The following is a 230,686-nucleotide window of genomic DNA, read 5'->3' as shown; positions in this document are numbered from 1 at the left end:
TTTGAGTTTGTCGATTTTATCCCCGCCCTTTGCTGCTTTTTTGCCTTGTCCGAAGACAAAGACCGGCAGCAGAAAAAGAACAAATAGAAGATTTGTACAGTATTTCATAATTATCACAAAATTTTATGAGGTATTGAAGGGTATAATCAGCTAAAAATAAGGAAATACATCTATTTATACGAACGTACATCTTCTAATCTTACGGTTTCCTTCTTATTATAAATGTTCAAAGGTGTTCGGCGGTGATACGCCTAAACGCTGGTGGGATCTTGCTACCCGACACCAGCTACTACGCTAGCGAAAACAACTCCGAACGTAAACCCGAACCTACCGTTCGTGAACTGGCTCGTTTGCAACCGGCTTTTCCTGACTAGTTTTATCAGCACAGACGCCCCAAAGGCAATTACTATCTACACTAATCTATACTTCTTAATGAAATCTGTTCTACTTTCCTGCTTTCCTTTAGTTGCGTTTATGGTGTTCGCCGGTGGTGCTCACCGCTCGCCGGATTACACCACAACCCTTACGGGGCGGTATACCATAACCTATATGAACTGGGATGGCGACATTTTTCATTTGCCGGAGCGTAACTTTTCCGGGTCAATTTGGCTAGGCAAACGGGATGGCACACATCTCGACATGACCTTTTCGGTGAAAGCCATTGGCAAAGGCAAGCGCATTAACGAAACATCGGACCCACAAACGGTAGAAGTAAGGCCAACTACGGGAAAATCATTTTCCCTATATGACAACGGCGTGAAGTTGGGGACTATCTCGCCAACGGCCATCGCAATAAAAACTGCCACGGAGGATGGGAAGGGCTTGGTAATGATTAAAGCTCGGCGGTAAGCAATAAGCCTGGATAAAGGGGCTTGGATTGGAAGCTGACAGTTGATAAAATGAGTATTCTGAAGGTCAAATTTTTCGTTCGACACGTACATTTATAAATCTGGGCAACAAGGTATACGCTTGCTGGCTGACAAAATAATTACTGACTTGATTGAAAACCAGGTATTGATTGTTAAATAAGTTTGACCCGATTAAGCCAAAACTCCATTTGGATTGACTGGGCTCATACCTGACCAGCGCATCGACAAATTGAGTTGCATTGGTACTTGTCTTAAATCGCCAATCATACCACTCAGCCGAAAGTTTAAAAAACCATCCAGCTGAGGGACGTAACGTAAAAACAGCATGAGGTTTGATGAGCGTTGTCTGATAGGCAGGTAACCCTTCAGGTTGCACCGTACTGACGGTAAAATCGGACCGTCGGAAACCTAATTCGGCATTGAATGGATGATCAAAAGACGTAATAAAATAGAGGGTATTATTAATAGATGTAAATTGAGACCGCCGTAGATCTGTACTGTTTATCTGGTAAAATTGTTCACCTCGCGAAGCCTCTCCCTCCCATCTGACTTTTAGTGAAATAGGCGCAATAAGTTTGTCTAATTGCCCAAAAACAAACCATTGACCGAGGGTGCCTTCTATAGGTCTGGTTGTTTGTTGATTAATAGTGTTTGAAATTTGTAAATGGGTGCTGTATGGAGGTTTATTAGACGCCCATGATGCTGTGGTAAAAAAGGAGAGTAGACCAGGCCAATTAACATATTGGTATGATAATGCCAGCCGATTGGATGTAATAACTGGCAGAGCTGGAATAAACCAGCTAAACGTTCGGTAATCAGTCAGAATACTGTTACTAATAAGGTTGTTTATTATTGGCAGCGTATTGTTCCGGCTATACGTAAAACGCATTTTTTGTCTTTTTCCCAAATCATAGCCAACGGTTAAGGATGGGTTTAGCCATAATTTTTTACTTGTCAAGACATCCGTACTGTCATAAACAGATGCCCTTACATGTTGTAAAGCAACATCTGCGGATAAATCCCAACGATCCCACTTTTGAAAGTAATGCCCTTCTGTCGTCAAATACACGCTTTCGTACTGTGTGAAGCTTTTATCTGGCACTATTGGTACGATTGGCTGTTGATCCGGTGTTTGTAACTGCGCCGAAATAGAGGCTGTTTCATTTCTAACGACCAGGCTTGACCCTATCGAGTATTTCCTGGTATCCGATGAGCCTTTCCACCGTAGCCCTGCACTCATTTCAGCGCTGGTACGGGCAATGGCCTGATTATATTGGTTGTAATCCGGCGACACACCAAAGAAAGAATTGTATCGTGCGCTATTGTAGATATTTTGCTGTGGTAATTGGTTATAAATATAATTTAAGTCAACTAGTAAAGCGTTTTTTCCGGGTAGCCTTCGTGTAATACTAAGGTGCTGATTACTTAGCTGAGATTTCTCAACACCCTCATTACTAATTTTCTCTGAGAGAACTTCATTTTTCGAAATTGTATTAAATTTCAGAGAAGCTGATGTTCTTTTTATATCTGACGAAAAAGTGATTAATGTCTTTGCATCTACTTTATAATCCATTCTGATATTCCCGGCCCAAACGATTGGCGTACGAACATTATCTAGTGAGTCGTATACATTAACTGTCTTGTTATCTAACAAATAACTAAACCTATTACTGGCCTGATTATATTGCTTATCATTACTGAAATAATAAAAGCCACGAACTTTTAGATTCTCCGTCAGTTTGCTGCTTACCGTTGCACCAACCAGGTTTACCCGGTTAAAATTATAGCGATTTACGGCTAAATCCGGTACGGTTGTTAGTTGATTATTGACAAGAGGGTTTGTCGAAACCGATTCTATCGAACTTACATTTTGCTGATCTGACTCCAGTTCGTACTGAGCATTGACAATAGGATCTGTACCGATGTTATTTGCATTCCCAATTACACCTATTTTTAATCGTTTAATGATAGAGAATAAGCTTAAATTGACTTCATATCGTTTGGCTGTACCAGTCGCAATACCACCATTTTCGAAGACCTTTGCCTTTATATCATCTTTAATCGTTAAATTAAGTACCAGACGCCCTGATTTCTCAATTCCCTGCAATAAACCGTTTTCCGAATAATTATCAATAGCCTGTACATTTTTCAGAACATCGGCCCCCATATTGCGGGTGATAAGCTGGTATTTTTTACTGAATAAATCCTCGCCTTCAATCAGTACTTTATCAACAATTTTACCGTTTACTTTGATTTTCCCGTCTTCGCTTACTTGTATACCCGGAAGTTTCTTCAATAAATCTTCAACAGAACGTTCCGTTCCATTTGCAAATGCCTTGACAGCGTAGGTTGTTGTATCATTTTCGCTCCGTACTGGAATGATGGCTTTCACAGATACTTCTTTCAGCTCGATTGCTTTCGTCGTTAGACTGAAATTCAGTTGAATGGACAGGGCGTTTTTTTCGGGTGTAATCAGCGTATCAATTGTTTCGAAGCCTAAACCTCGAATACTCAGCTTGTATGAATCTGACAGTGAACTCGTTTTGATCGAGTAATTACCCGCTATGTCTGTAGAGGCAAAGGCGATCAGCGTTGTATCAGGTTTTAGCTGGTAGAGTGTAGCACTAACGGATGGAATAGGTTGGCCCGTAATTTTTTGACTTACATGCCCTTTAATTTGTATGGTTAGCTGCCCAAATGCATAATTATTCAGCAGCAAAAAGCTGAAAAGGAGAATGAACCAGTTACTATAGAGCCTAAGCAAGGTTTATCAGGGATTAGGAGGGACTTCAATACCTTTAACTTCTGTTTTTATTTGTGACCCTTCCATACCCGGTTGCGAACTTGCCATCTTATCGAACCTGCTGTTGTTTTCTTTATGACGCTCCCAAAACGTCTTTTCCGTTAAAATTTTTTTACCGGGCGTACGGGCAGGAACATCGATAATAGTACCTGAAGGTGCCGGCATTCGTAAGGATTCGAATTGAAACGTAACCGCACCTTTGTTATCGTAAGCTTCCAGAATCAGTCCGGGTAACCCATGTAATTTCCAGGGGCCAGTGCTTACGGGTATCTCGGTTGTAAACCAGGCCGTATAAAACCGCCCGCGTGTTGTTGCTTCGGCTTTCTGGCATTTCATCCCCCAATTGTCCGAAACTGATTGATAATTTTCCAGTCGATAGGCGTTAACGTATCGTCGACGTATACAAATTCCATATCGGCCTGTTGATGCGATATAATTCGATTGGTAAGTAAATCTTTGTATACCCAGTATGGGCTTATATTGCTCCTGGATTTGTAAAATACTATCTGTGAAGAATCCATCGGGTTTAATTTTTTAATTACACCCGTTGCAACAGTTACAGATTGATGCTGATTAAATCGTAGTTCAAACGGAATGGCATATCGCTTGGCAGTATCGGCAAAAGCGGTGATTTGCTGATAGGTTAATATGCCTGATGGGGCCTGTCCAAAAATAGATATTGAACAGAGGATATAGAGCTTAACAAGAAGCAATAATCGTTCTCTTTTCATAAATCAAATGATATTTATTTCATATTATATATTCACGTCTAAGCTCGTGTTGTAAAGTATAGATGCTTGTATACATTAAATTCCATAAAAGTTACTAATATAACAAATGTGCGACTGTGTTTTAATTACTAATAACCATCATATTATGTGCATTTGCCACCGTTTTCGTCGCATGATGAACAGGGTAGATGAGTAATCATCAATTTATAAAAGCCTACCCTATGCCAGAACAACCGACAGTGGGCGTATGATAGCCACTGAAGATGATGCAGGCGAATTTGGCCATTCTGGAACCAGGCAAACTCTATGCTAAAGAAGATGGTCGACAGTAGATACAATTGATGGTTAAAAAAACTTGTTACTACCTGAATACGGTTTTTTAATTTGGTAGGCAAGGCCATTCACCAAGCCACTAGATAGGAAGTACCCATGTTTAGGCGAGATTCACTACTTTTGCACCCAAGTTTTCGTATCGTTTTCAATCGTTTATAATCAAGTCAAATGGAAAAAATTAAAGTGGCAAATCCGGTTGTCGAACTGGATGGCGACGAAATGACCCGTATCATCTGGAAATTCATTAAAGACAAGCTGATCCTTCCTTACCTTGACCTTGACATCAAGTACTATGATCTGGGCATCGAGTATCGCGACGAAACCAATGACCAGGTAACGATTGATGCGGCTAATGCCATTAAAGAATACGGTGTCGGTATCAAATGTGCTACCATCACCCCCGACGAAGATCGCGTTAAAGAGTTCAACCTTAAGCAGATGTGGAAATCGCCTAACGGCACGATCCGCAATATTCTGGACGGTACGGTTTTCCGTGAGCCTATCGTGATGAACAATGTACCCCGACTGGTAACCAACTGGAAAGCCCCCATCATTGTGGGTCGTCACGCGTTTGGTGATCAGTACCGCGCCACGGACTTCCTGGTACCGGGCAAGGGTAAACTGACCATGAAATTCGAAGGTGAAGACGGAACGGTGCAAGAATACGAAGTATTCAACTTCCCCGGCGCTGGTGTCGCCATGGGTATGTACAACCTCGACGAGTCGATTCGTGGGTTTGCCAGAGCCTGTTTCAACATGGCCCAGCAGAAAAACTGGCCGTTATACCTCTCGACCAAAAACACGATCCTGAAAAAATACGACGGTCGTTTCAAGGATATTTTCCAGGAAATCTACGACGCTGAGTTTGCCGGTAAAGTGCATTACGAACACCGCCTGATCGACGACATGGTTGCCTCGGCTCTGAAATGGGAAGGTAACTTTGTATGGGCCTGCAAAAACTACGACGGCGACGTTCAGTCGGATACCGTTGCGCAGGGTTTTGGCTCGCTGGGCTTGATGACATCAGTACTGGTTACGCCCGATGGCAAGACGATGGAAGCCGAAGCGGCCCACGGTACCGTTACACGTCACTACCGCGAGTATCAGAAAGGCAACAAAACGTCGACCAACCCAATCGCTTCGATCTACGCCTGGACGCGTGGTCTGGCTTTCCGTGGTCAACTCGACGGCAACCAGCCTCTGATCGACTTCGCTAACGCGCTCGAAGCCGTTTGCGTAGAAACCGTTGAAAGCGGCAAAATGACGAAAGATCTGGCCCTGTCGGCTTATCCCGTCGGCACGAAGCTAACGGCCGGTGAGCACTACATGAACACCGAAGATTTCCTCGACGCGCTGGACACGAATTTACAGGCGAAATTAGCTTAATCCGAACCGCCCGTGCGGTTCAAAGGCGTGCCGCCCCATAGTAGGGCGGCACTTTTTTTACCTTTTGTGTTCAAACCCATAATCGCCATATGAAATCTCTTCTGACCATTGCCTTACTTTCGTTGCTCTCAATCACAACGTACGCTCATACACCAACCGAGGAACCCCCAGTCAAAAAAATGAAAAGCACTTCTGTTCAGCACATCGTGCTGTTTAAGTTCAAGCCGGAAACAACACCGGCTAAGGTGAAAGAGATCGTAGCCGCTTTCGAAGCACTGCCTTCGCAGATCAAAGAAATCAAAGGATTCAAATGGGGAACCAATAACAGCCCCGAAAACCTGAATAAAGGCTTGACGCATGCATTCATCCTGACTTTCGACAGCGAGAAAGACCGGGACGCTTACCTGCCCCATCCTGCCCATAAAGCCTTTGGCGGCATCGTTGGTGCCTGGCTGGCCGATGTTACCGTAGTCGACTTCACCGATCAGGCGAAGTAAGAATATAAAGAACGCTTACCCTACCAGACAGCAAAATGCTGTCTGGTTTTTTTATTTACTCCTAAGGCGCTGTTGGCTGGCCGTACGTTGTCGGAACGAACGAAACGGACTTACGAAACGGCCCACGGTGCATGATTACCCGAAAGAGGTTATCAAAATCGCCGGACTCAATCTTTCCTATCGTCGGTTTGGCACCAAGGCCTCTGGCAATTTCCAGAATCGTGTTACTGTGCCCGACCACCAGCACCGTTTTGCCACGTATCATTTTAACCCGCTCCACGATGGCGTCAGTAGGTTTGGCCGGGTAATCGACAACGGGAACGCCAATACGTTTGGCAAGTGGCTGCGCCGTTTGGCGAGTCCGGTAATAGGGCGTTGAAAAGATCGAGTCGATGTTTTTGTCGGCAAGGGTTTCGGCCAGTGCAGCTGCCCGGGCATAACCAGCCGGTGTCAGATCGGTAGTGTCCGTCTCGTTCATTTTTTCGGCATGACGCACGATGTAAACCGTTGTTGTCGAGCAGGCCGCAGAGACAACGATCAGGAAAATCAAGAAAGCAAAAAAACGCATAGTCTGTTGATTGATAAGTTATACCTGCTGGTTTTAACCCGTATCTAGTTTCAACCTGTATTACGTGGTAAAACTAGGTACAGATTAAAACCAGTAGGTATAAAAACTAGTACAAAAAAGCCCCCGGCACTACCGGGGGCACTTACTGAATGGTCAACGCAGAGTTACTTCTATAACTCCCGAACCCAGATGTTCCGGAAACCAACCGGGTTGCCGTGATCCTGCAACAGAATTGGACCGGCACCGTGTGGCTGCACTTTTGGGTAGCCGATGTACTCGGTGGTACCGCGAATGGCAGCATGGTTCTGTACCAAAATGCCGTTGAGCAATACGGTCACGTAGGCGTAATCGGTCATCATACCGGCTTTATTAAACTTGGGTGCCTGATAGATGACGTCGTAGGTCTGCCACTCGCCGGGCTTACGGCTAGGGTTCGCTAATGGGATAGTCTGCTTATAGATCGAACCAACCATACCATCTACGTAGGTAGGGTTGTTGTAGTTGTCGAGTATCTGCAACTCGTAACGACCCTGTAAGAAGATGCCGCTGTTACCCCGGCCCTGGCTGTTTCCTTCAACTTTTTCGGGTGTTTTGAACTCCAGGTGAAGCTGGAAATCATTGAACTCTTTTTTCGAACGGGCCGAAAAACCCTTGGTCGAATACAAAACACCGTCGGTAACGGGCCACTTCAGCGGACCTTCGTTCGTCTTTTCCCAACTAGCTGGCGAATAGCCTTTTATGGCTACCCACTCGTCGGCGTTTTTACCGTCGAACAGCACAATTGCGTCGGAAGGTGGGGTGATGCCGCTGGTGTTGGCGGTAACCGTACCGGGTGTAACAACGGGAGGAACGGGCTCCCAGATTTCGGTCGATTCGGGAGTTTGCTTGCTGGGCTGAGTTTGGGCCTGAGCCTGATTTGACAGAGCAAGACTAACGATACCAACGCAGACAGCCAGCGATAAATGTACGTTTTTCATGGAAAATGTTTCGGGTTAATGCCTTTGCATAATTAACGTTCAAAGATAGGGTAAATGTCAATTAGCAGTCTTTTACACGGAAAAAATGTAATTTCAACCTTCAAAACTTCTTTTCTCCGTCTCATGGTAACCCCACCTCTTACAGCCCGTTTTACCTGGCTGCTGAGCGCTGGCTGGGCCCTCAGTCTCGGTTTGGCAATGGCCCAACCCGCTCCGGCTCCCGGCATCCCGCTTCCGCTCAATGATTTGAGTGCGTTCACTTCTCCAACGCCCAACTGGCGTATTGTTGGCACCGTTCGCGCCGATCTGAACAAAACCAATACGCTCATTACCGATAAGGGCACCGGTATTCTGGCCAATATTCCACTGGCAAAGATGCCCGATGACCCCAAGGTTCCGTATAAGTACGATCTGGTCACGACCCTGCAACATGGTGATGTAGACCTGGAATTCGATTACATGATGGCGTCGCAGTCCAATTCAGGTGTGTATTTACAGGGGCGCTACGAAATCCAACTGCGCGATAGCTGGGATATTCGTACCCCCAACGTACACGACAATGGTGGCGTTTATGAACGCTGGGATGACAAACGCCCCGAAGGGCAGAAAGGCTACGAAGGGCACGCAGCCCGGCAGAATGCCAGCCGTGCACCTGGCTTGTGGCAGCATATGAAGATTTCGTTTCAGGCCCCTCGCTTTAACGCTAACGGTCAGAAAACCGAAAATGGCCGTGTTATCCGGATTGAGCTGAACGGTGTACCCATTCAGGACGATGTTGAACTGACCGGCCCAACGCGGGGTTCGCTGTTTGCCGACGAAAAAGCCGTTGGTCCTCTTCGCATTCAGGGCGATCATGGCGCAGTGGCCTTCCGGAACATCCGCTATGTATCGTATGACAAACCCCGGCCCGAACTGCTCAACCTGAAATACGCCGTCTACAAAGGCAAGTACGAAAAAGAACCCGATTACGATAAAACAGCGCCGGAATCGGAAGGAGCAACGAAAGTACTGTCGGCATCGGTCAACCGGATTCCCAATGAGTTTCTGATTCGGTACACGGGTACGTTACGCGTGTCAGAACCCGGCGAGTACCGCTTTAACCTGGGCGCTCCGGGGGGCGGTGGCATGTTGAAGATCAATAACCAGGTAGTGGTTGCGCCTGGCGGCTGGAATGGCTCGGGTAAAGCAACACTGCCCAAAGGTGACCTTCCCTTTGAGCTGTTCTACTCCAAATTTGTCGACTGGGCACAGCCTGCTCTCGGCCTTACTGTAGCCGGACCGGGTGTTCGGGAGTTTGTAATCAGCGAAGGCGCGGGTAGCAACGGCGATGAGGTCGACCCGATCATTGTCGATGCCCCCAGCAACACGGTTCTCCGGAGCTTTATGGACATGCCCGGTGAGAAGAACACGCAGGGCCGTACGCTTCGTGTGGTTCATGCCATTTCGGTAGGTAGCCCCGAGCAGGTGCATTATACGTACGATCTGGATAAAGGCGCACTGGTACAGGTTTGGCGCGGCATGTTCCTGGATGCGACACCCATGTGGCACGACCGGGGCGACGGCTCCTCCCGGCCAATGGGTATGGTGCAGCGGCTGGGTGCTCCCATGCTTTTCCTGAGTAAATTGGCTTCACCACAAGCCGCCTGGACGGCCGATACCACCGGCTCCGGCTACCGGCCCAAAGGATATGTACTGGACGAAAGCGACCGGCCAACGTTCCGGTACCAGAGCTACGGCTCGTCAGTCAATGACAAAATCCGGGTGCTGGCCGACGGGAAAGGTGTTCAGCGGGAAGTGACCATCGCCAATCCGGCGGGCGACCTCTACGCCCGGTTGATCAGCGGTGCCAGCATTACACCCATGGAAAACGGTATGTATCTCGTTGACGGGCAGGAGTACCTGCGCATCGACGATGTAGCGGGCGCGAAGCCAACTATACGAGATGCCAACGGCCGGCAGGAGTTGATCGTACCGGTCAAAGGAAAAGTCACTTACTCAATCCTGTTTTAATAGGAATGTCAATCGAACGAATTAGGCAGATAAAATTCGTTCGATCCGCGTTCCCATCCATTATCAGATGAAAAAGCTATTTATATCTTTACTCGCCACGGCTTCCCTCACGGCAGCCATGGCTCAGGAATCGCCGAAGGAAGAGGATTTCTTCAAGATTCTGAAAGTAACCGCTCCGGAAGGAACGCTCCTCGAAGTGGGCGGCCTGACAACGCTACCCGATGGTAGTGTGGGCGTTGCCACGCGTCGGGGTGATGTCTGGATCATTGAAAACCCAACTAGCCGCAAACCTTTTTTCCGCAAGTTTGCGTCGGGCCTGCACGAAATTCTGGGCCTGACTTACAAGGACGGTGCCCTCTTTTGCGCACAGCGCGGGGAGCTGACCAAACTGATCGACTCGGATAAAAACGGGAAGGCCGATATTTTCGAAACGGTTTATGCCTGGCCTTTGTCGGGGCACTACCACGAATACAGCTTCGGACCGAAGATTGCTCCCGACGGTAAGTTTTTCGTAACGGGCAACGTAGCCTTCGGCGACGAAGAGTGGTGGCGGGGCGAAAGCCGTGTCCCCTGGCGTGGCTGGACGATGAAAATCAGCGAAGATGGCACCATGCAGCCCTGGGCAACCGGTATGCGCTCTCCCTGCGGACTGGGCATCTACGAAGGTGAACTTTTCTACAGCGACAATCAGGGCGAATGGATGGGCTCCGGCGGGATTTTCCACGTCAAGAATGGTGCCTTTACGGGTCACCCGGCGGGTTTGCGCTGGACCGGCCTGGCCAACTCACCCGTTAAACTCACCAACGAACAGTTCGTTGCCAAGATCGACGAACGTCGTCGGCGGGATGAAAACGGCCGGGCTATCAAACCCGAAAACGTGGTCAACGAAACGCCGACTCTTTTCTACAATCTGAAAGAAATGTTCCCGAACGTCGACGTTCAGACGCCTGCGGTTTGGCTTCCTCACGGTATTCTGGGTATTTCGAACTCCGAAATCCTGCAAATTCCGGACGGTGCCTTTGGGCCGTTTTCGGGGCAGTTGCTGGTGGGCGACCAGGGCATGAGCAAAATTTCGCGGGTGTTCATGGAAAAAGTGAACGGTGAGTACCAGGGCGGTGCCATCGAATTCCGCAACGGCTTCCGGTCGGGTGTGCTCCGGATGGCGTTTGCCAAAGATGGCTCGCTGTTCGTGGGTGAAACCAACCGGGGCTGGGGTTCGGCTGGTGAAGCGAATGACGGCTTGCAGCGGGTAGCCTGGAACGGTGCCATGCCCTTCGAAATGCGCACCGTGAAAGCCATGCCTGATGGGTTTGAAATCGAGTTCACGAAACCCGTCGACCGCAAATCGGCTGAAGATCTGGCCTCGTACCGGGTCGAAAGCTTCCTCTATAAATATCACGCCGTTTACGGTAGCCCGACCATCAATAAAGAAGCCTTACCGCTCAAAGGTGTAAAGGTATCGGCCGATGGTATGAAAGCGCGTCTGATCGTTAGCGACCTGAAGAAGTTTTACATCCACCAGTTAACGCTGGATGGGGTTCGTGGCGTTGAAGGATCGTATTCACTCGTTCATCCGATTGCCTATTATACGCTGAACAACATCCCAACGGGTGAGAAACTGGCCATGAGCGAGGTAAGCACAAAAAATTCAGCTGCCACACCGGCTACTGCACCCGCAACAACACCAGCCGCAGCAGGCAAGAAAGCTGCCCCCGCTAAAGCTACCACGGGCGCTAAGCCTAAGTTGGTAGGTGGCCAGGCGGTGACAATGGCGAAAGCGCCCACCTACGACGAAGTAAAAGGCTTGCTTACTCGCCACACCTGTTCGGCTTGCCACCAGGCCAACAAACGGCAGGTTGGCCCCGCCTTCGCCGACGTAGCCAAACGCAAGTACACCAACGATCAGATTGTGGAGTTGATCTACAATCCCAAACCCCAGCACTGGCCCGAATACGCTACCGAGATGCCGCCTATGCCACAGGTTCCTAAACCTGACGCGTTGAAAATTGCCGCCTGGATCAACTCACTAGCTCCGGCCAGCGGCAGTGAAGCAGCCAGCGAAAAGCCGTAATAATTTTACTTATAAAACCGACCGTCGACGCATCGACGGTCGGTTTTATAATCCAAGTAAATAACTGAGCCCTAATTGAGGCTGATAAACCCCCATATACGAATACAACCCATCGTCAGCCTTATAGACTTTATCCTGCCAGCTAATGAGTGCATCAAGCTTTAGTGCAGGAGTAATGCCAATAGTAACACCCGCACCAAACGAGCGCGAATAAACTGTTTTGGGGAAACTGGGCGCTAGTAGCGTGACGGTTGTTGTCGAACCATTCGGCTGTGGCAGCAAGATTGTTGCCTGAATCTCTGAACTTCCGCTTTTCCGACTACCTACCTGATAAGCAGCCGTCAGAAAGGGAGAAATACGAGTCCGGGTAAATTGATACCGGACCATAGGACCCACCGCGAGTATATTATCATGAGCACTCCTGATCCACTCCCAACTTTGGGTACTGCTTAATCCGATTAGCAGTTTGTCGGCAACAAAATATCCTCCCTGCGCGTGCGAGATCAGGTAATTCTTCATAAGGTTACCATTTGAGTAACCACCCTGAATCCCCACCAGCCATGTTCCCTGTTGATACGGCTTGGGAATATCGTTATGATCCAGCCGTTGCGCCATAGCACCAACCGACACAGTAAATAGGCATAAGAATAGAGCGTTTTTCATATTGACGTTCGTTTGCCTTGTAACGGACCAGTCACATGAACATCTTATATACTATTTACTATACGGTCTATTCATCGCTGTAACGAAGAAGCTCCTTTCATTTTAGCCCTACTCTGGTGACCAAGCAACCGGCTCAATCGGCGCTGCGGGATGTACCATTCAATCAGGCAAATAATATTTCGTCCACTCATCCATCTGAACAACCGTTCCAGTAGTTTGTATTACATAGTACCATCCCTAGCCTATATCTTTGTTTCACCAATCGGGAATAACCCGACTCGCTTTTAACTCAAAACACTAAAACATAAAAATCATGAAAACGCTCATTAAATCCTTCGCCTTAGCTCTTTCTTTAGCCGTTGTTACATCTGCTGCCACCTTTAGCGAAGCAAAACCCATTGGCCGTCCAGCGCACGTTGCGGCTTATCAGTCGGCCATGTATACTTCGGTAGATGGCAAATTGAATATCGCCCTCGACAAACAAACCGGTGGTGCCGTTGATATTCTCCTGAAAGGTGCAGATGGAAAAGTCCTGTTCACCCAGCGCGTCGGCAAAAACGAAAGCAAGTTCCGGACTCGTCTGAACCTAAGTGAACTGCCCGATGGCGTTTATCAAGTCGAAATCACCAATGGTGTCGAAACGAAGTCACAAAATATTACCATCTCGACTCAACAACCCGAAGCACCTAGCCGCCAGATTGCGGTTAAGTAAACAACAAACCTTCCTCTTGAACTAGAAACCCTCGCCTGTGATGAATAGGCGAGGGTTTATTTTGGTGCCGGGTTATCTACCTGTGGTGGTGGCACTGGACGATCGACATAGTCACAGACTAGGCCCAACGCCCACCACCAAATCAGAAAACGCCCGGCCGTCCCACGAGCAGACGACTGATGGGACGATAGTCCGTAAATTCTATGTGCGGGGCGACATAGCCCGACTTGATGGGCTCTTCCCGTACCAGATCCGTACTCAGGTATTTCTTGTTACTGTCGCAGAGGATGGTCACCACGCGGGCATCAGCCCCCATTTCGTTTTGCAGGTTGATGGCACCAATCAGGTTGGCACCGGACGAAATGCCCACGGCTACGCCAAGCTGCACCGCCAGTTTCTGCGCCACCAGAATAGAGTCGCCGTCATTGGCCTGTACGATGTGGTCCAGCTCGTTAAGTTTCAGAATATCGGGGATAAACTCGTCGAAAAACCCCTGAATCCGGTGCGTTCCGGTTTTGTGTCCTACCGAGAGGGTTGGCGATTCGGCGGGTTCGAGGGGGTGGATGCGGATGTCGGGTTTGCGGGATTTCAGGTAACGCCCCACCCCCATCACGGTTCCGCCGGTGCCTACGCCCGCCACAAAGGCATCGGGCGTAATGTCGACGCTCTGGAGCTGAAGCCAGATTTCCTTACCTGTCGTTAGGCGGTGGGCGTCGGCATTGTATTTATTGGCGAACTGCCGGGGCAGAAAAACAGTTGGATCGCTGGCCGCCAACTCCTCCGACCGGCGAATGGCACCCATAAATCCACCCTCTTCTTTGGTGAACAGCACGATATCGGCCCCCAGGCTCCGGATAATGTCGATCCGCTCCTGGCTGATCCCGGCGGGCATGATAATGGTAACGGGATGTCCCAGCGCCCGGCCTACCGCCGAAAAGGCAATGCCCGAACTGCCGCTGGTGGCTTCCACAATCCGGTCGCCGGGTTTTATATTGCCTTCCCGATACGCCTGATGGAGCACATGCAGTGCCATGCGGTCTTTCATGCTCCCCGTCAGGTTATAATGTTCACACTTGACGTAGAGCGAACGGGGCTGGCCTTTATACGTATAAAATAACTCCAGCATCGGCGTGTTGCCGACGAGGTGCCAGAGGTGTTCAAATTTTTCCTGAATGGCTGGTTTGATCGCCGTTTCGGTCGGTAAAATCATGAGGGTATTAAAAAGAGCTACCCGCCGGGGCGTTAACCAGTGCGGGTAGTATGTGGATGAATGGCAATGAAAAAGTTGTAGCAGGTTTATGGTTTTGCCGCCAGGATTTCTTCCAGCTTTTTCCCCAACGCTTCGCCCCGAACATTTTTTGCAACAATCTTACCATCAGGCCCAATCAGGAAATTTTGCGGAATGGCTCGCACGCCGTACTGCTTGGCTACTTCATTATCCCAGAATTTGAGGTCCGATACCTGCGTCCAGTCCAGCCCATCTTTATGAATGGCTTTCAGCCAGGCATCTTTCGCCGTTGGCCGGTCGAGCGAAACGCCCAGCACGGTAAAGTTTTTGTCTTTGTACTGATGGAAGTTTTTCACCACATTGGGGTTTTCCTGTCGGCAGGGGCCGCACCAGCTTGCCCAGAAATCGACCAGCACGTATTTTCCGTGAAAGCTGCTCAACGACACCGCCCTGCCCGCCGTATCGGCCTGGGTAAATTCGGGAGCCATTGCCCCTACCGAGGTGGCTTTGGCAATGGCGAGGGTTTTAGCATACGCTTTTCCGGTTTCGCTCGTCTTCAGCGACTCCGCTAAGCCATCGAACATCGGGCCTACTTCGGTATAGTCGGGTGCATAATCGTATTGCTGCAAGGTGTTTAGACTCACCACTGAGTTCGGGTTCGCCAGAATGAACTGTCTTTTTACTTTTTTCTGCTCGGCTTCAATCGCTTCGTAGCGTTTGTCCAGACTTTCTTCGAACTCCTTCGATTTGCGCTGTTCCGGGCTGGCAGACCGGTATTCTTTCATTAGCTGCGCCATGTTGGTCGAAGCCGGTTTGAGCAGGGCCGTTAATTTCTGAAGATCGGCGTTGAGGGGCGTACCGCTCACAAGAGCGTTTTCGAGCGAGTCGGGGCTGGCTAGGGTAATGGTACCAGGTTCGAGGTATACGGCCACAGCGGCTATAGGCCGGTTCCGGCTAAAACCGGTGCCGAGCTTATCGACAAAAAGCGTTGCCTGAGTAGGAGTAACGACCTTTCCGCTGAACGCAAAAACTCCGTCCTGAATCTGGGCAGAATCCATTTTGGCCGTCCCGCTCTCCATATAGCGCAGATACGCTTTGGCAGGGGCTTTTACACCGGCAAGTTTCCCATTGAGTGTATAGGTCCCGGTTTGTGCCCAGAGCATCGACGGACTGAGGAGCAGTGCGATCACGAAAAAGCGTTTCATAGTTGCCTGATTTAGTGTAAGGCTTAAAAATAGTGGAAAAAGGGTGGTTTTCAATCAGTACAACCCAATCCCTCAAAACCGGTATACGTTAGTCCGGTTCCCTGCTATATTTTATGGTCCGGTTAGAGTAAGACTTTAGCGGTCTACTCTTATTTCAGGTACTACGTCAGCACGTTTTGGTGCTGGTCAACCCCTTGTTCACGTTAACCCAAAAATGCATGAGACAGCGTAAGGTATTAGCCGCGCTCGGGTATACGATATTCGTGCTGCTTTCCCTCAGTTGCGGATTGTCGGTTGCTCAGACTACTCCTCAACAAACCACAGCATCCCAAACCTCTTCCTTCGAATTGAAGAACGGTGAACGGGTGGTTTTTCTGGGAAATTCACTCTTCGAAAATGACTTTCAGTACGGGTATCTCGAACTGGCGCTAAGCACTCGCTGGCCCGACCGTGACATTACGTTCCGCAACCTCGGCTGGACGGGCGATAACGTCTACGGCATTGCCCGAAGCACCATTACCAATCCGCCTACGGGTTACGATCTGCTGATGGAGAGTCTCACCAAAGCTAAACCCACGCTGGTTTTTCTGGCCTACGGCGGTATCGAAGCGCAGGACGGCGAGGCTGGTCTCGGGTATTTCACGGAGGGACTAACCAAACTCCTCGACAAAATTGACCAGCTTGGTGCGCAAGCCATCCTGCTGTCGCCGATTCCGGTGCTGACCACCGATCTGACCCAAAACGTGGCCAGTCGAAACGCCATGCTCGAAACCTACGCAGCAGCCATGGCCAAACTGGCGTCTCAGCGGGGCAAACGGTACATCGACCTGTTCAACCCAATTCAGGAAATCGGCCGGAAGACAGTCATTACCGATAATGGGATTCACCTCAACGAAACAGGCTATTATTACCTGACCACTACCCTCGAACAGCGGCTGGGGTTGGCACCTCGCTTCACCCCCGTTACGATTACCGCTGGTAAACAAGCCGGGGTAACCACCGGATCGGCTAAACTCCTACCTGCTGCAAAGGGAGAACCCGCCCTCACATTCGCCATCGACGAAACACTTTTGCCGCTCCCCCTCCCCGCCGACGATAAACCTGTTACCAACAACGGGCCATTGCTCAAAATAACGGGCCTGAAAAAGGGCTTCTATACCCTCACGGCGGATACTGAAACGTTGGTAACGGCCTCCGCCAGCGACTGGGCCAACGGCATCGAACTCCGGCAGGGCCGTTTGTTCGAACAGGTCCGGGAGTTGCGCCAGATGATTTTAAAGAAGAACGACCTGTTTTTCTTCCAGTACCGCCCGCTGAACACGACCTATATTCTGGGTTTCCGCTCCTACGAGCAGGGGCGGCATGTGAAAGGGCTCGAAGAACAAAGTATTCTCATCAAGTGGCTGGAGGGGCAGATTGCGGTAAGCCGCAAGCCCGCTGCCAGCGTGTATCAACTTAGCCCGTTAAAGTAGTATGAACGTCATAAAAACCGCCCGGTCTCTGCGCTTTCTCTATATATTCTTCACGGTTTCTGCTGTGCTGCTCATCACGTCGGCGGTCAATCCAGACAACCAAAACGATATTCCAGACCCCGACCCGAAACGTGAACTGGCCTCCTTTAAAGTGGCCGACGGCTTTGAGGTAACGCTCTTTGCTGCCGAACCGCTGGTAGCCAAACCCATTCAGATGAACTGGGACGCCGAAGGACGCTTGTGGGTGGTGAGCAGCACCGCTTATCCGCACCTGAAAACGGGTGAACAGGCCAACGACAAGATCTTTGTCGTGGAAGATACCGATGGCGACGGCAAAGCCGATAAATCAACCATTTTTGCCGAAGGCCTCCTCACCCCCACTGGAATTCTCCCCGGCGATGGCGGTGTGTACGTCGCGAACTCCACCGAGATCCTGCACTTTATGGATACGGACGGCGATGGCAAAGCCGATAAAAAACGTCGGATTCTAAACGGTTTCGGCACCGCCGATACGCACCACCTTATCCATACCTTTCGCTGGGGTCCCGAGGGGCTGTTGTATTTCAACCAGTCCATTTACATCTACAGCCACGTCGAAACGCCCTCGGGCATCAAGCGGCTGGAAGGCGGTGGCGTTTGGCAGTTAAACCCCAAACACCTCGAACTGGACATCTACGCCAAAGGGCTCATCAATCCCTGGGGGTTGCAGTTTGACCGCTGGGGGCAATCCTTCCTGACCGATGGCGCCGGGGGCGAAGGCATCAACTACGCCTTTCCGGGGGCTACGTTTGTAACCTCGCCGGGAGCAGCCCGCATCCTGCGCGGACTAAATCCGGGACAACCGAAACATAGCGGACTGGAAGTGATTTCAGGTCGGCACCTGCCGGAATCCTGGCAGGGCAACGTCATTACCAATGATTTCCGGGCCAACCGCATCAACCGGTTCCGGCTGGAAGAACAGGGCAGCGGATATGCTTCCAAACAGGTTGAGGATTTACTGTGGACCGATAATGTCGCGTTTCGGCCCGTCGATATTTCGGTGGGACCCGATGGCGCCATTTACGTAGCCGACTGGTACAACCCAATTATTCAGCATGGCGAAGTCGATTTTCACGATCCGCGCCGGGATCAGCAGCACGGCCGTATCTGGCGCATTGTGGCGAAGAACCGTCCGCTGGTCAAACGCCCTCCGTTAACAAAAGCGTCGGTCAACGAACTGCTCGACGCGCTGAAACTCCCCGAAGACTGGACCCGTTCGCAGGCAAAACAGATTCTCAAAGCGCGTGGTACCGCCGAAGTCATACCGGCCCTCGAAAAATGGGTGCAGAATCTGGACAAAACAGATACCGAATACGAACACCATCTGCTCGAAGCCCTTTGGACCTACCAAACCCTTGAGGTGGTCAACGAACCGCTGCTGCTGCGTTTGCTGAATGCCCAAAGTCATAAAGCGCGGGCGGCAGCCCTTCGGGCACTGGAACTGTGGCACACGAAAATAGCCAACATGCCCGCGTTGCTCACGAAAGCGGTGGCCGATAAGCATCCGCAGGTACGTATGGAAGCCGTTATTGCGCTGCGAAATATAAAAACGCCCGAAGCCGCCCGAACGGCCCTGTCCGTACTGGATAATCCAATGGACGAATTTCTGGATTATGCCCTCTGGCAAACCGTCCGCGAAGCAGAGCCCCTCTGGGCACCCCGCCTGAAGAAAGATCCCAACTTTCTGGGCGACGCCCGGAAGACTGTTTTTGCGCTGAAATCGGCCAGCAGTCCGGAGGCCGTTACCCAGTTAAGGCAATTATATCAGCAGGGTAAAGTGCCGACCGACTACCAGAAGGACGTGCTCGGGTCGATTGCGAAGTTCGGCAGTGCGGCTGACCTAACCGGTCTGTTCGAAAAAGAGATACAGGTTAAAGGCAGTCCGGCCAGCGAAGTAGCCCTGGTGCTTGGTACACTGGAAGAAGCCGCTAGGCGGGGAGTTAAACCAGCCGGAAACCTGGACCGGATTACAGACTTCGTCGACAGCGACGACGATGCGGTTGCCACCAGTGCGATCCGGCTGATTGGGCTCTGGCAGCTGACCGAACTAAATGGAACACTGGTAACTCTGGCTCAGAAGGGCGACAAAAATCGTCGGCAAGCCGCCCTCGGTGCACTGGCTGTTACGGATAAAAATAACGCCTGGAAATCGCTAACGGGTCTGACAGGCCCCAAAAGCCCGGCCGATCTACGACTGGCCGCAGCCGCTCAGTTGGTGTCCGTCAATGCCCCCGAAGCTGCCCGGATTAGCGCCGACCTGCTACGAACGTTGCCGGAGCAAACTGATGTAGCCGAGCTTATCCAGGCATTTTTGAGCAGCAAGCCGGGCACCAAAGCCTTGTCGGATGAACTGACAGCCCGCAAAATCCCAGAGAAACGCGCCATGATCGGCCGGCAGCTCATGCAGCGTGGCGTACCGTATAACCGGCGCAACGATGCCGATGTCAAACTGCTGGCAAAGGCGTTTGAAGCATCGGGTGGGGTTTTGCCAGCCGAGAAAATGCCGCAGGAATTAACGGCGCAGGAAATCACCAGACTGGCCAGCGTTGTCAGGGAAAGCGCCGACCCGGTGAAGGGAGAAATGATATTCCGAAAAAGCAGCCTGTCGTGCCAGACCTGCCATGCCATTGGCGGTGCCGGGGGACGAATCGGGCCGGATTTGAGCAGTCTGGGCACGAGTTCACCCATCGAAACCATCACCCGGTCGATCCTTTACCCGAACCAGTCCATCAAGGAAGGCTACGAACTACAGCGCATCGCAAAAAAAGACGGTAGTGAACTGATGGGGTATCTAGTCAGCAACGGCACCGCCGAGCTGGTGATCCGCGATGTGTCGGGTCAGGAAGTGTCGGTTCCTAAAAGTCAGGTGAGCGTTATCGAGAAAGTACCGGGTTCGCTAATGCCTGCAGGACTGACGGCCAGTCTGGACAAACAGGAGTTTATTGACTTAGTGGGCTTCCTCTCGAAAATGGGCGAATCGGGCAAATTCCGGGTGCCTACAGAGCGGTTTGTGCGTCGCTGGAACACCGTTTCGACTAGTAAGGACCTTGCCAAAAAACTTCGGGACGAAGGGCTGGGCGCTGTTGTAAAGGAGAATACCAAGCTCGCCCTGCAATCGGCTTACAGTAAAGTGTCCGGCGAGTTGCCGATTGACGAACTGCCCGTTATCACAAATGCGAATAAGCCTTACAGCATCGTCCGGTTCGATCTGGAAGTGGTAAGCAAAGGCAATATCAATCTGGCGCTGAACAACACGGCTGGTATTAGCGCCTGGGTCGATCAGAAACCCGGCAAACTAACCGACCGGGGCCTTTTGGCCGATCTCTCGCAGGGAGTGCACACCATTACGCTGGCCATTGACCGAAGCGTTTATAAAGCCAGTTCGCTCCATGTTCAATTGCTCGACGCGCAGAACGCTCCGGCTCAGACAAGGCTCGTTATGGGTCGTTAGCTTAACGGACAAACGCCATATCTTGAAGATATGGCGTTTGTCCGTTAAGCTAACGACCCATGAAAAAATCCAAAACAGCCAGCCAAAACTAACAAAACTTCTAAGTAGCCATTCAAATACAATTTCTCTTTATTGGTCCTCAAACCGGTATAATCCGACCGTTGGCATCGTTCCCGGCAACGATTGCATAGAAATAATCAAGTAAATAGTTGCAATATTTAACAAATGAGCAGAGATTAATAGAGGAAAGAGAAAGGGGCAGACCGCTATGTGCTATTGCAATTATCAGAAAAGTGCAATTTGCCCCCACCCCTTTCAGCCAAACAGTGTAGTTAGTTTGAGCCTATAATTCTCTCTCAACGCCGTGAATTACAAATCACTTCCAGACGAACTATTGCTGCTGTATCTACGAACTGGAGATGAGAACGCTTTCCGGGAAATCTATCTGCGCTACTGGAAGAAACTCTTCAGCATTGCCCGACATAAAATTCAGGCGCTGGATGCCGTTGAAGAACTTGTTCAAGACATTTTTCTCCGTCTGTGGGAACGCCGGGAGTCGCTGCAAATTGATCAGTTAGATGCGTATCTGTTCACGGCGGTACGTTATGCCTGTATCAATCACATTAAATCTACACTGGTAAAGGAGAAGCACGCCGATTACGCCTACGTCCATTACAACGACGCATCGTACGCCACCGACGAACAACTCGATCTAGATGAGCTAATGGACGCCGTTGAACAGCAACTCAACGACCTCCCCGAAAAGACCCGCCAGATTTTTCGCCTGAATCGACTGGAATACCAATCCGTAAAAGAAATTTCGACTAGCCTGAAAGTCCCCGAACGAACGGTCGAGTATCACATCAGCCAGGCCATCAAATCCCTGCGCGTCTACCTCCGCGATTACCTCCTGACCGGACTGCTGACTATGCTGTTTATGGATATTTGAGGAGCCGGAAGACTCCCCAGCATAGCAGTTAACCCGCCCCGCCCATACCTACAATTGTCCTACCCCAACATCTCCCCTTTCACAACACAACACCGTATAACTTTATAAAGAAAAATTAGCCTCTAAGCCACTAAGCATTTAACTTTTCAAAGAATTAATAAAACCCTTTGCGGTTAAGTGCTCCCTTCACTGACTTAGCTTGTAGAAACCATTACTACAGAGTCATGAGTCGGAAGACGTTCAGGCAACTCCTTGAAAAATACCTCCGGGGAGAATGTACACCCCAGGAGAAGCGATTTGTTGAACACTGGTACGGCCTGCTGGAAACAGAAACCGGCGAATCCGGCGAGGAACTGGACATGGACGAACTCGAAGGGCGTCTCTGGAATCAGATCCAAAAAAAAATGGATACCAGCGAAGACCCTGAACAGGGGCGCATTGTACCCCTGCAACGGGTCCGGTACCGTTGGCTGGGCCTAGCAGCTTCCCTGCTGCTCATTGGCGGCTGGTTTTACCTCAGCCAGCCCATCCGGAATCTGCTGCCCGGTCAGGCACCATCGACCAATGAGCAGACCGGCTGGATCGACCGATCCAATACATCATCGCGGTCTGTAGAAATTCGGATGGAAGATGGCAGCGTTGTTCAGTTGTCGGCCAAAAGCTCCCTTCGGTTTCCCAAACACTTTGCCGCCGATAAACGCACCGTTTACCTGACCGGCGATGCCTTTTTCTCGATTCAGAAGATGCCCTCCCGCCCGTTTTACGTGCATACCGGCGAGGTCGTCACCAAAGTACTCGGCACGAGTTTCTTCGTCCGCACCGAAGCCGAATCGGGGAAAGTACGTGTCGAAGTGGTTACCGGACGCGTTACGGTGTACAAGCAGGAATCGGAAAAACAGACGTCGGCAAACGGCGTTTTCCTGACACCCAATCAGGCCGCCACCTTCTTTGCCGACGAGCAGCACTTTGTAACGGGTCTGGTCGATACGCCTAAAGTCATTCAGCCCACAGGAACCGAAAAAAAGCCCGGCTCGCTGGTGTTCGACGATGCCCCGTTGACGGATGTGCTGGCGCGGCTTGAACAGGCGTATGGAATTGATATTGAGTTAGAAAACGACCAGCAAAAAAGCTGCCCGCTTACGGCCAACCTAACCGATCAGCCGCTATACACACAGCTGGATATTATTTGCGCGGCACTGAAATCAACCTATAAAATTCAGGGAACGACCATCCTGATCAGCGGAAAAAGCTGTACTGAGTAGTTGGTCCGGTCATTACATGTTCATCCACTCTCCTACTTCCATGCCTATGCACTAGCCGTTTTCAGTACCCCGGAATTATAAAAAAAGACGCTGGTCATGCGTCAACATGAACCAGCGTTATTGAATCCTGACGTGCATCGGACCGACTGCGAATCGGACCCCGACAAGCCGGATCGTTTTGCCGATTTCCTATCTAACAAAACCCTTAAAGGTATGAAAAAAAGACTACCTGTGCCTACCGGCGGCTTTCCCGGCTGGCCAGCCGATCTACTTCCCCGATTAATGAATCTTTCGCTTATCCAACTCTTCCTGATGATCGCCTGTACGAGTTTCTCGTTTGCCTTCGATGGCCAGGCGCAGGAATTAATGAACCGTCCCGTAACCCTGCATGTAGAAGGGCAGCGGCTCCGCGTGGTGCTGGCGCAAATCGAACAGCAAACAACGGCCCGCTTCGTCTATAGCTCGAAGTCGATTGGTGTCGACCGCCCGATCACGTTCACCACCCGCGATAAACGGCTGGCCGACGTACTTACCGAACTGCTCCGGCCCCTGAAGCTGAGCTACCGGATGGTGGGCGGTCAGATTGTGCTGGAAAGCGATGCCGACGCACATTCGCTGGTAACGCCCGCGCCTGAAGCCGCCGACCGCGCCCTGTCGGGAACGGTGACCGACGAGAAGAACGCGGCCTTGCCGGGCGTGAGTGTCGTGATCAAAGGCTCGAACCGTGGCTCTACTACGGATGCCAATGGGCAGTTTAAAATCACGGTGCCGGACGGTAACGCCGTTACGCTGACCTTCTCCTTTGTTGGCTACCAGAGCCAGGATGTGGCGGTTGGGAGCAAGACAACGGTCAATGTGTCGATGGTACCCGATGTGAGTTCGCTGGACGAAGTCGTAGTCATCGGCTACGGGGCCGTTCGCAAAAAAGACCTGACCGGCTCGGTGGTGCAGCTCAAAAGTGAGCAACTGAAAGAAGTACCGACCTCCAACGTGCTCGAAGCCGCGCAGGGTAAGATTGCCGGGGCCGACATCACCCGCAGCAGCGGTCAGGCGGGGGCGCGGATCAACATTTCCATCCGGGGGAACCGCTCCATTGGCGGCAACAACTCCCCGCTGATCATTGTGGATGGTATCCAGTACAGCAACCTGGAGGATATCAACGCCAACGACATCGAAACGATGGATGTGCTGAAAGATGCGTCGTCTACGGCTATTTACGGGTCGCGCGGGTCGAACGGGGTTATTCTGATCACGACCAAGAAAGGCAAACTGGGTAAGCCCGATATTTCGTTCAACGCCTATTCCGGGATTTCGCAGGTGACGATGTACCCGAAGGCGATGGATATTATTGGATTCCGGGATTTCAAACGGGAAGCGTGGCGGGCCGCCGGTATCTGGAAAAGCCCCGCCGATGATGCCGCCATTTTCACCAACGTAGCCGAATACGACGCCCTGCAAAAAGGTCTCTGGACCGATTACCAGGATGCCCTGATTCACAACGGACTTCAGCAGAATTACCAGGTGGGTATCCGCTCGGGCACCGACCGGCTGAAATCGTACGTTTCGGTCGACTATTTCAACGAGAAAGGTATCCTGAAGCTGGACGAACTGAGCCGCTATACGGGCCGACTTAATGTTGACTTCACGATTAACGACTGGATGAAAATCGGACTGCAGAGCCAGCTGACGTATTATAACCAGAGCGTGCGTCGGGACCCGCTCAACCAGGCCAACAAGATCAGCCCGCTGGGGTCGCTCTACGACGCCAACGGCAATTTCAATTTTATCATGCTCGACGGACAGACGGCCAATCCCCTATCCGACGAGCAGCCCAATGTGTTCAATAACTCTGTGCTGACCACCCGGGTGCTGACCAATGGGTACCTCGAACTGACGCCGTTCAAAGGGTTCTCGTTCCGAAGTACGCTGGGCGTCAACCTGGCTTCCATACGCGACGGGGCCTATTCATCGCCCAAATCCATCGACCGCTCGCTAACGGGCAAATCGCTGGCAACGTACAACACCAGCAACGGCCGCACCGTGAACTGGGAGAACGTCATGACCTACCAGCGAACCTTCGGCCAGCACGCCCTCACGATGACGGGCATTGCCAGTTACCTGGGCAACACCTCCGACAACTCGGCGGCTTCGGGCGTCAACCAGTTGCTGCCCTCGCAGTTATTTTACTCGCTGGGCAGCGCCACGGAGGAGATCAAGATCAATTCGGCTTTCTCCAAAAATAACCTGGTATCGTTTGCCGCCCGCCTGAACTACGCCTTCCGCGACCGGTATCTGCTCACGCTGACCGCCCGCGAAGATGGTTCGTCGAAGCTCGCGCTGGGTAACAAATGGACGTTCTTCCCGTCGGCGGCTTTTGCGTGGCGGGTTATCGAAGAGAAATTCATGCAGGACATAAAAGGGTTGAGCGACCTCAAAATCCGGGCGAGTTACGGCGTGGCGGGCAACGACCCGTCCGGCCCTTACGCGACCCAGACAACTCTAACCCGGCTGGCCTTTGGGTACGATGACATCTCCGCGCCGGCCTATACTTTCTCCCGAAACGTGGGCAACACCGCCCTCGGCTGGGAATTATCGAACACCAAAAACGTGGGCTTGGATTTCGGCCTGTTCAACGGCCGCGTCAACGCATCGCTCGACTATTACGACACCCGCACCTCCGATCTGCTGCTGGACCGGGGCCTGCCGCCAACGACCGGCGTAACGACGGTGAAGCAGAATATCGGCAAAACCCGAAACCGGGGGCTTGAGCTGTCGCTGGGAAGCACCAACATCCGGACCCAGAACCTGACCTGGAGCAGCAACGTCACCTTCACCAAAAACAAGGAGGAAATTACCGAGCTGGTCACCGGCTCCAACGACATTGGCAACGGCTGGTTCATTGGCTCGCCCATCAGCGTGTATTATGATTACGAGAAATTAGGCATCTGGCAGACGTCGGAAGCCGATCTGGCGGCCAAACTCGCACCCACGCAGCTACCCGGCGAGATCAAAGTGAAAGACCAGAATAACGATGGCAAGATCGACGCCGTCAACGACCGGATCATTCTGGGAACGCCCCGCCCCAAATGGAGTGGCGGCTTCGACAACACCATCAAGTTCAAGGGTTTCGACCTGAATGTATTCCTGTATGCCCGCGTGGGCCAGATGATCAACTCCGACCGGTCGGCGCGGTTCGACCAGCAGGGGGTTGGCAACAGCACGGCGGGGCTGGACTACTGGACGCCCGAGAATCCAACCAATGCCTATCCACGCCCCAACAAGAACGGCGGGCTGAAATACCTCTCGACGCTGGGCTACCAGGATGGCACCTATGCCCGGATTCGGAACATCACGCTGGCCTATAACGTACCGGTCAAAGTACTTCCCAAGGTGGTTCGGGGCGTGCGGGTGTACGTAACGGGTAAGAACCTGGTCACCTTCACGAAGCTGAATTACGACCCCGAGCGGGGTGGTTCGGAGAACTTCCCCATGACCAAACTGTACGTCTTCGGCCTGAACGTCAATTTATAACCCAAAAACTTTAGTCAACATGAACTCATTCCTAATGCGAACGGGGTTATTACTGCTGTCTTTCTGCACGCTCTTCGCGTGTAAAGATGTGCTGGACGAATACAACCCCAGCGGCCTGACCGCAGAGACTGTGTATACCACGCCCGAAGGCTTCGAAACGCTGGTCAATGCCGCCTATACTTATCAGCGGTGGTGGTACGGCAAAGAGGAAGGCTATAACATTGCCGAAACGGGTACCGATATCTGGACGAGTGGTTCAGGCGAGGTCTACCGCGATTTGACCCAGTACCTGAACCTTCAGGGCAGTAATGGTGCACTCAGCAACGAGTGGCGGGAGTTTTATGCCGCCATCAACCTCTGTAACGGGGGCATCAGCCGCATCGGCAACGCGGGTTTGTCGGCTACCCTGCGGCCTGTCCGGGAAGGGGAACTCCGGTTTCTGCGCGCCTTCTACTATTGGCATATCGTTGAAACCTGGGGTGGCGTTCACTTTACCACGCAGGAAACGAACGGCATCATCTCCACGGCCAACCGAACGCCCATAGAGACGTTTTACAACCTGATTTTTGAGGATTTGAAATTTGCCGCTGCCAATCTGCCCGTTACCCAACCCCAATATGGCAGGGTAACCAAAGGAGCCGCGCAGGCGTTTCTGGCCCGTATGTACCTGACGCGGGGCATGAACAAAGAAGCCCTGGAAACGGCACAGGCTGTTTTGACCGGTAACTACGGCTACAAACTGGAAACCAACTACGCCGACCTCTGGAAGATGAGTAACCTCAAAACCAAAGAGGCTATCTACGTTGTGGACTATTCGACCAACCTGGTGCTGAACGACCTGGTTAACTCGACCTTCAACCCATATGGCCATAGTCGGGGCAGCAACAACGCCCACCTGCTGTTCCTGATGAAGTACGACGACCGCCCCGGCATGATCCGGGATATTGCCAATGGACGCCCTTTTAACCGCTACATGCCCACCCGTTTTCTGTTGGACCTGTACAGCGAAAACGACGCCCGCTACGAAGGCTCATTTACCGAGGTGTGGAAGGCCAATGCGACTTCGCGTCCGGCGGGTATGAACCTGGGTGATACGGCGGTGTATTGCACCCGGCTCGAAATACCGGATGCGTTCGAGGCTACGCGCAAGTACCAGATTTACGACCGAAGCAAAATTTACAACGCCAACGGAACGGTGAAAGACAACCTGCGCTACCCGAGTCTGTCGAAGTTTATGGACCCTACCCGCGCCAGTCTGAACGAAGCGCAAAGTGCCCGCGATGTGTTCGTGATCCGGCTCGCCGAGGTATACCTGATTGCCGCCGAAGCGCAAATGAAGCTGGGTAATCTACAGGCTGCCGCCGACTACATCAACGTGCTGCGCACGCGGGCGGCCAAACCCGGCAAAGCGGCCGCCATGCAGATCGACCCGGCTCAGGTAACGCTCGATTTCATTCTGGACGAGCGCGCCCGCGAACTGGCCGGTGAGCAGATTCGCTGGTTCGATCTGAAACGGACGGGTAAGCTGCTGGAACGCATCCGGGCCTATGCACCCGACAATGCCATCAACCTGCAGGACTTCCAGGTATTACGACCCATTCCACAAACCCAGCTGGACGCCGTGACCAACAAAAGCGATTTTACACAAAATCAGGGCTATCAATAGCCAACAGAATCGTCCGGGTCAGGCACTAGTCTGGCCCGAAGTTTTTACATCCAACAGAGCCGTCAGGTTACGCTTGTCGTGCTATCGTGCATCGTGCTGTCAGTTTTGAGAAACTGACAGCACCAAAAAACAACAACATGACCAAACACGCAATCTGCCTCATCGTTATCGGTTCGCTGCTGACCCGCTTTTCGGCAACGGCACAACCTAAACCGACCTATAGCTGGACGAACCTGCCCAAAATTGTTCAGCCGACGTTCCGGCGCGACACGATCAATATCACAACGTTCGGTGCCAAACCCGATGGTGTTTCCCTCAATACACAGGCCATTAATAAGGCGATTTCGACCTGTAGCCAGAAAGGCGGTGGCGTGGTGCTGGTCCCCGCAGGCATCTGGCTCACCGGACCCATTGTTCTGAAAAGCAACGTGAACCTGCACCTCAAAAGGGCCGCTACGCTGCTGTTCACCCCCGACAAGAGCCAGTACGCGCTGGTAGAAGGCGTGTACGAAGGCAAACGCGCGGCCCGCAACCAGTCGCCGGTATCGGGCACGAATCTGGAAAATGTGGGCATTACGGGTCAGGGTATTCTGGACGGGAACGGCGATGTATGGCGGGCGGTGCATAAAAGCCAGCTCACCGAAAGCCAGTGGCAGGAAAAAGTAGAATCGGGCGGGGTTTTGAAAGACGACGGCAAGACCTGGTACCCGAGTGAGCAGTTCAAAAAAGCCAGCACCGAAAACCGGAGTATGCTGTTGGCATCGGGAAAAACGCCCCAGGATTTTGCCGATATGAAAGACTTTTTACGGCCGAATCTGGTGGTACTCACCAACTGCAAGAAAGTACTGCTCGAAGGCGTCACCTTCCAGAATTCGCCCGCCTGGTGCCTGCATCCGCTGATGTGCCAGGACCTGACCCTTCGCAATGTAACCACCAAAAACCCGGAGTACGCGCACAACGGGGATGGTATGGACATCGAATCCTGCAAAAACTTCCTCATCGAAGGCTGTACGCTCGATGTGGGCGACGATGCAATCTGCATCAAATCCGGCAAAGACGAGGAAGGCCGAAAGCGGGGCATGCCCACCGAAAACGGCATTATCCGGAACAACACCGTGTACAACGGTCACGGTGGCTTTGTGGTAGGCAGCGAGATGAGCGGAGGTGCCCGCTACCTGTTCGTTTCCAACTGCACGTTCATGGGCACGGATAAGGGCCTGCGTTTCAAGTCGGTTCGCGGGCGGGGCGGAGTGGTCGAGCACATCTATGCCAAAGATATTTTCATGAAGAACATCGCGCAGGAAGCCATCTTTTTCGACATGTACTACTTCGTCAAATTCGCGACGGACGGGGTGCGCGACGAACGTCCTGTGGTGAATGAAGGTACGCCCGTTTTCCGAAACATGCGCTTCGAAAACATCGTCTGCACCGGTGCGAAGAAAGGCATTTTTGTCCGTGGTCTGCCCGAAATGGCGATTCAACAGATCGCTATGGCCAACATGGTTCTCGAAACGGAGAAAGGCGTCGAACTGGTCGATGCCAGCGGTATCCGGCTCGATAACATAAACCTGCTGTCGACATCGACGAAGCCCGTCATTAGCGTTACGAACAGTAGCAACCTAACGTTCAACAATATTCAGTACCCGGCCAATACCGATGTGTTGTTCTCGATTGACGGTGAACGCAGCCAGGCCATCAGCGTCACCAACACCGACTTATCCAAAGCTCGTACCAAAACCGAATTCACCCACGGAGCCGCCGAAAAGAGCGTGTTGCTGACGTCGACGAAGTAAAAGGATAAGGATCCGCGCTACATTCCCAGCGATGAGCGTAGTTATAAACTACGCTCGGGTGTTATCTGGTCTCTGACCGGTGTACTAAGCAATTCAGTTACGCCGGTCAGAGACCGGATAACGCCACGACATAGTCACAGACTATGCCGAGCGACTAGGGGCACTCAACTTAAAAAAGCACAAAATCTATCAGGGCTCACCTCACACCTTCCAGACCTCTGAAAACAACTCCTATTTACCCCACTGTATCCGTTCGGCAGGAAACGGCTGAATTCGGCAACGTTCCCGATAACGATTGCGTGAATAAATACTTCCGGACACTTCTTTCACAGGAAGAGCCTGTTTAATCTTCGTCAGAGAATACCCCGAACAGCTGGCTGACCGTCAGGCGTATTTCTATAAAAAAGACAATTTTAACGCGGGTAAACGTATCTATCCCACCCCAAACGATACGCCGACAAAGCCCTGACAACATGAAACAAACCGTTTTAAAAATACACCCCGCCGACTCCGTACTCGTTGCCCTCGCCGATCTCGAACCCGGCGACCGGGTATACTGGAACGACTCGACTCTGATCGTGACGGAAGCCGTTCCGGCCAAACACAAACTGGCGATCCGGGCGTTTGCCCCCGGCGATGCCATCACCATGTATGGTGTACTGGTCGGCAAAGCCAAACAGGCCATTCCGGCGGGTGGCCGACTCACCACCTTCAACGTGCTGCACGCGACCGACAGCTACGATCTGGCAGGGGCATCTTACCAGTGGACACCCCCGGCCGTTGACTGCTGGCAAGACAGGACATTTATGGGCTACCACCGGTCGGATGGGCGGGTAGGAACGGCCAACTACTGGCTCGTGGTGCCCCTCGTCTTCTGCGAGAACCGCAATATTCAGGTGCTGGAAGAGGCCCTCGTTCACGACCTGGGCTACGGTCGACGCAATTCCTACCAGCACCAGACGCAGGGGTTGATGGCACTGGTACAGGCCGGTCGAACGGTAGAAGATGTATTACAGGCCGATCTGGAGCAGCCGAACCAGGCGTTCGGGCAGCCGACCCGCCTGTTCCCCAACGTCGACGGAGTGAAATTTCTGGCGCACGAAGGCGGCTGTGGCGGTACGCGTCAGGATGCCCGGGCGCTGTGCGGATTGCTCGCGGGCTACATCACTCACCCGAACGTAGCCGGAGCCACAGTACTGAGTCTGGGTTGCCAGAATGCGCAGGTGGGTATGTTGCAGGAAGAGATTCAAAAGCGAAACCCGCAGTTCGACAAGCCGCTGTTTGTGCTCGAACAGCAAACCATCGGTACCGAAGAAGCCCTGATTAGCCGGGCGTTGCGGCAAACTTTCGCGGGGCTAATGCAGGCCAACGACTGCGTGCGGCAACCGGCACCGCTCAACAAACTAACAATTGGGCTCGAATGCGGGGGTTCGGACGGTTTTTCGGGTATTTCGGCCAACCCCGCCCTGGGGCACACGTCCGATTTGCTGGTGGCCCTCGGCGGCACCGTTATCCTGGCCGAATTCCCCGAACTCTGCGGGGTGGAGCAGGAACTTTGCGACCGGAGTATGGACGCCGAAACGGCGGGGCGATTCAGGTCGTTGATGAGCACGTATGCCCAGCGCGCTAAGGAAGCCGGGTCAGGGTTCGACATGAATCCATCACCGGGCAACATCCGCGACGGGCTCATTACCGATGCCATGAAGTCGGCGGGGGCGGCCCGGAAAGGGGGTACATCGCCCATAGTGGCTGTTCTCGACTACCCCGAACTGGTCACCAAACCGGGGCTGAATCTGCTCTGTACACCCGGCAACGATGTGGAATCGACAACGGCCGAGGTCGCTTCGGGCGCTACCGTCGTGCTGTTCACCACGGGGCTGGGCACCCCGACCGGCAACCCCATTGCGCCCGTTGTAAAAATTGCCAGCAACACCGCCCTGGCCAACCGGATGCCCGACATCATCGACGTCAATACGGGTACCATCATCGACGGCGACGAGACCATCGAACAAGCCGGAGAGCGATTGCTGGAGCAGATTATTCAGGTAGCCAGTGGCACACTCGAGGTAGCGGCCATGCGCCATGGGCAGGACGACTTCATTCCCTGGAAACGGGGCGTTTCACTATAGGAAACTACCTCGATACACAACTTTTCAGTCATCTTATTACCCATGAAAAAATCCTTTTTGACCGACAACTTCCTGCTGCAAACGGAAACGGCCCAAAAACTTTACCACGAGTTTGCCAAACCGATGCCAATTATCGACTACCACTGTCACCTGCCTCCCGACCAGATTGCCAATGACCTGACGTTCGATAACCTGACTCAGCTCTGGCTTTACGGCGACCATTACAAGTGGCGGGCCATGCGGGCCAATGGTGTCGATGAAAGCTATTGCACCGGCAAGCAGGACGACTTCGCCAAATTCCAGAAGTGGGCCGAAACCGTACCTTATACCCTGCGCAACCCGCTTTACCACTGGACGCACCTGGAATTGCAGCGGTATTTTGGCATAACCGAAACCCTCAACGGAAATAGTGCGCGCCGGATTTACGACAGTTGTACCGAGCAGCTCCAGTTACCGGATTTTTCGGTGCGGAACCTGCTCCGCCGGATGAACGTGGAGACCGTTTGCACCACCGACGACCCTGTCGATTCGCTGGAACACCACCAGAAACTGCTCGATGCGGGCTTCGAGATCAGCGTATTGCCCACCTTCCGGCCCGACAAAGCCATGGCGGTCGAAGACGCTGCCGCCTTCAATCAGTATGTTACCCGGCTGGAAGCGGCCAGCAACCGGGAGATCAGAAAGTTCAACGATTTTCTGGATGCGCTGCGCCAGCGGCACGATTACTTTGCGGCTATGGGCTGTAAACTCTCCGACCACGGACTGGAGCAGATTTATGCCGAAGATTACACGGAAGCCGAAATCCACGCTATTTTCGACAAACTACGGCAGGCCGGGCAGGCACTGACGGAGGCCGAAATACTGAAATTCAAATCGGCTATGCTGGTGTATCTGGCTGAGATGGATTGGGAGAAAGGCTGGACCCAGCAGTTTCACCTCGGTGCGCTGCGCAACAACAACTCCCGCATGCTGCGCCAACTCGGCCCCGATACCGGCTGGGACAGCATCGGCGACTTCTCGCAGGCGCGGGCACTGGCTCGCTTCCTCGATCGGCTCGACACAACGGATAAATTAGCCAAAACGATTCTATACAACCTCAACCCCGGCGATAATGAGTTGATGGCGACCATGATCGGTAACTTCAACGACGGGTCCGTAGCGGGTAAAGTACAATTTGGCTCGGGCTGGTGGTTTCTCGATCAGAAAGAGGGTATGGAGCGGCAATTGAATGCGTTGTCCAACATGGGGCTGCTGAGCCGGTTTGTGGGCATGCTCACCGATTCGCGCAGTTTTCTGAGTTACCCGCGCCACGAGTATTTCCGCCGGATTCTCTGCAACCTGTTCGGCAACGACATCGAAAACGGCGAACTACCCGACGACATCGACTGGACGGGCCAGGTGGTTCAGAAGATCTGCTACGGCAACGCAAAATCCTATTTCGGCTTCAGCAGCAAGCCAATGGAGCTGGCGGTTTGATGATCGTGACTGAAACCCTCTCCCCGTTGAGCGTAGTTTATAACTACGTTCGGGTGTTATCCGGTCTCTAACCGGTGTACTAATCAATTCAGTTACACCGGTTAGAGACCGGATAACGCCACGACATAGTCACAGACTATGCCGAGCCGGGCCGCTGCCGTGGGGTGGCTTATAAAACAGCAAGACCTAACATCATTACCAATGATTAAAAACCTTTTATTCCTTTTCGCCACCCTACTCATCAACAGCACCTTTGCCCAAACGACGCCACCGACGTCGGTGACTTATCCGGCTTCATTTACCGTGGCGCAGGATGGCAGTGGGAATTTCAAAACCATTCAGGAAGCAGTCAACTCATTCCGAGACCACTCGCAGGTTCCGGTGACGCTCTATGTCAGGAACGGAGTCTATCTCGAAAAGCTGGTCATCCCCTCCTGGAAGCCAAACATTCACATCATTGGTGAAAGCAAAGAGGGCGTGATCATCACCGGCGATGACTTCTCCGGGAAAGCGTATCCCGGCGGGAAAGACTGGACCGGGAAGGATAAATACAGCACTTATACGACGTACACGGTGCTGGTCGATGCGCCGGAAACGATTCTCGAAAACCTGACCATTCGGAACACCGCTGGCCGGGTGGGTCAGGCGGTGGCGCTGCACGTGGAAGCCGACCGGTTCATTTGCAGGAACTGTAATTTGCTGGGCAATCAGGATACCCTTTTTGCAGCCGCCGAAGGCAGTCGTCAGTATTACGAAAACTGCTACATCGAAGGCACGACCGATTTTATCTTCGGCAAGTCGGTATCCGTATTTCAGTCGTGTACCATCAAAAGCCTGTCCGATTCGTTCATTACGGCTGCAGCCACGCCCGTTTACCAGCGGTACGGATTCATCTTCTTCGATTGCAAACTCACCGCCGATCCGGCCGCCAGGAAAGTATTCCTGGGCCGTCCGTGGCGACCGAATGCCAAAACCATTTTCGTACGGACGCAGATGGACAGCCACATCCTGCCCGCTGGCTGGGATAACTGGAACAATGTCGCCAACGAAAAAACGGTTCTGTACGCTGAATACAACAGTACCGGCCCAGGCAGCAGTCCATCGGCACGGGTTGGCTGGGCGAAGCAGCTTACGGCTAAAGACGTTAAGCAGTTGACACTGGCAACAATCTTCTCCGGCCAATCGGCCTGGTTACCCATCACTCAACACCCTTAATGGTATGAATTGGCGAATTGCCCTTGGTTTGCTGTTTTTAATAATACAGCCAGCCGTTGCCCAACCGACGAAAACGAGCAACCCAAAAGCCATTTCCGGTAATTCTGCGGTCTCCGCCGTCTGGGTGCCTGATTTGGGGAATGGTTCGTATAAAAACCCCGTCCTGAACGCCGATTACTCCGATCCGGATGTGTGCCGGGCGGGCAACGACTTCTACCTGGTTGCTTCCAGTTTCGACGCTATTCCCGGTCTGCCGATTCTGCACTCGACAGATCTGGTCAACTGGTCCCTCATCGGACACGCCCTGAAACGCCAGCCTCCGTTCGACCATTTCGAGAAAACCCAGCATGGCAATGGCGTGTGGGCACCCGCCATCCGCTACCATAATAACGAGTTCTACATCTATTACCCCGACCCCGATTTCGGCATTTACCTCACCAAAGCCACCAACCCGGCCGGTCCCTGGTCGAACCCGGTGCTGGTGGAAGGCGGCAAAGGGTTGATTGACCCCTGCCCGCTCTGGGACGATGACGGGCAGGTTTATCTGGCGCACGGCTGGGCGGGAAGCCGGGCGGGAATCAAGAGTATTCTGACCATCAAGAAGCTCAACGCGGCTGGCTCGAAGGTGATGGACGAAGGCGTTATTGTGTACGACGGTCATGAAACCGACCCCACCATTGAAGGACCGAAACTGTACAAGCGAAACGGCTACTACTACATTTTTGCCCCGGCGGGTGGCGTCTCGACGGGCTGGCAACTGGCGTTACGGTCGAAGAACATTTATGGCCCCTACGAGCGAAAAGTGGTGATGGACCAGGGTAAGAGTTCGATCAACGGGCCGCATCAGGGGGCTTGGGTGACGGTGAACGCAGGCAAGGGCAAAGCCGACGAAGACTGGTTTCTGCATTTTCAGGATAAAGACGCCTACGGCCGGGTAGTACACTTGCAACCCATGAAATGGGTGAACGACTGGCCCGTTATCGGCGTGGATGCCGACGGCGATGGCAAAGGCGAACCCGTTCTGACCTATAAAAAACCAGCCATTTCCGGAAAAGCATCACCGGTAGCCACCCCACCGGAGTCCGACGAGTTCAACAGCCTGACGTTAGGTTTGCAATGGCAATGGCAGGCGAATCCCAAAGGCATCTGGCACACCACCAGCAAGCAGGGCTTTTTGCGGCTTTACTCAGCCAAAGCGCCGGACGATGCCCGCAACCTGTGGGACGTGCCTAACCTGCTGATGCAGAAGTTTCCGGCAGAGACCTTTATGGCCACCACGAAACTGACCTTTACGCCCAACCCAAAGCTGGAAAATGAGAAAACAGGGCTCGTCATAATGGGCATGAGTTATGCCGGCCTGACGCTGAAAAGCACCAAAGATGGTATCCGGCTTGCGTACACCGTTTGTAAAAAAGCCGCCGACGGGAAGCCGGAAGACGAGACAACCATCGCCCGAGTCGCGGCCAGCACGCCAATCTACCTGCGGGTTCAGGTGCTGAAAGGCGCAAAATGCCAGTTTAGCTACAGCCTCGACGGCCAGAATTTCACCAAAACCGGCGCCGAGTTCCAGGCTGAACCCGGTCGCTGGATTGGGGCGAAGATGGGTATCATCTGCACCCGAGCCACCCAGATCAACGACTCAGGCTATGCCGATTTCGACTGGTTTCGGGTGGAGCCGAGTGCGGATTGAGCCTTTCAACAAAGCGAACTTGAGCGTTTCAGCAAAGTGAGCCGATTGGATAACACCGAATTTTGTTGGAAATAAAATCAACGACAATGGAAAAAATTTGGTTTATCACCGGAAGTTCAAGAGGATTAGGCCGTAGCCTTACCGAAGCCGTTCTGGCCAAAGGCGACATGGTAGCCGCCACCGCCCGCAACCCGAGCCAGCTAGCGGATTTAGCGTCCCGCTATCCCGATCAGATTCAACCTATCCAGCTGGATGTAACGGATAAAGTGCAGATTAATGCTGCGGTAGAACAGGCAATAGCCCGGTTCGGGCGTATCGACGTGCTGGTCAACAACGCTGGATTTGGTATAACCGGCGCTGCGGAAGCCTTCACCGACGAACAGGTACGCAGTCAACTGGAAACAAATCTGTATGCGCCCATCGCGGTAACCCGGGCCATATTGCCTCATATGCGTCGGCAACGGGCGGGGCGAATTCTACAAATCAGTTCGATAGGCGGCCGAATCGGCCGAGCGAGCGTTTCCATCTATCAGGCCGCTAAATTTGGGTTGAGCGGCTTTAGTGAGTCCCTCCACGAAGAAGTAGCTCCCCTTGGCATATGGGTCACCAGCGTTGAACCCGGCGGTTTCCGTACCGACTGGGCGGGTGACTCCATGAGCTATGCTCCCTCCGTTGAAGGTTACGAGGCAACAGTAGAAAAGCGGGCCAATTACTTCAAAAGCGGCAGCTTTGTGCCCGTTGGCGATCCTGAAAAAGCGGCCAAGGTCATGGTCGATCTGGTGGACCACCCAGAACCGCCCATCCACCTGATACTCGGTAGCGAAGCGGCCAGTCTGCTTCAGCAGGCCGATGCCACCCGAAAAGTCGAATTTGAAAAATGGCTCCCCGTCACAGTCTCCACCGACCACGATGAATCAGCTAATTTCTTTGAAACAGACCTGGGCAAACTGTTCGCTAAGCACAAGTAAAGCAAATCTCTTTTTAATTTTTGGTTGTTACCTTGTCGTGTGTCGTATAGTCAATTTTGAGAAACTGACCATACGACACACGACAAGAATAAAGCAGTTTTTCCAGAACTGGAAACGGTTTCACCCGGTTCTTTACAACGGCTACAAAAATGCCCGAACGCGACGACAATAAACTTCCTCAAATCCTGTACTCCTGTTATTTCACCCGTAGTCGGGAGGGCGAGCAGTTTGTACCGGAGCATGTGTTTAGCTATCAGATAGCGGGGTCCGTAACCATAAGCGATGTAGAAAACATCTACACATTTAATGAAGGAGATTTCAGAATCAACAAACGAAATCAACTCGTTAGGTTCAGCAAGCAGCCTCCCGAACACGGCGAATACAAGTCGCTGTCGGTTTATCTCGATCAGAATACCCTTCGCCAGTTTAGTCTGGAGTATGGCTACAAGGCAGAGAAGCCGCACGACGGCAGCTCGTCCGTTATCCGTCTACAATCAAACGAACTTCTTACGAGTTATATCGAGTCGCTGAAGCCCTACCATCTGCTTCAGCAGCCGGGCAACGAGAACTTGATTTCCCTGAAATTAAGGGAAGCGATATTCATCCTGCTCAAGTCGAACCCCGACCTGGCTAATGTGCTCTTCGACTTTACCGAACCGGGCAAGATCGACCTGGAAGCGTTTATGAATAAAAACTACCATTTCAACGTAGAGCTGAAACGATTTGCCTACCTCAGCGGCCGGAGTCTGGCTACGTTCAAGCGGGACTTCGAGAAAATATTCCATCGGTCGCCCGCCAACTGGCTCGTTCACCGGCGGCTACAGGAAGCGTACTACCTGATCAAGGAGAAAGGCAAGGCTCCTTCGGATGTGTACCTCGACGTAGGCTTTGAAGACCTGTCGCACTTTTCGTTTGCTTTCAAGAAAACATACGGCGTATCGCCGTCGAAGGTGTAACAAACTCACTTTAACCAACAATGAGTGGTTCTGACCTTCGAGAATTTAGCTACCCGCCAAATTCTTGAAGGTCAGAACCACTCATCTATAGCTGGACCGTCATCGCTACGCCAGTTCCGGCACGGCGACTTCGGGCGAAACGACGATGGACTTAATAATTTGCAGCGGCACATGCACCCAATCGGGGCGATAGTTCAGCTCGTGGTTGAAATCTGAAATAGCCTTTTCAAGCAGGTATGTTTCGAGCATCATTTGCAGGTCGTCGATATCTTTCGGGATAAACGAACTGCCCTGAACCGTTTCCAGATAGGCCTTCATGAAGAAGCTGCTCATGTAATGCGCCCAGAATCCGGCATATGGCAACAACTTCACCGTCTCTTCTTTAGGCACCTGGTTGTTTTCCAGAAAACCCTGATAACCTACGTAATAGAAGGAGCGAATCATGGACGCCACATCGCGCAGGGGTGACCGCTTCAGTCGACGTTCGCTATAACTCCGGCTGGGGTCACCACCAAAATCCTGAATGGCAAGATCCTTACCGGTGAGCAGGATTTTTTCCAGCTGCAAATCACCATGACTCCGAATTTTCGTGGTTTCCAGCTTGTGGTCGTAAATCCGTTTGAGAGTATTTAGTACGTCTTCTTTCCGTTCCAGCATCTGTTCTACCTCCTGCCGTACGCCCTCCGGAAGCCGCTGCACGTTCCGTTTCTGCGTCTGGTAACTTTCCCGCACCAGCGACTGCAAGCCTGAGAAAAGCGACCGCTGGTAGTGCAGGGAGAACTCTTCCGGCGAAAACTCTTTCATATTTTTGCTGGATGCCAGCGCCAGGTGCATTTGCCCGATGCGGGTGCCCAGTAAGCGCGACTGATCAGCCGACCGCTGACCGATCAGCTCTCTTGTCTCGACAGGCAGATCCTCAAACGGGATGGGGTTGCTCAGACTACCGACCGGCACATTCATGGCCGCAGCCAGCTGGGTTTTGTTGCGAGCAAGAATCCGTTCGATGAAATTATTGATCCGCTCCAGCACATACCGTTTTCCATCGCCATGACTGGCTACCAGTTCCTGCATAGTGCCTAGCATAACGGGTTTTTCGGCCGTGCTTAGTTCAATAGACCCGGCAAAGGCAGGCACATAGTCGAAATTGGCCGTTTCAGACAGGAAGCGCGTGAGTTCGGTGTCGGGGTTGACCGACATCTCCACCTGCCGATACAGTTTCAGCAAATAGCACTGGTCATAGCTGATGGATACATAGCCGGGATTGACGGGCATCAGTTTAGGCTTTACCTCACTGTGGGTGCGCACGTACTCGTCGAACTTAGGCGTATGCTGGAACTCCAGATTACGTACCCCACTTTGTTGCGGCCCACTCATATTCTGCAGCAAGGCCAACTGAACATCAGTCAGATAGATACCATCGCAGAGAACGCCAGACACATCGCCAACTTCCATGTTGGCCAGCACGGCCTGCGGGCAATTAGCGATCAGCTTTTCGGCCGATGCTTCTTTAGCAAAGGCAACCACCAGTTGAAACAACTCGGGCAGTCCCCGCTCGTACGACACCTCAAGCAGCAGCACATAGGCTGTGCTATCCGCTAGCGGTAGTATGCCATTCCGCAAAATGGACACCCCGCGCATGGTCTGCTTTTTATCATCGAACCAGTCTACCCGGAGGAGATAGTCCGGCAGCACTTTCGTTTCCAGCATCATGCGCGTGTTCTGGCTCATCAACTCATTCCAGTCGTTGACACGAACGCCGGGCAGCTGGAATACGCGGGCCGCTTCGGAAGCCGCTTTTTCCAGCACAAACCACTGGTAATCGTGCGGAGCCAGGGTAAAGAAATACGTTTCGGTGTTCGAAATGGTCGGAAAGGGATTCTTACTGAACGCTTCTACCGGAACGTAACCCGAAAAACCACTCAGCTCCACCTCCGCCGGTTGCGCGTACTTCGACAGGTTCACCACGATCAGCAGCGTCTGGTCTTCGTAGGTTCGGGTAAAGGCCAGCACTTTCGGGTTTTCGACGTTCAGGAATTTCATGTCGCCCCGCCCAAACGCCTTGTACTGTTTGCGCAGGTTGATCATCCGCTTCATGAACCAAAACAGCGACGAAGTATTACCGCGCTGGTTCTCGACATTCACGGCCTCGTAATGGTATTCCGGGTCGAGAATAGTGGGGAGGTAGAGTTTCTGCGGATTGGTTGTCGAAAACCCTGCGTTGCGGTCCGGCGACCACTGCATGGGTGTCCGCACCCCGTCCCGGTCGCCCAGATACACGTTGTCGCCCATACCGATCTCGTCACCGTAGTAAATTACGGGCGTACCAGGCAGCGAAAACAGCAGACTGTTCAGCAGTTCGATCCGCTTCCGGTTGTTGCCCATGAGCGGTGCCAGCCGGTGGCGGATGCCGAGGTTAATTTTCGCTTTCGGGTCTTTAGCGTACGTCTTGTACATGTAATCCCGCTCTTCGTCGGTCACCATTTCGAGGGTCAGCTCGTCGTGGTTGCGCAGGAAAATAGCCCACTGGCAGCTGTCCGGAATGGCGGGCGTCTGATCGAAAATGTCGGTAATGGGGTACCGGTCTTCCATTTGCAACGACATAAACATACGCGGCATAACCGGAAAATGGTAGTTCATGTGGCACTCGTCGCCATCGCCGAAGTACGACGCCGAATCCTCGGGCCACATATTAGCTTCGGCCAGAAAGACGACGCCCGGGAAATGATCGTCGACATGTTTACGCAGTTTTTTGAGGAAGGCATGTGTTTCGGGCAGGTTTTCGCCGTTGGTTCCTTCCCGCTCAAACAAGTAAGGAACGGCATCGAGCCGAAACCCATCCACGCCCAGTTCGCACCAGTAGTCGATCATTTTGAACACCTCGTCCTGCACCAGCGGATTGTCGTAGTTCAGGTCGGGCTGGTGGTGGAAAAAGCGGTGCCAGTAGTACTGCTGCGCTTCCTGATCCCAGGTCCAGTTGGAGGTTTCGAAGTCCTGAAAAATAATGCGTACATCCTTGAACTGCGTCGGGTCGTCGGTCCAGACATAGTACTCGCGTTCGGGCGAGCCTTTGGGTGCACGTCGGGCACGCTGAAACCACGGGTGCTGGTCGGATGAGTGGTTGATAACCAGCTCAGTAATCACTTTCAGATTACGCTGATGTGCTTCCCGAAGGAGCGTTTTAAACTGCTCGATGGTACCATACGACGGGTTAATGGTGTAATAGTCGGCAATATCGTATCCATCATCGCGCAGGGGCGACGGGTAGAAAGGCAGCAGCCAGATGGCCGTTACCCCCAATTCCTGCAAATAATCCAGCTTTTCGAGTAAGCCCTGAAAATCACCAATGCCATCGCCGTTACCATCACAAAACGCTTTTATGTGCAATTCATAGATGATGGCATCTTTATACCAGCGGAGATTATCCAGTTGTTCTACGCTTTCGTTCATCATACCAGTTGAGTCGATTAAGGCTGTTTGAAACCGTTAGCAGCCGGTCCGTCGGTCTGTTTTTAGGGTTTTAGTTGAAACCTTGCGCGATACAGAAAGTTTAGATTATACCTCGAACTAATGGAGAATGACTTTCAACCGCTTACTTACCTTCTAAGCAGTTTCTAAGATTTGCTTAAGGCTACTCTAATTTGCTGCCACGAACTTTATAGTAAGACACTGCGCGTTCAGTAACGCACCACAACCTGATGAAAACTTCTAAGTCGTCTTATAAACGCCTGCTTATTGTTTCGTACCGATTACCTTTTACCATTCAGCAAACCGACAACGGCCCCGAACTGAAACAGAATTCGGGTGGGCTGGTATCGGCGGTATTGTCCATGGCCGAACAAATGGGGCAGAACCAGGGCGACCAGTCAACAAAAATTCACTGGGTAGGTCATGGCGACTCGTCCATGCAGCAGGAAAATGCACCGGCATTAGAGAACGAAACTTTTGTGGCGCATCCCGTTTTTATGGATGAGGCCATTCATAAAGGGTTTTATGAGGGGTTCAGCAATGACCTCATCTGGCCACTGTTTCACTATTTCCCCTCCTATGCATCCTTTCGGGAAACCGATTTCGATAGTTACCAGCAGGCCAACACCCGCTTTCTGGAAGAGTTGAATGCGCTCATTGAACCGGGTGACCTTATTTGGATTCATGATTTTCAGTTGATGCTGCTACCCGATCTGGTTCGGCAGACAACGCCCGATGCCACGATTGGTTACTTCTTCCATATTCCCTTCCCGACCTACGAAATCGTTAAACTCCTGCCCCGAACCTGGCGGCAGGCGCTGATCAAAGGCATCTTGGGAGCGGATGTAATTGGCTTCCACACCAACGATTACGTACAGCATTTCCTGCAAAGTGTGTCGGAGGTGCTGGCATTGCCCATTATTGAACAACGGATCGTACTGCCCGACCGCTCGGTTATTGTGAACGATTTCCCGATCAGCGTTGACTTCAACAAGTTTAACACCAGCGGGCAGGATACAACGGTGGCGAATACCCGGCAGCACTACCAGAACCTCCTTCGTCAGAACAAAATTATCTTTTCGGTCGACCGGCTCGATTATACCAAAGGCATTACCTACCGCCTGTTGGGTTACGAACGTTTTCTGGATCAAAACCCCGACTGGCACGACAAGGTGACGTTCGTGATTACGGTGGTCCCCTCCCGCGATACCATTCCTCAATACCAGGAAATCAAGCGCGAAATAGAAGAAACCGTTGGCCGGATCAATGGCTTGTTCGGCACGATTGGCTGGCGTCCTATTGTTTATTCGTACAACTCATTGAGTTTTCCGGAGCTGATGGCCCTGTATACGGCTTGTGACATTGCGCTTATTACCCCCCTCCGGGATGGTATGAATCTGGTTTGCAAAGAGTTTGTAGCCAGCCGGTACGACAACAAAGGTGTTCTGATTCTAAGCGAACTGGCGGGAGCTGCACAGGAGTTGCCCGAAGCGCTGATCATTAACCCCACCGATAAGCAGGAAGTTGCCGATGCCATTAGGCAGGGCTTGCTGATGCCCACAGCCGAGCAGGAAGCGCGTTTGATAAAGATGCGAAATCATCTGCAAAACCATAACGTGTTCCGGTGGAGCAGCGACTTCCTCACGGCTTTCGACAACCTTAAAACGACTCAGTCAACTTTGGAAACAGACCTCCCTATCCCATCTTTTATTAACGCATTCAGCGACGCCCAGAAGCGGCTGCTGTTGTTCGATTTCGACGGTACGCTGGCCCCGCTCATCAATGATCCGGCGCAGGCAAAACCATCGGAGGAGATCAAGAAGTCGCTGCATACACTGGCCGAAAACAGCGACCTGGTCGTTATCAGTGGCCGGAATAGAGCCTTTCTGGAGAAAACCTTTGCGGGCAGTCCCGTCCATCTGGTGGCAGAACACGGTGCGTTTCTGAAAAAACCCGATCAGCCCTGGGAACGTCTCGATCTATCGGCCGACGACTGGGTCGACACCGTCCGTTCGACGATGGCGGAGTTTGTTTCCCGTTTTCCCGGCTCGTTCATCGAAGAAAAAGAAACGGCTATTGCGTGGCATTATCGCATGGCCGACGCCGACGATATCGAAGCACAGGCCAACGACATGGCCGGCCAGCTGCGTCGGGCCGATTCGTCTATTCCGCTGACGGTTATTCAGGGTAGTAAAGTGGTGGAAGTGAAGCCCGCCCTGCACAGCAAAGGCACAGTGGCACTCTCTATTTTTGAACAGACACCGTACGATTTCATCGTCAGCATCGGCGATGACACCACTGACGAAGACATGTTCAGGCAGTTGCCAAACTGGGCCTATACCGTGAAAGTAGGGCCGGGAACATCCTTTGCCCGGTATCATCTGGCTCGTCAGCGCGATGTTGAGACGCTGCTTCAGCGCATGAGCGATGTGCTGGTCGAAGCCTGACACCCAACGGTTTTCAGACCCAAAACATCTTTGGATCAGGCCATATCCGCCTAAAATAAGTTAGTAGTGTATAGCAGGACGATTTGCCCTGCCATACGCCTGTACGTTATGAAACTTCTGGTCGTTGAAGATGAGCCGAAAACCCTGCATGCCATTCAGCAGGGGCTGGAAGAGAGCCAGTTTGAGGTCGATATTGCCTATGATGGGCTGCTTGCCAAACGGCTGGCGCTCAAAAATACCTATGCCGCTATTATCACCGACCTCATTTTGCCGGGGCTGAACGGCTACGAACTCTGTCGCCAGCTCCGGGCCGAGGGTGTAAGTACACCCATTCTGATGCTCACGGCTCTGGACGAAACCGAAGACCGTATTATGGGCTTCGACGCCGGTGCCGATCAGTATTTGGCTAAACCCTTTCAGTTTGCTGAATTGCTGGCGCGGGTACGCTCGCTGACCAAACGAGGCACTCAAGTCACGATGACGGCCCAGATGCTCCGGTATGGCGGTATCGAAATCAATCTGGACGCCAAGACGGTCACGCGGGATGGTCAGCCCATTGACCTTACCGCTCGCGAATTTGCGCTGCTGGAGTTTCTAATGCGAAACCAGGGGCGTGTCCTCTCCAAGCCCGCCATTGCCGAGCACGTCTGGGATTTAAACTTCGACACGGGCACCAACGTCGTGGAAGTGTACATCAATTACCTCCGCAAGAAAATTGACAAGGGTTTCGACAAGAAGTTAATCCACACCCATTTCGGGATGGGGTATATGTTTAAGGAGGAGTAAGGAGTAAGGAGTTAGGAGGGCTGACGCGTTTTCTTGCTGACGCCGGTCGGCCGGTGCGGTCAGCCCTCCTAACTCCTCGCTACTAATTCCTACCTACTAAAAAAAAGATATGACTATCCGTAAGCGGCTTACGATACGATTTACCGGACTAGTATCCAGCATTATGCTGCTTGCCTTTGTCAGTATCTATGCCTTTTGCTGGTATTTTGTCTCTTCGGATTTTTACCGGCGACTCGAGCGGAAGGCCACCACAGCGGGCGACATGCTTATTCGGCATCGGCTCGATGCTCAGCTGATCCGACAGCTGGGCCGGATTCGGAAAGACCAGTTACCCGAACAGAAAATTACCATTTTCGATAATAAAGACTCGATTATCTTCATTACCAACGAAGCTCTGTCTCTACAGATCGACAAGGCAACATTAGCCACCATTCGGCAATCGAAAAAGAAAGACTTTCAGCAAAGCGGATATTACGTCTCCGGGATTCGATTTATGACGGCTTCCGGCCAGTATATCGTTATAGCGAGTGCAAAAAACACCTATGGCGATGAATTTCTACGACGTCTTATCTGGTCCCTTTCGAGTCTATTTATGCTGATTGCCGCTATTACGGCCCTTTCGGGCTGGTTTTTCGCGGGCGATGCGCTGCAACCCATGCAACAAATTGACAATACGTTGAGCGCCATCTTTCCCAATAATCGGGATGAACGGCTGGCTGTTACGAAAGACGACGACGAGATTAGTCGGCTGTCGGCAACGATCAACCGGTTGCTGGACCGGGCGGTAGAGTCGTTTCGGCTGCAACGCATGTTTGTTGCCAATGTCTCGCACGAATTGAAAAATCCGCTTACGCAGATCAGTTCGCAATTGGAAGTCAGCTTACTAAATCAGCGGGAGCCGGAAGCTTACCGGCAAACGATCCGTTCCGTGCTCGACGATGTACGCGAACTGGCCGACCTTACCCACGAGCTGCTGCAACTTTCACAGGTAAATCAAGACGATGCCGCCGGTTTATTGACGGATGCAGTACGGCTCGACGAGCTTGTCTGGGATATTCGTGATGAAGTAACGGCGATCAATCCGCGCTATCAGGTAAGCGTCAGTATGGGCACCCTTCCCGACGACCCCGATCAGCTAACAATACATGGCAACCGGACCCTACTCGCTACGGCGCTGAAAAACATAACGGAAAATGCCTGCAAATTTGCTGACGACGGTCGGGCTCAGGTACACGTCAGCAGCAGTCCGAAGGCCCTGAATGTAAGCGTTGAGAATACAGGGCACCCCATTCCGGCTGATGACCTGCCGTACATTTTCGAGCCATTTTATCGAAGTCGACAAACGGCCGATATCCGGGGTTATGGCGTAGGGCTTTCGCTGGTTTCTCGCATTATTCGTCTGCATGGCGGTCAGATAATGGTTCGCTCAGAAAGAGGTCAGCCTACGGTATTCTCTATTGAAATTCCGTATTGATGATGGGTTAGCGGTTATTGATCATTAGAGACTGGTTAAGTGCCTGCCGACCTTACTAACCACTACCGGTAAATTAAGGATTGTATTCTAAGGAGATTCTAAGGAATTTATCAGCGGATATTAAGCTATTCGAAGCAGCTTTGTTTGTGTATAGTATTAAAGGGTCATACCGCACCGAAGCTTAGCGAGTTTATGCCAAAAAGGACCATCTCCCGCCCCAATTCTACGTCTTCGTATCCTGAACTTACGGGCAGGAATACAGCACGAACCAAAGCGGATAAGCTCACAGATCATAAACCCACCCGCAAGCTCGACTGGCTCCTGATCTTTGTGAGTATACTCTTCCTGATCTCCCTGCTGATCGTATGGCTGGTCGATGTGCCAAGCTTACTGCGCTAGTAAGCCTGCTCACTCAATTAACAGTTTGATCCGCTTACTTTTCGTACGCGTCTGAAGCCACTTTTCAATACGCTTCCGTTCAGCCGCCGTATGTCGTCGGGAAAACCGGGCATACACCAGCATAACCGTATCGGGTTTCGTGCTATTGCCGGACATCACCAGCGACCGCGCTGCGGTAAACGTCCGAACATCGGGCATGAGCGTTTTTAGTTCGTCGCGTAAATCAGCTATTGGTAATCTTTCAGACTGTGTCTGGTCAATATACCGACGTAATGAATCGATGGTCTGGTCTTTAACGGCAATCGATGCCTGATTATACCGTACTACCTGATCTGTAACGGAGGTGGTGATGGCATCGACATCGACGGTTGCATCTTTAAAGCTACCCTGCCGCACCACCAGTTTTGCATCGTCCAGCCCGTAAGCAACCATCTTTGAGGTTAACAGATTGATCGAATCTTTGGGCAATGGCTCACCAACCAGCATAAGTTCCAGCCTGCTCTGCTTTCGGTTAAAATGAGCATCGTATTTAATAACCTGTCGAAACTGAAAATTGCACTCGTTGGCGATGAAGCGTTTGGCAGACTGCTCAAAGATCGTTTTCCTTACAATCTGATAGCCGAGGTATGTACTGGGTACGACAACAATTAAAACCGCCACCCAGATCGTATGCCGAACCCGCCGTTCAACTTCCGGCGTCGGGTATTCTTTCTGATGGTAGTCCAGAAACCGAACAATTAGAAATGTTGCCAGACTGATACAAACACTGTTGATCAGAAACAGATAAAAAGCCCCGGCGAAATAATAAATGTTACCGATGGAGAGTCCATAACCCGCCGTACAGATAGGCGGCATCAGCGCTGTGGCAATGGCAACACCCGGTATAACGTTGGTGATCTTCTCGCGCCGTGAACCCGCCACAATACCCGCCAACCCGCCAAAAAAAGCAATGAATGCATCCCAGACGGTGGGCGATGTACGAGCCAGTAATTCGGACTGGGCTATGTGTAAGGGGCTGATCAGGAAATAAACCGTTGAGGTAATCAGGCTGATAACCACTGCAAGACTGAGGTTTTTCAATGATTGCAGAATCATAGCCAGATCATTGATGCCCACCCCCAGCCCAATACCCATAATAGGCCCCATCAACGGCGAAATAAGCATAGCCCCGATGATGACAGCCGTTGAGTTGACATTAAGGCCAATCGACGCAATAAAAATGGCAAAAATGAGTGTCCAGAGGTTTATCCCCCTAAACTCAATACCCCGGCTGATCGACAGGACCACACCGGCCTGGTCGTCTTTATCCTCTTCCAGACTAAACCGTTCGCGCAGGAAAGTGCCAATCTGAGCTATAGTGTCCGGACGTTTGGTACGACGCAGATTAGGGTCATTAACAAGCATAAAAGGTGAGTATAGGTCAGGAAAATGTAACCGGCTATCCGGTTTTCCAGACGAAAATTAATGCAAACTGCCAAATTCCATTCGTTTTAGTGCACTTATTTACTCTGCGTGATAGCCAGGAAACGTACCGGCAGGCTTCAGCTCATGACCTAATGTATGCCAACACGCCCTAAAAGCCTATTAGTCTGAATACCTTCTCTAAGCAAATTTTAAGGTTTCCTTAAGCTGGCTATAACACGGTTACGCCAGCTTTACAGGATCAACGGAATTGGCAAACGTTATTGATAAACAAGGCTATGGCACAACGAAACAACATACTTACCGGCGTACTCGTCGCGCTAACTGCGCTTTTTGTAGCCTTTGGTCTTTACTATTGGCAGCGCACCCAAACACTGATTAAGGAAAACGACCTGAATGAGCAACGAGCCGATTCGCTTTTATCGGCCAAGTTCCGGCTGGAGGGCGACGTACGCAATCTGGATAGACAGCTAGAGACGGCGACCGACGAAAACAGCTGGCTTACTAAACGAATAACGGCTGCGCATGAGCAGGTAGCCGCCCACGACCGGCAATTGAACGGACTCCGGCAGCGTGCTTCCAGCACTGGCAACACGATCCGGCAACTCAATCAGACCGTAAGCACGCTAACCACCCGGCGGGATAGTCTGGAAAATCAAATGGAAGCCGTTCGAGATAAGATAAACTGGCTCACCGATTCCAACAGCCTGTTGCTTAGCCAAAATAAGCAACTACAGCAACAGGTAAGTACCCTCAACGCTTCACTGCTCACAAAAGTATCGGAGTCGGCGGTTACGGGCGATTCATTTCTGGTCGTAGCCACCAAGGCCAACCGGAAGGAAACGGCAAAAGCTAAAAAAGTAAACACGCTGACCATTTCTCTGGGTGTACCCGCCGAATTGCGGCTGGAGGGCGCACAAGATGTGTATCTGAGCCTGACGGATAGCCAGCAGAACGCCGTGCCCGAACCGATGCGTGCCTTAACGGTTTCTCTGGCTGATGTAAACGAAGTGATACCCGTTCATGCCGTACAGAATGTAAACTTTAGCCGCAATCCACAACGGATTTCGTTTAGCCTTAGCCCGGCGAAAACGCTTAAACCCGGTAGCTATCGGGCAGCCGTATTTACCAAAAACGCGTATCTGGGCGCAGTCACCTTCCAGTTTCGGGACAGCTTTCTATTTTTCTAATTATGTACCAAACAGCTTCCATCTGCTTGTGGAAAGTACAACCTAAGCGCACGATGAAATATCACTATCCCTTTTAGCTTATCACTCAAACAGCTAGAGGCTGTTTGGTACATAACCCAATCAACTCAACGACATGGAAACACTAAATTTCAAGACTAACATCAAATCGAGCGACGACGTTGCCGCTGTTACGCTGAACCTCAACGATATTGAGCAGGTCGACGGCTGGAACATCGCTACCGAAGCACCCGACAACCTCCTTACCGTACAAACCACCGACAACCGCATTGCCGATCTGGTTCTGAAAGCGGTTCAAAAAGCGGGCTATCAGGCCACCCTCGCAGAAGATCAATAGCTTACTGTGGCATCAATGCGATTCTAAGGCAATTCTAAGAAATCCTTAAGCCCTTTCTTAGTTCTGGACTGCACCTTGCCTATGCCTTCTTCAGAAGATCAATCATGACAAGGAGGCTAAACCTTAACGCAACATGAGAACGTACATAAAAACCTTACTGCTGTCGGGATTATCCGTAGGGGCTCTGGCGCAAGCCCCCACTCCCGATGCAAACACCCTGATGAACCTTGGCCAGTTTACGGAGGCCAAGCAACTGCTGAACCGAAACGCGCAGCAAAGCCCGTCAATGCAAAGCCTGTTCGACGCGGGCTACGGCTACCTGCGTTCGGGTCAGCCCGATTCGGCCCGTATCTGGTTTACCAAAGGCCTTTCGATGGATGAGAAGCGCACGCCACTCAACGAAACGGGGATGGCCATTAGTTATCTGGTCGAAAACAATGCGGCCAGTGCCGAGCCTAAACTGGCCGAGGTACTTAAAAAGAGTAAAAGCAAAAACGCCGATATTCTGTATCGAATTGGTGAAGCCTATACAGGCTACCTGACCCCCGGTAATGGGTCAATAAAACCCGTTTACGCCAAAGCGGTCAATGCTGCCAAAGCCATTGACTACCTCAACCAGGCCACTGAGCGCGACAAGAAGAACGCAGCCATTCAGCTGGCCCTCGGCGATGCTCATTACCTGAACAAGGATGCGGGTACGGCCGTTACCCGCTACGAAAGTGCACTTGAACTGGGCATGAACCCATCGCGGGTATACCAGCGCATTGGCGACATTTACTGGCAGGGACGCAACCTGAATCTGGCCGTCGAGAATTATAAAAAAGCTATTGAAGCTAACGGTTCGTACGCCCCGGCCTACAACCAGCTGGCCGAACTGTACTTTCTGGTCAACCGATACAAAGAAGCGGCCAGCTACATGGACCAGTACGTTACGGTATCGCACGATGCCCGGCAGGAAACGCTGCTGCGTCAGGCACAATTCCACTTTCTGGCCAACGATTTTCAGCGAGCTGTTACGCTCATCGACAGCAACCGGACAGCCCTGGGCCAGAACCCGATTGTGTACCGCATAAAAGGCTGGGCCTACTCGTCGCTCAAACAGCCCGACAAGGCCATCGAGAATATCAACACGTTCCTGGAAAAAGCGCCGGACAAAGCCATGCCGGACGATTACAAGTACCTTGGCCGGGCCTACATGGCTACCGACAGCGCCAGCGATGACTCCTTAGGAGCAGTGTACCTTGCCAAAGCCGCTCCCTTCGATACTACCGATAATCTGTACAGCGACATCGCCAAGTATTATTACCGGGCCAAAAAACACCCCGAAGCGGTCGCTATTCTGGATTCGGCGGCTAAGCACGGCTTTAAAGCCGATGTACAGGATTTGTTCCGATACGGCATGAGTAACTACACCCTCGGGTTCAAACGCGACAGTTCGGGTAAACTGGAGCGCGACACCCTGCGGTTCGCCCTAGCCGATTCGGCACTGGCACTGGCTCAACAAGGCTCACCCGATTACGCCCCAACGGTACTCTACCGGGCCAAAGCCAATTACTACGCTTACGCCCCCGAAGAAGCGGTGATGAAGGGCAAAGCCAAACCCTACTTTGAGCAGTTTATCAGTATGATCGCCGATAAGGAGGAAGAGCGGAACCGGTACAAGAAGGACCTCGTACTGGCGTTTAAATACCTGATTTCGTACAACGAACTGGTCACGAAAGATGAGACTGCTCGTAATGAGTGGCTTACTAAAGGGCTGGCTCTATTTCCCGAAAATAAGGATTTAGCCAAAATAGCCGGTCCGAACGAAGCTGATAGTCAATAAGCATGGTCTAAAATGGATAAGGGGCCGCTTGATCTTAAACGATCAAGCGGCCCCTTATCCATTTTAGGAGGGTGTAATTAACGCTTATCCCACCACACTTTGCTCAGGTAAGAGTCTCCATTGGAAAATCGGGCTACGGCGGCATCGTAGTTGGTCTTATTGAGCAGAGCCTCTTGGGTCGAATATACCGACCGGCGGGGAATCTGCCCATTAGTCGAACCAGCATTTGGCCCCGGCGTTAGTTTAGGATAGCCCATCCTGCGCCACTCGATAAAGGCTTCGTACGACCGACCGAACAGCTGAATCCATTTCTGCGTCCCGATCTTTTCAAGCTTCTGCTCTTTTGTCAATCCTGCAAACGACAGTTCGGTGTAGGTTGCAGGAATAGCCGTTACGTTATAAGGGGGCATTGCCATAGCCGCTTTGACCCCGTCCTGATAGAATTTCTCCGCCTGATCGGTGGTAGCGCCCCAACCTTCCAGAGCCGCTTCAGACTTATAGAAACTCACATCTGCAAAGGTCATCTGAACACAGGGGATAGCGGGCGAATAGGCCTTATTGAAAAACGTGGTCTGCGAAGCCGTAGAGTAATCGTCTTTGATGATCGTTTTCAGCAACGCGTCCGTGAGGGCTACGCCGATGCCTTTATAAGCGGGCTTCCCGGCTTTTACCGAGTTGACGGTTGGTTGCACCAGCGCGGGCAACCGTGGGTCGCTGGTGGCAACAAGTTGGTTTACAAACGTATCGGCCAGATATTTTAGGTCGGGGCTTCCGGCCAGCCAGTGGTTCAGCACAGGGTGTACGTTGGCATTGGTGGCATCGTTGTACGTTGGAATGGCGGCATTATCGGCGTTCGACTCCAGCAAAGGCTGGCCCATGGCTTCGCTAACGGTTTTCTGGGCCAGCGCGGGGTTAGCGTACCGAATACGCATACCGAGCCGCAACTTCAGTGAATTACCGTATTTCTTCCATTTGGCCACATCGCCTTTGTAATAAAAATCAGCGTTGCCATAGCTTTCATCCCCAACCGTAAGCTTGGCGATGGCTGCATCCAGTTCGGTAATCAGCGATTTGTAAATAGCCTCCTGCGTGTCGAACACCGGCTGGTTGTTCACATTTTCGACTCCCAGCGCACTTTGCGAATAAGGCACATCGCCAAATAAATCCGTCAGGCGCTGCCAGATGGAAATCTCAACGATTCGGGCGATGGCCAGCTTTGTACGGCCTTTCGGGTCATTTTCGAGGCCCTTCAGCAACTGGTTCCTGATCTGGCTGATGTTTCGCAAATACACATAGTGGCTGGCCCACAGATCGGTATCGGCCTGCTGTACGTAGCGAGAACTCGAAATTAGTACACCACCTGCCCACTGCTGCACCCAGGAGCCAAATTGGTTATTAGGGTACTCGAACCCCTCTGAAAAAGCTGCGTCGCGCTGCACTTTAGATAACACCAGACCGGGGTCGATGGTCGTAACCGAAGTAGGTGGGGTATTTATTTTTTCGAAGTCATCCGTACATCCCTGCGCAACCAGCAGGACAACAGCGATATAAATGGGTTTTAGTATCTTTTTCATTGATTCATGAAGATTTGAGTAACGAATTGCATCGACTCGGAGTGATGCTTACAGTTCTACATTCAGGCTAACCCCGAAATACCGCAGCAGCGGCAGTGCCGTCGACTCAAGGCCCAGCGACGAGTTGTTCACGTTAAAAGAGGAGGCTTCCGGTGCAAATCCGTCGGTCTTCCGTTGTAAATAGAACAGGTTCCGGCCATATACCCCGGCCCGGATATTACGGAACGGCGTGCGGCTTACCAGTTTAGCGGGCAAACTGTAATTAAGCGTCATTTCCCGCAGGATGACGTAGCTGGCATCGTTCAGCAGCTCTTCCGACACAACGTTATCTTTGTCCGGTGCCACTACGTTCCAGTAATCCTGCGCCCGTACTGTTTTAGTATTCGCCTGCCCGGTACTGGTCCAGCTTCCATCGGCCGATTTCGAACCGACAACGCCTTCGGCAACGTAACTTCCATCGCGGCCCGGCAGCGTCTTTTTGATCGTGCCGTACACCAGTTCTTCGCGCAAGCTCTGCGAATATACTTTGCCACCCTGGCTAACGTCGATCAGCCCCGACAGAGTGATGCCTTTATATCGGAATACATTGTTGAAACCCCCAATCCACTTCGGTAATGCATTGCCCATTTCGTATAGGATCTTTGCATTTGTTTTGACTGGCAGGCCCGTGGCTGGGTCGATGATCCGATTTCCGGAACCATCCCGAAGCCACTGAAAGCCGTTGCCCAGAATAGTACCAAATGGCTTGCCGGGTGTAGCAATAACCTGCACGCCCCGGTCGCTGCCAAGTATGTATGTCGACACACCTTCGGCCAGCGAGACCACTTCGTTGCGGTTATGGGAGTAGTTCAGCGTAGCATCCCAGGAGAAGCCCGAAGCCAGTTTTACAGGCGTGGCATTAACCGACAGTTCGATGCCGTGGTTACGAATTTCGCCCGCGTTGATCAGCCGGGACGTAAATGTGCTCGACGGAGGCAGCGGTACGTTTAGAATCTGGTTTCGGGTGCTGGCATTGTAATAGGCAACCGTTACCCCCACCCGATTTTTGAACAGCCGTGCTTCCAGCCCAAACTCATTGGACGTGGTCAACTCGTTTTTCAGGTTAGGATCGGGAATGGTCGACGCAAATGAAGCCAGCGGAATGCCGCCCTGTGTGTACTGATCCAGCGAATAATTCCCGTTGAGCTGGTACGGGCTGCCCGAGCTACCCGCCTGTGCCCAGGAAGCTCTTACCTTCAGGAAACTCAGCGTAGGACTCTGCAGCCGCAGCGCATCCGTCAAAATAAGGCTACCGCTGATGGCCGGGTAAAAGAACGAGTTGTTTTTGGGAGACAGCGTCGACGACCAGTCATTCCGGGCCGAAAAATCAATGAAAGCCATTTCCTTATACCCTATCGAACCCGACCCATAGACCGAATTAATGGACGATTCCGTCAGACCAAAAACGTACGAATTCGTTAGCGTATTATTGATAATGAACAGATTAGGGGCAATAAATTCATTTCCGGTATTTCCCGTTGTGCGCGAGTAATAGCGCTGGTGGTTAGCGCCCAGATTGAACGAAAACGAAATATCGTCCGAAACTTTGGGTGTAAGTGACAGCAGAACGTCGCTGTTATCTTCGCGGGTACGGGTCACCTCTTCAGTAATATCCCCGTTTTTGTTGGTTGTCACGTAGGTACCTTTGTCGCGGTAACGAAACCGCTGGTCGGTATAGAAATCCGTACCGGTACGGGCCGTCAGCCGAATCCAGTCGTTGAACTGATAACTCAGTCTGACCAGTCCGATAATTCGCTGCCGTTCATCCGAGTTGCGGGTTCGGGACATTGTCCAGTAGGGGTTCGCCGTTGACGAGTTGGTGGCATAGGTTTTTTCGAGGCCCACGAATGGTGTTGTGCCATAGCCAAGTTGTTTGGAAATATCAGCTGCCGTCCAGGCCGAATTGGCCAGAATATCCATTGGAATGCTTCGGGGCTGGCTGATAAAGATGTAGGCCGGATTATCAGCCGCGTCGGAAACCGTTGGGCGGTTTACGCCCTGCTGAGCAATGTAATTGACCTTCACATCGGCTTCTAACTTGGAGGTAACTTTGGCCACCGTCCGTAAGCTGATGTTATTCCGATTTAGGGTATTGGTGGGTACGTAGCCATTGATATTTGTGTTGGAATACGCCACCCGGTAGTTCACTGCGTCGTTGCCTCCCTCCAGACTCAGGTTGTTGACCATCTGCTTTTCGGTATTGAAAAACTTCTGGAAGGTGTTGGGCTGCGGGGTCAGGTTCAGGAGGTTACCCCATTGGTCTTCATACGCCTGCCCCTCCATACGCGGCCCCCAGCTCGACCGGGTGAATCGGTCGCGACCGCCACTCATTTTGGGAACGCCCTGTATACCAGCGGCCTGAGCAGCGGCCCAGGTATAGATTTTACCATCGTTGCCCCGGAAGTTGGTAAACGTACCATCCAGCCCCTGCCCGTATTCATCCTGAAAATCCGGCAGCACCAGCGCATCCCCGAGTGAGTAGTCGATGCCGTATTTAACTCCGATTCCTTTCCGGTTCTTCCCAGATTTGGTCGTAATCAGCACCACACCATTACTCCCCCGCTGCCCGTATAACGCTGCCGCATTGGGGCCTTTCAGCACAGAAATGGTCTCGATATCTTCGGAGTTGATGTTCGAAATACCGTCCCCATAGTCAATACCGCCCGAACTGCCGGGAGCACGCGGGTTCTGGTTGTCCATCGGGATACCGTCAATGACGTACAGCGGCTGGCTGTTCCCTACAAGCGAATTAGCCCCTCGGATAACAACCCGCGATGAGCCACCGGCACCATTGGCCGAGCGGGTCACCTGCACACCGGCCATTTTCCCGGCTAGGGTTGTAGCTACGTTGGCTTCTTTAGCCGCCGAAATGTCCTGCCCGTTGAGTTCCTGAATAGAATACCCCAATGAACGCTTGTCTCGTTTGATACCCAGTGCGGTAACCACTACTTCGCTCAACACGGCATTATCTTCGGCAAGCGTCACCGACACGTCCGTTCGGCTTCCCACGGCTACTTCCTGCCGGACGAAACCGACGCCCGAAAAAATCAGCGTAGCGGCCGGGTCGGCATTAACGATAAACTTGCCGTTCACATCCGTAACCGTTCCGCGCGTAGTTCCTTTTACCAATACGTTTATGCCCACGAGTGGCTCTTTCTTGGCATCGAGCACGGTCCCCTGAATGGGCGTCTGGGCGCATAGTGAGCTATAAAACAAAAAGGCTATCATGTTCATGAGTAGCCTTTTGCTCAAAAAGAAACGAAAAGTTCTTTTCATATTGTTAACAATTTGATAATGATTTTTTAATACTAAATTAATATTAGCTTGCCCAAAACTAATGATTTGTCTGAGTACTTGATATGGTTAATAGTCTAATTCTTCATAATCAGGCATAAAAAAAGCCCTCGTTAACAGGGCTACTTAAGTTACATTATGATGAATAAACTCAGCGCGTCAGCAAACCGGCATCCAGCACAAACTGCGAACCCGTTACATACCGCGCTTTATCCGATACCAGAAACAGCACCATCGCCGACACATCTTCTGGCTCTACCCAGGGAACAGGCAGCAGGTTTCCAGCCGAGCGTTCGGCAATCTCCTGAGTAGTCGTGCCTTCCAGTTCGGCCAGGCCGTCGTTCATGGGCGTGTTGACACCCGTCGGGTGGATGGAATTGACGCGGATATTATACGGAGCCAGTTCAATGGCCCACGACTTCGTCAGGCCTACCAGCCCCCATTTTGAGGCCGCGTAATGGCTCAACCTATTCATACCCCGCAATCCGGCAATGGACGAGTTATTGAGAATCACCCCGGATTTTTGCGCCATCATGATCGGAATTACCCGTTTGGCTACCAGCCAGGCGCCTTTCAAGTTGATATCGAGCATGGCATCCCACTCCTCTTCGGGTAGTTCGTGTACCAGCCCATACGCGCAGATGCCCGCATTGTTGAAAAGAATATCAATGCGACCCAGTTTCTCCATGGCAGCATGGACGGCGCGTTTGATATCCTCGTCCCGTCGAACGTCGCCCTGAGCCGTCAGGCACGAAACGCCAAAGGTTTCTACCATCTGTTTCAGGGAATCCAGTTCACTCCCGGAGCCAAGGGCATAACCGGGATAAGCCATCGGCTTGGCCAGATCGAAGGCTATGACGTGCACACCTTCCTGAGCCAGCGCCAGCGCGACAGCCCGCCCCTGCCCGTGGGCCGCTCCGGTAATAAATGCTACTTGACCACGCAGATCAGCCATGTATGTTGGTGGGGTTTTCGGGTTGAGTTAAGGGAAGATAGGGATAGAGGTATTCGTCGACGTCAACGTTCAGTGCGTTATTGAACACGTTAGTGGCGATCATCTGCCCGGCAAAGGCTACCAGTACGACGATCTGCTCATCGGTGAATCGGTCGGCAATGGGTGCATACAGCTCGTCCGGGATTTCACCTTTATTCCGGGCGATGGCACTACCAAAATCAATAAGGTTCTGTTCGTCACTGGTCAGTTGGATGGCTTCGGGGCGTTCGCCATTGTCGATGATGATCCGCCGGAAAAACGTTGAACAAACGGGGCAGTCTGACCCCTCCGAAATAGCATGAGCGTACAGGTACGCCAGCCGGTTCCCGACAATCGCTTTCACCTGGTCGTAGAGCGGGTACCACTGCATGTAAATCTGAAAAGACAACAACGACCGCCCCAGCGTAGCTTTCATATTCGTGATGCGGCTACCAGGATGATCTGTTATGTGCGCGTCGAAAGCGGCCTGCACATCGGGCGTCGCTTCGGTTTCGGAGAGGGGCAAAATGCGGGGCATAGGGGTTGCTATTGATTGATCAGGTGGATGCGTTTCAGAAACGAATAAACATAACAACCTGCACAAAAACCGGCCAACGACTCCAGCCCGGCAAACATAACCAGTACACTGGTCGGAATACCTGGGCTGATTTCCAGAAAATACAATGCCAGAATGAGAATAGCGAATGCGAAGCCAACCCCGGCAGCAAACCGCTTCGGAGCTTGGTCGGTTGGGCGAAACGGCAGTTGGGAGACCTGTACAATACCCTCACCAAGTCGACCCAAAGGACTCAATTTACCAAAGTCAAACGCCCGTAGGCCGAAGTCGATCAACAACACAACAGGCAACGGCCAATAGCCCGTAAACAGATACGCTATCCCAATCAGCAAAACCAGAAAAGCGACAACACGTACCTTGTTTTCATTTACCTGAACCCCATCAACAGGACAGTCAACCGATTTATACATAACTATTTAACCATTAATAACATAGAAACTTGCGATCATAGAAGACTCAGCCGTTCGGCCGCCCGAATCAGCACGGCATCGTCTTTGGCAAAGCAGAACCGCAAGAGCTTATAATCGTTCTTCTGGTTATAAAATACCGAAACCGGAATCGACGCCACCCCGATTTCTTTGGTTAGTCGTATGGCCAGGTCATAATCAGGCTCATCGGTAATAGCGGCATACGATACGGCCTGAAAAAAGCTCCCCTCGGCGGGCTTGAACGTAAAGCGCGAACCCTGCAAACCAGCCAGAAACAGATCGCGTTTACGCTGGTAGAAATCGGGCAACTGCCGATAGTGCACCGGCTCCTGCAGGTAGTCGCCCAGAGCGTACTGAATGGGTGTAACGGTGCTGAATGTCAGGTACTGGTGGATTTTCCGAAACTCCGCACTGAGTTCTTTGGGTGCCAGACAATAGCCTATTTTCCAACCCGTAATGTGAAACGTCTTCCCGAAAGATCCCACAACAAAAGTGCGCTCCTGAAGTTCGGGGTGAGTCATAAGCGAGTGGTGCTTCCGCCCATCGAACAGGATGTGCTCGTACACTTCATCGCTCACAATCCAGATGTTGCGGTCGCGAATCAGATCGGCCAGTTGGTTCAGATCATCAGCCGTCCAGACGTAGCCGGTAGGATTATGGGGTGTGTTGACCAGAATCAGTCGGGTTCTGTCCGTGATTTTTTCACGAACCTGCTGCCAGTCGATGGCGTAATCCGGGGGGGTCAATGTCACATAAACAGGCATGCCCCCGTTGAGTTCAATGGCGGGTACGTAGCTATCGTAGGCGGGTTCCAGCACGATCACTTCATCGCCGGGGCGGACAACGGCGGTGACAGCCGCGAAGATGGCTTCGGTAGCACCCGACGTAACCGTCACTTCAGATTCCGGGTCGTAGGAAACGTTGTACTCAGCGAAGGTTTTCTGGGCCAGTGCTTCCCGCAGGGCCGGAACGCCGGTCATGGGAGCGTATTGATTGAACCCACCGCGCAGGTATTTCTCAACCAGCGATACCAGTTCGGGCGAACAGTCGAAGCCGGGAAAGCCCTGCGACAGATTGATAGCCCCCGTCTCGGCCGCCAGCTTCGACATGACTGTAAAAATCGTGGTGCCTACGTTGGGCAGTTTGGAAGTAAGCGCGGCCCTTGTTGTTATCGGTGTACTCATTATACGTTAATTACTACACGAATCAAATTACAGAAGATTGTCTACTTCCGTACTGGCACGGGTAAATACCCACGCCAGCCTAAGTCAGCGGCTCAATGATCGCCGTATCGTTTTTCGCCCGCCGTTACAGCCGCTGTCAGTTTATTCTGCTTCGGCGGAATGGGACAGGTGGCAAACGGGGTAAACGCGCAGGGCGGATTGATGGACTGATTAAAATCAAGAACGACCAGCCCTGTTCCGGCGTTGGAAATAGGCTTGTCGGCGTATAAAAATCGGCCGGCCCCGTAGGTTTCATGTTCGTTTGTTGGATCGCCGAACAGGATAAAGAGCTTGTCTCCCTCTTCAACGGCATCCAGCCGATACGTTTTTCCGGCCCGTTCAAAGACCAGAGTACCCGCCAGCGGCTGCTGCGACGTCAGGCCCAGCACATCAATGATCGGGATGGTCGTGGGTGTCGATGGAGTTTCAAGCCGGGCCTTTACCCGCCAGCTTTCATCGACGGGATAGCGGTTGATGGTCTGAAACTCTTTCAGTTGCGGGCTGTCCAGATCGCGGAGCCGAACACCATATTTAGGTCCCCGCTTGATGATAAACCAGCGCAGGGAGCCATGTGCCAGCACAAGCGGTTTCTGATCGGGAGCAAAAATAACCAGCGGCCCGGTAACGAGCTTGCCATCGGCCAGAACGGCTGCGCCTGCTTTGGGCACAAAGCGCACATGGCCGTTTTCCAGGTAAAGCGCACCCAAATCGGCGGGTGCATCGGCAACCGGAAAATCCAGATCGAAGTCGGTGCCGCGTCCGAGCGAGTTCTTTCCGTTGCTGAGCCAGAACAGTCCGGCCAGATTTAGCCAGCCGGTTTCGCTTTTAAGGGAGTTGATTCGCGTCTGATGCCAGGCATCAATCTGCTCTTTGTAGGACGGGCCTTCAGCATTACGCCAGCCAACGGAGGCCGCCATTGCCAGAAACCATAAGCCGAAAAAACACCGCGAGTAGTTATTTAAAGGTCCGACAGAGTGACTAGTAAACTTCATGATGCACCTGGTTAAGATGATAAACAGCAGAAACAATGGATTCGGCATCGAGCGACCGGTCGAAGTTTTCATCCAGCACATGGTAGGCAATCCGTCGGTCCTGCCCAATTACGTACAACGCCGGTGTAAAGGCGTCTTCCGAGATACCCGAAATACGCTCCCAAACAGGGTGGTCTTCGCTGTAGACCCCGAACCGCCGGGCTACTGTCGATTCGGCATCATACGCCACCCGAAAATCCAGCTCACCTATCTGACGGGCCAATATACTCGGTGATTCGTTTGAAAACACAACCAATTCGGCATCGACGGCCAGCAAAGCCTGATTCAGCCGAACCAGCGACTCCAGGTATGGCCGGGCATAGCGTCCCCAGCAGGGGCAATAAAAGCTGACGACCAGTGGGCGCACGTTTATCAGATCGAGAATAGACGTGGCCGCTTTGGGCAATTTCTGACCGAAGACCGAAGCCCGCCAGTCGTTTGGCGCACCGGTAAGACTGAAAAAGGGGGCCAGATCGCCCGTAAGCAGGGGCTTAACCGAAACCGATTTGTCGCGGGGCAGCGTTGTTACCGAGCGTATATCGCCTAATTCATTTTGAAATTCGAGTGTCATGGGTATTTGCGTTTGCAGGTGAAAGACAAGCTGAATCAACCTCCGTATACCAGTTGAAAATAGCGCTTTTTAACAAGGGAGAAATAAGCCCAGATGGCCAGCCCACCAATGTAGGCCAGGACAATAAACATCGGATAACCCAGCAGGGTATACAGCGCCAGCCACAGCACTGCCACGCGGCCAATTTCGAGGTAGAGTACCCACCGGCGCTGCTCGAGCAATGCCCCACAATTGATAACCGTCAGCAGGATGAACAAGGCGGCAAGCAGCTGAAGGTAGCCGGGAATGCTCTTTTCAACGAGCAGAAACGTGAATAAAATAAGCAGTGTTCCGGCCAATTGCCCCACAACATATCCCCTAAACCGGCGACTTCTGTTATGGGTAGCCGCGCGTCCTGCAGCGTTGGTCGACAAAAACTGCCGCTCCAGTTCGGTACGGATGGCTGGGTCGACAGTATCCGGCCGACCGAATAATACGGACAGCTTTGCCCGCCAGCTCGTTGCCCGCTGTACGGCGACACCCAACTCAAGCCAGCCATGAAAATGCTGCCACAGGAAGCTATGACTGTCGAGTTGTTTTGTCAGGCCATAGACAGGCTCTTCCTCTTCTTCGGCAAAAGTGCCAAACAGTTTATCCCAGATGATAAACATGTCGCCATAGTTCCGGTCGAGGTACTGCGGGTTGCAGGCGTGGTGTACCCGGTGGTGCGAAGGCGTCACGAATACATACTCGAGCCAGCCCAACTTACCAACAGTACGGGTATGAATGAAAAACGGGTATAAACCGTGCACGAGCAATATCCCGGTAATCATCTCCGCCGGGAAACCAACGATCGGCAAAATTGCCCAGAAACCTGTTCGGACTATTGCCTGAAATACCGTAATACGCGCCGAGACAGTATAATTAAAGTCTTCGCTCTGGTGATGCACGACATGAACCGCCCAGAACACGTTGATTTCGTGCGCCAGTCGATGATACCAATACCAGACAAAATCGGTGGCAACCAACAGGCTAACCCACCCCCAAAGATTAGCCTGAATGTCGAACAGGGCATAGTGCCGATGGAGGTAGTCATACACGAAGTAAAAAGCGCCGGTCGTAAAAACATCCAGCAGCCGCTCAGCAATACCCACATTGAGGTTCGCCACCGACCTATTGAACTGGAAATAATCCTTCTGCTGTTTTTTCGCTACAAGGTATTCTACACCTATGCAGAGCAGAAAAAACGGAACAGCTAAAGCAAGCCAGTTGTAGTGCATCGCGTATCGGGTTATTCCTCAAAAGAATTTTTACCGAAGGATTTTAGCCCCTAACCGGTGATAGAACGGCGTTTTGCTGGCGGTATTTTTAGGCTGGTACTCGCCCGTCACCAGTGGGATATACATGACCCGGCGACGGCTGGAGGCCCCTTCGTTTGGCGACTGCTCAACGCGATGCCACAAACTCCCGTTATGGATGGTCAGATCGCCCGCTTCAATATCGAACCCAACTTCGCGCGGGTCGGGGCGGTGGTCGATGAACTGACGTTTACGGAATAGCGTGAGCAGGGTGTTTTGCTTGTGCGTACCCGGCAGTACGCGTAGCCCGCCGTTGCTCATGGGGCAGTCGTCGAGGTGTAACCCCACGTTCAGCATCGGCCGAATCCGCTGCCCCAAAAACAGATCGCGCGGGCTATCGGTATGCCAGCCCATCTTAGAGAAGTTGCTCTCCGGCGTACGAACGTAGTGATTCACAACCAGCCCGTCTTTCTCTTCTTCGCCAATACGACCATCGTATGGCTTTAACAACTGAGTCAGTTCTTTAAGGCGCTCATCCTGTAAAAACTCATGCAGAACCGGACTAAACAGCGAGGCAAACGCAAACCGCTGAACGATAGGCTTTCCGTTTTCATCCCGACCGAATTTTATGGGGATACCGTTGATCTTATCAACTTTTTCGGTAATCCATTCCGCTTCTACCTGCTGCAATTCGTACAGGAAAAGCTGCACAGTGTCGCGGCTTACAAAGTTTTTGATATGGAGGAATCCATTTTTTTCGAAAAAAGCCCGTTCGTCGGCTGTCAATAATTGCGTTGGCTGCGTGGCAATCCGGTTGTTTGATATGGCTACCATAAGAATTAATGTTACTGTCAATTAAGTTAATTACCTTATTTCCTATTTACTATACAGAATAAGTATAGTATTATGGTTAATAAAAATTCATTTATTGGCTGTCAAAAAACTGGGGGCGATTGTCGTCTATTTAAAGCAAGGCAGGCATTTTACAGAAACCTCAACAACAACACATACCCATCGTCATAGTCGCACGAATGGATGATAAATAGGCGTTTTCGCGTAGATAAGCCGGTTGTTGGGCAAATTTCATTGAATAACGAGCGTATTTGGAGGATATATCCCCCTTGTCTGGTAGACAAAGGTGAATATCTATTTTAAGATTTCCAAATTTTATTCAGTGATCAAAATCGTAAAGTAAATGCAGCAAATTATTATCTTTAGAGTTCTGTAATTTAATGAAGATTTTTTTGGATTAATTTAAATAGCAAAACTTAAAACCAATCTAATTTAAAATGGGACACAATTTACGAACGAGGATTAGCGCCTGTCTGCTGGCAGTCTGGGCTACTTTCCTGATAAGCCATACTGCGTTAGCACAGGATCGGCGCATTACAGGTCGGGTCATAGCTGGCAAGGACCAGCAGCCTATTCCAGGCGTAACAATCTTAGTTAGAAATACTCAGTTGGGAACGACGACCGATGCCAACGGCTCGTTCACGCTTAACGTACCAGCCAACTCTACGCTGGTGTTCAGCGCTATTGGTTTCGCTGGGCAGTCACTGGCCATCGGCAACCAAACTCAATTAACAATAACGCTTCAGGAAGCCGAGCAAAATCTGGGCGAAGTGGTTGTAACAGCGCTAGGTATCAAAAAAGAAGCTAAACGGCTGGGCTATGCCACGGCGATCGTCAATCCCGAACAGGTTACCACCAACCGTACGGTCAATTTCATCAATGCCTTACAGGGTAAGATTGCGGGTGTCAACATCAGCAGCCTGGGTACGGGTGCCGCCGGAACGAGTAAGATTCGTATCCGGGGTCAGTCATCCTTCTCAGGACAGAACAGCCCGCTTATTGTTGTGAACGGCGTCCCTATCGACAACACTAACTTTGGCCAGAACAACGGTAATACCGGTGGCGACAACTCCATTGGTAACCGCGACCGGAACTACTCCGACGGTGGTGACGGTCTTTCGTCCATCAACCCGGATGATATTGAGGGAATGACGGTGCTGAAAGGCGGTACGGCTGCGGCTCTGTATGGCTCCCGCGCCAAAGACGGTGCCATTCTGATTACAACCAAAACCAGAGGCACCAGCCAGGGTATCGGTGTAACCTTTAACAGCAACTTCACAAGCGATCACCCGCTGGATTATACCGATTACCAGTACGATTACGGACAGGGGGAATATGGCGTGCGGCCAACAGCGGCCAACCCAACATCGGGCGTATGGAGTTTCGGGGAGAGATTTGCCGGTCAGACACAGGTACTGTTCGGGGGTGTAACGGTGCCCTACGCGCCCGTTCGTAACCGGATCAATACTTTCTACCGGGATGGATCGACCTGGACCAACTCGGTTGCGGTATCGTCGGGCAGTGAGAAAGGCGGGTTCAACCTGTCTATCGCCAACCTGGATAACAAAGGCATCACGCGTAACAACACCTTTAACCGGAAGACGATGAACCTTGGCTTCAGCTACAACCTGTCGCCACGGTTAACCGTTACGGGAACGCTCAACTACTCCAACGAGTACAACAAAAACCCGCCACAGATTGCCCAGCAGGACAACAGTACGCCAACGGTAATTTACACACTGGCCAACTCCATGCCGCTGGATGTACTGGAAGCCAACCAGATCAACCCGGCTACGGGCAACGAGTTTGTATACTCGCGCTTTATGAACCGCACGAATCCATACTTTGTCCTCAACAACAAGTTTGAGAACATTCGCCGGGATCGTCTGTTCGGCAACATTACCGCACGTTATAACGTTGCCGACTGGCTGTATGTGCAAGGCCGGGTTGGACAGGATTACTGGTCACGCGATCAGGATTATAACTTCCCAACGGGGCAGGCCTCTCTGGCAGCGGCACCAGCCGGTTTTGTAAACGGGGCGTATGTACAGGAAGCCCGCCGTTTCCGCGAAATCAACGCCGACTTCCTGATTGGTGCCAATCACAAGTTTGGCGCATTCGGTATTGATCTTACCGTTGGTGGTAACCAGTTGTACCGTCGCAGCGACCTCAACAGTGTGCAGGTAACCGACTTCATTGTGCGGGGCTTATACGTGCCGCAGAACGGACGGGTGAAAGACCCCACCTATGGTCTGAGCGAACGGAAAGTTAATTCGCTATACACAGCAGCCGAATTTTCGTTTAAAGACGTCCTCTTTCTGAACGGTACGCTACGCAACGACTGGTTCTCTACCCTTTCGCCAGCCAACCGCAGCATTCTGTATCCTTCATTAACGGGTAGCTTCGTCTTCTCGCAGGCCTTCAACAACCTGCCTTCCTTTATCAACTTCGGTAAGATCCGGGCTGCTTATGCGGAAGTGGGTAGCGACGGCGACGTAGCGCCCTACTCGAACAACCTATTCTATTCGGTCAATGCCAACCTGTTCCCAAACCCGGCAGGACAGGGGCAGCCGGTGGGTAACATTACGTCCGGTACCGTGCCCAGCGCCACGCTCAAACCCAGCCGTACGGCTGAGACCGAGGTTGGTCTGGAGTTGAAGTTGTTCAACAACCGGGTTGGCCTGGACATGGCCGTTTATCGAAAGATCACCAGCGACCAGATCGTACAGGCCCAGTCGTCCGATGCCTCAGGGTACACCTCGACCCTGATCAACAGTGGACAGAGCCAGAATCAGGGCATTGAAATATTGCTAAACCTCGCACCTATTCGCACTAAGGACTTCTCCTGGGACATAACCCTGAACGGGGCTTATAACAAGACGAAACTACTCCGGCTCCTAACCGACGACGACGGCTCGCCCGAGAGAGATTATAACAAAGACAAACAGGCCGAGCAGATTGTGGTCGGTACGGGTATTTACGTAGGTGATCTTCGGCAGGTGGTTGGCCAGGAACTGGGTCAGTTATACAGTTTCGGCTACCAGCGCGACGCGCAGGGACGTATCATTCACGGGGGCGATGGCTTGCCCGTGCGTACACCGGCTCCCATTTCGTTTGGTTCGGCCTTGCCTAAGTATACGGGTGGTATTACCAACACGTTTAATTATAAAGGCGTCAATCTCTCCGTCCTGATCGACTTTAAGCTTGGCGGCAAAATGATTTCGGGTACCAACCTGAACGCTTTCCGGCACGGATTACAGAAAGAAACACTGGTTGGCCGGGGCGAAACCGATAACAAAATGGTGGGTGTTGGCGTCAACGAGAAAGGTGAAGTAAACGCCGTTCGGGCATTTGTGCAGGATTACTACTCGGTAGGCCGTTCCAAAAGTCTGGGCGAGCAGGTGGTGTATGATGCCGGCCTGTGGAAACTCCGCCAGATCAGCCTTGGTTACGACTTCACCAAGATGCTACCTAAAAGCCTGTTTATTAAAGGAATCCGGGTGAGTGCTGTGGCCAACAACGTGGCCATCATCAAAAAATGGGTACCAAATATCGACCCCGAGCAATTTGGCTTTAGCTCCGATAACCTGATCGGTCTGGAATCGACCGGTTTACCAACAACGCGCAGCATCGGCTTTAACCTGAATGTTAAATTCTAAAAAGCCCTCTACCCCCAAGGGGACACAAACTTTACTACTTTCATGAAAAAGACACTTTTATATATACCCCTGGTTGCCCTGCTTTTTACGACAAGCAGTTGTGATAAAGGGTTCGATGAACTGAACGTAAACCCAACAGCAGCAACGGCGCTTAACCCGCTGTTTACGTTCAATAATGCCATGATCAGCACCTCATTTCCGGGCAGTATACTAACCTTCGAGGAGCCTGTTGTTCAGCAGATGTTCACCCCCAACTCAGGGATCGTTGCCGGGGGCAATTACAACATCGACAACCGGGGGCCTTCGGGCGTTAACGGGGCTATCTGGCGTCAATACTACCAGAACGTTATTCGGTATCTGGTCGACGTGATCAACCAAACCAAAGCTGATCCTAACCGGACCAATCTCTACAACATGGCCCGGATCTGGAAAGCCTATGCGTTCACCGTGCTAACGGATACCTATGGCGATGTTCCTTACACACAGGCGGGCATAGGCTACATTGCAAACAATGTAACACCCAAGTACGATACGCAGGAAAGCATTTATAACGATATTATCAAAGAACTGACGGAAGCATCGACGGCATTAGACGCGTCGAAGCCAACGGAGGCCGGTGAAATCACCTATGGTGGCGACATTACAAAATGGAAACGATTTGGTAATTCACTCCTGCTGCGGGTAGGTATGCGCCTGTCGAAAGTGAACCCAACTCTGGCGCAGTCGACCGTCCAGAAGGCGGTAACTGGTGGCCTCATGCAATCGAACGCCGATAATGCGGTGATCCGGAACAACGCCAACTACACCAATGGCGTGGGGGCTACGCTTAACTCAACCGAAGCAGCCAACTATTACCTGACCAAAACGTTTGTCGACTACCTCAAGTCAACATCCGATCCGCGGCTGACCTCCATCGCAGTGCGCTACGTAGGTGCGAAAAGTGGTCCCGAGCAAACAGCCGCCCGTGCCAGTCGTGAAGTAGCTGCCCAAATAGGCATGCCTCTCGGCTTTGACAATGGCACCATTACAGCCAGAGCTACACAGGACGGTCTGGCCAGCTTTTACGATTACAGCCAGTTAGACCGCACCCGTATGGGCAGCCAGTTTGCCCCCTGCTTCCTGGTTACCTACGCGCAAACGCAACTCCTGCTGGCCGAAGCCGCCCAACGCACCTGGACCACCGGCAATGCCGCCGACTTTTACAACGCCGGGGTTACGGCGCATATGAAACAGTTGGGCGATTATGCCGCTACATCGCTGGTTGCCGATGCCGATATCACGGCTTACCTGGCCAAGAACCCGTACAGCGCGGCCAAAGGGCTGGAACTGATCAACACGCAGTACTGGATAGCTTCTTTCCTGAATGGCCCCGAAGTGTTCGCTAATTTCCGGCGGAGTGGGTTCCCGACCCTGACGCCTAACCCTTATCCAGGCAAGGAGATCAAGGGCAGCTTCATCAATCGGCTATCTTATCCGGATTCCGAAATCGCCGTAAACACTGCCAATCGGCAGGAAGCCGTTACGCGGCAGGGACCGGATGATCTGGACACTCGTGTTTGGTGGGATAAACGGTAAACGATCACCCAATCTAATCTAATTGCATGACAAGGCCCGACTACACGTAGTCGGGCCTTTTTTGTTGTCGTTTCAAACGTCGTCCGGGTGGCTACCGTCTATCGCAGTTGAGTCAAAAAACGCGTAAGTACTTCTTCCGATATGTCGACCTCAATGCGTTTATGCGGATTAGTGAACCCGGCTACAATGGTCACGCCCGATTTGGAAATACCGAGTTGCTTCGCCAGAAATTCGACCAGATAGACGTTGGCTTTTCCATCCTGCGCCGGAGCCCTGATCTTCGCATTAAGCTGCCCGGCGGCATCGTAGAACAGTTGATCAACCTTACTACCGGGCTTCGCTTTCAGGTGAAGTATCATAATTTGTACGGAATGGCCGGGCTATCGGCCGGTACACGCCAATGGTCCGGATCGTCATATTGATACGCTTTATCTACCAGATTCAGCATAAGAGTGGCACTGGTGCTTATGTTTTTTACCCCATGCCAGACCTGAGGAGGAACGGAGATCAACTGCGGACGCAAATCACTGACGAGGAACTCGTTTATCTGCCCGAACGTGGATGAATCCTGACGAGAGTCGTACAAAACGATTTTCATTGTACCCGATGTAACAAACAAACGGTCTGTTGTCGACTCGTGCGCATGCCAGGCGGAGACTCCTCCCGGCTGCATCATTATCTGGAAGACCTGATCGACCGGCGAATCGTCCAGTTGCCAGTCTTTGCGGTAGATCTCGGTTAAATGGCCATTGCTCTTAATGACATTTTTCACCTCTCGCACCTCAACACCCGCAATCAGGGACTGACGGTGCATCATCCAGTCGGCGGTTATACTCTGCTTGTCCTTTTGTAATCCATCGATATACCAATTATTCATTATTGATTGAGGTTAGGAAGTCCGCGCATTCTGCGTAAATAATTAAGCCCCTCTCCTTTACGCCGGTATTGCCACATCAATCGCAATTCAAGGGGAACAAATCCAGCAGCAATTACCTGTTTTTTAAGTATATTTTTTATCCCCTGCCAAATCATTCCAATTCCCTCATAGCGGTTCTCTTTTTCAGAGAACGCCAGAGCTACCCGAGTCATCAGGTCTTCTTTAAAAGCAGGATTGGTACTCAGTTCAGTAAAGTAATAGTCATGCTCCCGCGACTGTCGTTCGCGATAGGAATTTTTACGGGCTCCTGAAGGAATAGCGAGCCATGTTAATTGCCGAATTATTGAAATCGTTTTCCCATGTTGGTTTACCCGCCGAAGCCAGTCGTGCGAGGGTACCAGCCATAACTTTTTATAGGAATACCACTCGCCCACATCATCCACAACCGAGCGATGAAAAACCCAACTGGATGCGGGCACAAAATACACGGGATTATATCGGTTAGCGGGTAGAATACCCGACAGAACGATTTGCTCGTCCGGCATCATAACGGCTCCCAGAGTGAATACAAGATCCGCCTGTTGCGCACGAAGGGCAGCCAGACACACCGCAAGGTGTTCCGGAAACCACATGTCGTCATGATTCAGGAAGGCAATATATGTTCCTCTGGCCTGCCGCAAACCTATATTATTAGGCCCGGACTGCTCCCCAACGTTAGTTTCCAGATTAATAAACTGAATGCGAGAATCGCTAAAAGAGGCCATTACGGCCTCTGTATCGTCAGTACAGTGATCACCAATAACCAGTAACTCCCAATTGGTCTCGGTTTGCCGCAGTACACTTTGAACCGCATAGTGCAGTATATTACTTCGGTTGTAAGTCGCCATAATAATGGTTACAACCGGCGTAAGGCTCATATTACTCATAGAACAGCTTTTTGTGAGTCGTTACTTGTTACTGGTTGATTCGTTAGTAATACTACCCCTGATCGCTCATGACTCAGTAACCAGTAACAATAACCAACAACTAGTTAAGCTGCTCAGCCAAAACGGCGATTCCTTCGGCAAAGCTGTGCGGCTCGTAACCCAGTACCGTACGAGCTTTGTCCAGAATGAAGCCGGTGCGGGGCGGACGACGGGCCACCTGCGTAAAAGTCGACGCATCAGCCTGAGCGATCAGCGATTTGTCGAGACCAAAGTAATCGGCAGTTTGAATGGCCATTTCATAGGGGGTGAGGACCTCTTTGCCCGAGATATTGAAAATACCTTCCGCTTCCTGGTCAGCAATGAGGAAGCATCCCATTGCCAGATCTTCGGCCAGGGTTGGGCTGCGCCATTGATCGGTCACTACCTTTATATTTTTCCCGTCTTCCAGCGACTTTTTAACCCATAGAATAATGTTGCTGCGGCTCATGTCGTGGGCAATACCGTATACCAGCACCGTTCGAGCGATGGCCCAGCGAATGCCCGAGTGCCGCACGACCGATTCGCCCGCCTGCTTGCTCCACCCGTAAAAACTAATAGGGTTTGCTTCGGCATCTTCGTCGTAAGGGCCGGCTGCCCCATCAAAAATGAAGTCGGTCGACACATGAACCAGAAAGGAATTTGTAGCGCGGCAAGCTTCGATAATGTATTCCACAGCGTGTACGTTCTGCGCCCAGCAGGCATCTTTCTGTACTTCGCACTTATCCACATCGGTCATGGCTGCACCGTGGATAACTACGTCCGGGCGCACATCACCAATCACATCCAGCACCTGCTGCCGGTCGGTAATGTCCATTGCCCGATACGTGTACCCATCCGAGAACGGGAGTCGATTCTCACCCCGTGCGGTGGCAATCAGTTCAACATTCGGCTGCTTCGTAAGCAGACCAACCAGTTTTTGGCCCAGTAGCCCATTGGCACCGGTGAGGAGGATTTTTTTCATAAAAGGAGCGAGAAGTGAAGAGCGAGAAGTGAGGAGTTGCTGACGCCAGCAATTTGCCTTGCGTCAGCAACTCCTCACTTCTCGCTCCTCACTCCTACATACTGATAGTGATACTGCTTCGTAATTTTCTTTTTCTTTACCCATTGCCCGGTCATGGACATGCGAACATCTTTTTCCGGACGGTCCATTTCGTTGCGCGGTTGCTTGGCTACGCTGTCGACGATGGCCAGCCCGTCGATGACCTCACCAAATACGGTGTAATTCCCATCCAGATGGGGTGCGCCACCAAGGGTTTTGTAAACCTGTTTCTGTTCATCGGTAGGCACATGTCCTTTCATGGCTTCAACACGCTTCAGCTGCGTCTGCAACCCGGCATCGTCCCAAACGCGGCCCTGCACGATGTAGAACTGGCAGCCACTCGATGCTTTTTCGGGGTTGCCGTCGCGGGCAGCCGCCAAGGCTCCTTTTTTATGAAATAGCGTCGGCACAAACTCCGCCGGGATTTTATAGCCGTTACTACCGTTTCCGAGGGGCTGATCGGCCTGGGCATTCCGCGAGTTTGGGTCGCCCCCCTGAATCATGAACATGGGAATGACCCGGTGAAACAACAGACTATCGTAGAATTTCTGGTCAACTAGCTTAATGAAGTTTTCCTTGTGCTTTGGCGTCTGATCGTACAGCACCAGCCGCATCGTTCCGTACTGTGTATTAAGCGACACGAGGTAATCTTTCTTCTTCCGATTTTGGCCAATTACTAGCGACGGAATCAGGAAAAGTAACAGGAGAAATTTAGGCATACAGGTAGTGGAATCCGGCGACGGGCATCAGTAGCCGATTAAATATTACAGATTGACCCGATTTTCGAAGGCATCTTTTAAGCGCTGGTCGTGCGTAACAACCAGCAAACTGGCCCCGATCTGCTCCGATTGCTGACGCAGCAGTGAAACCACGCGGCTGGTGTTTTCGTCGTCGAGGCTGGAGGTTGGCTCATCGGCCAGAATGACATTGGGCTGGTTCATCACGGCGCGGGCAATGCTTACCCGCTGCTGTTCTCCCTGGCTTAGCTGATTTGTCTTCTTCGACAGATGATCGCCAAAGCCGAGTTGGGCGGCCAACTCCCGGGCGCGGGTTTTGTCCTGCGGTTTGTTAGCCAAGTAATTCGCCATCAGCAGGTTATCCATTACCGACAGAGAGCTGACGAAGTGGGGTTTCTGGTAGACGATGCCTAAGTTCTTGGCCCGGAAAGCCGCGGTTTCAGCCGTATTCAGCTTCGTCAAATCCGTCTGATTGATCAGCACAGACCCACTTTTAGGCGTCAGCAGCAGAGCCAGCAAATGCAGAAACGTAGTTTTGCCGGTACCCGACTGCCCTAAAACCAGCAAGGCCTCACGATCGGCGCAGTGAACGTCGGGAAAGATGAACTGTTTAGTAGGGCCGTAGTCAAACCTAAGTTGATGAGTTGCCAGCATTGGAATAGAGCGAGTACCCACAAAAATAGGTAAAAGTTGTAATTTTGGGTTAAATGAGTTGGTAAGTGGCTGCGCCCAAGTTAGTAAGTCAGTAAGTAGCTGACGCATGTGTTGCTTTCGCGTTAGCCACTTACTGACTTACTAACTGACTTACTGACTTACTTTGAAACGCATAGCCCTGTTTGCTTCCGGTTCCGGCTCCAATGCCGAAAAAATTGCTGAGTATTTTGCGAATAACGCCGAGGTAGCCGTCTCGTTGGTCGTCTCCAACAACCCTAAAGCGGGTGTTATCGAACGCAGTAGGCGTTTGCACATTCCAGTAGTGCTCTTTGACCGGACTACTTTCTACGATACTGACAAAATAACCCAACTCCTTATCAACCAGAATATTGATCTGATCGTACTGGCTGGGTTTATGTGGCTGATGCCGCCCGGTCTGGTGCGGGCGTTTCCGGATAAAATTGTCAATATTCATCCGGCACTATTGCCTAAATTTGGGGGTAAGGGTATGTATGGTCACTTTGTACATGAGGCCGTTGCAGCCGCGGGAGAAACCGAGTCGGGCATTACGATTCACTACGTGAACGAACGATACGACGAAGGGCAGATTATTTTTCAGGCCAGTTGCCCGGTAGTACCAACCGATACGCCGGACGATATTGCCCGGAAGGTCCAGGCGCTGGAGCATACCCATTACCCAGCCGTTGTAGCCGACGTTTTGACATCAATGACCACCCAATCATGAAAAAGCTGGCCTTTGCCCTATGTTTACTTAGCCTGACCGGCTGTTTCAGGCCTGCGGTTTACCTGCAAAACAAGCCCAACTACCCGGTCGATGTGTTTTATGATACGCAACGACCCGAACGCCCGTTTGCGCCACTACAGGACCTGGAAATAAAAGGCGAAGTGCCTCTCGAAGCGCGTCAATCGGGGAACAGGCGAATGCTCAGCCGGGGCAACGACATGCAGCAGAAAGAACTGATGCTGTCCCGCCTGACGCTGCAAGCCAAAAAACTTGGTGCCGATGCGCTGGTTTCGGTACGCTACAGCTATTACACCTCCATGACCGACAACGGCTACGTGATGACGGGGCTGGCCGTAAAGTACAAACAGGAACACGAACAATAACCGCTATAAACAGGGAAGCCCGGCAACGTAATGGACGTGTGCCGGGCTTCCCTGTTTATAGCGAGTTTACTTTACTTCTTCGTAGTCGACATATTCACCACCGGTAAAAGAAGAATCTCCCTTTTTGGGCGCTGTTTTTACCCGTACTTCACCTTCCCGGCTCCTGCCAGACGCTGACGCCTGCTGTTTTTGTTGCTTAACCAACTGTCGGCCAACGAGCAGGTAAAATACAAACCGGCGTACGGGCGGCACAAACAGAATAATGAGGGTGATGATGAACAGATATTTGAATAACATGTCTGGGTGTCTTTATCAATAAATAAACGTTGCGATGACTCGTTTAGTTTTCCGGTGTGATAGGCGGCTATTCGGACGGATGAATTGTTCGTTTTGTCGTCTATGTAAAAAGCTGATTTCGCTAAACTCTACTATTTATCATCCAGGGCGTTCTTACACCTGACAGAATGCAAACACATATAAAGCAAGACGCAACCCTTTGCGTCTCTACTGGCCGTACAATGCTTTTCCGGCGGCTTCGTACTTGTCCCCCGCCGACCATTGCGGGCGCGTAGCCCGGTTCGCGATCAGGCGGGCGGCATAGGCATAGGCCTGGCAAAACCGTTGAAAATAGGCAAAATTCAGCGATTCGGGGTTGTCGATGGCCTGGTGGTAATATTTCTGAATGGCGTCGTCGAACGATTTAAAACCGGGCGAGAACGTCGGTGCAGGAATGCCTTTGGCAGCAAAACTTACGTTGTCCGAGCGGTCGAATAAACCCTGCTCGGGGGCTGGTTCGGCAAATATGCCCAGACCAAACGCTTTAGCCGCTGTCTCGATTTCAGTTTTTGCCCCCGTTCGTTCCAGTCCAATTACCGACACGATGGTGGTATCGTTATACCCAGCGCCGTCGATATTCATGTCGAAAACCGTCTGTTTTAAGGGTACGAGCGGATGGTCGGCATAATACCGGCTACCCAGCAAACCCACTTCTTCGCCCGTTAGCGCAAGCACCAGTACCGACCGTTTTGGCCGTTGCAGCGACAGAGCTTTGGCCGCTTCCAAAATGGCAACCGTGCCCATCCCATTATCCCGCGCACCGTTGAAAATACTGTCGCCCGGCTGGTAGGGCGTTCCACTTGCTTTCCCTACGCCAATATGGTCGAAATGAGCAGATAAAATCACATATTCATCTTTGAGGATTGGGTCGGCACCTTCAATAATACCCGCCACATTCGCCGACAAGGTTGTTACGCGAGCCCGGCCCGATGTACGGATGGTAACAGTCTGACCCGCTTCCTTAAGCTGTTTGTACTGGTTATTGGCATTGTTGATCCACACATGTGTCAACGGCGAACTACTGTTTCCGGTAGTGACAACGCTCATCTGCTCGCGGTTGAAATACTGATTGACAAAGCCCCAGGGAATGGATTCGCTATAGAGTTCGATAAGCGCAGTTGCTCCTTTCTCAGCAGCCAGTTTTCGCTTGGCCGCAGAGGCATTGAATATTTCGCGAGGCCCCTTCGCGTCGGGCGAACCGCCCTGCGCGACAAGAATCCGGCCTTTTACATCGCGTCCTTTGTAGCCATCGTCACCGTCTGTTAAGCCATAGCCTACGTATACAACCTCACCGGATATGTTGGCTGGCCCACTCGCCATCACCACCAGTTCCTTGCCCAGATGAAGGGTATCTTTGCCGATGAGCATAAAGGCCAAGCTGGCCGCTTTGACTTTTTCCAGCGTTATGGTTTGAAAATAGTCGGGCTTATCATCGGTTGTACTGGCAGGTTTTAAACCCAGTTGCCGAAACTGTTCGGCAATGTAGCGAGCTGCCACCCGGTTACCCTGCTCGCCCGTCCGGCGGCCTTCCAGTTCATCGGAGGCCAGAAACCGGATATGCGCTTCCACTTCGGCACGGGACAGGCTAAATTCAGGAAATTTTATCGGTGCGGCAGCTATGGCCGAACGGGAAGCTACTGCTTTGGCAGGGCGATTTTGCGCTTGTAATGACGTTGCAGCCAGAATCAGCGCTGCCAAAAAGCTGAGGATAGATGATGATTGCATGATGATTGAGTTGACGGTGTAAAAGTACAAAAAACCATAACGGCTTTCTGACCTTCCGGCCATCTCAGCGAATTTCAGTAGTTTCGCGGTTCATTTCAGTCCCCTATGCCACCTCGCTTCGCTACGACAAATCCCGAAAAAACGTATCTGTTCATTGCTGCCGGGTTGCTTATGCTGTACGTTTTCCCGTACGTATGGCTCGGCGAAGGTGCTCACCTGACTGTGCATGATAATCTGGACAGCGATTTTCTTTATTTGTACCTCCTCAAGCTCACCAATACCGCGTTCGACTTCAACCTCAGCACGGTTATTCCAAATATGATGAGCAGTGGCCCACATGCCGCTACTGCCTTCGGCGGAATTCCCCGGTCGGCGTTCCGGACGGGGCTTAATCTTGAAGTTCTCTCCTTTTATCTGGCAGCGCCCTACACCGCTCACGTCATCAATTTGGTGGCGGTTCATGGCATTGGCTTTCTGGGCATGTACCTGTTACTCAAAAAGTACGTCTTGCCCGAGTCGCACTGGGCGCTAGCGCGGGTAAGCGTCGCTTTCCTGTTTGCCCTCGTGCCTTGCTATATTGTACATGGGGCATCGGTAACGGGGCAACCGCTGTTGCTGTTTGCATTTTTGAATCTGTTGAACCGCCAGGGTCACTGGAGCAACTGGCTCATTATCGTCCTGTTTCCTTTTTACTCTTTTTTTGTTTGGGCAGGTTTGTTCATCTGCGTTGCGCTCGGGCTTATTGGCCTAGTGGTCATGCTTCGCGACCGGCAGATGAACTGGGACTATTGCAGTGGATTATTCCTGCTTTCGCTCCTTTATCTGGCCAGCGAATGGGAGTTGATCTACGGCTTTGTCAATGAAACGTATATCTCCCACCGGGTTGAGTTCAATTATGGTCGGCTGCGGTCTATGCAGCTAAAAAACAGCTGGCACCGCACCCGGAATTTATTCCTGTGGCCGATGTTTAACACAGGTGCCTTTCTGACACGGGGTATTTTTGCCGTAGCGATAGCGGGAGCGTATCAGGCGTTGCGAAAACGCGATTTCCGGTCGGCGAAGTGGCTGATTGGTTTACCGCTGCTGGCACTGCTCATCTGTCTGATTCACGCTTTTTACCATTACGTGGTCATGTGGCTGGGCGATAGTTCGCTGGGCATGAAGTTCCGGGTGTTTCAGTTCGACCGATTTTATTTTCTGCTGCCAACGCTCTGGTTCATCCTGTTTGCGCTGGCACTGCGCCAGTTTGAGGCTAATGGGCGATGGGTAAAGTTTTTTCTGGTGGCCCAACTCGTAACCATGATCGTGGCCAACAAAGAGTGGAGAATCAACGTGGGCAAAATGACGGGGCACGTTACCGAAGATGAGCATCCCTCGTTCCGGGCTTTCTTCGCCGAAAAACAGTTCGCGCAGTTGCGGAATTACATTGGCAAGCCACAATCCGACTATCGCGTCATTTGCCTTGGTATGCACCCGTCGGTGGCGCAGTTCAACGGATTTTATACGCTGGATAGTTACCAGAATAATTATCCCCTTCCCTACAAACACGCATTCCGAAAGATTATCGCTACAGAATTGGCGAAGGGGACGCCGAATATGCGCGCTTATTACGACGCCTACGCCTGCCGGACTTACCTTTACACGGCTGAGCTGGGCCTGAATTACCTGTTCGGCAAAACGCAGCACCCGCATCTGAAGCATTTACAGATCGATACGGACGCCCTGATGGCCTTAGGTGGTGAGTATGTGATTTCGGCGGTGCCTATTGATAACGCTGCCGAAAATCGACTCCACCTGGAAAGTATCTTCACCAACACGGAGAGCTACTGGAAGGTGTGGTTGTACAAGGTGATGCCGACGGGCGTTGAGCCTCAGGGCATAATGAGCGGTACACCGACCGACGTTACAAAGAAAATCCACGCTCTAAATACGTGAAGAGGGCATCCACGGTATTCATGTGGCTATACGACTGTTTCGGCTCTCAATCCATTGGCATATAGATTCCAACACACGGCTATCTTCATACAGTACACTGTGCATTAAAGGCCGGGCAACCAATGAATCACTGGTGGGTGGCTCCCAAAGCTGTACCCTCCAGGATCCTATTGGCGTAGACTCTGCTGTTACATCCAACAGAATATTTGCCAGCGCTATTTCCCAGCCAAAGGGCAGCAACAGAATAATTAACAAAAGACTTACTGGCCATGCCACAACTGCTCCGGGTAACTGAAAGAAAAATGTCACGCTTTCCTCCCGCCCGGTAAGTAAGCAATAAGCCGATGCTCCAATAAAAAATACCAACACTACTAACAAGTATATACCGGTAGAAAACCAATCGGACTGGCTACCGTATTCCCCATTTAAAATAACGTACAGCAATCCGGAGAAAACGATTATTGAAATTATCAGTGTGGTAACCAACCTTCGCTTCTGTTTAACCAACTTCACGGCAACACGTTCGGTCCACTCGTACAAATCAAATAATGTCGTATACAGACGTACACTCAAATGAGAAACGAACTGAAAAAGACTAAGTGCGCCGGAGGCCTCATCAGCAGGAGAACGCATAATGATAACTTTTTCCGGATCTATGGCTGGCGACGTTAAATCCTTTAATAGCCCATCGGCAAATTTTAGCCACCGCTGAGCTATAAAATACATTGGAAGACCTACAAGTAACGTTGCTAGACCCACTCCTACGGTTGCACGAACTCGGAAAGGAGAAATCCATGATGGTAAAATGCCGAACATAACTCCAGTCACTATAGCCACGACTAATCCGGCAGCTCCAGTAAAGTGCTTTCCCAAATCTCCTCCAAGATTGCGCTTGCGTGCCACAAGAAAAGGCGTTGCCAGGCATACGACTCCCGAAATCTGATCTTCAAGTGGCGTGCCTGAAATGGCATGTAGTGCCACATTTCCGCCATGGCTATGACATACCAGGTAGTGGTGGGCATCTTTATATGTTTCTACCTGGTCCGTAAGATGATCCCTTAAACGCTTCGATGCTTTCTGTCGGGCCGAATGTGTATTACCTCCGCTCCAGGTAAACGGAATAACCTGCGTAGTATCGCCAAAGTGTTTATGCAAAGCCCGGCACATAAGAGAGTCTGCCTGAATCCAGGGAGCGTGCGTTGCGAAGGTTCCATGGACTAATGTAATAACAGTCTGTACATCAGCCATGAGGATAGAATCATCAAGTGTTTCCATGGCTTATGATAGCTGGCACGGTTGGACTATGTTACCATGCAGGCGTTGCAAGTATTTTTAATCCAGAGACTTAAGCGAAAATATATAATTTTGAAGAGAGTTTACTAGCATTCCAGAAAAATGTTTCAGCCGACCAGACATGAGAAGATAAAATACAAAAAACAGGTAGTCATAGCTAGTTTCGCCGGGCCGCCGGATGGGGGAAGACTAAAGCTTTTGGCCGCATAGTTAGCCAGGTAAGTAGATAGAGCAATTTCACTGCCTTATACGAAAACCCATTCCTGGTTTCGGACAAACGTAAGCCGACAACCCTAGCTTTCCAGACCGTATGCCTACCCCCACTTCAGACCGACGAACTTTTCTCAGAACTGCTGCGGCTAGCCTGCCTTTTGCTGCATCAGCCGGAACGGTCTCTGCCCTGAGTGTAAGCAGTGGGGTAGCACATAAAGTGAACCCCATCCGGTTAAGCTGTAACCTGTATTCCTTCAACGAGCCGCTGATGAGTGGACAGATGACGCTCGAACAGGTGCTGATGTTCTGCGCCGATCTGGGTTTCGACGCCGTCGACCCAACGGGATACTATTTTCCAAAGTATCCGGCCTTACCAGACAATAGTTATGTCTATCAGATCAAGCGAAAAGCCTTTCGGCTGGGCCTCGATATCAGCGGAACGGGTGTACGAAATGACTTTACTCTGCCCGATACCACGCGCCTGAATGCAGAAATTGACCTGGTAAAGAAGTGGACAGGGGTAGCCGCCCGACTAGGAGCGCCGGTAATTCGTATCTTTTCGGGGACGGGCAAAGAACTGCCAACGAACTACAATCGAGATGACGTAACTACCCGGGTTGTCGATGCCATTCGGGAATGTACGGATTATGCAGCCAGGCAGGGCGTCATGCTTGTTTTACAGAATCACGCCGATTTTATTCAAACGGCCGATCATGTTCTGGACATTGTACGCCGGGTCAACTCCGAGTGGCTGGCCGTCAACCTCGACATTGGCAGCTTCAAAATTGGTGACCCATACGAGCAGATAGCGCGTGTAGCACCCTATGCCGCCACCTGGCAACTGAAGGAAAATCTGTTTGACGACGGTAAAGAAGAAGCAACCGATCTTAGCAAAATCATGCGTATCGTACACGATTCCGGCTATCGGGGGTACCTCCCCATCGAAACGCTTGGCAAAGGAGATCCGCGCGTCAAAGTGCCGGTGTTCTATGAAAAAGTTAAAAAAGCGCTAGCCACAATAACAGGCTAGGGCGTTTATCATCGGCGTTTGTAATGCTGGCGGGCAAACCGCATAAAGGTATCGGCCAGTCCTTCGCTTACGCCTTGTAGTTGAATGGAATATAAGTCCCGCTGAATGGAGAGATTCTGGACATCCAGAATTTTGAGACTCCCGGCCTGGAGTTCATGCTGCACCGCAAAAACCGATACAAACGCCATGCAACGAGAGCTGCCCAAATACGACTTTATACTTTCGGTATTACCCAGGTGCATGTCTATGGTCAGATCGGTAAGCTTTACGCCCACTCCCCGGAGTGCGTGTTCAACCACCTCCAGCGAACCGGACCCTCTTTCCCGAAGCACAATAGGAATCAGGCGCAGTTCATCCAGCGTAATCTCATCCCGATCGGCCAGGGGGTGATCGGCGCGGCAGATGAGAACTAGCTCGTCTTTGACGAAGGATGTGTACCGAATATCACTATGGTGCGTCCGGCCCTCCACCAGTCCCAGATCAATATCGTTATTCAGCAACAACTGTTCAATCTGCTCAGTATTCCCCGACACCAACGAGATCGCCACATCGGCCGATTGCTCCCGAAAGCGGGCCAGCACCGGCGGAATGACGTACTGCGCCACCGTTGTACTGGCCCCCACCCGCAGCATTCCCCCCGATTCACCTTTGAGGGCGTTCATATCGAACTCCAGTTGGCGGTAGGTAGCCATGATGGTTTCGGCATGGCGGAGCAGCACATTTCCGGCAGCGGTCAGACTAATCTGGTTCCCGCGCCTATCGAAGAGGGCTGTTCCGAACTGGTGTTCCAGTTCCTGAATGTGCTTGGTTACGGCGGGCTGCGTCACATAGAGTTCGGCAGCGGCTTTAGTAAAACTCAGCCGTTTGGCAACGGTATAAAAAACGTTCAGACGAAAGTCGAGCATAAATAAATTACGGGCGTATGATGGCCCAGCCGTCTTGTTGGCGGATAATCAGTTCGCCGTTGGCGGTGGGCACGTAACTGACAAAGGGAAACAGCTCATCGCGGCTGATTTTCCGCATCTTCATCGTGTTTTCGCACATGGCCAGAATAACGCCCTGCTTTTGCAGGTTCTGAATTTCCTTCTCGAAGAGAGGTTTGTCTTTTTTGTACACCGCAAAGGCCCCGCCATACACGACCAGTTCAATATCCAGCTTTCCCTTCAAACGAGGATCGTTCAATGAATTTTGAATGTTGGCCAAGGCGTGGTGAATAATAGACGTGTCGCCCGTGTTTAACTGATAAACAGCCCGATACCGGGATTTGGTGGCTTCGGCCCCGTGAAAGCTGCCATCAGCCGTTTGGGCCATAGCGGGCACCAGCGCACTCAGGAAAGCCAGAACGAACAGGTAGTTGAATTTTTTCATGATTGCTGGTTTTAAGGGGGCTATTTTATTAGGTGTTGATGGGGGTTGGGAGAAGAGAATGTTGGATAGTTGGCAGATGGTCAAACGCCAATCATCCAACATGCTGTAAAGCTACTTTACTTTTCGCGCATCGGCAATGGGCTGAAAGGGGCCGAACTTATGCTGCCGCTCACTGAACCCATCGGCGTAGGGACCAAGCGGAAAATCGACGGGCTTGCTGGCAAGTATGGGCCAGTCTTTCGACTGGTCTTTGTGCGGGCGGGGCATGGCATTCACAAAGGCGGCTACGTCCCAGGCTTCTTCGTCGGTCAGTTGTGGGTTCTCATAATTTGCCCCAAAGGGCATGTTGTTTTTAACATAGCCCGCAAAGCCCGACAAGCGATACAACCCGGCTCCGTCGTTATAGCTGTGTAGTCCCCACATAGGCGGATACACATACTCCGACGCGCCAGCGACTTTCGTTCCTTCGCCATGTTTACCGTGGCAAACCTGACACTTTGCTACATACACCATGCGGCCCTTCGTCGAATCGGCGGCACGGTCGAGGTAAGGTAGTTTGGCAAGGCCAACGCCATCGGGCCGTTTGCCTCTGGGCACATCCGTTCCCAGCCATTGAATATAGGCAACGATGGCTTTCATCTCCCGGCTGGTGCTGTCCGGCGCCTTACCACCCAGACTCCGTTCGAAACAATCCGACACTCGTTTCACAATCGTCTCGACCGAACCGGAACGCTCCCGAAATCTGGGATAGGTCGAGTAGACGGCCGAGTAGTTATTCCCCAGCACTTTCGTACCCGCTGCGAGATGGCAATTCTGGCAGTTCATGCCATTAGACAGGTGCTTCACTGACCCTTTCGGACCGAGGTATTTGGCCGTATGGGCAATCAACTCCCGGCCATAGCGAATTTGCTGTCCCTGTACCCCAGTGGGTATCTGGCTGTCATCGGGAGGATGCCAATAGTCGAGGGGACTTAGTGAAAAGAGACTAACTATAAAACTAAGTTTAGCACAAGTTATAAACCAATTCTTCATCGTTACGGCATATCCACTTTTACCAGGTTATCGTCTGAAACTCGGTCGATCAGTTTGTTGTAGGGGTCGATACCGGCCTTCACAGGTTTGCCTTTTACAGTTACCTCAATCACGTGCTCACCGGGGGATAAACTGCGTTTCTGGAGCAGCAGCGGCACTTTGGTGGTTAAGCCGTCTTTATTCTTGCCATCGTCGGTCAGTACAGCAATATCGGCAATGACGGGGCCTTTTCCTTTACTGATCTCCTTTCCGGCCTTATCGTAGTATTCTGTTGCCGTTTTTACGTGCAGCGTAACGCGGTACTGCCCGTTGCCAATGGATTTGGCTTCGGCTTTGGTGATGCGGTTGTCGTACAGCGTGAGTTTCTCGAAGTTATCCGTCAGCCAGGGTTTGAGCGAATCGGGGGTGGCGGCTTTCAGGAAACCGTACCATTCAAGCGAGGTCGTAAAGGGGGCTTTCTGACGAAAACGGGCCGCTTTCATGTAGTCGTTCATGGCCTTGTTTACCCGGTCTTCGCCAATATAATCCTGCAAGGCGTACATGAGCATCGACCCTTTCCGGTACCAGACGTACGCGCGGGTGTCGTTATCGAGCATGTTGGCTTCGAACTTGTCTTCATTGGCCCGACCGCGCAGGTAGCTGTCCAGACTATACTTCAGGAATTTTGGCATAGCATCGGCCCCGTACCGCTGCTTGAGTACCATCAGCGCCGAGTATTCGGCCATTGTTTCAGAAATCTGGTTGGCTCCGCGTGTCCGGCTGGGCATGATCTGGTGGCCCCACCACTGGTGAGCCACTTCGTGAGCCGTTACGTAGTACGCGTAGTCCGTTTTGTTGGGATCGTGAAAATCACCCACCCAGCCAAACTCTTCCGAATACGGAACTGTAGTAGGAAACGACTGCGCGAAGGAAGCGTAGCGGGGAAACTCCAGCACCCGTAGTACCGGGTATGGGTAGGGCGCAAAGTTTTTGGTGTAGTACGTCAGTGATGCCTTCATACTGGCCATGAACCGGTCTAGATTTTTGTCGTGGCCGGGGTGATGATAGATTTCCAGCGCCACAGTTTGCCCATCGGCCCCGGTCCATTTATCCCGTTTGACGCCGTATTTCGCCGAACACATACTGAAAAAATAGTCTGAGAAACCGGGGAGTTTATACTGGAAGTATTTGCGGGGCTTACCATCCGGCCCAGCCTTCGTCCAGGTTTTCAGCAACTCGCCGGGCATAATCGCTGTTTGGTCGGGTGAGGTCGAGATGGTGCCTTCAAACGTGACCCAGTCGGCATCGTCGGTGAAGAGAAAATCGCGTAGGCCTCGCGGATCGTTCTGCGCGGGTGCTGTCCATTCTTTTATCGGCAGGTTGTATTTTTTGCGGTATTTATCGCTGCTCAACTCGGCATCCTGATTGTAGCCGAAGGCCGGAAATATGCCCACGTTGAAGAACGTACCGTTAGCCACCACATCGCGGCTGTCGCCACCATTGGGAAATCCGAGGTATTCACCCATAACGTCCATATCCAGATGGGCCGTGTCGCCCGGATTCATCCGTTTGGGTAATCGGTAGATGTAGTAGCCCTGTTCGGTATCATTGACGAGCAGACTCGGTGCTTTTCCATCGACTAAAAACCGGGTGAGTTTCCGATGGAAATTATCAGTTGGAATGGTCAGATGCAGGGAATCGATGGGCTGATCGCCTTTGTTAACTATCAGGAATGCACCCGTCGCCACGGCTTTAAACTCGTCGGGGTAAACGTCGACGTTTACTTTGGCGCTGGTAATTTTGGGCTGTAGTACATTCGCGTATTTGTGGTATTTTTTTTCAACTGACGCCTGCTGCTCCCGTTGTTCATCAATGGTATAATAGCGATTTTTCACGCTCACGTTGGTGTAAATCCAGGCACCCATGCTCACGAATGCCAGCAGCAGCACCGCAAACAAGGCTATCGACCCGCGCCCCATGCGTTGCCGGGCCAGTTGCCAGCGCGCCTTGAAACTGGTATCGGCACCCCGATTCCAGAACCACAGGGCCAGCACCAGCAATATTCCCCCAAAGGCATACCAATAAAGCCGGAACGACGCAATACTGGCCAAATAATGCCCAAACCCGTTCATATCCGAAATCTGAACACCACCACCCGAAAACGGAATCGCCAGCTTGTAATTGAAATCGGCAAACTGGGGTACGGCCCAAATCACGATGTAAACTGCCAGCGTAACGATGTGCCCCACAAACTTCTGGTTAACCATCGTGTGCACAAAAAACGCCAGCATGACTAACTGAAAATACTGGGTGAAGGCAATGCCCAGCAGATCGCGGAAATAGAGCGAAAACTCGTAATTGAAGTACCCTTTTACCGTCTGATTCAATACACCCGATACCAGGATAAGTCCGCAGAGCAGCAGGCAGATGTAGATCATCGACAGCAGCTTGGCCCCGTAATTCATCCAGTCGGGTACGGGCAGGGCATCGGCAATGGTATCGTAGTGAACGACCTTATCGCGGTGAACAACTTCGCCCGTGTAGAAGATAATAACAATGAGTACGAAGAAAAAGAAGGTGCCATTGCGGGCTTCGAGCATGGCGTAGGTCGTTGGCAGCGAGGGCGTACCATAGGTTTCAACGCCGAACCAGCCATCCAGGAATAAGAATAGGATAGCCCCGAGCAAAATGGCAATGAAATACGGATCGCGGACAATGTTGGCGAACTCGATACGGGCCTGCCGGAACATCTGCCGGACATACGTACCCGACCGAAAAACGGGCGTAGTTACGGGCAGACTTGCCAGCGATGGAACGCCTTTGCCCACAACATCGTCTTTCTGCGCCTTGCCGAGTTTAACAGCCAGAAAACGGGAAAAGTCGAACCGGAACAGGGTTACTAAAAAGACAAGCAGCGCCACCCCGAACCATATAAGCCGGTTGGTCAGCAAGTCGCCTTCCAGCGGGGCCAACAGTACGTTCTGCTCCACCGGCGACCAGTATTTGGTGGCGGCATCGTAGGCATAGGTACCAAAGGGGTCCATTAAATTAACGAGCTGTTTATTCTCAATATCCTGCGACAGCGTGGAGCCCAGCAGGTAAGCAATAAAGAGAAGAATACTCCCGGCATAAGTGGCAAACACCTGCCGTGAAAAGGCCACAAGTGCAAAGAAAATGCTGCCTACCAGGAACATATTCGGCACAACGAACAGCAGAAACGGATAGGCGTAGTCGCGGAACCGAAGCGGCCCGAAGCGTTCGGTATTGTCGGCCAGATTGAAGATAGGCCCGAGCAACGAACCGATCACGATGCCCAGCATCCCGACGGCCATAATGCCCAGCAACACGACAAACGAACCCAGGTAACGCCCCAGGACGTAACCTTTCTCAGTGATAGGGAAGGTAAAAAAGTAGTTTTTCGTGTTGTGCTCGATGTCACGGTAGACCGGCACGCCCATGACGGCGGAGGCAACCAGCATCCCGATGATGGTCATGACAACCACAAACTGGCTGATGGCGTAGGGTGAGTTGATATTCGTTTTCTCCGACGCCGGTCCGTTGCCGTAGATGACGAAGAGAAATGTAAAGAGGAACAGAATCAGGGCATACAGGTAGGTAGCGGGTCGTTTGAGCCGGTACGCCAGTTCGAATGTAAAGATTTCGGGAAACATGGGGGTTACGAGGAGTTAGGAGTTGTGAGCGAGAAGTGAGGAGATATTCGTGCCACCTAACGCTGGTTGTTCATAGCCGTGTAATAGGCGTTTAACATACGCGCTATCTCTTCCAGATCAGTTTGTAACGCTTCGGTGTTAGCGTACTCCAAGTCATGGGCCAGAATTAGATAACAGAGCGACTCATCCAGGGAGCCCTGCGCTGTATTTAAAAATATGGCCTTGTCCGGTAAGGTTCGCTTACGGTAAGCCTCAGCTATGTTTCCGGAAACCGAAACGGCGCTGCGTTTAAGTTGAGAAGTTAATCCAAACAACTCCTCTTTCGGAAACAGCTTTGTAAGCTTATATATGTCCAGAACAAATCGATGCGACTTTTGCCAGACGACCAGCTCTTTGAAATGCTTCGTTTTTTCCATTTGTTACAAGTTTTGACGGGTGGTCAATCTAATTAGTTACTTATATGTAAGTAATCTGGAGTATCACTCCGCTACTAACTTCCAACGTCTAAACAGTGACCCCTTCCATCTTCTCCGTAATCTTGGCGAAGTACACATCTTCCAGGTCGGGCGTAACGGGGTCGAAGCCGGATAACGGCAAATCACTGTACGCATGGAGCCGGGTTTTGCCGCCTTTGAGCTGGGTTGAAATGATGCGGTGCTGCTGGCGGTACGTTTCTATTTCCGATTTTTCGACGGATATCTGCCAGATTTTCCCCTTAAGATCACTGACCAGATCATTTGGATTCCCGGCGGCAACTACTTCGCCGAGGCAGATGATGGCCATGTCGGAACACAGGTTCGTGACATCTTCTACAATGTGGGTCGACAAGATAACAATGGTATTTTCGCCTATTTCCGACAGCAGGTTGTGGAAGCGGTTTCGCTCGGCGGGGTCGAGTCCGGCGGTAGGTTCATCGACGATTATGAGCTGGGGATTACCGATCAGTGCCTGGGCAATGCCAAACCGCTGTTTCATACCACCCGAAAAGGTGCCGAGGTTCTTCTTGCGAACCTGATACAGGTTCACCTTTTGCAACAGCCCTTCTACAATGGCTTTGCGCTGGCGACTATCGGCGACGCCTTTAAGCGTAGCGATGTGGTCGAGCATAGTCTCCGCCGTAACGCGCGGATACACGCCAAATTCCTGTGGCAGATAGCCCAATACCCGACGCACTGCGTCTTTTTGTGTTAGCACGTTTAAGTCTTCACCACCTATTCCCGTCAGTCGAACAGAGCCGCTATCGGCTTCCTGGAGCGTCGCAATGGTACGCATCAGGCTCGATTTGCCCGCACCGTTTGGACCGAGCAGGCCGAACATACCTTGTGAAATAGTCAGGTTGACGCCTTTCAAGGCCCGGACGCCGTTGGAATAGGTCTTTGTCAGATTTTCTATTTTGAGTTGCATACTGGATACGATTAGGTATTTGGCATAAAGGAATATTCGACAAATAAGTTAAAACTAACTGAAAGCCAAAGCCAAACCTGCGCGGATGGTCATTATTCGGTTCTAAAGGCATAAAAAAAGCTCTACTATGCGTAGAGCTTTTTTCTTTGCAGATAAGCTAGTTGCTAGTTGTACCTACGGGTTTCAACCCGTAAGTACGTATAAATTTATCGACCGATAATCTTGACCAGCGAACCACGGGTTACCCGATCATCGGCTTTAAGCCCATTGAGTACACCTAATTCCTCTACACGACTAGTGGGCGCACCTAAGGCAGTCACTACATCCCGAAATGAACCATCGCGCGGGGCTGTCTTGACAAAAACGCGTTCCGGTTTCCGGTTGAGCTTATCCGAATCGGTGAGGGAACGAAAATTTCCTGCGACCTGCTTGAACGTCCCGAACGAATTGCTGAAATCGGCTCCACTGGACAGACCATGCAGCGCATAAACGGCATTATTATACTGAATCAGCCAGGTACCGATCTGGAGGGCCGTTTTGGGATCCTGCTGTTGCTGCGGCTGGCCCTGCTGCTGTTGTTGCTGCTGTCGTGAAATAAGCACATAGGCCGGGTTACCATTAATAGTTGTTTTACTATTCTCCAGCACGTTGAGGCTCAACTCTTTCACCAGATTCTGGGCGGCTTCATCCAGCGAATTGCCTTTAGCCAACATCAGGATCATGGCTGATTTCCCGTCCTTTGCGGCCATTTGAAACTGGCTCGGCGAGTTTTGCGACTGCCAGCCACTCGGTACCGGAAACTGAAAACGTAATTCAGGATGGTAGAACTGCCCGTTTTCAACAAAGCCCTGCTTCGGGTCTTCGCCATACATGATGCCATCAATAAGCCGCAGATAGCGATCCCGATCTACCTGGTAATTCGCCGGGTTTTTAGCCTGATACTCTTTGGCCAGTTCGTGAACCCGCGTATAGCGATTGCCGGGATCGGGGTGGGTCGACATAAATTGCGGCACGGCCTGCCCCGAACTCTCCGAAATGCGTTTAAGTGTGTTGAAGAAATCGGCCATCTGGTTGGCGTCGTAGCCAATCTTGCTGGAATATTCAACGCCGAGCTTATCGGACTCCGACTCATGGTCGCGGCTGTATTTCAGCGATAATAGGCCCAGCCCTTGCTGGAGGGCTTCCATGTTCTGACCAACAACCTGTGGAGCCAGCACGGCCCCACCAATGAGAGCAATGGTACTAAGTAATTGGCTTTTCTGCGAACGGGCCGCGTGGCGGGCGGTGATGTGGCCAATCTCATGACCTAGCACCCCGGCAAACTCGGCTTCGTTGTTGAAGTGCGCCAGAATACCCCGCGTAAAATAAACATAACCGCCGGGTACGGCAAAGGCATTGACAATAGGAGAATCGACGATGTAGAACTGGTAAGGCAGATCAGGCCGGTGTGATATCTTAGCCATGGCTTTACCCTTCTCGTTCATAAACGCCTGAAGGGTCTTATTTTCATACAACCCCATTGTCGCCACGACTGACGGGTGCGACTCTTTCCCAAGGGCAATTTCCTGCTCGGTCGACATCAGGCTTATTTCGCGCTTTCCCGTAACAGGGTTACGCGCACAACCTGAAACCGCAAGCAGGAAAATAAGAAAGCCAAATCGGCAGGTAAACATAAACTTGTTCATTCGTAGTGTAATTTAGGTGAAGATGGCCTACGCATTCAAATGGTAATCCCATGCGAATTAATAGTATACTTCCCATAAACCACGAACAACGCATACTTTGTTTTAATGTGGCTTTAATGCCCAAGCAGACGCGGGGAAGCGTATGGCTGGCGCGGGCATTTGCCGCACCAGCCATACGCTTCCCCGCGTCTGCTCACTACCCTACACTTTCGGACGTTTGTACAACGGCACCGTGCTACATGGCTCACCGAAGAGCAGGCTCTGGGCAACGGGGCGAAGTACGCGCGTGATCTCGACGTAGGCCGCAGTAGGCACGGGCACTTTAGAACACCCTTTTATGACTACACGGGCATTCTGGTAATCTTCAGGATTGATTTTTGCAATGGCATCGTAATACAGTTTTTCTTCCAGATCGGACAGACTGCCGAAGACGATGGTATTGGCAAATGGCTGCAGCTGAAGGGTCAGCAGCATATAGGCCCAGGTAGGTACGATGGCATCTTCCGTGCAGGTGATGGCCACATTTTTACCCGCATACTGGCTCCAGTCATGCTCTTTCAAAAAAGCCCGAAAGTCTTTCTCTTTCAGAATTAGCCCCATATACAGGTTGTCTTTCAGATCGTAAACAACCCGCTCACCGGGGTGATAGTATTCTTCTAAATCAAGCGTAACAAGGCCGCTATTGGCGACGCGATTAACAATTTCAGCTTCCATAGTTCTACCGATAATACCCCCTAAACAGCCGTTCGCACCCAGCCGTTCCGCGCTACCTACCGTTTGAAAATAACCACCTTAAGACTCGGTTATTTTTGCTACTTTTGTTCTTATATAAACAACACATCCTTTAGACATTTCGTACATGAAATTTATAGTTTCCTCGTCTGTCCTGCTAAAAAATCTGCAGCATATTAACGGCGTCGTGGCAACGAATCCGATTGTCCCTATCCTCGAAAATTTCCTCTTTCGCATCGACGTTGGGGATGGCTTAACGGGGGGTACACTCACCGTAACGGCGTCGGATCTGCAAACCACCATGACAACGCAGATTCCGGTCGAAGCCAGCGAGAGCGGGTCCATTGCCATTCCGGCGAAACTACTGCTGGATACGCTCCGCAGCCTGCCTGAGCAACCCGTTACCGTCAACATCGACACCGACACATTCGGCACCGAAATCCTGACCGACAACGGCCGCTACAAACTCTCCGGCGAAAACCCCATCGACTTCCCAAAACTACCGACGGTGAACAAAAACATGTCGGTCGATATGACGTCGGATGTGTTGCTGAGCGCTATCAATAACACCGTTTTCGCCACCAGCACCGACGACTTGCGTCCGGCCATGACGGGCGTATTGCTGCAACTAAACGACGACAATGCCACGTTCGTAGCCACGGACGGCCACCGGCTCATTCGGTATCGACGGACCGATCTAAATGCATCGGCCAGCACGTCGATCATCATCCCACGCAAGGCCCTGCAACTGCTGAAGGCATCGCTGCCCGAAAACGTGCCGGTTACGGCCGAGTTCAGTCAGGCTAATGCGTCATTCACCTTCGGGCCAACGCAGCTGATCTGCCGCCTGATCGACGAGCGTTTCCCCGACTACGAAAACGCCATTCCGACCAACAACCCCAACGTGATGACCATTGGTCGTACGGATCTGCTCAACTCGCTCAAGCGGATTATGATTTACGCCAACCGCACCACGCACCAGATTCGGCTGTCGTTGAAAACGAATTCGCTAACTATCTCAGCCGAAGACCTCGATTACTCCAACGAAGCCAACGAGAAACTCCTCTGCGATTACGAAGGCGATGCGATGGAAATCGGGTTTAACGCCAAACTGATGGCCGAAGTACTGAGCAACCTGAGCGCCAAGATGATTTCGCTCGAAATGTCGGCACCGAACCGCGCTGGCTTGCTCATCCCCGCCGACAAAGAAGAGGATGAGGACATCCTAATGCTGGTGATGCCCGTAATGCTGAACACATACGCTTAGTTTTTTTAAGGAGCGAGGAGTTAGGAGCGAGGAGTTAGGAGGGCTGAAGCGAAAGCAATACATGCATCAGCCCTCCTAACTCCTCGCTCCTAACTCCTCGCTCCTCCCTTTCTTATGTCCTCCAAACGTACGGCTCCGGCCCTGGTTTTCATCTTCATTACGCTCCTTATTGATGTTACGGGTCTGGGGATTATCATTCCGGTTTTCCCAAAACTGATTGAACAGCTTATTCACGGCAACATTAGTCAGGCGGCAAGCTGGGGCGGCTGGCTGTCCTTTTCGTATGCCGCCATGCAGTTTCTCTTTTCGCCGATTCTGGGCGGGCTGAGTGATCGGTTTGGGCGTCGGCCGGTGTTATTGTTCTCGCTGTTTGGCTTTGGACTCGACTACATTCTTCAGGGTTTTGCACCTACCATCGAATGGCTCTTTGTCGGGCGACTGCTGGCGGGTGTTACCGGAGCTAGTTTCACGACGGCCACGGCCTATATTGCCGACATCAGTACGCCCGAAAAGCGAGCCCAGAACTTCGGACTTATTGGAGCCGCCTTTGGCGTTGGCTTTATCCTTGGCCCGGCAGCGGGGGGCTTTCTGGGTCAATACGGCCCTCGGGTGCCGTTCTTCGTAGCCGCCGGACTGACAATGGTCAACTTCCTCTACGGCTTTTTTATCCTGCCTGAATCACTAGCCCCCGAAAACCGGCGTCCTTTCAACTGGCGACGTGCCAACCCCATTGGCTCGCTTAAGCGGCTTGGCAAATACCCGGTCATTCTCGGTCTGGTGGCCTCCTTGGTGCTGGTATATATTGCCGGATTTGCGGTACAGGGTACTTGGACGTTCTACTCCATGGAGAAATTCAAATGGGACGAAAAAACTGTTGGCCTCTCGCTGGCCGCTATTGGACTCTCCTTTGCCATTGTACAGGGCGGGCTAAGTCGAATCATCATCCCGAAACTGGGGCCGCAGCGCTCGGTTTACGTTGGCTTGTTGTTCAGTGCCATTGGTTTTTTACTATTTGCCATTGCTACCCAAAGCTGGATGATGTTTGCCTTTATGATGGTGTATGCCATGGGTGGTATTGCCGGACCATCCATCCAGGGTATTATCTCGAATCAGGTACCCGCTAATGAGCAGGGTGAATTGCAGGGAGCACTCACCAGCCTGACCAGTACGACCTCTATTTTCGGGCCACTCATTATGACGAATCTGTTCTCGTTTTTCACCTCACCGGCGGCACCGGTCTACCTGCCTGGAGCACCGTTCTATCTGGCTTCAGTGCTGGTCATTATCAGCGCTATCCTGTCGCGACGCGGTCTGAACCGGAGCCTTTCGGCTGATTGATTTACTCTTTCCGGAATTCCATTCCGTCAAAAATCAGTAATTCGATACGGCCCGATGCGCCTACGTTAAACCGCGCTTTCGCTTTGCCGTACCAGGCTTTCTGATAGGGCCCGTAAAATACATCGTACTGCCAGTGTGCCAGGGTGGCGTTCAGTGTATTATCGTTGATGTTCACAACTAACCGATTGCCCGAAACGCTCACATTGGCCTTTCCATAAAGGGGACTGCTGTATTCTCCGGCATACTCGTTCAATGGCAGCATTGGCGTAGTGTTCGGCACCCGTTTGGCATCAGCGTCTGCCTTTGCTTTCCTATCTTGCTGCTTAATTTTCGAATAAAGCGCCTTAACTTCAGCACTCCAGTCGCGGGTGCCGCCCAGCGCAAACCAGTCGAACGCTTTATACATGAGCGCGTGGCGAACTTCGGCATGGTCATAATTTCCGAAGATAAAGACCCCTAGTTTTTCGTCCGGCAACTGCCCGGTTATAGCTGTAAGCCCCGAGAGACTACCCGTATGGAAATTCACTTTCCGGCCCTTGTAGTCATGCTGATACCAGCCAAGGCCATAGGTTCGCCAGTTGGGCTTTAGAAGTTGCATAGTTGGGTATTCGTCTTCCGGAAAAAAGGTTTGGGGCGTAAAAATCTCGGCCCAGGTTTGGGGCTTCAGCAAACGGCCACCATTATACTTACTGCTGTCGAGCATGCAGATGACCCACTTACTGATGTCATCGGCCGACGACCAGACCGCCCCCGCTGAACCCACCTCACTATCGGCCCCATAGTCGATTACCGTAATGGTGTCGTTGATATTATAGTGAGGTTTTGTGACGTTGCTATCCGTTATATAGCCACGCTTGGGAGCCGTGCGGGTCATGCCCAGCGGCAGAAAAATCCGCTCGCTGATGGCTTCGGCCCAGGTTTTCCCTTCGATCCGTTCAATAATGCGGCCAGCGGCCGAGTAGAAGGTATTTTGGTAGGCAAATCCAGCCCGGAAAGGATAGCTCGGCTTCACCAACTCCATCCGCCGGAACATCTCATTGACGGAGATCGTCATGGCTCCCGTCATGAAATCGGTGCTACCAACGCCGGTATCATGAATGAGCAGATCCCGAATTCGCAGCGACTGCGTCACATACGGATCATAGAGTTTGAGTTCGGGCAGGTATCTGGAAACGGGGTCATCCCAGGCAATTTTACCTTCATCGACCAGTATACCCATAAGCGCAACGGTCATGGCCTTGGTCGTCGATGCACAGGCAAACAGCGTTTGGGTATCTACGCGTTCGGGCTTGCCCAGTTCACGCACGCCATACCCTTTCTTGAAAATGACCTTATTGTTTTTGACGACTGTAATGGACAGTCCCGGCACGTGCCAGTCTTTACGGGCAGCTTCTACATAGGCATCAAATGCCTGGATCCGTTGGGAGGAAAGCTGCTTTTGCGCAAAAGCAGTAAACGTGGTACTGGCAAAAATCAGCAGAAGCAGGTTCCTCATGAAAAGCCCGGAATACATTGCGTAGCCAAGACTGCTTTAGTAAACAGACCAGCCTTGACTACGCAATATATTCACAAAGGAAATACGACATTGAACTTAAGGAGCATTGCATCCTCGGTTTTCAGGCCCATCAGCGATGGTCGTTCAATATTGTGGTCGCTCATATTGACGGGAAACTCGCCCGTAAGCGTCATTTTACCGCCCGCGTCTTTACGGGTTGCCAGTAAGGTAGCGGGTTTGGCAACCCCATGAAATGTGAGGGTACCTTTGGCCACTATGGCCCCGTTTTCACCCGGCTTTATGTCGGAACTGACGAAGGTTACATTCGGAAACTTCAACCCATCCAGTACTTCGATAGCGTGCGAATCGCGGTTGTTGTTATCACTATCGAACGAGGCTACTTTCAGGGAGACGGCCACCGTTTCGGGCTGTTTGGTCTCGTCGTTGTAAATAACGGCACAATTAACGTCGTGGCTCACCCCATCCCATTTATGCAACGGGTGTTTAGCCGAGTAGGTTACCGTCGACAGGGCTTTATCTGCCACCAGCTTTCGTTTGGCCATGGGGCTGACAAAGGCACACAGAAGCCCGATAGCCAGCCAGCAGCTATACTTGATTGTGTTGTTCATGATCTTAGAAAGTTAGGGCAAGAACCGAAGCTGCATACGCGCCGAAGGTAGTATAAGCAGCCGCCCGGTGATAGGGTTTGAGCGATGAGTTACCGTCAATCATTTGAGCCAGCACGTTGGTAGCCACCATACCCGTTAGGTGAACGATAGCCAGGTATTTATGCAGTTTAATGGATGTAAACCCTTTACGGGCACCCACAACCGGCGGGGGAGCCGTTAACGAGAGCAACAGCGTAGTGCCGTAGGTAACATTGATAAACGCAGCCGAACGCTCGTGCCACTTTTTTGTGTCGACGTAGTCCTGCCCCTTGGCGTTGTATAGTTTAGCGCCGATAAGGCCCTGTGCAATAAACCCCGCCAGGGTCACGAAACCACCAATCTGGTGCGCTACCAGCATCGTCCGGCGAACTTTCAACTCATGGGCACGACCTTCAGACGTCAGGGGTGCCACGTTCATGGATCGCAGTAACCCTTTTGGCCCCCAGAATGCTCGCTGGGTGAATATCATTTTATGCGGCAATAACTCAGTTTTTGCTTCCGTCGAGTCGCTTAAACCAGCCAGCAAGTCAGCCGCCGAAGCGTCCGTTTGGGGGGCTATCGTTGTATCGCGACGAACAGTTGTCGAATCCTGAGCCCAAAGAGAATTTATTCCCAGCCACATCAGCAAGGCAAAACAAACATATTTCATCCGCTACGATTTATCGGTTAGTAATTAGTCGGCACACCGCATGGCCTGCTTTTCACGAGTTGATATACGCTTATTATCAGGTCACCTAGGCAGTAACGGTGAGCGAATTTCCATCGGCACTCAGGGCTGTTTTATACTGCGTCAGCGGCCGGGATGCCGGACCCACTTCGACGGCACCGGTAGTACTAAATTCGGAGCCATGGTTTGAGCAGAAGAAATCGTTCTGAGCTGACCGATATTGCACGTCGGTACCTTCGTGGGTACACGTTTTAGACAGGGCAACGTACTGTCCGGCGGCTGTTCTTGCCACAATCAGATTACCAACCAGCACATACTGCCCGGCGGTTTTGAGCTTGCTGAAATTTGCATCGGCAAGGCTCAGGGTGAAGTTAATGGCGCCTTTAGATACCTCGGCATTACCCGTTATGCCCGTGCTGGGTAATGGAGTAGTTGAAGGCGTAGGATCATCGCTACCCTTCGATGAGCAGGAGCTCAGGGTGGTTCCCATGCAGTAAAAGGCCATCAGGGCTGCACTACTCATACCCAGACTACGAATAAATTCCCCACGATTCATCTGGTCGGCTGTTGGATTGCTTTTCATTGGTTGTCCTTTTATTTATTTCGTGTAATAACAATAATTACCAGCCACGTCAGGCTTGTTCGTGCGTGTTGTTTTAAAGTTTATAGCGAATCGAGAAAAAAGTACCGGTACTGAGCAGATCAATCTTAAAAAAACCAACCCCTTTCAATGGCATTTTTATGAAAGGTTCTACCTGCCACGACAGGCGTTTTGTTAAGGCCCGCTCGTAGCCAACAGACAGGTTCAACTGGCTAAGGCCATAACCACCGGTGCTGTAGCTAGCTTCTTTTTTCACATTGTAGGTGTGGGGAGGATAGTTAAATGTATAATCCTCTTTTTTGATGTAGTAGCTTGTTACGCCACCGGATACGAACCATCGGCTCGGTGGCAATCCACTGGTCCGCGGACGAAGCGAAAAGTCATAGCGGATATTGATCGGAATGTCGAACATAGTACACTGCCCATCAATACTGAGCGGTTTCACAATGGTTCCTCCATTATTCCAGGTGCCCTGTGGGGCGGTATACTCCGAACCCAGTGCACTATAAATCTTCGTACTCTGAATTATTCCGGCCTGCACACTCCAGCGCGAAGCCAGCCGGTATTCCAGATACACGCCTACGTTGGTACCAGGCCGGGTAAAGTTCTTCAACCCTACCGAACTCAAATCGGGTGCTACGGCAAACCGGATACTCAGACCACGCTGAACCGGCGACGCTGTGTTAACCCGCTGCGCAACCGTATCCGGTTGAGGCTTCTCAACCCAATCTCGACCCGTAAAAGGCAGATTTTTAGGCCATTTGGCGGGCCGGATTGCCAATTCGTTAATAACTGACAATCCGGCTGCCTCTGCCTGAACTCCATTAGGTTGGTTGGTATTTTCAGTTGTGTTGGCACTCGTACCGGTAACTGGTTCCCGATTTCTCCTGAACGGCGGTTTGCCGACTGATGCGCCAGAAACCAACGTCGGATCGTTACTGGCCACAGGCGTTACAGCACGATCTGTACGGCGAACGTTTGTCTGCTTCCGGTTCAGGAGTCGTTCCATTGCTAATGTCCCCGTCCGTTGTCGGGCCATCTTCGTACGCGCTGCTCTGGCCAAGACGCTCTTAGAAGGTACGCCCCGGTCATGTACGTTTGTTGCGCGATCCGTATCGGTTCGATCAAGTTTCAGTCCATACGCAATCTTCTCCTCACCTGTTGCATTCGGTGTCGTTGGCGTTACCTTGTTTACCGTTTCGACTGATGATTTAGTCGGGTTGCGGCTTTCCGGCTGACCATTGGTATCGGCCAAGTCGTTGACTGACTGTTTCGGGCTGGTCGATTGAGGACCTGGCTTTGCTTCCCGTGCCTCAGTCCCATCGGGCGTCGTTTGCGCGGAGTCGTTTTTCAACACGCGTGATTCCACCGCCCGACCCGGCCGTGGCTGCGTTTTATTCGATTCAGGGCCTGCTGCTAATGGCGGTAAGATAACAGCTACTACAGACGATGAGTCATTGTCTTTCGTAACACGACGATAGGTGTACAGGCTTCCTGTAAGCAGGAACAAAAACAGCCCCAAAACCAAACCCCATCGGAGAATATTCTTCCAAAGTGGCGTTTTACCGGGCACCGTCCGATCGTTCGTATCCAGCCGGGACTTCATATCCTGCCAGGCGGTCGGATCAAACGGAGGATCAAACTCTTCAGCCGACTTTCTGAAGAGCCCGTCCAATTGGTCATCGGTTAGCTCTGACATACTCATCGTTGTTTAAGCGTTTTAGCAACACGCGCAGGTTTTCCCGTGCCCGGGCCAGGTTCGACTTCGACGCGCCTACCGAAATGCCGAGTTGCCCGGCTATTTCATCGTGCGTGAATCCATCCATAACATACAAATTAAATACTAGCCGGTAGGCCGGTGACAGCCGCTGAATCAGGCCCATCAAATCTTCGTATGCCAACTGCCCAAAGGCATCAGCCGATTCCGAAGCCACGGTCTGTTCAATGTGTTCTACGTCTTCGTGGTGATGATGACGCACCTCCTGCCGGTAGTGATCTATAGCCGCATTGATTAAAATACGGCGAAGCCATCCTTTAAACGGCTGCGCCGAATCGTACTGATCCAGTCGTGTAAATACTTTCAGAAATCCATCGTTCAGTACTTCCAAAGCTCCCTCACGAGTGGGCGCATAACGTAAACAAATACTCATGGCATACCCATAAAACTGCCGGTACAGCAGTTCCTGACTTCTCCTGTGGTTGCGCAGGCAGCCAGCAAGCAGGTCGTTCAAGGCGGGTATGTTCGGTGCGTTGGACAAAGTAACCTGGTTGTAAATGCCACTTGTGGCGGCTTGTCAGTCAATCAAAATTTCCCCTCTTCAGAAGATACTTATCAATTGGGTGCCACGGGCGAGGTTGTATTTACCACTGGCCACACACCCGGCCTTGGTACGCTTACGCCTAATGTTTTACCTCTGATGCTCTGATCCGGACCAAAATAATAGAGCGGCCACCCTTTGTACGTCAGTTGTGTTTTGCCCACCGCTGTAATGATTTTGAAGTCACTCTTGTCCAAAAGAGACGGTACTTCACCAATCGTCGGCGTTATGAAGATGGGCCAGGTGGCATCGTTACTCAAATCCGCTTTTGTATACTTGTTCACATTGTTCTTATCAAACGCGTAGGCATACAGCGTACGCCCCACACTATCGACTAAAAACAGCGAATTGCCGGTGCCTTCTTTTGTATCAAATGTATAATTTTTGCCGTCGTTACCAACAAGTTGTTTCGAAGCGAGCATAACTGTATAGTTGGTTTTGGCAGCCATCCACACGCTACCCACTTTATCGCCATTGACATCACCCGCTTTGGCGTCGTTTTTGAAGTAATAGAGTGGCCAGCCTTTGAATGTGGTCTGCTTGCTGCCATCGGCCCGCGTAATGACCGCAAAATCCGTTGTCTTCAAACCGGTCCCTAAAGTAAGCGTGGCTGTTTCCTTGTAAAAAATGGGCCAGTTGTCCTTGCAAGTGCCTGTGCAAGTTCCGTCTCCGGCCACATCCCCTGCGTAAAAATAAAGGGTTTTACCACCCTCACCGGTCATGATGTTACCAACAGAGGAAGCTGTAATGGAAACATCTGGCGAAACAATAGCCGGATTATCTCCATTGCAACCAAGCATGGCCACAGCCATCAGGAGCATTGCCAGGAAAGACGGACTGACGTAAACGATTCGTTTCATTTTATCAACTGTGTTTAAAGATGGAAAAAGAACAGTTGAACCGGTTCGTTCGTCAATACGGAAGGGTATCGAAACAGGTTGCGTCGGCGCTTAAAAAAAATCAACTCGCTTCATCGGCACGGCGGTCGGCCCGGATTTCGGGTATAGTATCGGGGTCGATCAGACCGAGCGATGCCGCATGTTCAGCAGCTTCCACCGTATCGGCAACCAGCAGCATGGGCACCTTCTCGGCCTGAGTAGTTCGGATGAGTTCGCGAACCGATTCGTCGCGCTGGTCAGGTGTTACATCGCGAATGTACACCGCCAGTATACGGCCCGGATTTTCACGCACTACCTGCGAATAAATTTCAGGGTCCTGCTGGCCGCTGTCGCCAATGAGTACGAACGGGAGTTGCGGATTTACGTCCAGCACTTTCCGAATCATGGAAAGTTTGTGCGTATGGTGACCCTGAGACGATAACAGCTTGGCGCTGAGGTCGAGGTCGCGCAGTAGAATGGGACCTTTTGGTATGCCCTGAATACGAAAAAAATCGACTAGCAGATCGTACAGATTCCAGGGACTGCTCGATACAAAATAAATGGGATTAAACAGGGTCGTTACCGGACCACTCTGCAAAGCCCGATAAAAAGCCGCGATGCCCGCAAAAGGCAGGCGGGTGTAGGCATTGCCCAGAAACGTAAGTTTGGCCGTCTGGATCAGGTTGGTGGCATCCGTAACGAGCACCGTATCATCAATATCCGAAATAACCCCAAACTGGCTGTAAGGGGGTGAAATCATCAAATGCCCTTCTTTGACCACCGGGCCATGCTCCTCATTGAGTTCAGTTGCCGGTTGCTTAATACCATCCAGCGAGTAACGAACCGGAAACCAGGCCCGCCCGGGTGGCAGATCATTCGGTGGGTTAACCGTCACCTGAAAATAGCCATCGCTGTCTGTTACGGCGGTGTAAGCCTGCCCGAAGGCCTCAATACGAACGGTTACCCCCGGCACTTCGCGACTCCCGAATCGTTGGTAGGTTGCCAGCAGGTTTTGCCAAAAGGTATCCCGGTCGCTGGGGGTGCTCAGGTCTCGCTGGCGTAAAACCCGGCCCGTTAGCCAGACTGCCGTTGGGCTGCCGAAGCCCCGGTAATAGATGATACGATACGGTTTGCTGGCGTCGAGTCGCCCAAAAAGGCGATTCTTCAAGCGGTCGAACTGGGTTTCGGCATCAGCCGTCGTACTCGTTAACAATTCATTCCAGAAAGCCATAAGCAGCTAAAATCAATGGGTTTTCGATGCCGACTACCGTTTTTGGCGAAGATGATCGCCCGATTTTCGGCCATCCGGGGGTTTAGTGATAACTTGCGGGCAATTTACCTGTCAGCACGCAGGTAGACGCAGTTTGTCTTTCCTTCGACTACGCTGTCTGTTGCTGCAGACTACTCATTCTTAAAAACCATGAGCAAACAAATTGTTTATACCGACGAAGCACCAGCTCCTATAGGCCCTTATAGCCAGGCGGTTAAAATTAACGGAACGTTATTCGTTTCAGGTCAGGTTGCCATCGAACTGTCTACCCAGGGCAATATTCAGGCCGAAACCCAAAAGGTGATGGAGAACATCGGGGCTATTCTGAAAGCAGCCGGCATGGATTATCCTAACGTGGTCAAGAGCAGTATTTTCGTGAAAGACATGAACAACTTCGCGGCTATCAATGAGGTGTATGGCCGGTTCTTTACCGAAAATCCGCCCGCCCGCGAAACTGTAGAGGTAGCCCGCCTGCCTAAAGATGTTAACGTAGAAATTTCTGTAATAGCTGTCCAATAGTGAATGGCGAAAGAGTGAAAGAGTGGCTGACGCGTCAGCGATCTTATGCGCCATTCGCTCTTTCACTCTTTCGTTCTTTCACTCTTTACATACTCTCATGTCAAGACCCGTTCGCGTTCGTTTCGCGCCTAGTCCTACCGGCCCGCTGCACATTGGCGGAGTGCGTACTGCGCTGTATAATTATTTATTTGCCCGAAAAATGGGCGGAAAAATGCTCCTGCGTATCGAAGATACCGACCAAAACCGCTTCGTACCGGGTGCCGAAGAGTACATTCAGGAGGCCTTAAAATGGATCGGCATCGAGATTGACGAAGGCCAGGGTCCTGGTGGCCCACATGCACCCTACCGCCAGTCGGAACGAAAAGAAATTTACCAGAAAGAAGCCCAGCGGTTAATCGACGAAGGCAAAGCCTACTATGCCTTCGATACGGCCGAAGAACTGGACGCCATGCGCAAACGGCTCGAAGAAGCCAATGCACCGGCGGCTCAATATAACGCCATTACCCGGATGCAGATGCGCAACTCGCTCACCATGAAGCCCGAAGAGGTGAAGGCACGCATGGACGCGGGCGACCCGTTTGTGATTCGACTGAAAACGCCCCGCAAAGAGGAAGTTCGGCTGAACGACCTGATTCGGGGTTGGGTAAATGTGCATTCGTCGGCCATCGACGACAAAGTGCTGCTGAAGTCAGACGGCTTACCAACTTATCACCTTGCCAACATCGTGGATGATCACCTGATGGAGATTACGCACGTAATCCGGGGTGAAGAGTGGTTGCCCTCCGCCCCCCTACACGTGTTGCTTTACCGCTATTTGGGCTGGGAAGACACCATGCCGCAGTTTGCTCACCTGCCGCTGCTGCTCAAGCCCGAAGGCAATGGCAAACTAAGTAAGCGCGACGCCGACCTCGGTGGTTTCCCGATCTTCCCGCTTCAGTGGACCGATCCGGTTACGGGTGTTACCGCGCGCGGTTTCCGGGAAGATGGCTACCTGCCCGAAGCCACCATTAACTTCCTGGCGCTACTGGGCTGGAACCCCGGCACCGAGCAGGAGTTGTTCACGATGGATGAGTTGATTGCGAGTTTCGACCTCACGCAGGTACACAAAGCTGGTGCCCGTTTCGATATTCAGAAAGCACAGTGGTTTAACCACCAGTACATCCGCCTGCAACCCGATGCAGCCCTGGCCCCCACGGTTCAGCAACAGGCCGAAGCGGATGGCTTTAACTGTTCGCTGGAGAAAGCAGAGAAAATTGCGGCCCTGCTCAAAGGACGCGTCAATTTCGCGCACGAAATCTTCACGGAAGCCGGTACGATTTTCAACGCGCCAACGACCTACGACGAAGCTATTGTAACCGCCAAATGGAACGACGATGCCAAAAAGGCCGTCGCCGTTTTCAGGGATGCGCTGCAAATGTTCAACGGTGCATTTATGGCCGATGAAATTAAGCACACCCTGGGCGATGCCATGCAGCAGGCGGGTATCAAGCAGGGTAAAATCATGCAGGCGATGCGGCTGGCCCTGACGGGTTCCGGCGCTGGACCGGACCTGATGCTGACGATGGAAATCATTGGCAAAGAAGAAACGTTAGCTCGGCTGGAAAAAGCGTTAACTACGCTGGGATAAGACTGATACTGATTGTAAGCTGGCGCAGGCAAATGCCTGCGCCAGCTTACAATCAGTAGAATCCATCTAATTTTAAACTTATACGCCAGACGTAGGTTTCCGTCTTTGAGGCCTTATAGGTTTATACTAAACCGCAAATCTTATGGCAAAGAAAAAAACCAACCCCGACGAGAACGACAAGCCGCGCGTTCATAAAGAACTGGAAGGCTTCGACATTCAGATAAACTCCTTCGGCGAGATCACGACGAGTTTTGATATTGACCGGATCAATCAATTCCTGAACAAAACGGTCGACGATAAAAAGCTTCGTCACCGTACCGACCTGAATCTGAAAGGCGACCCGGATGAGGAAGAAAAAGACGATGCATCGGACGATGATCACCTGTTCGATGAGACGGATAACGATTTACCCGACGACATCAATCAACGCTAAAAAAGCCCGACCTGCCAAAACGCCCGGTCGGGCTTTTTTTGTGCCGTTTATCAGATAATCTACACCTAAACTGCGTGCCATTTATTAGTTTTCGCCCATCATTACTCGTTTAGACTAACCAGAACTCACAATGTACGCTCACGAAATTGATTACAAGATTATTGGCGAAGACATCCAGATCGTTGAAATAGAGCTGGACCCCAACGAAACCGTTATTGCCGAAGCAGGCTCGATGCTTTATATGGAAGATGGCATCACGTTCGAAACCAAAATGGGTGACGGCTCGCAGCCAGACCAGGGTTTTCTGGGTAAACTGCTACAGGCCGGTTCGCGCATGGTTATGGGCGAATCGCTGTTCATGACGCATTTTACCAACCGGGGCGTTGGCAAGCGGAAGGTGGCTTTTTCGGCACCGTACCCCGGCACAATCATGCCGATCAACATGGCGAATGTGTATGGCAATACGCTTATCGTTCAGAAAGACGCTTTTCTGTGTGCGGCTCTCGGTACGAAGCTTAGTATTCACTTCAACCAGAAAATAGGCGCTGGTTTATTTGGTGGTGAAGGGTTCATTCTGGAGAAAGTACAAAGCGACGGGATGGCCTTTATCCATGCCGGCGGTGTGGTCATTGAGCGGACGCTAAACAACGAAACCTTACGCGTAGACACGGGCTGTGTTGTTGGCTTTGAACCAAGCATCAACTTCGACATTCAGCGGGCAGGTGGCCTGCGCAGCATGGTTTTTGGTGGGGAGGGCTTGTTTTTGGCGACCCTTCGCGGCTCCGGTAAAGTTTGGATTCAGTCAATGCCAATTTCTAAACTCGTACAGCGCCTGTCGACCGGAAGCGCCCAGAGCCACAAGGAAGGCGGTTCCGTGCTGGGCCAGTTAGGAAATCTGTTTGAAGGCTGACCGCCGGGCGGCTCCGCAGGATTTTAACAAGATTTAAAGGATTTTCTTGATTGTCGCGAAAGCACTTATGGCAATTCCTTACCAATGGATACCAGTAGTTTTTGGGCTAAACGTCTTATCTTGATTGCCTCTAAACGATAAAAAATAGCGTGCCGTAAGACATTTTTAAAAAAAAAGGTGTTAACCACAAAAATAAGTTTTGGATTTGGGGACGCTTCTGCTGTAATCAGCAAAATCCTTTAAATCTCTTTAAAATCCCGGCCGCATTGGCGGTCCAATCAGATGGAAGTTATTTGCACAAACGACAATTTTCCGGCCCCAGTGTTGGCTTTCTATGCTGAGTTTGGTATACAAACGCCAAAGCGTGACCAGATGTACACAATCCGGCAGGTAAAACGCCATACAACTGGCGATACGGGCGTATTACTGAACGAAATCAAGAACCCCGATGTGCCGGTAAAACACCCGGTTATGGGCGAAGTTTGGTTTGAACCTACCTTCAACATCAACCGGTTTGCTACCCTGATGGGCCAGCCGGTTATGAAGGAAGAACTGGAAGATGTAAATGCTTAATTGATCGTCGTATAGACTTTGCGCATAGCCCGGCACGAAATGGCCGGGCTTTTGCGTTTAGATGTAGCCTGGACGGCCACGTCCGGGTAGCTAAATTCATGACTTTTCAACCCGGACGTGGCCGTCCAGGCTACATCTAAACTGTGATAAAATACGCACTTATTCTGCTGACCGGCCTGGTTTTAGCCGCTTGCGGCAGCGACTCATCCGACAATTACGTGCCTAAGCCGAAGGGCTACCCCCGGTTCGATCTGCCCGCGCCAACCTACAAGCTGATCGACCCGACGCACCCGTATCAGTTCGAGTACAATTCTGTTGCTAAAATCCTGCCCGATACCTTCGCCCGGTCTGAACCACACTGGATTTTTGTTTATTACCCCATGCTCAAGGCCAGCGTTCAGCTGACGTACAAGCCCGTCCTCAACGATATGAAACGTCTTAGGGCTATGCTCGACGACTCTTACAAGCTGGCAGCCCGACATAAAATAAAAGCCTCGGTGTTTGAAGAACGCAAAATCCACCTGAAGTCAGGTCTGGAAGCCAGCGTCATTGATCTGGCCGGCGAGGTACCCAGCCAGGTGCAGTTTATCACGACAGACTCGACCACGCATTTTCTCCGGGGCGCTCTGTACTTTAACACCGCTACCCAAAACGATTCGCTACAACCGGCCATTCAGTACATCCGCAAGGACATTATGCACATGCTGAATACGCTGAAATGGCGTAAGTAGACTGTTTGACCGATACCTGACGCCATCTCTACAACCATTCGTTACCCCAACCCGTTATTCAGAAAACATTATCCTAAAATGAAATTACTCGCCACGTTATTCCTCTGCCTTTCGCTTTCCAGTGCTATCGCTCAAACGAAGAAATCAGCAACGAAAGTAGCCGCCAAACCAGCCGTTGCAGCCACTAAAACGCCCGGACAGCTCATTTATGAACAAAACTGCCTGACCTGTCACCAAGCCAATGGCTCTGGCGTACCGAACCTCAATCCGCCTTTACGCGGGACAGACTGGGTGCTGGGCGATAAAACCCGGTTGATCAATGTACTGCTGAAAGGCTTGCAGGGTCAGGAAATAGAAGGCGATATGTACGACAATGCCATGCCCGCCCACGACTTCCTGAACGACACCCAAATTGCCGATGTACTCACTTACATCCGAAGCAGCTTTGGCAACAAAGCCGAAGCGGTCACTGCCGAGGAAGTGAAGGCCGTACGGGCGGTGAAGTGATCTGTGAACCAAACAGTTTCTAGCTGTTTAAGCGATTGATTGTTAAGAAGTGCCCTTCATCTTACTAATCGCAATAACCTGTTTATAATCCAATTAGCCTTCAGCTCAAACAGATGAAGGCTGTTTGGCACCTAACTACTTACGTCTGAATTATCCCCACCGAAAAACGCTTCGTGATGGGTGCATGGTTAGCCGCCGAGATACCTTCTGACAGGATCTTTCGGGTATCGATCGGGTCGATGATGGCATCAACCCAGAGCCGGGCCGCTGCGTAATAGGGCGAAAGCTGGGCATTGTACTGATCAGTAATTTTGTCCAGTTGTGCCTGTTCTTCTTCGGAGGTCATGGGCTGACCTTTCGCTTTCTGAGTGGCCACCTGAATTTGCAACAAGGTTTTAGCGGCCGAGGCTCCACTCATCACCGCCATCTGCGCCGTGGGCCAGGCGAGCATCAGTCGGGGGTCATAAGCTTTGCCGCACATGGCATAATTACCCGCCCCGTAGCTGTTGCCGATCACCACCGTAAACTTGGGCACAACCGAATTCGCCATCGCGCTGACCATCTTGGCACCGTCTTTAATAATCCCCCCCTGTTCTGCCCGACTTCCGACCATGAAGCCCGACACATCCTGCAAAAACACCAGCGGAATCTGTTTCTGATTGCAGTTCATAATGAACCGGGCGGCTTTGTCGGCGGCATCGCCATAAATAACCCCGCCCATCTGCATCTCCGTTGGCTGTCCCGTCTTCCCTTTAGCCTTCACCACTTTTCGCTGATTGGCCACGATACCCACTGCCCAGCCGTCGATGCGGGCATATCCGCAAATAAGCGATTGCCCATAACCGGGTTTATACGCATCGAAGGCCGAGTTATCCACAAGTCTATCCACAATTTCCTGCATATCGTAGGGTTTTACCCGATCGGCGGGTAGAATTTGGTAGATGTCAGCCGAATTCTTTGCGGGTAACGCAGGTTCAGCCCGGTCGAAGCCGGCAGTTGGGCGCTGCCCCGTTTTATCGAAAATACGCTTGATTGCATCGAGACAACTCTTATCGTCCGGGTATCGGTTGTCAATCACGCCGGAAATATCGGTATGCGTAACAGCCCCGCCCAGCGTTTCGGCATCGACCTCTTCACCAATCGACGCTTTGACCAGATACGGACCCGCCAGAAATATGGACCCGGTCCCTTCCACAATCAGCGCTTCATCGGACATGATGGGCAGGTAAGCTCCCCCGGCTACGCAGCTGCCCATCACAGCCGCCACCTGCAAAACACCCATCGCTGAGAGGTGCGCATTGTTGCGAAACGTCCGCCCAAAGTGTTCTTTATCGGCAAATACCTCGTCCTGCAACGGCAGGTAAACCCCCGCGCTATCGACCAGGTATATAATGGGCAACTGGTTCTCCATCGCAATTTCCTGCGCCCGGAGGTTTTTCTTGGCGGTGATGGGGAACCAGGCACCCGCTTTCACGGTGGCATCGTTCGCCACAATAACACACTGCCGCCCTGATACGTAGCCAATCCCTACGACAACCCCACCCGATGGGCAGCCTCCATGTTCTGCGTACATGCCCTCACCCGTGAAGAGGCCGATTTCGACAAAAGGTTTATCGTCATCAATGAGGTAGTCAATGCGTTCGCGGGCGGTCAGTCTACCCTTTTTGTGCTGGTCATCTATTTTCTTTTGTCCACCACCAAGTTGAGTTTGGGCAGACCGTTGGGCGAGTTCGTCGAGGAGCGTTTGCATGAATGAAGGCGAAGTGTAGCCATGTAGGCAAGTAAAAAACCCTAAAGTAAGTGAGTTGTTGCCATCTCAAAAATGAGCGTATCAAAACCATCTGGCGCAATTCTATTCAGCGCATACACTAACCACTAATCTTATTTGGCTTTTCATCTAATTTTCAGAATTATATAACGAAATGGAAAATGACTGCTGGTTAAATTATAAGCAATCACTATGTTTGATGAAATAACCAAAAACAGCCGTTTGATGAGTTATACGCAGCCGGATACGCTAAAAATCTATTCTTCTATGCATAAGTCTTTCCTTTACTTTTTTCTGACGCTATTTGTTAACCAGCTTGCCATAGGTCAGGCAACAAAAGCACAGGCAACGGTTTCTCTTGAGCCAGCGACTTATGAGGGTTTACGTTGGCGGGAGTTGGGGCCATATCGCGGAGGCCGTTCTTGTACGGTTACCGGCGTACCCAACAACCCCAATCTGTATTACATGGGTACCGTGGGTGGTGGGGTCTGGCGCACAACCGATGGCGGTCAGACCTGGGGAAACCTCACCGATAATTATTTTGGCGGCACCATTGGCGCGGTAGCCGTTGCCGAAAGCGACCCCAACGTCATTTATGTGGGGGAAGGGGAGCAAACCCTACGTAATAACGTAGCTTCGGGTGCCGGTATGTGGCGCTCCACCGATGCGGGCACAAGCTGGAAACGCATCGGCCTGACCGATTCAAAACACATTGCCCGCATTCGGATTCACCCCAAAAACCCGGATGTAGTTTACGTAGCGGCTATGGGCAACCTCTGGAAACCCAACGAGATGAGGGGTATCTTTCGCAGCACCGACGGGGGACAGACCTGGAAAAAAGTGCTGTACATTAATGACCAGGCGGGGGCTGCCGATTTGATGCTCGACCCAAATAACCCCCGCATCATGTATGCCAGCACCTGGAACATGAAACGCAACGGCTACCGCATGGACAGCGGTGGTCCCGACTCCAAACTCTGGAAAAGTACCGACGGGGGCGACACCTGGGAAAACCTATCCGATAAACCGGGGATGCCGTCGGGAATTAACGGCATCATTGGCGTAACCGTTTCGCCGAAAAACTCCAGCCGGGTGTGGGCCATCATCGAGAATAAAGACGCTGGTGGTGTTTACCGCTCCGATAATGCTGGCAAAACCTGGGCCAAAATCAATCAGGATCGTGCATTGCTGCAACGGGCCTGGTACTACTGCCGCATTTACGCCGACTCGCAGAACGAGGACATCGTGTATGTTATGAACGTGAGTTACGGCGTGTCGAAGGATGGCGGTAAAACTTTCGAACTAAAAAATGCGCCCCACGGCGACCACCACGACCTCTGGATCGACCCCAACAACAACAAACGCATGGCCATTGCCGATGATGGGGGCGCTCAGGTTTCGACTGATGGTGGCAACAACTGGACAACCTACCACAACCAGCCAACGGCCCAGTTCTACCGCGTTTCGACCGATAACCATTTCCCTTACCGCATTTATGGTGCCCAGCAGGATAATACCAGCGTCAGGATTTCGCACCGGACGGGAAGCGCATCCGTTACCGAAAAAGATTGGGATGCGCTGGCCATTGGCGAAAGTGCCCACCTGGCTGCCGATCCGCTCAACAGCGAGGTGGTCTTTGGTGGCGACTACAAAGGGTACATGACCATGCAGGATCTGGCTACCGGTCAGGAACGGTCCACCAACATCTACCCCGATCTGCCCGCCGGTTCAGGGGCCGACGCCATGAAATACCGCTTCAATTGGAATTACCCGGTCTTTTTCAGTCCACATAACCCTAAGAAACTCTACGCCGGGTCGAACCACCTGCACGTGAGTTACACGGGTGGCGAAAGCTGGGAAGTGATCAGCCCTGATTTGTCGAGAGGAGAGCCCGAAACCATCAAGTCGTCGGGTGGGCCGATTACGCAGGATAACACCGGAGCCGAGTACTACGCCAACGTGTTTGCCGCCACCGAGTCGCCTTATACCGAAGGTGAAATCTGGACGGGGTCGGACGATGGGCTGGTACATGTGACCACGGATGGTGGCAAGAACTGGAAAAACGTAACTCCGCCTATGTCGCCGAAGTACAACATGATGAACTCAGTGGAAGTCAATCCTTTCGTAAAAGGGGGCGCCTACATCGCGGCTACGTCGTATAAGTTTGGTGATTACACGCCTTACATCTACAAAACGCTGGACTACGGCAAAACCTGGACGGTAATGACCAAAGGCATTCCGAAAGATGAGTTTGTACGCGTCGTTCGGGCTGATCCCAAGCGCAAGGGCCTGCTCTACGCCGGTACCGAGCGGGGCGTGTGGGTGTCGTTCGATGATGGCGAAAGCTGGTCGAAGCTTCAGCTCAACCTACCACCGGTGCCCATTCATGACCTGGCTATCAAGAATGATAACCTCATTGCGGCCACGCACGGCCGTAGTTTCTGGCTGATCGACGACCTTACGCCACTTCACCAGATCAAACCCGATTTGGCGGCTAAAGAGGTTATCCTGTATAAGCCAATGTCCACCTACCGCATGGCCGGTTCTGACAAGCGGGAGGCTGCTTTGGAAGGCGAAAATCACCCCAATGGCGTAATGATTCATTACTTCATCAAAAAAGCCGACCCGGCTGCCGAAGTCAAACTAGACATTCTGGAAAGCAACGGGAATCTCATCCGTTCATTCAGCAGCAAAGCCAAAGAGAAAACCGACCTGCTGAAGGTGAAACCCGGGGGCGACCGTTTCGTGTGGGATATGCGCTATCCGGGCTACAAGACCTTCCCCGGCATGGTGTTCTACGGCTCGCCCAACCTCGGCCCTAAAGCGGTACCGGGCAACTATCAGGTCAGACTAACCGTAAACGGGCAATCCCAGACCCAGCCGTTCGAGATCATCAAAGATCCTCGTTTGAAGACAACGCCGGAGGATTACCAAGCGCAATTCGACTTCCTGATAAAAGTACGCAATAAGGTAACCGAAGCTAACGAAGGCATTGTCAACCTGCGTAAGATAAAAGAGGACCTGACTTACCTGAAAAATAAAATGGGGTCTGATGAGAAAAACAAGGACATCAACGAAGTCATTAAAACGTTTGAGAATGAGCTTAAAACCATCGAGAACGACATTCATCAGACCAAAAACATGAGCGTTCAGGACCCGCTCAACTACGGTATCAAACTCAACAACCGGCTGGCGCACCTCATGAGCGAGCAGGCCCAGGGCGACTTCCGACCAACGAAACAGGGCGAAGAAGTCCGCAGTAAACTAACGCAGGAGGTAGATGCCCAATTGGGGAAACTGAAAATGACAATCGAAACCAACCTAATGCGGATCAATCAGATGGCCAAAGAAAAAGGGGTTGTGCTGGTCAACTAGCCTATGTAAGCGTGCTTTGCTGCATTGCACTGTGGAGTCCGGTTCTTAACCTGACCAGGAAGATTTCTCAAAACCTTCTGTATATATCACAAATCGGTTAAATTTTGAGAAACCTGACCAGTCGGGTTTGAAACCCGGCTCCACAGGATAGAGCCACCAGAATTATGTTAAACTGAGAAAGGACTATAGTATTGGTGACACAACCAATACTATAGTCCTTCTAACTACTTTCTGGACGGAATAGCCAGAGGTGCTTCTGTGTTCAAGTAACGAAGATTCACTTTATAATCTTCACCAGGTATCCCGATTAAGTGTTTTTCGTTGGTAGCAAGGGCTTTCACGGCTACAGTCGCATAAGCACTGGCTCCCGTCTGCTTGTCTTTAACAAAGACAATGTATTCAGCCTCTTGAGCAGGAGCGAGCAAAAACTCAGAGGCCGTGTTTGGCGGAACGACACCAGGTGTATTAAGGCCCCAGGCGTAACTATACTGACCAGATCCACCCGTCACGGTAGCTTGAATAAGCTGTTTACCTGTATTGGCGTCACTACTGATCTGCGTAGTGACCTTAACTTGAGCAAATAGGGTTGTCGAGCTGATCAAGCCCAAAAGCACTAGAAGAGTACGCATCGAATGATTCATAGTGCACCAAGTTTAGAAAAGTATAACAGTGAAAGGGGAATTTTTCTATTATATAATCATTGTGGCTGTTGCCGAAGCAGATCAGTAGATAATAAGACGGTGCTGCACTTTACTTTACCGGGTCGAATCGACCCGACTGGTCACACCCGTCGTGCTAACTGGCGTCGTTTCGGTGGTGGCAGCGGGTTTTTCTTTGCGGCCGAAGATTGAAAAATGAACGTAGCGTTTGGGGTTCTCCCGGAGGTCGGTAAGGAGTTTTTCGAGGCTGGCCGTTGTGGCATTGACGTTGCGGTACAGGGCTTCGTCCGATGCTAGTTTGCCCAGCGACCCCTCGCCTTTGTTTATCGCCCCCAGAATTTTCTGCAAATTGTCGACCGTTTTGTTGACGCTCCCCAGAGTTTGCTTCAGTTGAAGGCCTTGGAGTGAGTCGGCGAACGTATCGGCCTTGGCTAAAATCGGCTTAAGTTGTTTTTCTGTTTCGATCAGCGACGACGATAACTTATTCACATTGGCCAGCGTTGCCTGAAGGCCCGCCCGATTTTCAGAAATCGTCAAACCAAGTGTACCCACAGCGGCATTAGCACTGCGCAGTGTCTGGTTAAGCACAATGCCCGTTTGGTCGAACTGCGCAACGACGCGGTTAAGCTGATAGGTCAGCGAATCAACGTTATTCAGAACGGGCAGGGTTTTTTCCCGAATCAGCGCCGACAGACCCGACTCGTTAGCCGCGATTAACATACCTCCATCGGCAAGCTCCGGCTTGCCATAGTTAATGCCCAGCCGAATAAGTTTCCCACCCAGCAGACCATCGTCGGCCAATACAGCTCGTGTACCCTGTGTAACGACAATCCCTTTTTTAACCTCAAGTGTCACTAACAATTTGTTTTTCTGGTCTTGTAAAATCTCTATATTCTTGACCTGCCCTACCGTTAATCCGTTAATGCTAACCGGGTTAGATGCAACCAGACCATCAATATTACTATAAATAACCTGGTATTTATGCGTAGAGGAGAAGAAATCGGAGCCTTTCAAAAACCTAAATCCAAAGTAGAGCATCATCAGCGAGATGACAGCTAACAACCCTACTCTTACTTCCTTGGAAACTTTCATGTGTGTATAAAGGGGGATGGTCTGTGCTCACGGACCTGTCCGGTTGATTGACCCTATAACCAACTTTGGACTGTGTTTGTCCCGTAAAAACAGGAAAAAGCGCCAAAGGTAAAGGCAAGGGTGGCATGGTGGCTGGCAGTTTGCTTACTCTCCGGCTTCTATTTCCTGTTTGTATTGCAGGAAAGCTTTGTAAATAGCGGTCGATATTTCATCCTGCCCTTCATCCGACCGAAGATAATCTTCTTCAGTCGGGTTCGTCAGATAGCCCGTTTCAATCAGTACACTGGGCATTGTCGCTTTCCAGAGGACGATAAAACCAGCCTGTTTGACTCCGTTGCTTTTCCGATCGGCATTATGGCGAAAACTCCGTTCAATCTTTTCGGCGAAATTGATACTACTTCCCATAAATGCATGTTGGTAATTCGCCAGCATGATGGTAGCCAGTGGTGAGTTAGGATCGAAGCCTTTGTAGGTTTGCTGGTAATTTTTTTCCTGTAAGATAACCGCATTTTCCCGACGCGCCACGTCCAGATTACGCTGGGTTCTGTGCAGCCCAAGGGTATAGGTTTCTGTGCCATATACCTGGCTGCTGGAGGGACTGGCATTGCAGTGAATAGAGATGAACAGGTCGGCCCGGTTACGGTTGGCGATGGCCCCCCGCTCAATCAAATCGACAAAATGATCGGACGACCGGGTATAAATAACCCGAACATTTGGATGCTTATTCTTAATTTTCCGACCTAATTGAAGAATTAGTGACAGGTTGACGGCCTTTTCCTTTACATAACGACCATGCGTACCGGGGTCTTTCCCGCCATGGCCTGCATCGAGCACAACGGTTCGAACCTGGTTTGGGCCGTCGTTGGGGGCGATTTCCAGCTCCTTTGATCCGGCACGACGAGTAGTATCTTGTGTCAAACCAGGCGACAATTCGCCCGATGTGGTAAGAGCCAGCAAGGGCAGGATCAATAAGACCGCTGTTGTCATTATTCCGGGAGATGTTGCCGAAATACGGATACCGGTTGATTTAATAATTTTTAACGACCAAAAACGTTTCAATGCGGTAGCGGAATAACTGTTCGTGAATACCTTTGTAAGCCATAGACTTAACGGCCTTTTGGCAAATATAATTTTTTTAATAATCCTGAAAAAAGCATACTTTATTTTGTGGCCCTCGCTGATACGACCAACATGGATAAAAGCTTCGTGCTTTCTTATCTGTCTACTCTGGACGTTGACCGCGTTGGGGCAGAGCAAAGAAACGCCCCGGCAACCGTCCAAGGGCGGTTTACCCCCCGCTGGAACACCAGCTCAGCGGGTACCTGATGCCACATCCGAAACCGCCAGCGACAGCACCCCCGCTCCCCGTAAACCCGGTGGTCGGGTCGTCACCGGCCCTTCGTCCGGCACGGCAACCCTGCTCAACTCGTCTACCGGTGCCGCAGGAACCAGTCAGGAGAGCGATCTGGAGCGTCAACTTAACAACAGCTATTCAGCCCCCAACCGGCTTGGTACCGATACCAGGCAACTAAGCAAACCTTTGCCCTCGCCTGTTGCCCGCCCGGCCAGTCGGGATTCTGTTCGTTCCCGTCCGACAAAACGGGTAGCTTCAGCTCCGGCTCCGGCCAGACTTACGCCCATTCGACTCGACTCCCTCCGGTACTTACAGCCCAAACCCCTTCGTCTGGTACAAACCAGATCTGGTCTGCTACCTGTTACCGGTATTGCGGCCCGCAAAGGCATTGTTACCGCTAAGCCAACCACTCCACAACCACCTGTCCGTTTATCGGCCCGGAAGCGGGCCCGTGCGGCCAAACTCCGCCAGCAGGAAGCCATTGCCCAGCAAAAAGCGGCAGCAAAACAGGAACCCATTCAGCCCGGACTGGTATCCCCCAATATCGTTCGGCCGGAGAGCCAGACGGCTCTGAGTGCCGTAGCTGCCCAAGCCGACTCGATGCCGATGGCGGTACGCGACTCTATTGCCAACGACTCTCTTCAAAGCTCCGACTCGTTTAAGACAACGGTTAAATACCAAGCGAAAGATTCAACTTTCTATTCAGCCGATGGTCGAACGGTCGAGTTGTTCGGTGAAGCCAGCGTCGTTTATGGTGATATTTCGCTCAAAGCTGACTATATCCGGCTGAATTACCTAACGAATGAGGTCTATGCGATAGGCCGTTATGATTCAACGGCAAAGAAGCTGATTGGCCGTCCCATATTCCAGGATGGCGAAGGCAAATATGACGCCAAAGAAATTCGCTACAATTTCAAATCCCGAAAAGGGCGAATTCAGGGCGTTATTACCCAACAGGGTGAAGGCAACATCCGTGGGCAAACAGTCAAAAAAGATAATGAAGACAACCTGTATATCGGAAGAGCGATTTATACGACCTGTAATCTGGCCACTCCGCACTTTCACATCAATGCCAGTAAGTTAAAGGTAATCCATAACACGCAGGTGGTGGCTGGGCCGTTCAACCTGGTCATCAATCAGATTCCGCTGCCCATTGGGCTACCATTCGGGTTCTTCCCCTTTCCGAAGCGGAAAGAGATTGGCGTATCGGGCATCATTGTGCCGCAATATGGTGAAGAGCCTAACGGGCGGGGTTTTTATCTGCGCGACGGCGGCTATTACTGGGCGGTAAATGAACATCTGGGATTACAGTTTAAAGGACAGATTTACTCGCGGGGTAGCTGGGGACTGGGCCTTTCGTCGGCCTACAACAAACGGTACAGCTATAGCGGAAGTCTGAACCTGCAATTCAACCGCAACCGCTCCGGCGACCGGGTCGATAAGACGCAGACGCCCCGTAACGACTTTTCGTTTACCTGGGCGCACTCGCCGGTGCCGCGCGGACGAGGCAGCTTTTCGGCCAACGTGAACGTGAGCAGCAACAGTTACAACCAGTTCAACTCCTACAGCACCAGCCAGTATATTTCCAACGTGGCGGGTTCGTCGGTGCAGTATAGCCGCAGTTTCGGGCAGTATGCACGGGCGGGAGCCAACTTCCGGGTCAATCAGCAGTTTGGACAGGTAAACCAGAAAACGGGGGTTCGGGAAAACGGAAAAACCGACGTATCATCAGATTTCAACTTCGGTATCAACCAGATCTCGCCTTTTGCCCTGAAAGGCGGCTCCGGACGCTGGTACGAAAGTTTCCGGGTGGGTTTAGATGTGAGCGGGTCGATTACGGTTAACAACACCATCCGTCGGCAAATCGACACCACCGGGCTGGGCTTTCCCGTTATCACAACCATAACTACCGTAAGCACCCTGCAGCGCATTGAAGACAGTATCCGTCGGGCAAACAACATTCGATTCGGCCTTGTCGAATCAGACCCCAACCTGATCGCCTTTAGTATGCAAAATGCCAATCGAATCTGGAACAACCGGGTCGTTCAGGCGCGGTACAGCATCCCGATTTCGCTGCCCAACATCAAGCTGCTGCGATACATTAACCTGACACCCGGCTTTTCTATACAGGGTGATATTTATAGCAAGAAGCTTAACTATGTACCCCAGGAAAAGGGCGTTCGGGTAGATACAACGAAGGGCTTTTTTCCTTCCTATAACTTTTCGGTCAATGCCAGTATGAACACGCGCTTTTACGGTACGTTCTTCATTCGCAGCAAGCGCATTGAGGCCATCCGGCATACGGTGGCACCCTCCATATCGTTCAGCTACGTACCTGACTTCACCAACCCGGCCTTCGGGCAGTTTCAGGTACTCCCGGCCGTGGGCACGCTGGCAGGTTTGCCGGAATACCGTCGGACACTATCCGTATTCCGGGGCCTGGGGGGCAGTGCCGGTAGTGCATCGAGTACGCAATCGGCGTTCATTACGTTTGGTATCGTAAACCAGCTGGAGATGAAAGTCCGTACCCGCAGCGATTCGTCCGGACAGGAATTCAAGAAGATCCCGATTTTCGACAACCTGAGCATAAACGGCAGTTATAATCTGCTGGCTCCCGACTATAAGCTGTCGCCGATTGCGCTGAGCGCCAACACTCAGATATTTAAGAATATCAGCTTCAATTTCTCGTCAACCTTCGACCCGTACGCGTACCGGGCTTATGGTGGAACGGCTCAGTATTACTTCCCGACAACAACCGTAACCCCGCTTTCGTATTCGCCTTCGCTTCTGGCCGTACGCGAATACACGAATCAGGAGTACATACGGGTGCCCAGTGTGTATGCCTTCCAGGCGGGGCAGGGGCTTCTGCGCATGACGAATTTACAGGCGTACATCAGTGCCCGCTTTGCACCAAAACAGGCTGATAAAAAGAAAAGCAGCCCGAATGCTTCCGACGCTACAATGAAGGCAATCAATAACAACCCGGAGCTTTATGTGGACTTCAACATTCCCTGGTCAATGAACGTCAGCTACACTTTCGGCCTGACCAAGTTGACGCCGGTTCAGTCGCAGGTGATTCAGGCGCTCACATTAACGGGCGATCTGAGCCTGACACCCAAATGGAAGATCACGGTCAACACGGGCTATGATTTTGCGTTTAAGAGCCCGACGCTGACAACTATCGGTATCAACCGGGATCTGCACTGCTGGGAAATGGCCTTTAACTGGACACCTTATTCGGGTAATAACTTCCGGTCGGGCAACTACTCGTTCGATTTACGGGCCCGGTCTTCTATTTTGCAGGAACTTAAGCTCAGCCGTCGCCGGAGCTTCTACGACCGGGGCGGGTTTTAATTCACAAATCCGTATCTTGCCTTCCAATTCTCACCAGAAACCATTATGACTGAGCGCGATAAACAACGCCTTGATGAACTGGAAGTGAAAACGGCTTACCTGCTGCAACGGCAGGATGAGCAGGATGCCCGGATGAATCAGATTCTGTCCCGGCTCGCCTATCTGGAAGCGAAACAGTACCGGTTGATGAAAGAACTGGGTATTACACCGGATAAGCTGGACACACAGCAAACGGCTCAGGATGATGCAAAAACCATTAACCTGACCGTTATTCCGGAACAACGCTTAAATTAAACACTGAGAAACCGGCCTTACGACGCCCGCCGAAAGACCATTTCAGCTTCGTTGTTCGTTAAAGTCCCGTATGAAATCCCCTTCGTTGCGCACACTCCTGATTATTGCCGCGTTAATCGCTATCAACGTTCTGTCGGCATTCGTGTTTTTCCGGGTCGATCTAACGCAGGAAAAACGCTACACGCTGTCGGACGCTACGCAAACGCTCCTGGCCGACTTACCCGATGCCATTCATGTTGACGTATATCTAACCGGCGATTTGCCGCCGGGTTTCAAACGACTGGAAAATGCGGTTCGCGAAACCCTGGACGAGTTTTCGGCCCGTGCCGGCAAGACCATTACGTATCGGTTCATTGATCCGGACCTGATCACCAACCCGGAGGAAAAGAATAAACTCATTGATAAACTCCAGCAGCGGGGTTTGCTGCCTACCAACCTATTTGCAAATGAAGCGGGCAAACGCACCGAGAAACTGGTTTTTCCGGGCGCCATCGTCTCTTATAAAGGTCAGGAAACGGCGGCACTTTTTCTGAAAGGCAACAAGACTGCATCGCCCGAAGAACAGCTTAATCAGTCGTACGAAGGCGTCGAATTTCAACTGGCATCGACCATTCGGCGACTAACTCAAACGGCCGAAAACCGCCGACGGGTTGGTTTGCTTTACGACCATACACAGGTGCCTCCCTCCCGCTTCGCCGATTTGCTGGCATCGGTTCAGCAGAACTACGACCTGTTTTTCATCGACATGAGCAAACCCGGTCCCATTACCGGGCTCGACGTCATGCTGGTTCCCAAACCCGATAAACCGTTTACGGAGGAGGAGGTTTTCAAAATTGATCAATATGTGGTGAACGGTGGACGAGCGTTGTTTTTCGTGGACGGGCAGCGCGTTGACAGTGTCAACAATCAAGGCACCTATGCCCAACCCCTTAGCCTCAACCTCGACGATTTATTTTTCCGCTGGGGTGTTCGCATCAATCGGGATGTAGTGAAGGATTATTACTGCGTGCCCATCCCGCTCACTGTGGGTAATCTGGGCGACAAGCCAAATATTCAACTCCTACCCTGGCGTTTTTACCCATTGATCAACAACTTTGGTACCTCCGGAAATCCCATTGTGCGCAACCTCGACGCCGTGCTGGCCCGATTTACCAGCACGCTGGATACCGTTCGGGCTCCCGGCATTCAAAAAACACCCTTGTTGTTGACATCGCCCTACACAAAGGTACTCAAGGCCCCCGCCCTGATCTCATACAACGAAGCCCGACAGCAACCTGATCCAAAGACGTATAATGAAGGTACAAAGCTTATCGGCTGTCTGCTCGAAGGACGTTTTCAGTCGCTGTTTGCCAACCGGATTCTGCCCGGCGATCCCCGCGCCAACGGGTTCAGGCCCGAGGGTGTAGCATCGCGCGTGCTCATTTGTTCGGATGGCGATTTGATTGTAAACGATGTCGATTACAAACGCAATGCGCCCTATCCGCTGGGTTTTGACCGGTTCACCCGCAACACGTTTGGCAACAAAGATTTTGCCCTGAACGCCATCGACTATCTGGTCGACCCGGCGGGCGTGATTGCGGCCCGAGCCCGGACCATCACGCTTCGTCCGTTGGACAAGATAAAAGTCGACGCCAATCGAACGGGCTGGCAGCTTCTCAACCTGCTGGGTCCGCTGGCGTTAGTTGGTGTGGTTGGCCTCATCTGGCAAGCGGTTCGACGCCGGAAGTACGGGAAATAAGCGAAAGGCAGCCCTCTTACTCCACAGCAAACTTCGTCAGCCACTGCGTTACGGTAGCATTCGTCAAGTTAAAGATCAGATTGGGGAACAGACCCAGTACCAGTGCCATCGCTCCCAGCGGAATTAACATCAACTTCTCCCGAAGAGTAAGGTCAGCGATAACAGGGTCGCTGCCGGATTTCGACTCGAAAGGACCAAGCCAGGGCGAACCAAAAAACATTCGCTGGAACGTCCAGAGAAAGTAGGCCGCAGCCAGTAGAATACCCAGCGTAGCCACCGCCGTGAACCAGCCGGGCAGCCACTCCGACTGAAAGCTCCCCATCAGGGTAAATAACTCGCCCACAAAGCCCGAAAAGCCGGGTAACCCCAGCGAACCAAAAAACGCGATGGCTGTGAGGGTAGCATACTGCGGCATTAGTTGCAACAGGCCCCGGTACGACTCGATCCGCCGGTCGTGGGTGCGGTCATATACAACACCCACAATCAGGAAGAGCATGGCCGACAGAATGCCGTGGCTCACCATCTGATAAATAGCGCCATTAACCCCCTCAGCCGTTAACGAGGCAACGCCCAACAACACAAAACCCATGTGCGACACCGACGAATAGGCAATCATTTTCTTGAGGTCAGCCTGGGCCAGCGCAGTGAGACCACCGTACACGATCGACAGCACACCGAGTCCGGCCAATACCTGTGCATATTGGGCGGCTCCGTCGGGAAAGAAATCCCAGGCGATCCGGATAAACCCATAACCACCTATTTTGAGCAGTACACCGGCCAGAATGACCGAAACGGGTGTAGGCGCTTCTACGTGAGCGTCGGGAAGCCAGGTGTGCAGCGGAACGATGGGTAGTTTTATGGCAAAACCAATGAAAATAGCCCAAAAGGCCAGCATCCGCGCCGGAAGGCCCAATACGATTGGCTCGGTAGCGGGATTCAGGAACGTATTGGGCAGGTAATTTCGACCATCAGCCAGATACCGCATATCGAACGTATGCACCACCTGCGATGTATTTAGCTGACCATTCTGGAGAAACGACTGAATACTGCGGATCACCTCATCCGTTACTTCCGATGAATCTGAAATGAGTCCGGCTACTACGGCTGTACTCACCGGGTCCATCACAGACAAATACAGTGCAATCATGACCAGCAAGATCAGGAGTGAGCCGAGCAGTGTGTAAAGAAAGAACTTGATCGACGCATACTCCCGTCGCGGTCCGCCCCACAAGCCGATCAGGAAATACATCGGCAGAAGCATAAACTCAAAAAAGAGGAAGAACAGGAAGAAATCGAGCGCCACGAAGCAACCCATGATGGTACCCGTGAGTAACAGGTAGAGCGAATAGTACGCTTTTTGGCGATGCGTCATGGCCCAGGAGGATACCACTCCGATGAGCATCACCACCGCCGATAACACAACCAGCGGCAGACTAATGCCATCCACACCAACCAGATAGTCGATGGACACCACGCCCAGGTTACCTAACGGCAGCGTGATCCAATCGACCTGTTGAAGAAATTGATACCCGGTTTCGGCTCTGTCAAATCCAGCCCACGCCATACCGGCCAGCACTACTTCGACCAGCGTTATGGCCAGTGCCACCCATCGAAACAGTCCGGTCTGTCGTTCGGGCAGCAGCGCTACCACGAGCGAGCCAATCAAGGGAATAAAAATGAGTAACGAAAGAATCATATAGCTAGCTGGGCCAACGTCCTGTTTGACCCGTGTTTACCAGAGACCAGACAAGAGCCTGCCCCGACATTAAAGCAACCACCAAAGTATTACCAGTAATCCCATAACTGCCGCCGTAATGTACGACTGCACCCGGCCATTCTGCACCGACCTAGCCAACTGACCCAACCGGCCAGCCAGCCAGGCGGCACCATTTACTAAGCCGTCTACGCCCATCCGATCCAGCAAACTTGTCAGATGCGCCAGCACAACGGTAGCTATACCAGCCCCGTTAACAACCCCATCAATCGCACGTTGGTCGGTACGGTTAAGGAATGTTGCCAGGCGAACCGTTGATCGGATAGCAAGTCGGTCATAAAAAAGATCCAGAAAACCATAGTTAACCGAAAGCTGTACATACCCACTATCTGCATTGGGTTCCCGTAATCGAAAACCAGCCCACCCTCCGGCTAAAACCAATGCAATAGAAACGGGGGCCAGCCACCAGACATGAGGTTCATCCGCCAGAGGGAATAGCCGAAAAAACCAGCTCCCTTGACCGGAGAGTGGATTTATGGAAAACCAGACCCATAGTGATAAAGCTGCCAGGATCACGACTGGCCCGCGCATCAGCCAACCAGGTTCGTGAGCCGTTGATAAGGGAATTGTTTCGCTTCGGTACGTGCCAAAGAATATAAGTCGCCATTGCCGGGCCATGTAAAAAGCCGTCAGGCCCGACGAGAGCAAAACGAGTATCGGTACACTTGTGAACAGGCCAGAACCGTGCGTTTCGGCCCAGCCGAATGCCCCGCCCAAAATGGCTTCTTTCGAAAGAAAGCCCGATAAAAAGGGTAACCCGGATAAAGCTGCGGCACAAACTGTATAGGCAATGAATGTTGTGGGCAATACCTTACGTAAACCGCCCATCTGCCGCATGTCCTGGCTGTGTACAGCGTGAATAATAGCCCCGGCACTCAGGAACAGGCCCGCTTTAAAAAAGGCGTGGGTCAGCAGGTGAAACATAGCCCCGGCGACATTCCCCGTTCCCATTCCCACTACCATAAGTCCCAGTTGCGACACGGTTGAGAAGGCAAGGACTTTCTTGATATCTGTTTGAAAAACGGCCGCATAACCTCCCCAAAGCGTAGTTACGGTACCAATAATGGTAATAACAACCAGCGCATCGAGCGATAGCAGCGGGTGAACACGAGCCAGCAGAAAGATACCCGCAGCAACCATCGTGGCCGCGTGAAGCAAGGCCGATACCGGTGTGGGGCCTTCCATGGCATCGGGAAGCCAGGTCAGCAACGGAAACTGTGCTGATTTACCAACACAACCCATGAATAAGCAAAGACCAAGGGCAGTGGGCGCAATACCGTCGGCTCCTTTGCTGGCCAGAGTTGTGAAATCGAGCGTGTCGAAATAATAATAGGTCAAAAAAATACCAATCAGGAAACCAATATCGCCCACACGGTTCATCAGAAACGCTTTCTTAGCCGCCTGAGAAGCCGCCGGGCGCTCGGCATAAAAACCGATCAGCAGGTACGATGCCAGACCTACCAGTTCCCAGAAACCATACATGACCAGCAGGTTTCCGGCCAGAACGATTCCCAGCATGGCACCCACAAATAGCTGTAAATAGGAGAAATAGCGACGCAGCTTCGGCTCATCGTGCAGGTAAGAAATGGAGTAAACTTGTACCAGCAATGCAACAAAATGCACCAGTAGAAGCATTAACGCGGCCAGCGCATCGACCCGAAACGTAATCGGGAAAGAAGCCCCGGACAAAACCACCCAATTGGCTTGTAGAGTAACACCCTGTTCCGGCAGGTCTACGGCCAGCAAAACAGATAACAGCAGGCCCGCCCCTGTCAGTAAAACCGCAATGAGTTGCGCCACCCGGCGACTGGCCATTGTCAATACCAGAAACCCGGCAAAGGGTAACAGAAGTATGCTGGCTGTTAAGAGGTGGGGCAGTTGGAAAGGGTTGGCGGGCATTCGTCGTTCATCAGAATTGGCCGCAAATATCCCGATTCTGCTCTATGGAAACAAACGTCTAGTAATTCGTTTTTAACCAGCCCGTCACACTCAGGCGTTCTCGGGTGGCGGGCAACACCTCGTGTTCGAGCCGTGCGCTCTCAAAACACACCAGCCTACCCCCTAGTGGCGAGATCGTAACCTGGCGTTCGGTATTGTTGTCAGCATCGGGCAGATAGAGCGCCAGTTGCCCGCCATCAGTCTCCTGCCAATCGGTATTGAGGTAACAAATGACGGATAGTTTCCGGCGGGAGTCGCTGCGAAACTGGTCCAGATGACGTTTATAAAACGTACTAGGTGGATAAAGGGCATAATGAAATTCGTAATCCCTCAGGCCAAGGTAGCAGGTTTGATTGACATACTCTACAAACGAACCGACGCGTTTCAGAAAAGTGGTTTCCTCGGCGGTAGCGGTGCCCTCATCCAGCCATAGAATTTCGTCGCCCCGAATGGTCTGTTCGACTTTTACCTGCTGATTGCCGATACCAGCCGCCTTAAATTGCCCCGCTTCACGCCGTTGACGCAGTCGGGAGGCCAGTGTGGTTACTTCATCGGCGCTCAGAAAGTTATCGGTCAGGCCATAGCCTTCGTTTAAGATACCGTCTATAATAGGTTCAAATAGCTCGTTCACTGCTTCAGTTCGTTCAATTCATCCAACTGCGCCGTGCGGAAATGGCGGTAAACCTGCATCACGATGGCCAGCGCAACGGCCGACTCAGCAGCGGCTACAACCATGACGAATAAGCTCAGCATCTGCCCCTGCAAACGGTCGGGGTCATACTGGCTGAACGCAACAAGATTGATATTAACGGCATTCAGCATCAATTCGATACCCATCAGTACCACGATCGCATGGCGTTTTAGCAGCACCACGGCCAGTCCAATGCTGAAAAGGCCAGCGCCTACCAGTAAAAACAAATGGCTATCAACGGGTTGCATGTCGGGACGGTTTTGTGTGTGAAGCGGCCAGGTACGTAGCGCCAACGAGAGCCGCCAGCAATAAAATCCCGGCAATCTCGAAGGGAACAACGTACTCCGTCATGAGCTGTTTTCCAATAACGGTTGTCGTATTTTGCCAGCCAGCGGGCTGATCGAGCAAAGCAAAGTTGGCCCGAGCCAGCAACATCTGTAACGCGGCAAACAAGGCCCCCGCAACCAGCACCGGAATAATCCACCCCACCCCTTTCGCGAAACGGTTGGCCGACACAATGCGGTTAGGTTGCTGGCTGTTCAGATCGGTCGGCGGTTCTGGTTTGTGCGTGAGCATCACCCCGAAAATAACCAGCACCAGAACGCCCCCAACGTAAATCATGATCTGCCCAACGGCCAGAAAATCGGCACCAGCCAGCACAAACAACCCGGCCACGCCGAAGAGGGTAAGCAATAGAAAAAAGGCCGCATAAAGCACGTTACGTGTTAATAAAACAGCCAGGGCACCACCCAACGTTAATGCAGCAAAAAAATAAAAGGCAAGTTGAACCACTGATTTTATTGGTCTGATTGAGTAGGCTTTTCGGAAATATCGTCGTCAGCTTTGGGCTTTGGCTTCATGGTTGGCCGGAAAGCGGCTGGCTTTTGCTTAACGGGTTCGTCGGCCGGTGTCGTCGGTTCTTCCGCCTTTACTCCAGGGGCCGGTATGGGAGCCGGACTTTCCTCAACTGGCGGCTGTGGTACTGCAGCAGGCTTCATGGTTGGTCGAAAAGCCGGTTTCGGTTTCGGCGCTTCTGGCGTTGACGCTGGTTCCGCTTCTACGGGGGTCGGCGGCTTCATCGTTGGCCGGAAGGCTGGTTTCGATTTCGGTGTTTCTGCCGGTGCTGTACCCTCCGGCTGACCTTCAGCCTGCGTCTCGGCAGCTTTGGCAACGGGGGGCTTCATGGTTGGCCGGAAAGCAGGTTTCGGCTTTGGCACTTCTGCCGGTGTCGTAGCTTCTGGCTGAACCTCCGCCTGCGGTTCGGCTGGTTTGGCAACGGGCGGCTTCATCGTCGGTCGGAAACCGGCCGGTTTAGCTGCGGGCTTCGGCGCATCGGGCGCGTCGGAAGGAGCGGGCTTTGATGCGTTCGCATCGTCGGCGGGTACGTCGGTTACGTTTATGGCGGGCTTTTTCGTTGGCCGGAATACGGGATGTTTGGCGGCTTCGAGTCCACCCTGCGCAATTTGCTGCATTTCATCCGGTGTGGCGTCCGTAAGCGGGTGCTCAATGGATGAACCTTCCGAATTAGCCGGTTCTGCAGGTGAAGCAGCTGGCTTAGCGGTTGGCCTGAACACTGGACGTTTGGGTGCGGGAGCACTTGCAACCGGCTCAGCAGCCGGAGCGGTTGCGGCTTTGGCAGCTACCTGAGCAGCTTTCGCTTCTTCCTTTTCCCGCAGAAACTGCTCGTACAATGACCGTTTCTCATCGGCCTCTTCAGGGGTCAGGTTCGAGAAATTATACGTCAGCTTGCCGAGTTCAAATTCACTGTAATCGAATTTCTTGTCCATGGTCAGGCATTCGGTGGGGCATACCACCGTGCACAGGCCGCAATAGCAGCACTTGGCCATGTCGATGTCAAATTTTGCCGCATACAGGCGTATCGGCGACCCGTCAGACGCCCGGCCAACCTCTTCCGTGGCTTTGATGGCATCAATGGTAATGCAGTCAACGGGGCAAACTTTGGCGCATTTATCGCAGACGATGCAATCCTCGATTTCATTCCGAAGCCGGTAGCGGCCATTGTCGGGAATGGGCAGTTGCTCGTATGGATATTGAAGTGTAACCAGCCCGTTTTGCAAGTCGAAGTACGAGTCGCTGGCTATACCCTCGGCCGTTCGGCGTTTGGTTGCGTTGCGAAGATGCCTTAACGTCAGGCTCAGTCCCTTCAGCGTTGTCCGGATACCCGATTGTATGTCCTTGAAGTATGACATTTTAAAAAGTGAAAGAGTAAAAGAGCGAAAGAGTGTAAGATTACTATCGAAGATCACTCCGCTCCGGCGGACCAGTTTCGCTCTTCCACTCTTTCATTCTTTCGCTATATTTTTGGAAACCGCCCAGGCTCGGCCTCGCTCATGATGGCATAAACGGTTTCGATTACATCATCAACATTTGGCTTGGAAAAATAATCTCCGTCGGAGCCATAAGGGGGCCTGTGGGCTTTGGCCGACAAGGTCATCGGGGCCGAATCCAGGTAGCGGTAGGCGTGTTGACTTTCGACAACCTGCTGCATCATATAGGCTGATGCGCCACCCGGTACGTCTTCATCGGCAAACAGGACCCGATTGGTTTTCCGGATTGACTCGACGATCTGGTGGTTAACGTCGAACGGTAATAACGTCTGTACATCAATCACCTCCACACTGATGCCCATAGCGGCCAGTTGTCCGGCGCCTTCCAGCACAATCCGGCACATGGAGCCATAGGTTACCACCGTCACATCGGAGCCGGTCTGCAACACTTCCGGTACGCCCAGCGGCACGCAGAACTCATTCAGGTTAGTAGGTAACTGCTCCTTCAGTCGATAGCCATTCAGGGATTCGATCAGCAACGCGGGGTCATCGCCTTTCATGAGGGTGTTGTAGAAGCCTGCAGCCTGTGTCATGTTACGGGGAACCAGTACATGAAGACCCCGCAGGCTGCTGAGCATCGTACCCATGGGCGAGCCCGAATGCCAGATGCCTTCCAGCCGGTGACCGCGCGTGCGAACAATAAGCGGGGCTTTCTGCCCGCCTTTGGTCCGGTAATGCAGCGTAGCCAGATCGTCCGTCAGGGTAGCCAGCGTGTAGTAAACGTAGTCGAAGTACTGAATTTCAACAATGGGTCGAAGTCCGCGCATAGCCATCCCGATCCCCTGCCCAATGATGGTGGTTTCGCGAATGCCCGTATCCGTAATGCGTATCTCGCCAAACTTTTCCTGCAAGCCTGCAAAACCCTGGTTTACGTCGCCAATGTGGCCAACATCTTCACCCAGCGCTACCACCCGCGGGTCGCGGCTAAACAGGCTATCGAAGTAGTGTTGCAGTAACTGATAGCCGTCGAGTACAGTGCCCTCCTCGTCGTACTGAGCAGGAATCGCCTGTACTAGCATCGGCGAATCGGGCGACTGGCTGTATAAATGCGAGCTAAACCGATCGGCATTTTCGGTATTTGTCCGGTCGAGCCAGGCTTTCAGGCGTTGCCGTCCGGTGCCGGTATCGGTCCGTAACAGCCGGAGTGCTTTCCGAATAGCCGACACCGCATCCCGACGTACGGGTGAGAATGTTTTCCGAAGTTCTTCCCGGATCGCCATCAATTCAGCCGCTTTCGGATGGTGGCGGGCGGTTTGCTGGAGCAGATCGAGGGCTTCCATAAAGTCACCTTTCAGCGATGCCTGATACGCGTCCCATGCCTCAATCCGTGCTTTTTTCGCCGTTTGTTTGGCTTCCGCTTCGATAGCTTCCAGTTCTTCGCTGGTGGCATAGCCATTTTCCAGAATCCAGCGCCGAAACAGCACATTACAATCGTGTTCAGCTTCCCAGGTAAGGCGTTGCTTGGATTTGTAGCGTTCGTGCGAGCCTGACGTCGAGTGGCCCTGTGGCTGAGTAAGCTCTTGCACGTGAACCAGCACGGGAACATGCTCTGTCCGGCAAATATGGGCTGCCTGCTGGTAAGTTTCCAGCAATGCCGGGTAATCCCACCCTTTTACGGTAAATATTTCAATGCCTTTATCATCGCCATCACGCTGGAAACCGGCCAGAGCTTTGGAGATACTTCCTTTCACAGTCTGGTATTCAACCGGTACGGAAATACCGTACCCATCGTCCCACACCGACATCAGCAGCGGTACCTGCAACACACCGGCGGCATTCATGGCTTCCCAAAACATACCCTGCGACGTTGAGGCATCGCCAATGGTGGAGAAAACGATCTCATTACCATTGTGCGAAAAAGTAGTCAGGTCACTCAGTTCGGGGTTGTTGCGAAAAAGTTTGGACGCATACGCCAGCCCAAGCGAACGGGGTACCTGCCCGGCAGTAGGCGCTATATCACAGACAGAATTATATAGTTCGGTTTGATTCCGCCACAGTCCCTGCTCATCGAGCCAGCGAGTGGCGAAGTGCCCATTCATTGACCGTCCGGCGGTATTTGGCTCGGCTTCCAGGTCGGTATGGGCATAGAGTTGTGCAAAAAATTCCGTCCAGCGCAGTTCACCCAAAGCGGCTACGAACGTTTGATCCCGGTAATAACCGGAACGGAAATCTCCCCGATTAAATGCACTGGCCGCGGCTAGCTGCGCCAGTTCTTTACCATCGCCAAATATGCCGAACTTAGCCCTTCCTCCCATTACATCGCGCCGACCCAACAGACTCACCTGTCGGCTTTCGCAAGCCAGTAGGTAATCTGACAGGATTTTTTCACGACTTATAATATCAGTCGAGCGGAGTTGTTCGTTTGCTATCACAACAGAGCTACGGATTGAAATCGTCCAATAATCAATTTATCGATGAAGTAGTTGCCCTGATTTTAGGCCAACCACCAAGTGAAAGTAAAAGTAAGGCAAAACAAGTCAGCTTTCAAAAAAACGATTTTTTGAGTTTATTTGTTGACCGAATGAAACCAACAGCGCGTTTGGCAAACTGTTTGCTACAGTTGCTGATTATAAGGCTTAGTATTTTAAAACCAAACCATAATTCCGTCTAGTCCAATGAAAAAGATTTTTTCACTTTTCGTAGCTTTGTTTGTGTTTGTCGCAGTTAGCTACGCCCAGAAAGGAGTCCTGAAGTTTACGAAAGAAACCCACGATTTTGGTAAAGTGGAGCAGGGCAAACCTGTTACTCACGTATTCGAATTCAAAAATACGGGTACCGATCCAGTCGTTATCAACGATGCTCAGGCTTCCTGCGGTTGCACGAAACCAAGCTTCTCTCGTGAGCCAATCATGCCGGGCAAAACGGGATCTATCTCAGCAACGTACAACGCTGCTGCTGCGGGACCTTTCAACAAATCGGTAACGGTAACCAGCAACGCTGAAGCGGGTCAGGCAGTCCTGTATTTAAAAGGTGAAGTGGTATCGGCAGCCGCAGCCGTTGAAACAGCAGCTACTCCTGCTCCAGCACCGGCGGTTAAAGACAAGAAGAAAAGTACAAAAACTTCACGCTAATCAACTGAAGGGTTAATAGTGTGGTTAAGAAAGGCATTTGGTAGTCTACCGGATGCCTTTTTTTGTGCCCATACATTTCGTTATCATAGCCGGCAACCGATCGGCCGACTCCCCGTCCGTTCTTCCTGCTTCCCTTCTTTACAAGCTGACTATCACCTACATTTGGCTCGTCTAAAGACCCCAAACTGCCTATGACTCCGCCACAACGCCGGTAGGTTCCTCCCCAATTATACCGTACTTTTCTGCTATCTCTTCACCCAGCTATCCTTTTGCCTTTGGGCAGATCGTCGCCTTATCTTACCCTAAAACTATGTTTTTTATCATCCTTGGCATTCTGGTGTTAATCGCCGGATTTGCCATTAATACCCCTGCACTAACTTTTTCACATTATTCCAGACCCGCCAAAGTGATCGGCGTAATCCTGTTGCTGTTCGGGTTGCTTTCGGCCAGTGTTCGTCAGATCGACGCCGGACAGGTAGGCGTCATCTCGCTCTTCGGTAATGTGAGCGACCGGACGCTCAACTCCGGGTTAAACTTTGTCAACCCACTGGCTACTGTGACCGAGTTCGACATAAAGACGCAAAACTACACCATGTCGGCTGCCCACGATGAAGGTCAAAAGTCAGGTGACGATGCCATCCGGGTGTTAACCGCCGATGGACTGGAAGTTGTGATCGACCTAACGGTTTTATATCGGGTTATGTCAGTGGAAGCCCCTAAAATTTACCGGGAAATCGGACCGGATTACATGGATAAGATTGTCCGCCCAATTACCCGTACCCGTATTCGTGATAATGCCGTTTATTATGATGCAGTAGCCTTGTACTCCAGCCGACGCGATGAATTCCAGACACGGATTTACAAGACGATTGAAGCGGATTTCAGAAAGCGGGGATTGTCGCTGGAGCAGTTACTGATCAGAAACATCGACTTGCCGGCCTCCGTTAAAAAAACCATCGAGTCAAAAATTAACGCTGAGCAGGATGCCCAGAAAATGCAGTTCGTTTTGCAAAAAGAACGTCAGGAAGCCGAACGGAAACGGGTCGAAGCGCAGGGTATTGCCGATTATCAAAAAATTCTGTCTACGGGGTTAAGTGATAAACAGTTGCAGTACGAGCAGATTAAAGCTCAACGGGAATTAGCGGCATCGCCGAACGCCAAGATTGTCATTATGGGTGGGCGAGGAAATGTACCGCTGATTCTTAATGAGAAGTAACTAAATAAATTTGTTGAACACAGAGATGGTCCGCCATTGCGGCACAGAGTACACAGAGATTATACTACTAAATTTTAGTCCCTGTGTGCTTTGTGCCGCAATGGCGGACCATCTCTGTGTTTAACAAACCTCTAAAGCTCTACTCTACTTTGCTCCGGTCAGATTCGTTAGCCAGGCTCTGCAGGCTTCCGGCCACATATTCAGGGAGCCGAACTTTGCCGTGCGCATACCAAAGCCGTGCCCACCGGTAGGATACAAATGCATTTCGGCCGGAATACCGCTTTTCAGGCAAGCCAGGTAAAAACTAATGCTGTTTTCGACAGGAACCGCTTTGTCATCTTCGGCATGTACCAGAAACGTGGGGGGCGTTTTGCTGCTCACCTGTAGTTCATTGGAGTAATAAGCGACCAGCTCGGGCGAAGCGGCCAGTTTTCCCAGCAGGTTATTCCGTGATCCGGCATGGGCTTTCTCGCCAAATGTGACGACAGGGTATAACAGAATCGCAAAGTTTGGCTTTGCCTGTTCGCTGGCTTTGGGCCCTTTGTCGTAATGAGTCGCCAGCGTAGACGCCAGATGCCCGCCCGCCGAAAAACCCATAACACCAATCTTGTTCGGGTCAATATTGTACCGCGACGCGCTCTGTCGAATCAGCGTCATGCCCTGCATAGCGTCCAGCAAGGGAACTTCCTGCTGGTTCGTCATAATGGCTGGATTGGGAAGCCGGTATTTCAGTACGAAGGCAGCAACCCCCATTTCATTGAACCATTTCGCAATATCTGACCCTTCATGACTAGCCGCCAGGATTCCGTACCCACCACCGGGACAAATCATAACGGCGGCTCCGGTCGCTTTCTCTTTAGGGGGTAAAAAAACCGTTAGTGTAGGTACCGAAACATTACTGATCCGAAGAATCCCGTTGGCGTCCGTTTCCGACTTTTCTGTTAGCTGAGCACCGGCTATGGCGTTGGGGATTGCGTCGTCGGGCCATAGTTTGACAATATCCTGCGACAGGGCGAGTTGGGGTAACAAAGTGGCAGAAAGCATACAAAGCAATAAGAAACGCATACAATTAGTAGGGCTATTGCCCCGGATTAGACATAAACCGCAAAAAGCCGACCCTCAGGTCGGCTCTACTCATATTTCTACCTCGCTCTCTTCAGACGACACCTTATTATTGGCTCCGCCATGCAGGACGTCGATCAGTTCTTTAACCCGGTATACCGTTGTGTTGTAACGGTTGCCCAGAATAATAATGACGTACTCATCCTTCGGGCTGAACCAGAACATGGTGTTGTAGCCCTTCCACCAGCCCGAATGATAAATATACTCGGGTTGTTTGGTATCGTTTAACATCATCCGGAAGCCGTACCCGTAGTTCTTCGCCCCCTTCCGTTCGAAACTTCTGGGAATAAATGCTTCAGCGAGCATCTTTTTGGGCAACAGGCAATCGGCATTCAGTGCCCGGTACCAGCGGAACAGGTCGCCCGTGGTCGAATAAATGCCTTTATCGCCCACCACATCGTCGTAATAGTCTTTGGGAATACGCCTGTTCCACTGATAACCGGCCGTTCGATGGTGATTAATGGAATCGTTCTTTGTCGTGGCTACAAACGTCTGGTGCATACCCAGCGGCTCGAAGATATTCTTGTGGATAAACGCTTCGTAGCTTTGGCCGGTTACTTTCTCGATAATGGAAGCTAGCACCATATAGTTGGTATTGCTGTAGCTAAACCCGCGCCCCGGAATGTTATACGGCCTGGGGGTTGGTTTAACCGTAGCAAACCAGTGCATAATGGTTGCGTTGGTTGGATAAGGTTTTTCTTTTTTGTAGAAATTCACCTTCATGCTGTCATCGAAGGCGTACTGGTAATTAGGCAAGCCGCTGCGATGGCTCAGTAACTCCCGAACGGTAATACCATGATACGGAAAATCGGGATAAAATTTCTGAATGGTATCCTCAAATGTAAGTTTCCCGGCTTCAATCAGCTTTAGCGTACCGACCGCCGTAAAGGTTTTTGACAGCGATGCCAGCTGAAACTTGGAATCTTCAACCAGGGTATCACGCTGGCTGCGTTCAAAATGACCCAGACCGAAGCAATTCTTGTACAGGACCATTCCCTTCTGCGCCACCAGCACATTGCCGTTCAGGCCACCCCGTACTTTCTGCCGGAAAATCTCGGCAATCTGACGGGATTTTTCATCAGCATTGATTTGCTGCCGAATGGCCGTCTGCTGGGCTTCCGTTAAAACCTGTTCGTCGGCACAGTTCCGCAACGCCCGTGCTGACTGCTTAAGATTCGTTTGATTCTGCCCACAGGACACCCCCAGCCCAACTAAGACAACAAAGCTAAACCAGTTCAAAAGTTTATTTATCCGCACCATCCAAACCCACATGTTTACGCTACTATTACTATAAAAATCAAGTTCCGGCAAAAATAGTCGTTGCCGCAATACCCTTTCCAGCGGCTGGTTAAAATTGCATGAAAGTTCACGTCCGGTCTGTTCGAGTCATAACTACACCCAAACGCTTACTAATAGGCGCTACGTATGGGGATGGGTGCGCGCCGACCTCCACCAAGCAGCCCGGTTTTCCGTAAGGCCACGTAAGTACCCACGCTATTGGGTAATAACCCGCCCGAATCGACCGCAATTGAGCCATTCAGGGTGGTTCCTCCAAATAAACCGATAGGGACTGACGCCGTAAACAATCCTGAAAACTGGGCCGGAATCGTTAAATAAGGAATAGGATAAGAGCCGGCATTACGGCTAAACGATAAACGCGTCGTTATGTCGACTTTATTGAGCACCAGCGCACTCAGGCCAATATGGAAAAGGCTAACCCGGTTGTTGGCAATACCGAACCGGGGCGGTAAGGACGACCGAACTTCGCTTTGCGGGGTAATAAATGGCGTGCCAATCGTTCGACCAAAATAAGTCCAGCCATCGAGGTACTGACTGTTAGAGAAATAATCGTCACGTCCCCGTTTCTGCGGATTATCAAGGATAAACAGATCACCACCCTGGCTGCCGGTAAACATATACTCAACTGTAATCTGCTTCAGAAAAAAAGAAGCCCCGGTTGGTTGATCCCGGTTTCGGATGCGGAGGCCATTCAGGCCATCGTCCAGGTTTGTACCATAGAATAGCGAGCCATCGTCGTACATGAATTGCCGATAGGCAAACAGGTTCCAGTGGTTTAGATTAACCTCAGCCGCAAAGTCAATAGAACCCAGGTGATTACCAATCCGATTTTCTTCGAAATGGCTTATTGTTTGAATAGCCTGATCGCCGGGAAAGGGATTCCGTGTACCCAGCACCACCGCCGGATAGTACTTGATGTTTGAGGGTAGTTTGCCATTGGCCGCCACGGTAGGGTCTATAAATTCGGAGTGACCTGCCCACATGACCTGATGATTGAACCCACCGTAGAAACGAACCCGCCATGACGGCTTTCCTAAACGCCCATAAAATGAAGACTGGTGGAGATACGAATCTTTCACCAGTCGGTCGCCGTTTTCGAACCACCCGTGCGAAAAGGTGCCCATGACAGAGACAACCCCTTTTGTGAACGGAATGGGTGTAAAGACCGGAAGAGCCAGTTGAATTTTAGGAAAAGGCAACGCATTACCCGACCAGATATAGGACCCACTCGTCAGCAGTGTATCTACGAGTCCAATGATTTCTTTGCGACGACCAGCGTAAAGCTCAAACGCACCAACCCGCCCTTTAATATAGGCTTCGGGAAGTAGAAACTGGCTTGTTGACCCTACATTAGCCACAACGCTGACACCATATCCCCAATCGGCTTTCGGGCGATGGCCGGTACTGTCGGCAGAACGATAATCAGCGTGTAGACCCGCATTTAGTCGCAAAGCCGGGCCTGTTAACGGAACCGTACCATATTGATTGGCTCGTAACCAGAAAGGCGTCTGATCGGACGAACCTAGTCCGCCTACTTCGAACTGATACTGATTAACACGTTGTCCATAGACTAACTCGCTACCAAAGCAAATAAAAGCTCCATACGCAATCCATACCAACAAAAATCTCATAAAAAACAGGCCGGTTATACTCCTGGTCGAACAGTAGCCATTACTTGCCACGGCCCTGGGCCATTACCCGAAGCGTTTGGGCAATGATCCACATGTCGAATAAAAAAGAGCGACGTCGGGGATACAGCAGGTCGTACCGCAACCGTTGCACCATTTCATCAATGTTGGCCGCATAGCCATATTTAATCTGCCCGATGGACGTGATTCCCGGCTTTACTTTCAGCAGAGATCGGTACTCGGGAGCGATTTCAACAATCTGGTCAATAAAATACTGGCGTTCCGGACGGGGGCCCACCACAGACATATCTCCAATCAGCACATTGTAAAACTGAGGCATTTCGTCGAGCCGAGTTTTACGCATAAACCGTCCCCAGGGCGTAATCCGGTCATCGAGCAAGCCACCTGACAATACTGGCCCCGACCGTTCAGAATCGACATACATGCTGCGGAATTTATAAATCTTGAAGGGCTTCCCCCCCTGTCCGATGCGCTCCTGTGCGTAAAAGATGGGACCAGATGACGTAAGTTTGGTTATGACTGCCAGAATGATCAACATGGGCATCCCCAATCCCAGCGCAGCCAACGAGAACAGAATATCAAATAACCGTTTGAGCGTGTTTACCTGAAAATCGGCCAGCATCTGTGACGACACATTCAGCACCGGCAGAAAATCGTGGTATTCGACCGATGCACCACGCGCCAGAAACCCCCGGAAGTCAACCAGCAACTTCACCTGATAATCGACTGACTCAGCTTCTTCAACAATCTTTTTCAACCGGCTATTATCAATATATGGCATACAGCAGTACACGCAGTCTATCCCCTCTTGCTGGATATGCGCGGGCAAATCGTCATAATTCCCACTGAGTAAATGTTGATTTTCGGCAGACGGCTCATCGAAATAACCGAGGAAACGAAATCCCATTTCGGGATGAGCCTCATAAAACCGTTGGATCGACACGGCCAACTTACCGTAGCCTACGATCACGTATCGACGATTGTTGTACCCTCGGGCCCGATATTCTTTCAAAAAAACCAGCCCGCCCAGCCGAAAAGCCACCGCCAGACTGGTAAACAGCAGGTAGGTGACCAGTAGGTGTTCACGTGAGAAGTAGAACCCTTTTACGGCTACCCAGTATATGGATATGACAGCTATGTGAATAGCCATCAGAATTAATAATTTTTTTATTAAGTGGTCTGCCTTAAAGAGTTGGCGGGGAAATATGTAAGGTTTAAGCAGTAAAATTTCAACCAACCACACTATGTTAAACACTACCCAAAGCGACGCGTATGGGGGCTCTGCAACCGGTTCGACAGCCTGGAATTTGAGAATGTAGGCCCCGACGAAAGCAGCATTCAGGCTCAGGAAATCAACGATTACATGAAGCGGGAAAAATAGTATGGAATACCGATGCCTCATACTTACTAAATCTACTCTCAATATCTTTTCGCCAACAGGCTCTAGCACTATTTACGCTAAATTAGATCATCTGGTTGACCTGTTAGTACAAATATTATCTTACGGCTCACAAACCGAAGCGCAAATTAAGGCTAAATGCCAGCTTAAAAAAATCCTAACCTGTATTACACACTATTAGCTCAGTGGACCGACTCTCTGGTTTGCCATACCTTACGCAGGCTGATATAGGTGCCAACACTGTTTTGGTACAAGCTTCCGGCGTCGGTTGCAATGCTGGCCGATAGCTGTATTCCTCCCAGAATAGACAAAGGAGCTGCTACACTGGCATAGCCCGAAAACTGGTCGCGTACGGTCTGAAAAGGATTGTTGTAAGTGCCCAGATTCCGGCTGAATGATAGTTTCAACTGATATGATAAAGGCCCGGCCAAGGCCTGCCCGCGTAGCGGTATACTTCCGGCTATGCCCGTGTGAAACACATATACGCGGTTATTTGCCGTAAATGTGCCATTCGGATATTCATCTCTGGGGCCTAACGCGGGGGGGATAAATGGGGTACCTATTGTATGCTGCCGATACGCCCAGCCATCACGAAACTGCTGATGATTGAAATAGTCGTCTTTTCCCCTCCTGTTCGGATCATCAATTATAAATTCCGGTCCGCCCTGGCTGGTCGTATTTAAAAACTCAAACAGAATATCGCGAACAATTGCTTTCGGATCGTTACGACGAATACGCAGACCATTAAGGCCATCTGCAATGTTTATCAGATAAAACAAAGAACCATCCTCGTATATATTTTGACGGTATATATATAGTGTATGGCGTACCAGGTCGAACTCTACGGCCAGATCGATCGATCCGAGATGGTTGCCAACCCGGTTGGTCAAATCAAAATAGTTATACTGGCTCGTATCTGTCTGACGGGGATAGAGGGTCGATACAACATACATGTAATTACGAAAACCGGATGGCAGTTTCCCATCGCTCTGAATCGACGGTGGAATGTTGGCGGGGTCCGCAATTTGCCCGCCCCATACGGCCTGATGATTCAATCCTCCATAAACCCGCACAACATCCTGCGCCCGGCCGAAGCGCAGATACAGCGATTTTTGATGCAGCATGGCATTTTTGATATAGCCGTTGGCATCCATGTAGCCATGCGCGAACGACCCCTGCACCGCCACCCAGCCTTTTGTAAAGCCAATGGGTGTGAAGGTGGGAATTGAAATTTGAATTTTAGGAATGGGCATTGCATTACCCGACCATGCGTAAGAGCCGGTCGATAACGTTGAATCGGCCAGTCCGAACTTTTCACGACGTCGGCCAGCGTACACTTCCCATATACCCCGCCTTACTTTTACATACGCTTCAGGTAGCAACACGTTCCGCTCATACGACAATTGGTTTTGCCGGGCATTGGCAACAACGTTTAATCCATAACCAATGTCATATTTCGAAGTACGCCATTGGCCCGTACTTTGACGCGTTGCATCATACTCGCTATATAAACCCGCCCGAAACGTGGCCGAGGGAGATTGATTAGGAACGATACCATACTGGTTTGCCCGTAACCAGAACGGAGTTTCTGTCGATGAAGAAAGGTAAGTACCAAGTTCCGCAGTATACTGTGTTGGTGTACGGATCGGCTGTGCCCGGATAGAGGAAACAATCGTCAAAAAAAAGAATACGCAAAACAGTCTTGACTTTTCGCAAATAGGCATCGAGCGATTGAAATAAGGTAGAGGAGAATGGCATTATAGGTCATTTTGCACACTTCTTTCTACGGAGTGGTCTTTATATTTGAATGGTATGGAAACACAAAACTAATGAAGCGTACATAAAAAGAGACCCGCTTTTTAATAACGGGTCTCTTTTTGAACGATTTATTAAGTAGAAAACTATTTTTTCACTAGTCTTCCTACCACTTTCTTCTGATTGTGTTCAATGATTGGTACATACATACCAGCCTTCAGGGCTGTGGCGTTCCACTCAATCTGATGCTTACCTGCCGACTGATTTTCATCTTTTAGCAGCTGATTAATAATTTTACCCTGTGCATCTATAATTACGATCGTTACTTTCCCCTCTGCCGGTAAAAAGTAATCAATCATTGTCGACTCATCGAAGGGGTTAGGGTAGGCCTTCAGTTGCAAAGACAATTCGTTACCTCCACTGGCTACCGGCTTAATATCAGCCGTGAATAAGCTACCCTGATTCGCCTGAAAGCCGGGCAGCAGCGTTATTGAGCGACCTGCCTGGTAGGCAACCGTACTGGATTTACCCACTGTGTTAACGGCCACGATCGTTTCGACTGCCTGCTCCAGGTGTTGGCCACCTTTGTTGTAGCTTACCTGAATCCGCAACGATTGAGGCACCGTCTGCGCAAACGTAAGCAAGGATAGACAGCATACCGCTAGTGTTAGTATCGCTTTCATATTACTTACGCGCTTTAGTCTGTAATTTATTAACCCGGTTCTCCAACTGTTTACTTTTCTGTGCTAAAGCCTCATTCTGCTTTTTCAGTTCGATAACGTATAGCGTAAGTTCTTCTACTTTTTCAAGTAGCTTGGCCTGCATTTTGCCAACATCTACACCTTCCTTTACCACTTCTTCGGCGGAGGGAATTCCGGGCAGGTGTTTTTCGCGATTGATGTACATCTCTACATCTTTCAGGCCACGGAGGTAGTATCCTTTCTCAAAGACCCGATCCGACCAGTCATTGGAGCTTTTGACGGCGACTTTCACTTTTTCGGTCAATACACCATCCGCTACATACAGACGATAACCGGCTGGTGTTTGCCCTACCCCCGGCCCGATAACAACACCTCCGGTGTTTGTATTTTGAAGATTCTTTCCATCTGAAGACCATAAAGCGTCGGTTTCAGAAGCCGCTACACGTCCACTACCCGCAGCGGCCGTCGCTATAATTACATCACCAGTTGCATTTACTGTCAGGAATTTACTTGATGTAGCTGTTGTACTAACCGCACTGGTAAGGTTTGTTAAGCGTAGCCCGGATGTACCCGTAGTGCTGGACACGACTTCTAATTTGGCAGCAGGAGCCGATGTGCCGATGCCAACGTTGGCATTACTACCTAATATAAGTGCGTTAGAAACAGATACCTGTGCATTCGCTCCAATAGCACTGGCGTTTGTAAGATTATTTGCACCAGCAGTTACATTTGTTCCGAATCCAATAAACACGTTATAAGATCCGGTTAAGTTATCTACACCTGCATACTGACCGATACTTGTATTTCGATCACCACTAGAGGTCCGTAAACTAGACCCATCACCGATAGCAGTATTACCAATGCCAGTTATTAAACTGCTTCCTGCACCGTTACCCATAAACAGATTGTAGTTACCTGTTTTATTGTTGACACCTGCTTGCTGCCCCAAAAATAGATTTCCTAAGCCTGTAGTATTATTTAGACCTGCTGACAGACCAATAAACACATTATAACCACCAGATTGGTTATTTTTACCAGCCTCTGCCCCCAAGAATGTATTACCTCCTCCTGTATTTATGATACCCGTATTAACTCCTACAAATGTATTCTGCGTCGCTGTAGCATTCGATGACCCTGCAAGTGAACCAACAAATGTATTTCCTGCTCCGGTAGTGTTGCCACCACCCGCATCTGCTCCCATAAAGGTGTTATCGCTTCCTTGCGAATTCGAATAACCAGCACCAGCACCGACAAAAGAGTTATTATTACCTTGGGTATTAAAATAGCCTGATCGTGTACCTATAAACGAGTTATTAAAGCCACTTGAATTAGAATATCCACTTTCAGCTCCCTGAAATGTGTTACCATTTCCAGTCGAATTACTATATCCAGAGCTAAACCCTACAAATGAATTCTTCTGTCCTGATGAGTTTTGATTACCAGCTGAAGCACCTAGAAAGACATTTTGAGTTCCAGCCATATTAAGGGTACCTGTACCCCTACTAATGAACAAGTTACTAGCTCCACTCATATTTAAATTACCTGCTCCTACACCCACAAGTGTATTGTCAGAGCCAGGAGTAGTGGACGACGGCGTCGTAGACACATAATTCATTTGTGCTATTAATGACGTCGACAAAAGCATCCATGTAAGAACAAGTAAAAAATTTCTCATAGTTTTCAAAAATTTGCCCACTCTATATATTCTCTCTGGAAGAAATGAAAATGTAAAAAATAATTAAACACCTACTGTACCCTTTCTGAAAATAACAATAATGATGCCGCATCTAAAATATTATTGCTATGGTTCACCAAGCAGGAACATAGTAACGATGAAACATCAAAATAACTGATTATTAGCCACTTATCTATTATCTGAAAGTTCAATAATACGTATGATAGAATTAGGCTACTGAAGCCATAATAGGAGTAATCCATAAATCTTGACAAACAAAATGAAAATTAATGATTGTTCATACGAGAAGTCAAATAATATGACATAGCAAAAAGTCTATCACTCATAAAGCGATAGTTCTATAGGTCTAAAGAGTGTACAACATGACAGATAGACCTCGTTAGGGCAATTTCGCAAATATCAATTTTTGTAAGCTAAGACAATATCCTGGAAAGAAGTAAAGCTATTTCGGCTACACCAAGAACCAGGATAGATGGTAGCGCTCATACCATTTCGTTTAAAAAGATCAATTACATATGATTCGTCAAATCCCACACATACTTCAGGATCATCTGGATAAGCGATATAACGTCCTTCCGATAAATACTGAATATTATGCGCACTTTCAGGTGATTTCATTAACTCACGCGATTCTTCATTTAGCAGGAAGAAGGTCACTAAGCATCGTCCACCGGGTTTTAGTACCCGTCCAATTTCTGCAACATAATGATCTACTTCCGGCTTTGGCATATGAGTAAAAACAGAAGTTAAAAAGGCGAAGTCAAAATGCCCATCCTTGAATGGAAAAATATATTTTGATGCTTCATAATGCCCTTTAGGGTTGTAGTGGTCATTATGAATATCAGCAAGTTGAAATCTAAAATTTGGAAACCGAGAGGTGATATTTGCTTGACACCATAAAATGCCATCTTCTACTATATCAAAGCCTTCATAAGAACCACCATTTTTAAGATAACCAGTTAGTGGTGCCGCCATTCTTCCGATACCACACCCAATATCCAACACTTGCTCTTCGGGCTTTAACTTTGCTAAATCAACGAATAATTTAAGAAACTCAAGGCCGGTTTGCTTAAAGTCGCCACCACCAATGAAAATTTTTGCCCGGGGAGGAACCAGCGGGTCTCTTAAATTTAGTATATCATCCTTGAAATCTAGTATACTATAATATTTTTTTTGTAAATACTTTAGTGTTGGCTTTAGTGTTTTGTATAAAACAGGGGGCACAGACTTTCTAAACATATAACTCGCGTTTTTGATTTTGTTGGCTGATCAGTCATCCAAATATAAGCCTAATAGAAAGAACTTTACTAGCATGATGGTAACGAGTGATCTGTTGACTCGATCATCACTAATGGTTATGTATGCTCTGCAACGACTGAGTGCTCACCAGCACCTTTTCTCCCCTCAACACACCTTTCACACGCCAACTACCCATTTGACCAGAAACGTTATTAAAAGCATACCCATGCTGATGTAAAACTTTTTTACGTGTATCAATAATTGAATTAGCATCAGCCCAAAGCCCAGTACAGTTCCAAACTTCAATTACATCGCCATTAAGGCTTTGTTCTGGAACAGCACCAGAGCAATTAGTAAACCCATTCTTTGCAAAATAAAGGTTGTCTACCAGATTAGCGAAAAAACCATTTGCTCCTGAGCCAATAATTGTGTTGCCGATAACCTTGATAGCAGACAATCGCTTTGTTTCACCCTGATTTAATTGGTTTTTAGCTCCTAATGAAATAATGCAAATGGCAGCTCTCCCTGTGGAGGCTTGTCCATTGTTTTTATAAGACTTTCCATTAATGATCACTGTTGAACAAGCGTTGGTAATAATATTATTTTGAACTAAGCATCTTTTAGCCGAAGCATTACCACCCGGATACATTTCTTGTGCGTTAAAAATAGACACCCCAGCAATAACAACATTATTAAACTTATTATTTAGAACTGATACATTAACCGATCCAATTGAGCCAAATCCCTGATATGAATTCTGTACTACATTTCCTTTTGCTAATAAGTTAGTGGCTTGTTTGTATCCATATTTAAGAAGTTGCTTCTTTTGTTCGTCAAGTCCATAGTCATGGAAAGACATTGCGTCATCTTTAATATTAATATAAGTATTATATAAGTAATTGACATTTGCAGAGTAATGCGAGTATGTACCGTCTCGAAATGTATGCTCAATCCTTGAATTTCTTATTGTAACTCTGTTACTATTTGTAATAGCAATTCCCATTTCTGGAGAATTTTTTATGTGTATTCCATTCACCGATATGTCTTGGCAATTGTCAAACTGAAAAACATGTTGACTACCATCGCCATTATCGGTTGGCATATTTACATATCCATATTTTCCTCCATAAATGTTAATATTGGTACAATCTTGAAATAAGAAGGTAGCTTTAGTCAGATCACTATTTAAAAAAGTAGCACCTGTTGCTATAAGTTTTTTCTTTTTTACACCACTAATAATTATTTTACTAGATATCTTATAGTATGACTTACCTTTCCGAGCATATATTACTGGTGAACTTGAGTTTAGCGCCTTACTAATTGCTTGGGTATCATCTGTCTTACCATCACCTTTCGCACCAAACTGCTCTAAAAATTTCGGCGCTTCATCCAAGAATTTATTTTTGACTAATTTTCTAGAGTTTTGCGTAAAACTACCTCTAAGTAATATTTCTATTTTCCCACCATTTCCGACTAACACCTTGTTTTTTCTATACGTTTTCATGGCAGGTAAGTCTGCTGACAGCTTTCCATACCCGAAAGTGCTATAAAAACAGGTACACAGTGCAAAAAAATATACCAACTTTTTCATAACATAAGATGCAATACTTAATGAAATATGACATCGTTCACTGAATTAACTATGTCACCCATAATCATTTTACCAAAACTATTATCGCCAGAATGAATTATGCATACTTAATTGGCGCTTTAATAAAGTCGGCAAAAAATTTTCCAATTTACCCAGCTTATATCCAATATATTTTACTACAGTACGAACTACTTGTGCTGGAATAAGTACAGTGTACCCGTGTTGCCTAAGATAGCTCCATTCATCCATCACATATTTGAAACCTTCAGACTCAGCCTGCGAAAACTCTTTGAGTACATCCTTCTGTTCATTATGAAATACCCCTATGTCAAAATATCGTTTAAATTCTTCCCATACTGTGTAATCATGGGAATGGTAAACCTCAGCCTCGGCACAATAAGCCACTGCTTTTCCTCTTAAAATAAAACGAGCAGCAACAGAAACGTCTTCTCCTAAAATTGTATCGGATGGAAATCCCCCAACTAAAGCAAGGTCTGCTTTCCGGTAGGCAGCAAAAGAGTTTGAACATGAACAGGTCTTAATTCCCATTTGTGGAATCAAGGCCTTCGTCTTAATCAAACTATTAGCAGGGTAGTTTATTAATCTGGCAAAGTGGCCAAAAACACCCGTTTTAGAATAAGGCAATTGCCTTCCGTACGCCATTGCAATATCTTCTCTACTATGCAACATGGCAACCAAGCGTTCCAAAGTATAGGGAGAGGTTGGCAATGCATCCTGTGTTAGAAATAGCACAGTTTCATGATTCGCTAACCGTACGCCAAGGTTACGGGTAGAGCCATGATTAAATTCAGACTTTTTTATATTGATAAATGTAAGCTCTTCGAAACTCGACAGCTCTCTAGTCTTATCTGTTGATTCTGAATCGATTACAATTAACTCATGTGACAAAGTTTGCTCTCTCAACTGTTTAAATAGCTGAGGCAAGTAAGACTCTGCATTATAAGTTGGAATGATAACAGATATCATTAATGTAAGTCGTTTATTGGCAAAATTATATCCATAAGCGTTGAATGACACAAATGAACAATGAAACACGGTTTGCAATTTTCACCTTGAGACTGTAGCCATCTTCACCTGTAGGGGAAGCATTGCCGCCATGACGCGTATAATTGATTAATGGCTTGGGGTAAAAATAAGTCCGTCCTTTGACTTCTACAAGTAGACCAATCCACCAATCGTGCATGTGTATTTTCGACGGGAACGGCAATGCATACGATAAAACATCTCGTCTAAAAGCCATACAGCATCCGTTATATGAGTTTTTGTATAAGTTTTTCCAAAAACCAGGCTGGCTTCTTCTATGTTGAAAGAATGATTTATAAATTATATCTCCAAGCGAATTAACCACTCGGCAATCCGAAAGGACAAGATCATAATTTTCCAACAAAATAACCGTATCAGCTACTTTGTTAGGTAACCATTCATCATCTTGATCAGATAAAAAGACAAAATCACCGGATGCCAATCCAAGAGCATTCTCGAAATTTCCAACAGGACCTCTTTGAAAAATATTCTTAACGAGACGTATACGTGAATCGTGTAAGCTATCAATTATTTCGCATGTTGAATCTGTTGAGCTGTCATCCGATATGATGATTTCATCATCAGTATTTAATTGCCTAAGTATAGAATTTAACTGACGTTCAATGAACGAAGCTCCATTATAGACAGCCATGCACACACTGACACGCATATAGACTAAACTTTTATAGTAACACGAGGCAGAACAAACTTTATTCTTTTAGTCTTAAAATAGTATTTCCCAAAATATCCTAGTAGCAAAGGGTATACCAACTGAAAACTTAAGCCAGTAAATCGAATCATATTATCAAAAGTACTAAACAGAGCCATCGTACACAAAATAGCAATCGTTGTGGAAAAATATGGCTTGTTACTTTTAATCAAAAGCGGCACAAAAGCAATTAATGACATTAGCCATGAAAAAATTGTTATGACTCCAATCCATCCCATCCTTCTGAAAGGGTCATAGTATATACTCCCAACCGTTAAAAATTTAGCAATCAAATATTTATCACCTTCAACTCTGTCTGGATCAATAGCTGGATCTACTACACGTTTTGTGACAAAATCAGGTATTAATTCACTTCCTATGAAAGGAATAACATTATATCTTATATGCACAGCATTATTCACAGAATTCTGGAAATTAGCAATTGGTGAAGAAGCGTACAAATAGAACCAAAAGAACTCTCCTGGAATTATACTTTCTCTAAAGCTTTCTTTTGCCTCTGCTATGTCGAATAAATAATCTTCATGATCTTTAAAAGATCTAGCAAATCCAATAAATCCAAACATGTAAAATATAAACACAAGAGATATTACCAAGGCAGAAAAGGCCTTATAACTTATATACCTTTTCTTTTGACAATAAATAACCAAACAAGACATTAAAGTCATTAAGGTAGAACCTCTATTTACAACCAAAACGCTAAGAATAAAAAGTATTAGTAAGTAAATAATAATATCTTTATTTTTGCTACTAACATACTGGTGGTACAAGTAAATTGTATAGAAAGGGGCTACTGTTTGTAAAAATACATGGAATGTAGGAATACCAAAATCATAATGAGAGTAGGCATCGCCTTTAAATATCATAAAAATAGGTATACCTCCATTATATATAAACTCAATAATATAACCCAGAACAATAATGAATGTAAAAAGTGAATTAAAGCGATTAACTTTTATGTCTTTATAAACATACCTTTTTTGAAATAGGTACCCTAGAATTATAGATGTAACAATAGTGATTGCGATAAATAAAAATACAGTTATCCCAATTTCTGGATACAATGTAGACCAACTCCATGTATACACAAACAATACGAGACTAAATCCTATTGAATAGCAATAAAATGGATTACTAATAAATCTAACGCTTATCATCTCTAAATAGATTAAAAATTTTAGTAATCTACTCTACCCATTTTCCCGGATGAAGCATCAATAAAAGCTCTTAAAGTTAACAATACACGCTTCCTTTTATAATCCTCCAACAACAGTGATTTCAAAGTTTCGATTAAATTTAGGTATAAGATTCTTATGCAAAATAACGGATTTACAAAAAAATACTTTTTAGCAATATAAAGTCCATTTCTAACCAAATAATACAACCTTATAGGGCTGTGGGACACAAAATATATATTGTGTCCAAATATTGTACATACTTTATTTACCCCCAATTTATGATTAAGTTTGAGAGTGGATAATTCAAGTATTTCGTAGTTCTGCAGACTAAGCCTTAGGTTATATTCATGGTCTACATGATCGATGAATAAAAGGTTATCAAACGGCCCAACAGCTTTGTACACATTAAGGTTGAGTAGATTTCCTGATGTCATTGTAAAATGAACTTTTTTGTACGGATATATAGCTTCAGGATTGCTGTGTGCTACTGAAACAATCCCAACCTTTCCTGGCTTAGAGTATTGCCGTAAAAAGTTAATCATTACTTTAACCATGTCCCCTGGTGCTTTACTGTCATCGTCCATGGTGAGTAAATGTGTAAATCCATCTTTAATTGCATACTCAGCAGCAACATTTAAAGCATAAGCAACACCTTTGTTACTGCCAACTGCTATATATTTAACTGAATTAATAAGCTTAATATCCTCAATTAACCCAACATCTACCTGATCCGAATTATCAACTACATATAACAATTCTATTTGGTTTATGTAACTATGAATATTATCTAAAATTCCCCTATGACTGTTGTACATCACAACAACACCTGCTACTGAAATATAATTATCGGAGGACTCCATAACATGTAATCAACTATTAGACAGTTACTTGCGAGGGTTAATATATTAAAATGATATACTAAACACGATGCCCATAAAGCAAATACCTAAGTCTTTTTTGTAGATAGTATATCCCTAAACCAATAGTTAGGAAAATATTCGTAAACATACTTTTCAAATAACGCTTCCTGACTTTATTTGTTTCTACCCAAGACAAATATAGCTCGCTACTAGCTCCTCCTGTAGCACAATGCGTGATTACAAATGGAGCATGATAAAACGGTGAATTTCTTAAATAGATGCGAAGATTAAGTTCATAATCTGCTAATATCTTCAATCCAGTGTCATAACGAAACTCACAAAAATTAGATTTATGATAAAAAGCACTCTGATGATGCAATGTGTTTTGCAAAAGTGTTCTTGGTCCTAAAAAACAAGGCATGCGATAATTATTGTCAAATACTACATCGCCAAAAACGACTTTGTACTTGTTATTCAAAAAGGGGCGTACTTTTTCAAAAATATCAGGGTATAGCATATCATCAGCACCCAGAAAAAACAACCACTCTCCCTTTGCATTATTTATACCCTTATTCATTGCGTCATATATACCTGTGTCATCCTCACTAATTAAGACATCTATTTCAGAAATAAAATCATTTATAATTTTCAATGAATCATCTTTACTTAATCCATCAACTATAATTAATTCATAATCATCATAACTCTGTGAAATAATACTATCGAGTGCCGATTTGAGCCATTTATCAGCATTATATACTGGCACAATTACCGATATAGTGGGCTCTGTTCTAGTTTTCTGTTGCCTTGATTGCATTTTAAATATATACTATATCTTTGTACAGCTTAAATCTCAAAATGTAATTCATCAAAATGTTCAACTTCCAAGGCCAGTCAGAGTCTTATAAATCTACTAAGCAACCATTAGTTAGTATAATAAGCGCTGTTTATAATGCTGAAAAATACCTTGAAGAATCCATCTTGAGCATAACGACACAAAGCTACAAGAATTTCGAGTATATAATTATTGACGGCGGTTCAAGCGATAATACTTTAAACATTATTAGAAAATATCAAGATAAAATTACTTACTGGATAAGTGAGCCAGATGGAGGCATCTATGATGCGTGGAACAAAGGCTTAGAAAAATGCAATGGAGAGTGGATAGCATTCATAGGAGCAGATGACTTATTGTACTCAAATAGCCTACAGGTGTACATAGAACATATTATACAGCATCCCCAAAGGTTAGAGCTAGAATTTGTTTCATCTTTAATAGAATTAGTCGATGAAAATTTAGTACCTATTCGTTTAGTGGGCGAATCATGGGAATGGAGTCGATTCAAAAAAAGCATGACCACTTGGCATGTTGGTATGTTCCACTCTAAAAATTTGTTTTTAAAATATGGTGTATTCGACAGTACATACAAGGTTTCAGGCGATTATGAGCTTTTGTTACGTCCTAAGGATAAGCTCATTGCTTCATTTATTAACCAACCTACCGCAAAAATGAGAACTGGAGGTATTAGTAATATTTTACTGCTAAAAGCAAGTACAGAAACTTACAAAGCTAAAGTTAAAAATGGCGTCATATCAACTACAAAAGGTATCTTATTAGCTCTTATTGATAGGCTCCGCTTAACTTACAGAAAATTATTTTGAGGTAACTAAGAATCCTTTTTTAAACCATGATACCAAATTTAAGCTTAAATCAAAAACCCTTCTCTTAAGTGTTTTTGAATAACCTTAATTTAAGATCGATATAAATATTATCTAAGGCTTATTAATAATATTAGACTTTTCCATCAACTGCAGCATAATTTCTGTGCGCTTATGAATTCCAATACTATCAAGATGATAAACAGTATCGAAAAAATATTTATCGTCTAAAACAAAAGTTTCTAGATTACCTAATATAGTACAGTTCAACTCATTGTTATATTGACCAGCCAAATTCTTTAACTTTATCTTGTTTAAATTATATGTTGATCGTTGAAAAGCAGGGTAAGTAAAGTACACCTTAGCTTTTTTTGCTTTAGCCTTTTCTATAAAGTTATTTATTTTCTTAACTCCATTATTATAATTAGTATTAACAAATAAAATGTTACCGCTCGGAACATTAGGTTTCTTCTGATTAAAATGCGTTTTCAAATCGCCGTATTCATTAAATCCTTGTCTATTATAAATTGGATCATCGAACTTATCGATAAGAATATAAAAAGCACTACTAACACATAACTGCAGTTGAGACATCAATATCCTAAATCTATCCAGTAAGGAAAGATTCATTTTCGATATAGCCGTTGGATTGACGATTGCTAACTGGGCAATCAACTTTTTATTCCCCTCTTCTAAGAAATATTCGATCGATAAAATGACTGTATCTCCAGCTTTAATACCATCTATAGCTTCATTTAACATAAAGTCTAAACCTAAGCCAGCATGGAGGCCCATATTCACTATATTTAATTGGGTCTTTTTGTTTAATACTTGGCAATCAAGGCCTAATGCCAAGTTCGATCCGCCAACAAAAATGATTCTTGGAGATGCCGTTTCTTCTAACTTTTTTTCTTTATCTAATGAAGCGGCTACATAACTCGATTCATTGCGTATGAATGGTGATACTAAAAAAATAAATATATATACAGTTATGATTACCAGCGCTAACAAAATACTTGTTGGCTTTACCAGTAGTATGAGTTGTTTCATCAAAATTGAAAATAGATAAACTGCTCTTGTAAGTCAAACGATCCAAACAGTAAGATAAACATAACGAGTACATAATAAATAGAAACCCTTAACATCAGATTCTGCCGTTTTAGCCACATATTAACTGAAATGCGGCTATTTAAACCTTCTATACATAATAAGATAATTAACGCTAAAAAGCCTATTATATAGTCATATTGTGTAGTCCCCAAATTACTAGGCTTTAATTGGCTAAAGCTTGACTGAAGATTTGAGAACAAATGTTCTACAATATAAAATGCGTCTTGGATCGTTTTTGCTCTGAAAAATATCCAAGCAAAACATGTTAAAGTGAATGTACTTATTAGCCCAATAGCCTTCCTATTTTTAGAAAAGAAGTTAGTAGAAAGGTATAATTTATTGAAAAAATTCTTAGTTGAGTTTTCTCCAATTATGTATATTCCATTTAAGCTTCCCCAAATAACATACGTCCAGTTCGCGCCGTGCCACAATCCGCTTATGAGAAAAGTTATAAATAAATTAAAGTACCGTCTTTCAGAAGCTACTCGATTTCCACCCAAAGGAATATACAAATAATCTCGAAACCATGTAGATAAAGAAATATGCCATCTTTTCCAAAATTCTGATATAGATGTTGAAAAGTATGGAGAATTAAAATTCTTCATCAATCTGAATCCAATTACTCTAGCTGTACCCAAAGCAATATCTGAATATCCAGAAAAATCACAGTAAATCTGAAATGAAAATAATAATGTCGAAAAAATAAGCGGCCATCCCTCAAAGTGCCTTGGATCGTTATAAACCTTATCAACAACTACTGCAAACCTATCAGCGATTACAACCTTCTTAAATAATCCCCAAGCTATCAGTTTTAAGCCCTCAGATATGTTCTCAGCTTTGAATGTATGTTTTTCATAAAATTGATGTAATACATTCTGCGGACGTTCAATAGGTCCGGCAACTAATTGTGGGTAAAACATTACATAGAGAGCATAGATACCAAATTTTTTTTCTGCTGGTTGCTTACCCCTGTATATTTCTATTGTGTAGCTCATCGCTTGGAATGTATGAAATGACAAGCCAATAGGAAGGAGTATTTTTAATGCAGGGAAAGGAGTATCGTAATTAAATTGATTAAGAACGGAACTAAGGTTATCATTTAAAAAATTATAATATTTAAATATACATAAAACACTAATATTTGCAAATAAGCTACTTATTAAAAACCATTTCCTCTGTTTACCACTAGCTTTTTCAATTAATAAGCCAGCGAAGTAATCTATGATGATAGTAAAGCCTAGTATTAAGATATAAATTGGCACGAAAGCCATATAAAAGTAACAGCTACCTAACAACAGTAGTATCCACCTGTAGCGATAGGGCAATAAGTAATATATGCAGCTAATGCATACAAAGAATATAGCAAACTGAAGTGAGTTAAAAAGCATTATTAATTAGATTTCATTTTATAAAACAGTCCAACTCACTGATTTTAGTCTAATCTCCTAATTCTCAAATATAGTTATCTAAAATTATTTCATAAATAATTTTAGATAACTATATTTTATATTAAAAAGTCACTATAGCATTCATTTAAATCCAATAAAATTCCCTTTTTAAAGTTTGATCATCAGCTTGCTTACTTCGAAAAGCGTAAATAAATTCATTTAATTAATCCAGGTAACGAAAGTTATTAGAAATATTAAGAAGTGCATCTTCATTTTATCATTTTATGGAATACAGATGCTCATGAAATCACAGCAAAAAAGTTAGGATAAGTTACCACTGTTCAAGCTAGCCATTGCTTCAGTAAACTTACCTAAAGCATTTGTGTTTCTCAATCTTTTTGCCTGTGCTCGACTATTAATCAAATTACTTTCCCTGTATCGTTGATCAAAACAAATTTTATTAACTTTATCTGCAATTTCAGGAATGTTATTCGGAGAGAAAACATAACTTTCATCCCCAATCGTCTCTGGCAATGACGTCACATTGGAACAAACTACTGGAATTCCCATTAAAATACTTTCCATTAATGGGAAGCTACCTGCTTCATATGTAGTGGGCACTACTACGGCTTGTGCTGTATGGTATAATGAGTATAACTCATGTTCATTAACCACTCCTAAAAAATGAACTTGATTTGGTATATTTACTCGTAGAATTTCTTCTTCAATTACTTTGATATAACTGGTTTTATGCCCTGTAAATACAACGTTTAAAGTGATACCGTAATTATCTTTCAGGTAACCTATAGCTCTAATTAGGTTTATGTGATTTTTATGAGGCCAAGTAATAGCTGGATAAAAGATAAATTTATCTGGCAGCTCATAATTATCAAGACTTACTTTATGTTCTGGCAAAAATTTATCGAACCATAAATTTTGCATATCTAACAAGCAAACTAATATACTATTAGCAGGCCGTTGGAAATATTTAATTAAATCTTCCTTTACATGCTCATAACTGACTACTATCAATGAGCTTTCCTCTGCTATAATATTATGCTGTAGGGTTCGCGCTAAGCGTTCTTTTGGCGAGAAGAACTCTGGGAAATGTATCTCTTGAACATCATGTAAAGTAACTATTGTTTTGCGGGTAGTTGATGGCAAATGTTGATAGGGGCAGCAAAGTATGTCTATTTTATACTTTTTACAAAGCTGCTCTGCATGACTAAATACTTTTCTAACCGTGGTAATCTTACCTTTTATTAAAATTTCATTTAACAGCCGCAATGTGTACCAAAGAAGCTTTTCGACCCTTCGTTCCTGTCCAATTTTAGGCGGTATTAATATAAGGTTCGGATACTCCTTTATAAGTGAAATTATGACAGGTTCTTGCGAATTGTGTAGTACAAAATACTCATTTTTTTTATCCTGAGATAATATTTTTAATAATGCACAAGCATACTGCAAAACCCCTCCATTCTTTTGGGTTATATCTGGCAAATAATATAAAATCCTCATTGCAATTTACATTGATACTTGTAAAAGGTCCCAGCTTCGGCAATCCGAACAAAATTATAGCGTTCGTATAGTTTTATTGCTTTAAGGTTAGTCCTATCTACAGTTAATACAATCGACTGTTCTTTTTTGCTGATAGCATAGCTGATGAGATAATCCATCATTTTTTTACCTAGCCCGAGCCCTTGAGCTTTCTCGGCAACAGCAATGCCTAGCCACAAGCTTTCTCCTTCCCGGTCTAAGTGCCCATAAGCAACCGGCTTACCTGTCTCATCTGTTAGTATAACGGCCAATACATGTTTCAGAACTGTTTCGACGGGCCTCTTATCGAAGTACCGGAAAGTTGCAACGCCGTTTCCCAGCTCACGCAGAAAATCATTAACCAGGTTAATATTTTCTGCGTGTATATGGTGGTATTTATACATTTCCAAAGAATGATTTCACGCTGTCAACAACATGTTCGACATCTTCTTTGGATAAGCCGGGATAACTTGGCAGATTCATGCCACGCCATCCTAAGTCCTCTGCTGTTTTAAAGCGTGCAAATTTTTGCGAATACATAGGCATAGTATGCACCGGGTAAAACAAAGGCCGCGTTTCAATGCCTTTCTTTGCCAGATGATCACGTAATGGATCACGGTCTTTTGCAGAAGCGACCAGTACAGAGCACATCCAGTAAGAATGATACACATCACCAACAGGCTCATGAAACGTTAGACCGGTTCCTTCAAATCCTTCTTTATACCAGGTAGCTATCTGTTTCTTTTGATTCAAAAAGACATCAATATTTTCCAGTTGAGCAAGCCCAATTGCTGCACAAATATTTGTCATTCTGTAATTATAGCCGACAACATCATGCCAGTACTGACGGTGTTTCGCTAATCCCTGTCCTTTAAAATGAACACAACGATCATATAGTGTTTCGTCATTCATTACAACCATACCCCCCTCTCCCGTAGTAATGGTTTTGTTACCGTAGAAGCTAAACGTAGCAATATCGCCAAAACTACCGGTATGCTGCCCTTTATATAAACTTCCGAATGATTCGGCACAGTCTTCCACAACGAACAGATCATGCTCTTTGGCAATCGGCATAATACGATCCATATCACATGGATGGCCATATAGATGAACGCATAAAACAGCTTTTGTTCTCTTCGTGATTTTACGTTCAAGATCAGCAGGGTCCATCTGCCAGCTATCGGCCAGAGAATCAATAAATACTGGAGTAGCTCCTGTGTAGGTAATTGCATTGACAGAAGCGATATAGGTTAATGTTGGCACAATAACTTCGTCGCCTTCACCAATGCCCAGGGCTAGTAAGGCTAAATGTATAGCTACCGTTCCGTTGCAGACTGCTGCGGCATGATTTACCCCTAAGTACTTTGCAACACCTTCTTCAAACAGATCAATATATTTTCCCTTTGAGGATATCCAGGACGAGTCAAGACAGTCTAGCACATATTTTTTCTCATTACCAATTAATGACGGCTGGTAGACTGGCAACTGCTTTAAAACTTGAACAGAGTTTTCCATATTTATTGATAATTAATTATACCGTATGATGTAAAATGAACGGTGAAAATCAAACGATGGCCATAACTTAGCTTTTATTAGCTCATCGTTTACTTATCCCAAATTCCAGTTGCTTTGCCAGTAGATAGCTTCCATGCTTGCAATCCTCCAATTACGGAGCCAATCAACAAAGAAAAGCTGGTAGCGATAATAACCCCAGAGCTTCCTAATCCAAGCGTTTTACCAAAAAAGATGGATAGAGGTATATTGATCAACGCAGCTATAGCAGATAAGTAAAGTTGGAGTTTAACTTTCCCAAGACCGTTTATTATTGTGACTGTCACACTATTCCAGCAACTGATTATCACAAAAATTCCCATACACACACTTAATGTAAAGGATATGTTTACCCTATCTCCTATCCAAATTGAATAAATTGACTTTGATACTGTTATCATTAATATAACAACAATAACTAAGCCTACCCATAACTTTTGCAAATACCTATAAGTCTGTTTTATCCAATTCAAATCACTTTTGGCGTAGGCTTCAGTAAAAGCAGACCAGTAGGGCGTAATGACAATAGCAAATACAGTATTGATGGAATTAAAGTAGCGAAAGGCCACATTGTATGTCGTTACCTCAGCAGGTCCAAATAGTTGAGTAATGATCAGGTTATCTGTATAGAACAGCACGACAACCGCCATTTGGATAAAGAAAAACTTATAGCCAAGCGATAGTAAACTTTTGGCATACTGAAAATCGGCCAGTTTGAGAGAAGGCCGATACATATTCAATTTATTCCTGTAAAGAACAAACCCACTGATTAGTAGAACAACTATCGGACTGAGTACAGTTACCGCACCTAGATAAAACAGATTAGCATTGCTGAATTTAGTTAATAGATACGTCCCAACCAGAATTACAATATTCGAAAGCAGATTAATAAAGCCCGCTAGACCTGAATCCTGAATGGCGAAGAGCACATACGACAAAATATCCAGCAGCATTTTAACCGCCATGGATACAGCCGTCATTAAAATGATTAGCTGAAGCTGTTCATTATCAATACTTGTATTCAGCAGCTTTTGCCAAGGTATATAACTGAATAAGACTATAAACAGTAAGCTGAAACCTGTCTGTAACAAGCCAAAAATAGCGTAAGCTGTACTTACATATACACGAGCCAGTGTCATGTCCTGTTTGGTTACAGCTTCGGACAATTTGTTACGCAGCCCATTTCCAACCCCAATGTCAAACAGGGCTATCATTGTAACAATAGAACTGATTGTTAACCAGGTACCGTAGGTTTCTTTCGATAAATAATCAATTGTTAATGGTACCAGCACCAACGAAATAATGATACCTCCCCCTTTAACAGCTAATCCAAATAATGTATTTAGATGAGCTTTGCGTGTACGTGGGTGCGTAGCCCTTATACGCTCACGGAAGGCTGCTATTGATGCGTTTTTCAAAATAACATTCACTTATATTGCTCTTTCAATTGTTCAATTTGCATCGTTTACCATGAAGCGTCCTACGTCTTCCATCTGACAACGAGCAATCCAATTTATCCACAACCCTTTTTGGATTAGCATGTCCTTCACTAATGCTGGTCGGCCGAAACAACTACAAATCAAGCTATACATGATCCTGCCAGTTTAGGCCAACAGCATTGAAGACAACTTGAATGAAATCTCGAAGCTGATTGGTTTGCCCGGTGGCGGTCACATAATCATCCGCCTGCTGCTGTTGGAGCATTAACCACATCGCTTCTATATAATCGGGACCCCAATCCCGAGCAATCTCAATATTACTTAAGGTTAACACTTCAGTGCTTCCCTTAGCTACACGACGCGCTGCAGATACTATTTTTTGCCTTACGACTCGCTCAGGACACAAGGGAGACTCATGATTGAAAAGAATACCTGTACTAGCGTGTAATTGATATGATTCCCGATAATTGGCGACCTACCAGAATGCAGCTGCGTTTGCTACGCAATGAGAGTTAAGAGGCCGAAAAGGCTTCATCTCGTCGGCAGCTAAACTACCCGTATCATGGATACATTCGCTTGAATCGGCATTGTAAGATTTTATCAGCAGGTCACTGAATCGAATCGCTTCGAGAAGGTTTTATGCCACATATTAAGGTTGTCTTCACAAGATTACTTTGTCGAATTACGAAAACGGCTAATTCCGTACGTAACAATTCCTAATAAGACTCCTATTACGGCAAAGCCCAAAATAATAACAGTGCGTTTAGGTCCACTTTTTTTCAAAGGAATAAGAGATGGCTCTAAGACTTTAAAAACGGGAGATTCTTCGGCAACTTTAATTTTTGCCTGCTCCAGTTGTTTTGAAAGATCAGTGTATACACTCTGCGTTAGCAAAAACTCCGCTTGAATACGCTGCTCCTCAATCTTTGCTGTTTCTAAAAAGACATTTCGGTTCCGATCTCTATAGCTGGATAATGCGTACTCTGCTCGTTGATAACGGCTTTTTGCATCATTAACCTGATTAGTTAAGAACTGAACTTGGTTCCTCGCCTTTTCTGTCCGGTAACTAACAATATAATTTGTTAGATATTCCAATGACAAACGAGCAGTCGTGGCTGCCACAACCGGATCAGGTAGTGTAGCGGATACCGTGATAATGGCCGTTTTTTTATCAAAGGTAGCTGACACTGCTTCATGTATTTTCAGAATAAATTCCTCCTGTTTTTTTGTAATTTGCAATGTCTTGCTTCGATTGTTTGGATCAAGTACAATGAGCTTTTCATCGTTCTCCCCTTCAGAAGATTTACCGAACCAAGACTGTCCGTCTTGCTCCTCAAAGAAAGTCTGCAGTGATGTTTCTTTCTTCAGAAGCTGCGAATAAACAGGTTGCTGTAAAAGGTGCAAAGCAAATGGGACACTCTGTAACACGTTAGGATATACATCTGGCCGGATGGCATCTACACTTCCTCCCATGGAACTACTACCAATATCAATACCAGCTAAACCTGCTAATGAACTTAACCCCCCTAGCCCTCCGGCTTTCGACTGAATTTCGGGCATAACTGTCACGAAAGCGCTATACTGGTTTGGTTTTGAGAATGCATATAAGGCGCCTATTAAAAGCATTACAACTCCTCCTATTAAAGCAGCCTTACGACTATTCCTCAAAAATTGCACAATATCACTCAGCCGAATCTCGATTTCGTCCTCCTCTGTATTTCTTTGTTTATTATCCTCCGTAACTGACATAATTACTCCTGAATTGATAGTTAACGAAGCAGAACATTGATGAGCGCAATGGATACCGTTGCCAATAATGAAAAGATACCTATCCGTTCACCAGGAGTTAGCCGATTCGAATCAATAGGTTTGAACGGAATATTAATAGTTGAACCAGGCTCAACGCGGGGGCGGGAGACGAAAAACAGAAAGCTATGTGAGCGATCTTTCCGCCCGTTTGGATAGACGATGTACGCTTTTCTTTGGCGGGCATTATCTGTAAAACCGCCCGCTTCACTTATGTAGTCATCAAACTTGAAGTCTCCTTTAAAACTAATAGATGATGGATTCAATACAGCTCCCTGAACCGTAATAATTTCTGAACGACGGGGTATAAATAGCGTATCTCTATCCTGAAGCAATAAGTTCTCTTCCACATTTGGATTCGCGATGAGGTCACGCAGGTCATTCCCAATTAACTGTCCATTCCGGCGAAACTGCGCTCCCGCCATGTAGGCTTCGGGTTTGAGTCCACCGGCACGCTTTATAACATCACCAATACGCTCCTGTCGGTTAGCTATAGCGTAGTTCCCGGGTTGCATTACTTCGCCATACACCATCACCTGCCGCTGCGATTCGTAGTTGGGCGATGTTCGAACATAAACGATATCGAACGGCTGCAGCCGGAATTCCGGCGAGCTGCCGGGAGTGACCTCCATAGGGGTAATCTGCAGGTTCCGATCAATGGCAAAGCGGTATATCTCCATCATCGTTTTGCGTACCCCTGCCGAGTCCTGACGGATACGCCGGGCTACCTCAATCAGGTTAGGCTTGGCCCCTTCCTGAAACCCCCCGGCATGAGCAATCAGATCGGCAACGCTCATGTTGGCAATGAAGTCGATGGTATCGGGCATGTTCACCGCCCCTTCAATAGTTACGTAATACGGTTCCCGAAGCTCACGGATGGATAGAACCGTCAGGCTATCCTGACTTTGCAGCGGAATATCGGCAACTTCGCCACGCATGAGTTTACCCAGATCGAAAGACAGATTCTCGCGGTCCATATCGGCCCGTTCGCGGACAATAGTTGCCCTGTTGGTAAACGCATCTTTACGTAGACCATCGGCCCGGGTGATAAGCTGACGGACCGTTTCCAGTCCCGGTTCGAGCGAGTAATCGCCGGGGCGCATAACGGCACCAGCCACCTGAACGCGGTTTTCGTAACGCTCCAGAATTTTACCAACGTTATATTTATCACCGGCTTTTGGAACGAAGGCGGCAATCTGCTCTTCCGTTATCGTAACGATCCGGCGTTCGCGAGCGGTATTGCGCCGGAGCGTAATGGAAGCCCGATAGGCGTCATCACCAAAACCACCGGCAAAGGCCAGCAGCGTTTTCAGAGTTTCGCCGGGTAATATTTCAAAAATAGCGGGTCGACGAACTTGCCCGGTGAGTTCAACGTGTGCTTCGTAATCGGCTACGCGAATTACATCCTGATCCTGTAGGCGAATGTTGTCGCGCTGGTCGGCCCGTAAAATGAAGTCGTATAAGTCAAGGGTTCTAACAACACGGTTGCCCCGAACAATATTGATTTTACGAAATGACCCGGTTTCGGGGTTTGGCCCACCCGCCAGGTAGAGCGCATTCATGACGGAGCCCAGCGAAGAGATAGTATAAGTTCCCGGCCGAACGACCTCTCCTACCAGAATGACCCGAATGCTACGGATATTCGTTAACGTGACGTTAGCACTGGTTCCACTACCCGGCCGACCTAGTCCCTGATAACCACCCTGGCGCAAGCGGGCAATAATGCGCTGCTCAGCCTGTTCAATAGTTAAGCCACTAACAAAAATTGGAGCCAGATCCGGCACTTTCACCGTTCCATCGGGACTGACTTTCAACTGAAAATCGCCGGTTGAAGCTCCCGAAATGTCAATCCTTATTTCGTCATCGGGCCCTACGATGTAGTTGCGGGGTGTTGCGATCCGCAGGTTGGGCTCAAATGACATTTTGGCATTTTCGAACAAAGAGGCACCAAACACTTTAAGCTTTTTGGTCGTGTCTTTGCGAATACTGTCGACCTCCAGGGTATCTGATCGCATGGACAGATCGGATGGAAGCCCGCGACCTCTGGAGCTTTCTTTGGAGAGCTGATTTTGCGGCAGGGATGTTGACGTGCGAAGCTGCGCCATGCGCTTCCGCATTTTAGCAATGTCATCGAGCGTATACCCCTGCGACATAGCCGCCTGCTCAATCTGAACTTCACTTAAGCCACTTGCCTGTGCCTTTCGATAGAAGTTTTGTACGTCTTCGTCACTCAACTGGTCTACTCGCGAGCGGGGACGCTGAGCTACTGCCTGGAAAGCTCCTGCCAGTAGAAAAACCAGTAAAATAGTGTGAAACGAGCGTGAACGATGAAGAAAATGTGACAATTTGTCTTTAATAAACATAAACCATGGCTGTTGGGCCAAAATTTGAACTGCAAAAGTAATGGATTCCTTTTAAACAATGTTCCATATAATCATTGAGTACTATCCAACGGACTCTTCGATTGTAGTCCCGTTGTAATGCACTAAATTTGTGGCTAAAAGTCGGTTGGTCAGTCAATACGGACTGCTTTTGCTGCCATTGGTAACTAACAACTAATGTTTAAAACCTGTTGACCGCTGGAATAGACCGATAACGACTATTTAATAAAGATAATATGATTAACCTGATAGCTAAATTTTTCGGGACCAAATCGCAACGGGATATCAAGGAATTGCTTCCCTACGTTGAAAAGGTTAATGCCGAATTTGCTCAGTTAAAAGACCTCTCCAACGACGAACTACGTCGGGTATCCGCTGACCTCAAAGCACAGATTGCTGCCGAACTGGCCGACATCGACAACCAGATCAGCGAAATTAACGAGCATGTTAGTCATCCTGATGTGGATGTCAACGAAAAAGAGCGGCTCTTCAATCGAATTGATAAGCTCGAAGCCGACCGTAACACCGAACTGGAGCGCGTGTTGCTCGACATTCTTCCCCGTGCATTTGCCGTTGTTAAAGAAACAGCCCGCCGATTTACGGAGAATGAGCAGTTGACCGTTACCGCTACGGACTTCGACCGTGAGATTGCTACCCGCAAACGCAACGTTCAGATTGACGGCGATCAGGCCCACTGGTCCAACACCTGGGATGCTGCCGGAACACCCATCAAATGGGATATGGTGCATTATAATGTCCAGATCATTGGCGGGGTTGTGCTTCACCAGGGTAAAATTGCCGAAATGGCAACGGGCGAAGGGAAAACCCTCGTGGCTACTTTCCCGGCATTCCTCAACGGCCTGGCCGGTCGGGGTGTGCATATCGTTACGGTCAACGATTACCTGGCCAAGCGTGACTCCGAGTGGATGGCTCCTCTTTTCGAGTTTCACAGCATGCGGGTCGATTGCATCGACAAGCACCAGCCCAACTCAGAGCAACGGAAGATGGCCTATCTGGCCGATATTACCTACGGTACCAACAACGAATTTGGTTTCGATTACCTGCGCGATAATATGGCCCGTGAACCGGGCGAACTCGTTCAGCGGAAACACCATTACGCTATGGTCGATGAAGTCGACTCCGTACTGATCGACGATGCCCGGACACCGCTCATCATCAGCGGACCCGTTCCGCGTGGGGATGAACAGGATTATATCGAGTTGAAGCCCCGCGTATCCCGTCTGGTCGAAGCCCAGCGCAAACTGGTGTACGATTACCTGAACGACGCCAAGAAAAAGATTGCCGCCGGCGACGAAAAAGAAGGAGGCCTGTCTTTATTCCGGGCGTACCGTGGTTTGCCGAAGCACAAGCCGCTGATCAAGTTCCTGAGCGAAACCGGCAACAAAGCCCTGCTTCAGAAAACGGAATCGATTTATCTGGCCGAAAACCAGAAGCTGATGCCCGAAGCCGACGCTCCCTTGTATTTCACCATCGACGAGCGGCACAACGGTATTGACCTGACCGAAAAAGGAATCGACTACATTACCGGCTCGGGCGAAGATCCGAACTTCTTCATCCTGCCCGATTTGTCCATCGACCTCAATGCCATTGACAAAGACAGCGACTTCTCGGAGCAGGAAAAAATTCTGCACAAAGAAGCCGTTGTTCGGGATTACGCCGTTAAAACCCAGCGTATCAATACCGTCAACCAGCTGTTGAAAGCCTATTGCTTATTCGAAAAAGACACCGAGTACGTGATCATGGACGGCAAGGTGAAGATCGTAGATGAGCAAACGGGCCGGATCATGGAAGGCCGCCGGTGGTCGGATGGTCTGCACCAGGCGGTTGAAGCCAAGGAGAACGTAAAAGTTGAAGACGCTACCCAGACCTACGCTACGGTTACGCTCCAGAACTATTTCCGGATGTACCACAAGCGGGCGGGTATGACCGGTACGGCCGAAACGGAAGCCTCCGAATTCTGGCAGATCTACAAAATGGACGTGGTTGTTATTCCAACGAACCGGGCCATTAGCCGGGCCGATGAAGAAGATAAAGTATACCGGTCGGTACGCGAAAAATACAATGCCGTTGTTGATGAGATTACCAGTCTCGTTGAAAAAGGACGGCCGGTACTGGTGGGTACGACCTCGGTCGAAAACTCCGAATTACTGAGCCGCCTACTGACGCTCCGCAAAATTCAGCACCAGGTATTGAACGCCAAATACCACCAGCGCGAAGCCGAAATTGTGGCTACCGCCGGTTTACCCGGCACCGTTACGATTGCCACCAACATGGCTGGTCGGGGTACGGATATTAAACTTACTCCCGAGTCGCGGGCAGCGGGTGGTCTGGCCATTATTGGTACAGAGCGTCACGAATCCCGCCGGGTCGACCGGCAGCTGCGTGGTCGGGCCGGTCGTCAGGGCGATCCGGGTACCTCGCAGTTCTTCGTCTCGCTGGAAGACAGCCTGATGCGGTTGTTCGGTTCTGAGCGGATTGCCAAAGTGATGGACCGTATGGGCCTGGAAGAAGGCGAAGTGATTCAGCACTCGATGATCACCAAGTCCATCGAGCGGGCGCAGAAGAAAGTAGAAGAGAACAACTTCGGTATTCGGAAGCGACTGCTTGAGTACGACGACGTGATGAACTACCAGCGCGAAGCGATTTACAAACGCCGTCGGAACGCGCTGTTCGGCGATCGTTTGCCACTGGACATTGCCAACACCATGTACGATGTGGTGGAAGAAACGGTGAACAACGCCGAAGGCAACTACGAAGAGATCAAACTTCAGTTGCTGACTACCCTTGGCCTTTCGCCCGCACTAACGGCAGAGGAGTTCAACCGTCTGAAAAAGCCGGATCAGACGCGCCGGTTGTACGAAGAAGCCGAAGCCAATTACCAGGCCAAAAACCAGGCGATTGCAGACAAAGCGTTGCCCGTACTGACGCAGGTTCTGAACGAGCAGGGTCATCAGATCAAAAACATCGTGGTACCTTTCTCCGATGGGATGCACGAACTGACGGTCGTTACCGATTTGCGGAAAGCGGTTGAATCGGGCGCGCGCGACATCGTAACGGAGATGGAGAAAGCTGTAACGCTGTCAGTCATCGACCAGGAATGGAAGGAACACCTCCGCGAGATGGACGATCTGAAACAGTCGGTTCAGAATGCGGTATTTGAGCAGAAGGACCCGTTGCTTGTTTACAAGTTCGAGTCTGTCGAGTTGTTCAAGCGCTTCCTGAACAAGGTCAACTTCGACACGATCAACTTCCTGACCAAAGCCGACATTCCGGCGCAGGATGCGGAAGAGGTTCAGCAGGAAATTCGTCAGGCTCCGGTTCAGCAACGGCCGCAGCCACAACCACAGCTCCATACGAACATGGAAGACTTTGACGACGACCACTTGGCTACCGGCCCCGAAGAATACGCCCGGCGTATGGCTGAGAACAACGCTATGGGCGCGGGAGCACCACCCATGGCGCCCCGTCAGGCTCCGGTACGGGTAGCCAAACTGGACCGCAACGCCCGCGTTAACGTTCAGTACGTCGATGGCTCGGTGAAGCGCGATGTGAAGTTCAAAACGGTTGAAAACGACGTGGTGAGCGGCAAGGCGATGCTCATTGATTAACAGACGATAACGCTTGATAAAACGCCCTTCGGATGCTAGATTCGAAGGGCGTTTTTGTGTGCATAAAAGAGCACTTTTTAGCTGATTAAGCCGTTAAATAGGCAGGATGAATAAAGCATTTTTTGCGCTGTTTATAGTTGGGTCACTCGCGCTTTTTTCAGCTCCGGACCCAATCCGGCTCCGCTCCGAGTCGCTGCCGTTTACCCCAAAGGAATTTTACATTGCTGCCGTTACCGACCAACGTTCAGACCGGGGTCCGGTGGCGCATCTGGCCCTGGTGCTGAACCAGCCGCCCCAACCCGTTGATCTGGAAAAAGGCGTAGCCAACAGTTTTATGCAGTTCATCAACCAGGGGCTCAAGCAGAATAAATCGTTGCGGCCCATTGCCATGCGTATCCGACAGTGCCGAGTCAGCGAAACAGCTTCGGGGAACCGTGTATCGGGTAAATTTACCTTTGCCGTTACCTTTGAGCTGCTCGGGAAAGATGATGATGGCAACGCTACCAGCACCCGCCTGACCGATTATCAGGGCAGTGCCACCTATACCCGCCCGTTGAGCGACCCATCGGTTATTGAGCCTACCATCCGGCAGGCCGTGGTCTCGTCGCTGCGCAGCTTAAACGAGTACATGAAACGGGAAAGCGGCAATAACGAAAAGCTGGCCCGGAGCCTCAAGATTATCTTTACCGACGATACCCGGATCACCGACGACGACACGGTTCACTATAACCCGGCCCGTAAGCTTACCTGGGACGATTTTAAGGCTCCTCCGCGTCAGGGTAGTCATTATGCCGCTGAAGTGTTTACCAGCTTTGCCTACGAGGGGAAAAGCAGTGTGAAAGACGGTGTTATCGTACTCAATCTTTCGGCCAAGGCCTACATGCTGAAACAGTCTTCCTGGGGCCGGGCCGATGCCCGCAACGCCTATGCGCTCAACCACGAACAACGCCACTTCGACATTGTGAAAATCATTGTGGAGCGCTTCAAGCGGAAAATCCAGCCCGAAAACCTGACGCTGGAAGATTACAACAGCATTACGCAATACCAGTTTCTGGAATCTTTTCGGGAGATGAGCCGGATGCAGACCCAGTATGATAATGAAACCAATCACAGCCTTAACCAGGCTGCTCAGGAGCGGTGGAATGAAAAGATCGACGCAGAACTGCGTACGTTTGGCGTTATTAAGTAGCAAACGCCTTCATGAAGAAAATCCGCGTCTTACACATTAGTACCGCGCACCCGCCCCAAGACCCGCGCGTGGTGTTCAAGCAATGTCAGACGCTGGCTTCGGTCTATGAAGTCTTTTGTGCCCTTCCGCATGCCGACCCGGCGGTTTTGCCAGGTATCCGTTTCGTTGGACTACCCTATTTTCGTCGGGTTATCTGGCGGTTGCTGATCACCTGCCCTCTTATTGTACTGCGCTGCATCTGGCTACGCCCTCGGCTTGTGCATGTGTACTCACCGGAGTTTTTGCCCTTTGCGTACGTATTTCGGTTGCTGGGGGCTCAGGTCATTTACGAAGTACAGGAGAATCTGCACAAAAAAATGCAGTTAAAGACCAGCAACAACGGGGCTTTGCTTCGGCAGATGTTCCGCCTGTTCGACCGGCTGGCCCAGCGGCATTTCTTCCTTATTTTTACGGAACACGGGTATTTGAGTACATACACGCAATTGGCCAGCCCCCATGTGGTCGTCTATAATTACCCGCTTCTGTCCTTTCTGGACCCCTTTTGTACACCGTATAACCCAAGTCCCGAAACCCCCTCTTTCTTTTACATTGGCTTGCTCAGCTTCGACCGGGCCGTTGATACATTGGTTGATAGCTTTGCCAAATTAGGAATAACCTACCCCCGGTTCATTGTGCATCTGTTTGGTCGGCGTACCTTTACGGATACAAATCTGGAAAACCTGCCCGGCTATGCCCGGATACGGGATCATCTCCACTTCTATGGGTATACAGACCAGCGTCTTGCTTTTCAGTATGCCCGTGGTGCCACGGCCGGACTGGCCCTGCTAAAGCCCGTTGGTGATTACCCAGAATCTTATACCACAAAATTGTTTGAATATATGGCCCTTGGCCTGCCCGTTATTACGTCCGACTTTCCACTTTACCGCGATATCGTTGACCGTCACCATTGCGGCTTCTGCGTTTCTCCCCATGATCCGGCACAACTAGCCGATTCGCTTGCTTACCTGATTGAAAACCCCGATGAGGCCCGCCGAATGGGACAGCGCGGACGCCAGGCTGTTGAGCAGCTTTACAACTGGTCGACGGAAGCGGGTAAGCTGCTCCAGTTTTATTCGCTCGTTCTTAAGACCACCAGATGACACAAAAAGTCATTAAAGACAGAACATAATCAATACATTATTGTATTGTTCTAATGTTCAATACCACGTTTTCCCGGAAGGATTTAACTTTAAGTACTAATTTGGGTTATACACGAATTAGCCCTATTTCTTTGGCCTGATGTATATACATGCAGTAAGCCATTATCTACCTTCGCAGATAGTTGGCAATGAACACTTTACCAATCTCAATGGCTTGTCCAGCGAGTGGATTATCGAACGTACGGGTATCGCAGAGCGACGCAAAGCCGGTCCTGGCGAGAATACAAATACCATGACAATTGAGGTTGTTCAGCGGCTCAGCGAAAAAACTGACCTGACCAGCGTCGATTTAATTGTTGGCGGTACCTATACGCCTTACGACACCATTGTTTCTCTGGCCCATGAAGCTCAGCATTACCTGGGTATTGCCGATATTCCCGTTATTTCGATTTCGACAGCCTGTTCGTCGTTGCTAAACGCCATCGAAGTGGTAGAAGGGTATTTTGCTCTGAATAAAGCAACGCGTGCGCTCGTCATCGTGTCGGAGCACAATACGCTTTATTATAACGAGACCGATACGATTTCGGGCCATTTATGGGGTGATGGAGCGGCTGCACTGCTCATTACGAAGGAACGCCAGAGTGACGGCGATTTCGCCATAAAAGCGTTGACGACCGGTGGGGCGGCTCATACGCCCAAAGCCACTACGGGGGTGATGATGAAACCGGCCGATGGGGGCGTTACCATGCCGCACGGACGGGATGTGTTCATTAATGCCTGCCTGTACATGCCGAAAGCCAGTTTACAGGTAATTGAGCAATGTGGCCTGACCCTCGCCGACATAGATTATATTTTGCCCCACCAGGCAAATCTGCGTATCTCGCGAAACGTCATGAAAACCCTGGGGCTACCCGAAGAAAAACTTATCTCCAATATACAACGCTACGGAAACACCGGTTGCGCCGGTTGTGCCATCGCCCTGTCCGAACAGTGGGATACGTTCCAGAAAGGCCAGCGGATCGTAATCACCGTCTTTGGCGGGGGCTACTCCTTCGGAGCGATGCTGGTGGAGGTTTAATTAATTAGTAAGTCGGTAAGTGGATGAGGCAAGAGTTACTCTTGCCTCATCCACTTACCGACTTACCAACTTAGGCGAAGCCGCTTACCGGCTTTTACTGTGCTTCTGCCCGCCAGACGTTGTTTTTGCTGTTGATGTCCGGCAATTTCTGGTCGGGGTCAACGACGACCGTCTTTAAGGGCGATGTCGAGTTGTATTTGAACGTCCAGGTGCCGCCCCGCTGCCATACTTCGATGGGCAGGTTTACGCGGCCTTTTTTGCCATTCGATTCGGTCACTTCGATAGTGACCGGCATAGCCAGTTTATCGAGGTTTTCGATGGAGATCAACGAGCCTTTGTCGGCAGCACCATCCACATATTTCACTTCTTTTACGCTCTGGTCGAGCTTCCACGTTTCGTAGAAATACCCGCGCCAGAACCAGCCCAAGTCTTCACCCGCGCCATCTTCCATCGTACGGAAGAAATCATACGGTGTCGGGTGCTTGAAGGCCCAGCGGCTCACGTAGTTTTTGAAGGCGTAATCGAAGCGGTCGGCCCCAAGAATCACATCGCGTAGAAGCTTCAGTCCCATGCCCGGCTTATAATACGCCAGAATACCCAGCGCCCGTGACTGCTGAACATCCGGAATGGTCATGATAGGCTCGGCCGGGTAGAACAACGCGGGCGCAATATCGTGCATGGTACCCCGCTCCCGGTCGTACTCGCCTTTGTTGAAATTAGCCGTCGATAGCGTATTGATAAAAGTATTGAAGCCTTCGTCCATCCAGGGGAATTTCCGCTCGTTGTTACCCACAATCATTGGGAACCAGTTGTGGCCAAATTCGTGATCGGTTACGCCCCAAAGCGCATCTTTCTTGTCCTTGTGATCGCAGAAGATGATACCGGGGTACTCCATTCCGCCAACGATACCCGCTACGTTGGTAGCCACCGGATAGCTGAATTCATAGAGGTAATTCGAGTAAAACTCAACGCAGCCTTTCACGTATTCGGTCGAACGATTCCAGGAGTCGTTTGTGGCACTTTCGGCCGGATAGACCGACTGGGCCAGGGCAGGCTTACCGCTCGGCAGGTTCATCTTAGCGGCATCCCACACAAACGCTTTAGACGAAGCCCAGGCCACATCGCGAGTGTTGAGACAGCGGAATTTCCAGGTCAGTGTACCCGTCCGCTTAGGTCGGGTATCTGGATTGTTCACTTCGTCTTTCCCCCGGATAATGACCGTCTTATCACTTTTACGGGCCTGATCGAGCCGTTTGAGCTGCTCGTTGGTCAGTACGTCAGATGGATTGAGCAACTCGCCCGAACCAACTACAATATGGTTCCAGGGAGCCGTGACGGTGTATTCGTAATCACCATAGTCTAGGTAAAACTCGCCTGCGCCCAGGTAAGGCAACACATTCCAGCCTTCGATGTCGTCATAAACGCACATGCGGGGGTACCATTGAGCTATTTCGTAGATAATCCCGTCTTTACGCTTCAGCTGGCCCATACGATCGGAGCCATACTCGGGAATTTTAAATGAATAAGCCACTTTCACTTTCACCACATCGCCGTTTGCCTTTACAGGTTCGGTCAGGCGTACCTGCATCCGGGTATCGGTGATGGTATAGGGCATGGTCGTGAATTTGCCTTTGCCCGCATCAACCGTCACGCTGGTGATGGTCAGCCCACCCGAAAAGCCCAGATTTCCGAAGCGACCGCCCGAAACAGGGGTCGTTTTAGAAGCCCGTGACGTGTCGCTAAAGGCGTTCTGATCCAACTGCAACCACAGATAAGGCAGTGTTTCGGGAGAGTTGTTCTTGTACGTAATCGTCACCTCGCCGGTGATTGTGTTTTGTTGATCATCGAGGGTAACGTTGATCTGATAATCAGAGCGATTTTGCCAGTAACGCGGTCCCGGTGCCCCACTCCCGGTCCGGTAATCGTTACCAGGCTGCATGTTAAAGAGCGGGTGAAAGAGTGCCAGCGGATCGTATTTCGAACCCGGCGTTGACGAAGGTGCAGTTTGGGCAAAGGATGCGAGGCTCAATGCCCACAATCCTGCCCAGAGAGCGATTTTTTTCATGAAAAAATATTGATACGAACGTAGTACTAAACAAATAACGATATAAAGCCCCGAAATCAGATAATTCTTGGCGAGAGCAGTGGTTTGAACCTAAGACATTGGCCTGCATGGAAACCAGATGACCTAGAGCGAGAGCCGCAGATCGAGGCCATGGTGAATGGCTAAAAAGATAAATAAACCAATCCAAAGAATGTCAACGAAGTGCCAATACAAAGAAATTAACTTGATTTTCAATGAGTTTGGCGGATTTACGCTGTAAACGAAAGAGTCGATGTAGAGCCGCCTGCGCAGGGCTTCGGCCAGCAGAATAGCCAGAAATATAAGTCCAACCAGAATATGGAGTAAATGAATACCGGATATAATATAGATGAAGCCCCCCGCCGGGTTACCCTCCAGACCGACACCCGCCCGCACCATCTGCCGCCAGCCCCAAGCCTGTAAGATTATAAATAATACGCCTAAGCCAAAGGTAGTGGCAATGTTGGTTCGGTAACTGCCAAAGCGTTCATGTCTGAAGGCTTGAATGGCGTTTTTCAGGGTCAGGCTGCTTAGCAAAATAACGCCCGTACTCACTAAAAAGACGTTCGGCAGCTTTATGTCACTCCAGCCGGGTGCTGTTCTGCGAACCACGTAGGCTACCAGCAGCATCGTAAACAGTATGATACTGCTGGCAATACCCATCCAAACCATAAAGCGGAACGGCTCACGCCGTTTCGTTATCAAATTGCTCATCTACTCAGGGTACAATAGTCGGGTTACGGTTTAGTTGATAGCAACGCCGGGTTACAACTTTCCTTTCCAAACGCGGTAATCTGAAAATTGGTTTGGCATATCGACAGGTGCATTAAAAATGCCATAGATGGTTGAACCAGAGCCACTCATGCTGGCATACACAGCCCCTGATTCATAGAGTTGGGCTTTCAGTTGGGGCAGTATGGGGTAGCGCGGAAATAAGCTATCTTCGAAATCATTATGGATTGTGTTTCGCCAGTTGGCAACAGGTTCCAGCAACTGCTCATTCAGGCTGGCTTCGGGCTGGTGGGGATTGATTCCGGCGTAGGCTTCGGCGGTAGAAATGGCCAGGTTAGGGTACACGAGCACAATGTAGTAGCCGTTCAGATCAACGGCAGTATCCGAAAACACATCCCCTTTCTGGGTGCAGTATAGCGGTCGGTTCTGAATAAAAAACGCACAGTCGCTACCCAGCAGCCGGGCATAGTCTTCCAGTTGCGGATTTGTTAGCCTTAGCGCAAACTGCTCATTTAGTAATTTTAGAGCAAAAGCCGCATCGGCTGAGCCTCCTCCTAAACCTGCCCCAATAGGCACCAGCTTGTGCAGATGCATCTGAACCGGAGGCAGATTGAAATCGGCTTTGAGTAAATTATAGGCACGGATACAAAGGTTGTGCTCCGGGTTACCCGGAATAGATAGTCCACTGCTGGTAAAGCTAACTTCGTGGGTCGACGCGGGAATAACTTCCAGTATATCTCCCCAGCCTACTGGATAAAAGCACGACTGTAAGTTATGAAACCCATCTGGCCGCTTCTCCGTAATACGAAGGCCCAGGTTGATTTTGCTGGTTGGAAACGTAAGCACTGACTGAGTGACGAATTAAGAGTGATGACTAGCCAGAGCAAAAATATCATTCATCCATCACTTTATCTCAATGACTCTAAATTCCGTCCGGCGGTTACGCTGGTGCTCGGCCTCGGTGCAAATGACATCGTCGGTGCAGTTATTCACCAGTTGCGACTCGCCCATGCCCAGCGTTGCCATACGCTTGCGGCTGATACCCTTCGAGGCCAGATAAGCCGCAACGGCTTTAGCCCGTTGTAAAGAAAGTGCTTTGTTGTGTTCGGCATCGCCCCGACTATCCGTATGCGAGCGTATTTCAATAATCAGCGATGGATATTTACGCATGGTAGCCACGACTTTATCCAGCTCACGGGCGGCATCCTCCCGAAGACTGGAATGATCCAGATCGTAGTAGATATTGTCAATTGTGACAACGTCGCCAACGCTCAACATCCGCAGATCGGCAGAAACCTCGTTGGGTTTTGTCTTTTTAGGAAGGCGCTTTATTCGGTTGGTATTCGTACCAAAGGCAGGCTTGGATGCCACCAGCGTGTAGTCACATCCTTCTTTCACCTCGAACATATACCGACCGTCCGGTCCGGTAATGTACTCTCGCTGGCTATGGTCGCATTCGTTTCGAATCCTGACGGTAACGCCCTCTATAGGCCGACGGTCGCGAGCCCCCATAATTACGCCCTGTACACGTGAGTGGATCAAAGGAGTGGCGGTCAGCACAAGGTTGTTATTGGATACGGCAATGGTATCGACAGCAATCGCTGGTTTTATTAAACCGATTTCCAGTCGGCTGGGCTGGTCGTCGGTAAGGGAGCGGGTGGTAAATCCCACCATACTGTTAATGTAGCCATCCCGGCTCGCCTGAAAGGTAAATGAATTACTGCCTTCCAGACAGATGCGCAGAAACCCGTTGGCGTCGCTCATCAATGTGCGATCCGGCTGGCCCTCTCCTTTTGATTTTATGAGCACACTAACGCTATCCAGCGATTGCTCTGTATTTGTATCGTATACCCGAATGGTCAGGTCACGGCATCCGAAGAGGGAGCTTTCCCGAACAAAGCGGTAGATGTCATCATTGCCATTGCGCCGGTTGCTGCTGAAATACCCGCCTGTGCGGTTCGCATCGGTAATAAGGCCGAAGTCATCCTGTGCGGAGTTAATGGGGGCGTCGAGCGGTTCGACAGACCTTACTGACTGCCCGTTGATCAGGCTGCCTACAAAAATATCCAGCCCGCCCAGCCCTTTACGGCCATCGGACGAAAAATAAAGGTTTCCGACCTCATCAACGAACGGGAACAGTTCATTGCCTTTGGTATTGATTACGGGCCCCATGTTGACGGGGCGTCCCCACTGCCCGTTTGTGTACCGACTGACGTACAAATCCGTACCGCCAAATCCCCCTGGCATATCGGAAGCGAAATATAGCAACTGCTCATCCTGACTCAGGGCCGGATGCCCAACGGAATACTCGTCACTATTGAACGGCAACTCTTCAATAGCTGTCCAGGAACCGTTTTGCTGAACAGCCGTGTAGAGCTTCAGTTTCGTAACCCCTTCGGCGCTTTTACTCGTCCGGCCGTTATTATAGTTATTGCGGGTAAATATGATGCGTAAGCCATCCTTCGAAAATGTAGCCGGACCTTCATGGTATTTAGTGTTGATGGTTCGGTTGAAGCGTTGCACAGGATCATCTTTGCGGTCGTCATAGCCCAACCCATCCGCAATGGAAACCCCTTCGTTAAAATTCGGCACCGTTCGTGAGTCATTAGCCGTTAGCCGGGAGTAACTATCCTCGCCGATTGTTGGACGACTTTTCGGACGGTTATCCGTTACTTTTTGCGTACTCCCATCAGCATTGATGAAGCTGGCTACTTTCAGGTTATTGCGGTTGGGCACATAGAACAGATCGAGATAACCGGCTCCGCCACCACCCATCGTTTCGATGGTCGATCCACCTTTTTGTCCGGCAACATACACAAGACCATCCCGGTAAAAGGCCGGACTGAACTCCTCTCCTTTCGAATTTAAGCCCAGATACTCCAGCCGATACCGTACCGTTTCTTTACGTGGACCGGCTACCGGAGCCACTGGTTGTGGCCGTGCCGGTAGTTTATCTTTCAGTTTCAGATAGCGCTCGTACTGCTGCTGCGATTCCTGAAACTTTCCATTACCAGCCAGTGTCTTCGCGTATTCGAGCGTCTGCTTTATATCTTCATTCGGATTAGAGGCCAGGGCTTCCCGATAATAGCGCTCAGCCTTCTGACTGTCGCCAACCTGCTGATAGGCAAAAGCCAAACGGCCCTGTATAGCCGATTTTTGGGTAACCGTCAGTTGTTTGTTATGCCCAGCCAATAGTTCAGCATAAGCCTCTATCGCGCGTCCATAGGCTTTATAAGTCAACAAGCGATCGGCTTGCTGAAGTAAGGAGTCAGACTGCGCCCAGGCAGTATAGCTCCTTAGCCACAGCACTACCCCCCATATCAATAGTTTCCAATTCGTACTCATTAGCGACGTATCGTCATGCCTTCCGGCTTTTAATTTCTTCTTTACCGGGCAACTAAACGTACCCGTACTTATAGCTAAAACTTACCGCGTCAGGGTCAGAAACCAAACATACTCACGTCCATCGCTCAGGCAGATTGGAGAATAATAGGTTCCGTCGGGCAGTTCATTTTTGGAATCCGCCACCACGATGTCCTGATTGGCCGTACCATCCCGGTTGTTCTGGCAATTTGTATATTTGATACGCAAAGCCGGTCGTCTGAACGGGTCTACCCACCCAAACAAATCCGGTACTCTGGTCGGGCCAGTGAGTGACGCCCGCACAGTTCGCTGCCGTCAAGGTTACGGCAGATCCGGGGCAAATTACGTTGGCTGACGTTGTCAACAGAGGTGGCTCCGCATACTGGCATGTATAGATAACCGGCTGCAGAAAAGCCAGAGCATGATGAGTAACCAATAACAACATTATTGCCCATCTGAAGTAACCATTAAATTTATTTAGTACTCGTTTATTCATCCGGCATATCGATTACGTCATACAAAGACGAATATCATGCCAACTTTTATTTGTATACGCAGCTACGCCAAAGGCTACTTTTTCTCATAGTTTATACGATTTGATACTCAATTTTTCTGCTTAGTATCTCATCTACAAGGGGGATAGCAAAAGTGGTCCGATTCATCATAAACCATGCCAATAGCTACGCTCTTCACACCCGCCAGCTAGAGGGAAGGACCCGACACACCTATGTAAAGCGGCTACCCACTATTGGTTACACCTTATAGCTACTTTTATTTTTCGCCCCTGGTCTTATTAATATCGAGCGTGTATAGTTGATTGATACTTTCTGGAAGTTCGTAGCAGTTATGTGTAACAAACAGAATGGTTTTATCACTAAAATGATCTATCAGCTGACGAGCCAGATCGACATGGCGGCTGTCTATAGCCTGAAAAGGCTCATCGAGCAGTAAGACGGCCGGGTTTTTCAGGAAGGCCCGGATCAGCAGAATAACCCGTTGCTCGCCAGTTGACAAGGTGCCGAACGTGCGGTTATCTACGCCAGCCAGTCCGAAATAGGCTAGTAAGTTCGTCAGGTCCAGTTCGGTTTCTGGCATTACCCGATTGGGCGGAGTCAGCGTATCTGTCAATCCAGACAGTGCCACCTGCCGGACCGTTAAATGCGGAGGAAAATAGAGGTGAAGTTCCGGCGATACGAACCCGATCCGTCGTTTCACGTCCCAGATGCTCTCGCCGGATTTACCCCGCCGATGCCCAAAAACACTTACGTAGTTCGAATAGGCCTGTGGATGATCGCCGTACAGGAGGCTTAACAAAACGCTTTTTCCAACACCGTTGGGGCCAAATAAAGCCCAACGCTCCCCCGCCTTCACCACCCAGTCTAGCCCGTCTAGAATTATCGTATCACCGTACCGGACCGAAACATTCTGTAATCGAAACGCTTCCGAAAAATCAATTCGCTGTGGCTTTGTCTGTAAAACAGGCGGTGTTACGGTAGTCGATTTTACATGATGCTCCGGCGTATAATGCTCTTTTGGCCCCGCCCAACTCAATGTACCGTTTTCCATAACGGCCACATGCGTGCTGAAATCCGGAATATCAGTGGCGTCATTAACCAGCACAAGGGTCAGTCCGTGCTTTGTCAGGTCGCCCAGCCAGTTGGTCAGGTCGTTGCGGAATACACCGTCCAGCCCAACAAACGGATTATCCAGCAATAAAACAGACGGGTGTTTCAGCAGGGCTTTACCGATTCGTGCCTTGCGGGTCTGTCCGTTGGATAGTTTGATAAATGATCGATCAAGCAGCGGGCTAAGGCCGAGCCGGTCGAGCAGTGCGCCATCTTCGGACGAATCTGTCGCCTGTAGAAAATCACGTAACGATGGAATAGCGGTGTATCCATCGTCGGCCCTGTCGCTCATGGTTGCCTGGTACCGCTGCTGGTAAAAGTAGCTACTATACGAAAAGCGGCTCGACTCTTCCTTAAAGGACACAAACTCAACGGGTACCCGGCGTTCCAGACTACCCGGTGGAGCGTGAAACTGGCCGGATAATGCCTGTAAAAATGTACTTTTACCGCTGCCCATCGGCCCGGTAATGGTCCAGTATTCCCCTGGCTTCAGGTCAAAATTAATATCATGCAGGATTATCCGGCCACCCCGGCGGATAGTCAACTTAGCTACAGAAAGTAAGGAAGGCTGTTCAGACATAAAAAATGGGGTCATACCCGTACAAAGGTATGACCCCACTTATGTATTACCCATTTACACGCTTACTTTTCGGGGGGCGTGCTGGTGGTAGTAGTTGGTGTTGTAGGCGTCGTGGTAGTTGAACTACCGCTACGTGTCCGACGGCTACCGTTACCAGTTGATCCGTTGTTCATCCGATCGCTGGTGCCAGTCGATGACCGGGTTCCGGTTGTTGAACCAGAATTCATCGTACCGGTACCTGTACCGTACGTCCCCGTCGTTCCAGTAGTACCCGTACCCATCGTTCCGGTACCAGTGGTGCCCGTCGTTCCAGTACCAGTTGGTGGTACGTTCGTTCCTGTATTTACGCCCGTGCCATTCGAATAAGTACCAGTTGATGTACCCTGATTCGAATTGGTTGGCGGCTGCGTCTGATATGTTCCCGAGTTAGTGCCCGTGTTCGTACCATTGTTATATGTTCCGGTAGTACCCGTTGTTCCGGTGCCGGTAGTACCCGTACCCATGGTTCCAGTACCCGTAGTACCAGTTCCCATTGTACCGGTAGTGCCGGTTCCTGTCGTTCCAGTACCTGTCGTTCCCGTGGTACCAGCACCTGTCGAACCCGAATTCGTTGTCTGTGCAGTTGCATTAAGGGCTAAGCCAGCTACTAGCATCCAACCCATTATCATTATTTTTTTCATCGCTGAGTTATTTAAACAAGATTTAACTGTTTAATCTATAGCATAACTCGTCTAAATGATCAAGTGTTTATCTTTTTTACTTTTTTTTTCTGGTTTCTGCTTTTATTTCAGTCGATTAGCAGAAAGAAGTAGTCTATTTTATGCCTTGTCGTGGAGTATACAGCACAAAAAAGCGGGTAACCGGCCATCGAGACCTGTTACCCGCTTTTTTATTATTTATGACGACTTACAGCGTCCCCTTCTTCATTTCCTTAACGGCAAAGTCCGCAGCGCGTGCTGTTAGGGCCATGTAGGTCAGAGATGGGTTTACGCAGGATGCCGACGCCATACACGCACCATCCGTATTAAATACGTTCTTCACCGCGTGTAGTTGGTTGTGGGCGTTCAGCACCGACGTTTTGGGGTCACGGCCCATCCGGGCAGTTCCCATTTCGTGGATACCAATACCTGGGTTTTTCGTTTCGTCGTTATAGGGCGTTACGTTTTTCAGACCGGCGGCTTCGAGCATTTCGGCCGCATCGTTCATCATGTCGATACGCATTTTCTTTTCGTTCTCGCCGTAAGCTGCGTCGAACACGATCAACGGTAGGCCCCACTTATCTTTCTGGTCGGGCGAGAGGGTCATCCGGTTGTTGGGGTTGGCAATCATCTCACCAAATCCACCAAGGCTCATTGTCCATGGGCCGGGCGTTGTCAGGCTTTCTTTGAAGTCAGCACCGAATCCTTCCATGCCGTTACCCCGGTTCCAGCCGCCACGACCGGCACCACCCTGATAGCCGAAGCCACGTACGTAATCACGCTTGTCGCCATGCCAGTTCCGGTAGCGTGGAATATACACACCGTTGGCCCGCCGACCGTAGTAGTACTGGTCTTCCATGCCGTCGAACGTTCCGGCAGCACCTGCGGCCAGGTGATGGTCCATGATATTTCGGCCAAGCTGATCGGATTCGTTGCCCATTCCGTTCGGGAACCGGTGCGACTTCGAGTTCATCAGGATAGACGTGCTGGCGAAAGCCGACGCGTTCAGGAAGATGACCCGGGCGTAGTATTCTCGAACTTCTTTGGTATTCTGATCGATCACCCGAACGCCGGTTGCCTTACCTTTTTTCTCATCGTACAGCACTTCCGATACGATAGAATCAGGACGGAGCGTTAGTTTGCCCGTTTTCATGGCCGCTGGTAGCGTGGCCGACTGCGTGCTGAAATAAGCACCGTAGGGACAACCCCGCATACACTGGTTCCGGAACTGGCAAGCCGCCCGTCCAAGATCGTAGTGCTGTTGTTTAGGGGCTGTCAGGTGGGCCGTACGACCCATGGTGACCATACGCGCCGGGAAGGCTTTCTCAATTTTCTTTTTTGCTTCTTTCTCCAGGCAGTTCATCTGCATAGCGGGCAGGAAGTTACCATCGGGCAATACATCCAAACCGTCTTTGCTACCCGATACGCCCACAAATGTTTCTACGTAGCTGTACCAGGGAGCCAGATCTTCATAGCGGATTGGCCAGTCGACACCAATGCCTTCCTTGCCGTTGGCCATGAAATCTTCTTTATTCCAGCGATAGCTCTGCCGACCCCACATCAGCGACCGACCGCCTACGTGATAACCCCGAATCCAGTCTACTTTGCGGTTTTCTTTTTCGAGGTACGGGTTTTCCTTATCGTTCTCGAAGAAGTGGCGCCACTCTTCGTTGGCGGTATAGCCGGTCCGCATGTTGGCCCAGTACTCTTCTGCGGCCATAGTAGTGATACGACCCCGGTGCGGAAAATCCCACGGGTTATTGGTTGCCGTTGGGTAGCCTTCAATGTGTTTTACATCGCGGCCCCGCTCCAGCATCAGCACTTTCAATCCCTTCTGGGTAAGTTCTTTGGCAGCCCAGCCACCCGAAATACCAGACCCGACGACAATTGCGTCGTAGGTCATATCTTTTTTTGCGTCTATATTAAGATTCATGTGTTTTTTTAAGGAGTTAGTAGGTAGGAGTTAGGAGAGCTGACGCGCCATAAAACTCATTCCTGCATACTGGTTTATTCTAAGGAGGTAGGAATCAGGAATTAGAAGGGCTGGTTCGTTCCTGGCTTGCGTCAGCAACTCCTCTCTTCTCACCGCTTCGGCGGTTCGATCCTCGCTCCTACTTACTAGTTAAATCGCCCACGCCTTTTGACCGGGCTTAAGCGTAACACAACCGTCGTAACGACCTGGAACCGCTACGTATTCGAGCGCCTGGGTAGCACCGATCTCCGACGTAAAGTAGCCGGTCAGCGTCAAGTCTTTCAACATGGTGAAGAACGGCGTGTACCGTTTCTTTGCATCCGGCATCTGTAGATCAGCCTGTGAGTTTTCGACTTTGGCAGTGGCCTTGTTCGAATTCATCTGTGCCAGCTGGTCTTTAGCCTCCGTTTGTAATTTTGTTACAATCGCAATTCGTTGAGTTGGATCGAGTTGAACAAACGCCTTACCATAAGCATCCTGGCTTAGTTTGTTAGTCCGGGTCAACCCTTCCACGAAGCGTTGCTGATCATCTGCCTTGTAGCAGTCTTTCAGAATAATATCGATTACCTCATTCACCTTGGCCGCTTTGGCACCCGGTGTTTTTGTTGTTGGAATTATAGTATCAGCCAGTTCAGCAACGGTCGCATCCTGGTCGGCCGTGAAGAAAAGCGGTTTGCCCGTCAGGGCGCGTCGGGCAGCCGAAGCTTCGAGCGTATCGGCCAAAGCGGGCAGCGCTATTGCTGAGCCAGCCAGGGCGGCCACCCGCATGAGGGCGTCTCTTCTGTTCATGTGCGTAGAGCGAATTAAACTTTCAAATAGAACGATATAAGGAAGTACAAATGTATAACAATCAAGGAATCGTTTGTGCAATTTAAGGACCCAGTTTTGCGGATAGCCGTAATTTAGAATGTTACGATACAGTCCCGAACGAAAAGAGGTCTGTAACGGTAGTTACAGACCTCAACAATGGCTGGTATACTATAGAAACCAGCAAAACGAAGCGGATATAAGCTACTTTACGGGTGACTTTAAGGTGATAAAATACACCCGATTTTTGTCGATTGTATTGGTAGAAGGCAGTATTTTGGCGGTGTAAGTGCCGGTGCCTGTCACGCCGAAATCATCATCATTTGACACGGCTAACAGCGTAGGGCTTATCAGCGCAATTCCCTCCGCCTTATCGTGCGGATAAACGGGCGTAGTTTCGGTAGCCAAATCCAGAACAAGCGTCTTGCTGACGGGAACGATACCGTTGGTCTGCAAGGCAGCGGCTGTTTTAAGTTCTTCAACGGTTTGACCGCCATAGAGCTTGCCGTTCGCCCCATTGGCGGGGTCAGATATGTCCGTAGCACCAGCCAGATCAACTTTATAAACGCGTTTGAACAGGGTAGACTTATTGGCATCGGTACCGTACTCACCATCCCGTTCAAGAACCAGAAACGTTGTATTTGATACAGCCGCAATCTCACTAACGGCCTGTAGATTCGACTTTTCGATCAGGTAAACGAATTGCTTCGTGGCTCCTATCGCAATATCGAATGTAAGTATACGCGTCACCAGTGAGCCCGAAATAGCGGCTGAGGATGGATTGTAGAGAGGAAACTGCATGATACCTACCAGCGTTTTCCCATCGGGCGTAATGGTTAGCCCCTCCATACCCCGATTGGCCCGACGCTTAGCAAAGACAAGCGGGATCTTTCGGCCACCGGTACCCGTACCAAATGGGTTGATTCGCTCCATTGTCTGCCCGTTTGCATCGAAATGGACAATGTGAGGGCCATACTCGTCACTTACCCAGAATGTACCGTCAGAAGCAACGGCGAGCCCTTCGGAGTCGATACCGTCTGCACTGGTACCGAGGTCATTGCCGTTCACGTCAAGTGCAAGCTCGCCTGTTCCACCCACATTGATCGGGTTTGGCAAACCATTGAGCTTAACGCCAGCGTTATTCTTCAACTCAATGATTTTTTCGAGTGTCATCAAGCCATTTTTAACCCGGAATTTACCGATTTGAGGAGCGAAGGCTGGGACGGCAAAGACTTTTGAATTAGCTATTGTACCATCTATGTTTGGTCCGCGGTCGGTGAGCATAAAGAAAGCACCCGGATCGTTCGGATCCGCAACTATGGCCGACCCGAAGCCCCCATTGTACACCTTAACACCGTTGACATCCGCTAGAACTGTCGGCAGAAACGTGTCGGGGTTGGTCGCGTCAACAATAGCCGGAAAGTTAGGCAGGGAAACAAGCCTGTGGTCTTCACAGGCGGTGGTAAGCAGGGCAAATGCAGTAATAATACCAAGTGTAGTGCGTAGCGATAGACGGGTCATAAAGGAGGAAAAAGAATGCGGGGATAATTCCCGCAAAAATCAACCTCATCTATTACCTTATCATGAACAACGGGTCTACGTTCGTGAACAGATTATTAAACCTATCAATCGGCAGGCTCATGTCGACTTGGGTACATACTGATTGGCGCGTTCGTTCCGTTCGGCCAGTGTAACGATTTCCCGAATACGTTTGGCCCGCGTTGTGGCCGTTTTCGCATTGAGCAGCCATTCCAGAATACCTCGCTTCACGGATTTAGGAAATGCATCAAAATACCCTTTTGCCATCGGATTTTCATGGAACTCAGCAGCCAAATCCGGTGGGCAGATTAGATTCTCGACCTCATCGAGCGCCGTCCAGGTACCGGTTCGTTTGGCAAGGTCAACCATCACCATACCGGCTTCGGTCATTTTTCCGGCTTTCAGCAGTTTATCGACTTTCGCCTTGTTGACTCTGCTCCAGTTACTTCTGGGACTACGCCGGGTAAAAAACTGAAAATAGTGGTCGGCATCTCCCTTTCTGACAGAGCTGTCAATCCAGCCGAAACAAAGGGCTTCGTCTACGGCTTCGTCATACGTAACGCTGGGCTTATCGCTTGCCTTCTTGTAAATAGCCAGCCAGACGCTCCTTTCGGTCGCCTGATTCTCGGCGAGCCACTGCCGCCACGCAGATGGACTGTCGGCATAAACAGCAATGAGAAGTGTTGGCGTTGACATACGGAGAATTTTTTAGCTAATTTGTGAAAAAACCGTCATCTGTTTATAGCTGGTGTTGGTTGTGTCAATCTGTCCCAGTTGAAAATAAATCGGAGGCTTAAGATACCGGGCTACAATGCCTGTTCAATTGAGCCTGTCATCTATTTTAACAACTCTCGTCTAACCTGCCTACCCAACTTTCAAACAGGCTTACAATGGCTGGGGTTATTATTTTCGCCGTGTAAACGCAGCAACTACAACAAAATATAGAACCGTTTCAAAAGGAGATGCAACCACATAGGTATGGAAGACATAAATTTGGCTAATACAAACGCAAAGCCCCACTTTGTTATACTGGATGGATTACGCGGGGTAGCGGCTCTGGCCATCGTCATCTTCCACTTCATGGAGTGGGTATACTCCGATCCTAGCGGCAACTTCATCGCCCACGGATTTTTAGCCGTCGATTTCTTCTTTTGCTTATCGGGCTTTGTCATCGGTTACGCCTATGATGACCGAATCTCTGGATTAGGACTCACTGCATTTTTAAAACTACGACTGATCCGGTTGCACCCCCTGGTCGTCTTAGGATCGGTACTAGGGTTGCTGGGATTTCTCTTCGATCCCTTTGCCGATCAGTCCAACTTGTCTGGTAAGGTAAACCTGTGGCTGACCTTTATTTGCTCGGTATGCCTCATTCCGCTGCCCATCATGAAAGAGCGGGCTTTCAACCTGTTCAGTTTTAACGCACCGGCGTGGTCGTTGTTCTGGGAATACGTGGCCAATATCATCTATGCCTTAATCTTGTTCCGAATCAGCCGTCGTTACCTGTCGGTATTGATCGTACTGGCTGCAATAGCCCTGTGTTTTGTCAGCTACCGGTCGGGCAACCTGCTGGGCGGTTGGGCAGGCTCTAACTTCTGGGATGGCAGTGCCCGCATAGCGTACTCGTTTATGGCCGGGTTATTCATCTACCGGGCCAACTGGCTCATAAAGAATAGGCTTGGCTTCGCAGGTATGGCGGTGCTGCTGATGCTGGCCTTTCTTATGCCCTTTACTCAATGGAACTGGCTAACCGAACCAATCGTCGTGCTGCTCTTTTTCCCCGCCCTGATTGCAACTGGAGCGGGGGCTAGCCCATCGCCCAAGCTTAAAAAACTGTGTGTTTTTTTGGGTAACCTATCCTACCCTCTCTACATGACTCATTACTGGGCTATGTGGATTTTCGGCAGCTATCTGGCCCGGCATAAGCCAGACACATTGAACCTGTCACTGATTATTATTACCGGAGTGATTTTTCTTGCTGCTTTTGCCTATCTAATACAGCTCGTATATGATGAGCCTGTCCGCCGTTACCTGGCTGGCCGCCGGTAGCTAAAATATAAGTCAATGGTAATTATGGAGCGCAGGAGGATGGAGCGCTTAGGGTAACCACAACTCCAGGATCAAAGCGATTGTATCGATAAGCTCCTGGAGCGTTTCAGCTTTAGCAATGAAAGCCCGCCCACCTAAGTGATAGCTTCGGGCACGGTCCTTATCGACTTCCGAATTGCTGAGCACGACGACCGGAATCGATTGCCATTGTGAATCCATCCGTAAAAGCTCCAGCACATGGTTGCCCGCCATAACCGGCATGTTCCAGTCCAGCAAAATTAAGTTAGGTAGCTGTCGGTCTAACTTATGGGTCATATGAAAGAGCATATCCGTCCCATCGCTGAAACAGCGCAATTTACAGTGAGCGTGGTACTTCCTAAAAATGTAGTTCACCAGGTCCAGGTGGTTAGGATCGTCGTCAACTACATAGATTAGTGGGTTTGTCGCTAGTCTCATCTCAACGTACTTTTCCCGAAGATACACGAGGTTGTCAACTTATCTAGTTGGCAAGCCTAGTTATATTAACCTACAAACATATATCTACTAAGCGGATCATGTCCCAAAAACAAATAGTCATAGGTATAAGTACACAGGGGGTCTCTTTCTAAAGGATAATCTAACGCCTATGCGCTGCTCGTTCTTCCTGAGTTGGATAATAGCCCTTCTGCTTCTGGAATCGATCCGTCTGGCTCATGGACAAACGGCCGCCCTACTGACCGGCTACGTAACGGATGCCACGACGGGGAAACCCATGCCGTTTGCCAACGTCTACGTAAATGGATCAACGCGCGGGGCAATAACCGACGACAAAGGCTTTTATACGTTGACAGGCGTGCCACTGGGTACGGTCGAAATAGCTGCTTCATTTGTTGGCTATCAACCTGCCAGGCAAATAATTCGATTCGATAATACAACACCGCAGAAAGCAAATTTCCAGCTAAAACCGAGTGAACAAACGCTGGAGGCCGTAACCGTACGGGGCAATCCGAAGCAGTGGGAACGCCAGTTGCGGCAGTTTAAAAAGCAACTCTTCGGCGAGCCGTTTGGCGGCCAGTGTTGGCTGGTAAACGGCGAAGTGATTAGTTTTAACGAAGATAAAGGGCATCTGTATGCAACGGCTACTGAGCCGTTGATTATCGAAAATCAGGCGCTGGGCTATCGGTTGATTTACGCGTTACAGCATTTCGATGCGAATTCATCAGGAAATGTTTATTCGGCGGGTACGGCCCGTTTTGAAGAAATAAAACCCCAGAACGAACGGCAAGCCAACCAGTTTCGGCGTAACCGGTTGACCGCCTACAAAGGCTCAATCCGGCACCTGATGGCCAGCCTGGCGGATAATACGTTCAAAGAGGCCGGTTTTCTGGTCTACCAGGAAGATGTTACGAAACCGATCTCCCTCGAAGGTCGATCAATTACGCTGGCCGCTGCGGTTAGCGACTACAAGCGTCTGATTCCCATTAAGACGTCTACGTTAATTCAACCCGGTCGGTTAGCGACCGAACGACGGCTGGTTTCGCCCATGAAACTGATCGTATTCTACACGAATGCGGTCTCAGGTTTCTCGCCCTATCCCGATGCCCGTTACGCTTATACTGAAATGAGTCTGCCTAGCGGTCAGCTGCAACTGACCGTCGATGGGATTATTACGATGCCGGAAGGGATGGAAGCGAAAGGATCAATGGGGAATGACCGGCTATCGACCATGCTCCCCGCCGACTGGAAACCCGATGGGACTGAAAAGGAAACGCTCACGAACGAACCGGTAGCGACAAAGGGAAAACTCGCCCCACCCGACGCTCGAATGGAACGGATCACGACAACCTTTAATGACCGATTCAAGTGGCTGGCTCCCGCCATGTTTGTACACATCGACAAACCGGTTTACGCCACTGGCGATCGGCTCTGGATCAGTACGTACGTACTTGACGCGGCCAGTTACCAGCGAGCCAGTGGCGAAACGGCTATTCATGTCGACCTGCTTTCGTCAACCGGCAAGCTCGTACAGCACCAGTGGGTACGCATTATTGATGGACGGGGCGAGGGTAACTTCCGCCTGTCGGATACCCTCCTGACGGGAACCTATCGCCTGCGCGCCTATACTGATGAAGATGACGCCCAAAGACGCCCGGCTTTTGAGCGGTCTGTGGCAATCTATAATCTGTTTCAGAACGAGGTGCCGATACGGAGTAATTCGGCTGCTCAGCCAGTAGATGTTCAGATTTTGCCGGAAGGGGGTCGCTGGATTACGGGATTGCCCGCGCGTCTGGGCGTCAAAATCGTACAGCCTGACGGGCGTGGTTTGTCAATAGCGGGTCGTATTGTCGACGACCAGGGTGCCGAAGTCGTTCGTTTCAAAACCAATCCGCAGGGAATGACCAGCGTATCGATGGAGCCAAAGCCGCAACGGACATATTACGCCGACCTGACGTACAACAACCAGCCGCAGCGCGTTCCATTGCCAAAACCCGAACCGGAAGGACTGTTGCTTTCGGCCGATGCGATCAGCGATACCACCCGTTTGGCGTTGACCATACTGAGCCCTAACCGGGCCGTTGCTGACTCCGTCTATATCCTGATTCAGCAGCACGGCCGGGTGGTCGATCAGCGAAAAATTCTCCTGCAAAGTGGGGTGGCGAAACTAAGCCTGCCCATGATGAGCTGGTTACCGGGCCTGGCGCAAATTACCCTGTACGATGCCATCGCCAAACCGCAAGCCGAGCGACTAATTTTTGTGCCCGAATTCATCGCGCCGGTCCATGTGCGGATGGGCGTAAACAAAACCCGTTATCAACCCCGCGAGCAGGCCATCCTGAGTATCAATCTGACCGATAAGGGATCACCGACATTAGCCGCTCTATCGGCGTCAATTATCGATGCTGACCAGGTGCCGGATGATACCGCCGAGGCTACGTTGCCCGCCCATCTGTTGCTAACGGGAGAGCTTCGGGGACGGATCGAAAACCCTAATCAATACGTGATGAATCACACCGCCCAAACCCGTCAGGCGCTGGACGACCTGTTATTAACCCAAGGTTGGCGACGGGTCAGCGGCACACCCGAAACGGAACGACTGGGTGGTATATCGCTCAGGGGACGTATTGTGAATTCGAAAAATCAACCCATACCCGGCGCACAATTTATCATAGCGCCAATAGCCGGGCAATCGTCCATAAAATCGGCGGGCACTGACGAACGGGGCCGCTTCCGGCTGGCGGGAATGGCCATTGCCGACACAGTGCGGCTACTGACGCAAATCACCGATCGTCAATTAAAAAACATATCGGCTAAAGAAGCCTTTCTGGTTCAGGAAGGGCCGGGTACGTTGTGGGAGTATGGCAAACTACCGGTTGCGCCAAACGGATCAACCTTGCGGGCCCAACTGGAAGCGGCCCGTGCTCGGCAGGAAGCCAACGCCGATTTGTACCGCGATAAAACGGCGAAAGTGTTGAAAGAGGTGATCGTTCGGGCGCAAAAATTCGATAAAAGGCCCGATGATATTCAACAGCGTAGTTTGCACAACGAGGCTGATGCTGTTTTACTGGTCGATGAGAAATCGTCATCCTACCAGAATCTATACGAAATGATCCAAGGACGTTTGACGGGCGTGACAGTCACCCGGGAAGGAGCTGCTGTACCGCGTAGCTACAAGGTATTTATTCGGGGTGTGAGTAGTTTCAAAAGCGGTATGCAGCCCTTGTATTTAATGGATGGTATGCCCATTGAGGACCCTGATGGAACGGCTTTGTTTTTCTTCAGTCCAACTGATATTGAGCGAATTGAAGTGTTGAAAAGTGCCATTACGACGGGTACATACGGAGCCAGAGGGGGAAACGGGGTAATTGCCTTTTATACCAAAAGCCACCGGTCCATGCAGGGGAGCGCCCCCCCCCGGGGTGGGATGACGCCGATTCAGTTTATTGGCTACCCATCGGTGCAGCGCGAGTTCTACGTCCCGCGCTACGATGCGGAAGCACCCACCACCGCCCTGTCAGGCCTCGTCGATCGCCGGGATGTTTTGTACTGGAAACCATTGATGCAAACCGACAGTCAGGGACGCAGCCAGTTACGATTTCCGCTGTCGGACGTTGTACGAACGGTGCGCGTGGTGATACAAGGCGTTACAGCCGATGGTCGTCCGGTGCTGGGCGTTCAGCTCATCCGGGTCCAATAACGTAGTGGTTTGCCACCCCGGATGGGTGTAGAAGTGTCAAATAACTCATTAACGTAGACCGGTCTCAACTCAATACCTACACAACCCGTAACTCCTGCACGGCCAGCCAGCTCATTAGCCCCGCGCCGGTTTCTAAGGAAGCTTCGTCAATGTCGAAGGTGGGGGTGTGAACTCCCGAAACGATACCACGCGCTTCGTTGCGGGTGCCGAGTCGGTAAAAACAGGAATCGACAACCTGCGAATAGAACGCAAAGTCTTCGCCCGCCATCCATAAGTCGAGATCCACGACATTATCGGCTCCCATGTACTCGACGGCCTGCGACCGAACGCGCCGGGTTAGCTCGGGGTGGTTTTTCAGGAACGGGTACCCATGGACAATCGTGAATTCGCAAGAGCCGCCCATCGCTTCGGCAATACCTTCGGCCAGTTTGACCATGCGTTTTTTACCCTCTTCGCGCCACTCTTCATTCATGCACCGGAACGTGCCCTGGATAGTCACTTCGTTGGGAATCACGTTTGTAACGCCATCGGCAATGAACCGGCCAAACGACAGAACCGACGGGCTTGCCGGTGGGCGGTTACGACTGATGATCTGCTGTAAGGCAACAATAATATGTGAGGCAATCAAAACCGGATCGACCAGGTTATCCGGCATGGCCGCATGGCCCCCCTTACCGCGAACGGTAAGGTAAAGCTCATCCGTACTGGCCATGTACATGCCCTCGCGGAAGCCGATTTTACCCACCGGAATATTTGGTGCCACATGCTGACCGATCATGCTTACGGGGGCCGGGTTTTCCAGTACCCCTTCCTTGATCATGAGCGATGCACCACCTGGTGCTTTCTCTTCGCCCGGCTGGAAAACCAACTTTACGGTACCATCGAACTGATCGCGCAGCACGTGCAGAATACGGGCAACGCCGAGCAGACTGGCCGTATGCGCGTCGTGCCCACAGGCATGCATAACGCCTTCGACGGTCGATTTGTAGGGTACATCGTTAGCCTCGTGGATAGGCAAGGCATCCATATCGGCCCGGAGCGCAACAACCCGACTGCCGGGGTTTCGCCCTTCCACAATGGCCACCAGTCCGGTGTCGGCTACGCCTTCCTGTGGGGTTATGCCAATGGCTTTAAGTTGGTCAGCGACGAAGCGGGCCGTATTTCGCTCATGGAAAGAAAGTTCGGGGTGCGCGTGCAGGTGTCGGCGGGTTTGCACGATGTCGGCCGCGTATTGCCGGGCAAGTGATTTGATTGAATCGAGCATAAGGGTCTGGGTGAGCCAGAGGCTGACCCGTTAAATTTATCAAAGGCCAGCCGGAGGCTGACCCAGACGTCACTGTGCTGTTATAAACTGATAATCGCTGACAACCGTTTCCAGAAAGGTCCAATTTGGCAAATCGCTCTGGATACCGGTCACCTCTTTAATTTTATCGGCCGTCCGTTGAATGGCCAATTGATCACCCTGGCGAAGGATATGGCGAACAATGCCCATGTCCCGGTCGGATAATAGCCGCACGTCAGGAAACTGAACCACGTAGGTTTCGGGTAAAGGTTGAAACAGTACGTCGTCCAGCGAAACGGCGGGTTTTAACTTAACAACGGTTGTGCCGGCGGCAATGTCGCCCAGCCGCTGGCCTTTTCCGTTGGCGGCTACCGTAATGATGGGCACAATGCCTCCGAGAAAGCCTACGGATTCAACGATACGCAGCACCCATCGAATCAGATAAGCGCCCAGGCCCGGTTGCGACCCATCCAGCATGACCACCCGGACACCCAGCGCAATCTTGCCAATACTACGCCCGTTCAGCATCCATTCGGATAGTAAATCGTAAAATAAAACGGGCGACAGCACCAGAATCGAATAAAATGTACCTGGCGTTATCTTCAATCGGGCGGGTATGCCAAAAACCAGCAAAACCCAGCCAAAAATGACCAGATAATCGAGCATGGCAGCCAGAATTCGCTCGCCAATACTGGCTGGTTCGTATTCCAGTAAAACGTTTTGAGAGGTGCGGATGGCAACAGACATGCGTAAGAGTCGTGAGTCAAAGGCCAAAAGTCGTTAGTAAGCCCCTTTCATCAAAAACTTTTCATGAAAAATCAGATTTTGGCTACATTACACTCACTAACTTAGCTACTTGCCTACTCTTACTGCCTACCAACACTTAACCCGGCACGACTCCCATGCGCGAAGCTCTTTTTGTTAAACGCAATACTGACAAGTGGCGCGACATCGAGCAGAACCCCACACGTGACCCCGACGAACTGACGGCCCGATTTGTAGAACTGACCGACGACCTGTCCTTCGCCCGTACGTTCTACCCCGATTCGAACGTGACGCGCTACCTCAACGGACTCGCGTCTCAGATGCACCGGGGGCTGATGCAAAACCGGCGCGACGACCGCAGTCGGTTTATCACGTTCTGGAAATACGAACTACCACTTCTGTTTCGGCAGTCGCACCGATTGCTGGCACTATCGGCGGGTATCTTTCTGGCAGCGGGTATACTTGGCTGGCTGTCGGCCGCTCACGACAATACCTTTGTGCGGCTCATTCTGGGCGATGCGTACGTAAATATGACGCTAGAAAACATCAGAAAGGGCGATCCACTGGGCGTTTATAACAGCAGCGACCAATCGACAATGTTTGTTCAGATTACGCTGAACAATATTTACGTGGCTTTTCGAACGTTTATTTTCGGACTGTTTGCTTCGTTTGGTACGATGGCGATGCTCTTTTACAACGGGGTTATGCTGGGCGCTTTCCAGTACTTTTTTTACGAACGAGGACTCCTGCTCGACTCCGTGCTGAAAATATGGATTCATGGTACGCTCGAAATTTCGGCCATTATCATTGCGGGTTGTGCCGGCCTCACGGTGGGCAACAGCCTGTTGTTTCCGGGCACCTACTCCCGGCTGGAGTCGTTCAAGCGGGGCATAAAACAAGGGCTGAAGATTGCCGTTGGGCTGGTGCCGGTTTTCATCACGGCTGGTTTTCTGGAGAGTTTCATCACGCGGCTAACCCTGCCGCCCCTTGTAAGCGGAAGTATCATTCTCGTGTCAGCAGCTTTCATTAGTTGGTACTTTATTCTATATCCTATCTCCCTTAACCGTACAAATAGCCATGATTGAACTCTTCGAGCAACGCGATTTCGGCAATAAAATTAATGCTACGTTTCAGTACGTTGTTCAGAACATGCGCAGCCTGGGAATTGCCCTGCTTTACATTGTAGGGCCAGTAGCCCTGGTGGCGGGTATTGCTTCGGGCGTGATGCAGTCGAACATGCTGCATCTTATGGACGACCCGGACAACGCCAATCCCAACGATCCAATGGCCGCTTTTCGGATGATGGGTCAGGTTTTCTCGCCAACCTTCTGGGTAGCCATGCTATTTAGCCTGCTGGCCAACGTGGCGGTTATCCTGACAACCTACGCCCACATGAAGCTTTATAACCGGACAAAAAATACCGACATCTCCGTGGCCGATATCTGGGCAGAGGTTCAGCCCATGATCGGGCGGGCGCTGATTATTTCGCTCCTGAACTCAATCATTATCGGTATCGGATTTATGTTTCTGGTTATACCGGGCATCTATGTGGCCGTCGTTCTGTCGCTGTCCCTGGCCGTTACGGTATTCGAAGGGGCCGATTTCGGTACTACCTGGGACCGTTGTTTCAAGCTCATTCGCGATAAATGGTGGTCTACTTTTGGGCTGATTCTGGTCATGGGCATCATTGTCAGCATCATCGGCTTTCTCTTTGCCGCACCCACGGCCATTATCGCCTTTTTAACGGGTGCCAAACTACTGCCCGATGTTTCGGTTGTATGGTTGATACTTGGCAACGTTATCAACATCGTTGGCCGAACACTGTTGAACGTTATTCTTTATACAGCCATTGGCTTTCAATATACCAATCTGGTGGAGCGTCAGGAAGGTCGTGGCCTGTTCTCAGCCATCGATTCCATCGGCACGTCACCAGCACAACCCCGCGCAACGGATGAAGGAGCGTATTGATGTAGGCTTTACAGATTTGCTCAGGCAGGCCTTATACTGGTTTTGCCTGATTCTGCTGGGTTCACCGGCAGTAGTTTTAGCACAGACGAAAGCATCTGACTCAAGCGCTACAACGCCCGCCGTAGTTAACGCCCGCGACGACCAGGCTCCGATTCATGTACGTTACCCGGCCCCGGAACATCTGCGCAATAAACAAACGGACCACGACTACCAGTACACCAGCGAAGCCCCTCCGCCCGAAAACCCACTGGCCCGTTTCTGGGTGTGGCTCATGCGTAAACTGGGCAGCTTTCTGTCCAGTGAAGCTTACCAGAACGTTTGGCAGTATGTAATTCTGGTAGTGATTGCCAGCGCGGCTATTTACCTGCTCATGAAGGCCGAAGTACTGGGTTTCCTGTTTTCGAAGAAAGCACAGTCGGTTGATCTGGCGTACGAGAACCTGACCGAAAATATTCACGAGATCAACTTCGATTCCGCTGTCGAAGACGCTGTCAGCCAGCGTAATTTCCGGCTGGCCGTTCGGTTGCTGTACCTGCAAACGCTCAAACACTTGAGTGATGCAGGGCGCATTCAGTACAAACCCGACAAAACCAACCGGCAGTATGTCCATGAATTAGTCAACTCATCGCTTCAAACTGAATTTGAGCACCTCACCCGTCAGTTCGAATTTACCTGGTATGGCGATTTGCCCATCGACGAAAGCCGGTTCACGGCATTACAAACCCGTTTTACCGCGTTTAACCGGGCGAACAAACAATTGACAACGTAAGAACTGTCCGGTCATCCGGCACCCGCGCCTTTGCTGAAACCGAATAAATATCTTCTTATTTTACTGGCTACGATAACGGCTTACTCACTTTTCGAGTACTATCGTCCGAAGCCTATTGACTGGCGGCCGACCTACGAAAACGACGATAAGATTCCGTTTGGTACCCAGGCGTTGTTTGATCTGCTGCCCGATGTTATGAAACCATCGGGGATCAATGAGATGCGCTTACCGATCTACAATTTCCTGACAGAAACCAGATTGCCCACGCGAAGCAACTATGTACTTATCTGCCAAGAATTTAACGCTGACAAGAATGATCTAAAACAGTTGCTTGCCTATGTTCGCCGGGGAAACAGCGTCTTTATTTCAGCTTACGATCTGCCCGATTCGTTGGGCAAAGTCTTAGGATTCAAAGCGGAGGTAAAAGACCCGAACAAGGCCGATTCAACTCTGCGCCAGTACTTTGTCAACCCAGCCTTACAAAAGGCCACCGGGTACAATTTTGCGTACGACGACGGCCGTAATTTCCTGAGGATTAGCAGGCCCGGCCAGGTAACGGTATTAGGTCGAAATGCCCGAAAAGAGCCGATTTTTATCAGAATCCAATACGGGGAAGGGCAATTTTTCATTCATAACTTACCGCTGGCATTTACGAATTATTATGTGCTGGGCCAGAAAACGTCTGATTATGCCTTTAAAGCGTTGTCGTATCTCCCTGCTCAGCCAACCTATTGGGATGAGTACCAGAAACGCGGGCGATTCGATGAAGATCAGCAGTCTATCTTTCGGTATGTCCGGTCGCAGCCAGCCCTTAACTGGGCGTATTATCTGGTGGTTTTTGGGCTGATTTTCTACGCTTTTTTTGCCGGAAAGCGCACCCAGCGGATTATTCCCGTTGTAGAGCCGCCCCAGAATACGTCGCTGGATTTCGTAAAAACGATTGGCCGGATGTATTTTCAGCAGGGTGATCATGATAACCTCGCCCGTAAGAAAATCCAGTATTTCCTGGCCGATATTCGCGAACGATATGGGTTAAACACAACAGTTTTAGATAAAGAATTTACGGAAGCTCTGGCTCGAAAAAGTGGTGCTTCGCTGGATGAAACCGCCGAGACGGTACGAATTCTGCGAGACGCCCAACGGAGTATTACTCTTTCGGAATTTGATTTGATTAACTTGAATCAGGCAATGGAACATTTTAAACAAACTTTCTGAACCGGGATTTTCACAAGATTTAAACGATTTACAGGATTAGTACCAACAAAAGATTTCTAAGATAAACTGCACAGCGTTTTCATTATAAGAAACTGTTATCTGTAGCAATCTTGTTTAGTCCTTTAAATCTTGAAGAAATCCTGGTTCTGACGCCCTATGGAATCCTTTCAAACGCGTATCGATCTTACTTCCCTGACTGCCTCCGTCGACGCCATTCGTGCCGAAGTTGGTAAGGTTATTGTTGGGCAACACCAGACTATTGACCTGCTCCTGACGGCCCTGCTCGCCGATGGCCACGTACTCATTGAGGGCGTACCAGGCGTTGCCAAAACACTAACGGCTAAACTGCTGGCTAAAACCATGTCGGTAGGTTTCAGCCGAATTCAGTTCACCCCCGACCTGATGCCGTCGGATGTGCTGGGCAATTCCGTTTTTGTCCCGAAAACGGGCGATTTTATGTTTCGGCAAGGGCCAATTTTTTCTAATCTGGTACTGATTGACGAAATTAACCGGGCTCCCGCCAAAACGCAGGCAGCCCTTTTCGAAGTCATGGAAGAGCGGCAGGTGACGAATGATGGCACAACTTACCCGCTCGATGAACCGTTTATGGTGCTGGCCACCCAAAACCCCATCGAACAGGAAGGCACCTATCGACTACCCGAAGCACAACTGGACCGATTTCTGTTTAAGATTGTGGTGGGCTACCCGGTCGGCAACGAGGAAACGGACATTCTACGCGGCCATCACCAGCGGCAAAGTGCCGGTCGGCGCAACCTGAACGAGGCACTGGATGCTGTTCAGGCCGTGCTCACGGCAGAGCAACTGGCTACGCTGCGCGGACAAGTGCATCAGGTGCATGTGGAAGATAAACTCTTCGACTACATCGCGCAGATTGTGCAGTCAACCCGGACAAACAAGTCGCTGTATCTGGGCGCATCGCCCCGTGCGTCGGTCGCCTTGCTCAACAGCGCTAAAGCCCTGGCTACGTTACGGGGGCGCGATTTTATCACGCCCGAAGATGTTCAGGAACTGGCCACGCCCGTGCTGCGTCACCGTATACTGCTAACCCCTGAACGTGAAATGGAAGGTGGTACCGCCGATGAAGTTATCACCCAACTCGTCCAGAAAATTGAGGTTCCCCGATGAACGTCCCGATAAGTACTCTAACGTTAATTACTCCTGATACAAACCAACCCTGAAAGGGTTGATTATTGATAACCCCGGACTTAGTCTGGGGCAACGCAGTCCAGAGGCAGAACCCATGAAAAGTAGGCTACATCCAATCTACTCTATCCAGTCAGCCCGTTGGTTGAGAGCGGGTCGATGGTGTCTGGCTGGCCTGTATTGTTCCCTGTTCATGCTTCACGCTTCACTTACCAATGGGCAAATACGCGAGGAGCTAACCGGCACCTGGATTGGCGTTCATACCGAACTCGATACGACTTTCACCTGTGCACTCCCAACCTACATCCGGTTATCGGCCGATAGTACGTATCAGTTGGGTCTGGTCGATGGCTCAGCCAAATCAATACAGTCGACCTGGGCAATCGATGGCAATCGCGTACGGCTGGATACCATTCACTTCGCCCCCCAGCTGGTGACGGTACAAGACGATTTACTACGCATTGGGTCGACATTTCCAATGGTTTTCCGCCGATTTACGGACGTACCTATTGACTCCGTCAGTACATACCAGCAGTTGAGCGGGCGCGTCTGGCAATCGAATAATCTGATCGTTTCGTTGTATGCCAATGGCCAGATAAGTTTAGAAAACCTACACACGAAAGAGCGAACGGCGCATTTCTGGCAATTGGCAACCTTTGAACACTCTGTGTTTCTGATTATTTTCGGTAGCCAGCACAACCGGGCAGGAGGCTATAAACCGTTATGGCAGATTACGAACACCCTGCCAAAGCAGATGCAGGCCATTGGCTGGAATGGTTGTTCGGTTGCCACCGAGACGTTTCGGCTGGTACGCATCCTATCGCCTAATGAAACCTGTCAACCTGCGGCTTTTCAAACCTGCTCCACTTGCTTTCAGCCTTTGTGGAATACGACTCCGTTGAGTTATACCTCCCGGCAATATGAACTCAACAAGCTACTTTCCAACTATTATCAACCTGTCAGCCAAAAAGAGCAGTCAGGCCTGTTGACCATCAAATTTGTGGTGAACTGCGCCGGACAAGCTGGTTTGTTCGACGTGAAAGGGTTTGGAGATGATTACTGCCCGAAAGCCTTTGCCAGTCAGCTCACGGATCAATTGCTCAGCATCTGTCGGAATTACATTGCGGCCCGTTCGTTTCTACACCCCGGAAAAGAGTCTGATGACTTAACTCGCGACACCGCGGTTTCGCTCACACTCCGACTCAAAGACGGACACATAACCGATATTTTGCCATGAAGCAACTCGCCCTATTGTGTCTCTTAGCAACCTCGGCCATTGCGCAGGATGGCGAGTATCAGCTAAGGTGGTCTTCGATCATGCTAGCCAATAACCGCCAATCGATAGGCATTCCATTTTTTGCTCCAGGACGGCGTTATATACCACTAGATAAACTGGACATGCATGAGAACTCGGTGCAAAATTTCCGGGCTCGTGTGTTCACCTATCTCGCCGAGCGGAACTTCGAGGAAGCCACGGCATGGATGGAGAAAATGACAAGCAGCTACCCCAAAGAACACGGGTTTATTGGTGAAAGCTACCTCTCCCGGCTTCACGATTATCCCCGCGCGTTGCAACATTTACAGGCCTACGACGCACTGACAGCCAGCTTCGACGATATGATCGGGAACAACCCGGTCAGTTACTTATTGGGGTTAACGTACCGCAGCCTCGGCGACCATTCAAAAGCGATTAATCATTTCAGTATTGGTATCGACTCCCTATCACTCAAACACGGTGCCGAATGGGTAAATTATCGTCATTTTGTGAGTAGAGCCGTCAGCTACATCGCCACTGGTCAGGCCGAAAAAGCCCTGACCGATTTGAATAAAGCCGCCAAAAATTACAGCCGAAGTGCGCTGGTTGCTTATCATAAAGGCCGCGCTTTTCAACAACTCAACCGGCTTGCCGAAGCCCGTGCGGCCTTTCAGGATGCATCTTTCTTTTACAAAGCCCTGCGTGCCGAACGGACCGGCGATTACCAGGAAGATAACGATAACCCTGTTTATGAAGAAGAAATTGATGAGGCTTTAAGTCAGCTAAAACAGTCAAAACCATAAACCTCAATTCGGAACTAGACTTCCTGTAAAAGCCCTATGGGCCATTTATAACTCCGAATTCACGTTAATCGAATTCGTCACACCATGAGTGACGAATTTTGACTTTACAATACTGAAGTAGGTAAAAACAACGCCAAACTGAATGAAGTTATTCCGCCCTCTTTTCGTTGCCACCCGCCTGTGGTTCACTCTAATCGCGTTGATTCTGCTGTTTGTAGCTGCTTATGCCTTTCCCATTCTGTTCCCGCTGGTGCAGGTGGCCTTTGTAGTCTTTGTTCTATTGATTGGGATTGATGGGTGGCTGTTGTTCCGTCCCACAGCCCGGCCCGGCATTTTTGCCCGTAGGGAAGTGCCCGACCGGTTATCGAACGGCGACGAGAACCCGATTACGATCTACCTCGAAAATCAATACACGTTTCCGGCGCATCTGGAAGTGATCGACGAAATTCCGTTTCAATTCCAACGGCGCGACGTGCTATTCCACGCCCACCTGAAATCGCGCGAAACACGCGCGATTCGCTACGAACTGCGCCCAACGCGCCGTGGAGAGTACAGCTTTGGCGCTGTCAACGTCTTTGCGCTGTCGCCGTTGGGCTTGTTGAAACGACGGTATCAGTTTGAGCAGGGGAAACTCGTTGCCGTATACCCATCTTACCTGCAAATGCGGCAATATGAACTGCTGGCGGCTACTAACCGGCTGAACGAGGTTGGCGTAAAACGAATCCGGCGCATTGGTCACAGCATGGAGTTTGAACAGGTGCGCCCCTACGCAACCGGCGACGACGTACGGACCATCAATTGGAAAGCGACTTCCCGCCGAAGTGATTCACAGGGAACGGCCCTTATGATTAACGCTTACCAGGACGAACGTTCGCAACCAGTTTACTGCCTAATCGACAAAGGACGCGTGATGCAGTCGCCATTTGAAGGCCTTACGTTACTCGACTACGCCATCAACGCCAGTCTTGTACTGAGTAACATCGCGCTCATGAAACAGGACCGGGCCGGTATCTTAACCTTCTCTAACCACGTCGGCCAACTCCTCCCCGCCGACCGTCGGACGGGTCACATGCTCAGAATTCTGGAGTTGCTTTATCGGCAGAAAACGCGCTTTCTGGAAACGGACTACGAGAGCCTGTACGCCAGCGTCCGGGCTAATATCCGCCAGCGGAGTCTGTTGTTATTGTTCACAAATTTCGAAACCGTAAGTGCCATGCATCGGCAGTTGCCGTACCTTCGCCGGTTAGCCAAAGATCATCTTCTGCTCGTCATCTTCTTTGAAAACACCGAGCTCCGCTCCCTTCTAGATCAGTCCGCCACCGACACCGAGCAAATATACCTGAAGACAATTGGCGAAAAGTTTACCTTCGAGAAGAAACAGATTGTAAAGGAACTGGCCCAGTACGGTATTCAAACCATTCTGACGGCCCCCCAAAACCTGACCGCCAACACCGTGAATAAGTACCTGGAGCTAAAGGCACGAGGCATGATTTAGCTCCCACTGACTAATTATCCCCCAGATTGCCCTTCACCGACTCGTAATTAGATTTTAATCGGCCCATTTCTTTGGCGAGGAACGTCTGCAACTGATTATTGAATTCACCTTTTTCTTCCTCAGGCAATGAGTTGTATAAATCTTTCAACTCCTGATTAATGGCTGCCCGTTCGGCGTCGGTAGCCGCGTTGATGGAGCGATAATGGTATTTTTTGAAATCGTACTGTGGCATCGTTCACTACTTGTTATTCAGGTAAATCGGCAAAAATCTCCAGTAATGGAAGTTGAAGCCCGTCTAAATTTATAGGTTCGGCAGGCTTTTCTTTAGTAAATATACAAATCCACTACAAACAAAAAGGCCCTTCCAACAGGGAAGGGCCTCTATCTATAGGCTACTTACTGGGCTTTTTCCAGCTCGCTGGCCGCTTTTAATCTCGCCTTCTCAATCCGCGCCGATACCAGAATACTTACTTCATATAACAAGGTCAATGGTAGCGCCACTAACACCTGGCTGTAAATATCCGGCGATGGCGTAATGATACCCGCTACGACCAGAATCACGATCCAGGCATGTTTGCGGTACTCGCGCATATACTTCGGAGTCAGAACGCCCACTTTCGATAATACATAGGCAATCATCGGCATCTGGAAGATCAGGGCACAACCCAGCGAGAGGGTAACGAGTATACCGATGTAGGACGTGATATCGAACTGGTTCTTGATCTCCGGAGTGATCTGGAAGTTCGCCAGGAAGTTGATCGCCAAAGGCGACACGATGAAATAGCCAAACAGAAGCCCCATCGTGAACAGCAGAGAAACGAAGAAAACGGCTCCCCGGGCAGCGTCCCGCTCAACATTACGAAGACCCGGCTTGATAAACCGCCATAACTCCCAGAAAGCATATGGAAAGGCAAAGCAAAGACCAATGATCGCTGACGAGGTCATGGCCATCGTAAACTGATCGGATACGCCCAGCGACTGTAACTCAAAGTTGAGCTTTTTTACGCACAGGTCGGCATAACCGGTTGTGTCGGCCAGCTTACACATCATCCGATACGTCCAGAAGTTGGGATTTTTAGGTCCCATAATCACGACGTCGAAAATCTCCTCGATGTAAACGAAGGCAATGATGGCAAATACAAAAATAGAAGCAACCGCACGGATAATGTGCCAGCGTAGTTCTTCCAAATGATCCAGGAAGGACATTTCCTTACCTTCGGAATCGATTTCTTCGTCAGTCAGTTGATCGAGAGGCATTGGTATTAGTAGTTAGGAGCGAGAAGTGAGGAGTGAGGAGTTGAGCGTGGATTTGCTCCCCGCTACTGGCTCCCCGCTCCTAACTCCTTAAACTAAGCATAGAGCGGAAATGCTTTCATCCACTCGTTGATTTCTTCTTTAACGGTTGCCAGGGTTGCCGCGTCGTCGTGGTTCATCAACACCTTGTCGATATATACGACAATTTGCTCCATGTCCGATTCTTTCAGACCACGTGTTGTCATAGCGGCCGTACCAACGCGCATCCCCGACGTTACCATCGGCGACTTATCATCAAACGGAACCATGTTCTTGTTGATGGTGATATCAGCTTTGATCAGTGTGTTCTCGGCCAGTTTACCCGTCAGCCCTTTCGAACGCAGATCGATCAGCATCAGGTGGTTATCCGTACCGCCCGAAATAATTTCGTAGCCCCGGCTCAGAAAAGCGTTGGCCATAGCCTGCGCGTTGGCTTTTACCTGAACGGCATAATCATAAAAATCGTCGCTCAACGCTTCGCCAAAGGCTACGGCTTTCGCGGCAATAATATGTTCTAACGGTCCGCCCTGTGTGCCGGGGAATACGCCCGAATCCAGCAGCGACGACATCAGACGGGTTTCGCCTTTTACCGTTTTAATTCCAAATGGATTCTCGAAGTCATTCCGCATCATGATAATACCACCCCGTGTACCGCGCAGTGTTTTGTGCGTCGTGGTGGTAACGATATGGGCATGCTCCAGCGGATCATTCAACAGCCCTTTGGCGATCAGACCGGCCGGGTGCGATACGTCGGCCAGCAGCAAGGCACCAATCTCGTCGGCAATGACACGCAGCCGGGCGTAATCCCAATCGCGGCTATAAGCTGAAGCACCGCAGATCAACAGCTTCGGGCGTTCGCGTTTAGCGGTTTCTTCAACCACATCGTAGTTGATAACACCGGTTTCTTTTTCGACACCGTAAAAGGTAGGACGGAAATATTTACCCGAAATATTGACCGACGAACCGTGGGTCAGGTGACCGCCGTGCGAGAGGTCGAAACCCAGAATAGTGTCGCCGGGATGCAGGCAGGCCAGAAATACGGCCGTGTTGGCATTGGCACCCGAGTGTGGCTGCACATTGACCCAGGAAGCACCAAAGAGCTCTTTAGCACGGTCGATGGCAATCTGTTCAACCTGATCGACTACTTCGCAACCGCCATAATACCGTTTGCCGGGTAATCCTTCAGCATATTTATTGGTCAGAACACTCCCGGCCGCTTCCATAACGGCAGGCGATACGAAGTTCTCGGAAGCTATTAATTCAATGCCCGACTCCTGCCGGTGTTGTTCTTTAGCAATTAGGTCAAATACCTGCGTATCGCGGGTGGTGGTGGCGGTCGTCATGCTACGAGCGTTTTTTGTATTCGGTTTTTTAATTTCCGGACGGTTGCCCCGGCGAACCGGCAAACAACCAACTTAGTATCGGACAAAGGTACGGTAGAAAATGGTAGAATTTGCGGGAAATCCAACGAGTAAATTATCCTTTTCCTTTTGCCAGCACCTGGTATTGAAAAGGTGTTATGCTGGTATAGAGCTTAAACTGCCGGTGAAAATGCGAACTGTTGTTATACCCACAGTCGAGACTAACCTGACTGATACTTAGATCAGTCGTTGTGAGCAGCTTACGGGCATGGCCAATGCGCAGTTCGTTGAGGTACTCGACAAACGTTTTACGGGTACGATTTTTAAAGTACCGGCAAAAAGCCGCCGGGGCCATTCCGGCAATCGACGCAATGGTTTCTATGCGGATCTCTTCCCGAAAATGCAGCAGAACAAATTCGAGCACTCGCTTCATCCGTTCGGTTTCGGCTGCGCCGGGAGCCAGCTGATAGCCGTCACTGGCCAATAGATAAGCCTCCTGATCGGTGGCCAGTTCGTTCAGTATCGTTAGCAGGCTCAACAGTTGGGGCAAGCCGGTCTGCTGCGGCAACTGTTCCAGAAGTTCGCTGACGCACTGGCTCATACGCTGACTAAAGCGTAGACCATACCGCGACCGTTCGAGCAGTCTACGTACCGGTTCCGCTTCGGGTACGGTTGCCAGCCCCCGCTCAGGAAACGTAGCCGGGAACTGCACCACTATAGACACAGCTTTCTGAACAGAATCAGCCTGATAATAGTCATCATCGTTCCGCCAGAAATGCGGTAAGTCTGGCCCGAGCAGTACCAGATCGCCCGCCTGAAACGAATCGACATGATCGCCAACGAATCGACGACCGTGGCTCTTGACGATATACGTTAGTTCATACTCCGGATGATAATGCCAGGGAGCGTCAAAATAAGGGATCTGAAATCGGCGAACGAGCACTGAGCTTTGCTCGCTGAATACTAACTTTTCAAAAAGAGCTTTCACAAAATATCCTATTTTAACCCAGTCATTAATTAGGGCCGAATAATCTTGTCAAAATTAAGCACAAATACGCAAAACTGCTGCTTTCTTATCGAGCGAAGGCACATTACTTTTGTTCTATCTATTCCTTAAACGATACTACATGGAAGCGACTATTGACAAAGCAGTGTTACTGACCGAACTGGATGCTCCTTATCCGGTTAGTCAGGAAGCGATTGCGTTTTATCGGGAGAAAGGCTATGTGAAGCTGAAGGATGTTCTGAGCCCTGCTGTACTCGACTATTACGGCACCATTATCACCGATCTGGTTTTTAAACTCAACACGCTCATCAAGCCCATGGAAGAGCGCACGACCTACGAGCGGGCTTTCCTTCAGATTATGAATCTGTGGCTTGAAGATGAGCAGGCAAAAGAATTCGTTTTCTCGAAACGGCTGGCCCAGATTGCTACCGATCTGATGGGGGTTCAGGGGGTTCGGATCTACCACGATCAGGCTCTTTATAAAGAACCATCGGGCGGCATTACGCCCTGGCACGCCGACCAGTTTTACTGGCCGCTGGCGTCGCCCAATACCGTTACCGTCTGGATTCCATTGCAGGCCACGCCCATGGAAATGGGCCCGCTGGCTTTTGCCGAAGGTAGCCAGACCGTTGAAATTGGCCGCGACGTGGAGATTAGCGATGCCAGTGAGAAAATTCTTGCGGATGAACTCGCCCGGCAAAACTTCAACGTTCACGACACCCCGTTCGACCTCGGCGAGGTGAGTTACCATGCGGGCTGGACATTCCACCGTGCCGGTCCGAATGTTTCTGATCGGCCGCGCAAAGTGATGACCATGATTTATATGGATAAAGATCAGGTCATCATGCAGCCCCGCAACAAATTTCAGGTAGCCGACCACGCCAAATGGCTTGATAATGTGCCCGTTGGCAGCCATCCGCAAGACGAACTAAATCCGGTGATATTCAGCTATTGAGTATAAATTTTCCCGATTTTTCAAGAAAACCCCGGTCAACATCGGGGTTTTCTTGTGTAGTTAGACGGGAAATGGAAATATTTTCGTTCAATTGCTGTTCACTCACCAAAACCATCACTTACCCAAAGCGGTATGAAATCATTTAGTACGCTCGTTGTGTGGCTGCTAGTCAGCCTGACTGCACTGGCGCAAATACGTAAAGACCCAACCAGTTGGTCAGCAAAAGTCGATAAGCAGCCTGCTCAGGTTGGCGATGTTGTTAGTATCCGGATTCAGGTTAGTATCGACCAAAACTGGCATGTTTACTCCAATGACCTTGATCCCAATATTGGTCCACTGCCCACTACGTTCAAATTTCCGTCGTCTGATGCCTATACCCTCGTTGGTAAGGTAACCCCGGTGGGTGTTCAGGAGGTTTACGAAGAGGTTTGGGGCGCAAAAGTGCGTCAGTTCGAGAACAAAGCCGTCTTCATTCAGAAAGTTAAATTGCTCAAGCCGACAGCCACATTCTCCGGTACGGCCGAATACATGTCCTGCTCGTCGAAAGACGGCACCTGCCTTCCACCGGCTGAAGCTGACTTTTCGGTAGCTATCAATGCATCGTCGGCGGCTACGGCACCCGCCAGCCCCACGGTAGCGTCAGCCCCTGCAACAGCATCGGTGGTTACCTCCGAAACCGCCGTTGCAGCAACGACACCCGTCGAAACAGAAACGAAAGCGGCATCCTTAACAGATACCCAGATCGATTCAAGCGTTTCTAAAGCGCTCGCTCAACCGGAAGCAACCGTCGAAGACGGCACTCCGGCCGCCAATGGCTCACTTTGGAGTTTTATGCTAGCTGCGTTCCTGTCGGGTCTGGTAGCGTTGCTTACGCCCTGTGTGTTCCCGATCATTCCGGCCACGGTGAGTTTCTTTACCAATCAGCAGGGTGGTCAGTGGAAAGCGTTGCTGTATGGAGCGTTTATCATTGGCATTTATGTACTGATCGGTACGGTCGTATCGCGGTTCAACGGCCCGGCGTTTGCCAATTTCGTCAGTACACACTGGTTGCCGAACATCCTGTTTTTCGCCATTTTCTTCATCTTCGGCTTATCCTTCCTGGGTCTGTTTGAGATCGTATTACCCAACTCACTCATCAATAAGGCCGATGCGAAATCGGAGCAGGGTGGTATTGCCGGTATCTTCTTCATGGCCTTTACGCTGGTGCTGGTGTCATTTTCCTGCACAGGTCCCATCGTCGGCAGTTTGCTGGTCGCTTCGGCGGGTGGCGAAGTGGTGAAACCTATTTTGGGGATGGCCGCTTTTTCCTCGGCATTTGCCATTCCGTTTACGCTGTTCGCGGCCTTCCCGCAATGGCTGAAGAACCTGCCCCGTTCGGGTGGCTGGCTCAACTCGGTGAAAGTAGTGCTTGGTTTTCTGGAACTGGCCCTGGCGTTGAAGTTCCTAAGCATTGCCGATCAGGTGTATCACTGGGGTCTACTCGACCGGGAGGTATTCCTGTCGCTCTGGATCGTCATTTTCGCCCTGATTGGCTTCTACTTCCTGGGCAAACTTCGGTTACCCCACGACAGCGAAACCAAGTACATCAGTGTGCAGAAACTGCTGCTGGCGATTATCACCCTCTCGTTTGTAGTATACATGATTCCCGGTCTCTGGGGCGCTCCATTGAAAGCGTTATCCGGTTATCTGCCCCCGGAAACGTCTCAGGATTTCAATCTGAACAACATACAGGTGTCCGCCAGTCCGGCCAGTACCCTCACCGAGACCCCTAAATACAGTAACCTGTTTCACCTGCCTCACGGTTTGCAGGGCTTCTTCGACTACAAGCAGGCACTGGCTTATTCCAAAAAGGTTAATAAACCCATATTCATTGACTTCACAGGACACGGCTGCGTGAACTGCCGCGAAATGGAAGCCCGCGTCTGGTCGGACCCGACGGTGATGTCGCGCTTACAGAATGATTTTGTGGTATTGGCCCTGTACGTAGATGACAAAACCGAACTGCCCGAAGCAGATTGGTACACGTCGACCTACGATCAGAAAGTAAAAAAGACGATTGGTGCTCAAAACGCCGACCTGCAAATTACGAAGTTCAATAACAACGCCCAGCCGCATTATTGCCTGGTCAACAGCGAGGGTAACCTGTTGGTATCACCCAAAAATTACGACCGTGACATTTCGCATTTCGTAGCATTTCTGGACTCGGGAAAGGCGAAGTTTTGATTGGAGCTGTTCATTTTCAAGAATTTAACGACAAACGCCATTTCTCAGAGAAATGGCGTTTGTCGTTACTAAGCTCTTACTGCACCGTCGTAAACAGCGTATACGTACCCGCGAGCCAATCCGGTATCGTTTGCACGTGCGTCTTGCCAACGCTGGTGAAGAGCTGAACCGTTTTGCCCGCTCCCCGCGCCTGCATAGCATCGTAGGCATTTTTTGAGTTCAGGTAATACACTTGCGGATCGGCGTCTCCATGATACAGTTGCAGCGTGGTCAGCGGCTTCCAGTCGTAGATGTTGTTATCGGCCACGGCGTTGAGAAAGGCGGTATCGGTTCCGTTCAAAATACCCGCTTTGAATGAATCCGTCAGTACCTGATCGAAACTTACGTCCAGCGTAGCCAGTTGCCGGTTTTTCTGAATATCGGTCAGATAAGGTTCCTTGAAGTAGAAAGACAGTGGCCGGTTGAGTTTATAGATCTGATCGTAGGTCAATAATACCCACAAAAATGCCCGGTTCCACTGCGCAACTCCTGCGGATTTCTGAGTCAGCAAAGCCTTCATGAAACTGGTTTTATCGTAAGCCCCAGCGCCACAGGAAACCGCCCGCAGGTTAAACTCCGTGGGCACTTCATCCTGCATCTTTTTGTACAGCGCCATGGTAGCGTACCCCCCTTCCGAATAGCCCGCCATGTAGAGCCGGGAATCCCATTTGATCTCCGAATGACTGCCTATGTACTCACGGGCAGCTCGCAGCATGTCCAAACTGGCCTGTGCCAGACTCGTCCGGTTTTCGTAGGTATGCGGCAGACTCTTGGATGCCCCAAATCCAATGTAATCCGGACAGACCATAATGTAGCCGATAGACGCAAAAATGGTAGCGAACTGGTAAGCTTCGCTTTCGGGACCGAAATTGGAAGGGGCGTCAGCATCATCGAAAATGGTCCCGTGCTGCTGGCTGATCATGGGAACAGCAGTGGTCGTGTTGGGCACAATTAGCAGACCCGAAGCCTGAATGGCTGTGCCATCCCAGTTTTTGGTCTTGTAAACGAGCTTCACCACCGATATGCCCTGTTTCAATAGCAGTGCATACAGGGGGCTAATGGCTGATGCCTGAGTTACTAACTGATCTTTGGAAATCGTAGCAACGTTGCTGCTGCTAACCAGATATTGATCGGCAGCGGGTTGCGGATCGGTGGTTTTTGAGGTACACCCGACCAGGTATAGAGCAATGAAAAACGCCACGCTGAACGAGCGGCTTGCTTTGAGAACGTATCGTAAATTCATGGGTTGGTAGGCGTTAAAACGCTGGCACTTGTGACGACATCCTATAAGCTACAAAATAAAGACATACCGCCCACCAATGGCTGTATATCTATCTACTGGTGGCCTATCGTTTTACAACCTATCCATGTAATCAGTTCAGCTTTAGTTCGACAACTACCGGCAGATGGTCGGACGCATATTGCTCATCAACGACTCTTGTCGACGTACTTTTCAGCGAGCCGCCCTGTTTGACCATCACGAAATCAATGGCGCGGTTGGGGTTTTTGACTGGAATGGTGGGCGCGCAGGATTGACAGCTTCGCACGAATGTCTGGTCAAAGAGCTGGATAACCTTGCTGTCGGCCTGAGCATTGAAATCGCCCCCCAGAATGACCGGCAAATCAGTGGCTCCAAAGTGTCTGATAATCAACTCAGCCTGCGTAAGCCGGTTAGGTTCCTTCAAATCCAGGTGCGTACTGGCAAAGATCATGCGCTTTCCTTTGGTAGGCTCTACTGTTATGGTGGCTATGGTTCGGGTTTCGCCCCCAATGGCGGGGTCGATGGGGAGGATAAATCGGGTAGAGTCGAGGATAGGGAACCGGGATAGAACCGCAACGCCATAATCCCCCCCCTGATGATCGATGGCCTTCGAAAAGAAGAAGTTCATTCCCGTCAGCCGGGCCAGCTCCTTTGCCTGATTTAACCCCTTCCCCGACCGTTCGGTGTTCACGTCAACCTCCTGCAAGGCAACAAAATCAGGTTTTTCGGCCGTAATGACGCGGGCAATGGCCGCTACATCAATCTTGCTTCCGGCCGACGGCGGGTTGCAGTGGTGTATGTTGTACGTCATCACTTTGAGACTTTTTGCTTTCTTCGCTACGTCCGATGGGCCTTCGTAGGCATAGGAAACGAGTGAAATCAGCAGGAACAGCAGACTATTGACGAACTTCATAAGTGATGGTAAAACGGTTTTATTTCGATTAGTATGTGAGATGTGGCGCGCTGTCAGTTTCTTAAAACCGATCACACGCCAGAAACAAGTTACGTGCGGCTCTTTTTAGAAATGGTGTACTTCCCGACCACTTCACCATCATCCCGAATCATCTTCAGATTCAACTCTTTAGCGGTAGCGTGCAGCTTTATCAGCGTCCGGTTTCCTTCCAGCGGCCCGCCCCCGATCACGATGGGATAATTGTGATCGGCATTGGCGTCGTGGGTACCATACCGGTGCGTGTGTCCCGAAACCTGAAGGTCGATTTTGGCCCTGTTCAGCAACGGTCCAAATACCTGACGGCAATGCATAGTTCCGTGCCAGTCGCCGGAGTGGTAAGGCGAGATGTGAATCAGCACGACCCGGAAAGGAGCTTTTTTGAAGTCATTACTCTCAATTTCTTTCTCCAGCCACTTCGCCTGTGTTTCCCGATAACGGTCGAAGGCCGATAGTCCACCGTATTCAACGCTGTCGTCGGTCTTGTCCTCGCCCGAATCCAGAATAACAAAACGCACCGGGCCACGGGTGAAGGCATAGTAGTATTTGTCGTCCGGGTAGGCATAATAGGCCGGAATATGGCGGGAGAAGCTACCCCGACACTCATGATTACCCTGCGTCAGGATGAATGGCATTTCCGACGCGAAAATATCGACCGACGGTTTGATCAGGTGCTCAACCATCTGGCTTTCTTCGGTCACCCAGTCGAAGCAGTCGCCGTTGAACACGACAAAATCGTAGTCGCGTTTATTGCCGGTATACCCGTGCCGGTACAGCAATTGAGGGATAATCTGCGGGCGGTCATGGATGTCGTTGAAGATAACCAGCTTAAACTCTTGCTCGTTTTCGGCTGGGGTCTTAAAGCCGTACATAGAGCTTGTGATGGTTTCGCCAAACTCCACTTTCGACCCTTTGTAGCCCAATATTTCGGTGGACACGATCCGGTACTTATGCTCGGCACCCGATGCCAGACCCGACAGGGTTATTTTGTTAATCCGGTTGTTGGCTTCGATCAGCCCGTTGTTATAGCCGAATTCCCGTTTGCTGGTGTAGGTACCGGCTCCGTACTCCACCCAGCTAAAGCAGTTTTTGTGGGTGATCCACATAATGGTTACGGCATGGGTGTCCATATTCTGAAGATACGGTCCCGCCACAAAATGATTCTTTTCCTCAGTGGTTGCGGAGGACTGTGTATCGGCCAGCGCTGGAACCGTGGGCAGCAGCCCCAGTGTCCCGACCTGCGCCATTTTTTCAAGAAACGATCGTCTGTCAGAAAGCATATTGGTGTATAGGGGTTTAGGATGTCTGCGTGGTGTCGGGTTCTCAAACCCGACATGGTAAGTTTTGAGAAACCTACCATGTCGGGTCTTTTTATTTTTTCCGTAACAGTGAAGCTTACTAACTGTGTCGGGTTTGAGAACCCGACACCACAGCCCCCCTTACTCCCAACTGGGGTTCTGTGTCAGTTTAGTATTTAGTAGCCGCTCCTGCGTTGGAATGGGGTACAAGTAGTCGCGGGACTCGTTGAATTTCTTGTTGATGTGCCCGTTTACGACAATGTTGCCGCCTTTATTGCCATTCTCCAGCAGGATTTCGCTACCCAGCTTGAGAAGTTGAGCGCCCGGTACGGATGGCTTGGTGCCCTCGTAAATAACCAGATCGACTTTCCCGTTCTTGTCCAGATCGTAACTGCCCGGACCCGGAAAATACATTCCCTTGAACGTTTTTGTCAGGAGTTGTCCCTCTTTCCAGCGGATGATATCGTCCCAGCGGAAGAAATTCTCCATGACCAGCTCCACGCGCCGTTCGCGTCGTATTTCCAGAATAACACCCGTATTGGGGCCTTTTAGCTGGGTATATTGCTGCGCCTGATACGGGTCGGGGTTGGCGTTGGCTGCGGCCATATTGATGTTCGGCATACCCACCCGATCGCGGGTGAGTTTGGTCGACAGATCAAGGTCGGCCTGGGTCAGCGTACCCCGCTCGGCTTTGGCTTCAGCGTAGTTCAGCAGCACCTCGGCGTACCGGAAAATAGGCATATCTGTAATGTCTTTAGTAAACGTATCCCACTTGGGTGCCGAAACGAACTTGATCAGCTGATAACCAGTAACCGTAGCGCCAAATTCCGGCACCAGTGGCGTTGTTTCGCCAATACGGGTATAGCCCGGCGTGCGGATCGTCTGCGCCAGACGAGGGTCTCGATTCTGAACCTCCTCAGCAAACTGCAGGGTTTCGTAGCCTTTGATATCGGTAAAGCGGGTTCCGTCGGCCATCAGGTAGCTGTTGACCAGTTTCTTTTCCAGGCCGGGCTTTCCGTACGATGCCGTCATAGTATAGTAGTTCAGGTTATGATACACCTGTAGCTCATCGCTGAAATCGCGGGCCAGAATCACCTCGTCTGGAATGGCGTTGTCCGACGAGAACAACTTGCCGTATGCGGTTGCGGGCGTGGCTTTGTAGATGGTATACCCGCTGTTCTTCATCAAATCGGCCGAGGCCGCAATGCTCTCGTCCAGAAATTTATCGGCATTGGGCAGACCGAATTCGGTATGGTATTTTCGGAATGTGCCTTCGTATAGACCTATTCTGGATTTTAGAGCCAGGGCCGTCCATTTGGTAACGGTCGTTACCTGCCGCGACGCATCCAGATTGGCAATGGCATAATTGATATCGGCCATCACCGAATCCATCACCATCGCTCGGGGATCGCGCGGTTTAGTCAGCATTTCCTGATCCATCACCTCAATGGGTTTCGAATACCAGGGAACGTCACCAAAGCGTTTCACCATGCCAAAGTAAAAGTAGGCACGGAAAAAGCGGGCCAGTCCGTTGTATTTGGCCACGGCTTTGGCATCCGGGCACTTCCCCGAGTTGGCCAGAAAATAGTTGATATTACGAAGGGTACCCCAGCTCCAGCCGCCCCCGCTGGTGGGCACCACCCGCGTACCCTGCAGCTCATCGCGCAGGCTGTTCTTGACTACATTGTCGACGTCTTCATTATACACATCTTCGGCCGATGGCAGGGCATTGTAAAATGAATTCGTGTAAAGCAGCAGGTCGTTTTCGGTATTGAAAAAGGTTTCGGGCGAAATAGCGTCCTGAGGTAGCATGTTCAGGTCACAGGCCGACAAACCAAGGGCAATAGCCAGTATACTTAGTAGTTTTTTCATCTGAGTACGAAGTGTTGAATTGACCTAAAACGTGAGGTTCAGACCGGCAGAAATTGTTTTGGAGAGCGGGTAGGTTCTGCCGTTGGTGGCGTCGCCATCGAGTTGCTCAGGGTCAATGTATTTAGAGCGGAGGGGCGTATAAGTAAGCAGATTTTCGCCACTTACATAAACCCGGGCGCGGCTTATGCTGATCTTTTTTGTGAGGCTTTCCGGCAATGTGTAGCCAATGACCACATTCTTCAGCCGCAGGTAACCGATGTTCTGAATGTAGCGGTCATTCGCAGCGTTCAGATCACCACCACCGTTCAGGGCCGTGTAGCCCCTCAGCACCGGGAAGTACGCATCGGTATTGGTCGGAGTCCAGACGTCGGCTTCGAAATTCTCCGGAATGAACGAGTAATACGGTCGCGAATAAGGCCCCCAGAATTTATCGGCGTTGTTGCCGGGATACCAGTTTTTCCGAACGATACCCTGCGCCAGCACCGACATGTCGAAGCCGTTCCAGCTCGCACCGAGATTAACCCCATAACGATAACGCGCCCGGTCGTTGCCAATTATTTTCAAGTCGCCATGATTCGCCAGCGTGTTGGCTCCCTGATCGATCTTGCCATTTCCATCGACATCAATGAATTTCAGGTCACCGGCCTGTAGCTTGCTCCAGTCGCCGGGGGCGCTCAGGCGTTGCTTGTTAACGAGTGTTTGATCGACGGCATACGCCTGCGCTTCTTCGTTGGTCTTGAAATATCCGTCGATGGAATAGCCCCAGATATCGCCAATGGTCTGCCCTTCGTAACGACTCGACAGAATCTTGTTTGGGTTGTCGTATTTGGTAATCGTCGATTTGGAATCGGACAGGACGAACGACGCATTATAGACAAATGGTTTGCCGGCCACCTTCACCTGATCGCGCCAGCCGATGGACAACTCGAAACCTTTTGTCCGCAAATCTCCGGCGTTTTGGGTTGGCACGGTCGCCCCGTAAACCGAGGGCAGCACCTGACCCGGTACCAGCATACCCGTTGTGTTTCGGATGTAGACGTCGGCGGATAAATTCAGCCGATTCTTCAACAGACCCGCATCCAGACCCAGGTTGGAGGTGGTCGCTTTTTCCCAGGTAAGGTCCGGCGAAATCGGGTTCGGGCTGTTTACGTACGAGAGCTTCTGCCCGTTGGTTATCCAGCTCGACTGCGCCGTTGGCATGATGGAGATGTACGGGTAAAAACTGGCCGAGTTGGTATTGGACGGCAGCTGATTTCCCAGTGTACCATACGAAGCCCTGATTTTGAAATTATCGACGACGCCTTTGAGCGGATCGAAGAAACGTTCTTCACTCAGCCGCCAGCCCGCCGAAACTGAGGGGAAGAATCCGTACCGCCGACCTTCGCCGAAGCGTGACGTCCCATCATAGCGGCCATTCACTTCCAGCAAGTACTTTCCGGCATAATCGTAGTTCAGGCGGTAAAAAGCCCCGAACAGTGAATACTGATAGGAGTCCCCTGCCGAGAGCTGTTCGCCCGTGCCCAGGTTCAGATCATTGAGACTTTCTGAAAGCAGGTTCTTGCGAGCACCAAACAATCGCTGGTGTTTTTTGGACTCGTAGTTGATCCCCGCCGTAGCCGCCATATAATGTTTTCCGAAGGTTTGGTTATACGACGAATAGACGTTGGTCACGTTCATAGGGTCGAACCAGAACGTTTTGCGGTACTGGTCGGTGTTGTAGTTGGGCACTGTCGCCAGAATCCCCGGCTGAATAGAGTACTGCGCCACGGCAGACCGGTACCAGTCGTCGGCGATGTAAAACGAGTACGAGTAATTGGCGACCAGATTCCAGGTTTTGGTAAAGTCAATAGTTACCGAGTTAATCGCGGTTAATTCATGCACGCGCTTTTCGCCCCCGGCAACGCCTTTCAGCAGGTTAGCATACAGACCGTCGCCAATGGAGTAATTGTTTTTCAGGGTGTTGTACGTAGCCGTACCGTCGGGATTCGTTGGCGCATAAGCGGGCAGGGCATGCACGGTGATGCCCACAAAGTTGGCATTGGCACCCCCTTCCAGACCGGGATATTTATACTTCGAATCAAAATACTGGATATTGCTGCCCACCTTTAGCCAGGGCGTTAACTGGGCGTTGATTTTGCTGCGCAGGGTGTAAGACGTGAATTTGTCGGTGTTGATCTTCATGATTCCGTCCTTCTCGAAAATCGATCCCGACAGAAAATAATTGATCTTGTCGGTTCCGCCCGACAGGTTGATGTTGTGTTGTTTGGAAGGCTCGGTCGTATTGAAGAGCGTATTCCACCAATCGTAATTCCCGTAGTAGTTGTATATATCTTTTCCGTTTACGTTTTTGATCACTGTCCAGGGGCGCGATGGGTCTTCCACTTTATCGTACCGACGGGCTTCCAGTTCCTTATAATCTTCCTCCGAATAACGCGTGTAGCTATTGCCGGTAGCCCGCGTAAAGGCTTCGTCATTCATCCGTACATACTCATAACCATTGGTTAGGAATTTGGTGCTGACCGTTGGGGCCGACCAGCCGAAGTTATTGCTGTACGATATGGTCGTCTTGCCATTTTTGGCCGTTTTGGTCGTCACCAGAATAACCCCGAACGCACCCCGCGCCCCATAAATTGCCGAAGCAGCCGCATCTTTGAGCACCGATACTGACTCAACGTCGGCCGGGTTGATGCGGTTGATGTCGCCCGGAATACCGTCAATCAGCACCAGCGGCCCGCCCCCGTTGATCGACGTTTCGCCACGCACGTTCAGGTTTCCACCTTGCCCCGGCTGGCCCGTGCTGAACGTAATGTTCAGGTTGGGTACCATGCCCTGAAGAATCTGCGACATGTTGTTCAACGGCCGGTTTTCAAGCTCTTTGGCCAGCACCTGCGATACGGCTCCCGTCAGGTTCACTTTCTTCTGAGTTCCGTAGCCCACCACGACCACTTCACTCAGCGCGTTCTGCGTTTCTTTGAGGGTTACGTTGATCGTCGACTGGCCGCCATTGACCGGCACTTCCAGCGTTTCGTAGCCTATGAAAGAGAAAGACAGAATCACATTGCCCCCGGCATCGGGAATGTTCAGCGAAAAGCTCCCGTCGGCATTGGTCGAGGTGCCGCGTGTAGTGCCTTTCACCACAATACTCACGCCGGACAGCGGCTGGTTGCTGGCGTTATCGCGCACTACCCCCGACAGGATACGCCGGGGCTGGTCGAACGTTACCGCCCGGTTGATCTGAAAAGCCGGAACAGACAGCAGGCTGCTTTGTCCATCCACTTTTTTCAGAATGATCTGGCCGTTAATGACTTCCCAGGCTATATTCTGGGGCGTAAACAACCGCTGGAGTACACTTGCCAATCGTTCATTGCGGGCGCTGATCGAAATACGCTTTTCGGCGCCAATCACCCGCGGGCTATACACAAAGCGCACATCGACAGCCTTTTCCAATTGCTGCAACACCGTTCGTACCGTCTCGCCCTCTACCGTTATGGAAACGGGGCGATTCATCAGTTCCTGCGCCGAAAGAGGCACAGCATGGACCAGGCTACTACTCAGCAGAACGCTGACCAATAGCGAAAGAAAACGTTTCATAAAGTATAAGTAGTTGTAAGTAAGCTGGTTTAGTTTTTAAGGACAGCCCCGACCGCTGATTTGAATATGCGTACCGTGGGTTTGATAGCTAGCCCCAATAGACAGACAAATCATGTCCAGTTGGGCCATTAATGGCTGGTTAGCCAGATTGGCCGTGAGTGTACAATTCACAAGGGCGTTGGCATCGAAGGAGATGGTTACCCCATACACGTCATCCAATTCCCTAAACACACGGGCAATGGGCGTGTTGTCGAACACAAAATGGGATTTGATGGCTTCTGGCCGGAGAATCACCGGATGATCGGCCAGCGACTTTACGATTCGGCTTTCTGCCCGGAAAAATGTTGCTTTCTCGTTGGGGGTCAGCACCATGTCAGACTCTCTGGCCTGCCGATCTGCTTGCCGGTAAACGGCCACCCGGCCAGTTCGCACAACGACCTCGGCGGTGGGCTTTCCCGAATGAGCCACAATAGTAAAGCTGGTGCCAAGTACTTTGGTAACCAGCCCATTGGCGTAGACCAGAAAGGGGCGTTTCGGGTTTTTAGTGACCTCAAAAAAACCCTCGCCCACCAGCCGGACTTCCCGCCGATTTTCAGCAAACTGTTCGGGATAGTGTATTTGGGTTCCCGGTTGAAGGGTAATGGCACTACCATCCGTTAACGTGATCCGAAGCGGCTTACCTGAGTCGTTCGTCCGCTCAACCAGCTTCGACTTGCCTGTTTGAACCGCTACCTGATCGAATTCTGTTTTGGCGAAGCGGTTCGTCAGGAAATACCCGCCCAGGCCAATACTCAACACAATCGAAGCAGCAGCCGCCAGCCGGTAGAACAGCGTTGACGACCAGCTACGTGCTGGCGTCTGCCTGATCTGTGCCGCCATCTGCTGCCAGTGTTGCTCGACGAATGCCCGCTTGTCGGCTTCTGGCAGAGTGGGTTCGGCTTCGCCATCCAGCGCATCGTACCAGGCTTCGACCTGCGCCCGCTCCTCGTCGGTTGCATCGCCGTTCCGGTATTTGGTTAGTAAGGCCTGTAGCGCTTTGGGGTCCATATAATCTGACGACGGCAACCCTGGTTTGTGCCGCATTCAGAGTACCAGACGAACAACTCGAAAAATACCCTAAGACCAGTATGTTACGAATTTGTTAATAGCTCGACAGGATGGTCAGCACAATAGCCGTGGCATAGTCGTGCAGGTTGGCGCGCAGGAAGGCAACCGAGCGAGACAGGTGGTACTCAATGGCTTTTTCCGAAAGGCCAAGCCGGGTAGAGATTTCCCGGATGGTCAGTTGCTCGAACCGGTTGAGGACAAATACTTCGCGGGTTTTGTCGGGAAGTTGCTCCAATGCGTGATTGAGCGATTCGGTTAACTGGCTAAACTGTACCGAATGGAGCGTATTGAGCGTATCGGTTGGCGGAGTGTGAATGAAGTGACTGGCGTATTGCTGTCCCTGCAACTGCGAGCGTACATGATCGACAATAAGGTGCTTCAGAGAAGTGGTCAGGTACGCCCCAACGTTATTGATGAGGAGCGTTCTGCGTTTTTGCCACAGCCGAAGAAACAGTTCCTGCGCCATGTCACAGGCCATCGCTTCGTCGCGGAGTTTACGCTTTGCCAGCACAAACAGGTCGTACCAGTGGCGTTCGTATAACGCGCGAAATGCCTCCTCGCTATCATCACGAAGCAGGGCTACTAATTCGGTATCGGTTAGCGCTTGCTCAGACATAGCCACAAAGTTGACATAGACAGTTCACTCGGCAACCAAACATAAATTAAGTTTCTATGAATTCTGGAAAGAACATTTAGTCTAAGGAACACACGTAGTTATTTCTACTCTTTCCGCCATAATCACAGACTTTGCCGATCTGCCAGCCATAAGCATAACTCAGTATGACCTATACTTGCCAAACAAAAGGCCCCACTGCATGAGCAATGGAGCCTTTATATAGTTGATGAATAGACAACAAGTCTGGGCAGTTATCTGCCTAGGCAGCCGTTTCAACGGGCACAGCCTGCTGCTGCACCAGTTCCAGATCGGGTCTCGATTGATCCGAAACGGGTACACGCCCCCGCTCTTTACGGACAATACGGGAGAAAAGCGAAATCTCCTGATCGAACAGAAAGAGAAAGAACAACTTTACGAAGGACGTATGGTATTTCAGCGACTCGTAATACTCAGGTGCCGATTTCTTAATTTCAGGTAGCTTATTCCAAGGAATAGACGGGAAATCGTGGTGCTCATTGTGGAAACCTACGTTCAGATTCGGGCCATTCAGAGGACCATAGTAGCTGTATGTTTCCTGCTGCGGATCGAGCGTCAGGAAGTGCTCCTGCGCCCAGCGGGCACCGAGTGGGTGAAGCCCAACCGAGAAGAACAGACAAAGTACCATAAACGCCAGCGCCTTCCAGCCAAACAGGGTGACAATCAGAACATCGAACGTAATCTGGACAATAAAATTGATAATTACCCACTTATCGAAAACGGCTAATTCTTTCATCCGCAGGGTACGAATGCCCTGAAAAATAGGATAGAACAGCAACCAGATCGCCTTACCAATAGCGTAGTTCCTGATCAACTTAGCCTCGTACCAGTCCGGCAAATCGGCGTCCAGTTCATGAACACCCTGAAAGGCATGGTGCTTTATATGGAAATTCTTGAAGGTCAATGCCGTTGGAAAAACGGTTGGCAGGTTGGCGAAGATAGCCACCCACGCATTGGCCGACGGTTTACGGAAGACCAGATTATGCGCTGCTTCGTGAATACAAACGAACAGGGTATGTGCTGGGAAAGCCCCGATAAACCAGGCGGTTGCCAGAACAATCCACCACGATTGATCCCGCACCAGATAAGACAGACCCGTCATCAGAATTACACAGCCCACGGCAACCCACATTGTAGCTGGATTCTTCTGGCCAATCAGCTTTTTAATTTCAGGGTGCGATTTCAGAATTTGCCGGGTCCGAATACGGTGGGGTTCGGGAGCAGTTGAATGAACAAAATCAGATACCATTGCCATAAGTTAAGTGTCGCAAGTACAACGGGGAACGCCCGTGCGGTTTGGTAATTAACGAGAAGTAAAATTAATACAATTCAACCGTGAAATCCCACTTATGCAACCAAAGTTCCCTGATTTTAACTACATTCTCATACCAAACAAGAAAGGCGAAGTCGAGAGACTCCGCCTTTACTAACTCAGGTTGATTCAATAGAAAAATGAGTGAATGGCAGAATGAGTAAACTAATAACCAATCGGGAATGAGTAGCCCAGCGATACGGCTACGCCCCGGTTGCGAACGTTGACATTAACAACCGGCACCTGCACCTGACGGGTGAATCCGTGTGTATAACGCCCTTCTACGAAGAACTTACCAGCACCGGCATCCATCGCCAGCCCTAAGCCGCCCACGGCGCTAACATCCCAGGGGGTCAGCATACCGCCATAGTTAACATCAACATCGAAAGGGCGAGTTGTCACCAGGGCAGATGCACGGGTGCGGATACGACCGTCGAAGGCGTAACTTACCGCCGGACCAGCAATGAAGTAAGGCTGCACAGGTCCATCGCTCAGGTTAAACTTGAATAACAAAGGCACCTCAATTTGTTGAGATTGATAAGCGATAGAAGCTCCTATAGGCAATGAGAACCCACCCAGGTTAATATCAAAGCCTTCTTTAATGGCAACGCCCTTTTGTATGTACGACACCTCCGGACGGAATGATACACGATCACTTAGTGGAATATCCAGAAAAAGAGCGCCGGTTGGCCCGATGGATGAATGAAAGTCGGGGGTTAGACTCCCCAGGTATTCGGGTTTCGATGCAAAGCCGAAGTTTGCACCACCCCGGATGCCGACCTGAACTTGAGCAAAGGCGCTTTGAACAGCAACTAAACCAAACAAAGCAATGACACCGGCAAGCACAATTCGTTTCATGGTTGTAAGGGAAAATAGATTAGAAAAAAGAAACCTGAATATGGTTGTGTAAACTGTCGGCAATAGGCGAAGTAGTTATTGTTGCGAATTTGATGGTTAGAGAACGTAGTAAGCCAAAGGATTAATCCGGTCAAAAAAAAAGTTTACCATCTTTCCCTGTGGTTGTTTAAGTCTGGCGTAATTCAATCATATTTCAACTGTAAATAAGAGATTTGTACTTTTTCTTTAAAACATTGTAGCATACTTGTAACTTTACCCATTAGCTGCGATTCTGACTCAGACAATGAAGTACATAAAGCCAACTAAATTCAGTTATCTGCCCAAGTTTTTGATGCCTCTGGATATACTCGGCCTGTTCGAGTGCGACCCCTTTGGTAACTCTTTGCTGTTCAGGCGGATAATAATTGGATTGGTTGGCTGGCTAACCTACGCCCGTTATACGGTCGTGAATCGGATTCAAATTGAAGGGACCGAAAACCTGGAGAACTTGCCCATTAACAACGTCCTGTTCTTATCGAATCACCAAACATATTTTGCCGATGTTATTGCCTTTTTCCACATCTTCTGCGCAGTGAAATGGGGCTTTCAGAATACACTCTTACCCCCCGTTTATTTACTTGGCCCACGGGCAAGACAGTATTATGTGGCAGCTTCTGAAACCATGAAGAAAGGCATTGTCCCCCGCGTTTTTGCAGCGGGTGGGGCGTTAACCATTGAGCGGTCGTGGCGGGCCGAGGGACGTGAAGTGCAACGGGCGGTGGATAATTCGGCCAATGAGAAGATTGCTAAAGCACTGGCGCATGGCTGGGTCGTAAGCTTTCCGCAGGGCACCACCACGCCCTATGCGCCGGTAAGGAAAGGAACAGGGCACCTCATCAAAAATAATGAGCCCATTGTGGTACCGGTCGTTATTAACGGATTTCGACGGGCTTTTGACAAGAAAGGATTACGTTTCAAAAAACGGAATACCCTGCTCACGGTTCAATTCAAAGAGCCGCTTCAGTTTAGCCCCGACGATACTGTGGATGATATTGTGGCCAAAGTTCGCCACGCCATCGAGCAGGACGCACCGGAATGGGTTCAGTAATACAAAAAGAAACGGCACAAAACGGGAAACGCCATATCTTGAAGATATGGCGTTTCCCGTTTTGTGCCGTTTCAGAACTTTCCAGCTCAATTACTACAATACCCAGCGGAAGAAAATGTAAAGTGTAAACGATAGCAGCACCGACACTGGCAGCGTCAGTATCCACGCCAGCGCAATATTCTTGACGGTGCCGGCCTGTAAGTTTTTAACTCCTTTGTTGGCCACCATGCTCCCGGCGATACCCGACGAAAGCACGTGCGTTGTACTAACGGGCAATTTCAGCCAGGATGCCATCCCAATCATCATAGCCGCCACCAGTTCTGCCGATGCGCCCTGTGCGTAAGTCAGGTGTTGCTTGCCTATTTTCTCACCTACCGTCACTACAATCCGGCGCCAGCCAATCATGGTGCCAAGACCAAGCGATAGAGCAATCATTAGAATAACCCAAAGCGGTGCATAGTCCGTAAACCGGCGCAATCCACCTTCTTCACCAAGATTTGTATTCAACTGAGCCACTTGGGCTGAGCTAAGGTTTGATCCTTCATCGGCCGTAATCTTTTTGATATTGCTGTTGATGAGAAGTAAATCCCGGCGTACGTCCAACCGTTTCTCGTTCGGAATTTTACCCTCTACTAGTGGGCCGTTTACCAGCGCACTCAATTCTGCCAGTTCCGTGTTGGTTTGAGCCAGCCGGGCACGGTTTATCGAAGACAAATGAGTGGAGTCCAGCGCGCTGATGGTTTGTTGAATGGCTGTAACGTTGGTCTGCATCAGGCGAGGGTCAAGATCTGCTTTTACCGCAAAATGGTAGGGAACAATCCCGATCAGGATCAGCATGATCAGACCTACACCCTTCTGGCCATCATTACTACCATGGAAGAAACTAACCAGCGAACAGGTAGCAATCAATATAGTGCGAACCCAGGTTGGTGGCGCTGTATTCTTTTTGGGCTCCTTAAATAGCTGATCTTTGGCTTCTTCAGGCACCGACCGACGCAAAATAAACATGAGCACAATGGCAAGGCTAAAGCCTAACAACGGCGATAGCAAAAGGGCTTCTCCTGTCTCAATGGCTTTTTCCCAGTTAACGGCGGCTCCGGTTTTGTTTTCGGGCATGGTAGCAAAAGCCAGACCAACGCCCAAAATAGAGCCAATAAGCGTATGTGAACTCGAGCTAGGCAGACCAAAATACCAGGTTCCCAGATTCCAGATAATAGCACTGAGGAGCAGTGCCAGTACCATCGCTACACTATGGTACACGTTCTGGTCGACGAGTAACTCGACCGGAAGCAGGTTAACAATGCCCATAGCCACACCAATCCCACCAAGCAGAACGCCGGTGAAATTGCAAATTCCAGACCACACAACGGCAACCGTTGGCTTTAAGGAGTTTGTGTAGATAACCGTAGCGACGGCGTTGGCTGTATCATGGAACCCGTTTACAAATTCAAAAGCGCAGGCAGCGAAAAGGCTGATAAAGAGGAGGATAAAAACATCCGTTTCTAATCCAAACATGATTGGCGTATCTTCTATGGTTTTGCCGACGGTGGGTCCGTAAGCCAATGATTGCCACAAAAGTACGGGAAACTGCGCAGAGCAATATTACCAAATTGTTAAGTAGAGACGCAATCCCTTGCGTCTCAGCTCTGGTCAGCAGTAGGAAATGCCCTTTTAAAAAGAAAAATAGAGAGTGAGACGTACATGGTTGCCGGAGAATAAGACGCAAAGGATTGCCGCACCTCTGCGGACCGGTCTCTACGCGTTTTTACCCGCCAATTGCCCACAGGCGGCATCTATATCTTTTCCCCGGCTCCGGCGAACGTTGACAATCACACCTTTGCTCTCCAGAAAACCGGCGAATTTATCCAGCGTCTGTGGATCGGTATTCTTGAAGTTGGCCTCGGCAATGGGGTTGTATTCAATAATATTTACCTTAGCCGGAACACGCTTGGTGAACTTCCAAAGTTCCTGTGCGTCTTGTAGCGTATCATTAAAATTATAAAAGAGTATGTACTCGAACGTAATACGTGTGCCGGTTTTCTTATAGAAATACGTCAGGGCGTCACCCAAGGCCTCCAGCGTGTTACTTTCGTTGATCGGCATGATCTGGTCGCGCTTCTGGTCGTTGGCGGCATGCAGTGAAAGGGCCAGATTGAATTTCACTTCATCATCGCCGAGTTGCCGGATCATCTTGGCAATACCCGCCGTTGAAACTGTAATCCGTTTCGGCGACATGCCCAGGCCATCGGGCGAGGTGATGCGGTCGACAGATTCGAGAACGTTTTTATAGTTCAGCAGGGGTTCCCCCATGCCCATATACACGATGTTGGTCAGGGGCGCATCGTAGTTTTCTTTGGCCTGCCGGTCAATGGCCACCACCTGGTCGTAGATTTCGGCCGCGTCAAGATTCCGCTTCCGGTCCATATAGCCCGTAGCGCAGAACTTGCACGTCAGCGAGCAACCCACCTGACTCGATACGCAGGCGGTCATACGATCCAAGTCATCGTTTCGTAACGCCGGAATCAGAACACCCTCAACCAGATTGCCGTCAAACAGCTTAAACGAAGACTTGATGGTCCCATCGTTGCTCTTCTGCTGCTGATCGACGGTTAGCGGACGGATTTCGAAATTAGCGTTCAGCACTTCACGCGTCGACAGCGACAGGTTTGTCATCTGCTCGAACGACACCGCCGATTTTTTCCAGAGCCATTCATGCACCTGCTTGGCCCGAAAACCCTGTTCGCCGTTTTTAGTAAACCAGTCTTTTAACTGAACCGCCGTCAGTTTACGAATATCTTGTTTCATTATACTGCTACAACAGCCAGAAAGACTGGCAAAGTTTCCTGAGTCAATCTTCGTAAAAATCAATTTTCACCTTAAACATGGGCGACGCATACCTCATCGTCATTGTTTTCCAGTCGCCCTGATTGATTCTTACGCGTCCCTGCAATTCTTCGAATTCATTGGAAAGCCCTATTTGCTGGCCATAGAATGTATTCACCGCTTTGCTATTGCGGTATTTCACATCGTAGTAGTATTTTTTATCATTCAGATTGAGCCATTCCATGGAGATAAAAACGCCGTTTTCGCCAAAGGGGATATTGAATTTACGTAAGTCTACCGTGCAATAGCGATTCGACCCGCTGGCATGGATTACCACATTTTCAGTTAATAAATCCTTGCCAGGCATGTCGCCATCCGGCTCGTAAACACGAACTCTGAACGGGGTTTTATGCTTTCCAAAGCGCACGACATAGAAGCCTGCTGCGTTTAAAAAGCCTTCTTTCTTCTCATCATTCGGCATGTACAAGGCAACTTCCCGCAACATGGAACCACCCATCTGACCAAAAATAAAGCCTTTATGGTCTTCAGTAGCGCCTTTCCAAAGCGAGTTTATTTGCTTTCGTTTCCGGACATTAGTGGCCTGTAAGGTAATTGGTGATTCGCTCAGGTAAAATGAGTTTGTACCTACCGCATCCTGCAACGCTATTCGTAGAGTCGTATAGCCAATAGACTGAATATAGACCGTATCGTTGGTAATGCCTTTCGCATCTAAAACAAACTCACCGTTCTCATTGGCATGGGCACCAATGGCGTTATTTCTCAGATAAATAGTGGCATAGGGTATAACCCGTTGGTTTTCCTTCGACAAGACACGCCCTGTCAACTGGGCGAAGGTCGTTGTAGCCAGAAAAGACATCAGCAGACAGCAATCTATGGCTGCTTTTCGTTTTATCATTTTACACAGATAAGCGTATTTAAGAGAGAACCTGGACACGTTTATCTGCACAAAATGCGTACCTATTTGGACGAGTAGAACAGCAAATGCTCGGATCAATTCAACCGACCGAGACGGTCGGCACTACTTCGCCACTTCTTCCCCTCTTCCAGTCCTTTGGGCACCCAAACGGCGGCTTTGTCCATCACTTTAGGCGCGATGGGCCTGATGTATGGGTATAAAAAGGCCGTTTCCGTCTGGCGGGCGGGCATCTTGACGCCCATATAACTGAACAACCAAAGGATAACACTAATTCCAAAAACCCACGTAAAAAGACCAACGGTTGCACCGGCCACACTATCGAAGGTGCCTAATATGGAGTACTTTAACGACCGTCGGATGGCAAACCCCATCTGGTTGATCATGATGACAGTCGGGAAAAAGATCACCGAAAAACCCAGCCACGGCAGAATTTTTCGGGCCAGTTCACGGCTGATGTACGGGCTAAGCAGTTCGATACCAAACGCCAGAAATTTAAACCCGACAATCATGGCCACCACAAACGCGATAATCGCCACGATCTCCACCAGCAGACCTTTGCGGTATCCGTTAAAAATCCCCCAGGCCAGGGGAATGAGCATGAGTAAATCGAGCGTGTTCAAAATAGTAATGAGTGAATGATAGAATGGGTGAATGATAGAATATAGAATTAACCACCGTATGATTTCATTCACCTATTCTATCATTCACTCATTCTTCATTGTAAAAGTTGTCTTACCATTGCCGAAATAGCTTTCCCATCGGCTTGCCCGGCGAGTTCTTTGGAGGCAACGCCCATTACTTTACCCAGATCGGAGGGAACTGATGCGCCTAGTCGGGTCATGATGGCCTGAAGTTTCGCCTTCAGCTCATCTTCCGAAAGCTGCTTGGGCAGGTACTGCTCGATAACGGCGATTTCAGCTTCTTCCACGGCTAGCAGATCGGCGCGGTTTTGCTGCCGGTAGATGTCCGCCGAGTCTTTCCGCTGCTTCACAGCTTTGGTCAGAATTTTGGTTTCATCCTCAGGCTTCAGGTCGCCGGACTGCCCTTCTTTGGTTTCTTCGAGCAGGATCATGGATTTTACAGCCCGCAAGGCACGTAACTTATCCTGATCTTTGGCCAGCATAGCCTGTTTTATATCGGCGTCAATTTGTTGTTTTAGAGACATTGGTTTAATGAATAATGTAAAATGAATAATGGATAAGGCAGAACCATAAGCTCCCATGAACCATCAACGGTTTAGCAAAGTTAAGAAACCAGTCATTGTTCATTGTACATTGGTCATTATTCATTACCAGATGACACGTTTAAGCGTTAACATCAACAAAATTGCGACCATCCGTAACGCACGCGGTGGCAACAACCCCGACCTCGTAAAAGTCGCCCTCGATTGCGAGCGTTTCGGGGCGCAGGGTATTACGGTTCACCCCCGCCCCGACGAACGGCATATCCGCTATCAGGACGTGCTGGATCTGCACGAGGTCGTTACGACAGAATTTAACATTGAGGGTAACCCTGACGAGCGTTTCATCGAACTGGTGAAACGGGTGAAACCCGCCCAGGTGACGCTCGTTCCCGATGCGGTTGATGCCATTACCTCCAACGCCGGTTGGGATACCATCCGCCACGCCGATCACCTTAGGTATCTGGTCGATACCTTCAAAGCCGATGGCATTCGGGTGTCTATTTTCGTCGATGCCGATGAGCGCATGGTCGAAGGGGCCAAAGCCGTAGGTACCGACCGGATTGAGTTATACACCGAACCCTACGCGGCCCACTACGCCGAAAACCGTGAGGCCGCTGTGGCACCGTTTGTCCGGGCTGCCCAACGCGCCAATGAACTGGGCCTGGGCCTGAACGCCGGGCACGACCTGAGTCTGGAAAACCTGCGCTTCTTCGATGAGCAGGTACCCGGCCTGGAGGAAGTATCCATCGGCCACGCCCTTGTTTGCGATGCCCTTTATTTTGGATTGGAGAATACAATTCAGATGTATTTAAGGTGTCTGAACCTGAATTTAGCTGATTGACCGATTAATCTGATTTTGCCTCAACAGAACAAGTAACAAAATCCAACTAATCCTTTAATCAGCTAAATCCCGCGGGGCCGCCCGTGCGGTCAAGAATATGGTCCACAAACTATCCGTCGAAGAGTTTTTAAGCAAGGCACGTAGCCTGCCGATCATTGACGTCCGGTCGCCGGGGGAGTATGACCATGCGCATATTCCGGGGGCGGTGAGTATTCCGCTTTTCGACAACGACGAACGGGCGCAGGTGGGCACCAAATACAAAAACGCGGGCAAAGACGCGGCTGTATTGATTGGACTCAGTATGGTCGGCCCCAAGCTGGCCGACTTTGTCAAGCAGTCGAAAAAGCTGAATCCGCAGAACAAGGAAGTACTGGTACACTGCTGGCGCGGAGGTATGCGCAGCGGGTCGTTCGCTTGGCTGCTCGACACCGCCGGGCTAACTGCATCGACGCTGGTTGGCGGCTACAAAGCCTACCGAAACGCCGTGCTCGACTCGTTTGCGCAACCCCTTAAACTTATTATTCTGGGTGGCAAAACGGGCAGCGGCAAAACCGATATTTTAAAGGAATTGGCCCGGCAGGGTGAACAGATTATTGACCTGGAAGGGCTTGCCAATCACAAAGGGTCGTCGTACGGAGCCATTGGCCAACGGCCGCAGCCGGCGTCGGAGCAGTTCGAAAACCTGCTCTTCCAGACCCTGCTGACGCTGGATACCAACCGCAGAATCTGGCTCGAAGATGAAAGCCGAAACATTGGTTCGTGCTTTATTCCAATGGCGCTCTGGCAACAGATGCGAGCGGCTCCTGTCGCGTTTATCGACCTCCCCAAGGATAAACGAGTAACCCGTCTGGTGACTGAATATGCCAACATAGACCACAGTCTACTCGTTGAAGCCACTGAGCGAATCCGTAAACGGCTAGGCGGCAAAGTCACGCAGGACGCACTCAATGCGCTGACTAACCACGACTACGCCACCGTCGCCGATTTGACCCTCGACTATTACGACAAAGCGTACTTGCACGGCCTTTCCCACCGCGACCCGTCCACCATTCAAACGATTGAAACGGCCAACGATAATCCAGAAAAAACGGCCAAAAGTTTAATTGAGTGGGTAGAGGGGGCTACCGCGCCAGCAAGCCTTACGATGATTTCTTCTTAATCGACGCGCTCATCCGCCGGACCACTTCCCGTTTATTGAAACCCAGATGCCAGACAGCGAACGGCGTTTCCTGTTTACCGAAGCAGACGTCACAAATGGGGCTGCTTAGCGCAACGGGCTTGTTGTAGACGTAGGTCGTATCCGTGATCTTTTGAATATTAGAGATGGGTGACTGTTTCTGCTTCACGCTGTACAGATAGGCATCCAGAATTTCCCGCTCTTTGGCATTCAAGGTTTTGTTCTGAATGTCGGCCTCACCCAGCAGACGAATGTCCAGTGCGTAGCGTTCGGCGATGGCTTTGGTACGGGGCAGGTTGTTCAACTGGCAAATTTTAGCTCGCTCGGCGGGGTCTGTCGTTTTTTGAAGCTGCGTCGTCAGTTCTTTCTCCACCACTGCAATTACTTTACCGCCCAGGTCATCGACCGTTTCGACCAGATCGGCATTGGTAATCCGTTTGATCTTTGAGTCGGCCATTTCCTGCTTCAACTCATTGGTGTAACGAACCCGCTCGGGGTTGCACTCGATTAAAAGCGTAATTAATAGACTGGAAATGAGCAGCGGGCGTATCATATATAGGAACTTAATAGAAAGGCGTTTCGTCATTTGTATGAAAACGATTCCGTTGGCAGCTTGGTTGCACTCAGCAAAGCTAAACTGCCGGACCACCGGTCCAAGGAATTTTCGTAATTTTGTTTTTCTTATCAGATACACCCGCTTGCCATTCTTCAGAATGGCAAAAAAGTTATACATATATGCTTGACCAGTTAGAAGCCATCCGCGAACGCTTCAACGAAGTAGCTCAACAAATCGTGCAGCCCGAAGCCGTTTCAGATCAGAAGCGGTTTATGAAGTTGAGTAAGGAATATAAGGATCTCGAAAAAATCGTCGTGCAATACCAGGCTTATCAGCAATTGCTCGAAGAGATTGATAATGCAAAGAAAATCATCGCGACTGAAAAGGACGAAGATTTTCGGGAAATGGCCAAAGGCGAGCTGGACGAGCTTCTCCCCCGCCGGGACACACTCGAAGAAACGCTCAAAGAAATGCTGATGCCCAAAGACCCGAATGACAGCAAGAACGTCATCCTCGAAATTCGGGGTGGCACCGGTGGCGATGAAGCAGCCATTTTTGCGGGCGACATCTTCCGTATGTACCAACGGTTCTGTGAGAAAATGGGTTGGAAAATGTCGCTGGTCGACTTTACCGAAGGTACATCTGGTGGCTACAAAGAGATAATTACCGAAGTAGAAGGCGAAGATGTGTACGGCAAACTGAAGTTCGAGTCGGGTGTTCACCGGGTTCAGCGCGTACCGGCTACCGAAACTCAGGGCCGAATTCACACCTCGGCCGCCAGCGTGGCCGTTCTTCCCGAAGCCGAAGAAGTAGACGTGGAAATTAATATGAACGACATCCGCAAAGACACGTTCTGTTCGTCGGGAGCGGGTGGTCAGTCGGTAAACACCACCTATTCGGCTGTACGGTTAACGCACATCCCTACGGGTTTGGTCGTACAGTGTCAGGATGAACGTTCGCAGTTGAAAAACTTCGATAAAGCACTGACGGTATTGCGGTCGCGCTTGTACGAGATCGAGTTGCAGAAGCACAACGACGCGATAGCTTCCCAGCGCAAAACGATGGTGGGTAGTGGTGACCGTTCCGATAAGATCCGAACCTACAATTATCCCCAAAGCCGCGTAACGGATCACCGCATCGGGCTTACGGTCTATAACCTGCCTGCCGTCATGGATGGCGGTATAGGCGAATTTATCGAGCAGCTCCGCATTGCCGAAAACGCCGAACGACTCAAAGAAGGCGCAACAGTATAAGTAGTGCCGACCGGGACGGTCGGCACTACTCAAATTTTTATCCCCCACTCGTTTTTCATAGGGCGACCGAGGAGCGCGTTGGCTTCGGCATCGTTTTTAAACTGCTCTTTCTTCGGATTCCACTGCAACGACCGGTTCAGTCGGTACGCGATGTTGCCGATATTACAAACCGATGCGGTTCGATGGCCAATTTCCACATCGCAGATGGGCTTGCTGCGCTTCCGCATGGCATCCAGAAAATCCTTATAATGGTTGTCGCTGTGATACACATGCTTTTCGGCCTCTCCTATTTCTTTCGTAGCCAGTGATGCTGGTGTAGTTTCCAGCTTTCTGCGCTGAACCCTCAGTTCACCTTCAGTTCCGGTAAAGAGAATAGCGTTGTTCCAGTCCCATTTTTCGTGGGTCATTACAATGCCGTTATCATATTTGTAGGTCAGGAACGGGTGGTCTTTACCATCGGGCGCAATCACTTCTACTGGCCCGCTATTGTCCATATCCAGCGCCCACTGCACAATGTCGAACATGTGCGCACCCCAGTCGGTCACCATACCCCCGCCGAACTCCCGGTAGTTGCGCCAGTTGGGAAACACATCTTTTGAGAGTGGAGGGGCTAACTCCGAGTTGAACACAACGGGTTCATTGGGGCCGAGCCATTTGCTCCAGTCCAATCCATCGGGAATGGGTTCGGCGGGCAGATCGTAGGCCGTTGGCGGAGGACCGACGTTCACTTTAATGGTTTTCACTTCGCCAATGTATCCGTTGCGAATCAGCTCCGCCGTTTGCCGAAACTCCGGCCACGACCGCTGCATGCTCCCCGTCTGAAACACCCGGTTATACTTGCGGGCCGCATCGACCATCGCCCGACCTTCTTTTACGGTCAAGGCCAGTGGTTTTTCGCAGTAAATATCCTTCCCGGCCTGGGCTGCCCGAACCGCCATAGCGGCATGCCAGTGGTCGGGCGTAGCAATGACCACGGCGTCGACATCTTTACGGGCCAGCAGTTCCCGGAAGTCCGTATAAACCGGAACATCACCGTATTTACCAACCTGTGGATTCTTTTCGTAATGGGCTTTAATACGATCCAGGCCCTGCTGCGCTTTGGCTTTATATACTTCGCTGATGGCAATGATCCGGGCTTCATTCGTACTCAGAAAGGACGACATCAGTCCTTTACCCTGCTTGCCGGTTCCAATGAAGCCCAGAGAAATAACATCGCTGGGGGCCAGGTATTTTGTGCCATCGGGGCGTTTGCCGCCCAGTACAAATCGAGGGACGATCATAAACCCAGCCACAGCGGCAGCGGCTTTCCCAACAAAATCCCGGCGGTTAATGGCTTGTTCTTCGTTCATGTGAATGTCGGTAAAAGGGTTTGATATGAGTCAACTGTGGTCGTGGGTCTGGTTTTGTATGATGGAGAGGTACTCCGTTGTACAAAACCAGACCCACGACCACAAAACACTACTTCAACGTCGTTGTTGGCAGAAGCTGTTTTTCCAGTTCGTCAATTGTCCAGGCTCCGCGCGATGACGCGTAAGCTTCCCTTGCTTTTTTAACCTCCTCCGGCTGTACCACCGCCGATTGCCGTCCTTTTATGGCTCGGGTCGATGTACCGACAAATTCGTAGCGGATGTAACTAACGACCGAAGCAATCCATTCGTCGGTGTTATCTTTCATGGACGCCATTTCGCTGGGGTATGCTTTCCCTTCAATCGGACCTTTCAGGCCGTGCAGCAATATCCGAATGGCATAGTCCCGGTCGTTGTTCACGTGTTTGGCTCCTCGCAGGGCCGGTGCTGCGTTGGTGGGCAAGCCGTTACCATCGCCCCCGTGACAAGGCGAACACATGCCTTTGTAAATTTCGCCACCACTCACAATCAACTTCCGGTCTGCTGCCGTGAAAGCGCCCAGTTTCATGCCGTATACCTTGGCATCTTCGTTTCGGTCGATGCTGTTCTTAGCGCGGGCCAGCATTTCGCTACCCGAATTCCGGGCCAGAACATCCTGAACCAGTTGCCGTGCCAGCTCATTCTTATTGGCTCCCAGCGACAAAATCAACTGCGTTTTTACGTCGTAATTTTCATCGTTAACCAGATGGCCTACACGGGCAATCATGTCGCCGTCATTCTGTTTGAGATAGCGTTCGCTTATCCAGACAGCGGCTCGTCGCATTTGGGCATCGGAATCTTTGAGAGCCGTATAGAGCATATCTTTATCAATAGCGTCCAGACCTTCCAGCGTCCACAAAGCATGCAGGCGCCCCAGAGCCGAAGCCCCGTTCTGGCCACCAGCCATCTGTTTCAGCACTGGCACAACCGACTTATCGCCGAGAAGTACGATTTGTTTCTGGGCATTGTCTCGCCACCAGCCGTTGGCGTGATTCAGGTATTTTACCAGATCGGCCGCCGGAACATCGAGCATCTGAGGTTTCGGACCGGGTTTATAACCGTCGTGTACCAAACGCCAGATGCGGCCCCGCTGGTTAACTTTGGCAAGGTCATACTGGTCGATTTTATTCCGAAGAAACGTCCCTTTCTTTGTCCAGTTGGATTCCTGAATAATCCCCCGGTTCATGTCAATGATGTACAGCAAGCCATCCGGGCCGGTGTAGGTATTGACAGGCCGGAAGAAGAAGTCGGTGCTGGCAATAAATTCTTTGTGTTTATAAACATTCTCCAGGTAGGTCTTCCCATCCCGGTTCACGACTTTGGCCCGGCGGATGATACGCGCTACGGGTTCGTTGATCAGGTAATCACCCACCAGATCAGCCGGAAGGCGGTCACCCCGAAAAATAGATTGGCCATTTCCCGACGTAAAGTGGTTCAAGGTGCTATCAGGACGTAACCGGGGCGGGCCACCCTGTACTTCGGGATTGGAAATCCGCGACCAGACAGGGCTGAATGTTTCCTCGTTGTAGGCATCGGCAAATTCCAGCGCGCCATATTTTGGATTGATCTGGAAGCCCGATCCGGCGTTTTCACCCCCACCCCGGCTGTAAAACAACCGACCGTAGTTATCATGTGTTAATCCCCACTGGCCATTAGAGCCGCTATGCAGCGAGTCGGGCTTGAGCATCCCGCCCACATACCGGAACCGGATGGGGTCAACGGTCTGGTAGATGTAGTTGTCGAGGTTCCAGTCCAGGCCGCTGCGCTGGTGTTCGAGGTTACCGGGTGCCACTTTGCCAAC

The 230,686-nt window shown here is 50.1% G+C and carries 183 protein-coding genes (2 of these 183 cut by a window edge); 68 read left to right on the top strand and 115 right to left on the bottom strand.

What is annotated here, in order from left to right:
• Positions 1–108, bottom strand: the start of a protein-coding gene (locus tag NT073_RS07065) for an amidohydrolase (RefSeq protein ID WP_297370874.1). It extends 1,599 nt beyond the left edge of the window; 108 of the gene's 1,707 nt are visible here — the first part of the coding sequence; its start codon is at positions 106–108; its stop codon lies beyond the left edge, outside the window.
• A 324-nt stretch (positions 109–432) separates the two neighbouring features.
• On the opposite strand from NT073_RS07065, the gene NT073_RS07060 reads away from it, so the two are divergent.
• Positions 433–849: a hypothetical protein gene (locus tag NT073_RS07060; protein WP_297370871.1), complete on the top strand. Its 417-nt coding sequence runs from the start codon at positions 433–435 to the stop codon at positions 847–849.
• Between the two features lie 66 nt (positions 850–915).
• On the opposite strand, the gene NT073_RS07055 is transcribed toward NT073_RS07060, so the two are convergent.
• From NT073_RS07055 to NT073_RS07045, 3 genes are read right to left on the bottom strand one after another with little or no spacing between them, the layout of a single operon-like run.
• Entirely contained in the window at positions 916–3,588 is a 2,673-nt protein-coding gene (locus NT073_RS07055; protein ID WP_297370869.1) for a TonB-dependent receptor, read from the bottom strand.
• Positions 3,589–3,639: 51 nt separating this feature from the next.
• The gene (locus NT073_RS07050) at positions 3,640–4,008 is read right to left on the bottom strand and encodes a GLPGLI family protein (protein WP_297370866.1); all 369 of its coding nucleotides are present in this window, start codon (positions 4,006–4,008) and stop codon (positions 3,640–3,642) included.
• The gene (locus tag NT073_RS07045) at positions 4,005–4,403 is read right to left on the bottom strand and encodes a hypothetical protein (protein WP_297370863.1); all 399 of its coding nucleotides are present in this window, start codon (positions 4,401–4,403) and stop codon (positions 4,005–4,007) included. The genes NT073_RS07050 and NT073_RS07045 overlap by 4 nt, the downstream gene beginning before the upstream one ends.
• Positions 4,404–4,904: 501 nt before the next feature.
• Here NT073_RS07045 and NT073_RS07040 point away from each other — a divergent pair.
• On the top strand, positions 4,905–6,122 hold the full coding sequence (locus tag NT073_RS07040) for an NADP-dependent isocitrate dehydrogenase (protein WP_297370860.1): 1,218 nt from the start codon (positions 4,905–4,907) through the stop codon (positions 6,120–6,122).
• A gap of 89 nt (positions 6,123–6,211) precedes the next feature.
• The gene (locus NT073_RS07035) at positions 6,212–6,619 is read left to right on the top strand and encodes a Dabb family protein (protein ID WP_297370857.1); all 408 of its coding nucleotides are present in this window, start codon (positions 6,212–6,214) and stop codon (positions 6,617–6,619) included.
• Positions 6,620–6,680: 61 nt separating this feature from the next.
• Here the strand turns inward: NT073_RS07035 and NT073_RS07030 are convergent, their stop codons facing one another.
• Together NT073_RS07030 and NT073_RS07025 are read right to left on the bottom strand one after the other, a co-directional pair.
• The gene (locus NT073_RS07030) at positions 6,681–7,187 is read right to left on the bottom strand and encodes a phosphoglycerate mutase family protein (protein ID WP_297370854.1); all 507 of its coding nucleotides are present in this window, start codon (positions 7,185–7,187) and stop codon (positions 6,681–6,683) included.
• Between the two features lie 170 nt (positions 7,188–7,357).
• A complete protein-coding gene (locus NT073_RS07025) occupies positions 7,358–8,164 on the bottom strand; it encodes a DUF1080 domain-containing protein (protein ID WP_297370851.1) in 807 nt (268 codons plus the stop codon).
• A gap of 123 nt (positions 8,165–8,287) precedes the next feature.
• On the opposite strand from NT073_RS07025, the gene NT073_RS07020 reads away from it, so the two are divergent.
• Complete coding sequence (locus tag NT073_RS07020) at positions 8,288–10,174, top strand: family 16 glycoside hydrolase (protein WP_297370848.1); 1,887 nt, start codon at positions 8,288–8,290, stop codon at positions 10,172–10,174.
• A gap of 67 nt (positions 10,175–10,241) precedes the next feature.
• Entirely contained in the window at positions 10,242–12,245 is a 2,004-nt protein-coding gene (locus NT073_RS07015; RefSeq protein WP_297370845.1) for a c-type cytochrome, read from the top strand.
• A gap of 45 nt (positions 12,246–12,290) precedes the next feature.
• On the opposite strand, the gene NT073_RS07010 is transcribed toward NT073_RS07015, so the two are convergent.
• Complete coding sequence (locus NT073_RS07010) at positions 12,291–12,908, bottom strand: hypothetical protein (RefSeq protein WP_297370842.1); 618 nt, start codon at positions 12,906–12,908, stop codon at positions 12,291–12,293.
• A 313-nt stretch (positions 12,909–13,221) separates the two neighbouring features.
• Between NT073_RS07010 and NT073_RS07005 the strand changes: the two genes are divergently transcribed.
• Positions 13,222–13,620: a hypothetical protein gene (locus NT073_RS07005; protein ID WP_297370839.1), complete on the top strand. Its 399-nt coding sequence runs from the start codon at positions 13,222–13,224 to the stop codon at positions 13,618–13,620.
• A gap of 142 nt (positions 13,621–13,762) precedes the next feature.
• Here the strand turns inward: NT073_RS07005 and NT073_RS07000 are convergent, their stop codons facing one another.
• Positions 13,763–14,830 (bottom strand): PLP-dependent cysteine synthase family protein, encoded by a 1,068-nt coding sequence (locus NT073_RS07000; protein ID WP_297370837.1) that lies wholly within the window; start codon positions 14,828–14,830, stop codon positions 13,763–13,765.
• A gap of 86 nt (positions 14,831–14,916) precedes the next feature.
• Positions 14,917–16,053: a TlpA disulfide reductase family protein gene (locus NT073_RS06995; protein ID WP_297370834.1), complete on the bottom strand. Its 1,137-nt coding sequence runs from the start codon at positions 16,051–16,053 to the stop codon at positions 14,917–14,919.
• 218 nt (positions 16,054–16,271) lie between these two features.
• On the opposite strand from NT073_RS06995, the gene NT073_RS06990 reads away from it, so the two are divergent.
• The 13 genes from NT073_RS06990 (at position 16,272) to NT073_RS06930 (ending at position 38,650) form a co-directional block, all read left to right on the top strand.
• On the top strand, positions 16,272–17,525 hold the full coding sequence (locus tag NT073_RS06990) for a GDSL-type esterase/lipase family protein (protein WP_297370831.1): 1,254 nt from the start codon (positions 16,272–16,274) through the stop codon (positions 17,523–17,525).
• A 1-nt stretch (position 17,526) separates the two neighbouring features.
• Positions 17,527–21,015, top strand: coding sequence for a PVC-type heme-binding CxxCH protein (locus NT073_RS06985; protein WP_297370829.1), 3,489 nt, complete (start codon positions 17,527–17,529; stop codon positions 21,013–21,015).
• Positions 21,016–21,379: 364 nt separating this feature from the next.
• A complete protein-coding gene (locus NT073_RS06980) occupies positions 21,380–21,964 on the top strand; it encodes an RNA polymerase sigma-70 factor (RefSeq protein WP_297370827.1) in 585 nt (194 codons plus the stop codon).
• A gap of 224 nt (positions 21,965–22,188) precedes the next feature.
• A complete protein-coding gene (locus NT073_RS06975) occupies positions 22,189–23,226 on the top strand; it encodes a FecR family protein (protein WP_297370825.1) in 1,038 nt (345 codons plus the stop codon).
• Between the two features lie 96 nt (positions 23,227–23,322).
• Positions 23,323–26,757 carry a TonB-dependent receptor gene (locus tag NT073_RS06970; RefSeq protein ID WP_297370823.1) on the top strand — a complete coding sequence of 1,145 codons (3,435 nt, stop codon included), beginning with the start codon at positions 23,323–23,325 and terminating at the stop codon, positions 26,755–26,757.
• 19 nt (positions 26,758–26,776) lie between these two features.
• On the top strand, positions 26,777–28,423 hold the full coding sequence (locus NT073_RS06965) for a RagB/SusD family nutrient uptake outer membrane protein (protein ID WP_297370821.1): 1,647 nt from the start codon (positions 26,777–26,779) through the stop codon (positions 28,421–28,423).
• A gap of 137 nt (positions 28,424–28,560) precedes the next feature.
• On the top strand, positions 28,561–30,216 hold the full coding sequence (locus NT073_RS06960; protein WP_297370820.1) for a glycoside hydrolase family 28 protein: 1,656 nt from the start codon (positions 28,561–28,563) through the stop codon (positions 30,214–30,216).
• A 473-nt stretch (positions 30,217–30,689) separates the two neighbouring features.
• The gene (locus NT073_RS06955) at positions 30,690–32,345 is read left to right on the top strand and encodes an altronate dehydratase family protein (protein WP_297370818.1); all 1,656 of its coding nucleotides are present in this window, start codon (positions 30,690–30,692) and stop codon (positions 32,343–32,345) included.
• 42 nt (positions 32,346–32,387) lie between these two features.
• Positions 32,388–33,821, top strand: coding sequence for a glucuronate isomerase (gene uxaC, locus NT073_RS06950; protein WP_297370816.1), 1,434 nt, complete (start codon positions 32,388–32,390; stop codon positions 33,819–33,821).
• Between the two features lie 201 nt (positions 33,822–34,022).
• A complete protein-coding gene (locus tag NT073_RS06945; protein ID WP_297370814.1) occupies positions 34,023–35,036 on the top strand; it encodes a pectinesterase family protein in 1,014 nt (337 codons plus the stop codon).
• A 4-nt stretch (positions 35,037–35,040) separates the two neighbouring features.
• Complete coding sequence (locus NT073_RS06940) at positions 35,041–36,726, top strand: glycoside hydrolase 43 family protein (RefSeq protein WP_297370812.1); 1,686 nt, start codon at positions 35,041–35,043, stop codon at positions 36,724–36,726.
• An 86-nt stretch (positions 36,727–36,812) separates the two neighbouring features.
• The gene (locus NT073_RS06935; RefSeq protein WP_297370810.1) at positions 36,813–37,694 is read left to right on the top strand and encodes an oxidoreductase; all 882 of its coding nucleotides are present in this window, start codon (positions 36,813–36,815) and stop codon (positions 37,692–37,694) included.
• A gap of 149 nt (positions 37,695–37,843) precedes the next feature.
• Positions 37,844–38,650, top strand: a complete 807-nt coding sequence (locus tag NT073_RS06930) for an AraC family transcriptional regulator (protein ID WP_297370808.1) — start codon at positions 37,844–37,846, stop codon at positions 38,648–38,650.
• 105 nt (positions 38,651–38,755) lie between these two features.
• On the opposite strand, the gene treS is transcribed toward NT073_RS06930, so the two are convergent.
• On the bottom strand, positions 38,756–42,100 hold the full coding sequence (treS, locus tag NT073_RS06925; RefSeq protein ID WP_297370807.1) for a maltose alpha-D-glucosyltransferase: 3,345 nt from the start codon (positions 42,098–42,100) through the stop codon (positions 38,756–38,758).
• A gap of 245 nt (positions 42,101–42,345) precedes the next feature.
• On the opposite strand from treS, the gene NT073_RS06920 reads away from it, so the two are divergent.
• The 4 genes from NT073_RS06920 to NT073_RS06905 all read left to right on the top strand — a co-directional run bounded on the left by NT073_RS06920 (position 42,346) and on the right by NT073_RS06905 (position 47,221).
• On the top strand, positions 42,346–44,562 hold the full coding sequence (locus NT073_RS06920; protein WP_297370805.1) for a bifunctional alpha,alpha-trehalose-phosphate synthase (UDP-forming)/trehalose-phosphatase: 2,217 nt from the start codon (positions 42,346–42,348) through the stop codon (positions 44,560–44,562).
• 108 nt (positions 44,563–44,670) lie between these two features.
• Positions 44,671–45,348: a response regulator transcription factor gene (locus NT073_RS06915; RefSeq protein WP_297370804.1), complete on the top strand. Its 678-nt coding sequence runs from the start codon at positions 44,671–44,673 to the stop codon at positions 45,346–45,348.
• Between the two features lie 109 nt (positions 45,349–45,457).
• A complete protein-coding gene (locus NT073_RS06910; protein WP_297370802.1) occupies positions 45,458–46,822 on the top strand; it encodes a HAMP domain-containing sensor histidine kinase in 1,365 nt (454 codons plus the stop codon).
• A gap of 192 nt (positions 46,823–47,014) precedes the next feature.
• Entirely contained in the window at positions 47,015–47,221 is a 207-nt protein-coding gene (locus tag NT073_RS06905) for a hypothetical protein (protein ID WP_297370800.1), read from the top strand.
• A 9-nt stretch (positions 47,222–47,230) separates the two neighbouring features.
• Here NT073_RS06905 and NT073_RS06900 read toward each other — a convergent pair whose 3' ends face one another.
• Complete coding sequence (locus tag NT073_RS06900; RefSeq protein WP_297370798.1) at positions 47,231–48,625, bottom strand: DUF389 domain-containing protein; 1,395 nt, start codon at positions 48,623–48,625, stop codon at positions 47,231–47,233.
• A gap of 296 nt (positions 48,626–48,921) precedes the next feature.
• Here NT073_RS06900 and NT073_RS06895 point away from each other — a divergent pair, with 296 nt between their 5' ends.
• From NT073_RS06895 to NT073_RS06885, 3 genes are all read left to right on the top strand, one after another.
• On the top strand, positions 48,922–49,833 hold the full coding sequence (locus NT073_RS06895) for a hypothetical protein (protein ID WP_297370796.1): 912 nt from the start codon (positions 48,922–48,924) through the stop codon (positions 49,831–49,833).
• Positions 49,834–49,966: 133 nt separating this feature from the next.
• Entirely contained in the window at positions 49,967–50,188 is a 222-nt protein-coding gene (locus NT073_RS06890; RefSeq protein ID WP_297370794.1) for a copper chaperone, read from the top strand.
• Positions 50,189–50,321: 133 nt separating this feature from the next.
• Positions 50,322–52,013 carry a tetratricopeptide repeat protein gene (locus NT073_RS06885; RefSeq protein WP_297370792.1) on the top strand — a complete coding sequence of 564 codons (1,692 nt, stop codon included), beginning with the start codon at positions 50,322–50,324 and terminating at the stop codon, positions 52,011–52,013.
• Between the two features lie 77 nt (positions 52,014–52,090).
• On the opposite strand, the gene NT073_RS06880 is transcribed toward NT073_RS06885, so the two are convergent.
• The 10 genes from NT073_RS06880 to NT073_RS06835 form a co-directional block, all read right to left on the bottom strand.
• A complete protein-coding gene (locus NT073_RS06880; protein WP_297370791.1) occupies positions 52,091–53,587 on the bottom strand; it encodes a SusD/RagB family nutrient-binding outer membrane lipoprotein in 1,497 nt (498 codons plus the stop codon).
• Between the two features lie 48 nt (positions 53,588–53,635).
• Positions 53,636–56,902: a SusC/RagA family TonB-linked outer membrane protein gene (locus tag NT073_RS06875; RefSeq protein WP_297370790.1), complete on the bottom strand. Its 3,267-nt coding sequence runs from the start codon at positions 56,900–56,902 to the stop codon at positions 53,636–53,638.
• 169 nt (positions 56,903–57,071) lie between these two features.
• Positions 57,072–57,875: a mycofactocin-coupled SDR family oxidoreductase gene (locus NT073_RS06870; RefSeq protein ID WP_297370787.1), complete on the bottom strand. Its 804-nt coding sequence runs from the start codon at positions 57,873–57,875 to the stop codon at positions 57,072–57,074.
• Positions 57,868–58,431: a hypothetical protein gene (locus tag NT073_RS06865; protein WP_297370784.1), complete on the bottom strand. Its 564-nt coding sequence runs from the start codon at positions 58,429–58,431 to the stop codon at positions 57,868–57,870. Before NT073_RS06865 ends, NT073_RS06870 begins: the two co-directional genes overlap by 8 nt.
• An 8-nt stretch (positions 58,432–58,439) precedes the next feature.
• Positions 58,440–58,880 (bottom strand): DUF4395 domain-containing protein, encoded by a 441-nt coding sequence (locus NT073_RS06860; RefSeq protein ID WP_297370781.1) that lies wholly within the window; start codon positions 58,878–58,880, stop codon positions 58,440–58,442.
• Positions 58,881–58,915: 35 nt separating this feature from the next.
• Positions 58,916–60,082 carry a methionine aminotransferase gene (locus tag NT073_RS06855; protein WP_297370779.1) on the bottom strand — a complete coding sequence of 389 codons (1,167 nt, stop codon included), beginning with the start codon at positions 60,080–60,082 and terminating at the stop codon, positions 58,916–58,918.
• Between the two features lie 92 nt (positions 60,083–60,174).
• Positions 60,175–61,113 carry a DUF1684 domain-containing protein gene (locus tag NT073_RS06850; RefSeq protein ID WP_297370775.1) on the bottom strand — a complete coding sequence of 313 codons (939 nt, stop codon included), beginning with the start codon at positions 61,111–61,113 and terminating at the stop codon, positions 60,175–60,177.
• On the bottom strand, positions 61,100–61,723 hold the full coding sequence (locus NT073_RS06845; RefSeq protein WP_297370773.1) for a redoxin domain-containing protein: 624 nt from the start codon (positions 61,721–61,723) through the stop codon (positions 61,100–61,102). Before NT073_RS06845 ends, NT073_RS06850 begins: the two co-directional genes overlap by 14 nt.
• 35 nt (positions 61,724–61,758) lie before the next feature.
• Entirely contained in the window at positions 61,759–62,982 is a 1,224-nt protein-coding gene (locus NT073_RS06840; RefSeq protein WP_297370770.1) for a sterol desaturase family protein, read from the bottom strand.
• 30 nt (positions 62,983–63,012) lie between these two features.
• Positions 63,013–63,834 carry a phytanoyl-CoA dioxygenase family protein gene (locus NT073_RS06835; RefSeq protein WP_297370767.1) on the bottom strand — a complete coding sequence of 274 codons (822 nt, stop codon included), beginning with the start codon at positions 63,832–63,834 and terminating at the stop codon, positions 63,013–63,015.
• A gap of 455 nt (positions 63,835–64,289) precedes the next feature.
• Between NT073_RS06835 and NT073_RS06830 the strand changes: the two genes are divergently transcribed.
• Both NT073_RS06830 and NT073_RS06825 read left to right on the top strand, forming a co-directional pair.
• Complete coding sequence (locus tag NT073_RS06830) at positions 64,290–67,511, top strand: SusC/RagA family TonB-linked outer membrane protein (protein ID WP_297370764.1); 3,222 nt, start codon at positions 64,290–64,292, stop codon at positions 67,509–67,511.
• A 42-nt stretch (positions 67,512–67,553) separates the two neighbouring features.
• The gene (locus tag NT073_RS06825; protein WP_297370761.1) at positions 67,554–69,086 is read left to right on the top strand and encodes a SusD/RagB family nutrient-binding outer membrane lipoprotein; all 1,533 of its coding nucleotides are present in this window, start codon (positions 67,554–67,556) and stop codon (positions 69,084–69,086) included.
• A gap of 98 nt (positions 69,087–69,184) precedes the next feature.
• Here the strand turns inward: NT073_RS06825 and NT073_RS06820 are convergent, their stop codons facing one another.
• From NT073_RS06820 to NT073_RS06795, 6 genes are all read right to left on the bottom strand, one after another.
• Positions 69,185–69,445, bottom strand: coding sequence for a DUF167 domain-containing protein (locus tag NT073_RS06820; RefSeq protein ID WP_297370758.1), 261 nt, complete (start codon positions 69,443–69,445; stop codon positions 69,185–69,187).
• Positions 69,442–69,963: a dTDP-4-dehydrorhamnose 3,5-epimerase family protein gene (locus NT073_RS06815; protein ID WP_297370755.1), complete on the bottom strand. Its 522-nt coding sequence runs from the start codon at positions 69,961–69,963 to the stop codon at positions 69,442–69,444. Before NT073_RS06815 ends, NT073_RS06820 begins: the two co-directional genes overlap by 4 nt.
• Positions 69,963–70,889, bottom strand: a complete 927-nt coding sequence (locus NT073_RS06810) for a glycosyltransferase family 2 protein (protein WP_297370751.1) — start codon at positions 70,887–70,889, stop codon at positions 69,963–69,965. Before NT073_RS06810 ends, NT073_RS06815 begins: the two co-directional genes overlap by 1 nt.
• Positions 70,890–70,989: 100 nt before the next feature.
• Positions 70,990–71,889 (bottom strand): NAD(P)-dependent oxidoreductase, encoded by a 900-nt coding sequence (locus NT073_RS06805; protein ID WP_297370747.1) that lies wholly within the window; start codon positions 71,887–71,889, stop codon positions 70,990–70,992.
• A gap of 74 nt (positions 71,890–71,963) precedes the next feature.
• Positions 71,964–72,686 carry a peptidylprolyl isomerase gene (locus NT073_RS06800; protein WP_297370742.1) on the bottom strand — a complete coding sequence of 241 codons (723 nt, stop codon included), beginning with the start codon at positions 72,684–72,686 and terminating at the stop codon, positions 71,964–71,966.
• Between the two features lie 45 nt (positions 72,687–72,731).
• Positions 72,732–73,358, bottom strand: coding sequence for an ATP-binding cassette domain-containing protein (locus tag NT073_RS06795; RefSeq protein ID WP_297371648.1), 627 nt, complete (start codon positions 73,356–73,358; stop codon positions 72,732–72,734).
• Between the two features lie 163 nt (positions 73,359–73,521).
• Here NT073_RS06795 and purN point away from each other — a divergent pair, with 163 nt between their 5' ends.
• Both purN and NT073_RS06785 read left to right on the top strand, forming a co-directional pair.
• The gene (gene purN, locus NT073_RS06790; RefSeq protein WP_297370738.1) at positions 73,522–74,103 is read left to right on the top strand and encodes a phosphoribosylglycinamide formyltransferase; all 582 of its coding nucleotides are present in this window, start codon (positions 73,522–73,524) and stop codon (positions 74,101–74,103) included.
• A complete protein-coding gene (locus tag NT073_RS06785) occupies positions 74,100–74,486 on the top strand; it encodes a hypothetical protein (protein WP_297370735.1) in 387 nt (128 codons plus the stop codon). The genes purN and NT073_RS06785 overlap by 4 nt, the downstream gene beginning before the upstream one ends.
• A gap of 66 nt (positions 74,487–74,552) precedes the next feature.
• Here NT073_RS06785 and NT073_RS06780 read toward each other — a convergent pair whose 3' ends face one another.
• Together NT073_RS06780 and NT073_RS06775 are read right to left on the bottom strand one after the other, a co-directional pair.
• Complete coding sequence (locus NT073_RS06780; RefSeq protein ID WP_012929301.1) at positions 74,553–74,783, bottom strand: hypothetical protein; 231 nt, start codon at positions 74,781–74,783, stop codon at positions 74,553–74,555.
• A gap of 207 nt (positions 74,784–74,990) precedes the next feature.
• Positions 74,991–76,547, bottom strand: a complete 1,557-nt coding sequence (locus tag NT073_RS06775) for a M28 family peptidase (protein ID WP_297370730.1) — start codon at positions 76,545–76,547, stop codon at positions 74,991–74,993.
• Positions 76,548–76,652: 105 nt separating this feature from the next.
• Here NT073_RS06775 and NT073_RS06770 point away from each other — a divergent pair, with 105 nt between their 5' ends.
• A complete protein-coding gene (locus NT073_RS06770; RefSeq protein ID WP_297370727.1) occupies positions 76,653–78,482 on the top strand; it encodes a DUF6044 family protein in 1,830 nt (609 codons plus the stop codon).
• 18 nt (positions 78,483–78,500) lie between these two features.
• Here NT073_RS06770 and NT073_RS06765 read toward each other — a convergent pair whose 3' ends face one another.
• On the bottom strand, positions 78,501–79,757 hold the full coding sequence (locus tag NT073_RS06765) for an alpha/beta fold hydrolase (RefSeq protein ID WP_297370724.1): 1,257 nt from the start codon (positions 79,755–79,757) through the stop codon (positions 78,501–78,503).
• Between the two features lie 328 nt (positions 79,758–80,085).
• Between NT073_RS06765 and NT073_RS06760 the strand changes: the two genes are divergently transcribed.
• Positions 80,086–81,018 (top strand): sugar phosphate isomerase/epimerase family protein, encoded by a 933-nt coding sequence (locus NT073_RS06760; RefSeq protein WP_297370721.1) that lies wholly within the window; start codon positions 80,086–80,088, stop codon positions 81,016–81,018.
• 8 nt (positions 81,019–81,026) lie between these two features.
• On the opposite strand, the gene NT073_RS06755 is transcribed toward NT073_RS06760, so the two are convergent.
• From NT073_RS06755 to NT073_RS06720, 8 genes are all read right to left on the bottom strand, one after another.
• On the bottom strand, positions 81,027–81,923 hold the full coding sequence (locus tag NT073_RS06755; protein ID WP_297370718.1) for a LysR family transcriptional regulator: 897 nt from the start codon (positions 81,921–81,923) through the stop codon (positions 81,027–81,029).
• A 7-nt stretch (positions 81,924–81,930) separates the two neighbouring features.
• Positions 81,931–82,386 carry a DsrE family protein gene (locus NT073_RS06750; protein ID WP_297370715.1) on the bottom strand — a complete coding sequence of 152 codons (456 nt, stop codon included), beginning with the start codon at positions 82,384–82,386 and terminating at the stop codon, positions 81,931–81,933.
• Positions 82,387–82,497: 111 nt separating this feature from the next.
• A complete protein-coding gene (locus tag NT073_RS06745; RefSeq protein WP_297370713.1) occupies positions 82,498–83,418 on the bottom strand; it encodes a c-type cytochrome in 921 nt (306 codons plus the stop codon).
• Positions 83,419–83,420: 2 nt separating this feature from the next.
• On the bottom strand, positions 83,421–87,068 hold the full coding sequence (locus tag NT073_RS06740; RefSeq protein ID WP_297370710.1) for a M1 family aminopeptidase: 3,648 nt from the start codon (positions 87,066–87,068) through the stop codon (positions 83,421–83,423).
• A 56-nt stretch (positions 87,069–87,124) separates the two neighbouring features.
• Complete coding sequence (locus NT073_RS06735; protein ID WP_297370707.1) at positions 87,125–87,484, bottom strand: four helix bundle protein; 360 nt, start codon at positions 87,482–87,484, stop codon at positions 87,125–87,127.
• A gap of 88 nt (positions 87,485–87,572) precedes the next feature.
• Positions 87,573–88,472 (bottom strand): ABC transporter ATP-binding protein, encoded by a 900-nt coding sequence (locus NT073_RS06730; protein ID WP_297370703.1) that lies wholly within the window; start codon positions 88,470–88,472, stop codon positions 87,573–87,575.
• A 206-nt stretch (positions 88,473–88,678) separates the two neighbouring features.
• Positions 88,679–90,157, bottom strand: coding sequence for a M48 family metalloprotease (locus tag NT073_RS06725; RefSeq protein ID WP_297370700.1), 1,479 nt, complete (start codon positions 90,155–90,157; stop codon positions 88,679–88,681).
• A gap of 201 nt (positions 90,158–90,358) precedes the next feature.
• Positions 90,359–90,871 (bottom strand): DUF2480 family protein, encoded by a 513-nt coding sequence (locus NT073_RS06720; RefSeq protein WP_297370697.1) that lies wholly within the window; start codon positions 90,869–90,871, stop codon positions 90,359–90,361.
• A 145-nt stretch (positions 90,872–91,016) separates the two neighbouring features.
• Here NT073_RS06720 and dnaN point away from each other — a divergent pair, with 145 nt between their 5' ends.
• Both dnaN and NT073_RS06710 read left to right on the top strand, forming a co-directional pair.
• Complete coding sequence (gene dnaN / locus NT073_RS06715; RefSeq protein WP_297370694.1) at positions 91,017–92,156, top strand: DNA polymerase III subunit beta; 1,140 nt, start codon at positions 91,017–91,019, stop codon at positions 92,154–92,156.
• Positions 92,157–92,270: 114 nt separating this feature from the next.
• A complete protein-coding gene (locus tag NT073_RS06710) occupies positions 92,271–93,494 on the top strand; it encodes a TCR/Tet family MFS transporter (RefSeq protein ID WP_297370691.1) in 1,224 nt (407 codons plus the stop codon).
• A 1-nt stretch (position 93,495) separates the two neighbouring features.
• On the opposite strand, the gene NT073_RS06705 is transcribed toward NT073_RS06710, so the two are convergent.
• The 8 genes from NT073_RS06705 to NT073_RS06670 form a co-directional block, all read right to left on the bottom strand.
• Complete coding sequence (locus NT073_RS06705) at positions 93,496–94,989, bottom strand: serine hydrolase (RefSeq protein ID WP_297370689.1); 1,494 nt, start codon at positions 94,987–94,989, stop codon at positions 93,496–93,498.
• 71 nt (positions 94,990–95,060) lie between these two features.
• The gene (locus tag NT073_RS06700; protein WP_297370686.1) at positions 95,061–95,618 is read right to left on the bottom strand and encodes a YceI family protein; all 558 of its coding nucleotides are present in this window, start codon (positions 95,616–95,618) and stop codon (positions 95,061–95,063) included.
• A gap of 4 nt (positions 95,619–95,622) precedes the next feature.
• Positions 95,623–96,306: a hypothetical protein gene (locus NT073_RS06695; protein ID WP_297370683.1), complete on the bottom strand. Its 684-nt coding sequence runs from the start codon at positions 96,304–96,306 to the stop codon at positions 95,623–95,625.
• A gap of 85 nt (positions 96,307–96,391) precedes the next feature.
• Positions 96,392–96,907 carry a Rieske (2Fe-2S) protein gene (locus NT073_RS06690; protein ID WP_297370680.1) on the bottom strand — a complete coding sequence of 172 codons (516 nt, stop codon included), beginning with the start codon at positions 96,905–96,907 and terminating at the stop codon, positions 96,392–96,394.
• 73 nt (positions 96,908–96,980) lie between these two features.
• A complete protein-coding gene (locus tag NT073_RS06685) occupies positions 96,981–98,624 on the bottom strand; it encodes a hypothetical protein (protein ID WP_297370677.1) in 1,644 nt (547 codons plus the stop codon).
• The gene (locus tag NT073_RS06680) at positions 98,605–99,183 is read right to left on the bottom strand and encodes a sigma-70 family RNA polymerase sigma factor (RefSeq protein ID WP_297370674.1); all 579 of its coding nucleotides are present in this window, start codon (positions 99,181–99,183) and stop codon (positions 98,605–98,607) included. Before NT073_RS06680 ends, NT073_RS06685 begins: the two co-directional genes overlap by 20 nt.
• Positions 99,184–99,257: 74 nt before the next feature.
• Positions 99,258–100,103 (bottom strand): hypothetical protein, encoded by an 846-nt coding sequence (locus tag NT073_RS06675; protein ID WP_297370670.1) that lies wholly within the window; start codon positions 100,101–100,103, stop codon positions 99,258–99,260.
• A gap of 100 nt (positions 100,104–100,203) precedes the next feature.
• The gene (locus NT073_RS06670; RefSeq protein WP_297370667.1) at positions 100,204–101,352 is read right to left on the bottom strand and encodes a phosphatase domain-containing protein; all 1,149 of its coding nucleotides are present in this window, start codon (positions 101,350–101,352) and stop codon (positions 100,204–100,206) included.
• Between the two features lie 189 nt (positions 101,353–101,541).
• Here NT073_RS06670 and NT073_RS06665 point away from each other — a divergent pair, with 189 nt between their 5' ends.
• The 7 genes from NT073_RS06665 (at position 101,542) to NT073_RS06635 (ending at position 106,691) form a co-directional block, all read left to right on the top strand.
• On the top strand, positions 101,542–101,910 hold the full coding sequence (locus NT073_RS06665; protein ID WP_297370664.1) for a Rid family detoxifying hydrolase: 369 nt from the start codon (positions 101,542–101,544) through the stop codon (positions 101,908–101,910).
• 97 nt (positions 101,911–102,007) lie between these two features.
• Positions 102,008–103,537 (top strand): glutamate--tRNA ligase, encoded by a 1,530-nt coding sequence (gene gltX / locus NT073_RS06660; protein ID WP_297370661.1) that lies wholly within the window; start codon positions 102,008–102,010, stop codon positions 103,535–103,537.
• 142 nt (positions 103,538–103,679) lie between these two features.
• The gene (locus NT073_RS06655; RefSeq protein ID WP_297370658.1) at positions 103,680–103,970 is read left to right on the top strand and encodes a hypothetical protein; all 291 of its coding nucleotides are present in this window, start codon (positions 103,680–103,682) and stop codon (positions 103,968–103,970) included.
• Between the two features lie 130 nt (positions 103,971–104,100).
• Positions 104,101–104,880, top strand: coding sequence for a TIGR00266 family protein (locus NT073_RS06650; protein ID WP_297370655.1), 780 nt, complete (start codon positions 104,101–104,103; stop codon positions 104,878–104,880).
• 282 nt (positions 104,881–105,162) lie between these two features.
• Complete coding sequence (locus NT073_RS06645; protein WP_297370652.1) at positions 105,163–105,453, top strand: hypothetical protein; 291 nt, start codon at positions 105,163–105,165, stop codon at positions 105,451–105,453.
• Positions 105,454–105,596: 143 nt separating this feature from the next.
• Positions 105,597–106,184 carry a gliding motility lipoprotein GldD gene (gldD, locus tag NT073_RS06640; protein ID WP_297370649.1) on the top strand — a complete coding sequence of 196 codons (588 nt, stop codon included), beginning with the start codon at positions 105,597–105,599 and terminating at the stop codon, positions 106,182–106,184.
• A gap of 78 nt (positions 106,185–106,262) precedes the next feature.
• Positions 106,263–106,691: a cytochrome c gene (locus NT073_RS06635; RefSeq protein ID WP_297370646.1), complete on the top strand. Its 429-nt coding sequence runs from the start codon at positions 106,263–106,265 to the stop codon at positions 106,689–106,691.
• A 139-nt stretch (positions 106,692–106,830) separates the two neighbouring features.
• Here NT073_RS06635 and NT073_RS06630 read toward each other — a convergent pair whose 3' ends face one another.
• Positions 106,831–108,441: an acyl-CoA carboxylase subunit beta gene (locus tag NT073_RS06630; RefSeq protein WP_297370643.1), complete on the bottom strand. Its 1,611-nt coding sequence runs from the start codon at positions 108,439–108,441 to the stop codon at positions 106,831–106,833.
• A 285-nt stretch (positions 108,442–108,726) separates the two neighbouring features.
• On the opposite strand from NT073_RS06630, the gene NT073_RS06625 reads away from it, so the two are divergent.
• Positions 108,727–111,834 (top strand): glycosyl hydrolase, encoded by a 3,108-nt coding sequence (locus tag NT073_RS06625; RefSeq protein WP_297370637.1) that lies wholly within the window; start codon positions 108,727–108,729, stop codon positions 111,832–111,834.
• A gap of 224 nt (positions 111,835–112,058) precedes the next feature.
• On the opposite strand, the gene NT073_RS06620 is transcribed toward NT073_RS06625, so the two are convergent.
• From NT073_RS06620 to NT073_RS06610, 3 genes are all read right to left on the bottom strand, one after another.
• Positions 112,059–112,463 carry a hypothetical protein gene (locus NT073_RS06620; protein ID WP_297370634.1) on the bottom strand — a complete coding sequence of 135 codons (405 nt, stop codon included), beginning with the start codon at positions 112,461–112,463 and terminating at the stop codon, positions 112,059–112,061.
• Positions 112,464–112,589: 126 nt separating this feature from the next.
• Complete coding sequence (locus tag NT073_RS06615; RefSeq protein ID WP_297370631.1) at positions 112,590–113,585, bottom strand: MlaD family protein; 996 nt, start codon at positions 113,583–113,585, stop codon at positions 112,590–112,592.
• A 144-nt stretch (positions 113,586–113,729) separates the two neighbouring features.
• Entirely contained in the window at positions 113,730–114,572 is an 843-nt protein-coding gene (locus NT073_RS06610) for an N-acetylmuramoyl-L-alanine amidase (RefSeq protein WP_297370628.1), read from the bottom strand.
• 94 nt (positions 114,573–114,666) lie between these two features.
• Here NT073_RS06610 and NT073_RS06605 point away from each other — a divergent pair, with 94 nt between their 5' ends.
• From NT073_RS06605 to gldG, 3 genes are all read left to right on the top strand, one after another.
• Positions 114,667–118,293 carry a putative LPS assembly protein LptD gene (locus NT073_RS06605; RefSeq protein WP_297370625.1) on the top strand — a complete coding sequence of 1,209 codons (3,627 nt, stop codon included), beginning with the start codon at positions 114,667–114,669 and terminating at the stop codon, positions 118,291–118,293.
• A 45-nt stretch (positions 118,294–118,338) separates the two neighbouring features.
• The gene (locus NT073_RS06600) at positions 118,339–118,587 is read left to right on the top strand and encodes a hypothetical protein (RefSeq protein ID WP_297370622.1); all 249 of its coding nucleotides are present in this window, start codon (positions 118,339–118,341) and stop codon (positions 118,585–118,587) included.
• A 70-nt stretch (positions 118,588–118,657) separates the two neighbouring features.
• Positions 118,658–120,325, top strand: a complete 1,668-nt coding sequence (gene gldG, locus NT073_RS06595; protein WP_297370619.1) for a gliding motility-associated ABC transporter substrate-binding protein GldG — start codon at positions 118,658–118,660, stop codon at positions 120,323–120,325.
• 16 nt (positions 120,326–120,341) lie between these two features.
• Here the strand turns inward: gldG and NT073_RS06590 are convergent, their stop codons facing one another.
• The 7 genes from NT073_RS06590 to NT073_RS06560 form a co-directional block, all read right to left on the bottom strand.
• Positions 120,342–122,021: an NADH-quinone oxidoreductase subunit M gene (locus NT073_RS06590; RefSeq protein WP_297370612.1), complete on the bottom strand. Its 1,680-nt coding sequence runs from the start codon at positions 122,019–122,021 to the stop codon at positions 120,342–120,344.
• A 69-nt stretch (positions 122,022–122,090) separates the two neighbouring features.
• Positions 122,091–123,998 carry an NADH-quinone oxidoreductase subunit L gene (locus tag NT073_RS06585; protein WP_297370608.1) on the bottom strand — a complete coding sequence of 636 codons (1,908 nt, stop codon included), beginning with the start codon at positions 123,996–123,998 and terminating at the stop codon, positions 122,091–122,093.
• Between the two features lie 58 nt (positions 123,999–124,056).
• Positions 124,057–124,668, bottom strand: coding sequence for a 2OG-Fe(II) oxygenase (locus NT073_RS06580; protein ID WP_297370605.1), 612 nt, complete (start codon positions 124,666–124,668; stop codon positions 124,057–124,059).
• Positions 124,665–124,976, bottom strand: coding sequence for an NADH-quinone oxidoreductase subunit NuoK (gene nuoK / locus NT073_RS06575; protein ID WP_012929390.1), 312 nt, complete (start codon positions 124,974–124,976; stop codon positions 124,665–124,667). Before nuoK ends, NT073_RS06580 begins: the two co-directional genes overlap by 4 nt.
• Positions 124,963–125,520 (bottom strand): NADH-quinone oxidoreductase subunit J, encoded by a 558-nt coding sequence (locus NT073_RS06570; protein ID WP_297370598.1) that lies wholly within the window; start codon positions 125,518–125,520, stop codon positions 124,963–124,965. Before NT073_RS06570 ends, nuoK begins: the two co-directional genes overlap by 14 nt.
• A 5-nt stretch (positions 125,521–125,525) precedes the next feature.
• Positions 125,526–126,938 carry a 4Fe-4S dicluster domain-containing protein gene (locus NT073_RS06565; RefSeq protein WP_297370596.1) on the bottom strand — a complete coding sequence of 471 codons (1,413 nt, stop codon included), beginning with the start codon at positions 126,936–126,938 and terminating at the stop codon, positions 125,526–125,528.
• A 104-nt stretch (positions 126,939–127,042) separates the two neighbouring features.
• Positions 127,043–129,448 carry an alpha-ketoacid dehydrogenase subunit alpha/beta gene (locus tag NT073_RS06560; protein WP_297370593.1) on the bottom strand — a complete coding sequence of 802 codons (2,406 nt, stop codon included), beginning with the start codon at positions 129,446–129,448 and terminating at the stop codon, positions 127,043–127,045.
• Positions 129,449–129,691: 243 nt separating this feature from the next.
• On the opposite strand from NT073_RS06560, the gene NT073_RS06555 reads away from it, so the two are divergent.
• Positions 129,692–130,147 (top strand): DUF1573 domain-containing protein, encoded by a 456-nt coding sequence (locus NT073_RS06555; RefSeq protein ID WP_297370590.1) that lies wholly within the window; start codon positions 129,692–129,694, stop codon positions 130,145–130,147.
• 310 nt (positions 130,148–130,457) lie between these two features.
• Positions 130,458–131,363, top strand: a complete 906-nt coding sequence (locus NT073_RS06550) for a prohibitin family protein (protein ID WP_297370577.1) — start codon at positions 130,458–130,460, stop codon at positions 131,361–131,363.
• Between the two features lie 144 nt (positions 131,364–131,507).
• Here the strand turns inward: NT073_RS06550 and NT073_RS06545 are convergent, their stop codons facing one another.
• The 14 genes from NT073_RS06545 to NT073_RS06480 form a co-directional block, all read right to left on the bottom strand.
• Complete coding sequence (locus tag NT073_RS06545) at positions 131,508–132,407, bottom strand: alpha/beta hydrolase (protein WP_297370574.1); 900 nt, start codon at positions 132,405–132,407, stop codon at positions 131,508–131,510.
• A gap of 90 nt (positions 132,408–132,497) precedes the next feature.
• A complete protein-coding gene (locus NT073_RS06540; protein ID WP_297371645.1) occupies positions 132,498–133,745 on the bottom strand; it encodes a serine hydrolase domain-containing protein in 1,248 nt (415 codons plus the stop codon).
• 149 nt (positions 133,746–133,894) lie between these two features.
• Positions 133,895–135,415 carry a capsule assembly Wzi family protein gene (locus tag NT073_RS06535; RefSeq protein ID WP_297370571.1) on the bottom strand — a complete coding sequence of 507 codons (1,521 nt, stop codon included), beginning with the start codon at positions 135,413–135,415 and terminating at the stop codon, positions 133,895–133,897.
• 40 nt (positions 135,416–135,455) lie between these two features.
• Positions 135,456–136,835, bottom strand: coding sequence for a sugar transferase (locus NT073_RS06530; protein ID WP_297370568.1), 1,380 nt, complete (start codon positions 136,833–136,835; stop codon positions 135,456–135,458).
• Between the two features lie 179 nt (positions 136,836–137,014).
• Positions 137,015–138,511: a capsule assembly Wzi family protein gene (locus NT073_RS06525; protein ID WP_297370565.1), complete on the bottom strand. Its 1,497-nt coding sequence runs from the start codon at positions 138,509–138,511 to the stop codon at positions 137,015–137,017.
• A 222-nt stretch (positions 138,512–138,733) separates the two neighbouring features.
• Entirely contained in the window at positions 138,734–139,270 is a 537-nt protein-coding gene (locus NT073_RS06520) for a T9SS type A sorting domain-containing protein (RefSeq protein ID WP_297370562.1), read from the bottom strand.
• Between the two features lies 1 nt (position 139,271).
• Entirely contained in the window at positions 139,272–140,963 is a 1,692-nt protein-coding gene (locus NT073_RS06515; protein ID WP_366107230.1) for a cell division protein ZapB, read from the bottom strand.
• Positions 140,964–141,383: 420 nt separating this feature from the next.
• On the bottom strand, positions 141,384–142,223 hold the full coding sequence (locus tag NT073_RS06510) for a class I SAM-dependent methyltransferase (protein ID WP_297370559.1): 840 nt from the start codon (positions 142,221–142,223) through the stop codon (positions 141,384–141,386).
• Positions 142,224–142,332: 109 nt separating this feature from the next.
• Complete coding sequence (locus tag NT073_RS06505; RefSeq protein WP_297370556.1) at positions 142,333–143,727, bottom strand: glycosyl hydrolase family 28-related protein; 1,395 nt, start codon at positions 143,725–143,727, stop codon at positions 142,333–142,335.
• Between the two features lie 168 nt (positions 143,728–143,895).
• Positions 143,896–144,801, bottom strand: a complete 906-nt coding sequence (locus NT073_RS06500; RefSeq protein ID WP_297370553.1) for a glycosyltransferase family 2 protein — start codon at positions 144,799–144,801, stop codon at positions 143,896–143,898.
• Positions 144,802–144,826: 25 nt separating this feature from the next.
• Entirely contained in the window at positions 144,827–145,528 is a 702-nt protein-coding gene (locus tag NT073_RS06495) for a glycosyltransferase family 2 protein (protein ID WP_297370550.1), read from the bottom strand.
• 5 nt (positions 145,529–145,533) lie between these two features.
• Positions 145,534–146,649, bottom strand: coding sequence for an O-antigen polysaccharide polymerase Wzy (wzy, locus tag NT073_RS06490; protein ID WP_297370547.1), 1,116 nt, complete (start codon positions 146,647–146,649; stop codon positions 145,534–145,536).
• A 113-nt stretch (positions 146,650–146,762) separates the two neighbouring features.
• The gene (locus NT073_RS06485) at positions 146,763–147,623 is read right to left on the bottom strand and encodes a glycosyltransferase (protein WP_297370544.1); all 861 of its coding nucleotides are present in this window, start codon (positions 147,621–147,623) and stop codon (positions 146,763–146,765) included.
• Between the two features lie 58 nt (positions 147,624–147,681).
• Positions 147,682–148,440: a glycosyltransferase family 2 protein gene (locus NT073_RS06480; protein ID WP_297370542.1), complete on the bottom strand. Its 759-nt coding sequence runs from the start codon at positions 148,438–148,440 to the stop codon at positions 147,682–147,684.
• Positions 148,441–148,496: 56 nt separating this feature from the next.
• Between NT073_RS06480 and NT073_RS06475 the strand changes: the two genes are divergently transcribed.
• Entirely contained in the window at positions 148,497–149,285 is a 789-nt protein-coding gene (locus NT073_RS06475) for a glycosyltransferase family 2 protein (RefSeq protein WP_297370539.1), read from the top strand.
• A 111-nt stretch (positions 149,286–149,396) separates the two neighbouring features.
• On the opposite strand, the gene NT073_RS06470 is transcribed toward NT073_RS06475, so the two are convergent.
• From NT073_RS06470 to NT073_RS06430, 9 genes are all read right to left on the bottom strand, one after another.
• A complete protein-coding gene (locus NT073_RS06470; RefSeq protein WP_297370536.1) occupies positions 149,397–150,332 on the bottom strand; it encodes a hypothetical protein in 936 nt (311 codons plus the stop codon).
• Positions 150,332–151,663: an MBOAT family O-acyltransferase gene (locus NT073_RS06465; RefSeq protein WP_366107229.1), complete on the bottom strand. Its 1,332-nt coding sequence runs from the start codon at positions 151,661–151,663 to the stop codon at positions 150,332–150,334. The genes NT073_RS06470 and NT073_RS06465 overlap by 1 nt, the downstream gene beginning before the upstream one ends.
• 438 nt (positions 151,664–152,101) lie before the next feature.
• The gene (locus tag NT073_RS06460; protein WP_297370530.1) at positions 152,102–153,298 is read right to left on the bottom strand and encodes a glycosyltransferase family 1 protein; all 1,197 of its coding nucleotides are present in this window, start codon (positions 153,296–153,298) and stop codon (positions 152,102–152,104) included.
• Positions 153,295–153,720 carry a GNAT family N-acetyltransferase gene (locus NT073_RS06455; RefSeq protein ID WP_297370526.1) on the bottom strand — a complete coding sequence of 142 codons (426 nt, stop codon included), beginning with the start codon at positions 153,718–153,720 and terminating at the stop codon, positions 153,295–153,297. Before NT073_RS06455 ends, NT073_RS06460 begins: the two co-directional genes overlap by 4 nt.
• Complete coding sequence (locus NT073_RS06450; RefSeq protein WP_297370523.1) at positions 153,713–154,831, bottom strand: DegT/DnrJ/EryC1/StrS family aminotransferase; 1,119 nt, start codon at positions 154,829–154,831, stop codon at positions 153,713–153,715. Before NT073_RS06450 ends, NT073_RS06455 begins: the two co-directional genes overlap by 8 nt.
• Positions 154,832–154,920: 89 nt before the next feature.
• Entirely contained in the window at positions 154,921–156,285 is a 1,365-nt protein-coding gene (locus NT073_RS06445; protein ID WP_297370520.1) for an MATE family efflux transporter, read from the bottom strand.
• A gap of 166 nt (positions 156,286–156,451) precedes the next feature.
• Positions 156,452–156,736 (bottom strand): GDP-mannose 4,6-dehydratase, encoded by a 285-nt coding sequence (locus tag NT073_RS06440; protein WP_297371639.1) that lies wholly within the window; start codon positions 156,734–156,736, stop codon positions 156,452–156,454.
• A 239-nt stretch (positions 156,737–156,975) separates the two neighbouring features.
• On the bottom strand, positions 156,976–158,055 hold the full coding sequence (locus NT073_RS06435) for a lipopolysaccharide biosynthesis protein (RefSeq protein ID WP_297370517.1): 1,080 nt from the start codon (positions 158,053–158,055) through the stop codon (positions 156,976–156,978).
• A 20-nt stretch (positions 158,056–158,075) separates the two neighbouring features.
• A complete protein-coding gene (locus NT073_RS06430; protein WP_297370514.1) occupies positions 158,076–160,475 on the bottom strand; it encodes an SLBB domain-containing protein in 2,400 nt (799 codons plus the stop codon).
• Positions 160,476–160,729: 254 nt separating this feature from the next.
• On the opposite strand from NT073_RS06430, the gene secA reads away from it, so the two are divergent.
• The 4 genes from secA to NT073_RS06410 all read left to right on the top strand — a co-directional run bounded on the left by secA (position 160,730) and on the right by NT073_RS06410 (position 167,528).
• Positions 160,730–164,122, top strand: coding sequence for a preprotein translocase subunit SecA (secA, locus tag NT073_RS06425; protein WP_297370511.1), 3,393 nt, complete (start codon positions 160,730–160,732; stop codon positions 164,120–164,122).
• Between the two features lie 106 nt (positions 164,123–164,228).
• Positions 164,229–165,311 (top strand): hypothetical protein, encoded by a 1,083-nt coding sequence (locus tag NT073_RS06420; RefSeq protein ID WP_297370508.1) that lies wholly within the window; start codon positions 164,229–164,231, stop codon positions 165,309–165,311.
• A gap of 11 nt (positions 165,312–165,322) precedes the next feature.
• The gene (locus tag NT073_RS06415; protein WP_297370505.1) at positions 165,323–166,450 is read left to right on the top strand and encodes a glycosyltransferase family 4 protein; all 1,128 of its coding nucleotides are present in this window, start codon (positions 165,323–165,325) and stop codon (positions 166,448–166,450) included.
• Between the two features lie 139 nt (positions 166,451–166,589).
• Positions 166,590–167,528 carry a ketoacyl-ACP synthase III gene (locus tag NT073_RS06410; protein ID WP_297370502.1) on the top strand — a complete coding sequence of 313 codons (939 nt, stop codon included), beginning with the start codon at positions 166,590–166,592 and terminating at the stop codon, positions 167,526–167,528.
• A gap of 94 nt (positions 167,529–167,622) precedes the next feature.
• On the opposite strand, the gene NT073_RS06405 is transcribed toward NT073_RS06410, so the two are convergent.
• The 11 genes from NT073_RS06405 to NT073_RS06355 all read right to left on the bottom strand — a co-directional run bounded on the left by NT073_RS06405 (position 167,623) and on the right by NT073_RS06355 (position 181,623).
• Entirely contained in the window at positions 167,623–169,593 is a 1,971-nt protein-coding gene (locus NT073_RS06405) for a M1 family metallopeptidase (RefSeq protein WP_297370500.1), read from the bottom strand.
• A gap of 123 nt (positions 169,594–169,716) precedes the next feature.
• A complete protein-coding gene (locus tag NT073_RS06400) occupies positions 169,717–170,325 on the bottom strand; it encodes a heme-copper oxidase subunit III (protein ID WP_297370497.1) in 609 nt (202 codons plus the stop codon).
• A gap of 51 nt (positions 170,326–170,376) precedes the next feature.
• Positions 170,377–171,189 (bottom strand): 4-(cytidine 5'-diphospho)-2-C-methyl-D-erythritol kinase, encoded by an 813-nt coding sequence (ispE, locus tag NT073_RS06395; RefSeq protein WP_297370494.1) that lies wholly within the window; start codon positions 171,187–171,189, stop codon positions 170,377–170,379.
• Positions 171,190–171,246: 57 nt separating this feature from the next.
• Positions 171,247–173,688 (bottom strand): OmpA family protein, encoded by a 2,442-nt coding sequence (locus NT073_RS06390; protein ID WP_297370492.1) that lies wholly within the window; start codon positions 173,686–173,688, stop codon positions 171,247–171,249.
• A gap of 81 nt (positions 173,689–173,769) precedes the next feature.
• Entirely contained in the window at positions 173,770–174,009 is a 240-nt protein-coding gene (locus NT073_RS06385) for a hypothetical protein (protein ID WP_297370489.1), read from the bottom strand.
• A gap of 468 nt (positions 174,010–174,477) precedes the next feature.
• Positions 174,478–175,926, bottom strand: coding sequence for an ATP-binding cassette domain-containing protein (locus NT073_RS06380; protein ID WP_297370486.1), 1,449 nt, complete (start codon positions 175,924–175,926; stop codon positions 174,478–174,480).
• A gap of 47 nt (positions 175,927–175,973) precedes the next feature.
• Positions 175,974–176,591 carry a hypothetical protein gene (locus NT073_RS06375; RefSeq protein WP_297370483.1) on the bottom strand — a complete coding sequence of 206 codons (618 nt, stop codon included), beginning with the start codon at positions 176,589–176,591 and terminating at the stop codon, positions 175,974–175,976.
• A 226-nt stretch (positions 176,592–176,817) separates the two neighbouring features.
• Positions 176,818–178,542 (bottom strand): GMC family oxidoreductase, encoded by a 1,725-nt coding sequence (locus tag NT073_RS06370; protein WP_297370480.1) that lies wholly within the window; start codon positions 178,540–178,542, stop codon positions 176,818–176,820.
• 189 nt (positions 178,543–178,731) lie between these two features.
• The gene (locus NT073_RS06365; protein WP_297371636.1) at positions 178,732–179,349 is read right to left on the bottom strand and encodes a gluconate 2-dehydrogenase subunit 3 family protein; all 618 of its coding nucleotides are present in this window, start codon (positions 179,347–179,349) and stop codon (positions 178,732–178,734) included.
• A gap of 243 nt (positions 179,350–179,592) precedes the next feature.
• On the bottom strand, positions 179,593–180,909 hold the full coding sequence (locus NT073_RS06360; protein ID WP_297370477.1) for an esterase-like activity of phytase family protein: 1,317 nt from the start codon (positions 180,907–180,909) through the stop codon (positions 179,593–179,595).
• A gap of 117 nt (positions 180,910–181,026) precedes the next feature.
• The gene (locus tag NT073_RS06355) at positions 181,027–181,623 is read right to left on the bottom strand and encodes a YdeI/OmpD-associated family protein (protein WP_297370474.1); all 597 of its coding nucleotides are present in this window, start codon (positions 181,621–181,623) and stop codon (positions 181,027–181,029) included.
• A gap of 282 nt (positions 181,624–181,905) precedes the next feature.
• Between NT073_RS06355 and NT073_RS06350 the strand changes: the two genes are divergently transcribed.
• Positions 181,906–182,976 carry an acyltransferase gene (locus NT073_RS06350; protein ID WP_297370471.1) on the top strand — a complete coding sequence of 357 codons (1,071 nt, stop codon included), beginning with the start codon at positions 181,906–181,908 and terminating at the stop codon, positions 182,974–182,976.
• Between the two features lie 48 nt (positions 182,977–183,024).
• Here the strand turns inward: NT073_RS06350 and NT073_RS06345 are convergent, their stop codons facing one another.
• Positions 183,025–183,432 (bottom strand): response regulator, encoded by a 408-nt coding sequence (locus NT073_RS06345; RefSeq protein WP_297370468.1) that lies wholly within the window; start codon positions 183,430–183,432, stop codon positions 183,025–183,027.
• Positions 183,433–183,601: 169 nt separating this feature from the next.
• Between NT073_RS06345 and NT073_RS06340 the strand changes: the two genes are divergently transcribed.
• The gene (locus NT073_RS06340) at positions 183,602–187,150 is read left to right on the top strand and encodes a carboxypeptidase-like regulatory domain-containing protein (protein WP_297370465.1); all 3,549 of its coding nucleotides are present in this window, start codon (positions 183,602–183,604) and stop codon (positions 187,148–187,150) included.
• 76 nt (positions 187,151–187,226) lie between these two features.
• On the opposite strand, the gene NT073_RS06335 is transcribed toward NT073_RS06340, so the two are convergent.
• Together NT073_RS06335 and NT073_RS06330 are read right to left on the bottom strand one after the other, a co-directional pair.
• Positions 187,227–188,414, bottom strand: coding sequence for a M20 family metallopeptidase (locus NT073_RS06335; protein WP_297370463.1), 1,188 nt, complete (start codon positions 188,412–188,414; stop codon positions 187,227–187,229).
• Between the two features lie 69 nt (positions 188,415–188,483).
• Positions 188,484–189,179 (bottom strand): RDD family protein, encoded by a 696-nt coding sequence (locus NT073_RS06330; RefSeq protein WP_297370460.1) that lies wholly within the window; start codon positions 189,177–189,179, stop codon positions 188,484–188,486.
• A 155-nt stretch (positions 189,180–189,334) separates the two neighbouring features.
• Between NT073_RS06330 and NT073_RS06325 the strand changes: the two genes are divergently transcribed.
• The 8 genes from NT073_RS06325 (at position 189,335) to NT073_RS06290 (ending at position 197,866) form a co-directional block, all read left to right on the top strand.
• A complete protein-coding gene (locus tag NT073_RS06325; RefSeq protein ID WP_297370456.1) occupies positions 189,335–190,282 on the top strand; it encodes a stage II sporulation protein M in 948 nt (315 codons plus the stop codon).
• Positions 190,275–191,165, top strand: a complete 891-nt coding sequence (locus NT073_RS06320) for a hypothetical protein (RefSeq protein ID WP_297370453.1) — start codon at positions 190,275–190,277, stop codon at positions 191,163–191,165. Before NT073_RS06325 ends, NT073_RS06320 begins: the two co-directional genes overlap by 8 nt.
• Positions 191,149–191,934, top strand: a complete 786-nt coding sequence (locus NT073_RS06315; protein ID WP_297370450.1) for a DUF4129 domain-containing protein — start codon at positions 191,149–191,151, stop codon at positions 191,932–191,934. The genes NT073_RS06320 and NT073_RS06315 overlap by 17 nt, the downstream gene beginning before the upstream one ends.
• 30 nt (positions 191,935–191,964) lie before the next feature.
• Positions 191,965–193,149, top strand: coding sequence for a DUF4350 domain-containing protein (locus tag NT073_RS06310; RefSeq protein ID WP_297370446.1), 1,185 nt, complete (start codon positions 191,965–191,967; stop codon positions 193,147–193,149).
• Positions 193,150–193,305: 156 nt separating this feature from the next.
• Entirely contained in the window at positions 193,306–194,295 is a 990-nt protein-coding gene (locus tag NT073_RS06305; protein WP_297370444.1) for a MoxR family ATPase, read from the top strand.
• Positions 194,296–194,506: 211 nt separating this feature from the next.
• Complete coding sequence (locus NT073_RS06300; RefSeq protein WP_297370440.1) at positions 194,507–195,550, top strand: hypothetical protein; 1,044 nt, start codon at positions 194,507–194,509, stop codon at positions 195,548–195,550.
• Positions 195,547–196,371, top strand: coding sequence for a tetratricopeptide repeat protein (locus NT073_RS06295; protein ID WP_297370437.1), 825 nt, complete (start codon positions 195,547–195,549; stop codon positions 196,369–196,371). The genes NT073_RS06300 and NT073_RS06295 overlap by 4 nt, the downstream gene beginning before the upstream one ends.
• Positions 196,372–196,513: 142 nt before the next feature.
• Complete coding sequence (locus NT073_RS06290; RefSeq protein ID WP_297370434.1) at positions 196,514–197,866, top strand: DUF58 domain-containing protein; 1,353 nt, start codon at positions 196,514–196,516, stop codon at positions 197,864–197,866.
• Between the two features lie 10 nt (positions 197,867–197,876).
• On the opposite strand, the gene NT073_RS06285 is transcribed toward NT073_RS06290, so the two are convergent.
• From NT073_RS06285 to NT073_RS06270, 4 genes are all read right to left on the bottom strand, one after another.
• Positions 197,877–198,098, bottom strand: a complete 222-nt coding sequence (locus tag NT073_RS06285; protein ID WP_297370430.1) for a hypothetical protein — start codon at positions 198,096–198,098, stop codon at positions 197,877–197,879.
• A 164-nt stretch (positions 198,099–198,262) separates the two neighbouring features.
• The gene (tatC, locus tag NT073_RS06280) at positions 198,263–199,123 is read right to left on the bottom strand and encodes a twin-arginine translocase subunit TatC (protein ID WP_297370427.1); all 861 of its coding nucleotides are present in this window, start codon (positions 199,121–199,123) and stop codon (positions 198,263–198,265) included.
• Positions 199,124–199,215: 92 nt separating this feature from the next.
• Entirely contained in the window at positions 199,216–200,502 is a 1,287-nt protein-coding gene (glyA, locus tag NT073_RS06275; RefSeq protein WP_297370424.1) for a serine hydroxymethyltransferase, read from the bottom strand.
• Positions 200,503–200,635: 133 nt separating this feature from the next.
• Complete coding sequence (locus NT073_RS06270; RefSeq protein ID WP_297370421.1) at positions 200,636–201,508, bottom strand: AraC family transcriptional regulator; 873 nt, start codon at positions 201,506–201,508, stop codon at positions 200,636–200,638.
• Positions 201,509–201,647: 139 nt separating this feature from the next.
• Here NT073_RS06270 and NT073_RS06265 point away from each other — a divergent pair, with 139 nt between their 5' ends.
• Entirely contained in the window at positions 201,648–202,481 is an 834-nt protein-coding gene (locus NT073_RS06265) for a phytanoyl-CoA dioxygenase family protein (RefSeq protein WP_297370418.1), read from the top strand.
• 132 nt (positions 202,482–202,613) lie between these two features.
• Entirely contained in the window at positions 202,614–204,704 is a 2,091-nt protein-coding gene (locus NT073_RS06260; protein WP_297370415.1) for a cytochrome c biogenesis protein CcdA, read from the top strand.
• Between the two features lie 76 nt (positions 204,705–204,780).
• Here the strand turns inward: NT073_RS06260 and NT073_RS06255 are convergent, their stop codons facing one another.
• The 9 genes from NT073_RS06255 to NT073_RS06215 form a co-directional block, all read right to left on the bottom strand.
• Positions 204,781–205,986, bottom strand: coding sequence for a lipase family protein (locus NT073_RS06255; protein ID WP_297370411.1), 1,206 nt, complete (start codon positions 205,984–205,986; stop codon positions 204,781–204,783).
• A 130-nt stretch (positions 205,987–206,116) separates the two neighbouring features.
• Positions 206,117–206,917, bottom strand: coding sequence for an endonuclease/exonuclease/phosphatase family protein (locus NT073_RS06250; protein ID WP_297370409.1), 801 nt, complete (start codon positions 206,915–206,917; stop codon positions 206,117–206,119).
• 89 nt (positions 206,918–207,006) lie between these two features.
• Positions 207,007–208,233 (bottom strand): metallophosphoesterase, encoded by a 1,227-nt coding sequence (locus NT073_RS06245; protein ID WP_297370406.1) that lies wholly within the window; start codon positions 208,231–208,233, stop codon positions 207,007–207,009.
• A 159-nt stretch (positions 208,234–208,392) separates the two neighbouring features.
• Positions 208,393–210,123: a RagB/SusD family nutrient uptake outer membrane protein gene (locus NT073_RS06240; protein ID WP_297370403.1), complete on the bottom strand. Its 1,731-nt coding sequence runs from the start codon at positions 210,121–210,123 to the stop codon at positions 208,393–208,395.
• A gap of 24 nt (positions 210,124–210,147) precedes the next feature.
• Positions 210,148–213,714: a TonB-dependent receptor gene (locus NT073_RS06235; protein ID WP_297370400.1), complete on the bottom strand. Its 3,567-nt coding sequence runs from the start codon at positions 213,712–213,714 to the stop codon at positions 210,148–210,150.
• Between the two features lie 36 nt (positions 213,715–213,750).
• Positions 213,751–214,797: a FecR family protein gene (locus NT073_RS06230; RefSeq protein ID WP_297370397.1), complete on the bottom strand. Its 1,047-nt coding sequence runs from the start codon at positions 214,795–214,797 to the stop codon at positions 213,751–213,753.
• Positions 214,798–214,855: 58 nt separating this feature from the next.
• Positions 214,856–215,437, bottom strand: a complete 582-nt coding sequence (locus NT073_RS06225) for a sigma-70 family RNA polymerase sigma factor (protein WP_297370393.1) — start codon at positions 215,435–215,437, stop codon at positions 214,856–214,858.
• A gap of 259 nt (positions 215,438–215,696) precedes the next feature.
• On the bottom strand, positions 215,697–216,728 hold the full coding sequence (locus tag NT073_RS06220) for a fatty acid desaturase (protein ID WP_297370391.1): 1,032 nt from the start codon (positions 216,726–216,728) through the stop codon (positions 215,697–215,699).
• A gap of 222 nt (positions 216,729–216,950) precedes the next feature.
• On the bottom strand, positions 216,951–217,643 hold the full coding sequence (locus NT073_RS06215; protein ID WP_297370388.1) for a porin family protein: 693 nt from the start codon (positions 217,641–217,643) through the stop codon (positions 216,951–216,953).
• Positions 217,644–217,926: 283 nt separating this feature from the next.
• On the opposite strand from NT073_RS06215, the gene NT073_RS06210 reads away from it, so the two are divergent.
• Complete coding sequence (locus NT073_RS06210; protein ID WP_297370385.1) at positions 217,927–218,730, top strand: lysophospholipid acyltransferase family protein; 804 nt, start codon at positions 217,927–217,929, stop codon at positions 218,728–218,730.
• A 93-nt stretch (positions 218,731–218,823) separates the two neighbouring features.
• On the opposite strand, the gene NT073_RS06205 is transcribed toward NT073_RS06210, so the two are convergent.
• From NT073_RS06205 to NT073_RS06185, 5 genes are all read right to left on the bottom strand, one after another.
• A complete protein-coding gene (locus NT073_RS06205) occupies positions 218,824–220,245 on the bottom strand; it encodes an inorganic phosphate transporter (protein ID WP_297370382.1) in 1,422 nt (473 codons plus the stop codon).
• Positions 220,246–220,485: 240 nt separating this feature from the next.
• Positions 220,486–221,535: a 23S rRNA (adenine(2503)-C(2))-methyltransferase RlmN gene (rlmN, locus tag NT073_RS06200; RefSeq protein ID WP_297370380.1), complete on the bottom strand. Its 1,050-nt coding sequence runs from the start codon at positions 221,533–221,535 to the stop codon at positions 220,486–220,488.
• Positions 221,536–221,578: 43 nt separating this feature from the next.
• On the bottom strand, positions 221,579–222,469 hold the full coding sequence (locus tag NT073_RS06195) for a carboxypeptidase-like regulatory domain-containing protein (RefSeq protein WP_297370377.1): 891 nt from the start codon (positions 222,467–222,469) through the stop codon (positions 221,579–221,581).
• Positions 222,470–222,564: 95 nt separating this feature from the next.
• Positions 222,565–223,089 (bottom strand): CvpA family protein, encoded by a 525-nt coding sequence (locus tag NT073_RS06190; protein WP_297371633.1) that lies wholly within the window; start codon positions 223,087–223,089, stop codon positions 222,565–222,567.
• 116 nt (positions 223,090–223,205) lie between these two features.
• A complete protein-coding gene (locus tag NT073_RS06185; RefSeq protein ID WP_297370374.1) occupies positions 223,206–223,655 on the bottom strand; it encodes a GatB/YqeY domain-containing protein in 450 nt (149 codons plus the stop codon).
• 130 nt (positions 223,656–223,785) lie between these two features.
• Here NT073_RS06185 and NT073_RS06180 point away from each other — a divergent pair, with 130 nt between their 5' ends.
• Both NT073_RS06180 and mnmH read left to right on the top strand, forming a co-directional pair.
• A complete protein-coding gene (locus NT073_RS06180; RefSeq protein WP_297370371.1) occupies positions 223,786–224,514 on the top strand; it encodes a pyridoxine 5'-phosphate synthase in 729 nt (242 codons plus the stop codon).
• Positions 224,515–224,611: 97 nt separating this feature from the next.
• Positions 224,612–225,673, top strand: a complete 1,062-nt coding sequence (gene mnmH, locus NT073_RS06175) for a tRNA 2-selenouridine(34) synthase MnmH (protein WP_297370368.1) — start codon at positions 224,612–224,614, stop codon at positions 225,671–225,673.
• Here the strand turns inward: mnmH and NT073_RS06170 are convergent.
• Positions 225,654–226,244 (bottom strand): hypothetical protein, encoded by a 591-nt coding sequence (locus tag NT073_RS06170; protein ID WP_297370366.1) that lies wholly within the window; start codon positions 226,242–226,244, stop codon positions 225,654–225,656. The two genes, mnmH and NT073_RS06170, sit on opposite strands and share 20 nt — an antisense overlap.
• 182 nt (positions 226,245–226,426) lie before the next feature.
• Between NT073_RS06170 and prfA the strand changes: the two genes are divergently transcribed.
• Positions 226,427–227,500 carry a peptide chain release factor 1 gene (gene prfA / locus NT073_RS06165; RefSeq protein WP_297370363.1) on the top strand — a complete coding sequence of 358 codons (1,074 nt, stop codon included), beginning with the start codon at positions 226,427–226,429 and terminating at the stop codon, positions 227,498–227,500.
• Positions 227,501–227,529: 29 nt separating this feature from the next.
• Here prfA and NT073_RS06160 read toward each other — a convergent pair whose 3' ends face one another.
• Complete coding sequence (locus tag NT073_RS06160; RefSeq protein ID WP_297370360.1) at positions 227,530–228,849, bottom strand: Gfo/Idh/MocA family oxidoreductase; 1,320 nt, start codon at positions 228,847–228,849, stop codon at positions 227,530–227,532.
• 109 nt (positions 228,850–228,958) lie between these two features.
• Positions 228,959–230,686, bottom strand: partial view of a c-type cytochrome gene (locus NT073_RS06155; protein WP_297370357.1) — the 3' portion only. The gene runs 561 nt beyond the window's last position; the window shows 1,728 of its 2,289 coding nt (coding positions 562–2,289); the start codon falls outside the window, past its right edge; its stop codon occupies positions 228,959–228,961.

This window comes from Spirosoma sp., from assembly GCF_026391055.1.
GTDB lineage: Bacteria > Bacteroidota > Bacteroidia > Cytophagales > Spirosomataceae > Spirosoma.
The sequence above is the reverse complement of the archived record's forward strand: the minus strand, read 5'-3'. Positions and strand labels throughout refer to the sequence as shown.

Bases quoted from the DNA above. Each gene is read 5' to 3' on its own strand.
- NT073_RS07060 (WP_297370871.1), top strand. From the start codon at position 433: ATGAAATCTGTTCTACTTTCCTGCTTTCCTTTAGTTGCGTTTATGGTG.
- NT073_RS07050 (WP_297370866.1), bottom strand. From the start codon at position 4,008: ATGAAATGCCAGAAAGCCGAAGCAACAACACGCGGGCGGTTTTATACG.
- NT073_RS07045 (WP_297370863.1), bottom strand. From the start codon at position 4,403: ATGAAAAGAGAACGATTATTGCTTCTTGTTAAGCTCTATATCCTCTGT.
- NT073_RS07040 (WP_297370860.1), top strand. From the start codon at position 4,905: ATGGAAAAAATTAAAGTGGCAAATCCGGTTGTCGAACTGGATGGCGAC.
- NT073_RS07035 (WP_297370857.1), top strand. From the start codon at position 6,212: ATGAAATCTCTTCTGACCATTGCCTTACTTTCGTTGCTCTCAATCACA.
- NT073_RS07030 (WP_297370854.1), bottom strand. From the start codon at position 7,187: ATGCGTTTTTTTGCTTTCTTGATTTTCCTGATCGTTGTCTCTGCGGCC.
- NT073_RS07025 (WP_297370851.1), bottom strand. From the start codon at position 8,164: ATGAAAAACGTACATTTATCGCTGGCTGTCTGCGTTGGTATCGTTAGT.
- NT073_RS07020 (WP_297370848.1), top strand. From the start codon at position 8,288: ATGGTAACCCCACCTCTTACAGCCCGTTTTACCTGGCTGCTGAGCGCT.
- NT073_RS07015 (WP_297370845.1), top strand. From the start codon at position 10,242: ATGAAAAAGCTATTTATATCTTTACTCGCCACGGCTTCCCTCACGGCA.
- NT073_RS07010 (WP_297370842.1), bottom strand. From the start codon at position 12,908: ATGAAAAACGCTCTATTCTTATGCCTATTTACTGTGTCGGTTGGTGCT.
- NT073_RS07005 (WP_297370839.1), top strand. From the start codon at position 13,222: ATGAAAACGCTCATTAAATCCTTCGCCTTAGCTCTTTCTTTAGCCGTT.
- NT073_RS07000 (WP_297370837.1), bottom strand. From the start codon at position 14,830: ATGATTTTACCGACCGAAACGGCGATCAAACCAGCCATTCAGGAAAAA.
- NT073_RS06995 (WP_297370834.1), bottom strand. From the start codon at position 16,053: ATGAAACGCTTTTTCGTGATCGCACTGCTCCTCAGTCCGTCGATGCTC.
- NT073_RS06990 (WP_297370831.1), top strand. From the start codon at position 16,272: ATGAGACAGCGTAAGGTATTAGCCGCGCTCGGGTATACGATATTCGTG.
- NT073_RS06985 (WP_297370829.1), top strand. From the start codon at position 17,527: ATGAACGTCATAAAAACCGCCCGGTCTCTGCGCTTTCTCTATATATTC.
- NT073_RS06975 (WP_297370825.1), top strand. From the start codon at position 22,189: ATGAGTCGGAAGACGTTCAGGCAACTCCTTGAAAAATACCTCCGGGGA.
- NT073_RS06970 (WP_297370823.1), top strand. From the start codon at position 23,323: ATGCGTCAACATGAACCAGCGTTATTGAATCCTGACGTGCATCGGACC.
- NT073_RS06965 (WP_297370821.1), top strand. From the start codon at position 26,777: ATGAACTCATTCCTAATGCGAACGGGGTTATTACTGCTGTCTTTCTGC.
- NT073_RS06960 (WP_297370820.1), top strand. From the start codon at position 28,561: ATGACCAAACACGCAATCTGCCTCATCGTTATCGGTTCGCTGCTGACC.
- NT073_RS06955 (WP_297370818.1), top strand. From the start codon at position 30,690: ATGAAACAAACCGTTTTAAAAATACACCCCGCCGACTCCGTACTCGTT.
- uxaC (WP_297370816.1), top strand. From the start codon at position 32,388: ATGAAAAAATCCTTTTTGACCGACAACTTCCTGCTGCAAACGGAAACG.
- NT073_RS06945 (WP_297370814.1), top strand. From the start codon at position 34,023: ATGATTAAAAACCTTTTATTCCTTTTCGCCACCCTACTCATCAACAGC.
- NT073_RS06940 (WP_297370812.1), top strand. From the start codon at position 35,041: ATGAATTGGCGAATTGCCCTTGGTTTGCTGTTTTTAATAATACAGCCA.
- NT073_RS06935 (WP_297370810.1), top strand. From the start codon at position 36,813: ATGGAAAAAATTTGGTTTATCACCGGAAGTTCAAGAGGATTAGGCCGT.
- NT073_RS06930 (WP_297370808.1), top strand. From the start codon at position 37,844: ATGCCCGAACGCGACGACAATAAACTTCCTCAAATCCTGTACTCCTGT.
- treS (WP_297370807.1), bottom strand. From the start codon at position 42,100: ATGATGAACGAAAGCGTAGAACAACTGGATAATCTCCGCTGGTATAAA.
- NT073_RS06920 (WP_297370805.1), top strand. From the start codon at position 42,346: ATGAAAACTTCTAAGTCGTCTTATAAACGCCTGCTTATTGTTTCGTAC.
- NT073_RS06915 (WP_297370804.1), top strand. From the start codon at position 44,671: ATGAAACTTCTGGTCGTTGAAGATGAGCCGAAAACCCTGCATGCCATT.
- NT073_RS06910 (WP_297370802.1), top strand. From the start codon at position 45,458: ATGACTATCCGTAAGCGGCTTACGATACGATTTACCGGACTAGTATCC.
- NT073_RS06905 (WP_297370800.1), top strand. From the start codon at position 47,015: ATGCCAAAAAGGACCATCTCCCGCCCCAATTCTACGTCTTCGTATCCT.
- NT073_RS06900 (WP_297370798.1), bottom strand. From the start codon at position 48,625: ATGCTTGTTAATGACCCTAATCTGCGTCGTACCAAACGTCCGGACACT.
- NT073_RS06895 (WP_297370796.1), top strand. From the start codon at position 48,922: ATGGCACAACGAAACAACATACTTACCGGCGTACTCGTCGCGCTAACT.
- NT073_RS06890 (WP_297370794.1), top strand. From the start codon at position 49,967: ATGGAAACACTAAATTTCAAGACTAACATCAAATCGAGCGACGACGTT.
- NT073_RS06885 (WP_297370792.1), top strand. From the start codon at position 50,322: ATGAGAACGTACATAAAAACCTTACTGCTGTCGGGATTATCCGTAGGG.
- NT073_RS06880 (WP_297370791.1), bottom strand. From the start codon at position 53,587: ATGAAAAAGATACTAAAACCCATTTATATCGCTGTTGTCCTGCTGGTT.
- NT073_RS06875 (WP_297370790.1), bottom strand. From the start codon at position 56,902: ATGAAAAGAACTTTTCGTTTCTTTTTGAGCAAAAGGCTACTCATGAAC.
- NT073_RS06870 (WP_297370787.1), bottom strand. From the start codon at position 57,875: ATGGCTGATCTGCGTGGTCAAGTAGCATTTATTACCGGAGCGGCCCAC.
- NT073_RS06865 (WP_297370784.1), bottom strand. From the start codon at position 58,431: ATGCCCCGCATTTTGCCCCTCTCCGAAACCGAAGCGACGCCCGATGTG.
- NT073_RS06860 (WP_297370781.1), bottom strand. From the start codon at position 58,880: ATGTATAAATCGGTTGACTGTCCTGTTGATGGGGTTCAGGTAAATGAA.
- NT073_RS06855 (WP_297370779.1), bottom strand. From the start codon at position 60,082: ATGAGTACACCGATAACAACAAGGGCCGCGCTTACTTCCAAACTGCCC.
- NT073_RS06850 (WP_297370775.1), bottom strand. From the start codon at position 61,113: ATGAAGTTTACTAGTCACTCTGTCGGACCTTTAAATAACTACTCGCGG.
- NT073_RS06845 (WP_297370773.1), bottom strand. From the start codon at position 61,723: ATGACACTCGAATTTCAAAATGAATTAGGCGATATACGCTCGGTAACA.
- NT073_RS06840 (WP_297370770.1), bottom strand. From the start codon at position 62,982: ATGCACTACAACTGGCTTGCTTTAGCTGTTCCGTTTTTTCTGCTCTGC.
- NT073_RS06835 (WP_297370767.1), bottom strand. From the start codon at position 63,834: ATGGTAGCCATATCAAACAACCGGATTGCCACGCAGCCAACGCAATTA.
- NT073_RS06830 (WP_297370764.1), top strand. From the start codon at position 64,290: ATGGGACACAATTTACGAACGAGGATTAGCGCCTGTCTGCTGGCAGTC.
- NT073_RS06825 (WP_297370761.1), top strand. From the start codon at position 67,554: ATGAAAAAGACACTTTTATATATACCCCTGGTTGCCCTGCTTTTTACG.
- NT073_RS06820 (WP_297370758.1), bottom strand. From the start codon at position 69,445: ATGATACTTCACCTGAAAGCGAAGCCCGGTAGTAAGGTTGATCAACTG.
- NT073_RS06815 (WP_297370755.1), bottom strand. From the start codon at position 69,963: ATGAATAATTGGTATATCGATGGATTACAAAAGGACAAGCAGAGTATA.
- NT073_RS06810 (WP_297370751.1), bottom strand. From the start codon at position 70,889: ATGAGTAATATGAGCCTTACGCCGGTTGTAACCATTATTATGGCGACT.
- NT073_RS06805 (WP_297370747.1), bottom strand. From the start codon at position 71,889: ATGAAAAAAATCCTCCTCACCGGTGCCAATGGGCTACTGGGCCAAAAA.
- NT073_RS06800 (WP_297370742.1), bottom strand. From the start codon at position 72,686: ATGCCTAAATTTCTCCTGTTACTTTTCCTGATTCCGTCGCTAGTAATT.
- NT073_RS06795 (WP_297371648.1), bottom strand. From the start codon at position 73,358: ATGCTGGCAACTCATCAACTTAGGTTTGACTACGGCCCTACTAAACAG.
- NT073_RS06785 (WP_297370735.1), top strand. From the start codon at position 74,100: ATGAAAAAGCTGGCCTTTGCCCTATGTTTACTTAGCCTGACCGGCTGT.
- NT073_RS06780 (WP_012929301.1), bottom strand. From the start codon at position 74,783: ATGTTATTCAAATATCTGTTCATCATCACCCTCATTATTCTGTTTGTG.
- NT073_RS06775 (WP_297370730.1), bottom strand. From the start codon at position 76,547: ATGCAATCATCATCTATCCTCAGCTTTTTGGCAGCGCTGATTCTGGCT.
- NT073_RS06770 (WP_297370727.1), top strand. From the start codon at position 76,653: ATGCCACCTCGCTTCGCTACGACAAATCCCGAAAAAACGTATCTGTTC.
- NT073_RS06765 (WP_297370724.1), bottom strand. From the start codon at position 79,757: ATGGAAACACTTGATGATTCTATCCTCATGGCTGATGTACAGACTGTT.
- NT073_RS06760 (WP_297370721.1), top strand. From the start codon at position 80,086: ATGCCTACCCCCACTTCAGACCGACGAACTTTTCTCAGAACTGCTGCG.
- NT073_RS06755 (WP_297370718.1), bottom strand. From the start codon at position 81,923: ATGCTCGACTTTCGTCTGAACGTTTTTTATACCGTTGCCAAACGGCTG.
- NT073_RS06750 (WP_297370715.1), bottom strand. From the start codon at position 82,386: ATGAAAAAATTCAACTACCTGTTCGTTCTGGCTTTCCTGAGTGCGCTG.
- NT073_RS06745 (WP_297370713.1), bottom strand. From the start codon at position 83,418: ATGAAGAATTGGTTTATAACTTGTGCTAAACTTAGTTTTATAGTTAGT.
- NT073_RS06740 (WP_297370710.1), bottom strand. From the start codon at position 87,068: ATGTTTCCCGAAATCTTTACATTCGAACTGGCGTACCGGCTCAAACGA.
- NT073_RS06735 (WP_297370707.1), bottom strand. From the start codon at position 87,484: ATGGAAAAAACGAAGCATTTCAAAGAGCTGGTCGTCTGGCAAAAGTCG.
- NT073_RS06730 (WP_297370703.1), bottom strand. From the start codon at position 88,472: ATGCAACTCAAAATAGAAAATCTGACAAAGACCTATTCCAACGGCGTC.
- NT073_RS06725 (WP_297370700.1), bottom strand. From the start codon at position 90,157: ATGAACAAGTTTATGTTTACCTGCCGATTTGGCTTTCTTATTTTCCTG.
- NT073_RS06720 (WP_297370697.1), bottom strand. From the start codon at position 90,871: ATGGAAGCTGAAATTGTTAATCGCGTCGCCAATAGCGGCCTTGTTACG.
- dnaN (WP_297370694.1), top strand. From the start codon at position 91,017: ATGAAATTTATAGTTTCCTCGTCTGTCCTGCTAAAAAATCTGCAGCAT.
- NT073_RS06710 (WP_297370691.1), top strand. From the start codon at position 92,271: ATGTCCTCCAAACGTACGGCTCCGGCCCTGGTTTTCATCTTCATTACG.
- NT073_RS06705 (WP_297370689.1), bottom strand. From the start codon at position 94,989: ATGAGGAACCTGCTTCTGCTGATTTTTGCCAGTACCACGTTTACTGCT.
- NT073_RS06700 (WP_297370686.1), bottom strand. From the start codon at position 95,618: ATGAACAACACAATCAAGTATAGCTGCTGGCTGGCTATCGGGCTTCTG.
- NT073_RS06695 (WP_297370683.1), bottom strand. From the start codon at position 96,306: ATGAAATATGTTTGTTTTGCCTTGCTGATGTGGCTGGGAATAAATTCT.
- NT073_RS06690 (WP_297370680.1), bottom strand. From the start codon at position 96,907: ATGAAAAGCAATCCAACAGCCGACCAGATGAATCGTGGGGAATTTATT.
- NT073_RS06685 (WP_297370677.1), bottom strand. From the start codon at position 98,624: ATGTCAGAGCTAACCGATGACCAATTGGACGGGCTCTTCAGAAAGTCG.
- NT073_RS06675 (WP_297370670.1), bottom strand. From the start codon at position 100,103: ATGAAACGAATCGTTTACGTCAGTCCGTCTTTCCTGGCAATGCTCCTG.
- NT073_RS06670 (WP_297370667.1), bottom strand. From the start codon at position 101,352: ATGGCTTTCTGGAATGAATTGTTAACGAGTACGACGGCTGATGCCGAA.
- NT073_RS06665 (WP_297370664.1), top strand. From the start codon at position 101,542: ATGAGCAAACAAATTGTTTATACCGACGAAGCACCAGCTCCTATAGGC.
- gltX (WP_297370661.1), top strand. From the start codon at position 102,008: ATGTCAAGACCCGTTCGCGTTCGTTTCGCGCCTAGTCCTACCGGCCCG.
- NT073_RS06655 (WP_297370658.1), top strand. From the start codon at position 103,680: ATGGCAAAGAAAAAAACCAACCCCGACGAGAACGACAAGCCGCGCGTT.
- NT073_RS06650 (WP_297370655.1), top strand. From the start codon at position 104,101: ATGTACGCTCACGAAATTGATTACAAGATTATTGGCGAAGACATCCAG.
- NT073_RS06645 (WP_297370652.1), top strand. From the start codon at position 105,163: ATGGAAGTTATTTGCACAAACGACAATTTTCCGGCCCCAGTGTTGGCT.
- NT073_RS06635 (WP_297370646.1), top strand. From the start codon at position 106,263: ATGAAATTACTCGCCACGTTATTCCTCTGCCTTTCGCTTTCCAGTGCT.
- NT073_RS06630 (WP_297370643.1), bottom strand. From the start codon at position 108,441: ATGCAAACGCTCCTCGACGAACTCGCCCAACGGTCTGCCCAAACTCAA.
- NT073_RS06625 (WP_297370637.1), top strand. From the start codon at position 108,727: ATGCATAAGTCTTTCCTTTACTTTTTTCTGACGCTATTTGTTAACCAG.
- NT073_RS06620 (WP_297370634.1), bottom strand. From the start codon at position 112,463: ATGCGTACTCTTCTAGTGCTTTTGGGCTTGATCAGCTCGACAACCCTA.
- NT073_RS06615 (WP_297370631.1), bottom strand. From the start codon at position 113,585: ATGAAAGTTTCCAAGGAAGTAAGAGTAGGGTTGTTAGCTGTCATCTCG.
- NT073_RS06610 (WP_297370628.1), bottom strand. From the start codon at position 114,572: ATGACAACAGCGGTCTTATTGATCCTGCCCTTGCTGGCTCTTACCACA.
- NT073_RS06600 (WP_297370622.1), top strand. From the start codon at position 118,339: ATGACTGAGCGCGATAAACAACGCCTTGATGAACTGGAAGTGAAAACG.
- gldG (WP_297370619.1), top strand. From the start codon at position 118,658: ATGAAATCCCCTTCGTTGCGCACACTCCTGATTATTGCCGCGTTAATC.
- NT073_RS06590 (WP_297370612.1), bottom strand. From the start codon at position 122,021: ATGATTCTTTCGTTACTCATTTTTATTCCCTTGATTGGCTCGCTCGTG.
- NT073_RS06585 (WP_297370608.1), bottom strand. From the start codon at position 123,998: ATGCCCGCCAACCCTTTCCAACTGCCCCACCTCTTAACAGCCAGCATA.
- nuoK (WP_012929390.1), bottom strand. From the start codon at position 124,976: ATGCAACCCGTTGATAGCCATTTGTTTTTACTGGTAGGCGCTGGCCTT.
- NT073_RS06565 (WP_297370596.1), bottom strand. From the start codon at position 126,938: ATGTCATACTTCAAGGACATACAATCGGGTATCCGGACAACGCTGAAG.
- NT073_RS06555 (WP_297370590.1), top strand. From the start codon at position 129,692: ATGAAAAAGATTTTTTCACTTTTCGTAGCTTTGTTTGTGTTTGTCGCA.
- NT073_RS06550 (WP_297370577.1), top strand. From the start codon at position 130,458: ATGTTTTTTATCATCCTTGGCATTCTGGTGTTAATCGCCGGATTTGCC.
- NT073_RS06545 (WP_297370574.1), bottom strand. From the start codon at position 132,407: ATGCTTTCTGCCACTTTGTTACCCCAACTCGCCCTGTCGCAGGATATT.
- NT073_RS06540 (WP_297371645.1), bottom strand. From the start codon at position 133,745: ATGGTGCGGATAAATAAACTTTTGAACTGGTTTAGCTTTGTTGTCTTA.
- NT073_RS06535 (WP_297370571.1), bottom strand. From the start codon at position 135,415: ATGAGATTTTTGTTGGTATGGATTGCGTATGGAGCTTTTATTTGCTTT.
- NT073_RS06530 (WP_297370568.1), bottom strand. From the start codon at position 136,835: ATGAGGCATCGGTATTCCATACTATTTTTCCCGCTTCATGTAATCGTT.
- NT073_RS06520 (WP_297370562.1), bottom strand. From the start codon at position 139,270: ATGAAAGCGATACTAACACTAGCGGTATGCTGTCTATCCTTGCTTACG.
- NT073_RS06515 (WP_366107230.1), bottom strand. From the start codon at position 140,963: ATGAGAAATTTTTTACTTGTTCTTACATGGATGCTTTTGTCGACGTCA.
- NT073_RS06510 (WP_297370559.1), bottom strand. From the start codon at position 142,223: ATGTTTAGAAAGTCTGTGCCCCCTGTTTTATACAAAACACTAAAGCCA.
- NT073_RS06505 (WP_297370556.1), bottom strand. From the start codon at position 143,727: ATGAAAACGTATAGAAAAAACAAGGTGTTAGTCGGAAATGGTGGGAAA.
- NT073_RS06500 (WP_297370553.1), bottom strand. From the start codon at position 144,801: ATGATATCTGTTATCATTCCAACTTATAATGCAGAGTCTTACTTGCCT.
- NT073_RS06495 (WP_297370550.1), bottom strand. From the start codon at position 145,528: ATGCGTGTCAGTGTGTGCATGGCTGTCTATAATGGAGCTTCGTTCATT.
- NT073_RS06485 (WP_297370544.1), bottom strand. From the start codon at position 147,623: ATGGAGTCCTCCGATAATTATATTTCAGTAGCAGGTGTTGTTGTGATG.
- NT073_RS06480 (WP_297370542.1), bottom strand. From the start codon at position 148,440: ATGCAATCAAGGCAACAGAAAACTAGAACAGAGCCCACTATATCGGTA.
- NT073_RS06475 (WP_297370539.1), top strand. From the start codon at position 148,497: ATGTTCAACTTCCAAGGCCAGTCAGAGTCTTATAAATCTACTAAGCAA.
- NT073_RS06470 (WP_297370536.1), bottom strand. From the start codon at position 150,332: ATGAAACAACTCATACTACTGGTAAAGCCAACAAGTATTTTGTTAGCG.
- NT073_RS06465 (WP_366107229.1), bottom strand. From the start codon at position 151,663: ATGGCTTTCGTGCCAATTTATATCTTAATACTAGGCTTTACTATCATC.
- NT073_RS06460 (WP_297370530.1), bottom strand. From the start codon at position 153,298: ATGAGGATTTTATATTATTTGCCAGATATAACCCAAAAGAATGGAGGG.
- NT073_RS06455 (WP_297370526.1), bottom strand. From the start codon at position 153,720: ATGTATAAATACCACCATATACACGCAGAAAATATTAACCTGGTTAAT.
- NT073_RS06450 (WP_297370523.1), bottom strand. From the start codon at position 154,831: ATGGAAAACTCTGTTCAAGTTTTAAAGCAGTTGCCAGTCTACCAGCCG.
- NT073_RS06435 (WP_297370517.1), bottom strand. From the start codon at position 158,055: ATGTCAGTTACGGAGGATAATAAACAAAGAAATACAGAGGAGGACGAA.
- NT073_RS06430 (WP_297370514.1), bottom strand. From the start codon at position 160,475: ATGTTTATTAAAGACAAATTGTCACATTTTCTTCATCGTTCACGCTCG.
- secA (WP_297370511.1), top strand. From the start codon at position 160,730: ATGATTAACCTGATAGCTAAATTTTTCGGGACCAAATCGCAACGGGAT.
- NT073_RS06420 (WP_297370508.1), top strand. From the start codon at position 164,229: ATGAATAAAGCATTTTTTGCGCTGTTTATAGTTGGGTCACTCGCGCTT.
- NT073_RS06415 (WP_297370505.1), top strand. From the start codon at position 165,323: ATGAAGAAAATCCGCGTCTTACACATTAGTACCGCGCACCCGCCCCAA.
- NT073_RS06410 (WP_297370502.1), top strand. From the start codon at position 166,590: ATGTATATACATGCAGTAAGCCATTATCTACCTTCGCAGATAGTTGGC.
- NT073_RS06405 (WP_297370500.1), bottom strand. From the start codon at position 169,593: ATGAAAAAAATCGCTCTCTGGGCAGGATTGTGGGCATTGAGCCTCGCA.
- NT073_RS06400 (WP_297370497.1), bottom strand. From the start codon at position 170,325: ATGAGCAATTTGATAACGAAACGGCGTGAGCCGTTCCGCTTTATGGTT.
- NT073_RS06390 (WP_297370492.1), bottom strand. From the start codon at position 173,688: ATGAGTACGAATTGGAAACTATTGATATGGGGGGTAGTGCTGTGGCTA.
- NT073_RS06380 (WP_297370486.1), bottom strand. From the start codon at position 175,926: ATGACCCCATTTTTTATGTCTGAACAGCCTTCCTTACTTTCTGTAGCT.
- NT073_RS06375 (WP_297370483.1), bottom strand. From the start codon at position 176,591: ATGAAAAAAATAATGATAATGGGTTGGATGCTAGTAGCTGGCTTAGCC.
- NT073_RS06370 (WP_297370480.1), bottom strand. From the start codon at position 178,542: ATGAATCTTAATATAGACGCAAAAAAAGATATGACCTACGACGCAATT.
- NT073_RS06365 (WP_297371636.1), bottom strand. From the start codon at position 179,349: ATGCGGGTGGCCGCCCTGGCTGGCTCAGCAATAGCGCTGCCCGCTTTG.
- NT073_RS06360 (WP_297370477.1), bottom strand. From the start codon at position 180,909: ATGACCCGTCTATCGCTACGCACTACACTTGGTATTATTACTGCATTT.
- NT073_RS06355 (WP_297370474.1), bottom strand. From the start codon at position 181,623: ATGTCAACGCCAACACTTCTCATTGCTGTTTATGCCGACAGTCCATCT.
- NT073_RS06350 (WP_297370471.1), top strand. From the start codon at position 181,906: ATGGAAGACATAAATTTGGCTAATACAAACGCAAAGCCCCACTTTGTT.
- NT073_RS06345 (WP_297370468.1), bottom strand. From the start codon at position 183,432: ATGAGACTAGCGACAAACCCACTAATCTATGTAGTTGACGACGATCCT.
- NT073_RS06340 (WP_297370465.1), top strand. From the start codon at position 183,602: ATGCGCTGCTCGTTCTTCCTGAGTTGGATAATAGCCCTTCTGCTTCTG.
- NT073_RS06335 (WP_297370463.1), bottom strand. From the start codon at position 188,414: ATGCTCGATTCAATCAAATCACTTGCCCGGCAATACGCGGCCGACATC.
- NT073_RS06330 (WP_297370460.1), bottom strand. From the start codon at position 189,179: ATGTCTGTTGCCATCCGCACCTCTCAAAACGTTTTACTGGAATACGAA.
- NT073_RS06325 (WP_297370456.1), top strand. From the start codon at position 189,335: ATGCGCGAAGCTCTTTTTGTTAAACGCAATACTGACAAGTGGCGCGAC.
- NT073_RS06320 (WP_297370453.1), top strand. From the start codon at position 190,275: ATGATTGAACTCTTCGAGCAACGCGATTTCGGCAATAAAATTAATGCT.
- NT073_RS06315 (WP_297370450.1), top strand. From the start codon at position 191,149: ATGAAGGAGCGTATTGATGTAGGCTTTACAGATTTGCTCAGGCAGGCC.
- NT073_RS06305 (WP_297370444.1), top strand. From the start codon at position 193,306: ATGGAATCCTTTCAAACGCGTATCGATCTTACTTCCCTGACTGCCTCC.
- NT073_RS06300 (WP_297370440.1), top strand. From the start codon at position 194,507: ATGCTTCACGCTTCACTTACCAATGGGCAAATACGCGAGGAGCTAACC.
- NT073_RS06295 (WP_297370437.1), top strand. From the start codon at position 195,547: ATGAAGCAACTCGCCCTATTGTGTCTCTTAGCAACCTCGGCCATTGCG.
- NT073_RS06290 (WP_297370434.1), top strand. From the start codon at position 196,514: ATGAAGTTATTCCGCCCTCTTTTCGTTGCCACCCGCCTGTGGTTCACT.
- NT073_RS06285 (WP_297370430.1), bottom strand. From the start codon at position 198,098: ATGCCACAGTACGATTTCAAAAAATACCATTATCGCTCCATCAACGCG.
- tatC (WP_297370427.1), bottom strand. From the start codon at position 199,123: ATGCCTCTCGATCAACTGACTGACGAAGAAATCGATTCCGAAGGTAAG.
- glyA (WP_297370424.1), bottom strand. From the start codon at position 200,502: ATGACGACCGCCACCACCACCCGCGATACGCAGGTATTTGACCTAATT.
- NT073_RS06265 (WP_297370418.1), top strand. From the start codon at position 201,648: ATGGAAGCGACTATTGACAAAGCAGTGTTACTGACCGAACTGGATGCT.
- NT073_RS06260 (WP_297370415.1), top strand. From the start codon at position 202,614: ATGAAATCATTTAGTACGCTCGTTGTGTGGCTGCTAGTCAGCCTGACT.
- NT073_RS06255 (WP_297370411.1), bottom strand. From the start codon at position 205,986: ATGAATTTACGATACGTTCTCAAAGCAAGCCGCTCGTTCAGCGTGGCG.
- NT073_RS06250 (WP_297370409.1), bottom strand. From the start codon at position 206,917: ATGAAGTTCGTCAATAGTCTGCTGTTCCTGCTGATTTCACTCGTTTCC.
- NT073_RS06245 (WP_297370406.1), bottom strand. From the start codon at position 208,233: ATGCTTTCTGACAGACGATCGTTTCTTGAAAAAATGGCGCAGGTCGGG.
- NT073_RS06240 (WP_297370403.1), bottom strand. From the start codon at position 210,123: ATGAAAAAACTACTAAGTATACTGGCTATTGCCCTTGGTTTGTCGGCC.
- NT073_RS06235 (WP_297370400.1), bottom strand. From the start codon at position 213,714: ATGAAACGTTTTCTTTCGCTATTGGTCAGCGTTCTGCTGAGTAGTAGC.
- NT073_RS06230 (WP_297370397.1), bottom strand. From the start codon at position 214,797: ATGCGGCACAAACCAGGGTTGCCGTCGTCAGATTATATGGACCCCAAA.
- NT073_RS06225 (WP_297370393.1), bottom strand. From the start codon at position 215,437: ATGTCTGAGCAAGCGCTAACCGATACCGAATTAGTAGCCCTGCTTCGT.
- NT073_RS06220 (WP_297370391.1), bottom strand. From the start codon at position 216,728: ATGGCAATGGTATCTGATTTTGTTCATTCAACTGCTCCCGAACCCCAC.
- NT073_RS06215 (WP_297370388.1), bottom strand. From the start codon at position 217,643: ATGAAACGAATTGTGCTTGCCGGTGTCATTGCTTTGTTTGGTTTAGTT.
- NT073_RS06210 (WP_297370385.1), top strand. From the start codon at position 217,927: ATGAAGTACATAAAGCCAACTAAATTCAGTTATCTGCCCAAGTTTTTG.
- NT073_RS06205 (WP_297370382.1), bottom strand. From the start codon at position 220,245: ATGTTTGGATTAGAAACGGATGTTTTTATCCTCCTCTTTATCAGCCTT.
- rlmN (WP_297370380.1), bottom strand. From the start codon at position 221,535: ATGAAACAAGATATTCGTAAACTGACGGCGGTTCAGTTAAAAGACTGG.
- NT073_RS06195 (WP_297370377.1), bottom strand. From the start codon at position 222,469: ATGATAAAACGAAAAGCAGCCATAGATTGCTGTCTGCTGATGTCTTTT.
- NT073_RS06190 (WP_297371633.1), bottom strand. From the start codon at position 223,089: ATGCTCATTCCCCTGGCCTGGGGGATTTTTAACGGATACCGCAAAGGT.
- NT073_RS06185 (WP_297370374.1), bottom strand. From the start codon at position 223,655: ATGTCTCTAAAACAACAAATTGACGCCGATATAAAACAGGCTATGCTG.
- NT073_RS06180 (WP_297370371.1), top strand. From the start codon at position 223,786: ATGACACGTTTAAGCGTTAACATCAACAAAATTGCGACCATCCGTAAC.
- mnmH (WP_297370368.1), top strand. From the start codon at position 224,612: ATGGTCCACAAACTATCCGTCGAAGAGTTTTTAAGCAAGGCACGTAGC.
- NT073_RS06170 (WP_297370366.1), bottom strand. From the start codon at position 226,244: ATGATACGCCCGCTGCTCATTTCCAGTCTATTAATTACGCTTTTAATC.
- prfA (WP_297370363.1), top strand. From the start codon at position 226,427: ATGCTTGACCAGTTAGAAGCCATCCGCGAACGCTTCAACGAAGTAGCT.
- NT073_RS06160 (WP_297370360.1), bottom strand. From the start codon at position 228,849: ATGAACGAAGAACAAGCCATTAACCGCCGGGATTTTGTTGGGAAAGCC.